Origin of the sequence: Paenibacillus sp. PDC88 (assembly GCF_900106725.1) — a bacterium.
Lineage (GTDB): Bacteria > Bacillota > Bacilli > Paenibacillales > Paenibacillaceae > Paenibacillus > Paenibacillus shunpengii.
The window spans coordinates 1-230,686 of record NZ_FNNT01000002.1; the positions used below are offsets into that span (position 1 = coordinate 1).

Annotated in this window: 251 protein-coding genes, 13 tRNA genes, 2 pseudogenes, 1 riboswitch and 1 other annotated feature (1 of these 268 cut by a window edge); of the genes and pseudogenes, 208 read left to right on the forward strand and 58 right to left on the reverse strand. The window is 47.1% G+C overall.

Going from position 1 to position 230,686, the window contains the following annotated elements; all coding sequences use genetic code 11:
- Positions 1–244 precede the first annotated feature (244 nt).
- Positions 245–961 carry a Crp/Fnr family transcriptional regulator gene (locus tag BLW49_RS06330; RefSeq protein ID WP_090723873.1) on the reverse strand — a complete coding sequence of 239 codons (717 nt, stop codon included), beginning with the start codon at positions 959–961 and terminating at the stop codon, positions 245–247.
- A gap of 236 nt (positions 962–1,197) precedes the next feature.
- On the opposite strand from BLW49_RS06330, the gene adhE reads away from it, so the two are divergent.
- From adhE to BLW49_RS06410, 16 genes are all read left to right on the forward strand, one after another.
- Positions 1,198–3,810: a bifunctional acetaldehyde-CoA/alcohol dehydrogenase gene (gene adhE / locus BLW49_RS06335; protein WP_090723874.1), complete on the forward strand. Its 2,613-nt coding sequence runs from the start codon at positions 1,198–1,200 to the stop codon at positions 3,808–3,810.
- Between the two features lie 425 nt (positions 3,811–4,235).
- On the forward strand, positions 4,236–6,497 hold the full coding sequence (gene pflB / locus BLW49_RS06340; RefSeq protein ID WP_047911020.1) for a formate C-acetyltransferase: 2,262 nt from the start codon (positions 4,236–4,238) through the stop codon (positions 6,495–6,497).
- Between the two features lie 73 nt (positions 6,498–6,570).
- Positions 6,571–7,314 (forward strand): pyruvate formate-lyase-activating protein, encoded by a 744-nt coding sequence (gene pflA, locus BLW49_RS06345; RefSeq protein WP_090723875.1) that lies wholly within the window; start codon positions 6,571–6,573, stop codon positions 7,312–7,314.
- Positions 7,315–7,500: 186 nt separating this feature from the next.
- Positions 7,501–8,883, forward strand: coding sequence for an ABC transporter substrate-binding protein (locus BLW49_RS06350; protein ID WP_090723876.1), 1,383 nt, complete (start codon positions 7,501–7,503; stop codon positions 8,881–8,883).
- Between the two features lie 156 nt (positions 8,884–9,039).
- Positions 9,040–9,924, forward strand: a complete 885-nt coding sequence (locus BLW49_RS06355; protein ID WP_090723878.1) for a carbohydrate ABC transporter permease — start codon at positions 9,040–9,042, stop codon at positions 9,922–9,924.
- 2 nt (positions 9,925–9,926) lie between these two features.
- Entirely contained in the window at positions 9,927–10,754 is an 828-nt protein-coding gene (locus BLW49_RS06360; protein ID WP_090724509.1) for a carbohydrate ABC transporter permease, read from the forward strand.
- Between the two features lie 43 nt (positions 10,755–10,797).
- The gene (locus BLW49_RS06365; protein ID WP_047911024.1) at positions 10,798–12,618 is read left to right on the forward strand and encodes a cache domain-containing sensor histidine kinase; all 1,821 of its coding nucleotides are present in this window, start codon (positions 10,798–10,800) and stop codon (positions 12,616–12,618) included.
- Entirely contained in the window at positions 12,609–14,201 is a 1,593-nt protein-coding gene (locus tag BLW49_RS06370; RefSeq protein WP_143042076.1) for a response regulator transcription factor, read from the forward strand. The genes BLW49_RS06365 and BLW49_RS06370 overlap by 10 nt, the downstream gene beginning before the upstream one ends.
- A 168-nt stretch (positions 14,202–14,369) precedes the next feature.
- Positions 14,370–16,670 (forward strand): copper amine oxidase N-terminal domain-containing protein, encoded by a 2,301-nt coding sequence (locus tag BLW49_RS06375; RefSeq protein WP_090723881.1) that lies wholly within the window; start codon positions 14,370–14,372, stop codon positions 16,668–16,670.
- Positions 16,671–16,833: 163 nt separating this feature from the next.
- Positions 16,834–17,295, forward strand: a complete 462-nt coding sequence (locus BLW49_RS06380) for a Fur family transcriptional regulator (RefSeq protein WP_090723883.1) — start codon at positions 16,834–16,836, stop codon at positions 17,293–17,295.
- Positions 17,296–17,297: 2 nt separating this feature from the next.
- Entirely contained in the window at positions 17,298–17,549 is a 252-nt protein-coding gene (gene yidD, locus BLW49_RS06385) for a membrane protein insertion efficiency factor YidD (RefSeq protein WP_076313105.1), read from the forward strand.
- Between the two features lie 76 nt (positions 17,550–17,625).
- Positions 17,626–17,910: a binding site (T-box leader), on the forward strand.
- An 81-nt stretch (positions 17,911–17,991) separates the two neighbouring features.
- A complete protein-coding gene (gene metG, locus BLW49_RS06390) occupies positions 17,992–19,989 on the forward strand; it encodes a methionine--tRNA ligase (protein ID WP_090723884.1) in 1,998 nt (665 codons plus the stop codon).
- 201 nt (positions 19,990–20,190) lie between these two features.
- Positions 20,191–21,291 carry a metal ABC transporter substrate-binding protein gene (locus tag BLW49_RS06395; RefSeq protein WP_090723886.1) on the forward strand — a complete coding sequence of 367 codons (1,101 nt, stop codon included), beginning with the start codon at positions 20,191–20,193 and terminating at the stop codon, positions 21,289–21,291.
- Positions 21,292–21,348: 57 nt separating this feature from the next.
- Positions 21,349–22,098, forward strand: a complete 750-nt coding sequence (locus BLW49_RS06400; RefSeq protein WP_047911029.1) for a metal ABC transporter ATP-binding protein — start codon at positions 21,349–21,351, stop codon at positions 22,096–22,098.
- A gap of 21 nt (positions 22,099–22,119) precedes the next feature.
- Entirely contained in the window at positions 22,120–22,923 is an 804-nt protein-coding gene (locus BLW49_RS06405) for a metal ABC transporter permease (protein ID WP_047911030.1), read from the forward strand.
- A 53-nt stretch (positions 22,924–22,976) separates the two neighbouring features.
- The gene (locus BLW49_RS06410) at positions 22,977–23,690 is read left to right on the forward strand and encodes a cytochrome c biogenesis CcdA family protein (RefSeq protein WP_090723887.1); all 714 of its coding nucleotides are present in this window, start codon (positions 22,977–22,979) and stop codon (positions 23,688–23,690) included.
- Positions 23,691–23,783: 93 nt separating this feature from the next.
- Here BLW49_RS06410 and splB read toward each other — a convergent pair whose 3' ends face one another.
- Positions 23,784–24,854, reverse strand: coding sequence for a spore photoproduct lyase (gene splB, locus BLW49_RS06415; RefSeq protein WP_047911032.1), 1,071 nt, complete (start codon positions 24,852–24,854; stop codon positions 23,784–23,786).
- Between the two features lie 204 nt (positions 24,855–25,058).
- Here splB and mntR point away from each other — a divergent pair, with 204 nt between their 5' ends.
- Positions 25,059–25,484 carry a transcriptional regulator MntR gene (gene mntR / locus BLW49_RS06420; RefSeq protein ID WP_047911033.1) on the forward strand — a complete coding sequence of 142 codons (426 nt, stop codon included), beginning with the start codon at positions 25,059–25,061 and terminating at the stop codon, positions 25,482–25,484.
- Positions 25,485–25,620: 136 nt separating this feature from the next.
- Entirely contained in the window at positions 25,621–27,207 is a 1,587-nt protein-coding gene (locus tag BLW49_RS06425; RefSeq protein WP_090723889.1) for a family 10 glycosylhydrolase, read from the forward strand.
- A 98-nt stretch (positions 27,208–27,305) separates the two neighbouring features.
- Here the strand turns inward: BLW49_RS06425 and BLW49_RS06430 are convergent, their stop codons facing one another.
- Together BLW49_RS06430 and BLW49_RS06435 are read right to left on the reverse strand one after the other, a co-directional pair.
- The gene (locus BLW49_RS06430; RefSeq protein WP_076313099.1) at positions 27,306–27,635 is read right to left on the reverse strand and encodes a hypothetical protein; all 330 of its coding nucleotides are present in this window, start codon (positions 27,633–27,635) and stop codon (positions 27,306–27,308) included.
- A gap of 9 nt (positions 27,636–27,644) precedes the next feature.
- Positions 27,645–28,649 carry a DUF1385 domain-containing protein gene (locus tag BLW49_RS06435; protein WP_047911036.1) on the reverse strand — a complete coding sequence of 335 codons (1,005 nt, stop codon included), beginning with the start codon at positions 28,647–28,649 and terminating at the stop codon, positions 27,645–27,647.
- Positions 28,650–28,936: 287 nt separating this feature from the next.
- On the opposite strand from BLW49_RS06435, the gene BLW49_RS06440 reads away from it, so the two are divergent.
- The 5 genes from BLW49_RS06440 to BLW49_RS06460 all read left to right on the forward strand — a co-directional run bounded on the left by BLW49_RS06440 (position 28,937) and on the right by BLW49_RS06460 (position 33,221).
- Positions 28,937–29,425: a YqhR family membrane protein gene (locus tag BLW49_RS06440; protein WP_047911037.1), complete on the forward strand. Its 489-nt coding sequence runs from the start codon at positions 28,937–28,939 to the stop codon at positions 29,423–29,425.
- A 133-nt stretch (positions 29,426–29,558) separates the two neighbouring features.
- Entirely contained in the window at positions 29,559–30,014 is a 456-nt protein-coding gene (gene aroQ, locus BLW49_RS06445) for a type II 3-dehydroquinate dehydratase (protein ID WP_090723891.1), read from the forward strand.
- 31 nt (positions 30,015–30,045) lie between these two features.
- Positions 30,046–31,116 carry a M24 family metallopeptidase gene (locus BLW49_RS06450; RefSeq protein WP_090723893.1) on the forward strand — a complete coding sequence of 357 codons (1,071 nt, stop codon included), beginning with the start codon at positions 30,046–30,048 and terminating at the stop codon, positions 31,114–31,116.
- A 23-nt stretch (positions 31,117–31,139) separates the two neighbouring features.
- The gene (gene efp / locus BLW49_RS06455) at positions 31,140–31,697 is read left to right on the forward strand and encodes an elongation factor P (protein WP_047911040.1); all 558 of its coding nucleotides are present in this window, start codon (positions 31,140–31,142) and stop codon (positions 31,695–31,697) included.
- A gap of 270 nt (positions 31,698–31,967) precedes the next feature.
- On the forward strand, positions 31,968–33,221 hold the full coding sequence (locus tag BLW49_RS06460) for an aspartate kinase (RefSeq protein WP_047911041.1): 1,254 nt from the start codon (positions 31,968–31,970) through the stop codon (positions 33,219–33,221).
- 88 nt (positions 33,222–33,309) lie between these two features.
- Here the strand turns inward: BLW49_RS06460 and BLW49_RS06465 are convergent, their stop codons facing one another.
- Complete coding sequence (locus BLW49_RS06465) at positions 33,310–34,047, reverse strand: 2-phosphosulfolactate phosphatase (RefSeq protein WP_090723895.1); 738 nt, start codon at positions 34,045–34,047, stop codon at positions 33,310–33,312.
- A 278-nt stretch (positions 34,048–34,325) separates the two neighbouring features.
- Here BLW49_RS06465 and spoIIIAA point away from each other — a divergent pair, with 278 nt between their 5' ends.
- The 26 genes from spoIIIAA (at position 34,326) to BLW49_RS06600 (ending at position 56,804) form a co-directional block, all read left to right on the forward strand.
- A complete protein-coding gene (spoIIIAA, locus tag BLW49_RS06470) occupies positions 34,326–35,312 on the forward strand; it encodes a stage III sporulation protein AA (protein WP_090723897.1) in 987 nt (328 codons plus the stop codon).
- The gene (gene spoIIIAB / locus BLW49_RS06475) at positions 35,305–35,823 is read left to right on the forward strand and encodes a stage III sporulation protein SpoIIIAB (protein WP_047911044.1); all 519 of its coding nucleotides are present in this window, start codon (positions 35,305–35,307) and stop codon (positions 35,821–35,823) included. The genes spoIIIAA and spoIIIAB overlap by 8 nt, the downstream gene beginning before the upstream one ends.
- A gap of 17 nt (positions 35,824–35,840) precedes the next feature.
- Positions 35,841–36,044 (forward strand): stage III sporulation protein AC, encoded by a 204-nt coding sequence (gene spoIIIAC, locus BLW49_RS06480; RefSeq protein WP_047911045.1) that lies wholly within the window; start codon positions 35,841–35,843, stop codon positions 36,042–36,044.
- Between the two features lie 34 nt (positions 36,045–36,078).
- Positions 36,079–36,468, forward strand: coding sequence for a stage III sporulation protein AD (gene spoIIIAD, locus BLW49_RS06485; RefSeq protein WP_047911046.1), 390 nt, complete (start codon positions 36,079–36,081; stop codon positions 36,466–36,468).
- A gap of 94 nt (positions 36,469–36,562) precedes the next feature.
- Entirely contained in the window at positions 36,563–37,684 is a 1,122-nt protein-coding gene (gene spoIIIAE / locus BLW49_RS06490) for a stage III sporulation protein AE (RefSeq protein WP_238546327.1), read from the forward strand.
- Positions 37,685–37,688: 4 nt separating this feature from the next.
- Entirely contained in the window at positions 37,689–38,429 is a 741-nt protein-coding gene (spoIIIAF, locus tag BLW49_RS06495; protein ID WP_076313094.1) for a stage III sporulation protein AF, read from the forward strand.
- A 32-nt stretch (positions 38,430–38,461) separates the two neighbouring features.
- A complete protein-coding gene (spoIIIAG, locus tag BLW49_RS06500; RefSeq protein ID WP_090723898.1) occupies positions 38,462–39,103 on the forward strand; it encodes a stage III sporulation protein AG in 642 nt (213 codons plus the stop codon).
- Between the two features lie 55 nt (positions 39,104–39,158).
- Positions 39,159–39,905 (forward strand): SpoIIIAH-like family protein, encoded by a 747-nt coding sequence (locus BLW49_RS06505; protein ID WP_090723900.1) that lies wholly within the window; start codon positions 39,159–39,161, stop codon positions 39,903–39,905.
- Between the two features lie 140 nt (positions 39,906–40,045).
- The gene (gene accB / locus BLW49_RS06510) at positions 40,046–40,528 is read left to right on the forward strand and encodes an acetyl-CoA carboxylase biotin carboxyl carrier protein (RefSeq protein WP_090723901.1); all 483 of its coding nucleotides are present in this window, start codon (positions 40,046–40,048) and stop codon (positions 40,526–40,528) included.
- A gap of 72 nt (positions 40,529–40,600) precedes the next feature.
- The gene (gene accC / locus BLW49_RS06515) at positions 40,601–41,944 is read left to right on the forward strand and encodes an acetyl-CoA carboxylase biotin carboxylase subunit (RefSeq protein WP_047911051.1); all 1,344 of its coding nucleotides are present in this window, start codon (positions 40,601–40,603) and stop codon (positions 41,942–41,944) included.
- A gap of 113 nt (positions 41,945–42,057) precedes the next feature.
- Positions 42,058–42,471 carry an Asp23/Gls24 family envelope stress response protein gene (locus BLW49_RS06520; protein WP_047911245.1) on the forward strand — a complete coding sequence of 138 codons (414 nt, stop codon included), beginning with the start codon at positions 42,058–42,060 and terminating at the stop codon, positions 42,469–42,471.
- Between the two features lie 96 nt (positions 42,472–42,567).
- Complete coding sequence (gene amaP, locus BLW49_RS06525) at positions 42,568–43,110, forward strand: alkaline shock response membrane anchor protein AmaP (protein WP_047911052.1); 543 nt, start codon at positions 42,568–42,570, stop codon at positions 43,108–43,110.
- Positions 43,111–43,123: 13 nt separating this feature from the next.
- A complete protein-coding gene (locus tag BLW49_RS06530) occupies positions 43,124–43,357 on the forward strand; it encodes a DUF2273 domain-containing protein (RefSeq protein WP_047911053.1) in 234 nt (77 codons plus the stop codon).
- A gap of 146 nt (positions 43,358–43,503) precedes the next feature.
- A complete protein-coding gene (nusB, locus tag BLW49_RS06535) occupies positions 43,504–43,956 on the forward strand; it encodes a transcription antitermination factor NusB (RefSeq protein ID WP_076313090.1) in 453 nt (150 codons plus the stop codon).
- Positions 43,957–44,022: 66 nt separating this feature from the next.
- Positions 44,023–44,880, forward strand: coding sequence for a bifunctional methylenetetrahydrofolate dehydrogenase/methenyltetrahydrofolate cyclohydrolase FolD (folD, locus tag BLW49_RS06540; protein WP_076313089.1), 858 nt, complete (start codon positions 44,023–44,025; stop codon positions 44,878–44,880).
- A gap of 66 nt (positions 44,881–44,946) precedes the next feature.
- Positions 44,947–46,257: an exodeoxyribonuclease VII large subunit gene (gene xseA / locus BLW49_RS06545; protein ID WP_371264537.1), complete on the forward strand. Its 1,311-nt coding sequence runs from the start codon at positions 44,947–44,949 to the stop codon at positions 46,255–46,257.
- Positions 46,247–46,501, forward strand: a complete 255-nt coding sequence (gene xseB / locus BLW49_RS06550) for an exodeoxyribonuclease VII small subunit (protein ID WP_047911056.1) — start codon at positions 46,247–46,249, stop codon at positions 46,499–46,501. Before xseA ends, xseB begins: the two co-directional genes overlap by 11 nt.
- Positions 46,498–47,400, forward strand: a complete 903-nt coding sequence (locus BLW49_RS06555) for a polyprenyl synthetase family protein (RefSeq protein ID WP_371264538.1) — start codon at positions 46,498–46,500, stop codon at positions 47,398–47,400. The genes xseB and BLW49_RS06555 overlap by 4 nt, the downstream gene beginning before the upstream one ends.
- Before the next feature lie 133 nt (positions 47,401–47,533).
- Positions 47,534–49,441, forward strand: a complete 1,908-nt coding sequence (dxs, locus tag BLW49_RS06560) for a 1-deoxy-D-xylulose-5-phosphate synthase (RefSeq protein ID WP_047911058.1) — start codon at positions 47,534–47,536, stop codon at positions 49,439–49,441.
- Between the two features lie 135 nt (positions 49,442–49,576).
- A complete protein-coding gene (locus tag BLW49_RS06565) occupies positions 49,577–50,401 on the forward strand; it encodes a TlyA family RNA methyltransferase (RefSeq protein ID WP_090723905.1) in 825 nt (274 codons plus the stop codon).
- 118 nt (positions 50,402–50,519) lie between these two features.
- The gene (locus BLW49_RS06570) at positions 50,520–51,005 is read left to right on the forward strand and encodes a hypothetical protein (RefSeq protein WP_047911060.1); all 486 of its coding nucleotides are present in this window, start codon (positions 50,520–50,522) and stop codon (positions 51,003–51,005) included.
- A 28-nt stretch (positions 51,006–51,033) separates the two neighbouring features.
- The gene (gene ahrC, locus BLW49_RS06575; protein WP_047911061.1) at positions 51,034–51,483 is read left to right on the forward strand and encodes a transcriptional regulator AhrC/ArgR; all 450 of its coding nucleotides are present in this window, start codon (positions 51,034–51,036) and stop codon (positions 51,481–51,483) included.
- A gap of 141 nt (positions 51,484–51,624) precedes the next feature.
- The gene (gene recN / locus BLW49_RS06580; protein ID WP_047911062.1) at positions 51,625–53,346 is read left to right on the forward strand and encodes a DNA repair protein RecN; all 1,722 of its coding nucleotides are present in this window, start codon (positions 51,625–51,627) and stop codon (positions 53,344–53,346) included.
- Between the two features lie 119 nt (positions 53,347–53,465).
- Positions 53,466–54,806, forward strand: coding sequence for a SpoIVB peptidase (spoIVB, locus tag BLW49_RS06585; protein WP_090723907.1), 1,341 nt, complete (start codon positions 53,466–53,468; stop codon positions 54,804–54,806).
- A gap of 191 nt (positions 54,807–54,997) precedes the next feature.
- A complete protein-coding gene (gene spo0A / locus BLW49_RS06590; RefSeq protein ID WP_047911064.1) occupies positions 54,998–55,807 on the forward strand; it encodes a sporulation transcription factor Spo0A in 810 nt (269 codons plus the stop codon).
- A 523-nt stretch (positions 55,808–56,330) separates the two neighbouring features.
- Positions 56,331–56,804 (forward strand): hypothetical protein, encoded by a 474-nt coding sequence (locus BLW49_RS06600; RefSeq protein ID WP_047911066.1) that lies wholly within the window; start codon positions 56,331–56,333, stop codon positions 56,802–56,804.
- Between the two features lie 161 nt (positions 56,805–56,965).
- Here BLW49_RS06600 and BLW49_RS06605 read toward each other — a convergent pair whose 3' ends face one another.
- Positions 56,966–57,559: a thymidine kinase gene (locus BLW49_RS06605; protein ID WP_090723910.1), complete on the reverse strand. Its 594-nt coding sequence runs from the start codon at positions 57,557–57,559 to the stop codon at positions 56,966–56,968.
- A gap of 204 nt (positions 57,560–57,763) precedes the next feature.
- Here BLW49_RS06605 and BLW49_RS06610 point away from each other — a divergent pair, with 204 nt between their 5' ends.
- Positions 57,764–57,982: a hypothetical protein gene (locus tag BLW49_RS06610; RefSeq protein WP_090723912.1), complete on the forward strand. Its 219-nt coding sequence runs from the start codon at positions 57,764–57,766 to the stop codon at positions 57,980–57,982.
- Between the two features lie 50 nt (positions 57,983–58,032).
- On the opposite strand, the gene BLW49_RS06615 is transcribed toward BLW49_RS06610, so the two are convergent.
- Both BLW49_RS06615 and BLW49_RS06620 read right to left on the reverse strand, forming a co-directional pair.
- The gene (locus BLW49_RS06615; RefSeq protein WP_090723914.1) at positions 58,033–58,407 is read right to left on the reverse strand and encodes a potassium channel family protein; all 375 of its coding nucleotides are present in this window, start codon (positions 58,405–58,407) and stop codon (positions 58,033–58,035) included.
- Positions 58,408–58,488: 81 nt separating this feature from the next.
- Positions 58,489–58,779: a DUF2627 domain-containing protein gene (locus BLW49_RS06620; protein WP_090723915.1), complete on the reverse strand. Its 291-nt coding sequence runs from the start codon at positions 58,777–58,779 to the stop codon at positions 58,489–58,491.
- A gap of 155 nt (positions 58,780–58,934) precedes the next feature.
- Between BLW49_RS06620 and lpdA the strand changes: the two genes are divergently transcribed.
- The 5 genes from lpdA to lipB all read left to right on the forward strand — a co-directional run bounded on the left by lpdA (position 58,935) and on the right by lipB (position 64,751).
- A complete protein-coding gene (gene lpdA, locus BLW49_RS06625) occupies positions 58,935–60,356 on the forward strand; it encodes a dihydrolipoyl dehydrogenase (protein ID WP_090723917.1) in 1,422 nt (473 codons plus the stop codon).
- Positions 60,357–60,522: 166 nt separating this feature from the next.
- Complete coding sequence (locus tag BLW49_RS06630) at positions 60,523–61,551, forward strand: thiamine pyrophosphate-dependent dehydrogenase E1 component subunit alpha (RefSeq protein ID WP_076313081.1); 1,029 nt, start codon at positions 60,523–60,525, stop codon at positions 61,549–61,551.
- Between the two features lies 1 nt (position 61,552).
- Complete coding sequence (locus BLW49_RS06635) at positions 61,553–62,539, forward strand: alpha-ketoacid dehydrogenase subunit beta (RefSeq protein ID WP_047911072.1); 987 nt, start codon at positions 61,553–61,555, stop codon at positions 62,537–62,539.
- Between the two features lie 74 nt (positions 62,540–62,613).
- The gene (locus tag BLW49_RS06640; RefSeq protein ID WP_090723918.1) at positions 62,614–63,984 is read left to right on the forward strand and encodes a dihydrolipoamide acetyltransferase family protein; all 1,371 of its coding nucleotides are present in this window, start codon (positions 62,614–62,616) and stop codon (positions 63,982–63,984) included.
- 68 nt (positions 63,985–64,052) lie between these two features.
- Positions 64,053–64,751 (forward strand): lipoyl(octanoyl) transferase LipB, encoded by a 699-nt coding sequence (gene lipB, locus BLW49_RS06645; RefSeq protein ID WP_090723920.1) that lies wholly within the window; start codon positions 64,053–64,055, stop codon positions 64,749–64,751.
- A 114-nt stretch (positions 64,752–64,865) separates the two neighbouring features.
- On the opposite strand, the gene prli42 is transcribed toward lipB, so the two are convergent.
- Positions 64,866–64,967, reverse strand: a complete 102-nt coding sequence (gene prli42 / locus BLW49_RS06650) for a stressosome-associated protein Prli42 (protein ID WP_090723921.1) — start codon at positions 64,965–64,967, stop codon at positions 64,866–64,868.
- A gap of 139 nt (positions 64,968–65,106) precedes the next feature.
- Here prli42 and BLW49_RS06655 point away from each other — a divergent pair, with 139 nt between their 5' ends.
- The gene (locus BLW49_RS06655; RefSeq protein WP_090723923.1) at positions 65,107–66,234 is read left to right on the forward strand and encodes a M20/M25/M40 family metallo-hydrolase; all 1,128 of its coding nucleotides are present in this window, start codon (positions 65,107–65,109) and stop codon (positions 66,232–66,234) included.
- A gap of 96 nt (positions 66,235–66,330) precedes the next feature.
- Here BLW49_RS06655 and BLW49_RS28490 read toward each other — a convergent pair whose 3' ends face one another.
- A complete protein-coding gene (locus BLW49_RS28490; protein WP_143042077.1) occupies positions 66,331–66,498 on the reverse strand; it encodes a Z-ring formation inhibitor MciZ in 168 nt (55 codons plus the stop codon).
- Positions 66,499–66,595: 97 nt separating this feature from the next.
- Here BLW49_RS28490 and BLW49_RS06660 point away from each other — a divergent pair, with 97 nt between their 5' ends.
- From BLW49_RS06660 to BLW49_RS06705, 10 genes are all read left to right on the forward strand, one after another.
- Entirely contained in the window at positions 66,596–67,177 is a 582-nt protein-coding gene (locus BLW49_RS06660; RefSeq protein WP_177178668.1) for an NUDIX domain-containing protein, read from the forward strand.
- Positions 67,178–67,180: 3 nt separating this feature from the next.
- Positions 67,181–68,386: an endonuclease Q family protein gene (locus BLW49_RS06665; protein ID WP_090723925.1), complete on the forward strand. Its 1,206-nt coding sequence runs from the start codon at positions 67,181–67,183 to the stop codon at positions 68,384–68,386.
- 78 nt (positions 68,387–68,464) lie between these two features.
- A complete protein-coding gene (gene spoIIM, locus BLW49_RS06670) occupies positions 68,465–69,082 on the forward strand; it encodes a stage II sporulation protein M (RefSeq protein WP_076313074.1) in 618 nt (205 codons plus the stop codon).
- Positions 69,083–69,208: 126 nt separating this feature from the next.
- Positions 69,209–69,670 carry a ferric iron uptake transcriptional regulator gene (locus BLW49_RS06675; RefSeq protein ID WP_047911079.1) on the forward strand — a complete coding sequence of 154 codons (462 nt, stop codon included), beginning with the start codon at positions 69,209–69,211 and terminating at the stop codon, positions 69,668–69,670.
- A gap of 288 nt (positions 69,671–69,958) precedes the next feature.
- On the forward strand, positions 69,959–70,201 hold the full coding sequence (locus BLW49_RS06680) for a DUF4227 family protein (RefSeq protein WP_076313073.1): 243 nt from the start codon (positions 69,959–69,961) through the stop codon (positions 70,199–70,201).
- Positions 70,202–70,255: 54 nt separating this feature from the next.
- Entirely contained in the window at positions 70,256–71,149 is an 894-nt protein-coding gene (xerD, locus tag BLW49_RS06685; protein WP_076313072.1) for a site-specific tyrosine recombinase XerD, read from the forward strand.
- Between the two features lie 55 nt (positions 71,150–71,204).
- Positions 71,205–72,398 carry a phosphopentomutase gene (gene deoB / locus BLW49_RS06690; protein WP_090723927.1) on the forward strand — a complete coding sequence of 398 codons (1,194 nt, stop codon included), beginning with the start codon at positions 71,205–71,207 and terminating at the stop codon, positions 72,396–72,398.
- Between the two features lie 39 nt (positions 72,399–72,437).
- Positions 72,438–73,265, forward strand: coding sequence for a purine-nucleoside phosphorylase (locus tag BLW49_RS06695; protein WP_076313070.1), 828 nt, complete (start codon positions 72,438–72,440; stop codon positions 73,263–73,265).
- Positions 73,266–73,289: 24 nt separating this feature from the next.
- Positions 73,290–74,147 carry a purine-nucleoside phosphorylase gene (locus BLW49_RS06700; RefSeq protein ID WP_256209644.1) on the forward strand — a complete coding sequence of 286 codons (858 nt, stop codon included), beginning with the start codon at positions 73,290–73,292 and terminating at the stop codon, positions 74,145–74,147.
- Positions 74,148–74,196: 49 nt separating this feature from the next.
- Positions 74,197–75,531, forward strand: a complete 1,335-nt coding sequence (locus BLW49_RS06705; protein WP_090723929.1) for a pyrimidine-nucleoside phosphorylase — start codon at positions 74,197–74,199, stop codon at positions 75,529–75,531.
- 118 nt (positions 75,532–75,649) lie between these two features.
- Here the strand turns inward: BLW49_RS06705 and BLW49_RS06710 are convergent, their stop codons facing one another.
- On the reverse strand, positions 75,650–76,657 hold the full coding sequence (locus BLW49_RS06710) for a cation diffusion facilitator family transporter (RefSeq protein ID WP_256209645.1): 1,008 nt from the start codon (positions 76,655–76,657) through the stop codon (positions 75,650–75,652).
- A 387-nt stretch (positions 76,658–77,044) separates the two neighbouring features.
- Between BLW49_RS06710 and BLW49_RS06715 the strand changes: the two genes are divergently transcribed.
- The 21 genes and pseudogenes from BLW49_RS06715 (at position 77,045) to BLW49_RS06815 (ending at position 94,037) form a co-directional block, all read left to right on the forward strand.
- Positions 77,045–78,232 (forward strand): D-alanyl-D-alanine carboxypeptidase family protein, encoded by a 1,188-nt coding sequence (locus BLW49_RS06715; protein ID WP_076313068.1) that lies wholly within the window; start codon positions 77,045–77,047, stop codon positions 78,230–78,232.
- 113 nt (positions 78,233–78,345) lie between these two features.
- Positions 78,346–78,699, forward strand: coding sequence for an anti-sigma F factor antagonist (gene spoIIAA / locus BLW49_RS06720; RefSeq protein ID WP_047911086.1), 354 nt, complete (start codon positions 78,346–78,348; stop codon positions 78,697–78,699).
- Positions 78,696–79,151, forward strand: a complete 456-nt coding sequence (spoIIAB, locus tag BLW49_RS06725; RefSeq protein ID WP_047911087.1) for an anti-sigma F factor — start codon at positions 78,696–78,698, stop codon at positions 79,149–79,151. The genes spoIIAA and spoIIAB overlap by 4 nt, the downstream gene beginning before the upstream one ends.
- An 11-nt stretch (positions 79,152–79,162) precedes the next feature.
- Positions 79,163–79,918, forward strand: a complete 756-nt coding sequence (gene sigF, locus BLW49_RS06730; protein WP_047911088.1) for an RNA polymerase sporulation sigma factor SigF — start codon at positions 79,163–79,165, stop codon at positions 79,916–79,918.
- 166 nt (positions 79,919–80,084) lie between these two features.
- Complete coding sequence (locus BLW49_RS06735) at positions 80,085–80,729, forward strand: stage V sporulation protein AA (protein WP_090723930.1); 645 nt, start codon at positions 80,085–80,087, stop codon at positions 80,727–80,729.
- Between the two features lie 2 nt (positions 80,730–80,731).
- The gene (locus tag BLW49_RS06740; RefSeq protein ID WP_076313065.1) at positions 80,732–81,154 is read left to right on the forward strand and encodes a stage V sporulation protein AB; all 423 of its coding nucleotides are present in this window, start codon (positions 80,732–80,734) and stop codon (positions 81,152–81,154) included.
- Positions 81,155–81,194: 40 nt separating this feature from the next.
- Positions 81,195–82,754 carry a spore germination protein gene (locus tag BLW49_RS06745; RefSeq protein WP_256209646.1) on the forward strand — a complete coding sequence of 520 codons (1,560 nt, stop codon included), beginning with the start codon at positions 81,195–81,197 and terminating at the stop codon, positions 82,752–82,754.
- Between the two features lie 150 nt (positions 82,755–82,904).
- A complete protein-coding gene (gene lysA, locus BLW49_RS06750) occupies positions 82,905–84,236 on the forward strand; it encodes a diaminopimelate decarboxylase (RefSeq protein ID WP_090723933.1) in 1,332 nt (443 codons plus the stop codon).
- Positions 84,237–84,454: 218 nt separating this feature from the next.
- Entirely contained in the window at positions 84,455–84,889 is a 435-nt protein-coding gene (locus tag BLW49_RS06755; RefSeq protein WP_076313062.1) for a peptidylprolyl isomerase, read from the forward strand.
- A gap of 233 nt (positions 84,890–85,122) precedes the next feature.
- Positions 85,123–85,268: riboswitch (FMN riboswitch) on the forward strand.
- A 238-nt stretch (positions 85,269–85,506) separates the two neighbouring features.
- Positions 85,507–86,607: a bifunctional diaminohydroxyphosphoribosylaminopyrimidine deaminase/5-amino-6-(5-phosphoribosylamino)uracil reductase RibD gene (gene ribD / locus BLW49_RS06760; RefSeq protein ID WP_076313061.1), complete on the forward strand. Its 1,101-nt coding sequence runs from the start codon at positions 85,507–85,509 to the stop codon at positions 86,605–86,607.
- A gap of 21 nt (positions 86,608–86,628) precedes the next feature.
- Positions 86,629–87,300: a riboflavin synthase gene (ribE, locus tag BLW49_RS06765; RefSeq protein WP_090723935.1), complete on the forward strand. Its 672-nt coding sequence runs from the start codon at positions 86,629–86,631 to the stop codon at positions 87,298–87,300.
- A gap of 31 nt (positions 87,301–87,331) precedes the next feature.
- Entirely contained in the window at positions 87,332–88,576 is a 1,245-nt protein-coding gene (locus tag BLW49_RS06770; protein WP_090723937.1) for a bifunctional 3,4-dihydroxy-2-butanone-4-phosphate synthase/GTP cyclohydrolase II, read from the forward strand.
- 40 nt (positions 88,577–88,616) lie between these two features.
- The gene (gene ribE / locus BLW49_RS06775; protein WP_047911095.1) at positions 88,617–89,084 is read left to right on the forward strand and encodes a 6,7-dimethyl-8-ribityllumazine synthase; all 468 of its coding nucleotides are present in this window, start codon (positions 88,617–88,619) and stop codon (positions 89,082–89,084) included.
- 82 nt (positions 89,085–89,166) lie between these two features.
- Positions 89,167–89,973 carry a segregation and condensation protein A gene (locus tag BLW49_RS06780; protein ID WP_090723939.1) on the forward strand — a complete coding sequence of 269 codons (807 nt, stop codon included), beginning with the start codon at positions 89,167–89,169 and terminating at the stop codon, positions 89,971–89,973.
- Positions 89,942–90,577 carry an SMC-Scp complex subunit ScpB gene (gene scpB / locus BLW49_RS06785; protein ID WP_090723940.1) on the forward strand — a complete coding sequence of 212 codons (636 nt, stop codon included), beginning with the start codon at positions 89,942–89,944 and terminating at the stop codon, positions 90,575–90,577. The genes BLW49_RS06780 and scpB overlap by 32 nt, the downstream gene beginning before the upstream one ends.
- Before the next feature lie 123 nt (positions 90,578–90,700).
- Positions 90,701–91,399: a DUF2953 domain-containing protein gene (locus BLW49_RS06790; protein WP_090723942.1), complete on the forward strand. Its 699-nt coding sequence runs from the start codon at positions 90,701–90,703 to the stop codon at positions 91,397–91,399.
- A 103-nt stretch (positions 91,400–91,502) separates the two neighbouring features.
- Positions 91,503–91,619, forward strand: a pseudogene (locus tag BLW49_RS06795) (sporulation protein YtfJ); the annotation flags it as partial.
- Between the two features lie 110 nt (positions 91,620–91,729).
- Complete coding sequence (locus BLW49_RS06800; protein WP_143042078.1) at positions 91,730–92,449, forward strand: hypothetical protein; 720 nt, start codon at positions 91,730–91,732, stop codon at positions 92,447–92,449.
- A 182-nt stretch (positions 92,450–92,631) separates the two neighbouring features.
- Entirely contained in the window at positions 92,632–93,036 is a 405-nt protein-coding gene (locus BLW49_RS06805) for a phage holin family protein (protein ID WP_076313523.1), read from the forward strand.
- Positions 93,037–93,038: 2 nt separating this feature from the next.
- Positions 93,039–93,806 carry a peptidoglycan recognition protein family protein gene (locus BLW49_RS06810; protein WP_076313054.1) on the forward strand — a complete coding sequence of 256 codons (768 nt, stop codon included), beginning with the start codon at positions 93,039–93,041 and terminating at the stop codon, positions 93,804–93,806.
- A gap of 21 nt (positions 93,807–93,827) precedes the next feature.
- Positions 93,828–94,037 carry a hypothetical protein gene (locus BLW49_RS06815; protein WP_076313053.1) on the forward strand — a complete coding sequence of 70 codons (210 nt, stop codon included), beginning with the start codon at positions 93,828–93,830 and terminating at the stop codon, positions 94,035–94,037.
- 40 nt (positions 94,038–94,077) lie between these two features.
- Here BLW49_RS06815 and BLW49_RS06820 read toward each other — a convergent pair whose 3' ends face one another.
- The 41 genes from BLW49_RS06820 to BLW49_RS07030 all read right to left on the reverse strand — a co-directional run bounded on the left by BLW49_RS06820 (position 94,078) and on the right by BLW49_RS07030 (position 119,438).
- Complete coding sequence (locus BLW49_RS06820; protein ID WP_143042079.1) at positions 94,078–94,638, reverse strand: hypothetical protein; 561 nt, start codon at positions 94,636–94,638, stop codon at positions 94,078–94,080.
- A gap of 270 nt (positions 94,639–94,908) precedes the next feature.
- A complete protein-coding gene (locus BLW49_RS06825; protein ID WP_076313051.1) occupies positions 94,909–96,405 on the reverse strand; it encodes a nicotinate phosphoribosyltransferase in 1,497 nt (498 codons plus the stop codon).
- Positions 96,402–96,845, reverse strand: coding sequence for an MDR/zinc-dependent alcohol dehydrogenase-like family protein (locus BLW49_RS06830; RefSeq protein WP_076313050.1), 444 nt, complete (start codon positions 96,843–96,845; stop codon positions 96,402–96,404). The genes BLW49_RS06825 and BLW49_RS06830 overlap by 4 nt, the downstream gene beginning before the upstream one ends.
- Positions 96,845–97,615 carry a phosphoribosyltransferase family protein gene (locus tag BLW49_RS06835; protein WP_256209647.1) on the reverse strand — a complete coding sequence of 257 codons (771 nt, stop codon included), beginning with the start codon at positions 97,613–97,615 and terminating at the stop codon, positions 96,845–96,847. Before BLW49_RS06835 ends, BLW49_RS06830 begins: the two co-directional genes overlap by 1 nt.
- An 84-nt stretch (positions 97,616–97,699) precedes the next feature.
- On the reverse strand, positions 97,700–97,927 hold the full coding sequence (locus BLW49_RS06840; protein ID WP_076313048.1) for a hypothetical protein: 228 nt from the start codon (positions 97,925–97,927) through the stop codon (positions 97,700–97,702).
- A gap of 427 nt (positions 97,928–98,354) precedes the next feature.
- Positions 98,355–98,780: a hypothetical protein gene (locus tag BLW49_RS06850; RefSeq protein ID WP_076313046.1), complete on the reverse strand. Its 426-nt coding sequence runs from the start codon at positions 98,778–98,780 to the stop codon at positions 98,355–98,357.
- The gene (locus tag BLW49_RS06855; RefSeq protein WP_143042080.1) at positions 98,773–99,099 is read right to left on the reverse strand and encodes a hypothetical protein; all 327 of its coding nucleotides are present in this window, start codon (positions 99,097–99,099) and stop codon (positions 98,773–98,775) included. The genes BLW49_RS06850 and BLW49_RS06855 overlap by 8 nt, the downstream gene beginning before the upstream one ends.
- Before the next feature lie 95 nt (positions 99,100–99,194).
- Positions 99,195–99,653 (reverse strand): hypothetical protein, encoded by a 459-nt coding sequence (locus BLW49_RS06860; protein ID WP_076313044.1) that lies wholly within the window; start codon positions 99,651–99,653, stop codon positions 99,195–99,197.
- Between the two features lie 71 nt (positions 99,654–99,724).
- On the reverse strand, positions 99,725–99,988 hold the full coding sequence (locus BLW49_RS06865) for a hypothetical protein (protein ID WP_076313043.1): 264 nt from the start codon (positions 99,986–99,988) through the stop codon (positions 99,725–99,727).
- Positions 99,973–100,233: a hypothetical protein gene (locus tag BLW49_RS06870; RefSeq protein WP_143042081.1), complete on the reverse strand. Its 261-nt coding sequence runs from the start codon at positions 100,231–100,233 to the stop codon at positions 99,973–99,975. Before BLW49_RS06870 ends, BLW49_RS06865 begins: the two co-directional genes overlap by 16 nt.
- Before the next feature lie 85 nt (positions 100,234–100,318).
- A complete protein-coding gene (locus BLW49_RS06875; protein WP_076313041.1) occupies positions 100,319–100,564 on the reverse strand; it encodes a hypothetical protein in 246 nt (81 codons plus the stop codon).
- Entirely contained in the window at positions 100,561–102,420 is a 1,860-nt protein-coding gene (locus BLW49_RS06880) for a DEAD/DEAH box helicase (RefSeq protein ID WP_076313040.1), read from the reverse strand. Before BLW49_RS06880 ends, BLW49_RS06875 begins: the two co-directional genes overlap by 4 nt.
- Positions 102,421–102,494: 74 nt before the next feature.
- Complete coding sequence (locus tag BLW49_RS06885) at positions 102,495–102,983, reverse strand: hypothetical protein (protein WP_076313039.1); 489 nt, start codon at positions 102,981–102,983, stop codon at positions 102,495–102,497.
- 4 nt (positions 102,984–102,987) lie between these two features.
- Entirely contained in the window at positions 102,988–103,224 is a 237-nt protein-coding gene (locus BLW49_RS06890) for a hypothetical protein (RefSeq protein WP_076313038.1), read from the reverse strand.
- Positions 103,225–103,499: 275 nt separating this feature from the next.
- The gene (locus BLW49_RS06900) at positions 103,500–103,766 is read right to left on the reverse strand and encodes a hypothetical protein (RefSeq protein ID WP_076313036.1); all 267 of its coding nucleotides are present in this window, start codon (positions 103,764–103,766) and stop codon (positions 103,500–103,502) included.
- 277 nt (positions 103,767–104,043) lie between these two features.
- On the reverse strand, positions 104,044–104,226 hold the full coding sequence (locus BLW49_RS06905; protein WP_076313035.1) for a hypothetical protein: 183 nt from the start codon (positions 104,224–104,226) through the stop codon (positions 104,044–104,046).
- A gap of 71 nt (positions 104,227–104,297) precedes the next feature.
- Entirely contained in the window at positions 104,298–104,837 is a 540-nt protein-coding gene (locus BLW49_RS06910) for a hypothetical protein (RefSeq protein ID WP_076313034.1), read from the reverse strand.
- A 112-nt stretch (positions 104,838–104,949) separates the two neighbouring features.
- The gene (locus tag BLW49_RS06915; protein WP_076313033.1) at positions 104,950–105,129 is read right to left on the reverse strand and encodes a hypothetical protein; all 180 of its coding nucleotides are present in this window, start codon (positions 105,127–105,129) and stop codon (positions 104,950–104,952) included.
- Positions 105,130–105,361: 232 nt separating this feature from the next.
- Positions 105,362–106,357, reverse strand: coding sequence for a hypothetical protein (locus BLW49_RS06925; protein WP_143042082.1), 996 nt, complete (start codon positions 106,355–106,357; stop codon positions 105,362–105,364).
- Positions 106,358–106,400: 43 nt separating this feature from the next.
- Positions 106,401–106,934, reverse strand: a complete 534-nt coding sequence (locus tag BLW49_RS06930) for a hypothetical protein (protein ID WP_083655874.1) — start codon at positions 106,932–106,934, stop codon at positions 106,401–106,403.
- Positions 106,935–107,057: 123 nt separating this feature from the next.
- Positions 107,058–107,246 carry a hypothetical protein gene (locus BLW49_RS06935; RefSeq protein ID WP_143042083.1) on the reverse strand — a complete coding sequence of 63 codons (189 nt, stop codon included), beginning with the start codon at positions 107,244–107,246 and terminating at the stop codon, positions 107,058–107,060.
- 119 nt (positions 107,247–107,365) lie between these two features.
- Positions 107,366–107,521: a hypothetical protein gene (locus BLW49_RS28720; protein WP_177178669.1), complete on the reverse strand. Its 156-nt coding sequence runs from the start codon at positions 107,519–107,521 to the stop codon at positions 107,366–107,368.
- 2 nt (positions 107,522–107,523) lie between these two features.
- The gene (locus BLW49_RS06940) at positions 107,524–107,745 is read right to left on the reverse strand and encodes a hypothetical protein (protein WP_076313029.1); all 222 of its coding nucleotides are present in this window, start codon (positions 107,743–107,745) and stop codon (positions 107,524–107,526) included.
- Entirely contained in the window at positions 107,745–108,071 is a 327-nt protein-coding gene (locus BLW49_RS06945; RefSeq protein ID WP_076313028.1) for a hypothetical protein, read from the reverse strand. The genes BLW49_RS06940 and BLW49_RS06945 overlap by 1 nt, the downstream gene beginning before the upstream one ends.
- Complete coding sequence (locus BLW49_RS06950) at positions 108,068–109,093, reverse strand: hypothetical protein (RefSeq protein WP_076313027.1); 1,026 nt, start codon at positions 109,091–109,093, stop codon at positions 108,068–108,070. Before BLW49_RS06950 ends, BLW49_RS06945 begins: the two co-directional genes overlap by 4 nt.
- 123 nt (positions 109,094–109,216) lie before the next feature.
- Positions 109,217–109,426 (reverse strand): hypothetical protein, encoded by a 210-nt coding sequence (locus BLW49_RS06955; protein ID WP_076313026.1) that lies wholly within the window; start codon positions 109,424–109,426, stop codon positions 109,217–109,219.
- Positions 109,423–109,878, reverse strand: coding sequence for a hypothetical protein (locus BLW49_RS06960; protein WP_076313025.1), 456 nt, complete (start codon positions 109,876–109,878; stop codon positions 109,423–109,425). Before BLW49_RS06960 ends, BLW49_RS06955 begins: the two co-directional genes overlap by 4 nt.
- A complete protein-coding gene (locus BLW49_RS06965; protein ID WP_076313024.1) occupies positions 109,868–110,593 on the reverse strand; it encodes a hypothetical protein in 726 nt (241 codons plus the stop codon). Before BLW49_RS06965 ends, BLW49_RS06960 begins: the two co-directional genes overlap by 11 nt.
- Positions 110,594–110,610: 17 nt before the next feature.
- Positions 110,611–111,540, reverse strand: a complete 930-nt coding sequence (locus tag BLW49_RS06970; RefSeq protein WP_076313023.1) for a hypothetical protein — start codon at positions 111,538–111,540, stop codon at positions 110,611–110,613.
- Positions 111,541–111,636: 96 nt separating this feature from the next.
- Positions 111,637–112,512, reverse strand: coding sequence for a hypothetical protein (locus tag BLW49_RS06975; RefSeq protein ID WP_076313022.1), 876 nt, complete (start codon positions 112,510–112,512; stop codon positions 111,637–111,639).
- Between the two features lie 109 nt (positions 112,513–112,621).
- Positions 112,622–112,807, reverse strand: a complete 186-nt coding sequence (locus BLW49_RS06980; protein WP_076313021.1) for a hypothetical protein — start codon at positions 112,805–112,807, stop codon at positions 112,622–112,624.
- Complete coding sequence (locus BLW49_RS06985; RefSeq protein ID WP_076313020.1) at positions 112,804–113,001, reverse strand: hypothetical protein; 198 nt, start codon at positions 112,999–113,001, stop codon at positions 112,804–112,806. The genes BLW49_RS06980 and BLW49_RS06985 overlap by 4 nt, the downstream gene beginning before the upstream one ends.
- Positions 113,002–113,075: 74 nt before the next feature.
- Positions 113,076–113,939 (reverse strand): hypothetical protein, encoded by an 864-nt coding sequence (locus tag BLW49_RS06990; RefSeq protein WP_076313019.1) that lies wholly within the window; start codon positions 113,937–113,939, stop codon positions 113,076–113,078.
- An 85-nt stretch (positions 113,940–114,024) separates the two neighbouring features.
- Positions 114,025–114,483 (reverse strand): hypothetical protein, encoded by a 459-nt coding sequence (locus BLW49_RS06995; protein WP_076313018.1) that lies wholly within the window; start codon positions 114,481–114,483, stop codon positions 114,025–114,027.
- A 97-nt stretch (positions 114,484–114,580) separates the two neighbouring features.
- Complete coding sequence (locus tag BLW49_RS07000) at positions 114,581–114,823, reverse strand: hypothetical protein (RefSeq protein ID WP_076313017.1); 243 nt, start codon at positions 114,821–114,823, stop codon at positions 114,581–114,583.
- Positions 114,820–115,134, reverse strand: a complete 315-nt coding sequence (locus tag BLW49_RS07005) for a hypothetical protein (RefSeq protein ID WP_143042084.1) — start codon at positions 115,132–115,134, stop codon at positions 114,820–114,822. Before BLW49_RS07005 ends, BLW49_RS07000 begins: the two co-directional genes overlap by 4 nt.
- A gap of 142 nt (positions 115,135–115,276) precedes the next feature.
- Entirely contained in the window at positions 115,277–115,666 is a 390-nt protein-coding gene (locus tag BLW49_RS07010) for a hypothetical protein (protein WP_076313015.1), read from the reverse strand.
- A gap of 1,004 nt (positions 115,667–116,670) precedes the next feature.
- The gene (locus BLW49_RS07015) at positions 116,671–116,859 is read right to left on the reverse strand and encodes a hypothetical protein (RefSeq protein ID WP_076313014.1); all 189 of its coding nucleotides are present in this window, start codon (positions 116,857–116,859) and stop codon (positions 116,671–116,673) included.
- Between the two features lie 149 nt (positions 116,860–117,008).
- The gene (locus BLW49_RS07020) at positions 117,009–117,425 is read right to left on the reverse strand and encodes a hypothetical protein (protein WP_076313013.1); all 417 of its coding nucleotides are present in this window, start codon (positions 117,423–117,425) and stop codon (positions 117,009–117,011) included.
- 900 nt (positions 117,426–118,325) lie between these two features.
- A complete protein-coding gene (locus BLW49_RS07025) occupies positions 118,326–119,114 on the reverse strand; it encodes an S-layer homology domain-containing protein (protein ID WP_076313012.1) in 789 nt (262 codons plus the stop codon).
- Between the two features lie 114 nt (positions 119,115–119,228).
- Positions 119,229–119,438, reverse strand: a complete 210-nt coding sequence (locus BLW49_RS07030; RefSeq protein WP_076313011.1) for a hypothetical protein — start codon at positions 119,436–119,438, stop codon at positions 119,229–119,231.
- 199 nt (positions 119,439–119,637) lie between these two features.
- Here BLW49_RS07030 and BLW49_RS07035 point away from each other — a divergent pair.
- The 15 genes from BLW49_RS07035 (at position 119,638) to BLW49_RS07105 (ending at position 121,890) form a co-directional block, all read left to right on the forward strand.
- A tRNA-Tyr gene (locus BLW49_RS07035) sits at positions 119,638–119,724 on the forward strand.
- A gap of 1 nt (position 119,725) precedes the next feature.
- Positions 119,726–119,800: transfer RNA gene (locus BLW49_RS07040), tRNA-Glu, on the forward strand.
- A 1-nt stretch (position 119,801) separates the two neighbouring features.
- Positions 119,802–119,875: transfer RNA gene (locus BLW49_RS07045), tRNA-Cys, on the forward strand.
- Between the two features lie 28 nt (positions 119,876–119,903).
- Positions 119,904–120,161, forward strand: coding sequence for a hypothetical protein (locus tag BLW49_RS07050; RefSeq protein ID WP_076313010.1), 258 nt, complete (start codon positions 119,904–119,906; stop codon positions 120,159–120,161).
- Positions 120,162–120,164: 3 nt separating this feature from the next.
- Positions 120,165–120,238 (forward strand) — tRNA-Met (locus BLW49_RS07055).
- Between the two features lie 35 nt (positions 120,239–120,273).
- Positions 120,274–120,891 (forward strand): hypothetical protein, encoded by a 618-nt coding sequence (locus tag BLW49_RS07060; protein ID WP_076313009.1) that lies wholly within the window; start codon positions 120,274–120,276, stop codon positions 120,889–120,891.
- Positions 120,892–121,017: 126 nt separating this feature from the next.
- Positions 121,018–121,092: transfer RNA gene (locus tag BLW49_RS07065), tRNA-Asp, on the forward strand.
- A gap of 4 nt (positions 121,093–121,096) precedes the next feature.
- Positions 121,097–121,170, forward strand: a tRNA-Pro gene (locus tag BLW49_RS07070).
- 102 nt (positions 121,171–121,272) lie between these two features.
- Positions 121,273–121,347, forward strand: a tRNA-Asn gene (locus BLW49_RS07075).
- Positions 121,348–121,430: 83 nt separating this feature from the next.
- A tRNA-Ile gene (locus BLW49_RS07080) sits at positions 121,431–121,507 on the forward strand.
- A gap of 2 nt (positions 121,508–121,509) precedes the next feature.
- Positions 121,510–121,582, forward strand: a tRNA-His gene (locus tag BLW49_RS07085).
- A gap of 3 nt (positions 121,583–121,585) precedes the next feature.
- Positions 121,586–121,656 (forward strand) — tRNA-Phe (locus BLW49_RS07090).
- A 9-nt stretch (positions 121,657–121,665) separates the two neighbouring features.
- Positions 121,666–121,739: transfer RNA gene (locus BLW49_RS07095), tRNA-Trp, on the forward strand.
- A gap of 2 nt (positions 121,740–121,741) precedes the next feature.
- Positions 121,742–121,815: transfer RNA gene (locus tag BLW49_RS07100), tRNA-Gly, on the forward strand.
- 1 nt (position 121,816) lies between these two features.
- Positions 121,817–121,890, forward strand: a tRNA-Gln gene (locus BLW49_RS07105).
- Positions 121,891–122,112: 222 nt separating this feature from the next.
- Here the strand turns inward: BLW49_RS07105 and BLW49_RS07110 are convergent.
- The 3 genes from BLW49_RS07110 to BLW49_RS28725 form a co-directional block, all read right to left on the reverse strand.
- A complete protein-coding gene (locus tag BLW49_RS07110; protein ID WP_076313008.1) occupies positions 122,113–122,853 on the reverse strand; it encodes a GT-D fold domain-containing protein in 741 nt (246 codons plus the stop codon).
- 189 nt (positions 122,854–123,042) lie between these two features.
- Complete coding sequence (locus tag BLW49_RS07115; protein WP_076313007.1) at positions 123,043–123,891, reverse strand: prohibitin family protein; 849 nt, start codon at positions 123,889–123,891, stop codon at positions 123,043–123,045.
- Positions 123,892–123,895: 4 nt separating this feature from the next.
- Positions 123,896–124,057 carry a hypothetical protein gene (locus tag BLW49_RS28725; RefSeq protein ID WP_177178670.1) on the reverse strand — a complete coding sequence of 54 codons (162 nt, stop codon included), beginning with the start codon at positions 124,055–124,057 and terminating at the stop codon, positions 123,896–123,898.
- Between the two features lie 32 nt (positions 124,058–124,089).
- Here BLW49_RS28725 and BLW49_RS28495 point away from each other — a divergent pair, with 32 nt between their 5' ends.
- From BLW49_RS28495 to BLW49_RS07260, 29 genes are all read left to right on the forward strand, one after another.
- A complete protein-coding gene (locus BLW49_RS28495) occupies positions 124,090–124,341 on the forward strand; it encodes a hypothetical protein (protein WP_143042085.1) in 252 nt (83 codons plus the stop codon).
- 88 nt (positions 124,342–124,429) lie between these two features.
- Positions 124,430–125,086: a glycosyltransferase family 2 protein gene (locus BLW49_RS07125; protein WP_143042086.1), complete on the forward strand. Its 657-nt coding sequence runs from the start codon at positions 124,430–124,432 to the stop codon at positions 125,084–125,086.
- Positions 125,087–125,108: 22 nt separating this feature from the next.
- The gene (locus BLW49_RS07130) at positions 125,109–126,176 is read left to right on the forward strand and encodes a glycosyltransferase (protein WP_076313004.1); all 1,068 of its coding nucleotides are present in this window, start codon (positions 125,109–125,111) and stop codon (positions 126,174–126,176) included.
- On the forward strand, positions 126,145–126,786 hold the full coding sequence (locus BLW49_RS07135) for a hypothetical protein (protein ID WP_076313003.1): 642 nt from the start codon (positions 126,145–126,147) through the stop codon (positions 126,784–126,786). The genes BLW49_RS07130 and BLW49_RS07135 overlap by 32 nt, the downstream gene beginning before the upstream one ends.
- 73 nt (positions 126,787–126,859) lie before the next feature.
- A complete protein-coding gene (locus BLW49_RS07140) occupies positions 126,860–127,459 on the forward strand; it encodes a hypothetical protein (RefSeq protein ID WP_076313002.1) in 600 nt (199 codons plus the stop codon).
- Positions 127,452–127,997, forward strand: a complete 546-nt coding sequence (locus BLW49_RS07145; protein WP_076313001.1) for a thymidine kinase — start codon at positions 127,452–127,454, stop codon at positions 127,995–127,997. Before BLW49_RS07140 ends, BLW49_RS07145 begins: the two co-directional genes overlap by 8 nt.
- Before the next feature lie 88 nt (positions 127,998–128,085).
- Complete coding sequence (locus BLW49_RS07150) at positions 128,086–129,792, forward strand: hypothetical protein (protein WP_076313000.1); 1,707 nt, start codon at positions 128,086–128,088, stop codon at positions 129,790–129,792.
- A gap of 312 nt (positions 129,793–130,104) precedes the next feature.
- A complete protein-coding gene (locus BLW49_RS07155) occupies positions 130,105–130,878 on the forward strand; it encodes a metallophosphoesterase family protein (protein WP_076312999.1) in 774 nt (257 codons plus the stop codon).
- Positions 130,879–130,893: 15 nt separating this feature from the next.
- Positions 130,894–132,483 (forward strand): hypothetical protein, encoded by a 1,590-nt coding sequence (locus BLW49_RS07160; protein WP_076312998.1) that lies wholly within the window; start codon positions 130,894–130,896, stop codon positions 132,481–132,483.
- A 58-nt stretch (positions 132,484–132,541) separates the two neighbouring features.
- A complete protein-coding gene (locus BLW49_RS07165) occupies positions 132,542–134,005 on the forward strand; it encodes a hypothetical protein (protein ID WP_076312997.1) in 1,464 nt (487 codons plus the stop codon).
- A complete protein-coding gene (locus BLW49_RS07170; RefSeq protein ID WP_076312996.1) occupies positions 134,005–134,439 on the forward strand; it encodes a hypothetical protein in 435 nt (144 codons plus the stop codon). Before BLW49_RS07165 ends, BLW49_RS07170 begins: the two co-directional genes overlap by 1 nt.
- 61 nt (positions 134,440–134,500) lie before the next feature.
- Positions 134,501–135,472: a major capsid protein gene (locus BLW49_RS07175; protein ID WP_076312995.1), complete on the forward strand. Its 972-nt coding sequence runs from the start codon at positions 134,501–134,503 to the stop codon at positions 135,470–135,472.
- A gap of 89 nt (positions 135,473–135,561) precedes the next feature.
- Positions 135,562–136,047, forward strand: coding sequence for a MerR family transcriptional regulator (locus BLW49_RS07180; protein ID WP_076312994.1), 486 nt, complete (start codon positions 135,562–135,564; stop codon positions 136,045–136,047).
- Positions 136,048–136,061: 14 nt separating this feature from the next.
- Positions 136,062–136,496, forward strand: a complete 435-nt coding sequence (locus BLW49_RS07185; RefSeq protein ID WP_076312993.1) for a hypothetical protein — start codon at positions 136,062–136,064, stop codon at positions 136,494–136,496.
- Between the two features lie 6 nt (positions 136,497–136,502).
- Complete coding sequence (locus BLW49_RS07190; protein WP_076312992.1) at positions 136,503–137,114, forward strand: hypothetical protein; 612 nt, start codon at positions 136,503–136,505, stop codon at positions 137,112–137,114.
- Between the two features lie 5 nt (positions 137,115–137,119).
- Positions 137,120–137,860, forward strand: coding sequence for a hypothetical protein (locus BLW49_RS07195; RefSeq protein ID WP_076312991.1), 741 nt, complete (start codon positions 137,120–137,122; stop codon positions 137,858–137,860).
- A gap of 27 nt (positions 137,861–137,887) precedes the next feature.
- Positions 137,888–138,313 (forward strand): hypothetical protein, encoded by a 426-nt coding sequence (locus tag BLW49_RS07200; protein WP_143042087.1) that lies wholly within the window; start codon positions 137,888–137,890, stop codon positions 138,311–138,313.
- Between the two features lie 70 nt (positions 138,314–138,383).
- Positions 138,384–139,172: a hypothetical protein gene (locus BLW49_RS07205; RefSeq protein ID WP_256209649.1), complete on the forward strand. Its 789-nt coding sequence runs from the start codon at positions 138,384–138,386 to the stop codon at positions 139,170–139,172.
- Between the two features lie 124 nt (positions 139,173–139,296).
- Positions 139,297–139,776 carry a hypothetical protein gene (locus BLW49_RS07210; protein WP_076312988.1) on the forward strand — a complete coding sequence of 160 codons (480 nt, stop codon included), beginning with the start codon at positions 139,297–139,299 and terminating at the stop codon, positions 139,774–139,776.
- Between the two features lie 20 nt (positions 139,777–139,796).
- Positions 139,797–140,135 carry a hypothetical protein gene (locus BLW49_RS07215; protein ID WP_256209651.1) on the forward strand — a complete coding sequence of 113 codons (339 nt, stop codon included), beginning with the start codon at positions 139,797–139,799 and terminating at the stop codon, positions 140,133–140,135.
- Positions 140,136–140,202: 67 nt separating this feature from the next.
- On the forward strand, positions 140,203–149,319 hold the full coding sequence (locus BLW49_RS07220) for a phage tail tape measure protein (protein WP_177178671.1): 9,117 nt from the start codon (positions 140,203–140,205) through the stop codon (positions 149,317–149,319).
- Between the two features lie 13 nt (positions 149,320–149,332).
- Positions 149,333–149,983 (forward strand): S-layer homology domain-containing protein, encoded by a 651-nt coding sequence (locus BLW49_RS07225; protein ID WP_076312986.1) that lies wholly within the window; start codon positions 149,333–149,335, stop codon positions 149,981–149,983.
- Between the two features lie 48 nt (positions 149,984–150,031).
- Positions 150,032–151,426 carry a hypothetical protein gene (locus BLW49_RS07230; RefSeq protein ID WP_076312985.1) on the forward strand — a complete coding sequence of 465 codons (1,395 nt, stop codon included), beginning with the start codon at positions 150,032–150,034 and terminating at the stop codon, positions 151,424–151,426.
- 12 nt (positions 151,427–151,438) lie between these two features.
- Positions 151,439–154,576, forward strand: coding sequence for a M23 family metallopeptidase (locus tag BLW49_RS07235; protein ID WP_076312984.1), 3,138 nt, complete (start codon positions 151,439–151,441; stop codon positions 154,574–154,576).
- Positions 154,576–154,992, forward strand: a complete 417-nt coding sequence (locus BLW49_RS07240; RefSeq protein WP_076312983.1) for a hypothetical protein — start codon at positions 154,576–154,578, stop codon at positions 154,990–154,992. Before BLW49_RS07235 ends, BLW49_RS07240 begins: the two co-directional genes overlap by 1 nt.
- Before the next feature lie 18 nt (positions 154,993–155,010).
- Positions 155,011–155,421: a hypothetical protein gene (locus BLW49_RS07245; protein ID WP_076312982.1), complete on the forward strand. Its 411-nt coding sequence runs from the start codon at positions 155,011–155,013 to the stop codon at positions 155,419–155,421.
- Positions 155,422–155,433: 12 nt separating this feature from the next.
- Complete coding sequence (locus tag BLW49_RS07250; RefSeq protein WP_076312981.1) at positions 155,434–157,386, forward strand: hypothetical protein; 1,953 nt, start codon at positions 155,434–155,436, stop codon at positions 157,384–157,386.
- Positions 157,387–157,402: 16 nt separating this feature from the next.
- Positions 157,403–158,539 carry a hypothetical protein gene (locus BLW49_RS07255; protein WP_076312980.1) on the forward strand — a complete coding sequence of 379 codons (1,137 nt, stop codon included), beginning with the start codon at positions 157,403–157,405 and terminating at the stop codon, positions 158,537–158,539.
- Positions 158,540–158,639: 100 nt separating this feature from the next.
- Positions 158,640–164,669, forward strand: coding sequence for a hypothetical protein (locus tag BLW49_RS07260; protein WP_076312979.1), 6,030 nt, complete (start codon positions 158,640–158,642; stop codon positions 164,667–164,669).
- 779 nt (positions 164,670–165,448) lie between these two features.
- On the opposite strand, the gene BLW49_RS28730 is transcribed toward BLW49_RS07260, so the two are convergent.
- On the reverse strand, positions 165,449–165,595 hold the full coding sequence (locus BLW49_RS28730; RefSeq protein ID WP_177178672.1) for a hypothetical protein: 147 nt from the start codon (positions 165,593–165,595) through the stop codon (positions 165,449–165,451).
- Positions 165,596–165,896: 301 nt separating this feature from the next.
- Here BLW49_RS28730 and BLW49_RS28500 point away from each other — a divergent pair, with 301 nt between their 5' ends.
- The 11 genes from BLW49_RS28500 (at position 165,897) to BLW49_RS07310 (ending at position 177,458) form a co-directional block, all read left to right on the forward strand.
- Positions 165,897–166,103: a hypothetical protein gene (locus tag BLW49_RS28500; RefSeq protein WP_143042088.1), complete on the forward strand. Its 207-nt coding sequence runs from the start codon at positions 165,897–165,899 to the stop codon at positions 166,101–166,103.
- Positions 166,104–166,240: 137 nt separating this feature from the next.
- Positions 166,241–169,393 carry a hypothetical protein gene (locus tag BLW49_RS07265; protein WP_143042089.1) on the forward strand — a complete coding sequence of 1,051 codons (3,153 nt, stop codon included), beginning with the start codon at positions 166,241–166,243 and terminating at the stop codon, positions 169,391–169,393.
- A 175-nt stretch (positions 169,394–169,568) separates the two neighbouring features.
- Positions 169,569–170,540, forward strand: coding sequence for a hypothetical protein (locus BLW49_RS07270; RefSeq protein ID WP_143042090.1), 972 nt, complete (start codon positions 169,569–169,571; stop codon positions 170,538–170,540).
- A 60-nt stretch (positions 170,541–170,600) separates the two neighbouring features.
- Positions 170,601–172,367, forward strand: coding sequence for a hypothetical protein (locus tag BLW49_RS07275; protein ID WP_076312976.1), 1,767 nt, complete (start codon positions 170,601–170,603; stop codon positions 172,365–172,367).
- A 1-nt stretch (position 172,368) separates the two neighbouring features.
- The gene (locus BLW49_RS07280; RefSeq protein ID WP_076312975.1) at positions 172,369–172,719 is read left to right on the forward strand and encodes a hypothetical protein; all 351 of its coding nucleotides are present in this window, start codon (positions 172,369–172,371) and stop codon (positions 172,717–172,719) included.
- Between the two features lie 14 nt (positions 172,720–172,733).
- The gene (locus BLW49_RS07285) at positions 172,734–173,798 is read left to right on the forward strand and encodes a hypothetical protein (protein WP_076312974.1); all 1,065 of its coding nucleotides are present in this window, start codon (positions 172,734–172,736) and stop codon (positions 173,796–173,798) included.
- Positions 173,799–173,801: 3 nt separating this feature from the next.
- Complete coding sequence (locus BLW49_RS07290; RefSeq protein ID WP_076312973.1) at positions 173,802–174,758, forward strand: hypothetical protein; 957 nt, start codon at positions 173,802–173,804, stop codon at positions 174,756–174,758.
- Positions 174,759–174,774: 16 nt separating this feature from the next.
- A complete protein-coding gene (locus tag BLW49_RS07295) occupies positions 174,775–175,566 on the forward strand; it encodes a hypothetical protein (RefSeq protein WP_076312972.1) in 792 nt (263 codons plus the stop codon).
- 14 nt (positions 175,567–175,580) lie between these two features.
- Positions 175,581–176,141 (forward strand): hypothetical protein, encoded by a 561-nt coding sequence (locus tag BLW49_RS07300; RefSeq protein ID WP_076312971.1) that lies wholly within the window; start codon positions 175,581–175,583, stop codon positions 176,139–176,141.
- The gene (locus tag BLW49_RS07305) at positions 176,138–176,533 is read left to right on the forward strand and encodes a hypothetical protein (protein WP_076312970.1); all 396 of its coding nucleotides are present in this window, start codon (positions 176,138–176,140) and stop codon (positions 176,531–176,533) included. Before BLW49_RS07300 ends, BLW49_RS07305 begins: the two co-directional genes overlap by 4 nt.
- Before the next feature lie 10 nt (positions 176,534–176,543).
- The gene (locus BLW49_RS07310) at positions 176,544–177,458 is read left to right on the forward strand and encodes a hypothetical protein (protein WP_076312969.1); all 915 of its coding nucleotides are present in this window, start codon (positions 176,544–176,546) and stop codon (positions 177,456–177,458) included.
- An 8-nt stretch (positions 177,459–177,466) separates the two neighbouring features.
- Here BLW49_RS07310 and BLW49_RS07315 read toward each other — a convergent pair whose 3' ends face one another.
- On the reverse strand, positions 177,467–178,318 hold the full coding sequence (locus BLW49_RS07315; protein WP_076312968.1) for a tyrosine-type recombinase/integrase: 852 nt from the start codon (positions 178,316–178,318) through the stop codon (positions 177,467–177,469).
- A gap of 129 nt (positions 178,319–178,447) precedes the next feature.
- Between BLW49_RS07315 and BLW49_RS07320 the strand changes: the two genes are divergently transcribed.
- The 59 genes and pseudogenes from BLW49_RS07320 to BLW49_RS07600 all read left to right on the forward strand — a co-directional run bounded on the left by BLW49_RS07320 (position 178,448) and on the right by BLW49_RS07600 (position 223,836).
- Entirely contained in the window at positions 178,448–179,488 is a 1,041-nt protein-coding gene (locus tag BLW49_RS07320; protein ID WP_076312967.1) for a helix-turn-helix domain-containing protein, read from the forward strand.
- 80 nt (positions 179,489–179,568) lie between these two features.
- Entirely contained in the window at positions 179,569–180,243 is a 675-nt protein-coding gene (locus tag BLW49_RS07325; RefSeq protein WP_177178673.1) for an ATP-binding protein, read from the forward strand.
- Positions 180,236–181,492: a DnaB-like helicase C-terminal domain-containing protein gene (locus BLW49_RS07330; protein ID WP_076312965.1), complete on the forward strand. Its 1,257-nt coding sequence runs from the start codon at positions 180,236–180,238 to the stop codon at positions 181,490–181,492. Before BLW49_RS07325 ends, BLW49_RS07330 begins: the two co-directional genes overlap by 8 nt.
- Positions 181,493–181,565: 73 nt before the next feature.
- Positions 181,566–181,898: a hypothetical protein gene (locus BLW49_RS07335; RefSeq protein WP_076312964.1), complete on the forward strand. Its 333-nt coding sequence runs from the start codon at positions 181,566–181,568 to the stop codon at positions 181,896–181,898.
- A complete protein-coding gene (locus tag BLW49_RS07340) occupies positions 181,861–182,055 on the forward strand; it encodes a hypothetical protein (RefSeq protein ID WP_076312963.1) in 195 nt (64 codons plus the stop codon). Before BLW49_RS07335 ends, BLW49_RS07340 begins: the two co-directional genes overlap by 38 nt.
- A 253-nt stretch (positions 182,056–182,308) precedes the next feature.
- The gene (locus tag BLW49_RS07350; RefSeq protein WP_076312961.1) at positions 182,309–183,385 is read left to right on the forward strand and encodes an ATP-dependent DNA ligase; all 1,077 of its coding nucleotides are present in this window, start codon (positions 182,309–182,311) and stop codon (positions 183,383–183,385) included.
- Positions 183,386–183,415: 30 nt separating this feature from the next.
- Complete coding sequence (locus BLW49_RS07355) at positions 183,416–184,618, forward strand: RtcB family protein (protein WP_090723948.1); 1,203 nt, start codon at positions 183,416–183,418, stop codon at positions 184,616–184,618.
- A gap of 17 nt (positions 184,619–184,635) precedes the next feature.
- Positions 184,636–185,517, forward strand: a complete 882-nt coding sequence (thyX, locus tag BLW49_RS07360) for an FAD-dependent thymidylate synthase (protein WP_076312959.1) — start codon at positions 184,636–184,638, stop codon at positions 185,515–185,517.
- Positions 185,518–185,658: 141 nt separating this feature from the next.
- A complete protein-coding gene (locus BLW49_RS07365; protein WP_256209702.1) occupies positions 185,659–186,051 on the forward strand; it encodes a Na-translocating system protein MpsC family protein in 393 nt (130 codons plus the stop codon).
- A 529-nt stretch (positions 186,052–186,580) separates the two neighbouring features.
- The gene (locus BLW49_RS07370; RefSeq protein WP_076312957.1) at positions 186,581–187,675 is read left to right on the forward strand and encodes a toprim domain-containing protein; all 1,095 of its coding nucleotides are present in this window, start codon (positions 186,581–186,583) and stop codon (positions 187,673–187,675) included.
- Positions 187,676–187,698: 23 nt separating this feature from the next.
- Positions 187,699–188,262 (forward strand): sigma-70 family RNA polymerase sigma factor, encoded by a 564-nt coding sequence (locus BLW49_RS07375; RefSeq protein WP_076312956.1) that lies wholly within the window; start codon positions 187,699–187,701, stop codon positions 188,260–188,262.
- A 187-nt stretch (positions 188,263–188,449) separates the two neighbouring features.
- Complete coding sequence (locus tag BLW49_RS07380) at positions 188,450–189,058, forward strand: hypothetical protein (protein ID WP_076312955.1); 609 nt, start codon at positions 188,450–188,452, stop codon at positions 189,056–189,058.
- Between the two features lie 306 nt (positions 189,059–189,364).
- Positions 189,365–190,138, forward strand: a complete 774-nt coding sequence (locus tag BLW49_RS07385; RefSeq protein WP_076312954.1) for a hypothetical protein — start codon at positions 189,365–189,367, stop codon at positions 190,136–190,138.
- Between the two features lie 62 nt (positions 190,139–190,200).
- Positions 190,201–192,441, forward strand: a complete 2,241-nt coding sequence (locus BLW49_RS07390) for a DNA polymerase (RefSeq protein WP_076312953.1) — start codon at positions 190,201–190,203, stop codon at positions 192,439–192,441.
- Positions 192,438–192,755 carry a hypothetical protein gene (locus tag BLW49_RS07395; RefSeq protein WP_076312952.1) on the forward strand — a complete coding sequence of 106 codons (318 nt, stop codon included), beginning with the start codon at positions 192,438–192,440 and terminating at the stop codon, positions 192,753–192,755. Before BLW49_RS07390 ends, BLW49_RS07395 begins: the two co-directional genes overlap by 4 nt.
- 2 nt (positions 192,756–192,757) lie before the next feature.
- Positions 192,758–193,198: a hypothetical protein gene (locus BLW49_RS07400; protein ID WP_076312951.1), complete on the forward strand. Its 441-nt coding sequence runs from the start codon at positions 192,758–192,760 to the stop codon at positions 193,196–193,198.
- The gene (locus BLW49_RS07405) at positions 193,198–193,662 is read left to right on the forward strand and encodes a ribonuclease H family protein (RefSeq protein WP_076312950.1); all 465 of its coding nucleotides are present in this window, start codon (positions 193,198–193,200) and stop codon (positions 193,660–193,662) included. The genes BLW49_RS07400 and BLW49_RS07405 overlap by 1 nt, the downstream gene beginning before the upstream one ends.
- Positions 193,656–193,826: a hypothetical protein gene (locus BLW49_RS28735; RefSeq protein WP_177178674.1), complete on the forward strand. Its 171-nt coding sequence runs from the start codon at positions 193,656–193,658 to the stop codon at positions 193,824–193,826. Before BLW49_RS07405 ends, BLW49_RS28735 begins: the two co-directional genes overlap by 7 nt.
- Positions 193,827–193,934: 108 nt before the next feature.
- Positions 193,935–194,258, forward strand: coding sequence for a hypothetical protein (locus BLW49_RS07410; RefSeq protein ID WP_076312949.1), 324 nt, complete (start codon positions 193,935–193,937; stop codon positions 194,256–194,258).
- Positions 194,203–195,018 (forward strand): PD-(D/E)XK nuclease family protein, encoded by an 816-nt coding sequence (locus tag BLW49_RS07415; RefSeq protein ID WP_143042092.1) that lies wholly within the window; start codon positions 194,203–194,205, stop codon positions 195,016–195,018. The genes BLW49_RS07410 and BLW49_RS07415 overlap by 56 nt, the downstream gene beginning before the upstream one ends.
- Positions 195,015–195,368 carry a hypothetical protein gene (locus BLW49_RS07420; protein ID WP_076312947.1) on the forward strand — a complete coding sequence of 118 codons (354 nt, stop codon included), beginning with the start codon at positions 195,015–195,017 and terminating at the stop codon, positions 195,366–195,368. Before BLW49_RS07415 ends, BLW49_RS07420 begins: the two co-directional genes overlap by 4 nt.
- Positions 195,369–195,470: 102 nt before the next feature.
- Complete coding sequence (locus tag BLW49_RS07425) at positions 195,471–195,770, forward strand: hypothetical protein (RefSeq protein ID WP_076312946.1); 300 nt, start codon at positions 195,471–195,473, stop codon at positions 195,768–195,770.
- Positions 195,771–195,886: 116 nt separating this feature from the next.
- A complete protein-coding gene (locus BLW49_RS07430) occupies positions 195,887–196,243 on the forward strand; it encodes a putative PDDEXK endonuclease (protein ID WP_076312945.1) in 357 nt (118 codons plus the stop codon).
- Positions 196,243–196,794, forward strand: a complete 552-nt coding sequence (locus BLW49_RS07435; protein WP_076312944.1) for a hypothetical protein — start codon at positions 196,243–196,245, stop codon at positions 196,792–196,794. Before BLW49_RS07430 ends, BLW49_RS07435 begins: the two co-directional genes overlap by 1 nt.
- Entirely contained in the window at positions 196,791–197,177 is a 387-nt protein-coding gene (locus tag BLW49_RS07440; protein WP_076312943.1) for a hypothetical protein, read from the forward strand. Before BLW49_RS07435 ends, BLW49_RS07440 begins: the two co-directional genes overlap by 4 nt.
- Before the next feature lie 13 nt (positions 197,178–197,190).
- Positions 197,191–197,367, forward strand: coding sequence for a hypothetical protein (locus BLW49_RS28740; protein WP_177178675.1), 177 nt, complete (start codon positions 197,191–197,193; stop codon positions 197,365–197,367).
- Complete coding sequence (locus BLW49_RS07445) at positions 197,354–197,665, forward strand: hypothetical protein (protein ID WP_076312942.1); 312 nt, start codon at positions 197,354–197,356, stop codon at positions 197,663–197,665. The genes BLW49_RS28740 and BLW49_RS07445 overlap by 14 nt, the downstream gene beginning before the upstream one ends.
- Positions 197,662–198,765 carry a recombinase RecA gene (locus BLW49_RS07450; protein ID WP_076312941.1) on the forward strand — a complete coding sequence of 368 codons (1,104 nt, stop codon included), beginning with the start codon at positions 197,662–197,664 and terminating at the stop codon, positions 198,763–198,765. Before BLW49_RS07445 ends, BLW49_RS07450 begins: the two co-directional genes overlap by 4 nt.
- Before the next feature lie 4 nt (positions 198,766–198,769).
- Positions 198,770–199,063 (forward strand): hypothetical protein, encoded by a 294-nt coding sequence (locus tag BLW49_RS07455; RefSeq protein ID WP_076312940.1) that lies wholly within the window; start codon positions 198,770–198,772, stop codon positions 199,061–199,063.
- Between the two features lie 5 nt (positions 199,064–199,068).
- Positions 199,069–199,290, forward strand: coding sequence for a hypothetical protein (locus BLW49_RS07460; protein WP_076312939.1), 222 nt, complete (start codon positions 199,069–199,071; stop codon positions 199,288–199,290).
- Positions 199,283–199,672: a hypothetical protein gene (locus tag BLW49_RS07465; protein WP_076312938.1), complete on the forward strand. Its 390-nt coding sequence runs from the start codon at positions 199,283–199,285 to the stop codon at positions 199,670–199,672. Before BLW49_RS07460 ends, BLW49_RS07465 begins: the two co-directional genes overlap by 8 nt.
- Positions 199,638–199,931: a hypothetical protein gene (locus tag BLW49_RS07470; protein WP_076312937.1), complete on the forward strand. Its 294-nt coding sequence runs from the start codon at positions 199,638–199,640 to the stop codon at positions 199,929–199,931. Before BLW49_RS07465 ends, BLW49_RS07470 begins: the two co-directional genes overlap by 35 nt.
- Entirely contained in the window at positions 199,918–200,268 is a 351-nt protein-coding gene (locus BLW49_RS07475; protein WP_076312936.1) for a hypothetical protein, read from the forward strand. Before BLW49_RS07470 ends, BLW49_RS07475 begins: the two co-directional genes overlap by 14 nt.
- Positions 200,261–200,614, forward strand: a complete 354-nt coding sequence (locus BLW49_RS07480) for a hypothetical protein (protein ID WP_076312935.1) — start codon at positions 200,261–200,263, stop codon at positions 200,612–200,614. Before BLW49_RS07475 ends, BLW49_RS07480 begins: the two co-directional genes overlap by 8 nt.
- A 20-nt stretch (positions 200,615–200,634) precedes the next feature.
- Positions 200,635–202,986 (forward strand): ribonucleoside-diphosphate reductase subunit alpha, encoded by a 2,352-nt coding sequence (locus BLW49_RS07485; RefSeq protein WP_256209653.1) that lies wholly within the window; start codon positions 200,635–200,637, stop codon positions 202,984–202,986.
- A gap of 124 nt (positions 202,987–203,110) precedes the next feature.
- On the forward strand, positions 203,111–204,163 hold the full coding sequence (locus BLW49_RS07490) for a ribonucleotide-diphosphate reductase subunit beta (RefSeq protein ID WP_076313520.1): 1,053 nt from the start codon (positions 203,111–203,113) through the stop codon (positions 204,161–204,163).
- Positions 204,164–204,384: 221 nt separating this feature from the next.
- Complete coding sequence (locus tag BLW49_RS07495; RefSeq protein WP_076312933.1) at positions 204,385–204,741, forward strand: hypothetical protein; 357 nt, start codon at positions 204,385–204,387, stop codon at positions 204,739–204,741.
- 73 nt (positions 204,742–204,814) lie between these two features.
- Positions 204,815–205,225: a hypothetical protein gene (locus tag BLW49_RS07500; RefSeq protein WP_076312932.1), complete on the forward strand. Its 411-nt coding sequence runs from the start codon at positions 204,815–204,817 to the stop codon at positions 205,223–205,225.
- Entirely contained in the window at positions 205,225–205,428 is a 204-nt protein-coding gene (locus tag BLW49_RS07505; RefSeq protein WP_076312931.1) for a hypothetical protein, read from the forward strand. Before BLW49_RS07500 ends, BLW49_RS07505 begins: the two co-directional genes overlap by 1 nt.
- Positions 205,429–205,431: 3 nt before the next feature.
- Complete coding sequence (locus tag BLW49_RS07510; RefSeq protein ID WP_076312930.1) at positions 205,432–205,941, forward strand: dUTP diphosphatase; 510 nt, start codon at positions 205,432–205,434, stop codon at positions 205,939–205,941.
- Entirely contained in the window at positions 205,942–206,205 is a 264-nt protein-coding gene (locus tag BLW49_RS07515; protein WP_076312929.1) for a hypothetical protein, read from the forward strand.
- A 4-nt stretch (positions 206,206–206,209) separates the two neighbouring features.
- The gene (locus BLW49_RS07520; protein WP_076312928.1) at positions 206,210–206,497 is read left to right on the forward strand and encodes a hypothetical protein; all 288 of its coding nucleotides are present in this window, start codon (positions 206,210–206,212) and stop codon (positions 206,495–206,497) included.
- A 1-nt stretch (position 206,498) separates the two neighbouring features.
- Positions 206,499–207,134: a dTMP kinase gene (locus tag BLW49_RS07525; RefSeq protein ID WP_076312927.1), complete on the forward strand. Its 636-nt coding sequence runs from the start codon at positions 206,499–206,501 to the stop codon at positions 207,132–207,134.
- A 23-nt stretch (positions 207,135–207,157) separates the two neighbouring features.
- Positions 207,158–207,994, forward strand: coding sequence for a lytic transglycosylase domain-containing protein (locus BLW49_RS07530; RefSeq protein ID WP_076312926.1), 837 nt, complete (start codon positions 207,158–207,160; stop codon positions 207,992–207,994).
- 72 nt (positions 207,995–208,066) lie between these two features.
- Positions 208,067–208,369, forward strand: a complete 303-nt coding sequence (locus BLW49_RS07535; protein WP_076312925.1) for an HU family DNA-binding protein — start codon at positions 208,067–208,069, stop codon at positions 208,367–208,369.
- Positions 208,370–208,453: 84 nt separating this feature from the next.
- The gene (locus tag BLW49_RS07540) at positions 208,454–209,266 is read left to right on the forward strand and encodes a sigma-70 family RNA polymerase sigma factor (RefSeq protein WP_076312924.1); all 813 of its coding nucleotides are present in this window, start codon (positions 208,454–208,456) and stop codon (positions 209,264–209,266) included.
- Between the two features lie 37 nt (positions 209,267–209,303).
- Positions 209,304–209,477 (forward strand): hypothetical protein, encoded by a 174-nt coding sequence (locus tag BLW49_RS28745; RefSeq protein ID WP_177178676.1) that lies wholly within the window; start codon positions 209,304–209,306, stop codon positions 209,475–209,477.
- A gap of 110 nt (positions 209,478–209,587) precedes the next feature.
- Positions 209,588–211,084 (forward strand): recombinase family protein, encoded by a 1,497-nt coding sequence (locus BLW49_RS07545; RefSeq protein ID WP_076312923.1) that lies wholly within the window; start codon positions 209,588–209,590, stop codon positions 211,082–211,084.
- Between the two features lie 58 nt (positions 211,085–211,142).
- Positions 211,143–211,505, forward strand: a pseudogene (gene ytfJ, locus BLW49_RS07550) (GerW family sporulation protein); the annotation flags it as partial.
- A 118-nt stretch (positions 211,506–211,623) separates the two neighbouring features.
- Positions 211,624–212,817, forward strand: coding sequence for a D-alanyl-D-alanine carboxypeptidase family protein (locus BLW49_RS07555; protein WP_083655869.1), 1,194 nt, complete (start codon positions 211,624–211,626; stop codon positions 212,815–212,817).
- Between the two features lie 34 nt (positions 212,818–212,851).
- A complete protein-coding gene (locus tag BLW49_RS07560) occupies positions 212,852–213,499 on the forward strand; it encodes a nucleoside recognition domain-containing protein (RefSeq protein WP_076312922.1) in 648 nt (215 codons plus the stop codon).
- 6 nt (positions 213,500–213,505) lie between these two features.
- Complete coding sequence (locus tag BLW49_RS07565; protein ID WP_076312921.1) at positions 213,506–214,039, forward strand: spore maturation protein; 534 nt, start codon at positions 213,506–213,508, stop codon at positions 214,037–214,039.
- 134 nt (positions 214,040–214,173) lie between these two features.
- On the forward strand, positions 214,174–214,923 hold the full coding sequence (locus tag BLW49_RS07570) for a pseudouridine synthase (RefSeq protein WP_076312920.1): 750 nt from the start codon (positions 214,174–214,176) through the stop codon (positions 214,921–214,923).
- Positions 214,924–215,133: 210 nt separating this feature from the next.
- Entirely contained in the window at positions 215,134–215,661 is a 528-nt protein-coding gene (locus BLW49_RS07575) for a redoxin domain-containing protein (protein WP_047911104.1), read from the forward strand.
- 24 nt (positions 215,662–215,685) lie between these two features.
- Complete coding sequence (locus BLW49_RS07580; protein WP_076312919.1) at positions 215,686–217,362, forward strand: cytochrome c biogenesis protein ResB; 1,677 nt, start codon at positions 215,686–215,688, stop codon at positions 217,360–217,362.
- The gene (gene ccsA / locus BLW49_RS07585; RefSeq protein WP_076312918.1) at positions 217,359–218,627 is read left to right on the forward strand and encodes a cytochrome c biogenesis protein CcsA; all 1,269 of its coding nucleotides are present in this window, start codon (positions 217,359–217,361) and stop codon (positions 218,625–218,627) included. The genes BLW49_RS07580 and ccsA overlap by 4 nt, the downstream gene beginning before the upstream one ends.
- A gap of 86 nt (positions 218,628–218,713) precedes the next feature.
- On the forward strand, positions 218,714–219,430 hold the full coding sequence (locus BLW49_RS07590; protein ID WP_076312917.1) for a response regulator transcription factor: 717 nt from the start codon (positions 218,714–218,716) through the stop codon (positions 219,428–219,430).
- Positions 219,431–220,888: an ATP-binding protein gene (locus BLW49_RS07595; protein ID WP_090723951.1), complete on the forward strand. Its 1,458-nt coding sequence runs from the start codon at positions 219,431–219,433 to the stop codon at positions 220,886–220,888.
- 197 nt (positions 220,889–221,085) lie between these two features.
- Positions 221,086–223,836, forward strand: a complete 2,751-nt coding sequence (locus tag BLW49_RS07600) for a collagen-like repeat preface domain-containing protein (RefSeq protein WP_305728139.1) — start codon at positions 221,086–221,088, stop codon at positions 223,834–223,836.
- A gap of 95 nt (positions 223,837–223,931) precedes the next feature.
- On the opposite strand, the gene serA is transcribed toward BLW49_RS07600, so the two are convergent.
- Positions 223,932–225,527: a phosphoglycerate dehydrogenase gene (gene serA, locus BLW49_RS07605; RefSeq protein ID WP_076312915.1), complete on the reverse strand. Its 1,596-nt coding sequence runs from the start codon at positions 225,525–225,527 to the stop codon at positions 223,932–223,934.
- Positions 225,528–226,182: 655 nt separating this feature from the next.
- Here serA and BLW49_RS07610 point away from each other — a divergent pair.
- The 7 genes from BLW49_RS07610 to ypeB form a co-directional block, all read left to right on the forward strand.
- Positions 226,183–226,776 carry a CPBP family intramembrane glutamic endopeptidase gene (locus BLW49_RS07610; RefSeq protein ID WP_076312914.1) on the forward strand — a complete coding sequence of 198 codons (594 nt, stop codon included), beginning with the start codon at positions 226,183–226,185 and terminating at the stop codon, positions 226,774–226,776.
- Entirely contained in the window at positions 226,773–227,165 is a 393-nt protein-coding gene (locus tag BLW49_RS07615) for a hypothetical protein (RefSeq protein WP_090723953.1), read from the forward strand. The genes BLW49_RS07610 and BLW49_RS07615 overlap by 4 nt, the downstream gene beginning before the upstream one ends.
- Before the next feature lie 110 nt (positions 227,166–227,275).
- Entirely contained in the window at positions 227,276–227,626 is a 351-nt protein-coding gene (locus BLW49_RS07620) for a hypothetical protein (protein ID WP_076312912.1), read from the forward strand.
- 200 nt (positions 227,627–227,826) lie between these two features.
- Positions 227,827–228,444 (forward strand): genetic competence negative regulator, encoded by a 618-nt coding sequence (locus tag BLW49_RS07625; RefSeq protein ID WP_076312911.1) that lies wholly within the window; start codon positions 227,827–227,829, stop codon positions 228,442–228,444.
- A 39-nt stretch (positions 228,445–228,483) separates the two neighbouring features.
- On the forward strand, positions 228,484–229,179 hold the full coding sequence (gene prsW / locus BLW49_RS07630; RefSeq protein WP_090723955.1) for a glutamic-type intramembrane protease PrsW: 696 nt from the start codon (positions 228,484–228,486) through the stop codon (positions 229,177–229,179).
- A 110-nt stretch (positions 229,180–229,289) separates the two neighbouring features.
- Positions 229,290–229,439 carry a hypothetical protein gene (locus BLW49_RS28750; protein WP_177178677.1) on the forward strand — a complete coding sequence of 50 codons (150 nt, stop codon included), beginning with the start codon at positions 229,290–229,292 and terminating at the stop codon, positions 229,437–229,439.
- Between the two features lie 83 nt (positions 229,440–229,522).
- Positions 229,523–230,686 carry the 5' portion of a germination protein YpeB gene (gene ypeB / locus BLW49_RS07635; RefSeq protein ID WP_076312909.1) on the forward strand. The gene runs 180 nt beyond the window's last position, so the window shows 1,164 of its 1,344 coding nt (coding positions 1–1,164); it begins with the start codon at positions 229,523–229,525; its stop codon lies beyond the right edge, outside the window.

Consider the following 230,686-nt stretch of genomic DNA (forward strand, 5'->3'; position numbering starts at 1 on the left):
CCCGAATCCCTTGTTATTATGCGATTTTTTACAGCTTTTCGGGGCGTTCAGCAAGCCCTATTTAGTGACTGGATAATTACGCCATCATGTACTAGTAATATAACCAAGGTGCCAGCTTATAGGGTGCATATCATGAAGAGCAAATTGTATATTGTGCTTGCTTAAAATGGGTGGTCTATTTCCATCTTCATATAAAAAAAGAAGCCGATCTTTCTCTAAATCAGAAGGTCGGCTTTTTGTCTTGTTAAATCCTGCAGATTTCTACCGGGCATTGCTCGCAGCGGCAAATCTGTTGAAGAACGCTTAATTCCTTGATCACGATGCAGCCATCATCATATGCCAGAGCGCCTTTCTTGCGCAGCTCAGCGAGCATTCGATTGACACTTTCCCGGGTTGCACCAATCATATTCGACAGATCCGTATGTGTCATCTTTTTGTTAATCCGAATACCCTTGCCATCCACTTCTCCATAAGTATTTCCGAGCCGGATTAGTGTTGAGCACAGAGCTCCCTGCTTGCCGTACATCATAAGATCGCGGAATTTCGTCTGTGTAATTCGATGGTATATACCCATCCATTTCATAAAATCAAGTGCAAATCCGCCGTTGATCTCAATGAGCAGCTGAAGCTCTGAGGTTTCTGCATATCCAATCTCGCTCTCTTCCAATACTTCAGCAGAATAGCTGTGCCTAGAAGAGAAGAAGGGGTCGGCATGACCGATCAAATCCCCGTCCTGATGAATATACATGATTAATTCTTTTCCTTCATCTGTGAATTTCGTAATCTTGATGCGCCCGTGCTTAATAAAAAACAGCTTGTCGGCAGGATCCCCCTCCCAGAACAGATGAGAGCCTTTTGGTAATGATCGATACTTCAATAAGTTGAGTAAGAGCTGTTTGTTCTCTGATGTGAAGCAGCGGATATTGCCTTCTTTTTGTTCAAGTAATGCTAAGTGAGTCATATGCGATTCCCCCTTGCACTGTTCGATTTACAAGTTCAGTATATACCTTCGTTAAGAGGGCGGGAGAAGCAAAGTATGGCAAAATTCCAACATTGTGATTCATTTCACTATCGAATTCGAAGTTTTTATACATTGTGAATAAATTCACAAACAAAGAGAATCATGCATGATATGATGACTTCGTAATCCAATAGAGAGACAAAAAACTCAGAATTTGGGTAGGAGGATGATAGGAGATGGCTGTTAAGAACGAGGCTGTATCCAAAGAAGTTACTGCGGCGGAATATATTAATGAGCTGGTAACCAAGGGCAAGAAGGCGCTGGAAGCATTTATGCAATTAGATCAAGAGGCGGTTGACCGTATTGTTCAGGCGATGGCACTGGCTGGTCTTGATAAGCACATGAATCTAGCCAAGCTGGCTGTGACGGAAACAGGCCGCGGAATTTATGAAGACAAGATTATCAAGAATATTTTTGCTACAGAATATGTCTACAACAATATTAAATATGACAAAACGGTCGGCGTCATCGAAGATAATGAGTTTGAGAACTATCAAAAAATAGCGGAGCCGGTAGGCGTAATTATGGGGATTACCCCTGTAACCAATCCTACCTCTACAACGATGTTTAAGGCACTGATTGCCATAAAGACACGAAACCCTATCATATTCGGTTTCCATCCATCGGCACAGAACTCAAGCCGGGAAGCAGCACGCATTCTAAGAGATGCAGCGATCAAAGAAGGCGCACCAGCTGATTGTATTCAGTGGATTGACGCCCCGTCGATGGAGAAGACAAACGAGCTGATGAATCATCCGGATGTTGCACTCATTTTGGCTACCGGTGGTGGAGCGATGGTTAAGGCAGCTTACAGCTGCGGTAAACCGGCACTTGGCGTTGGACCAGGAAATGTTCCTTGCTTTATAGAGAAGACGGCGAATCTTAATCAAGCAGTGACAGATTTGATCTTATCCAAATCCTTCGATAACGGAATGATCTGTGCATCAGAGCAAGCGGTCATTGTAGAAGAACCCGTCTACGATGAAGTGAAGAAGAGAATGGTGGCGGATGGCTGCTACTTCGTAACCAAAGATGAAGCGGCGAAATTAACGACTTATGCTATCTCCGCTGACAAATGTGCTGTTAATCCGAAGATCGTCGGCCAGTCGGCTGTCGATATTGCGAAGATGAGCGGAATCGTCGTTCCGGAGAATACCAAGATTCTGGTTGCTGAGCTGGACGGTGTTGGAGAAAAATTCCCATTGTCCGCTGAGAAGCTGAGTCCGATTCTGGCCTGCTACAAGGTTAAGACGGTAGAGCAGGGGATAGAACGTGCCGCAGAAATCGTTTCTTTTGGAGGAATGGGACACTCTTCGGTTATTCATTCAAATGATGATGAAGTGATCAGCCGTTTTGCAGATCATCTCAAGACCTGCCGGATTCTTGTAAACTCTCCTTCAACTCACGGTGCAATTGGGGACATCTACAATACCAACTTACCATCATTGACGCTGGGCTGTGGTTCATACGGACGGAATTCAACCTCTTCGAATGTAACCGCAGTGAATCTAATCAACGTGAAGAGAGTGGCGAGACGTACAGTGAATATGCAATGGTTTAAGGTTCCAAGCAAGGTTTATTTTGAGAAGGGGGCTACCCAGTATCTTGCGAAAATGCCTGACATTTCTCGCGTACTCATTGTTACAGATCCCATGATGGTGAAACTGGGCTACGTTGATAAAGTGGAGCATTACCTGCGCCAGCGCCGCAAGCCTGTGTTCATTGAAGTGTTCTCCGATGTGGAGCCCGACCCTTCAACAACAACCGTAGAGAATGGCACGAAGCTGATGAACAGCTTTGAACCGGATTGTATTATTGCGCTCGGCGGCGGATCCCCAATGGATGCGGCCAAGGCGATGTGGCTGTTCTACGAGCATCCTGATGCCGAGTTTGATCATATGAAACAAAAATTTATGGATATCCGTAAACGGATTTACAAATATCCTAAGCTGGGACAAAAGGCAAAATTTGTGGCGATCCCAACAACCTCGGGAACAGGCTCAGAAGTAACCTCATTTGCAGTTATTACAGATAAGAATAAAGGGAATACCAAATATCCGCTGGCCGATTACGAGCTGACACCGGATGTAGCCATTGTAGATCCCGATTTCGTATACAGCCTGCCACGGGTAGCTGTTGCAGATACGGGTATGGATGTACTGACTCACGCGATCGAAGCCTACGTATCTGTCATGGCAAATGATTATACAGATGGCCTCGCGATCAAAGCGATTCAGCTCGTATTCGAATATCTTGAAGCATCTGCTCTTACGGGAGATAAGCTGGCGAGAGAGAAAATGCATAACGCGTCTACGATTGCCGGAATGGCCTTTGCCAATGCATTCCTTGGTATCAATCACAGTCTTGCTCACAAATGGGGCGGACAGTATCACACGGCACATGGACGAACCAATGCCATTCTGATGCCGCATGTTATAAGATACAACGCGAAGAAGCCGACGAAATTCGCATCCTTCCCGAAATATGATCATTTCACAGCAGATCTTCGTTATGCCGAAATTGCACGTATCCTGGGATTACCTGCGAATACGACAGAAGAAGGGGTTAACAGCCTGATTCAGGCAATACGTGATTTGAATAAGAAGCTCGGTATCCCGGCTTCGTTCCAGGAGCTTGGCTTTGATCCGAAGGATTTTGAAGCAAGAGTCGATTATTTGGCAGACCGGGCATTTGAAGATCAGTGTACTACTGCGAATCCGAAGCTGCCACTTGTCAGTGAGCTGGCTGATGTGTACCGGAATGCTTTCTATGGAAGATTTGATAAATAACCGTGTTCTTCATCGTAAATGGTGAAGCTGTGCTGAGCAGAAGGAATTTCCTTCGTTCAGCACGGCTTTTTTTTCGTATGCTTGTTCCGCACAATATACGAATGGGAAGCATGACTACAACAGTAAAAATAAAATGGAGTAACAGGCTTAACTTTGTGATATTCATCACATAATAAATGTGATCTGTATAATATAATTTGAAATGTAAGAGAGAAGAAATCCATTTCATAGAACCCAAAAGGCAATTTCACTTCCCTATAAAGAGTGGAGAGAAGGGGAGTGAGCAGGCAGATTAGTGAAAATAATCACAAATAACCTTACCACAATAACAGAGCCGAGGGAGAAAGAGTAACAGCAGGGATGGAATTTCGTACCTGCCTTCATGATCTGTCTAGTGTAACCACGAATCTATTGGAGGGATTACCATGGCGGTAACCGAAAAAGAAATGCAAAACGTACAATCCGGCTGGAGAAGCTTCAAGTCCGGAAAATGGACAAAAGAGGTTAATGTTAATAACTTTTTAGAGAAAAACCTCATTCCGTATGAGGGTGACGAGAGCTTTTTGACAGGTGCGACAGACAATACAAAAGCGCTGTGGGAGATCGTTATGGATCTAACCAAGAAAGAGAGAGATAACGGCGGAGTACTGGATGTGGATGTCAACACCCCTTCAACAATTGTATCCCATCAGCCTGGATACTTGGATAAAGAGAAGGAGCAGATTGTCGGCGTTCAGACGGATGCCCCGTTTAAGCGTTCCATTCAGCCGTTCGGCGGTATCAAGATGATGATTGATGCTTGTGAAGCCTATGGCTTTAAGCTTCCTGAGCCGATTATTGAAATGTTCACCACGATCAGAAAAACACATAACCAAGGGGTATTTGATGCCTATACGAGTGAAATGAGAAATGCGCGGCGAGCCGGCATCATCACAGGCCTGCCAGATGCCTACGGCCGCGGACGTATTATCGGTGACTACCGAAGAGCAGCGCTGTATGGAATTGACTTTTTAATCAAGGACAAGATGAGAGAGCAGGCTGAGCTGGAAGTTGATGTGATCGATGAAGATGTGATCCGGCTTCGTGAGGAATTGTCTGAACAGATTCGAGCGCTGAAAGAGCTGAAGCAGCTTGGTGAAATGCACGGATTCGATATTTCCGGTCCTGCACGAAATGCCAAAGAAGCCTTCCAATGGGTTTACTTCGCTTATCTGGCAGCAATTAAAGAGCAAAATGGTGCAGCGATGTCACTTGGACGTGTCTCTTCCTTCCTGGATATCTATATCCAGAGAGACCTTATAGAAGGAACACTGACTGAAGAGGAAGCTCAAGAGCTGGTGGATCATTTTGTCATGAAGCTGAGAATTGTAAAATTCCTGCGTACACCGGATTATAACGAGCTGTTCAGTGGAGATCCAACATGGGTCACGGAATCCATCGGCGGCATGGGGATGGATGGCAAGACACGCGTCACGAAGAACAGCTTCCGCTTCCTGCATACGCTGTACAATCTCGGACCCGCACCAGAGCCAAACTTGACGGTGCTATGGTCAGAGCAGCTGCCAGAAGGGTTTAAGAAGTACTGCGCCAAGGTATCTATCGAAACCAGCTCCATTCAATATGAGAATGACGATCTGATGCGTCCGATCTATGGAGACGATTACGGTATTGCCTGCTGCGTATCTGCAATGCGGATCGGGAAGCAGATGCAATTCTTCGGTGCACGTGCGAACCTTGCTAAGGCGCTGCTGTATGCAATTAACGGAGGTAAAGACGAGAAATCAGGAGCCCAGGTGGGTCCGGAGTATCCGCCAATTACATCTGAAGTACTGAACTATGACGAGGTTATGAAACGCTTCAAGCCGATGATGGAGTGGCTCGCGAAGCTGTATATGAACACGCTGAACGTGATTCACTATATGCATGATAAATACAGCTACGAACGGATTGAAATGGCGCTGCATGATCGTGATATTCTGCGGACGATGGCCTGCGGTATCGCTGGACTGTCTGTAGCAGCCGACTCGCTTAGTGCCATCAAGTATGCAACGGTTCGCCCCATCCGCAACGAGAATGGAATTGCCGTGGATTTCGTTATAGAAGGCGAGTATCCTTGCTACGGTAATAACGACGACAAGGTTGACCAAATCGCAGTGGAGCTCGTCGAGTCCTTCATGACGATGATTCGCAAGCACAAAGCCTATCGGAATGCGATGCCGACACAATCGGTACTGACGATTACATCGAATGTTGTGTATGGTAAGAAGACGGGTACGACCCCGGACGGACGTAAAGCAGGAGAGCCTTTTGCCCCAGGAGCGAATCCAATGCACGGACGCGATAAAAAAGGCGCACTGGCTTCCCTCAGCTCCGTTGCCAAACTGCCTTACGAACACAGCCTGGATGGTATTTCCAACACCTTCTCGATCATTCCGAAGGCACTTGGCAAAGAGGAAGAGGCCCGTAAGACCAACCTGACAGCAATGATGGACGGATATTTTGGAAGTGGAGCCCATCACTTGAATGTCAATGTCTTTAATCGAGAGCAGCTGATTGATGCAATGGAGCACCCTGAGAATTATCCACAGCTGACCGTACGTGTATCGGGTTATGCGGTTAACTTTATCAAACTGACACGTGAGCAGCAGCTTGATGTTATTAACCGGACATTCCACGGCAATATGTAACAGCTAACTGCTAGCTACTCAACAATCTGCACAGACGCACAAAGCGGATGCGATAGGAAAAGGGATGGTATAAATGGTCAAAGGTCATGTACATTCACTAGAAACATTTGGTACGGTTGATGGTCCCGGCATCCGCTTCGTGCTGTTCATGCAGGGATGTCTGCTGAAATGCCAGTACTGTCATAACCCTGACACCTGGGCACTGGATGGCGGGAACGCAATGTCACTGGAAGAGGTGCTCGCTGAGATTGAGCCTTATATTCATTATTATAAGAGCTCTGGTGGAGGCTTGACTGTCTCTGGCGGTGAACCTACGCTTCAAGCGGCCTTTGTTACTCAGCTGTTCCGTGAGGTCAAAGATCGCTGGAATCTGCATACGACGCTGGATACGAACGGTTTTAATGATATGGACCGTATAGATGAGCTCCTTAAGGTAACGGATCTTGTGCTGCTCGATCTGAAGCATATCGATAATGAGAAGCATGAGCGCATGACGGGCAAATCGAATGTAAGAATGCTGGAGACGGCACGCTGGTTATCGGAACATGGCAAACAGATGTGGATCCGCCATGTGTATGTTCCCGGCATTCATCATGATGAGAAGGATCTGCTTAATCTGGGCAGGTTTATAGGAACACTTGATGGAGTAGAAAAATTTGAGATTCTTCCCTATCATCAAATGGGAATTTATAAATGGAAGCTGCTAGGCAAAGAATATCCGCTTGAGGGTGTCCCCTCTCCTGAACAAGCGGAAATAGACCGTGCTTACCGTCTCATTGAGACGGGACGCAAGGAAGCAAGCAGGATCGAACTTTGATAAACGTGTCGTGATAACGAACTCCCTTCTAACATGAGAAGGGAGTTTTTACGTATTTTTCGAGGATTTTATCCCTCGATCTTTAAATTGTAGTCCTATCGGACACACAGCAATGTTTTTATAATGAAAATTGTAAAGCAAGTAAGTTACATACAATACAAGCTCATAGAAAGCGGGGGCAAACGAATGTTGAAGAAAAAGTTTGGTTCTATGATGTCGTTAATGCTGGCAGTGTCACTGACACTGGCAGGCTGTGGAGGCAGCTCTAATACGGAAACACCTGCTGCGGAGCCTGGAACGTCCGGCGAAACACCGCCGGCAGCTTCGGCTGAGCCGTTTGAAATGACACTTCGGCATACGCAGGTCGGTGCGGACAAGGAACGCCGGCTTGCGATCCTGCAGGACGTGGTTAAGAAGGTGGAGGGGGAAGTCGAAGGCGCATCTTTTACCCTGGATGGAGTTGATTCTGACGTTAACCGCAAAGAAAAGCTGCGGGGCGAAATGGCTGCAGGTAATCCGCCGGATATCTTCGACCTGTTCGGCAGCCCAGATGCGAAGGTATACGCCAAAGAAGGCATGCTTCTCAATCTGACACCGATCCTTGAAGAGCTCGGAATTCAGGATAAATTCTCCTCACTTGAGCCGTTCACTTATGAAGGCAATGTATATGGTCTGCCGGTCGGAGGATCTGGCGAAGGGTTTTTCTACAACAAGGAATATTATGAGTCGAAGGGATGGCAGCCGCCGGCTACCTTTGCCGAATTTGAGCAGCAGCTGGCTGATATTAAGGCAGATGGCAAAGTGCCGCTGGCTGGAGCTTCGAAGGCAGGCTGGGTACCTCTTATGCTGACGAACCATCTCTGGTCGCGATACGCAGGCTCTGATATTACAAACAAGTTTGTTACCGGTGAAGCGGCTTGGACCGATCCGGGAGTTGTCAAAGCTTTTGCTAAGCATCAAGAATGGGTTGACAAAGAGTATTTCAAGAAGGGCGAGCTTGGATTTGAGTATGCAGAGTATACGACTCAATTTACGAGCGGTGAAGCGATTCTGATGTATGACGGCACATGGAAATCCTCTGTATTCAAGGAAGGGCAATCCGGTGAAGGCTTGATCGGTAAAGTCGGATTCTTCAACTTGCCTCCTGTTGATGGAGGAGTAGGAGACCAAACCTCTCTCATGCGCGATGTGAATAACGGATACGGCTTTGCAGCTTCGGTTGCGGACGATCCACAGAAGCTCGCAGCAGTGAAATCCTTCATTAAGAATATGTTTAATGAAGAAATGCAAATTAGAGGTCTAGTTGAAGACGGTGTACTGCCGGCTATGAAATTCGATGAAGCTGTACTAACCGAAAGTATTACCGATGATTTGATGAAGGAGATCGTTGCTGTCCTTAATGCTTCCGCTACTTCTTTCCCTGCATTTGACTCGCTTGTTCAAGCGGATGTAACGACTGAGATCAGTAATATTCAGATTCAGAAGCTGATTGGCGGCCAAACGACCCCTGAGCAAATGGCAGAGGATCTGCAGAAAGTTCAAGAAGAAGCAAACGCAGCAGTGGAATAAAGAGGCTTAAGCACCGTTACCATTCATAATCGTGATCAGCATAAAACGATAAAATAACAGGACTGCTTACCCCGGATCAGCGTCCGGGGTTTTTTTACACACTAATATGGTATGAGACTGTACATTATTGGCTCTTCCATGGGAGGCTGTTGGCACATGAACAAATCACTCAAGAATCCTTGGGTATACTCCATGTTTATATTACCTGCCTTGATATTGTTTATGTTGTTTTTTATTTATCCGATCTTGAATTCGATATACTACAGCTTTACCAGCTGGAATGGCGTATCTGAGAATCCGAAATTTATTGGGTTCGAAAATTATATAAAAGCATTTGGAGATGAGAGATTCTGGGAGTCGGCCTTGAATAACGGATGGTTTATTCTTTTTTCGTGCGGTATTCAGGTTCCGCTGATTGTGCTCTTCTCTCTTCTCATTGCGAATGTGAAGCGGCTTAAAGGCCTATACAAAACGGCGGTGTTCCTTCCCTCCATTATGTCTACAGCGGTTATTGGGATCTTGTGGGGCTTCATCTATGAACCGAATATCGGCTTGTTAAATCAGATATTGGGGCTGCTTGGCATCGAGCCGATCTACTGGCTGTCAGATGAGAAATACGCGATGTTCTCCATCCTGCTCACAAATGCCTGGCAATGGACTGGCTTCTACATCATCATGGTACTCGCAGCAATTCTCGCCATTCCGCGTGATCTGGATGAAGCAGCTGAGATTGATGGAGCAAACCGGCTGCAAAGAGCATTATCCATAACACTGCCGCTCATCAAGCCTATCATTTCTGTTGTCATTATGCTGTCGATTGCAGGTGCAATGAAGGCAGCAGATATCGTCATTGTCATGACAAAAGGCGGTCCAGCCGGGTCCACAGACGTGCTAGCAACCTACATGATCAAATATGCGATCACGAATTTTAAATACGGCTACGGAAACACCATCGCTGTCCTTATCTTTGTATTTACACTCATTCTGACGGCTCTCTATCAAGTCATGATCGCCCGCCGAAGTGAAAGGATTGAATACTAATGATGCGAACCTTGAGTAAATCAATCCCCCATGTATTTCTGCTCAGCTACTTGCTAGTCATTTTGTTTCCATTTCTATTTGTCATTTTCTCATCCGTCAAGAAGGATAACAATGCGATTGCGCTTAATCCGTTTGGTATCCCGCAAGAGTTTGCATTTGAAAATTATGTAGAAGCCTGGGTTAATGCCAAGATCGGAACGTACTTCTTTAACAGCTTATATATTTCAATCCTAGCCTCGGTGGTATCCATCTTGCTTGGTGCGATGTTTGCCTTTGCGGTAACAAGAATGAAGCATGGAAAATGGAACACAGCCTTCTTCAGCCTGATCCTGGTCGGCATGCTCATTCCGAACAACTCCCTGATGCTGCCCATCTATCTGCTTGTCCGCAAGCTGGGTATCCTGGATACGCATCTCGCGCTCATCATTCCTTATATTGCAAATGCGCTTCCGTTTACGATTATTATACTGGCTGCTTTTATGCGTTCGCTCCCAAGTGAAATCGAGGAAGCTGCCGTTATGGACGGGTTGAGGGCACAGGGGATATTTGCTAGAATAGTGTTACCTCTAACCATTCCAGCGATCGTTACGGTATTTATCGTTAACTTTCTTGGCAACTGGAATGAATTTCTTCTAGCCAACTACTTTTTATCCACGGACACACTTCGTACCCTGCCTGTAGGAATGGTGCAGTTCAGAGATCAGTACCAGATGAACTACGCCCAGATGTCAGCGGGAATTGTCTACAGTGTCGTGCCGGTTATCATTATTTATTCCATTTTGCAAGAGCAGATCATTGAAGGTGTAACCGCAGGTAGCGTCAAAGGGTGACGAGACTTACGCTTATGCTCTTCGACCGGGGAGAAATGCGTTCTTGAACTTGCGTAGCAAACTTGTCGTGGCGTTTCTGGCATTGATCATCATCCCGATGTGTGTCATGGGCTTCGGAACCTTTCTCGTAACATCGAGTACAATTGAGAAAAAATACAGCGAGCAGGCTGAGTATGCGCTGAAGTCGATCAGCTACAGCATCGAAAGCGTGTTTCAGGAAATGAACAATGTAACAGACAATGGAATTGCTACGTCTGTGTTTCAGATGGCGCTTGAATCCGAGAAGCCCGTGAACCTTGGGGAGAGCGATCAGCTCTATCTGAATGCGAGTCAGCGGAATTTTCGCAGCATGCTCTATAATTATCCCGCAATCAGCTATGCATTTCTCTATAATTTGGAGTATTCCGCCAGAGAGCGGATTGTCTCTATTTTTACGAAGGAAGACTTCAAGGCACTGCCTTTCGGGGAGTTTACCAACCATCCGCTCTACAATCAAGTGAAAGAGTTAAATGGTGTGCCTCTGTGGATTGCTCCGCTGGAGCATCCGGAATTCACGGGCTATGAGCCTGTATTTACTCAAATCAGGCTTGTAAAAGAGCTGAGTTTTTTCCAGAACATTGGTGTTCTGGTCGTGCAGATCAAGAATTGGGAAATTGACCGGATCTTCCGTAATCTCAGCATGAGCGGGAATCAGGATACGGAATTTATGATGGTGAACCAAGACGGGCTCGTTGTATATGACCCTTCCGGTTTTTATATTGGACGATACATGTCGGAGCTGATGAGCGAGACCTTTGCAGGCGGGGACGGATATCGCAGCAGCAGGCTGAATTTCGATGGAACAGAGAGCATCCTGTCTCAATACCAGATGAAGGGATATCCATGGCAGCTTGTCTCTGTAACTGAATGGAACTCCTTGGCCAAAGAAACGAATCAGCTGGTCAGCTGGTATGTGATTATTATTATATGCTGTCTGTTTGCCGCCCTTATGTTCAATGTCTTTTTTATGAATCGGATTACCGGAACGATTGCAGTCCTTGTACGCTTTATGCGCAGAGTTGAAGATGGGGATTTGAGTGCAAGGATTGAGGGCAAAGGCTACGACGAGCTCCAGCTGCTGGCACAAGGCATCAATGATCTTATGGACAAAATCAGCAGCTTGTTCCGCAGAGTCAAGGCCGAGCAGATGCAGAAGACAAGAGCCGAGCTCCGGGTGCTGCAGGCCCAGATCAAGCCGCACTTCTTGTTCAATACACTAGAGTCCATTAATGGACTTGCACTTCGCGGGGAAAGAAGGAAGGTCAGTGAGATGGTAAACAGGCTGGCCAGTATTTTACGTATCAGCATTCAAGATGTGGAAGAAATTCCGATCAAGGAGGAAGTGAAGCATCTCGAGAACTACTTGGCGATTCAACAATACAGGTTTGCTGAGCTGTTTGAATATGAGATTGACATTCCTGAGAAGCTCGAATCCTTTCCTATTCTTAAGCTTACCCTGCAGCCCCTTGTCGAGAATAGCATTCAGCATGGGTTTGAAGGAATTGATTACGTTGGATTCATCCGGGTAACAGCATGGGAAGATATGGGAAGAGTTGTGCTTGAAGTGCAGGATAATGGAATCGGGATGGCTAACACCGTCCTTGAACGGTTCGAATACATGGCGAAGACGACGGAAATGGAGGATGAACCGATATCACCGGCCATGTCTGAACGTCGTGGTCTTGGAGTGCGGAGTGTAGCCGACCGAATTCGCATTCAATATGGAGAACATTACGGTATATTTATCTGTTCTGCGAGTGGGGCAGGAACGACAATCCGGTGTGTGCTGCCCAAAAACGATTGGGGGGATTCGTCTTGGAATTGAGTGCGCTGCTAATTGATGATGAACAGCCTATACTTGATAACTTGAAGGAGTTTATTGATTGGGAATCGCTCGGAATCAAGGTGGCTGGAGCTGCCCGTACCGGAAATGAAGCGTTAGAGCTGAGTACCCATGTTCAGCCTGATCTCATATTATGTGATATTCGAATGCCTGTCATGGACGGACTAACATTCATTGAACAGTATCGGATAAGAGGCGGGAAAGCAGAGATTCTGCTGCTTACCGGCTACCAGGAGTTTGAATATGCGAGACTTGCATTGCAGCAAGGCGTTCGTGAATACATATGCAAGCCGATCGATTATTTTGAGCTGGAGTCAACCATTGGCGCACTTGCAGGCCGTATCCGCAATAAGAAGCAGCAGGAGCAGCAGGGCACGGTGCGAGAGCTGTATATGAGCAAGTGGATTCGTCGAAAATGGCTGCAGGAAGTATTGCTTGGTGAATCCCATAGTCCCAATCCATGTGAAGATGTGAAGTCAACCGCAGGTGGAAGTCGTTATACACTCATCTTGCTCGTTGCACAGGATTATTTCCTCAATTCCTTGTTATGGTCAGAAGAAGAGCGTAAGCATTGGCATGAGTTGGTTGGTGCAGTAATCGACGATCATTTGGCGGCTTCAACGCCAGCAGGAGAAGTAATCCAGACGCGGGATGGAGAATGGTGTATTGTTATTGAACATGATTCCTCCTTATCTGATTCTGCTTCCCGTGTCCCTGATCCTGACTTACTCGAAGAGCTGGAACGTAGGTTTACAGATGCATCTGGCATGGCTGCAGAATTGTATGCTTCCGGCAAGAAGGTCTTTGATTACATGCTGGCCGAAGAATATAGAGATGCCCAGCGGGCGCTGATGATGTCTGAGCATTCAGGCACAAGGATTGCAAATATTGATGAGCAGGAGTCAGGCGAAGAGCTTGAATGGATGTCTCGTGTATGGTCGGATCGGTTGACCCTGGCGGTGAGGCAAAAAAATAAAAATGAGGTTACATCGGTGCTGAAGCAAATTTACAGCTTGATGTGCACCGACAAAGGGAGTAACAACGGCAAGGCCATCAAGTATTTCCATTACATTGTTGTTCTCATGCTCCGTGATATGCACGAAATGAAGCTGCTGAAGACAGAAGCAGAAGAACGGATCTGGAATGTGATGTTACAAACGCTTACACTCCGGGAATATTTTGAGCTGTCACTTACCTTGGCAGAAGCTTGTGCAAGCGAGCTGCCGAGGCGCACGGCAGGAGAGCTGGTGGCTACCGCAAGGGATTATATCGCGGCAAGGCTGGATAAAGATCTGGGTATTGAAGAGATGGCAGACCAGCTTGGGATCTGTTCAAGCTACTTCTGCCAGCTATTCAAGAGCCATTTTGGTGTCACTTTTGTTGAATATGTAACGAGAGAAAGGATGGAGTCTGCGAAAGCCATGCTCACCGGAACAGATCGGAGCATCGCTTCGATTGGAGCTGCCGTGGGGTATCGGGAACGGAGATATTTCTCAAAAGTATTTCATAAGTATTATGGAATGAAGCCTTCTGAATTTCGTGAGATGGCAGCCAAGACAAACTGAACTCTTCCAAATCATAAGTAAATGGCGACATAAGAGCAGCGTTTCCGACTTAGGGGATGTTGCTTTTTGTCATTTTTTAGAATGTGTAGAGCAACTTTTTCAGTATAACTGCGTCTAATAATGAGACATGCATCGTGATACAACTAAGTGATTAGAAGGAGTCGAGGAATGAATTTCAAGAAATTATCTATTCTCACCGTCTTTGCCGTTTCACAGGTACTGATGGCTTTTCCAGTGAGTGCACAATCAGACACAGCAGAAGTTCAGCAGGGACAAGCACTTGATCAACAAGCAGCAAGTGTGCAAGAAACCCTGTCCCAAGATGTTAAGAATGACGAGAGTACTTCACACACCAATAACGAAGTGAAGCAGGACACAGAAGCCGCAGAAGGATCCGTAAGCGGAGCTCAGGACATATCTGATGAAGCAGAGCTTCCAGATGATTCTCAAAGTGATGAATCCTCTGAGAAAGACCAGGCTTCACTTCCCGAAGAGGATTCTATAGAGTCGGATGCTGTAGAGCAGCAGCCGGTTTCACAGCAAACTGCTCAGGAGACAAGCTCGGTCAAGGCAAATACAGCAGCGAATACAGCTGTCAGCGCGAGCCAGCTGATCTTATTTTATAATAGCAGCAAGATGATTCAGGACGGTGTTACTTACTACGCTCCACAGCCGATGGTTGTGAAGAGCGGTGTTTCCTATGTGCCGATTCGCGCATTGGTTGATCGAGTCGGATACAAGGTATCATACAATTACAGCACCAAGGAAACGCTGATCATCCAGGGCAGCAACGAACTTCGCTTCAAAACGAACAGCAGCAGCTATACGGTTAACGGCGTTTCGAAGAGCATGAAGGGCGCTTCCTATCAGACGAACAATACATTTATGGTACCGCTGACATCCATTACCCAAGCACTTGGCATAACCTACAGTGTGGATAACATCAATAAACGGATTATTCTGAACCTGTCGAGTAAGCCGGTTGCTAAATTCAGCATTCAGCCGAGCAAGGTGTACGCAGGAGATCAGGTAACTTATGTAACAGCTCCTTATTCTCCGAAAGGTCTTGCGATCATTAATGAACGCTGGGAAGGCAGACAGGATGTATTTGAATCAGAAGGGAACTATACGGTCAGCTATTATGTTCAGGATTCAAGCGGTACATGGAGTGATGCCTATACCGTTACCATTAATGTAGAACGGCCGAATCAGCCGCCGATTCCGATGTTTACAACAGATAAAGAAGAATACAAGATGGGCGAGCTGATTACGTACAAGGACGAGAGTACAGATGACGAGTATATAGTAGATACACAGTGGGACAATAATGCAGCAGCGTTTTTCACACCTGGACCCAAGACGATTCGATTAACGGTTACTGATAATAAAGGGGCAAGCCGGACTTACGAAAAAACGATTATTATCACAAACGAAACGTTGTACACGCTCAATGAGTTTAATCGTCTCTTTACACCGGTTGGGGAGGAATTTGCCTTTGACGGTTCGATTGTCCCGACCTGGGATAAAGTGAGTTATACGTACACGGATCAACCAGGCACACTGATACGAAGCAATAGTCCTGAAACGGTAACCCGTGAAGGGATTCTATATCAGGATCGTGCCGTCGGCAACACGAGATTTTTGCTTCACCATCTCAATAACACCGGCAAAAAAGTGAAGATGTACGTGGTCGCAACGAACAACAACTCGGCTACAGCTACACTTCGTACAGAGAATCTAGGCTTCGCAGGTCCGACCAATATTGCACAGGCTGCAGGCAAAAAAGCGGTACAAAGATATTTTGAAACGATGCAGGATGGTTCAAAGTGGTCGACTACTCAGCTGAAGCCGGGAGAGAGCAAGCTGATCCTTACCGATCTGAGCATGTCGAGTCTTGGCCAGAGTCAAATTATTTCACTGTATTCTGATGTTTACAGCAATTATCCAATTGACTACAAAGTCATTATGATTGATGAGAAGCTGGATCCGCTGTCTGCAGTGAAGAAGCTGCCGGTTCTTGATCGGGATGGTGTTCATAACCGCGGAACTTATGATAATCCAACTCGCATCATCAAATACAGCGAGACGATTGGCGAGAAGTCACAGCGGCTTGTGATTGGGGATAACAAGGATGACCCGAACGTGGCCGGCGTGGATCCGATGGTAGGGGTAACAGCCTCCAACTCGGGTAACTTCGGTGTCCTGTACAAGATCACACTGGACTCCGTAGCTCCTAATACACTGATCTCCTTTAATCCTCGCGGAGGAACCTATTCGGGCTATGCGATGGTGAATGGAATGCTCATACCCCTGGCGAAGAGTGGAGGAGTAAGTGCTCCGAATGAGCAGGTTGTATTATACCGAACAGGCAGCTATGAGCAAAAGGTCGAAATCTGGTTCACTGCTGCGCCGGCAAGCAGTCTTCCAATCAATCTGTTGTTTACGGCATTGCCGCAAGTAGAGGAGTAAGAATTCATTCATATCAAAAAAAGAGCTCTATATCAGAGTTCTTTTTTTGTTACGTTTGTGTCGAATACGAATCAACGTACTATACGTGTTCGTTGACGTGACTCTTGATTTCAGGCATTATAAGGGTATGACACAAATAGGTATGACAGGAGGGTTAAGAGTCATGCTGTCCACGGATCAAATTATTGAAGCTATGTCCGGTCAAGGACTTCGAATTACGGATCAGCGCAAGACGCTGGCAAGGCTTTTTGCCGAATCAGAAGGTTATTTGTCACCAAAAGACGTTTATGAATATATGGGCAAATCATACAGCGGATTAAGCTTTGATACAGTCTATCGCAACTTGAGAGTCATGCAGGAGCTCGGCGTACTGGAGCAGGTTATTTTTGAAGACGGGGTTAAATTCAAAGCGTCATGCAGCAGCGGTCATCACCATCATCATTTGATATGCCTGAACTGTCAGAAGACACTGCCGATCGAGTTTTGCCCGATGAATCTTACAGATACACCGGATCAATTTCAAGTTGTTGAACACAAGTTTGAAATTTTTGGATATTGCAGGGAATGTCAGACTGAAGGCAAAGGCTATAAGAATACGAAGAAGTCTGCTTCCAAAGGTCATTAATAATGAAGCCTGCTAGATTCATTGCGAAGGCTCCGGTTCAATTCTATCGCAAATTCATCTCACCGCTGAAGCCGCCCAGCTGTCGTTTTTATCCGACCTGTTCTGCTTATGCACTTGAAGCCATCGAGGTGCACGGTGCAGTGAAGGGATCTTTGCTTGCGGCGAAACGGATAGCGAAGTGTCATCCTCTACATCCGGGGGGAGTGGACCTCGTCCCTCCCAAGAAGGGCAGTGAAGGAAATACGCCTTCATAGGCTGCGGAACCTTGACATTGATGCTGCCGTTTTGTATGATTTTTCTGAATAAGCTTAATATTATAGATGTACGCATATTTTTCCTATGAAGGGATAAGTACGATCATGCATGCTTTAGTACAGAGAGCCGGGGGAGCTGCAAGCCGGTCTGAAGCAGAGTTCGGAAAATGGTCCTGGAGGAACTGCTTTCGAGCCATATCCGTCCTAGTAGATGGAAGGTAAGGGAGCGGCGCATGCCAGCGTTAGCGGGCACAGTTAAGCAATGAGCTTGACTGGTATGAGCCTGATTTCTTACTTGAGTGTGAAGTGATCAGGGAATTTGGGTGGTACCACGTGAGTGTAACAGACTCTCGTCCCATATGGGATGAGGGTCTTTTTGTGTTGTTTTTACATGGTACCGCAATCCCTTGATTACATATTAATCATTAGGAGGCATACAAAAGTGACAGACAAAAAAACATTCTACATTACAACACCGATTTACTATCCAAGCGACAAGCTGCACATCGGTCATGCTTACACTACAGTAGCGGGAGATGCGATCTCAAGATATAAGCGCCTAAGAGGCTATGAGGTACGTTACCTGACAGGTACAGATGAGCATGGTCAAAAAATCGAGCAAAAAGCGAAGGCAGCAGGCAAAACACCGCAGGAATTTGTTGACCATATTGTCGCAGGAATTCAGGATTTGTGGAAAAAGCTTGATATCACAAACGATGATTTCATTCGGACGACAGAGCCGCGGCATACATCCGTCGTTCAGGACGTGTTTGAGCGACTGGTGCAGCAGGGCGACATTTATAAAGGGGAATACGAAGGCTGGTACAGCATACCTGATGAAACCTATTACACGGAAACACAGCTGGTGGATACCGAGAAAGATGCGAATGGCAAAATTATTGGCGGAAAAAGTCCGGACAGCGGTCATCCCGTCGAGCTCGTCAAAGAGGAAAGCTATTTCTTCAAAATGAGCAAATATGCAGACCGGCTGCTTCAATATTATGAGGAAAATCCGGATTTCATCCAGCCTAAATCCCGCAAGAACGAAATGATTAACAATTTCATCAAGCCGGGTCTTGAGGATCTGGCGGTATCTCGTACAAGCTATGAATGGGGAGTTAAAGTATCCAGTGATCCTAAGCATGTGGTCTACGTATGGATTGATGCACTGCTGAACTACATTACCGCTCTGGGATATGGCAGTGAGGATGCTTCCTTGTACGATAAATTCTGGCCGGCAGATGTTCATCTGATGAGTAAAGAAATCGTCCGCTTCCACACGATATATTGGCCGATTATGCTGATGGCGCTGGATCTTCCGCTGCCGAAGAAGGTATTTGCCCACGGATGGCTGCTGATGAAGGATGGCAAAATGTCCAAATCCAAAGGGAATGTCGTTGATCCCGTGACATTGATTGACCGCTACGGACTGGATTCCCTGCGTTACTACTTGCTGCGTGAGGTGCCGTTCGGATCGGATGGTATATTCACTCCGGAGAGCTTCGTGGAGCGTGTCAACTCGGATCTTGCGAATGATCTTGGCAATCTGCTTAACCGTACTGTGGCGATGGTGCACAAGTATTTTGACGGCAAAACGCCTGCATACCAATCCAGAGTAACTGAATTTGACAGCACGATTGAAGAGCTTGCGCTGAGTACTGTGGAGAAAGTGGAAGAGGCGATGGAGAATCTGGAATTCTCTGTAGCACTGACACTAATTGGTCAATTCATCAGCCGGTGCAACAAATATATTGATGAAACTCAGCCATGGGTGCTTGCTAAGGATGAGGCAAAACGCGAGGAGCTTGCTTCCGTTATGGCCCATCTGGTAGAGAGCTTGCGTGTAGCATCCATCTTGCTGCAGCCGTTCTTAACTCAGGCTCCGCGCAAAATTTGGGAGCAGCTTAACATTCAGGAGGGAGAGCTTACAAGCTGGGACAGCACCAAGCAGGCAGGATTGGTTCCAGCAGGAAATGAGCTTCGCAAGGGTGAGCCGATCTTCCCGAGACTTGATGTAGAGCAGGAGGTTGCCTATATTGCGGGTGCTATGTCAGGCGGAACCAAAGCAGAGCCAGCCAAAGCGGTAGAAGCCGCAGCAGAAGCAACGGAAGGACTGCCGGAGATCGGAATTGAGGACTTTGCCAAAGTAGAGCTGCGTGTTGCTCAGGTTACCGCGTGCGAGCCGGTGAAAAAGGCAGATAAGCTGCTGAAGCTGCAGCTTGATCTCGGTTATGAGCAGCGTCAAGTAGTATCGGGTATTGCGAAGTTCTATACGCCGGAAGAAATGGTAGGCAAGAAAGTCATTTGTGTGACGAATCTGAAGCCGGTGAAGCTGCGCGGCGAATTGTCTCAAGGGATGATTCTCGCTGCCTCTCATGGAGATCAATTGACTCTGGCTACGGTGCCTGAAAATATGCCGAACGGGGCAATCGTGAAGTAACCCCCTTTTTAATGAGTTATGAAATGGGTGCATCCTGCACATAATCTTAAAAAGAGGATTTTAAGCTTATACAATGAAGAGCGTTCCTTTTAGGGAACGCTCTTTTTTTCAGTAAATAGTATTGACAATCTTGGGAGGGATGCTATACTACTATTTGCTAGTAATCATTACGATTACGATTAAATAGATGCGGAGGTCATTATGAAATATAGTTTGACTGGAAAAAAAGTGCGGAATATGGCCGGGGGAGTATTACTTAGCGCTATCATGTTATTTACAGCCGCTTGTGGCAATGATTCAAACGGCAGCTCTCAAGGGCAGATTGAGGAAGATAAGTTCAACGTCGTTACGAGTTTTTATCCAATATATGAATTTGCTAAGACGATAGGCGGGGAAGATGCGAATGTAATCAATTTGCAGCCAGCAGGAGTAGATCCTCATAGCTGGACTCCACGCAGTCAGGATATCGTCAATACATCCAATGCAGGACTGTTTCTGTACAATGGTGCAGGACTTGAAGGATGGGTACCCAACTTCTTGAAGGGACTCGACAGCGATTCTAATGTGAAATCTGTAGAAGTAAGCGAAGGGATCGAGCTGATAGATTCAGAAGGTCATACCCATGATCATGCAGCAGAGGAAGCTGCTGATGAGCATGCCCATGAAGGCGAGGAGCACGCTCATGAAGAAGAGCATGCACATGAAGGGGAAGAATCGCATGAAGAGGAGCACGCTCATGAAGAAGAAGCTCCAGCTTCAGATGATGGTCATAATCATGGTTCCACCGATCCTCATACTTGGATAAGCCCCAAATCAGCTCTGATCATGGCAGAAAATATTAAGGACAGCCTTGTTGAAGCAGATCCTGAGCACCAAGCAGGTTATGAGGAACGTTACGAGGGACTTAAACAGCAGCTAGAGGATCTGGATGCCAAATTTACAGAGGAGCTCGCAAAAGTACCCAATAAAGAGATTGTAGTATCTCACCAAGCGTTCGGTTATCTTACCCGTGATTACGGACTGACTCAGCACTCGATCATGGGGTTATCTCCTGATGCAGAGCCAACGGGACAGGACATTGTGAAGCTAGCTAATCTCGTTGAAGAAGAAGGAATTAAATATATTTTCTTTGAAGAGCTGGTATCGGATAAGCTGGCCAAGACACTTGCTTCAGAAGCGGGTGTACAAACGATGGTACTCAATCCGGTTGAAGGATTGACTGAAGAGCAGCTGCAGAACGGAGAAACTTATTTTACTCAAATGGAGAAAAATTTACAAAATTTAATCACCGCTTTAAAATAAGTGAAGATAATGCTAGGATAATAATAGATTGAACTTGAAATAAAGGATGGAACGTTGATGCAACCAGCTACAGCACTATGCCATGATCCAGTCCTTGAGCTTAACAATCTATGTTTTTCTTACGGTGAACAACAGGTAATTAAGGATCTGAATCTTACCGTGAAAGAACGAGATTTCGTAGGAGTGATTGGTTCGAATGGAGCGGGAAAAACGACGCTGATGCGGATGCTTGTTGGACTGCTGCCCCAAGGATCCGGTGATATTCGGATGTTTGGTACACCGATCGCCAAATTTAAGGACTGGGAACGAATTGGATATGTACCGCAAAAAAATGCCTTTAATCCACTGTTTCCGGCTACAGTAAGAGAAGTCGTACAGTCTGGGCTGTACAACAACAAAAATATATTCCGCAGATTGAGTCAGAAGCATAAGCAGCAATGCGATGATGCGCTTGAAGTCATGCGGATTCAGGATTTGGCTGATAAGAGAATTGGCCAATTGTCTGGCGGTCAACAGCAGCGTACTTTTTTGGCCCGGGCGCTCATTAACCGTCCAGATTTGCTCATTCTTGATGAACCTACGGTAGGTATTGATGCGGAGACGCAGGCAAGCTTCTTCGAGCTTATTACGCATATGCATCAGCATCATCATATGACCTTCTTAATGGTATCGCATGATATCGATATGATTGAAGGTTATCTCGGAAGTGAGCCGGATCAGCAGAACGGCAAGATCAAGTTCTATGTTCGCCATTCACATGATCTGGAGAACTGTGCTCAGACTGATTTACAGCATACATTGTTATAAGGGCCGAAGGAGTCGTGGAAATTGGAAATATTAACGAGTGAATTTTTTCAGCGGGCGCTGGCTGGCGGGATACTGATCGGTATCACAGCCCCGCTGATTGGTTTGTTTCTTGTGCTTCGCAGATTATCGATGATCGGGGACACCTTGTCGCATGTAACCATTGCGGGGGTGGCCCTTGGCTTTTTGCTGGGGGTATATCCGATTGCGGTTGGACTTGTCTTTGCGGTCTTAGCCTCATTTGCCATAGAGAAGCTGCGTAAAGCCTACAAGAGTTATGCTGAATTATCGATCGCCATTATTATGTCCGGGGGAGTAGCGCTGGCTTCTTTATTCTTTACGCTTGGTAAAGGCTATAATGGGGACGTAATGAGTTATTTGTTTGGTAGTATATATACATTGGATATGACGGATTTGACGGTTGTTGGAATCGTAACGGTTATTGTTATTGCTGTAGTGTCTATTTTTCATAAGGAGTTCTTCCTTCTAAGCTTTGAGGAGGATGCCGCTGCCGTTACCGGACTTCCTACAAAATTGTTGAACATGCTGCTTACCGTGATGACAGCACTGGTAATCAGTACAGCTATTAAGATCGTCGGAGCGCTGCTTGTCTCGGCACTGCTGACCATACCGGTTGCCGTCAGTCTCTTGATTGCGAGAAGCTTCAGATCTTCCATTATATTATCTGTCATTATTTCGGAAATTGCCGTTATTGCAGGACTTATCATTGCAGGGGTATGGAATCTCGCTCCTGGAGCAACGATTGTTCTCTTGCTTATTGCGATGCTTATTGTCATTATGCTTGGTAAAAAAGGAATTCGGGCTTAAGATATTTATCTTACCCGAATTCTTTCATTCGTTCTTAGGGAGGCGTTATAGTCATGCCTGATGTGAACGTATTATTAGCCTTCTTGGCAGGGGTTGCTTCCTTCTTATCACCCTGCAGTCTGCCGCTGTATCCGTCCTATCTGTCCTACATAACCGGTTTATCCGTGCAGCAGCTTAAGCACGAGCAGAATAAGCGCGAGGTCCGTATGCGCACGTTAAGCCATACTCTAGCTTTTATCCTGGGCTTTTCCGTCGTATTCTACACACTCGGACTTGGCGCAGGCATCTTTGGAGAATTTTTTCACGAATACAAGGACCTCATTCGAATGCTGTCAGCAATACTTATTATGGTCATGGGCTTATTTCTCATTGGGCTCTTTCAGCCGCAGCTATTGATGAAGGAAAGAAAGCTTGATGTCAAATGGAAGCCGGCTGGCTACCTTGGCTCTTTTATTTTTGGCATTGGCTTTTCTGCTGGCTGGTCTCCTTGCATCGGACCTATTCTTACCGCAATCATCGCGATTGCAGCAACCGAGCCGGGAACCTGGGTTACGCTTATTACAGGCTATACTGTAGGATTTGCACTTCCCTTTTTCTTGCTGGCGTTCTTTGTTGGAACGACGAGATTTATCAGTAAATATTCAGGTGTACTAATGAAGGTCGGGGGTAGTGTTATGGTTCTGATGGGCATATTGCTCTTTACAGACCGAATGACACAAATTACGATATGGCTGCAACGGATTACACCGGAATGGATGATATTCTAAAAAATAGTTTCGTTATGTAAGCCCATCAGTCGCTGACTGATGGTTTTTTCACATTATGCGAATGATTGGCAGTGGCTTTTGTCGAAGGCAAACCTAGGTGAAATATTCAATTTTAGCTTGTGGAAAAGCATCAAAGATACGTTCCGTAATAAATTCACGGAGTGCCTGCTGCTGATCTTTAGGGTATACATATTTATATTGTCCCCATTTTCCCCATTTGGTCTCACGTTTGGCTATATCCATTTCCAGCTTGGATTTGGGATAGCGCTGTTCAATCACATTTTTGGCCGTCTTGGTAAAGCGGTGCTGAATCATCTCAAACGTCAAATCTTTGGTTGCTTCCTGTGGAAGATTTTCTTTGAGCCTTTCCAGCAGCTCGCTATAGCCCTCTTCCCACCCGTCGTACCAAATGATCGGAGCGATAATAAAACCGAGGGGATATCCGGCGTGAGCGATTTTTCCTGCGGCTTCTATACGTTCCTCGAAGCGGGAGGTGGCAGGCTCAAAATTTTTAATTACATATTCAGCATTTACACTAAATCGAATGCGTGTATGGCCGTTATGCTTGATGTTCAGCAGAGGATCTACATGATGATACTTGGTAACGAACCGAAGTCGTCCAAACTCTTCATCCGCCATAAAGCGAATGAGATCACCGAGGCTCCCAGTAATGTGTTCAAGCCCGACAGGGTCTGAAGTACAAGCGGCCTCAAACCGGGTAATCTCCGGCTTGCGCTCTTCAATGTAATCCTTCGCTGCATGCAGAATGTCCTCCGTGTTTACATAGACACGAATATAAGGTTTGCTGCCAAGCGTGGTCTGCAGATAGCAGTAGTGACAGTGTCCCATACATCCTGTAGATATCGGAATCGCATATTCGGCAGAGGGCTTGGACTGATCGAATTTAAGCGTTTTGCGAAGGCCCACCACGAGCGTTCTTTTGGCTATACGGTATTTCTCCTGATCTGTCTCTCCCGGCAAGTTCGTAATTCGGTTGTGCGAAGTGGTCATACGATATTCAATATTATTCGCTTTAACCCATTCCATAATGCGTTTGCCTTTTTCATATTCCAATGCCTGTGGTTCAAAATAAACTAAATCAGGAACAAAGGGAGCTGTTGGCTTAAGCTTGCGTTTAGGCTTTTCCGGAACGAGTATTGTCATGGGCAGTTGGCTCCTCTCCCTGTATTCAATTCTTAGTTATTGTGCCATCAGTTTGCATCCATTAAGCGTGGTAAGTTCAGTCATGTAAGAAGTGCTTGTCAGGCTTTAAGACTTGCAAATCGCAAGTGATAACATGTATCATTACAAGAGCAAAGTTGTGCGATCGATCAGACGCTAGTTCATAAATGAAAAGAGGTAAGGCAAATGCCAACGCCCAGTATGGAAGATTATTTGGAGCGAATTTACAAGTTAATTGACGAGAAGGGCTATGCGCGTGTATCCGATATAGCTGAGGGACTGGAAGTCCATCCTTCCTCTGTAACCAAGATGATTCAGAAGCTGGATAAAGACGAATATTTAATCTATGAAAAATACCGCGGACTCGTGCTGACACCAAAAGGCAAAAAGATTGGCAAGCGTCTAATGGACCGTCATGAGCTGCTTGAGGAATTTTTAACGATGATTGGCGTTAAGAATGAGAATATCTATACCGATGTTGAAGGAATTGAGCATCATTTGAGCTGGGATTCCATTACTTGCATCGAAACCCTTGTCGAATATTTTCGCAGAGACAACACCCGGCTAGAGGATTTACAGAATGTTCATAAAGAACTGACCAACGAATCATAGAAGAGCACCGTCCTGATTTATTTGCGGGACAGGTGTTTTTTCTTTTTATACGCAACTATCAGAATAGAATCGGCGTCTATATTCATAGGAAATGGTTTATTTTTCTAATACCAAAGCTATGGAGGACAAGGGTTGTATGAGGAAATGGAAACAATGCATCGCATTATTGCTAGTCTGTTTGCTGGCATTTCAAGGGGGCTCTGTGACATTCGCAGCCAGTACGGCAGAAATTACGATTTATTTGGATGGTGAGGAGCTGGAGTCTGACGTTGCGCCTTATATTGTACCCAAAGTCAATGTCACGATGGTGCCGCTTCGTGTAATCAGTGAAGGCATTGGCGCTTCGGTTAAGTGGAATCAGGCGTCCAAAACCGTTCGGATTCAAGGATTTGGCAACGACCTGTCTTTGACCCAAGGGAAGAGCACGGCGATTGTGAACGGAAAAACGGTACAGCTGTCCGCGAATGTGACCAACACCAAAAACCGTGTGATGGTGCCGATTCGTTTTGTCAGCGAGCATCTGGGCCTGATTGTGAAATGGAATCAATCCGCCAAAACGATTCATCTCACCTCTACGAATTTGTGGCCGACAGATCCGGAAATCCCGGTTGTACCTGGAGAACCAGAGGACAGCGATATGAGAGGCGCATGGATCTCCACCATTAATGGAGACTGGCCGAAATCAGGCTCTATGAATAATGTGGAGAAGCAGAAGAGTGATTTCATCCAGGAGCTTGATAAGCTGGAGTCTATGGGAATCAATGCGGTATTTGTTCAGCTGAGAGGTGCTGCTGACGCGATCTATCCATCCACACTGGTTCCATGGAACAAAGTATTGACTGGCACCCAAGGGGTGGATCCAGGGTATGATCCTGTCAGCTTCATGATCGAGGAAGTACATAAACGGGGGATGGAATTCCATGCCTGGTTTAATCCTTTCCGCGCGAATACGACGGCAGACATTAGCAAGAATGCAGCCAATCATGTAGTGAATGTACATCCGGATTGGATCGTAACCGCTAAGAATCAGATGTACATTAATCCGGGTATCCCAGATGCAAGACAGCATATTATTGATGCCATCATGGAAGTGGTGAATCGTTATGACATCGATGGCGTTCATTTGGACGACTATTTCTACCCATCTAATGTCACTTTTAATGATGCAGCTGCCTTCAAAGCGTATAATTACAACAACTATACAGATATTAATGACTGGCGTGTAGATAACATTAACAGGTTCGTTCAGTCACTTGGGGAACAGATACAAGCTGTGAAGCCTGGAGTCGAGTATGGAATTAGTCCATTTGGCGTGTGGAGAAACATCGCAGATGATCCGACAGGCTCGAATACGAAGGCAGGCGTGACCGCCTATGATGATATGCATGCGGATGTGCGTACTTGGATTCAGAAAGAGTGGATTGATTATGTTGCACCGCAGATTTATTGGAGCATGTCACTCCAAGCGGCAAGATACGATATTCTGGTTGACTGGTGGGTCGATGAGGTGTCAGGGACCGATGTGGATCTGTATATAGGTCACTCACCTTACAAGCTGGGAACATCCGAAGCGGGCTGGCACACCGCAAATGAAATCATTAATCAGCTCAAATATAATGAGCAGTATGAAGAAGTTGATGGCGACATCTACTTTAGTGCACAATACCTGACCAAGAATCCTCTTGGCTTGATCGGCTTACTGCAAAACTATTACGGAAAATGAATTTGTCTGAAATATTAAATTTATTGGCTTCATAAACTGCTGATCTACAACATAAAAAGTCCTTTGACCTTTAGCAGGTCAAAGGACTTTTGCTTTTGCTAATGATATTTAGGAAGCTCATCGTCATTTTTGCTTTTCTTCTGTCCTTCAATGACATGAAAAGGGTAGCTCTTGCGCTTATTCATTGTCTGTCCAGGTTTATGTCCTGACTTACTCCGTTCGAGCTTCGCCATCGTTGCTTTGGAAGGCTTCACTTTAGGGTGTCTGCCGGTCAATGCCCGAGGGGGACGCTTATAGAACCAGAAGATGAGTCCTCCCAGGATCAGGGGGAAGATTAGGGCATCCCATCGACCAAGTCGAATATTTACATATAAACCGAAGACCGCCAATATCATGATGATCCAAAAAGCTACTGCATGCTTAACCATGTCAGATCCTCATCCTTTCACAGGATCAAGATTACCGCTAGTTACACTGAACGTTGCGGGTGATTTTTCAAATTCCGCATCAAGCTCACGCATACGGTTAAAGGAGGCAATCGATACCTCAACCTGCTCGTTCGTTGGTTCTTTGGTTGTAAGAAGCTGAAGCCACAGGCCCGGATAACCAAGGAAGCGAAGAACCGGTATGTCTCTTACTGCGTTTGTAAACTTTAATACTTCAAATGAAACACCGAGTACGATCGGCAAGAGCATGAGCCGCTGTCCTACACGCTCCCATACATTATCGTAAGGAAACGGGATCGAGAATACAGAATAGACAAGCACCCCGACAATGACACTGAGCACCAGGAAGCTGCTTCCGCATCTGTAATGGAGACGGCTGAATTTCTGTACACTCTCCGGAGTGAGCTCAGCTCCAGCTTCATAAGCACTTATTACCTTATGCTCTGCACCATGATATTGAAACAATCGCTTGATGGTTGGTGTCATGGATAAGAAGTACAGGTAAGCAAAGACAAGCAGGATCTTAATAATTCCTTCAATGAAAGTATGACCGAACTGGCTGATCGACAGGCTGCCGAATAGAAATTCCTCTATGAATACCGGAACCGCCGTCAACACCACTTTACCAAATACAAAGGATAGGATACCTACGGCAGCAACGCCGATAATCATCGACAGACTCCAGCCAGAATCTTCATCCTCTTGATTCTTCGCACGTTCTTCCGGTGTCAGCTCGTCGTCAGCATATGCATCTGCCGAGTAATTTAAATGCTTCGTTCCCTTGGCGCTGGAGTCAATCAGACTGACAATCCCGCGCAGAAAAGGGACCTTACGCAATTTGGTAACCCAGGATTTGTCCTGCTTAGGCACTTCAAGAAAAGTGATTTCTTGGTTTTTGCGACGTACTGCAGTGACATTCACATGCTTCCCGCCGAACATGACCCCTTCAATTACGGCTTGACCGCCATAAGCCACTCTTTTTGATTCTTGAGGCAAAGAACTCACCTTCCTATTCTTAACTTCGATTGTCTACATTGTATCGAATTCCGCCAGCAATTTCTAGTTCTGACTAGTCTTCAGTAATTTGAACATACTACAAGTTATAACAAGGTTTTACATGAGAGTATGCATAGTGACATTTGCTGCAGCTAGGGCCATTCATTGCTTTTGGTTATCAGATGCAAAAGTGTGATCGTGTTTATGTACGAGCTGCAGCCCAAAAAGTTGCGGATCTCTTACTTCCGAGAAGATAAATAAATACATAAGCTGCAGGAGGATGAATCATGAGTCACTTAGAACAGCGCAGAGAGATTACTAATAAATTTGTATTTGCGTTGGAAATCGGTTTTTTTGCAGGGTTGATCTGGGGAGGTATTCAGTGGATATTTTACTACTTTAACTTTACTGTCATACCGATAGGTTTTCTGGCAGAGCCTTTTTTCAAGCATGCTTATATTTATAAAATACAGGGACATTTTATCGGGTGGCTGTTTTTCATTGTCTTCTCACTGCTTGCCTCCATTATATATACTTATCTGTTCCGCAAGCTGAAGGGGCCTATACCTGGCCTGATCTATGGGATAGTCTGGTGGGTCATTCTCTTCGTATGGATTGGTCCCTGGACAGGGATGATGAAGCCTCTAAACCAGCTGACCTGGGATTCCATCTTTAGCGAAGTCTGCTTGTTCCTGCTGTGGGGATTGTTCATCGGTTACAGTATCGCAATGGAGTTTACGGATGAACGTAAAAGAGACACCCAGATGGGCTCATAATAAATTGCTAGCTAATATGTAACTACACCGATCGCTCACCACTTCTGTCTTGATGCAAAAAAGCTTCTCAATCCAATATCCGGTATGGTAAAATAGCAGATGGTTATTTGCAGGAAAGGTGGTGCGCGAGGATATGAAACGGATTCTGGTCATGAACGGCCCGAACCTGAATATGCTTGGTGTGCGTGAGCCTGGTATTTATGGCAAGCAAAGTCTTCAATCCATTGAAGAAATGCTTCGTGCTCAGGCGGAGAAGCTTTCCGTATCCATTACTTTTTATCAATCGAATCATGAAGGCGAACTTACCGACCGAATTCATGCTTCCTTGGGGGAAGTTGACGGAATATTGCTTAATGCAGGTGCCTTTACTCACTACAGCTATGCTATTCGTGACGCTTTGAGCACAGTTAAAATTCCTACCATCGAACTTCATCTGTCTAATATTCATGCGCGGGAGTCTTTCCGGCATACGTCGGTCATTGCAGCGGTAACGATTGGTCAAATTTCTGGCTTCGGAGCTTACAGCTATGAACATGCTCTAAACGCGATGTATCGCTATTTGGAGACACAAGACGCTTCGATGGATTGAATGAACGAGAGCGAAGAAAGAAGGTATAATCATGGGGAACAACCGAGTGTTGAAATTGCGTAAAGCGATGCAGGAGTCTCAGCTGGAAGCGTTCTTGGTCACCAGTCCTATTAATAGACGATATATGACCGGATTTACGGGTTCAGCCGGATATGTATTGATTACGCTTGAACAAGCCTATTTGCTTACGGATTTCCGTTACATGACACAAGCTTCTCAGCAGGCAGCAGGTTACACGGTAGTGGAACATGCAGCCAAGCCGATGAGTACGGTTAAAGAGCTCCTGGATAAAGAGGGTATCAAGTCTCTTGGATTTGAGCAGGATCTCGTCACTTTCTCTACGTATGGGGTCTATTCAGAGCAATTGAAGCCCGTGTCTCTCGTGCCTGTCAGCGGCCTGGTGGAGAAGCTGCGGATTTACAAGGATGAGAACGAGATTGCCATCATGCAGCGTGCTGCAGACTTGGCTGACTCAACTTTTTCGCATATCCTGAATGTGATCAAGCCGGGAATGACAGAGCGTGAAGTAGATCTGGAAATGGAATTCTTCATGCGCAAAAATGGTGCAGCATCATCTTCGTTCGATACGATCGTAGCTTCTGGCGAACGTTCAGCAATGCCGCATGGGGTTGCCAGTAACAAAGTGATTGAAACGTCAGACTTTGTTACGTTTGATTTTGGAGCGCTGTTTGACGGATATTGTTCAGATTTGACGCGGACCATTGCAATCGGCAATCCTGCAGCTAAGCTGCTGGAGATTTATGATATTGTATTGGAAGCCCAATTACATACTTTGGAACATATAAAGCCGGGTATGACAGGAAGAGAAGCAGACGCTCTCGCAAGAGATGTGATTACGAAATACGGCTATGGAGACCAGTTTGGCCACAGTACCGGACATGGTCTGGGCATGGAGGTTCATGAATCTCCCAGACTGTCCAAGCTGAGCGATGATATTCTTGAGCCTGGTATGGTCGTTACCGTGGAACCGGGCATTTACCTGCCTGGAATCGGCGGTGTACGAATTGAGGATGATGTCGTGATTACAGAATCAGGGATTCGCCTGCTCACGCATTCCAACAAAGAACTTTTGAAGCTGTAACTATTATTAGGAGGGGTTTTTTAGTGATTTCAGTAAACGATTTTAAAACAGGCTTGACAGTAGAGGTTGACGGAGATATCTTTACGGTTCTTGATTTCCAACACGTTAAACCAGGTAAAGGCGCGGCATTTGTTCGCTCTAAACTCAAAAACCTGCGTAATGGCAACACGGTAGAGAGAACTTTCCGCGCGGGTGAAACGATTGGACGCGCTCAAATCGATAACCGCGGTGTATCTTACCTCTATGCAAGCGGTGATGAGCATACCTTCATGGATAACGAAACTTACGATCAATTTACATTGACCAGCGATCAGCTCGAGTGGGAACTGAACTTCCTCAAAGAGAACATGAACGTGAACATCATCAGCTACCAAGGAGAGATCCTGGGTATCAACCTGCCTAACTCTGTAGAGCTGAAGGTTGTTGAAACCGAGCCTGGAATCAAAGGCAATACAGCAACAGGTGCTACCAAAAATGCAAAAGTGGAAACGGGTCTGAATGTTCAGGTTCCTCTTTTCATTAACGAAGGCGATGTTCTGATCATCGATACTCGCGAAGGTAAATACAACTCCCGCGCGTAATAAATAGACATTTGTAAGATAATAAATATGTAATATCATGCTGTACTATCCTCTGCTTAAGCATTATTCAGCAGAGGATATTGTTTTATTAAGAGAAAGAGAATCCATTTATCGCGAGTTCCATATTTTCACATTAACATCTTTACTGATTTACAGTAAAAAAGGGTTACAACAAAGCGCTATTCGTATTATACTGTTTAGAAGCAAGGTGAGCTTATGCTTACCATGGTTTACAATCTTACGTTACATACTGTAGGGAGTGAGTTCGGTTTGTCTTTGTTCGTAATGAAATTCGGAGGCAGTTCTGTTGGAGATACAGAACGGATGCAACGGGTAGCCAAACGTGTTGCCGAGAAACAGGATGAAGGGCACAAATGTGTAGTTGTCGTTTCCGCAATGGGAGATACAACTGACGATTTGATTGACCAAGCGAAATTGTTAAATAGTAAGCTTCCGGCGCGGGAGCTCGATATGCTGATGACGACAGGTGAGCAAATATCGATCGCGATGCTGTCCATGGCTATTCAGCAGCTCGGCCGAGAAGCAGTTTCATATACAGGCTGGCAGGCAGGATTTGTGACAGAGCCGGTACATGGCAAAGCAAGAATTACGGATATTAACCCGGAGAAGGTGCTGCGTTCACTTGATGAAGGAAAGATCGTCATTGTTGCAGGTTTCCAGGGTATTACGGCGGATGGAGAAATTACGACACTTGGCCGGGGCGGCTCGGATACAACAGCTGTAGCTTTGGCTGCTGCAATCAAGGCGGATGCTTGCGAGATCTACACCGATGTAGACGGTGTATATTCGACAGATCCCCGAATCGTCAAAGTAGCTCGTAAGCTCAAAGAAATTTCGTATGATGAAATGCTTGAATTGGCTCACCTGGGTACCGCGGTTCTGCATCCGCGTGCAGTAGAATATGCGAAGCATTCGAAGGTGCCTTTGGTTGTACGCTCAAGCTTTAACTATAATGAAGGAACGGTTGTGAAGGAGGAAGCGGCATTGGAACAGGGAGTAGTGGTAAGCGGCATCGCTTATGATAAAAACGTAGCACGAATTAGTATTCTGGGAGTAGAGGATATTCCAGGAGTGCTGGCCGGTATGTTCGGTGCACTGGCTCAAGCACAGCTAGACGTAGATATCATCGTACAGAGCGGTATTAGTGACGGTAAAGCGGACTTCTCCTTCACTGTAGCCTTGGATGATCGCGAGCGTGCAATTGAGGTTATCAATAGCATGAAGCAGGTGCTTCCTTATCGTGAAGTTACTTTTGAAGAGAACCTGGTTAAAGTATCTATCGTGGGTGCAGGAATGGTCAGCCATCCTGGCGTAGCCGCTCAAATGTTTGATGTTATTTCTAAACAAGGGGTCAACATTAAGATGGTGAGCACCTCTGAGATTAAAGTCTCTTGTGTCATCGAAGGCAACAAGCTGAATGAAGTTATTCAAGCGCTGCATACAGCTTATAACCTGGACACCGATGTCAAAGCATTTGTCGGTGGTCCGCAGGACCGCAGATAACCTATTGCGTGAAGCGTTAGCCGTATACTAGTTATATGATATATATGATAGCTGTCAAAAAACTTATCGACAGCCTGGGATCTGCACATTAATTGTGCAGATCTTTTTTTGTTGACCAAGGCCGGATCACCTGGTCATTCTCAAGTACAGGTACGATGGTGCTGATATTCATCTCTAAACAGTAGTCCACATCCAGGGCATGACCCTGCTTGATAAGCCGTTTGGCCTCATTACCTTCATACAGTATCTTTTTCAGTTGATCCTTGTTGTGAAGGTATGCCTGATGAACCGTTATACCAAGATCGTTTGAACGTACCTGCTGCTGGGTCATTTGCTTCAGATCATCGATAAGCATTCCGGCACATAATCCATCCTCAAGAGCAAATCGATCCTGACTACCCGCACATAAGAGAACAACATCTCGATCAAGATGAACCAGGATCTCCGCGCATGCCCTCGCATTGAGAAAGGATGCAGAGAAGACGGTTAAGGCCTTAGAAGCCTTTATGAGCGCTCTTGTTCCACTTGTGGTCGTTAAGATCACATTTTTTCCGTGAATCAGTTCTTTCGTATATTCCAAAGGTGAGTTACCCGCATCAAAGCCCGTTATTTTTTTGCAGAATCGTTCTCCTCCAAGAATCATATCCTCATATTGAAGCTGTTTGGCCTGAGGTACGGTTTCAACCGGAATGACACAGGCTGCCCCGTGGGCGAGCGCCGTAACGATGGTGCTGGAAGTTCGAAATACATCAATAACGACAGCACTTCGGTGTACCAGATCTTCAGATCTTACCTCACTGACACTCGCAACGACATCTATACGCAAAGAAATCACCTCCCTAACTTGCTTCTTCCACCTCAATCAATGAAATGGGAGTCTGTTAGCTTACCATATGCACAATGAACAGGGCAGGTGCCTATAGTGAGTAGAAATTCTCTTAATAGAGGTGATATAGACGATTGCTATATTTCCTCTTAATTAATGAAAAAATTGATAGATTCCCGTCATAAAAAACAGGTACAGGCATACATATGGGTTAAGACCAACAAAAACGACCCGGAAGTCGCTCTCAGAAAACGTGCACGAGTTAAGGGGGTGCTTATATGAAATGGCTGGACCTGTTCCCGACTCCATTAAAAACAATATTGGAATATATTCCCCTGCAGCTGCTAGAAACGCTTGAAGAAATAAGAATTCGGGAAGGCAGACCAATGGAGATCAATACCCATGGTGAACATTATTTCGTTACAAAACAAGGTAGCCCGTCTAAGAAGCCAAGTGAAGCGTACAAGCCTTCAAGAGATGACACCTATCGTTTCCTGGATCTAATCAGCAATCATTCCCTTTATACATTGGAAGAAGAATTGAGAAAAGGCTTCATTACAGTTCCAGGCGGACACCGAATTGGACTAGCTGGAAGAACCGTTTTAAAGGGCGGAAAGGTTGAGCACCTGAGAGATATCAGCGGGTACAACATTCGAATTGCGAAGGAAATCAGAGGAGCAGCGGACAGGCTGATGCCACACCTTCTGGACCCTCAGACATCACGAATCAAGCATACTCTCATCCTATCTCCTCCGCAGCAGGGAAAGACAACACTTCTCCGGGATATGTCAAGACAGATCAGTATGGGCAGCAATGAACGAAAGAGCTTTAAGGTCGGCATTGTGGACGAGCGCTCGGAAATAGCAGGCAGCTATAAAGGGGTCCCGACTTTTGATGTGGGTCCGAGAACCGATGTCATGGATGCTTGTCCGAAGGCCGAAGGAATGATGATGCTGATTCGCTCCATGTCACCGGAAGTACTTATTGTAGATGAGATCGGACGGGAGGAAGACGCAGAGGCGATTAAGGAAGCGCTGGGTGCAGGGATATCCGTCATCGCTTCAGCCCATGGAAGAGATATAGCCGAGCTTAAACGCAGACCCGCGCTGCATCAGCTGATGAGTGAAGATTATTTTCAATTAATCGTTATTCTGGATCGCACAGGAAAAAGGTTTCAGTACAAAATCTCCGATATGAGGCACAAGAGTCTGCATCCTCAAGGCATGCATCAGCAAGGAATGACCACAGGAGGCACTTATGCTTAAGCTGATTGGTTCCGTCCTTATTTTATTGTCAGGGACGCTTGCTGGTTTTTATCAAGCGAATCAATTTGCCTCACGACCGAAGCAGATCAGGGAGCTTACATTGATGCTGCAGCGACTTTTGACAGAGATCAATTACAGCTACAGACCTCTTGCCGAAGCCTTGAGTCAAATTGGTAAACAGGCAAGTGAACCGCTTGGGCGTTTGTTTATCTCGGCTGCGGACCATATGAATTCCTCACAAGGCCTGTCGGCCCAAGAGAGCTTCCAGCATGCGATAAATCGCTATTGGAGCCAAACGGCGATGAAGCAGCCGGAAAAAGAAGCGATTCGCCAGCTCAGCTTCAGCCTGGGAACGAGTGACCGGGAAGAGCAGAACAAGCATATCACCCTTGCCATTCAGCAGCTGAATCATGAGGAAGCTTCGGCCCGGAACGATCAAATAAAGTATGAGAAGATGAGCCGCAGTCTTGGACTTCTGGTCGGGGCGCTGATCGTCATCCTGATCTTATAGCGAGGTGCCATTCTCAAATGAATTTAGAAGTAAATGCAATATTTCAGATCGCAGGCATCGGAATTATCATAGCGATGATCCATACGGTGCTCAAGCAAATGGGCAAAGAAGATATGGCACACTGGGTTACCGTAATCGGATTTGTTGTTGTGCTCTTCATGGTCGTTCGCATGCTCGACAATTTGCTTCAGGAGATCAAGTCTATATTCTTGTTCCATTAAAGCAGGCTTAAGGTGAACAAAAGGTGATCATAACATGGAAATTATACAAATCGTAGGACTTGGACTAATCGCAACCATCCTGATCTTGATTGTGAAAGAGCAAAAGCCCATGTTTGCGTTTCTAATTGCAACCACAGCCGGGATTCTCATCTTTCTGTTCGTCATTGGCAAGATTGGCAGTGTTATTGGCGTTCTGGAACGAATGGCAGAGTCCTCAGGAATGGATGAAGTACATCTTAAGACCATTCTCAAGATCATTGGCATTGCTTATATCGCAGAGTTTGGAGCACAAATTGTAAGAGATGCAGGTCAAGAAAGTATTGCTTCAAAAATCGAGCTTGCCGGCAAAGTGTTGATTCTGGTACTGGCCGTACCGATCATCAGCATTATTATCGAAACGGTACTGAAGCTGCTGCCGGTATGAGTGGAGGCGGAGGATAAAGGATGTGATAAATAAGAGCTATCACTGTCAGGATAAACGAATCGTTATCGTATTTGTCATCTGTTTTTTCTTCGCCTTGGGTACGAATGTATTCGCCAGCTCGCCCGTTACAGACTGGGCAGGAGAACAACTGGAGCAGCTGCCCACAGAGCAGGTAGAGAAATATTGGCAGTCACTCATTAATGATTATGGCGGTTTTTTTCCTGAAGGACAGCTGCCCTCCTTCATGGACATGCTCCTTCCTGGAGGAGAAGGACTCAGCCTGAAAAATATATTCAGCGCGATCGGCAGATTCCTGCTCCATGAGATCCTGTTTAACGGAAAGCTGCTGGTCACCATCATTATGCTGAACATTATGAGCATGATTCTAGAAACGCTCCAGACGGCTTTTGAGAAGAGCACGATCAGCAAGGTCGCCTATTCCATCTGTTACATGGTTATCGTCGTCATTTCGATCAACAGCTTCAACGTCGCTATCGGCTATGCAAAGGGTGCCATCGACCAGATGATTGACTTCATGCTTGCGATGATTCCGCTGCTGTTTGCGCTTCTCGCATCCATGGGAAATATCATTACCGTATCGGTGACGCATCCACTGATCGTGTTTATGATTCACACCATCAGTATGGTGATCTATAAGATTGTATTTCCGCTGCTGTTCTTCTCGGCAGTATTGCACCTGGTCAGCTCATTAACTGACAAATTTAAGCTTACTCAGCTTGCGAATCTGCTGCGAATAATCGGCGTGGGGCTGCTCGGTGTGGTCCTGACGATCTTCCTCGGTGTCATATCCGTGCAGGGGGCTACCAGCTCCGTAGCAGATGGCGTGACCATCAGAGCTGCTAAATATGTATCCGGTAATTTCGTTCCTGTTGTGGGGAAGGTGCTCGCCGATGCAACAGATACGGTCATTTCCGCTTCGCTGCTCGTGAAGAACTCGATTGGACTCGCGGGAGTGATCATCATCTTGTTCATATGCGCATTTCCTGCGTTGAAGATACTGACACTGGCACTGATCTATAACGTCGCAGCAGCGATCATGCAGCCACTTGGCAATACACCTATTGTTGGATGCCTCCAAGCGATAGGAAAAAGCTTAATCTATGTATTCGCTGCCCTTGCGGCAGTGAGTCTCATGTTCTTTCTAGCTATCACGATTATGCTGACTGCAGGAAATATGACGGTGATGTTGAGGTGAGAGGATGGAATGGCTCAGCGGCTGGCTCAGGGAATTAATACTGGTGGTGCTTCTCGCCACATTCGTGGATATGCTTCTACCGAACAAATCCATGGAACGATATGTCAAATTAGTGCTGAGTCTGCTTATTCTGCTTACTCTGATTTCACCGATCATCAATTTAATTAACCAGGATTCGAATGAAAGATTAAGTGCCGCCTTAACGGATTGGGGCGGAGGCTCTACAGAGGAGCAGGACATGACACTATCTGAAATTATGGACAAAAGCAGAGAGCTCACACAGCAGCATGAAATGAGTGCCATGGACTGGGCAGCCAATGAGGTTGCGGATCAGATGAAGGCACAGATTGAGCAGGAATCACAGCTGCCCGTAAAGTCGGTTACTGTGCAGCTCGGAGCTCTTGAGAGGTCGGGAAAGAAATCAGGGGAGACCGGGATTACAAGTGTGGAGGTCGCTATTGCTGACACCTATTCAGCGCAACAGGAAGAGCAGCGTCCTCCTGAAGAGACGGATGATGAGCTTGGACCGATCTATATTCAGCCGGTGGAACCAAGTGATATTCAAGTGGATGCATCTGAGACGATGAATGCGGAGGATGACCAAGGAACCACCACAGATGACGAAGCCGTTTCAGCCATGACAATGACAGAGATCAGTCTGATTGAAGAGCTGCTTAAACAGGAATGGGAAGTGAATCCTGAGCGGGTTCGGATTCTTATTCCTTCTACAGATAACCATTTTTGAACTCAGAATGATATAAGCGAGGTGAATATAACATGGGGAAATTAAGAGATCAGTTAAATAAATGGCTTGGATCAGGCGAGGATGGAGCTGCTAAGCGAGGACAAACGTTCCGCTGGTTAATCATTGTCGGGCTGATTGGGGTTGCCATCGTGATCCTTAGCTCCTTTGTTAATGTCAAAGAGATTGAACCAGAGAACGTTGGGCGAGAACCGCCGCAGGAGACCAGTGTACAGTCAGCCTTTGAGTCTTCCGTTAATGAGGCCACCCCTTTTGATACGATCGAAAGATCGTTTGAGGATAAAATGAAAGGAATTCTTGAGCAAATCGTTGGTGTTGGAACGGTGGATATTATGGTGACTATTGACTCTACCGAAGAGATTATCGTTCAGCGTAACATGCAGGACTCCCAGCAAAACACGGAGGAGACCGACGCAAACGGCGGTGAACGAAACATTACCCAATATACACGTAACGGTGAGATTGTGACTTACAATGAATCCGGCGATGAGGTGCCGATCATCACGAAGAAGATCAAGCCTCAGGTGCGAGGGGTACTCGTTGTTGCCAAGGGTGCAGAGAACAAAGTGGTTAAGGACCTTATCGTTGAAGCGGTAGAGAAGGGTCTAAACGTTCCGTCGTACAGAATTTCAGTCGTGCCCAGAAAACAGCAGTAATGCACTAAATTAGTGCCTAATCTTAATCTTGATCCAATGTGGGAGGAATTCAAAAATGAAAAACAAAAGACAAACGATATGGCTCGTATCGATGCTGAGTCTGATGGTTGTTCTATCCGCTTATTATCTATTCACGGATGATTCAGGATCGTCCAATCAGACTGCAGAGTCCGGACAGATGAGTAATGCCGAAGAAGCTTCTGCTCAAAACACACTGGAAGGACTTGTCTTGAACGAAGTTGTAACTGAGGAACCAGCAACAGGCGAGCAAACAGACGAAACAGGAGCACCGGTTAACACTTCGGAAGAACCAGCAGCAACCGGGGAACAAACGGATGCGGCAGCACCAAGCACTGAAGGCACAGGTACAGAGACAGAGGCAGCAACGGAAGAAGCAAAGACAGATGAAGATGTACTGAACCAGCTGGAATCTCAGGATGACCCTAATTCGGCAATCACGGTCTTCGAGAATTATCAATGGGAACGATCTTCAGAGAATAGCAAGCTTTCAAATGAACTGATGGCTGCAGCATCCGATGCGACAAAAACACCGGAAGAAAATGCAAAGGCCTTGGAACAATTGCGTATATTAGAGGAAAAAAATGAGAAAATACTAGGTATTGAGGAACAGCTCTCCCAGCAGTATGCAAACGCTATTGTTCAAGAGGAAGAGGATGAGTACAAAGTGGTTGTGATCAGCGAGAAGCTGGAGGCGATCGATGCTGTAAACATTGTTGATCTGGTCATCAGCGAGCTGGATGTAACACAGGACAAAGTCCGGGTTCAATATGTCAAAGAATAAATAAGCTGCAAGCAAGTTGGGAAGCGCCCAGAATCCCTTAATTCTTGGGCTCTTTCCATTTTTAGTGTTTGTGATATAATACATAAAGTTATGACTGTCCGAGTGAATATGGCAGTATGCCGAAGGAGTGAAAATAACAAATGTTTAAATTAAATGAAATCAAAGAATTAATTAAGGTTATTGACGAGTCTTCCGTACAGGAGCTTGAAATTGAGAATGAAGGGTCCAGACTGACCATTCGTAAACCAGGCAAGACTGAAATTGTCCAAGCAGCGGCTGCGGTCAGTGCTTATCCAGTAACAAGTCAGATTCCGCCTGTACCACAAGCAATCGAAACACCGCCTGCTGCGCCCGTACAGGAACAAGCGACTGCAAACAGCAATTTACATAAAATTGTGTCTCCGATGGTCGGTACGTTCTACTCTGCACCTTCCCCTGAAGCTGGCGTTTTTGTCAATGTTGGCAGCAAGGTTACAGAGAAGTCAACCGTTTGTATTGTGGAAGCGATGAAGCTGATGAATGAAATTGAAGCTGACGTGAAAGGCGAGATTGTAGAAATTCTTGTACAGAATGGACAGCTCGTTGAGTATGGTCAGCCTTTGTTCTTGGTCAAACCGGAGTAAGCTCCTGTTGGTGAAATGACTATAGATAGCAGCTTTTAATAGGTCAATGCTCCAAAGGAGGATATGGTAATCATGAAATTTCAAAAAATATTGGTAGCAAACCGCGGAGAAATCGCCGTTCGGATTATTAGAGCTTGCAGGGAAATGGGTATTGCAACGGTAGCTGTTTACTCAGAACCGGATCGTGACGCACTCCATGTCAGACTTGCAGATGAAGCTTATTGCATCGGACCGACTTTATCCAAGGACAGCTACCTTAACATAACTAATATTATGAGCGTAGCCACATTAACTGAATGTGACGCAATTCACCCTGGCTACGGTTTTTTGGCTGAGAATGCAGATTTTGCGGAGATTTGTGAATCCTGCAATGTTGCCTTTATCGGCCCTTCCGCTGATGCCATCACGAAGATGGGGGACAAAGCGGTAGCCAAACAAACGATGAAGGATGCGGGTGTTCCTGTCATTCCGGGCTCTGATGGTCTCGTGGAGAGTGTCGAAGAAGCAGTTATGATCGCCAGAGATATCGGTTATCCTGTAATTATTAAGGCGACTGCAGGCGGCGGAGGTAAAGGAATCCGAATTGCTGAAGACGAGGAAGATCTTGTGAAGCAGATCGTGGCAGCACAGCAGGAAGCCCAGAAGGCTTTTGGCAACGCTGGTGTCTATCTGGAGAAGTTTTTGACGGGAATGAAGCATGTTGAGATTCAGATCATTGCTGACAAGCATGGACATGCGGTTCATTTAGGGGAGAGAGATTGCTCAATCCAGCGCCGAAGACAGAAGCTTATTGAAGAAGCGCCTTGTCCAGTATTGGACCCAGAAACACGTACGAAGATGGGTGATGCCGCCGTACGTGCAGCACTTGCTGTCGATTACTGTGGAGCGGGTACACTGGAATTTCTCCTCAGCCCGAACGGTGAGTTCTACTTCATGGAGATGAATACACGTATTCAGGTTGAGCATCCGGTCACCGAGATGGTCACAGGGATTGACCTGATTAAGGAAATGATTTCAGTCATTGAAGGAAGCCCGCTCTCCTTTGCACAGGAGGATGTCGTCATTGACGGGTGGTCCATTGAATGCAGAGTCAATGCAGAGGATCCGAGCCGTAACTTCATGCCTGCACCGGGTAAGATTGATTTCTATCTTGCACCGGGTGGACCTGGTGTACGGGTAGACAGCGCAGCATATCAAGGCTACAGCATTCCGCCTTTCTATGATTCCATGATTGCCAAGCTGATCGTGTGGGCACCGACTCGTGATGAAGCGATCGCGAAGATGAAGCGCGCCTTGTCCGAATTTGCTGTAGAGGGCATCCCTACGACGATTCCTTTCCATCAAAGACTGCTTGATCATCCGGCCTTCTCCAAAGGTGACTTTGATATCAAATTCTTAGAGGAAAATGAAATTTAAATTTGGCAAGCTTGTTTGTCATAAAGTCCCTCGAATGCTATAGTATGAATAATAAGTACGCATGTCTTTCTTGTGGACGAGGAAACTTACTATTGAAAGGTGTGTTAAATGAGATGAGCACAGTGCCGACTGAATTTGAGAGAACGGACATTGGCGAGATCCAAATTGCGCCGGAAGTCATTGAAGTCATTGCTGGACTTGCAACCCTTGAGGTTGGCGGCGTGGCTGGCATGAGCGGTGGTTTTGCAGGTGGATTTGCTGAATTGCTAGGACGTAAGAACCTCTCAAAAGGCGTCAAAGTTGAAGTAGGCCAGCGCGAGGCTGCTGTTGATGTTTCTGTAATTATTGAATATGGACATCGTATTCCGGAAGTCGCTTCCGCAATTCAGCAGAATGTTAAGCGCTCGATTGAGAATATGACAGGACTTACGGTCGTCGAAGTAAACGTTCAGATTCACGATGTTCAATTCAAGAATCAAGAGAAGCTTGACGATCAACCTGAGATCAGCCCTCAGCGCGTGAAATAAAATGATCTGAAACTTATAAACCCCCGGCGTCATGCGCCAGGGGTTTAGTCCATCTTTTTTATACTAGTTGTTGATGTTGGGAGGTTGAATACGTTCGTGGCTAAAATACTGGACAGGCTTCTGTTATTTTTATACAGTTTAGTTGTTGGTGTAGTATCTGTAATTATCATCCTCCTGTTTAGCGGACTTGTGCCTGATTTGGATATGTATATTCAGAATGAACAGATGCTCATGGCAGTCATTCTGACTGTGGCGATCATCTTGTTTCTGCTTAGTATCCGTTTCTTCTATATTTCTGTACGTAGGGACCATAACACTTATCCTTCGGTTGATCAGAAGACGGAATATGGGGATATTCAAATATCCATGGAGACGATTGAAAATCTGTGTCTGAAAGCTTCATCCAAATTCCGTGGCGTGCGTGAGGTGAAATCGCGTATCCAGGTCGCCCAGTCTGGTCTTGAAATTACAATCCGTGCTGTAGTTGACGGTGAAAGTTCCATTCCGGAGCTGACAAGCGAGCTTCAAAAGGCAGTACATGATCATGTACAAGACATTACTGGGATTCCGGTAGCAGTCGTATCGGTATACATCGCCAATCTTGTGCAATCACCGAACTATAAGAGCCGAGTGGAATAGAGGTGGTTGATGGATGCCGTGGAAGGAAATCTGGGACAGTTATAAAGGCCGGATTTTAGGCATTGCCGGTGGAATTTTTTTAGGTATTATTTATTTGATGGTTGGTTTTTGGGATATGTTGTTCTTTGCACTCGTGGTGTTTATCGGATATACGCTTGGCAGAAGAAGCGATCAGAAGTTTAGCAACGTCATTCCATGGCGCAGCTGGCTTGACTATCTGCTTAATGTTTGGCGTCCCTTCAAATGAACCCTGTGATATGCTTTTCTTACTCCAAAAAAGAGCTGCAGTCTTCATGCCCGTTTTTGGGAAGAATAGCATAAGCACAGGTTTTTTTGTGTGAAGAATACATTGTAAATCACGGATAGATTAGATATGAAAGCAGGAGGCAGGAAATGAAAAGACGTTTGGCAAGGGAAATCGTGGTTCAAAGTCTGTATCAGATGGAAATGAATGAGGTCGAGGCGAAGGCTGCAGTGGATATGCTGTTTGAGGAAGCTGCAGAAGAAAATGAAGGTGAAGTGGTTATCAAGAATGAGGCGGTAATGCATGCCTATGTGCTAGAGCATGTACGCGGCATCTGGGAGAACAAAGAAGCACTCGACAGTCTGCTGGCTGATTATCTGAAGGGCTGGCAGGTCAGCCGTTTGTCCCGCGTAGACCGCCAAATTCTGAGACTGGCTGCTTACGAGATGTTGTATCGTGAGGACGTCCCTGCCAAGGTAGCGGTAAATGAAGGGATTGAGCTCTCTAAACATTTTGGAACAGATGAGTCTGGGAAATTTGTAAATGGGGTATTAGGAAAAATGATTCAGGATGTTGAAGCTCTGAAGGCTCGTGTTAAATAATAGTGTACGATGATTCTAATGCATAACGATTGTTTATAAAGTTTGGATCCAAGGGAGAGAAGAGACATGACGGCAACAATTATTAGCGGAAAGCAAATTTCAGAAGATATTCGAAATTCGATTACAGAAGAAGTTCAGCAGCTGAAGGCAAAAAATATTGTGCCAGGTCTGGCCGTGGTACTGGTCGGCGAAGATCCTGCATCACAAGTGTATGTTCGCAATAAGGAAAAAGCATGCCATGATTTGGGCTTCTATTCAGAGGTTCACCGTCTACCAAGTGATACAAGTGAAGAGGATCTTCTTGCTCTTGTTGACAAACTGAATCGTCAAATGAGCATTAACGGTATTCTGGTTCAATTGCCTCTTCCGGGTCATATTGATGAGAAGAAAGTAATCAATGCCATTGCGGTTGAAAAAGATGTGGATGGGTTCCATCCTGTCAATGTGGGCAATCTGGTAATTGGGGACGATAGTCTTCTGCCATGTACACCTGCGGGCGTTATTGAGATGATCAAACGTACAGGAATTGAGATTGCAGGCAAGCACGCTGTTGTGATCGGACGCAGTAACATTGTCGGCAAACCGGTATCACTACTCCTTCAGCGTGAGAACGCTACGGTGTCGATGTGTCATTCTCGTACCTCAAATATGAAAGAAATTGCACGTCAGGCTGATATTCTTGTTGTCGCTATTGGACGGGCTAATTTCATCGATGCAAGCTACATCAAGGAAGGTGCCGTTGTTATAGATGTAGGAATGAATCGGCTTGAGAACGGAAAGCTTGCAGGCGATGTGGATTTTGCGAGTGCTAGTGAGGTGTCTGGACCCATTACCCCTGTTCCAGGCGGAGTTGGCCCTATGACAATAACGATGCTGATGCAGAATACGCTGCTGTCCGCTAAGCGTGCTCATGGTCTTGTCTAAAAAGGAGTGATTCCTCTGGCTGAAGAGCGCATTTATTCAATTAAAGATTTGAATCGATATATACGAATGAAGCTGGAATCTGATTCTGTCCTGACAGATGTATGGATTCGTGGTGAAATCTCCAATTTCACACATCATTCCAGCGGGCATATGTACTTTACACTGAAGGATGAAGGCAGCCGGATTAAGTCTATCATGTTTGCGACGCACAATCGCAGGCTGCCCTTCATTCCAAAGGAAGGCGCCCGTGTCATTGCACGGGGCAATGTGTCCGTATATGAACGGGATGGACAATATCAATTCTATGCAACACATATGCAGCCTGACGGGATTGGCAGCCTGTATATGGCATATGAGCAGTTAAAACAGAAGCTGGACGAGGAAGGTTTGTTTGCGGCTGGACGCAAGCGGCCTCTGCCCCGCTATCCTAAATCCATAGGCGTGATTACCTCACCGACTGGAGCGGCAGTGAGAGATATTATTACGACTATCACTCGCCGTTTTCCACTGGCTGAGGTTTATTTATATCCTGTGCTTGTCCAAGGCAAGACGGCCGCACCTTCAATCGTACGTGCACTTGATCTAGTCAATGAGATGGCAGAAGTTGACGTCATCATTGTCGGGCGTGGCGGCGGCTCATTAGAGGAGCTGTGGGCCTTTAACGAAGAAATGGTAGCAAGAGCGATTGCAAGATCCGAAATTCCGGTTATTTCTGCAGTCGGTCATGAGACGGATTTTACGATTGCAGATTTTACCGCAGATGTGAGAGCAGCCACACCGACAGCTGCCGCAGAGCTAGCCGTGCCCCATCAGATGGAGCTGAAGGAACAACTCGCTGGTTATCAGCGTAGGCTGAATCAGAGCTTGATAACAAGAGCCAAGCACAATCGAGATAAGCTTGAACGTTTATCCAAGTCTCCGGTTCTCATGAATCCGCGTAGAAGTCTGGTGCAGCATACGGAAAGGCTGGATCAGCTCCATATGAGGTTAATTAGGGCGATGGATTCTCGCAAAAGGTTTGCAAGAGAGAAGCAGGAACGGATGCGGATCTCACTCGTTCGTTTTAACCCCTCTGCACAGGTGTCTTCCGCGAAGAAGGAGATTTTGTCATACAAGAAACAGCTAGAGACGGCGATGACATCTCTTGTGAAGGTGAGTAGGCAGCAGCTGCACGGAAATATGAGGCATCTCGATGCACTGAGTCCGCTGAAAGTTATGTCAAGAGGCTACAGCCTTGTATATGATGAGCAGGATAAAAAGTTAGTGAAATCAACCAAAGAGGTGGCTCCAGGTGACTTGGTCAAAATTAAACTGGTCGATGGGCAGCTTGCCTGCCAGGTCTGGGAGATAAAGGAGGCAAATGAAGATGGCAAATGAGCAGGAGCTGAATTTTGAAGCTGCGATGGCCGAGCTTGAAGAAGTTGTGAACCAGCTCGAACGGGGAGACGTTCCCCTTGAGCAGGCGATCGAGCTGTTCCAAAGAGGGATGAAACTGTCTCAAATGTGCAACCAGAAGCTCGAACAAGTGGAACGTAAGATAGAAATGATCGTAGAAGAGGATGGAGAGTTTCGAAAGCAGCCTTTTGGAGGTAATGAAGATGAAGGCGGTGTCTCTTTGTGACTAGACCATCCATAGAATTGTATATTCAGGATGTCGCCGACTTGATGGCGCGAGAGCTGAGAACCGTTTTTCCTGAAGCTTGGGATATTCCTGAGCATTTAAAAGAATCGATGCAGTATTCGCTGATGGCCGGAGGAAAGAGACTTCGCCCAGCGCTTGTAATCGCAGCATGTGAAGCATTTGGCGTGGAGCGGGAAGCCGCTCTGCCCGTTGCTGCTGCCGTAGAGATGATACATACGTACTCTTTGATTCACGATGATTTGCCCGCCATGGATAATGACGATTATCGCAGGGGACGTTTGACCAATCATAAGGTATACGGGGAAGCGATGGCTATTCTTGCAGGTGATGCACTCCTCACCCATGCTTTTTACAGCGTGATTCAGGCAGCTCGCAAGTTCAATATTCCATCAGATCGCGTACTCACTATTGTGGAGGAGCTCTCTATTCATGCAGGTGCACGAGGTATGGTCGGAGGACAGGTGGCTGATATGGAGGGCGAGCAGGGGATGACTTCCTTATCACAGCTTGAATACATTCATCTTCATAAGACGGGCGACCTCATCATCTTCTCCCTCATGGCTGGAGGCAGAATTGGAGGGGCAGATGATGTACAGCTGGAGGCGCTTCGTTCGTTCGGCAGAGACCTTGGTCTTGCCTTCCAGATTCAGGATGATATTCTCGATCTAATCGGAGATGAGCAGAAGCTGGGCAAGAAGACACAGAGTGATGTGAACCAGCAAAAAGTAACTTATCCGTTCTTTATAGGTATGGATCAGTCCATGGCTGAGGTGGAGCGGTTAACGTCTTCTGCAAAAGAAGCGCTGATTACGGGACAGATTCCTGATCCATCTCGACTGCTGGAATTGGCGGATTATTTGATGAAGAGAGATCATTAGTCGTCAAGCGAAAGCATAGACATCAATTCACCTCTAACTGGCGAAATTTATGATTTAAAGTGGATTGTGGTATAATGTAGCCTATGACAATAACTAATTTACAAAAAATTATGAAGGAAAGCGGGGGGTTCACGTGCTCCTTCCACAAATTAAGGGACCAAACGATCTGAAAACATTATCTGTGGATGAACTTGTTTCATTATCGGGGGAGATTCGTCAGTTCCTGATAGAAACAATTTCTCGTACAGGAGGGCACCTGGCATCCAATTTGGGAGTGGTAGAGCTTACGATCGCCCTGCACTACGCTTATAATAGCCCTAAGGATAAAATGATATTTGATGTAGGCCACCAGGCTTACGTTCATAAAATATTGACTGGACGTATGGACAAATTTGACACGCTCAAGAAGTATAAGGGTCTGTCAGGTTTTGTTAAGCGTAATGAAAGTGAACATGATGTCTGGGAAGCTGGACACAGCAGTACTTCCTTGTCAGCTGCCATGGGAATGGCTTATGCAAGGGATCTCAAAGGCGAGGACAACAAGGTTATCGCAATTATTGGGGACGGAGCCCTGACTGGCGGTATGGCTTTTGAAGCGTTGAACCATATCGGACATGAACAGAAGAAGCTCATGGTCATTCTGAACGATAATGAGATGTCTATTGCTCCTAACGTTGGAGCTATGCATAACTATTTGAGCAAGATCCGATCGGACAGACATTATTTGAAAGCCAAGGATGAAGTTGAGCTTGTATTGCGTAAGATTCCGGCAATCGGAGGTACACTTGCGAAGTCTGCAGGCCGGCTCAAAGACAGCTTGAAATATATGATGGTTCCGGGTGTATTATTTGAAGAACTAGGCTTTACTTATCTAGGACCGGTTGACGGGCATGATATGTCTAAGCTGATCGAGACCTTCAGACAGGCGGACAATGTCAATGGCCCGGTATTCGTTCACGTTCTGACCACCAAAGGCAAGGGATATAAACCGGCTGAGGCCGATTCCTTCAAATGGCACGGTATTTCGCCGTATAAGATCGAATCAGGACAAGTGCTTAAATCCGTAGGCAATCCCATGTATACCGACGTATTTGGAGAAACACTCATTGAGCTCGCTAGAGAAGATGAGCGGATCGTCGCTGTTACTCCGGCCATGCCGGGAGGTTCAGGACTCATTCCATTCAGCAAGGAATTCCCTGAACGGATGGTTGATGTTGGGATCGCGGAACAGCATGCAGCAACGATGTGTGCAGCGCTGGCAATGGAAGGATTAAAGCCGGTATTTGCAGTTTACTCGACCTTCATGCAGCGTGCATATGATCAGATCGTCCATGATATTTGCCGACATAATGCGAATGTGATGTTTGCAATTGATCGGGCTGGCTTTGTCGGCTCGGATGGCGAAACGCACCAAGGTGTTTATGATGTGGCGTTCTTACGTCATATTCCAAATATCGTGGTGATGATGCCGAAGGATGAGAATGAGCTGAGACATATGATGAAGACAGCGCTGGATTATAATGAGGGTCCAATTGCTTATCGATATCCAAGACTGAATGGATTGGGTGTACCGCTTGATCCAGAGCTGAAGTCCATTCCGATTGGTTCGTGGGAGACTCTGCGGCAAGGGGAGAATTACGCGATCATTGCAGCTGGACCTATGATTCCAATTGCGGAAGAAGCGGCAGAGCTGCTGAAACGTGAGGGAATGCAGGTAAGTGTCATTAATGCCAGATTCTTTAAACCACTGGATCAAGAGATGCTGGTATCCTTACATGCGAACGACACGAAAATGATCGTGCTGGAAGAAGCATCTGCAGCGGGGAGCCTCGGAAGCAGTATTCTTGAATTCTATTCAGAAGCAGGGCTGTACGACACCAAGATTCACATCATGGGAATCCCGGATGAGTTCATCGAGCACGGAAGTGTCAAGGAGCAGCGTGAGGAAGTGGGGCTTACGGTACAGGCGGTTATTGAAGAGATGCGGAAGCTGAAGCTTGAGTTCGCCTATGATCTTCCAAAGACCAGCACACCTTCATGATGAATGTGTTTCCGTAAAAATTTAGAAGATGAAATGATATAAACCAAGCCCGAGAATTATAGAGTCCAATAAGGGCAGTTATGCTCATATTGGGCTCTATAGCTATGTGGTTTAATCTACACGACAGGAGAAATTATGTCAGTTCCCAAAGAAAGAATGGATGTCCTGCTGGTAGAGCAGGGATATTACGAAAGCCGCGAGAAGGCCAAGGCAGCAATTATGGCAGGTCTGGTCTATGCCAATGAAGAACGCATTGAGAAACCAGGAATGAAAATTCCCCGTGAGGCTGTCATTCGAGTGAAAGGCGCAGTACATCCTTATGTGGGGCGCGGAGGACTTAAGCTGGAAAAAGCAATTCGTCAATTCCATATTGAGATGAAAGGGCGAACGATGCTTGATATTGGTTCTTCAACAGGCGGGTTTACAGATTGTGCACTGCAGCATGGTGCATCACATGTGTATGCGATCGATGTAGGTTACAATCAATTGGATTGGTCGCTTCGCAACCATCCACAGGTCACGGTTATGGAAAGAACCAATTTTAGGTATGTGACACCTGAGCATTTGACAGGTCCTGTACCGGATACCGCGAGCATTGATGTATCCTTCATCTCTTTAAAGATTATACTTCCACCTCTTATTCAGCTGCTTAAGCAGCCGGCTGATATTGTAGCCTTGATCAAGCCGCAGTTTGAGGCGGGAAGAGAAAAAGTTCCGAAGACAGGGGTTGTCAAAGATCCCAAGGTCCATGCAGAGGTTCTGCGTTCTATTCTCGAATACGGAAGTGAGCTTGGCCTGGCATTGTCTGATTTGACATTCTCGCCGATTACAGGTGGAGAAGGAAATATTGAGTTTTTGGCCCATTGGCGTCTTGGTGGAGAAGATGTGGAATCTGCGGGACCTGATATTGATCATCTGATTGAGGCCGTGGTTAACGAAGCGAGCCATACCTTTCATTGAAACTCATCTTTTTTAGATGGGTTTCTTTTGCTGGATTCATAAAACCAGCGCATTTCCTAAATTCACAAGAGGATATTTTTTCTGGTTAACGAATATCTCCTTGTGAGAGGTGAGATGGATGGAAGGCCAATATGATAAATTTGTTATCGCTTTTCTCGGGATCATTATTGTATTCTGGGTGTTGTATGGCATTCGCAGATGGCTACAGGAGCCGGTTCCTGAACAGCTGCCAGAGCTTGTACTCAATGAAGAAATTCAAGAGCATCCCGCACTCGAAATTTTGGAAAGAGAAGGTTATGAGGTCATTGGGGGAAGACTTAAAGTCCCGCTGACCTTCCAGGTAGATAAACAGACTCTGTACAGTCGGCTGTTCATTGATTACGTGGCAGAGAAAGAAGATGAGGTGTTCATTGTGAAGACCTCGAGAAGCCGGATGCCGCAGGAATGGACAGGCTCTGGACTTAGAGACCGCCTGCTGCCCTATTTGCTGCTGTACCCGAACTGTAACGGTTTACTGTATGTAGATACGGACGATAATAACTTGAAGCTAATCACGCTTATAGATGAAGATGATTATATTTGGGAGCATGAAGACGAATATTAATTTATAGCATAATTGGATGGAGGCAAGTATGAAGGGACAACGACACATCAAAATCAGAGAAATAATTAGTCAAAATGACATTGAGACTCAGGATGACCTTGTCGAGGCATTACGGCAGGCAGGTTATCAGGTAACTCAGGCAACTGTATCTCGTGATATTAAGGAATTGCTGCTCATAAAAATTCCGACCGACGATGGAAGGTATAAATATTCACTCCCTACGGACCAGAGATATAACCCAGGACAAAAATTGAAACGGGCCCTGGTTGATAATTTTCTCAGCGTCGATTATACAACAAATCTGGTGGTCATGAAGTTTTTGCCAGGCACGGCCAATTCGGTGGCCGCACTTCTTGACAGCATTGAGTGGCCGGAAATTATGGGTACGATCAGCGGTGATGATACCATCCTGGTAATATGCAGAAATGAAGAGAACAGCAAAACGGTTATCAATCAAATCATGAGTTACATTTCTTAATCAAAATTTCAAAAAAACAGACGAACGTATGTTTCTTTTTGGTGAGAAATAGTGTAAAGTATACATCGAAGATGAAAATAGCAACAGGTGTTCCCTTCCCTGTAGAAGGGCTGCCACAGTTATCATTGGAGGTGTTGGAACATGCTTTCCACATTATCAATCCGAAATTTAGCCGTTATTGAAGCAGTTGATGTACATTTTCATTCAGGATTTCACGTGTTGACCGGGGAGACGGGCGCAGGTAAATCAATTATTATAGATGCTTTGGGACTGATTGCAGGAGGACGAGGCTCCGCAGATTTAATCCGCTATGGCTGTGACAAGGCCGAGATGGAGGCCTTATTTGAGCTTTCTGCTCATCACCCCGTATGGAACACGCTTACCGAGCTCGGAATACAGGCGGAGCCGGATGAACATCTGGTTATTCGCCGTGAGCTTACAGTTTCCGGTAAGAGCGTATCCCGGATCAATGGTCAGCTCGTGAATCTGACAATGCTTCGCGAAATCGGAGAACAATTAATTAATATCCATGGACAGCATGAGCACCAGAGTTTACTTAGAGCAGAGAAGCATTTAGGTCTGCTCGATACATACGGAGAAACGATCATTCGACCCATCAAGATAAAGTATAGTGAGCAATACAGAGCTTTTGTCAAAGTAGAGAAGGAGCTTAGACAGCTTCAGGAATCCAGTCAAAAAGCATATCAAATGCTTGATATGTATCGATTTCAGCTGGAAGAAATTGCAGCTGCGAGCCTTGTTCCCGGTGAAGATGAATCCCTCGCCGAAGAAAGGGTCAAACTATCTCATAGCGAAAAGATGATGGATTCGGTATCAGGTGCGTATGAGCTGCTTCATGGTTCACAGGGACTCGAAGCCGTGAGCTACGCGATCTCGAAGCTCGAAGATATTAATGAATATGATCACAAAGGTATTCATCCCATACTGGAACAGCTTCAATCTGCATTTTATCAACTGGAGGATGCGGCATTTCAGCTGCGGAGCTACCGGGATGGGATCGAATTTAATCCTGTTCGGTTATCGGAGGTCGAAGAGCGCCTTAATATGATTACCGGATTGAAGCGTAAATATGGTGAAAGTGTAGAATCCATACTTCAGTATTATGTTCAGATTGAACGGGAAACCGATCATTTGGAAAATAAAGATGAACGCTTAGAGAAACTGCTTGCAGAGCGTAATCAATTATTAGAGGGATTATTGGAAACTGCAGAAGAGATGAGTGAGGCACGCAAAATTTGTGCTGAAGAGCTGTCCAATCAGGTGGAGCGTGAGCTCAAGGATCTGCAAATGGAGCGAACTACAATGCGTGCCCAGATTTCCATTATGGAAGATCCCAAGGGTGTGGAATGGAAAGGGAAGCGCATTCGAATAACCAAGCATGGAATAGACAATGTAGAGTTTCTCATTTCAGCTAATCCTGGAGAGCCCCTAAGACCATTAGGCAAAATTGCATCCGGAGGTGAAATGTCGCGTATTATGCTGGCTCTAAAAAGCATATTTGCACGCCACGATCAAATACCGGTTCTCATATTTGATGAAGTTGATACAGGTGTCAGCGGCAGGGCAGCTCAGTCGATTGCTGAGAAATTGTTTATTTTGTCCTCAACATGCCAAGTGTTCTCAATAACACATTTACCTCAAGTTGCATGTATGGCAGATCATCAATATCTCATTGAGAAGAATGTCCACGATGAACGGACAATGACGCAGGTCGAGTCCTTATCAGAACAGGGCAGAGTGACAGAGCTTGCCCGTATGCTGGGCGGTGTTGAAATTACAGAAAAGACATTGCATCATGCTCAAGAAATGCTGAAACTTGCTGAAGCCAAAAAAGGGGCATAACTGCTGTTCGGAACAATGATTGACAGTAATAAAAGGACCTGGCCAAGGTTATGTTATAGTTACGCAATTGGCGACCACCTTTCGTCAAGCGAACGAAGCAAAGGGAGCGTGACAGCCACTTGAAGCCTAGCCTTGGAAAGAAACTAATCGGTCTTATTGTTGTCTTCTCTATCTGTCTTATTGGACAGACCCTATTGCCCGTATTTAGTTACGCATCTTTGCCGGATGAGCTTCATCTGTTTGCCGGACGCGAAACGGATCTTAAAGTAGCAGCTCCAGTCGATGCAAGTGTGTCTGAACATCCTGAAGTTCTGCAAGTCAATCTCAGTAAGAATGGCGGCGGTCTTAAGGATGAATCCAAGTCCCACTCTGTTCATCTGTATCCGCAGCGTGAAGGTGCGACCAAGCTTACTTGGAAGCTATTTGGCAAAATTCCGTTCAAAACAACGGATGTCACGGTCGTTCCTGATCTCAAGGTTGTGCCAGGCGGCCAAACTATTGGTGTCAAAGTAAAATCAGCAGGGATATTAGTGGTGGGTCATCATTTGGTTCATTCCGCTAATAAGACACCGATATCTCCTGGCGAAACCGCGGGTATTAAGCTCGGTGATTTGATTACCCATATGAATGGAAAATCGTTAACTGGGGTCAATGGAGTGGCAGATGCAGTTCTTGAAGCTGGGAAGTCTAAGAAGCCTATTGAGATTACGCTAACTCGTCAAGGAAAAGTGATGAAGACCAAGCTTACACCAGCATTTGACGAAGAAGATCAGGCATGGCGGCTTGGACTCTACATTAGAGATTCAGCAGCTGGTGTAGGGACTTTAACCTTCTATGCTCCCGATCAAGGTGTATATGGAGCATTAGGTCACGTAATTACGGACATGAACACACAAACTCCGATTGTTGTGGGTAGTGGAGAGATTGTCCAATCCAATGTTACCTCGATATCCAAGAGTGAATCTGGAGATCCTGGAGAGAAGAGAGCTCATTTCTATAAAGAGAGCAAGATTCTCGGTAACATTGAGCGCAATACTCATTTCGGTATTTTTGGCAAAATGTCAGATAATCCAGAGCACAGCCTATATGGTAAACCGATTCCTGTTGCCTTTGCTCATGAAGTGAAAGAAGGTCCAGCAGAAATTCTTACTGTTGTCGACGGGCAGAAGGTTGAACGCTTTACAGTCGATATCGTTCATGTATCAGATCAGTCGCAGCCTGCAACCAAAGGGATGGTTATTCGAATTACAGATAAACGTCTCATTAACAAAACAGGTGGAATTGTTCAAGGCATGAGTGGAAGCCCGATTGTGCAGAATGGGAAATTGATTGGCGCGGTTACTCACGTGTTCGTGAACGACCCAACGTCAGGATATGGGTGTTTTATTGAATGGATGCTGCAGGATGCTGGTGTGGTCATTCCTCAGAAAAAACAAACAACGAATCTTAAGGCTAGTTAGAGCCTTAAGATTTTTTTGTCGAAATAATAAGAACTTCATCATAAATTGAAATAAAATACAATATTATAAATCAACGCATATAAAAAATAAAGAAAAATAATTTTCGACAGAAGGATTTTCCTCCCCTATGTCGAAAATCTAAAGAGGTAAGGGAATGACAAATCAATAATTGTCTAAGGGAGGAAATACACTTGCAAAAAATCGAAGTATTATTGGCTGACGATAACAGAGAGTTCACGAATCTGCTGGCTGAATATATATCGGAGCAAGAGGATATGGAGGTAACGGGAATCGCTTATAATGGCGAGGAAGTTCTTCAGCTGCTTAGTGACGGAAGAACCGTTCCTGACGTTTTGATACTTGATATTATTATGCCGCATTTGGATGGCCTTGGTGTTCTGGAGCGTTTGCGCGAGATGGATTTGTCACCGCAGCCTAAAGTGATTATGTTAACTGCATTTGGTCAGGAGAACATAACGCAAAGAGCTGTTCAATTAGGAGCTTCGTATTACATTTTGAAACCATTTGATATGGAAGTGTTGGCAAATCGTGTTCGTCAGCTCATTGGTACTCAAACCATTACAAGCAGCAGCTCACAAGTAATCTCCTCCTCCAACAAGTCAAATGTCGTTCCAATCGGAAAAACAAAAAATCTGGATGCAAGCATTACATCGATTATTCATGAGATTGGTGTGCCTGCTCACATCAAAGGCTATCAGTATTTGCGTGAAGCGATTACGATGGTTTACAACAACATCGAGATCTTGGGCGCAATTACCAAAACATTGTATCCTGCGATCGCTGAGAAATTCAAAACAACACCATCCCGAGTCGAGCGAGCTATACGTCATGCGATTGAAGTCGCTTGGACAAGAGGGAATATTGATTCCATAAGTCATTTATTTGGTTACACCATCAACATCAGCAAATCCAAGCCAACGAACAGCGAATTCATTGCGATGGTGGCGGATAAGCTGAGAATCGAACATAAAGTGTCTTGAAAGGATAAAGATAGATAAATAAGTAGTGCATATGATCTGTTATGGTTTTCCTTGTCCTGAGATAGACGTAAATGAATAAATATACATGCGCTTGCCGAAATTGGAGGTAGGCGCTTTTTCTAGGGAAAAGACACAGGGGAGCGAGGGTACGCTGATGATGTATATGATGATTAGCGTTGCGGTCGTTATTATAATCATTACTGTCCTGAGATGGAAGAAGAGGCAGCGAGCCAAGTTAAGGAGCAATGTCATTTACTTGAAGAATGTTCGGAAACAGCGTACATTACAAAAGTGCTCCAAATGTAATAAAAAAGGTGAGCTTCGATTTTACTCAGACCCAAGTGGAAATGTTACCGGTATGTGTAAAGAGTGTAAGGGGAATTCAAACACTCAAAAAATGCTTCCGCTATGACAATTAACCACATAAGGAGCGTTATGGTATTATTGGTGGTTATTACATTACATTTTGCTTTGCTTTCGTTTTACAATTGTAGTACATTAGCAGAGAATAAGGAGGATTCTAATGTACTCAAGTAGACAAGACGATACGTTATACATCATGACATACACACTAAGCAGCGGAATTAAGGGGACCGTTCCTTTGTCTAGCAAGCAAATTCAGGATTGGCTCCAATGCTATAAAAGCGATACGAAATTCATTGCTGAGATTGGTAAAGAGTTCTTTGGATTGAATCCAACACTCGTATCGGATTTTAAAGTTCATAATCAATTTTCAGATTATCAGAATGTGATCATGCCGGTACAACAGGACAATATGGATCGTTTATCTACCGCATATCGCGCGAACGAAATTCTGATGAAAATTGATTGCAAATGCGGAACCGCTTATGTAACGGAATCTCCTTATAAGCGAACGAAGTGGTACTGCACTAAATGTAAGGAAATTGTATTCCTCGATATGAAGAAGGGCATGGTGGAAACGTCACGAGGAGATGCATATTACATGACCAATAAATATTTCGTGACAAGAGAATAGCCATGCGAGTCCAATATGGTGATGAGGCTTGTCCGACAGCCGAAATATAAAAAGGAGTGACCGACATTTCATACGGACACTCCTTTTTATTAGGTGCTGCTTCTCATTCTAATCGAAGTTTGATGCAAAGCGAGTATTTGCCTATTTCCCCTAATGGATATCTAGCACTTTACCTTATGGGGAGGTACGAAGCATTTTCTGCATCTCGGCTCATAGGCTTCTGAATCCCCGATCATGATGACCGGTCCGAGTGTCACAGGCTCTCCATTGACAATTCTTTGAGTGAATACGGCCTCAGGACTTCCGCATACCGCACAAAAGGCAGTTAACTTTTCAATGTCATCGGAAATAGCCAGTAATCCGCCGATATAGCCGAACTCCTTTCCACGATAATCCATATTTAATCCATCGACGATGACATGCTTTCCACAGTAGGCCAGTTCCTCCACAATATCCATAATTTCACGGCTGAAAAACTGTACTTCATCAAAAGCAACCACATCAGCATCCTCGGTTTCGGTCATGATCTGTTTTATAATTTTAGGAGTCAGCTGTTTAGGAATGGCGATGGCAGGCAGCTTATAACCAATTCGGCTTACGATTTCATTAACTTCAAAACGATCATCTTCTGCGGGCTTATAAGCGACAACTTTGCGTCGGCCATATTTAATTAATTTTTGACAGCGTCGAATAAGCTCACCTGATTTCTCGCTGAACATGGGACCTGTAATGACAGTAATGCGACCTTTAGGCACGGTAATAATCTTCCTCTCTCTGTTACTATTCCGCTATAAATATGATTAATTTGAATTCAGTTAAGTATAGGTATCAAAAAAAGTGCCACTCTAGATTAACACATTCAAATGCATTGAAGCCACTTTTTTATCATCATTTAGGAAGTAATACTTGGAAGTGAAGCATACCCCATGGTATTGTTTTAAAGTTGAGGTGAAATAACAATGAATAATGATAAGAATGTACAGAGGCTGCGAGAGAAGTATGAGCAGCTACGTGATCATGCTGAGCTGACAGAGCCGGCTGTCAAGCTGTTTGAAGAAATACTGGGCGAGCTGGAGCACACGGCAGGTCAGAATGAACGACTGCGGAAAGTGATTCTCAAGCAATCCGGAAGCAGCCATAGAATGAACTCGAAATTGCGGGATGCTCTGATGGAGTAAAGAGTGTAAATAAAAAATCTCTTCCTTGTAGAAGAGACGAAGATGGAGCTCTATTTATCATCAGGAGATTCCACAGGCACGGTTTCTTTGGGCTTCGCAGACAGCCGATCAGGCACGATGATGCCAAGGGTGATTCGCGCGATCATGCCAAATGTGATACCGATGCCTGCAAACATATAAATTACGGTAAAGATTTTGGCAAAGGTCGTTTGCGGTGATAGCTCTGGATGACCCACCGTCGTTAATGTCACAGCAGAGAAGTACAAGGCGTCAATCCAATTCCAACCTTCTACACTAGAATAAAAAATAGTGCCAGAGAGCAGCGTCGCAAGCATGACAACGAACAGAGCTAGAAACTTTTTGTCCTTGAAGCCGTGATAGATGCCTTGCAGCAATCTTTTGAGGGTCAGTATGAAGGATATCATGTAAGAAGCGTCTCCTATCCGTATAAGATGTTAATAGAACATTATACCGGAATACGGGGAGAAGGTTAAGTCATGAATATACTATGAGGCAGTATCGGTGTTCTGTTTTCCTTTGAAGCGCGGGCCTACATAATTACGTTTACGGTCACGGAATAATATCCAGCCGCCAAGAAACGTCATACAGCAGCCGAATAGTACAAGCCCGAGTGAAAAAGAAAGCCACTCAAAGGCAGGTCTGGCTACCTCGTCATTGCCATGCTCGGCATAATAGTGAAACAAGGAGTCTTTCATCATAAGGAAGCCCCTCATGGCTCCAAGGCCAGGAATGACAAGAATGATTATGGCGATAAATCGGGAAAGCATTAGCCGCATAAGGAGATACCCCTTTTCATTCGCACGTATTTTCTATATGATACCTTGTCTTCTAGTAACTGTCTATTGGAAGCAGGATTTTTGTTATTCCATAAGCAGAAGAGTACAATAATGCTATATTGGTTAGTTACGATAGATTGGAGGATTTTATAATCATGGCAATTCATTGCGATGTCGCTATATTAGGCGGGGGAACGGGCGGATACGTAGCCGCGATTCGCGCTGCACAGCTCGGTAAAGAGGTTGTTCTCATCGAGAAGGACAAATTAGGTGGAACATGCCTTCATAAGGGCTGCATTCCGAGTAAATCTTTGCTGCGGAGTGCTGAAGTGTATGCAGAGATTAAAGATAGTGCCAGCTATGGGATTGAGACCGCAGAGGCCACACTTGTCTTCCCTAAAGTGCAGGAACGCAAAAATGAAGTGGTAGAACAGCTTCACCAAGGGGTCCAGTATTTGATGCGCAAAAATAAAATTACCGTGCTGCAAGGGAAAGGCAGAGTCATTGGACCATCCATCTTCTCGCCGAAGAGCGGTGCTGTGGCTGTAGAGCTGGACAATGGAGAGATGGAGAATGTAGTTCCCAGCCATCTTATTATTGCGACAGGCTCACGTCCAAGAATATTGCCGGGACTCGAGCCGGATGGCCGGTATATCCTTAGCAGCGACGAGGCGCTGAATCTGGAGGAGCTTCCGGAATCGATCGTCATTGTAGGCGGAGGCGTTATAGGGATTGAATGGGCTTCTATGCTGAATGATTTTGATGTGAAGGTAACTGTGGTGGAGGCTGCAGATCAAATCCTGCCGCAGGAGGATGGGGACATCGCTGCTGAGATGCAGCGCCAGCTGACGAAGCGTGGAGTGAGGGTTGTTACCGGCGCAGCTATTGAACCATCGACATATGGAATCCAGGATGGACAAGCTACGATCGAGATGAAGACAAAAAAAGGAACAGAAACGCTTACGGCTTCTCAAATTCTCGTATCGGTTGGACGTACGGCAAATGTGGAAGGAATCGGTATAGAGAATACTGATATCAAGACGAAGAACGGCTTCATTCAAGTGAATGGCAATTTGCAGACAGGGGAGCCGCATATTTATGCAATCGGTGATTGCATAGGTGGACTTCAGCTTGCTCATGCAGCAAGCCATGAAGGCATTCGTGCTGTCAATCACATCGCAGATGCTGCCATGCATGTGTCACCTGACCACCTCATTCCGCGTGCCATCTATTCAAGACCAGAGGCAGCAAGTGTAGGCTACACAGAACAGCAGGCAAGGGAGCTCGGCTTCTCGGTCAAGACAGGGAAATTTCCGTTTCAAGCCATTGGAAAATCGCTTGTTTATGGCAATCGGGACGGATTTGCGAAGGTTATCGCAGATGAGGCGACAAATGATATTCTAGGGGTCCATCTTATCGGTACGCATGTGACGGATATGATCAGCGAAGCTGCGCTGGCCATGCTGCTGGATGCTACCCCATGGGAAGTCGGACAACTGATCCATCCACATCCATCCTTGTCTGAAATTATTGGCGAAGCCATGCTGGATGTAGATGGGAATGCAATCGGCATGTAAACGTAACATTACCGTATTTGTATCCATTGAAATATCAACAAACTTCAAAACGTCTTTTCTTTTTGGAAAGAAAACGAGTATAATAAATCTAAGCCAAGTCTTAGTACCAGGTTTTAAGACAAGACAGTACTTAATCTTGAGCTGCTCTCAAAAGGAGGTTTGAAGTTTGAATTCAGACACGACATCTAAACAACACAAACATACGAAACTTGGACTCTCAGACGGTCAAGTCATTGATATGTACAAATATATGCTGCTTGCACGGAAGTTCGATGAACGCTGCTTGCTGCTGCAACGAGCAGGAAAGATCAATTTCCACGTATCGGGGATCGGTCAGGAGACTGCACAGGTGGCAGCGGCCTTTGCTCTGGATCGTGAGAAGGATTATTTCCTTCCCTACTATCGTGATTATGGGTTTGTTCTGGCCGTCGGGATGACGCCTCGCGATCTGATGCTGTCGGCGTTTGCCAAGGCTGAGGATCCGAACAGTGGAGGACGGCAGATGCCTGGCCATTTTGGAAGCAAGAAGCTGCGAATTGTAACAGGCTCAAGTCCGGTGACTACGCAGGTTCCACACGCGGTGGGCGTTGCTCTGGCTGCAAAGATGCAGAAGAAAGACTTCGTTTCTTTTGTCACCTTCGGTGAAGGCTCCAGCAACCAGGGGGATTTTCATGAAGGAAGCAACTTCGCCGGCGTACACAAGCTGCCAGTCATTATAATGGTGGAGAACAATCAGTATGCTATCTCTGTACCTGTCCACAAGCAGCTGAGCGGTAAAGTAAGTGACCGTGCTTTAGGTTATGGATTCCCTGGCTTCAGAGTCGATGGCAATGATGCCCTGGAAGTTTACGCAGCCGTTAAGGAAGCCAGAGCACGTGCAGTTGCGGGCGAAGGCCCGACCTTAATTGAAGCGATGATGTACAGACTTTCTCCTCATTCCACTTCAGATAATGACCTGGCATACCGGACCAAAGAGGAAGTTGAGGAAAATTGGAAGAAAGACGGACTCGTCAAAATGAAGCAATACCTTATTGATTGTGGTATATGGGATGAAGAGCGTGATGCTGATCTGGCGGCACAGCTTGCACTGGAACTAAAAGAAGCGACGGAATCCGCAGACGCGGCCCCTTATCCTAAACCGGAAGATACACTGCTTCATGTGTATGCTGACGACCATTTGGGAGGGGGACAATAAGATGGCAGTTATGGAGTATATAGATGCAATAAGACTGGCTATGAAAGAGGAAATGGAGCGGGATGAATCCGTATTTGTGCTCGGAGAAGATGTAGGCGTTAAAGGGGGCGTGTTTACCACGACCAAGGGTCTGCAGGATCAATTCGGTGAAATGCGGGTCATGGATACTCCGTTATCCGAATCAGCGATAGCCGGTGTTGCCATCGGTGCGGCGATGTACGGAATGAAGCCGATCGCCGAGATGCAGTACTCGGATTTCATGCTTCCTGCAACGAATCAAATCATCAGTGAAGCTGCGAAGATCAGATATCGCTCAAATAATGATTGGAGCTGTCCCGTTGTGATTCGTGCGCCAATTGGCGGAGGGATATTTGGAGGACTGTATCATTCCCAATGTCCGGAATCGATCTTCTTTGGTACCCCTGGACTCAAGATTGTTGCGCCTTTTACGGCCTATGATGCCAAGGGATTGCTCAAAGCAGCAGTACGCGATCCGGATCCAGTTCTATACTTTGAGAATAAGAAAATGTATCGCTTAACCAAAGAGGAGGTCCCCGAGGACGATTACATCGTACCGATCGGAGTTGCCAATCTGCTGCGTGAAGGGGAAGACATTACCGTGATCGGGTATTCCCAGCCTCTGCACTTTGTAATGCAGGCAGCGGAGGAGCTGGAGAAGGAGCAGGGGATTACAGCCCATGTTCTGGACCTTCGTACACTGCAGCCCCTCGATAAGGAAGCGATAATTGCGGCCGCGAAGCACACAGGAAAAGTACTTATTATTCACGAAGATAACAAAACCGGCGGAGTAGGCGCTGAAGTTTCTGCTATAATTAATGAGGAGTGCTTGTTTGATCTGGATGCACCGATAGCACGTCTATGCGGTCCGGATGTTCCGGCCATGCCGATCAGCCCTCCGATGGAAAAATTTTATATGCTCAGTAAAGACAAAGTGAAGGATGCAATGCTTAAACTGGCGATGTATTAAAATAAATGGCCTACTCTCGGTGTTTCGATGAGGAGGCCATTTAAGGTAAAGTGACTTGATTGGAGTGAAACAATATGGCAGGACAAAAAAAATGGATTGAAATCGTAATGCCTCAGCTGGCTGAATCATTAGTGTCAGCGACCATTGCAAAATGGCTGAAGAAGCCAGGCGATCCTGTGGAGCAATATGAACCGATCTGCGAAGTCATTACAGATAAGGTTAATGCAGAAATTCCTTCAACCGTCGAAGGAATTATGGGCGAAATTGCAGCTGAGGAAGGAAGAACGGTGGCTGTGGGTGAGCTGATCTGCCGTATGGAGGTTCACGCGGCGGCAGGAACAGGAATCGTCGCAGATTCCTCAACCCATGAGAGCAGCAGTACTGCAGCATCGGAATCCGAACCTCAAGATGCAGACGGTTCGATGCGCGGCCGATACTCCCCTGCAGTACAGAGCCTTGCAGCAGAGCACGGTCTGGATCTGAAGGATGTGCCTGGAACAGGAATGAATGGCAGAATTACTCGCAAGGATGTATTGCGCTATATTCAAGAAGGTGCGCATCGGAATCAGCAGGCGGTGATCTCAAATCATGTGGATCGAGGGTCCACCCAGCAAGAGGATATGCGTTCAGCTGCCGATGCAACCGGGTATGCGGCTGAGCAGGCTATGCCTGTTCGTCATTCAGGGATCCATTTGTCCGAGACACCTAAGATTCCGAAAATCGAGATGGAAGGCTTCCCTCAAGGCAGAGCTGAGCAGTATATTGATGTTACACCTGTACGCAACGCGATCGCCCGGAATATGCGTCAGAGCGTCTCTGAGATTCCGCATGCCTGGACGATGATTGAGGTGGATGTGACCAACCTGGTAACTCTTCGCAACAAACTGAAGGACGAGTTCAAGCGCAGTGAAGGCATTAACCTGACATACCTGTCATTTTTGCTCAAAGCAGTCGTTAACGCAATCAAGGATTATCCGATTATGAACTCGGTATGGGCAGTGGATAAGATTATTGTGAAGCGAGACATCAATATAGCTCTGGCGGTAGGAACGGAAGATTCCGTCATGACACCGGTCATTCAGCGTGCAGATACGAAAAATATTGCAGGACTCGCTCACGAAATTGACGATTTGGCGAGAAGAACGAGAGAAGGTACATTGAAGCTGGATGATATGCAGGGAGGAACCTTTACGGTCAATAATACAGGATCCTTCGGATCGATTCTGTCCTATCCGATTATCAATTATCCGCAGGCAGCCATTCTGACCTTCGAATCCATTGTGAAGCGGCCTGTGGTCATTAATGACATGATTGCGGTACGTTCGATGGCCAATCTCTGTTTATCGCTGGATCATCGAATTCTGGACGGAGTCATATCCGGTCGTTTCCTGCAGCGGGTCAAAGAAAATTTAGAGGGCTATTCGCTCGAAACAAAGCTTTATTAATTTGTAATTATAGACTTTTGCAGCAGCAATCCCGGAACGTAATTTTTCTCGAAAGGGTGTATATGCGCATGAGCAGACCGCTTGTTGTGAGCTACACAGAATTGATGGATTACGAAGAGGCTTGGAATTTGCAGAAAAAGCTCGTTAAAGAGCTGGATGAAGAGGAGCAGCAGGAACATCTGCTGCTCTTGCAGCATCCACCGACTTATACGATCGGAACACAGCGTCACCCAGAGCACTTGTTATACAGCCCGGAGGAGCTTGCAGACAGAGGCATTACTCTTTTTCAAATCGATCGCGGCGGCGATATTACATATCATGGACCCGGACAACTGGTAGGTTACCCCATACTTCGACTCGGTCGAGAAGAGGCTGTTGACTTGCATGGTTATCTGCGGCTGCTTGAAGAAGTCATCATTCAGTATTTAAGCCGATTTGGAATTGAAGCAGAACGTAAGGAGCAGTATACAGGAGTATGGGTGGACAACCAGAAAATATGTGCAATCGGCGTTAAATTCAATCGCAGTAGACGGACCAGAGGCTTTATTACAAGTCATGGTTTTGCATTTAATATCAAGTCAGGGATTCAGCATGAGGGATTCTCGGGTATTATTCCTTGCGGAATTGAAGAGTACGGTGTCACTTCGCTCGAGGATTGCACAGGCCGGATGTTCTCCGTCGAGAATGTAGCGAATGAGCTGGTGTCCATCTTTGCAAGCTTGTTTTCATTCAAGCCGGCTTGGATGCCGGTGATGGCTTCAAAATGATGGAATAATGGAAGGCAAGACGGGTCTGTACGCTGTACTTTATGAATTCGCATAAAAAAGCTCTCTTCCCCTGAGTACGAGAAGAAAGCTTTCTAATGAGCAACTCGGTATTGATTATCCATATAATAGAGGCTCAATAACAATCAATAGAGTAGATGCAATCATAGCAATGAGCATGAGATAGACAATGATTTTGAACCATTTTTTCTGCTGCATTCATTAAAGCTCCTTTATAAATTGAATGTTGTGAATCTGTTTTCATATATTTTGTTATTATGAAATTGATTCGTATAATAAAGTCTATTGTAACGTATCTGCACTTGTTGTGGAAGTCATTGAAGAAGGGAAGTTAACCATGATTAAACAGGAACGGATTGTGGAAGAATTTATTGAGCTTGTCCAGGTGGACAGTGTTACTACACATGAACAAAACATAGCCAAAGTGTTGACAGACAAATTTAGTAAGCTGGGACTTGAAGTCGCAGAGGATCAATCTAAAGAGCGTACAGGACATGGAGCCGGTAATCTGATTGTGACATGGAAGGCACAAGGCGTGCAGTCAGCACCGAACATATTTTTTACCTGTCACATGGACACGGTAGCTCCTGGTGTAGGCATTAAACCTGTCGTATCCGAAGATGGTTATATTCGCAGCGATGGAACGACCATTCTCGGCGCTGATGATAAGGCCGGAATTGCTGCCTTGTTTGAAGCGATTCGCGTCATTCAGGAAAATGAAATTCCTCACGGACAGATTCAATTCGTCATTACAGTTGGAGAAGAATCGGGTCTTATTGGAGCAAGAGGCATGGAGCGAGATGCAATTGACGCGGAGCTGGGCTTTGCTCTGGACTCCACTGGAGAAGTAGGCGGTATATGTGTATCTGCACCGGCTAGGGCTCAGATCAAAATGAAGATCACGGGCAAATCCGCGCACGCCGGCGTTAATCCGGAGGATGGAATCAGCGCCATTCAAGTCGCTGCTAAATCCATAGCGGCCATGAAGCTGGGGCGTATCGATCATGAAACAACCGCTAATATTGGCAGCTTCTCGGGGGGCGGCCCGCTGAACGTTGTGTGCGATTATGCGGAGATTGCTGCCGAAGCGAGAAGCATTGTGCAGAGTAAAGTAGAGCAGCAGGTGGAGCACATGCGCGAATCTTTGCTTAATACCTGCCGTGAGTATGGTGCAACAGGCGTATTTGAGAGCGAAATTGCTTATCCTGCATTTAAGCTGACGGAACAAGATGAGGTAGTACAGCTCGCTGCTGCTGCAATCGAGAGCACTGGGTTGAAGCCGGAAACCTTCCCATCCGGCGGCGGCAGCGATGCCAATATCTTCAATGGATTTGGAATTCCAACCGTCAATCTTGCTTTGGGCTATGAGGATATCCATACGACAAACGAACGAATTAAGGTAAGCAGCCTTGTTGATGCAGCGAAGGTTGTTGTATCCATCGTGCAGGAAGCAGCTAAACGTTAATCCATTTTTTTGTTCATGCAGGTCTGGATAGGAATATTTCCTTCCAGGCCTTTTTGAAAGTATTCGAGAAAACTCAGGTTCTCGGGATAGCTCCGATCACTTCTTAATCGTTTGTATAAGCGGGGGAACGTCTTGTCTGCCCTTCATGAGCTCTTTGAGATGGGTTTCAGGTCCGTAATCTATAATCCAATGATTAAGTGTCTTTTTTATTTGATCTGCTTGTCCAATCATAAACAAGCCATTATTTGTTTTATAGCTCTTCATAAGGTGGGCCACTCCTTCAAATTAGGGTTATTATTACACCGTATGCCCACCGCCTTTAAACTATACACATGATTTAACGCCAGAGGAGGTCTTTATTTTGAAATCAAATCCGTACTTGAAACACCCGACATCGAATCCCGCACTGGTAGAAGAAACCATTTCAAGCAAAGAAATTTTTGACGGCAAGATCATTTCACTCCAGGTAGACACCGTAAAGCTGCCAAATGGACAGACCGGAACACGTGAGATTATTAAGCATCCTGGGGCTGTCGCTGTACTTGCGCTCAAGGGGGATAAGATGCTTGTTGTAGATCAGTACCGGCAAGCGCTTGGCAGGACGCAGGTTGAAATTCCGGCAGGCAAGCTTGATCCTGGAGAAGACCCGATGGAAGCAGCTGGAAGAGAGCTGAGGGAAGAGACAGGGTATCATGCTCAGGAGCTCAAACCGCTGCCGGCGTTTTATACTTCACCAGGCTTTGCAGATGAGGTCATCTATTTATTTATGGCAGATCATCTTGAGGCAGGCCGTATGCAGCTGGATGAGGATGAATTCCTGGAAGTGATCGAGGTGACATTGGATGAAGCCTATGAGCTGATCCGGGAAGGCCGCATCAGTGATGCCAAGACGATTATTGCGGTATATGCATGGCACTTATATCAGCTGACAGGGAAGATATAACTCATGAATCAGAACGTAATAAAGACGGATCCTGCGCTGTCTACATTCTACGCTGATCTTCATATTCATATCGGAAGAACCCGTTATGGTGATGCAGTGAAAATTAGTGGAAGCCGTGATCTGACCTTTGTGGGCATTGCCAAAGAGGCAGCTGAGCGCAAGGGGATCGACTTAATTGGTATTATTGATGCCCATTCTCCTGTCGTTCAGCGGGATATTAGAGAGGCGCTGGATTCAGGTGAAATGACAGAGATGAATGGCGGAGGAATTGGTTATAAGGGTACAGTTATCCTGCTGGGAACTGAGCTGGAGGTGAGAGAGCCGGGGCGGAAAGAGTTCCATCTTCTCGCCTATTTCAGAACCTTGAAGGATATGGAATCCTTCACAGACTATCTTTCCCGCTATATGAAAAATGTGAATCTCAGCTCTCAGCGTGTGTACGTACCGGCACTGGAATTACAGCGAGAGATCATATCCCGCGGCGGCCTATTTGTCCCTGCACATATTTTCACTCCACACAAAGGAATCTACGGGAGTACGGCCCCTCGGATGGAAGAGGTGCTTGATTTAAGCCTGATCTCTGCCGTGGAGCTGGGACTTAGCAGCGATACTGAAATGGCTGGTTATATTAGTGAACTGGACCGATATCCTTTCCTGACGAATTCGGATGCGCACTCCCTTGCCAAGATTGGCAGAGAGTACAATGAACTGGCTATGGCCGAAGCATCATTCGATGAATTCAAGCTGGCACTTCAGTCACAAGCGGGACGCAGAATTAAAGCAAACTACGGACTTAATCCGCGCCTTGGCAAATATCACAGAACTTACTGTGCGCTCTGCAGCAGCATATTAGATGAAGAGCAAATCTCAGAAGACCGATGCCCCTATTGCGGAAGCATGAAGTTGATACACGGGGTGTTGGATCGTGTCCTGTCGATCTCGGATCGTGAAATCCCTCTAGTGTCTGAACATAGACCACCCTATCACTATCAGGTGCCTCTGGAGTTCATACCTGGTCTTGGAAAGGTGAAGCTCCGAATGCTGATTGAGGCCTTTGGTTCTGAGATGGCCATATTGCACCGTGTATCCGAGCTGGATCTGGCAAGCATCGTGGGTAACGAATTAGCCGGACTTATCGTTCGGGCAAGGAATGGTGAGCTTGGTCTATCCGCTGGCGGCGGAGGAACCTATGGAAGAGTCTCTCTGTAGATTTGATTATTAGAGTCATAGAGTAACGGACAATTTCATAGTGTAAGGTATGTAATGAGAAAGGGGACGACCTTAACCATGTTATTTCTCAAGCATACTTTCCGGGATCAAACTCCGCTCTATGTATTTGTCGCCGTTCTGTTTTTAGTCGGGGTCATTTTTGGTGCATTAATGGTGGGTGCGCTAACCCTTGATCAGCAGCAAGACCTGGCAGGGTATCTGGACAACTTTTTTGTGATGATGAATCAAGGAAATAGTTCAGGCAGCACATATATGGATATTGCGATGCTTCATTTAAAGTGGGTTGGTCTGATCTGGGTGCTGGGTCTGTCCGTTATCGGACTACCGGGTATACTAATATTGGATTTTCTAAAAGGGGTTCTTATCGGATTTACTGTCGGCTACATGGTGGGTCAGTATTCCTGGAAAGGCCTTCTTCTCGCCATGGTCTCTGTAGCACCGCATAATCTGTTCATCATACCTGTCATTCTTATTTGCAGTGTGGCAGCGATCACCTTCTCGCTTCATATGATCAAGAGCCGTTTCTTCATGAACAGAAGCCGCGGTGTCAAGCGACCGCTGACCAGCTATATCGGGCTAACGATTGCCATGGCCGGATTAATGCTTGCTATTTCATCTTTTGAGACTTGGGTAACGCCTCTCCTTATGCAGTGGGTTGCACCTCTGTTCGTATAATGTGACAAGTTGAACAGCCCTCTCTCTCATCGCTTGATATAGTTGACTTTATTAAAGATGAGACCCTATAATAATACAAGTGAGTTTTCGATCATGATGCAGTGATTTCCTAGGGGGAGGGAGAAGATGGAAGCACGAATCGAGAAAATAAAGCAGCAGTTACAATCCCAAGGCTATAAATTAACGCCCCAGCGGGAAGCCACGGTAAGAGTCTTGCTAGAAAATGAAGAAGATCACTTGAGCGCAGAAGACGTGTTTATGCTCGTCAAGGAAAAAGCTCCCGAAATCGGTCTTGCTACCGTATATCGAACCCTTGAGCTGCTAAATGAGCTGCATGTCGTTGAGAAGATTAACTTTGGTGACGGAGTAGCACGCTATGATTTGCGCGGTGATACGAACAAGCATCATCATCACCATTTGATATGCGTTCAATGCGGCAGCATGGATGAGATACGCGAAGATTGGCTGGGACCGCTTGAAGAACGCCTGGAACGTGAGTTTAATTTTACAGTTCTCGACCATAGGCTTGATTTTCAGGGGATATGTTTCCGCTGTAAAGACAAGAACGACCAGAAGCCTAATCAATAACATAAAGACTAGCAGATAATCAGACAAGCTCTCACCGGCTTTTGTTCGGGGGAGCTTTTTAGCGTTCTTATTCATAAATATGTGGGAAGCTTCTATTCTAAAGATATACATTTAGTTTGCCGTTAGGTAAGATGGAGATAGAGTGATATCAAGCCTGGTTTGCCTTGAAATTTCACGGCCGTCATAAAGCATGCGAATCGGTCATAGCCTAGACATAGCATGAGTGTAGGCTGGGAAGACTATCCGTGTGAGTAAAGGACAAGACGTGAATGAAAGGCGGGATAATTCATGATTTTTTCACTCCGCAGAATGTTTCGACTCGTTCGATTTCTTATTGTATTTGCTGCACTTGTATACATGTTCTATAATGTGTTCAATTTATTTTCTGGATGGATTACACCTGTGGATCACTACAAAATTCCAGAGGGAAATGCACTTAAAGTGTTTCATCATGAGGAAGGCACAGGCCTTGTTATGGAGAAGACAAGTATGCTTGAACGTCTGCGCTTCTTCTATTGGTATGGTGAATAAGGTGATGATCTAAGTCATAATGAAAATTTGTAGTAAGGGAGCGTAATAAAGCCGATGAGGAATTATGTGCAGCCTTACATGAATTATTTACAGGAGGACAAGGGGTCTTCCTTAAGTACACTGGAATCCTACAGACGTGATATAGAGCAATTTATTGGGTATATGGATAAGGAACAGATTACACAGGCTCAGGATGTTACCCGCAACCAAATTGTCCTATACATGGGATATTTGAAGAAGCAGAAGAAGGCAGCTTCAACAATTGCTCGTAATGTGGTGTCGATCCGATCTTTTTTCCATTATTTAATGTATCAGGGCGTTGTTCAAAAAGATCCGACCTATCATTTGGACTCACCCAAATTAGAGAAGTCTCCTCCCAAGATTCTTTCCATTGCAGAAGTGGACAGACTGCTGTCGCTGCCTGACTCTTCAACGCCGCCTGGGGCAAGAGACAAAGCCATGCTAGAACTGCTGTATGCCACAGGGATTAAAGTCTCTGAATTAGTACAGCTTAATGTGAAGGATTTAAATCCACAGCTGAAGTTTTTGAGAACTGGCAGCAACAGTGCCAAGGAGCGGGTAATCCCTATAACAGGGATCGCCGCCCAAGCGACAGCGGAATACGTAAATCATGCCCGGAGTGCGCTGTTGAAGGCGAATGGAGAAGAAGAGGCACTATTCGTGAATACGAACGGAGCAAGACTGACCAGGCAGGGAATCTGGAAGATGATTAAGAAGTACGCTGAAGGTGCTGGACTTGCGGAAGGAAGAATTACACCGCATACGTTAAGACATTCCTTCGCAGCTCATCTACTGGAGAATGGGGCCGATCTAAGATCGGTACAGGAAATGATGGGGCATGCAGATATTTCAACGACCCAAATGTACAGCCATGTGGTGAAACGAAATATGAAGGACGTATATGATCATTATCACCCGAGAGCATAATCGATGCAGGGCATTAGATTGAATTGATAGTAGAGAAAGGGGTATTACGTACATCATGACAAACGATAAACCTAGATTCAAACGCATATGCTTTATCGTACTTGACAGTGTTGGTATTGGAGCATTGCCGGATGCACCCGAATTCGGGGACGAAGGAGCGCACACACTAGGACATATATTGGAAAAGGTTCCCCATGTGAAGCTGCCCAACATGCAGAAATTGGGGCTTGGTAATATTGCCGAGATTCCTCCGCTTAGTCCAGTGGACGAGCCTCAGGCTTATTATGGCAAGATGAAAGAGGTATCGGCAGGTAAAGACACGATGACAGGCCATTGGGAGCTGATGGGTCTTAAGATTGACACGCCTTTTAATACATATCCTGATGGATTTCCTCAAGATTTGATTACCGAGTTTGAGAAGCAGACTGGCCGGAAGGTCATCTGCAACAAGCCCGCTTCGGGAACTGAAGTGCTCGATGAATATGGAGAAGAGCAGATGAAAACCGGGGCCTGGATCGTATATACTTCGGCGGATAGTGTGTTCCAGATTGCCGCTCATGAAGATATCATCCCTCTTGAGGAACTGTACAAAGCGTGCAAGATTGCCCGCAAGCTGACACTGGCTCCTGAGCATTCGGTGGGGCGTGTCATTGCACGTCCGTATGTCGGAGCTCCGGGCGCGTTTAAACGTACCTCTAACAGACATGATTATGCAGTCAAGCCGCCAGAGCCTACCGTCATGAATGCGCTGCATAGTGCAGGGTATGATGTCATTGCCGTTGGCAAAATTAATGATATTTTTGATGGTGAAGGTGTAACCGAAGCCTATCCGACGAAAAGCAATGAGCATGGCATTGAAGTCACGATTCAGCAGCTGGAACGGGATTTCAATGGTCTTTTGTTCACGAATTTAGTCGATTTTGATTCATTATATGGACATCGCCGAGATCCGGAAGGATATGCGGGTGCACTGGAAGTGTTCGATCAGGAGCTCCCTAAGATTATGGAGCGAATCAGTGAAGAAGATCTACTGATCATCTCGGCTGATCATGGAAACGACCCTATTCATCGGGGAACAGATCATACACGTGAGTATGTACCCGTTCTTATTTACAGCCCTGCTCTTAAGCAGCCGGGGGATTCGATTGGAGTACGGGAGACGTATTCGGATCTGGGTGCTACGATCTCCGATAATTTCGGGGCTTCCGCCCCACTTCATGGGGAGAGCTTCCTGAATCAATTGAAGTAAGAAGAATGGAAAATCAAGCAAAAGGGGCTATTTAGCAAAATGGTAAAAATTCTAACCCAAAGTATGGTACAAGAAGCAGCAGCTTATATTAAAGAAAAAACAAGTGTGATGCCCGAAATCGGGCTGATCCTCGGTTCCGGACTTGGTATTTTAGCAGAGCTTATTGAGGATGCGGTAGCGATTCCGTATGAAGATATACCTCATTTTCCGGTTTCTACGGTTGAAGGGCATGTTGGAGAACTGCTGATTGGTAATATACAGGGCCGTCCCGTCGTCATGATGAAGGGAAGATTCCACATGTATGAAGGCTACGGTCCAGAGGTGACTGCCTTCCCGGTTCGAGTTATGAAGGAGATCGGCGTTGAAAAAATGCTGGTGACGAATGCAGCAGGCGGTGTAAATACCAATTATCATGCGGGGGATCTCATGATCATCTCTGATCATCTGAATTTGACCGGCCGCAATCCGCTGGTTGGACCGAATGAGCCTGCTTTTGGTGTTCGTTTCCCGGATATGTCTGAAGCTTATAGTGGTAGACTACGTAACCTGGCTAAAACGACAGCTGAAGCACAGGGCTTTAACATTCAGGAAGGGGTATACGCAGGTCTTCTCGGCCCCAACTATGAAACTCCAGCCGAAATTGTGATGCTGCGAAAGCTTGGGGCTGATGCTGTCGGGATGTCAACCGTCGCAGAAGTCATTGTAGCCCGTCATACTGGTATTGAAGTGCTGGGTATCTCCTGTATTACGAACATGGCGGCTGGAATTCTGGATCAGCCTCTCTCGCACGATGAGGTTATGGAAACAGCAGAACAAGTTAAAGGGAAGTTCCTCGGATTAGTGATGGCACTGATCCCATACATGTAAATTTACGAAGAGGGGAAATAGACAATGAACCAAGTGAATACGACGATGTACGCTGGAAATATCGAGGAAGCCGCTGCATACATAACAAGCAAGCTGGGCAAATATTCTCCCAAAATCGGTTTGGTGCTGGGCTCAGGGCTTGGAGATTTGGGCGATCAAATCGAAGATGCCGTATATATTCCTTACGATGAAGTACCGCATTTTCCTAAATCTACCGTGGAAGGACATGCAGGACGCTTTGTGATCGGTCAGCTCGAAGGCAAGGATGTTATTATCATGCAAGGGCGTTTTCATTACTATGAGGGATATGACATGCGTACCGTTGTTATGCCCGTTTATGTCATGAAGAGACTTGGTATTCAGACTCTCGTATTAACGAATGCAGCCGGCGGCATGAACCGTGCCTTCAAGGCAGGAGATCTCATGCTCATCTCTGATCATATCAATATGACGGGTGCTAACCCGCTCATCGGACCAAATGACCCGAAATTGGGAGTGCGTTTTCCAGATATGTCAGCAGCATACGATCCTGAATATCGCATACTGGCGAAGGAGCTGGCTAAAGATATACAGGGTGAAGATGGATCCGTACTTGAGCTTCAGGAAGGCGTCTATTGTGGAATTAGCGGACCTACGTACTCAACGCCTAAAGAATCTACGATGTTTGCTCTGCTTGGCGGGGATGCGATCGGGATGTCTACTGTAGGCGAAGTCATCGCGGCAAGTCATGCGGGACTGCGTGTGCTGGGTATCTCCTGCATTACCGATATGGCGATTGGTGAAGAGCTTGAGCCGCTGACGCATGAGCAGGTTGTCGCTGTAGCGAACCGGACCAAACCGAAATTTATTGGACTAATTCGTGCATTTGTGAGCCGCGTGTAAGTCACTGATATTGTTAAAAATAAATGCAGCTAAAGGTGTGATCTGACGTATGAGAGCCGTTGATATCATTCAGAAGAAGCGAGATGGACAGGAGCTGTCATCAGAGGAGATTTCCTATCTGATTCAAGGATACAGCCGTGGAGACATTCCGGACTATCAGATGTCAGCTTGGGCAATGGCTGTCTTTTTTCAGGGCATGACTGCCAAGGAAACCGGGGATTTAACGATGGCCATGGCAAAATCCGGTGATCAGGTGGACCTGTCTCCGATTGCAGGTATAAAGGTAGACAAGCATTCAACGGGTGGCGTGGGTGACAAGACGACCATCGTTCTTGCTCCTCTCGTGGCTGCAGCTGGTGTTCCGGTTGCTAAAATGTCCGGACGTGGACTAGGTCATACAGGCGGCACTTTGGATAAGCTGGAATCGATAACCGGATTTCAGATTGAACTGGATCAAGAGCAGTTCTTCAAGCAGGTTAATGAGGTGGGGGCCGCGGTCATCGGACAAAGCGGCAACATGGCTCCAGCAGACAAGAAGCTGTACGCATTAAGAGATGTGACGGCAACGGTTAATGCAATTCCGCTGATTGCCAGTTCAGTGATGAGTAAGAAGATTGCAGCAGGTGCAGACGCGATTGTACTCGACGTCAAGACTGGCAGCGGTGCGTTCATGAAGACGCTTGATGATTCAATCAAGCTGGCTGAAGCGATGGTGGATATCGGAACCCATGTGGGCCGTGAAACGGTGGCTGTCATCAGTGATATGGATCAGCCGCTCGGTCATGGCATCGGTAATGCCTTGGAGATTAAAGAAGCAGTAGAAACGCTGCAAGGGAATGGACCTGAGGATCTGGAAGAGGTAAGCCTGTTCCTGGCATCCCATATGCTGGTTCTTGGTGGCAAAGCAGAAACTGTTGAGGAAGCTCGCGAGAAATTGCGGGATATTCTATCTCAAGGGCTTGCGCTTGATAAGCTTAAGCAGATGGTCAAAGCGCAACAGGGAGATGTAAGTCAAATTGAGGATCTATCTCTTCTGCCGACCGCTAAGCGCACAATTGAAGTGAAGGCTCCAACGGATGGGTATGTGGCTGGGATTGAGGCTGAAGCCATTGGAATCAGTGCCATGCTGCTCGGCGCTGGCCGTGAAACGACCGATTCTGTCATTGATCATGCGGTTGGAGTGACCCTTGTCAAAAAAGTCGGCGATCCAGTCAAGGCTGGAGAGGTGATCGCGATGCTTCATGCGAATGAAGGAAGCGACAGCAAGCTTCAGGAAGCAGAGCAGAAGCTTCAGCAGGCATACAAGATCTCAGAAGCTCCAGTGCCCGAACAACCGTTGATCTATGCCTTGGTGACGAAGGATGGAGTTCAGCGCTTTGTATGATTTATAAGTATAACGAATAAAAAGAAGCTGAAGGGCAATATCATTGTCCTTCAGCTTCTTTTTAATTCTGTTGATCATTCATTTCTTTTGATATATTTCTATTCCTCATATCTAGCACTCAGTTGCATCTTTCGTCGCAAATTTTCTGATCCCCTTCGATTTGAACGGTGGAATGCTGGATATGAAATTCCTGTCGCAGCATGTCTTTAGCTTGTCTTAATAGCAGATCTCGATCCGCCGAATTCGACACAACCAGATGAACGGTCAGCGCTGTATAATCAGAAGTTATTGACCAGCTGTGGAGGTCGTGAAGTTCAATTACACAAGGCAGACCAAGAAGCTTGCTGCGGATATCACTTAGATCTACGGATTCTGGCTTGCCCTCCATCAGGACATGCATGGAATCTTTGGTAATTCGGTATCCACTGACAAGTATAAGGACGGCTACGAGCAGACTGGCGATGGGGTCGGCAATAGACCATCCGAAGAACATCATTAGAAGACCTGCTGCAATGGCTCCGATTGATCCTAATAAATCTCCCAGGACGTGGAGAAATGCACCCCTCAAGTTCAAATTGCCTTTGACATCACCACCTGTCATTAATACAACGGCTACGATGACATTAATGATCAGGCCAATCACGGCAATGGTCAGCATCCCCGTACTCGCCACTTCAGGTGGGGCAGCAAAACGCTGGATCGCTTCCCAAATGATAGAAACCGAAATGACAAGCAGGGTAATCCCGTTCAGAAAGGCCGCGATGATCTCGAACCGCTTATAGCCATAGGTTTTTGAGCTGCTCGCTGATTTCTCACCAAATTTAAATGCAAAGAGAGCGAGTGCCAGTGCAATCCCGTCGCTTAGCATGTGTCCTGCGTCAGCAAGCAAGGCCAAGCTATGTGTAATGAGTCCTCCAACCACTTCAATGAGCATAAAGCCGGTGATAAGCAGAAAGGAGATCAAAAGAGCCTTTTTATTATTCGTATGAATATGTGAATGACCAGGCCCATGACTGTGATTATGATCATGATTGTGATTGTGGTCATGACTATGGCTGTGATCATGATGATGACGCTGTTCGTGAGCAGGATGCTCATCACGGTCATCTTGATGTGTATGCTTCATCGTCATTCCTCCGAGTGAAAATTATTATGATAAGTGCTGCAGATGATAGTTAATCTAATTACCTTACCCATGACCTGTAATTCTATGTAAGAGCAAAAGTACCTATAGAGAAGCTGTTCATCTAAACTTACTTACCCCCTATGTGACGTTCGATATCTTGTAATTGAAGGAACTGCTATTTTTCATAGACAGACGAATCAATTTCATAATACCTTTATCTGCTTCAATCAAGAGTATATATAGTTTCAATTCTACCTTTTTAATGATTTATGAAATTGATTCAAACAAGGAATAATTTGGAGGATTCCTGACGACAATGATTAGCAGTATAACGAATCAAGCTATCAAGCTACAATGTAGCATTCACATGAGGAGGATAATATTGCCATGAATCAAGGAGTTAGGCTGCTCACCGCTTTAATACTGTCGGCCGCACTGATCGTTCCAAGCAGCATATATGCAGAAGAGCCTGTAGGGCCGCAAACGGAGAAGACAACCCCGGCAGTGGATCTTGCGCAAAACGCAAAATCAGCGGTCATGCTGGATGCGGATACGGGAACGATTATTTATGAGAAGAACGGCCATGAGAAACTGCCACCTGCCAGTATCACAAAGATTATGACCATGCTGTTAACAATGGAAGCCATTGATTCCGGTAAGCTGAAGTGGACTGACAAGGTTCGAGCGAGTGAATATGCATCTTCCATGGGTGGATCTCAGATCTTTCTGGAGCCGGGCGAAGAGATGACCGTGGATGAGATGCTAAAAGGCATTGCCATGGCATCCGGCAACGATGCTTCCGTAGCAATGGCCGAGAAAATTGCCGGCTCTGAAGAAGCATTTGTGCAGATGATGAACGATCGGGCAAAAGAGCTCGGCATGAATGATACCCATTTTGCCAATTGCAATGGTCTCCCGGTAGAGAATCATTATTCTTCAGCACATGATATTGCTATTATGAGCAGAGAGCTGCTTAAACATAAAGATATTACCAAATATACCGGCGCTTATCAGGACTACCTGCGAAAAGACAGTGCCAAGCCGTTCTGGCTCGTGAATACGAACAAGCTTGTACGTTTCTATACCGGTGCTGATGGCCTAAAGACAGGCTATACCTCGGAAGCGAAATTTTGCTTATCCGCCACAGCAATGAAGGATGGTATGCGTGTCGTCGCCGTCGTGCTGGGTGAGCCGAATACGAAGACGAGAAACAGCGAAGTGTCGAATATGTTCGATTACGCCTTTTCACAATATACGATGAAGCCTATTTATAAACAAGGGGACGTTATCGGTAAAGTGAATATTGAGAAAGGAAACATCAAAGAGCTGGAGCTGGTGGCTGATGTACCTTACAGTGTGCTGATGAGAAAAGGCAGCGCCGGGGAGACGACGCAGCAGCTGACCGTCCCTACCGAAATCAAGGCCCCGATCAAAAAAGGTCAGGTGCTGGGCAAGCTTGTAGTATCTCAGGATAACAAGGTGCTCAAGGAGTTTGATATTACAGCAGCGGTGGACGTTGAAAAAGCAAGCTTCTGGAAGCTCTTTAAACGGACAACCTCTGATCTTTTCCGCTAAAATAAGCAGCTTTGTTGATTCATGAGACTTTTCTTCTAGTTTTGTCGGAGTGCAGGAAAGATGCAAATCGGCGTAGAAATGGTTGGTCATGACAGGGAGGAGAGTGAGCAAGCATGAATTTACAGGTCAGTATGGAGTATGCACACGGAGTGCTTATTGTACGATTATCTGGAGAGCTCGATCACCACACAGCAGATCTGGTTCGATTACAGATGGATGAGGCGATTGCAAGACAGAACAGCAAGCACCTGATACTTAGCTTGAAAGACCTTGACTTTATGGACAGTTCAGGACTGGGTGTCATTCTTGGACGCTATAAGTTGATACATCATAAAGGTGGAAAAATGGTCATATCCGGAGCTAATCCTGCTGTATACCGTTTGCTTGAAATGTCAGGCTTGTTCAAAATTATGCCGGTGTTCGAAAACGAGGGAAGCGCCCTCTCGGATCTGGAGGTGGTCTCATGAGCAGTGAGCAGCTATCAAATTTTATGAATTTGCAGTTTGCAGCCAAGTCGGAGAATGAATCATTCGCGAGAGTCGCGGTGGCAGCCTTTATTTCTCAGCTTGATCCGACAATGGACGAGCTGAGCGATTTGAAAACAGTCGTATCCGAGGCCGTGACGAATAGTATTATTCATGGCTACAACAATGACTCTGCCGGGGTCGTAACCATTAAGGCAGAAATTATCGGAGATATGATTACGCTTGTCATTGAAGACCAAGGTCAGGGAATTGAGGACTTGGAGCTGGCGAAGCAGCCGCTGTATACCTCTAAGCCTGAACTTGAGCGTTCAGGTATGGGATTCACAATAATGGAAAATTTCATGGATGAATGTGAAGTAGTAAGCGAGCCTGGGCGAGGTACTTCGATCATGATGAAGAAACGGATAGAATCCAAGAAAGCACTGTATAATTAGGGGTTGGACCTATGGAAGCAGAAGCGAAACAATCTTCACATACGTATCTGGAGGATGCGGAAGTCAAGCGTCTTATCGCTCTATCCCAAAGCGGAGACCAGGTGGCGCGTGACACGCTTGTCAATTGTAATATACGTCTCGTATGGTCTGTCGTTCAGCGGTTTATGAACCGGGGATATGAGCCGGAGGATCTGTTTCAGATCGGCTGCATCGGGCTCCTCAAATCAGTAGATAAATTTGATCTCAGCTATGATGTCAAATTTTCGACTTATGCGGTTCCCATGATTATCGGCGAAATTCAGCGTTTCCTGCGTGATGATGGGACGCTGAAGGTCAGCCGTTCCCTGAAAGAGACCGCCAACAAGGTTCGCAAGAAGAAGGATGAGCTCTCTAAATACTTGGACAGGCTGCCCACCATCAAGGAGGTTGCAGACGAGCTGGGGATTACCCCGGAGGAGGTTGTGTTCGCCCAGGAAGCGAATAAGCCTCCAACTTCCATTCACGAGACGGTATTTGAGAATGACGGGGATCCGATTACGCTGATGGATCAGATTGCCGATGAATCTCAAGAGCGTTGGTTCGACAAGATGGCGCTTAATGAAGCGATCGGAAATCTGTCTGAGCGGGAGCGGCTGATCGTATACCTCAGGTATTACAAGGATCAGACGCAATCTGAAGTTGCTGCCAGACTGGGCATATCGCAGGTTCAAGTGTCCAGACTGGAGAAGAAAATACTGCAGATTATCCGAGAGCAAATTGCTCAGTAAATATAAAGTGCATATAACAACGATTTATCATGCAGTAAGAGTTTTTTCTCGTCAGAGAAAAGACTCTTTTTTTTGTGGATGAGCTCGATATGAATCCCAAGGAATAGAAAAGCGGAGGAGTCTCCATACTATGAATAATTTCACAGTATAAAGGGGTGAGGTTAGGATGACCGCACCATCCACTCCTATCATTTATGTAAGGCTGCACAGCCGGATCAAGATGAAGCTTGGCGTTACACTTAAGATCAGGCATGTGGCACATGTGCTTACAGATCCGCCTGGCTTGGAAGACAAGGTGCTGGAAGCGGAGCTGATGCAGACAGAGAAAAAGGATGGGAGCCTGCTGCTTGTTGATGTGCTTCAGATTATTGGTCGGATACAGAAGATTGTGCCGGGAGCAACGATTGAAACACTGGGCAGCAGCCACACACTTGTCGAGCTGATCCCTCATGATCGGCCGCCGTCCAAATCGCTGTTTGTCCTTGTGTGGCTCTTGCTGTTCTTTGGCTCGGCGCTGACCATTATGAACTTTCACGCGGATGTAAACATGAAGGAAGTGCATATACGAATTGTAGAGATGCTGACGGGATATCGGGATGAGAATCCTTACTTGTTCCAGACAGCATACTCGATTGGTATCGGTTTTGGCATGGCTGTATTTTTTAATCATTTGTTTAAGAAAAAATGGAATGATGAGCCTACTCCGCTCGAGGTAGAGATGTACCTCTACCAGCAAAATGTGGATCAATATGCAGTGAATGAAGAGTACGAACGAATCAAAAAAGAGCATGCTCATTCGGGACAGAAATAATGATGACGGTACTGGACGGCTGCATACTCATCGTTCTGGGCATAGCATCAGGCATTGCTGTGGGGAGCGGAGTCATTGCGCTCTTCATCGTTCTGGACATGATCCCGCGCTTAGCCCAGCTTACACGCTCATATGACAAGGCATATGCCTATGAAGGAGCAATGATCGCCGGTTCATTCGTTGGAACAGTCGCTGACTTATGGAATTTGAAGGTTTACGGTCTTCCGATTATTTCGATATTCGTAGGCCTGCTGTGCGGTATATTTATCGGCTTGCTCGCAGCAGCTTTAACTGAGGTATTGAACGTCCTGCCCATACTAGCCAAGAGACTGGGTATGAAATCTTATTTATTTGGATTATTAATGGCCATGGTGTTCGGCAAGGTTGCCGGTTCATTATTTGATTGGTTTGTGTACACCAGATAACAACTGCATGCATACAACAGAAGGAGGAGACATCAAACATATGTCAGATGAATCGCAGCAAATGACCGAGGAAGAGAAGCAGCTCCAGGAAAAAAAGGAACAAGAAATGTCAGATTCCATTGAGGAGTCGATTAAGTACTGGCAGAATGAGGATGTCATCGATCCTGATTTTGACGTACTGCGAAAGACGCTCAAGTATGTGATGGGGTTTGGAGAAACTTTTGATGTCAATTTCCGCGAGATGACCTTCGGTGGACGTCATACCGGGCTTCTGTTCATCACAGGACTTACCAAAGATACGATTTTGACTGAAATTTTAAAAAGACTGTCCTACGTACCTGAGGATGAGTTGTCTTCCGACGCCTTGGAAAAATACTTTGAATTCTACATCCCCCATATTCAAGTATCCAAAGTAACAAAGCTGAGCGAAGCCTTTATCCAGGCAATGAGCGGTATGAGCGTCTTTTTTGTGGAAGGCGAAACAACAGCGCTGATCATTGATACCCGTAGCTATCCTTCGCGCGGTCCTGAAGAACCGTCGTTAGAACGCGTTGTCAGGGGAGCTAGAGACGGATTTACAGAAACGATGCTGACCAATGTGTCCCTAGTCCGCAGACGTCTTCATGATCCTGGATTCAAGCTGGAGCTGTTCCGTGTAGGGGAAAGAACCAAAACCGATGTGTGTCTTGCTTATATCGACGATATTGTGGACAAGGTCCAGGTTGAGACGATCCGCAAAAAAATCGAGAGCATTGATATTGATGGTATTCCGCTTGCCGATAAGCAGCTGGAGGAAATCATCATTAATCGAGGCTGGCATCCGTATCCGCTGGTTCGTTATTCCGAGCGTCCCGATTCGGTTGCTTCCCACTTGCTTGAGGGCAGGGTTGTCCTGTTCGTGGATACTTCTCCTAGTGTTATGATTATGCCCACGACCTTTTTTGATCTGTGTCAGCATGCTGAGGAGAACAGACAGACCCCGTTCATGGGCTCCTATCTGCGAATTATAAGAATCATCGGGATATTAGCCTCGTTGTTTCTGCTTCCTCTATGGATGCTGTTCGTTATTGATCCAGGATTGAAACCGGAGGGCCTGGACTTTATTGGTCCTCAGGAAAATGTAAAGCTTCCGATCATTCTGCAATTTCTTATTGTGGAGTTCGGGATCGATTTGATGCGGATGGCCGCAGTTCATACTCCCACACCGCTTGCCTCAGCAATGGGGCTTATTGCAGCGATCTTAATTGGGGATGTAGCGGTGAAGACCGGCTTGTTCGTTAACGAAGTCCTGCTGTACATGGCGGTAGCGGCGGTCGGAATGTTCGCAACCCCAAGCTATGAGCTGGGATTAGCAAATCGTATGGTCAGACTGATTCTTCTAGTACTTGTGGCTATCTTTAAAGTGCCTGGGCTGGTGGTTGGAACCACTGCGATCATTATTGGACTCGCGCTGCATCGATCGTATAATTCGTCCTATCTGTGGCCACTTATACCTTTTAATGCAAAGGGTATGTTGGCAACGTTTGTTCGTTCCCCAGTGCTTACAGGCAAGAAGAGACCTTCATTTAACAAGCCTAGGGATAATACCAGGATGCCTTAATGCTGTTCAGCTATCCGGCTTGTGACAATGAATATAATACAAATGATCTGCCGAATAATCCATTTCTAACAAAAACAAGAGTCTGCTATACTGATGTAAAAGTTCGATGGAATCTTTTTTCATTCCAGGAAAAGTGGAGGACTAGCGAATATGTATTTACACGGTACTAGCAAAATTAATGAAGCAGGACATCTCGAAATTGGTGGATGCGATACAGTTCAGCTCAAAGAAGAATATGGGACTCCACTATATATCGTTGATGAAACACTTGTCCGCAAGCGGGCTAGAGAATATATGGACGCATTCAGAGCTTCAGGCCTGAAATTTCAGGTAGCATATGCTAGCAAGGCGTTCAGCGTTACGGCCATGTGCACCCTTGCAGAGCAGGAAGGCCTGTCTCTGGACGTCGTCTCGGATGGAGAGCTCTACACAGCACTGCAGGCTGGCTTCCCGACAGAACGTATTCACTTTCATGGGAACAACAAAACACCGAATGAAATCGAAATGGCGCTGGATGCCCGAATTGGCTGCTTCGTCGTGGACAATCTGATCGAGCTGCAGATGCTCCAAGCCATGGCTGGTGAGAAGAATCAAGAGGTCAATATTTTGCTGCGGGTAACGCCGGGCGTTGAAGCTCATACGCATGAGTATATTTCCACTGGTCAAACCGACTCAAAATTTGGCTTTGATATCGGAAACGGAGCAGCCTTTGAAGCAATTGAACTGGCTGTGAAGCAGCCGAATCTGAAGCTCCTTGGGCTTCACTCCCACATTGGCTCCCAGATCTTCGAAGTGGAAGGCTTCCAGATGGCAGTAGAGCGAGTTGCTGCTTTTGCCAAAGAAGTGAAGAGTAAACTGAATGTGGTATTCCCGGTTGTGAATCTGGGCGGTGGTTTTGGTATCCGTTATTTCGAAGGAGATACACCACTTCAGGTATCCCAGTATGTCAAGGCGATCACAGATGGAGTGAAGCTTCATTTTGCAGGAATTGCAGAAGAGCTTCCGGAAATATGGGTTGAGCCTGGCCGCAGCATGGTAGGGGAAGCCGGTACAACGTTGTATACGGTGGGTGCAATAAAGAACATCCCTGGTGTGCGCAAGTATGTATCCGTGGATGGAGGTATGACAGATAACCCGCGTCCAGCGCTTTACGATTCCAAGTACGAAGCGATGCTGGCTAACCGTGCTAATGAAGCAACAGAAGAGACCGTCTCTATTGCGGGTAAGGCCTGCGAGAGCGGAGATATGCTGATATGGGATTTGGACCTTCCTCAGGTGGCTACAGGTGATCTCCTGGCTGTATCCTGCACAGGTGCATATAACTACTCCATGGCCAGCAATTACAACCGGATACGTCGCCCAGCCGTTGTCTTCGTGCAGAACGGTGAAAGTGATCTCGTTGTCCGCCGTGAAAGTCATGAAGATATCGTGCGTAACGATATTATCCCGGCAAGAATGAGCAAACAGACCATTAACAGCTAATATGTATATATCCACTCCCGGCAAGCTGTAATTTAGATCAACAGCAAGCACGGGAGTGTTTTTTAGTTCGAGTTGATCCGGTTCCTGTACAGCAGACCTCGAATCATTGCAAATTGAGATCAAAGTAGATACAATCAGATAGTGATGCATGAAATAAGGACAAGGCTTATGTATGGATCATGGCCTGCCTTAGAAAATAGTTGAAGGAAGTGACGCACATGAAAAAAGGTATTATCGAACTTGAAAATGGCGGAACCGTAGAAATCCAATTCCTGCCGGAAGAAGCACCAAATACAGTAGCAAACTTTGAAAAACTGGCTAACAGCGGTTTTTACAACGGCCTTAGCTTTCACCGTGTAATCCCTGGCTTCGTAGCTCAAGGCGGATGCCCGGTTGGCAACGGTACAGGCGGTCCTGGATACTCCATCGACTGTGAAACTGCAACAAACACAACGAAGCATGAAAAAGGTGTTCTCTCCATGGCACATGCCGGCAAAAACACAGGCGGAAGCCAATTCTTTATCGTGTATGAGCCGCAGCCGCATTTGGATGGAGTTCATACTGTATTTGGTAAAGTAATCAAAGGTATGGAATACATTGATGGCGTGAAGCAAGGCGACAAAATGAAGAGCGTATCTGTATTTGACGCTTAAGCTGAAGCCTCTCTAACGACATAGCAAGAGCAGATTAAAACATCCCGCATTCTATATGCGGGATGTTTTTTTATGCCAAGTATCTCGACGAGAAGTTATGTAACTGCATTCCACACAGGGAGAGCAAGTTTTTTAATCAAGTAAGCGTATTCTTATTATTGGGTGAGAGCTCAGCTGTTGATTTTTCAGTATAGGAGTGCTACTATTTTTCTATTACTAATGTTTCATAAGCTGTAATCCTTCGGGGCAGGGTGAAATTCCCTACCGGCGGTGATGACTTGTCTTCAAGTCTTAGTCCGTGACCCGTTAGCTGGAAGCTAGCGGTGGATCTGGTGCAACTCCAGAACCGACAGTATAGTCTGGATGAGAGAAGGAGAATAGGTACATAACAGACAACTCTATTGGTTGGCGTACCCAGCGGGACTTTTGCCTGTGCGTCCGTGATGATGCTCATGGTTTATTTGCCTTACCTTTGTTAGGTTTAAATTAAGGTAACGGTAGTGTTCTGCTGTATTTTCTATTGAACTCTCAAGCCCCTAGTCTGGCAGTTTAGCCGGATAGGGGCTTTTTTTGGTGAAATGTTTCTTAAATGTCTTTGCTGAAAAGAGGTAAGCATAATGGAAATGATGAATGATGAATTCTACATGTCGCTTGCTCTGGATATGGCGGAAAGAGCGCAGGGACAGACCGGCATTAATCCCGTTGTAGGCTGTGTCGTCGTGAAGGATGGACGAATGGTTGGTCTTGGAGCCCATTTGAAAAGGGGCACAGGCCATGCCGAGGTTCATGCCTTGAACATGGCAGGCAGTGAGGCGGAGGGAAGCACCGTCTATGTAACCCTGGAGCCCTGCAGCCACTATGGAAAGACACCGCCATGCAGCGAGAGGCTGATCAGCGAGAAGGTCAAAAGGGTGGTTGTCGCTTGCGAGGATCCTAACCCGCAGGTGGCAGGCAAGGGATTTGATATGCTTCGCAGGCACGGTATTGAAGTCAAAGTCGGTGTGCTTAGAGATCGGGCCAGACGGCTCAATGAGAAATTTATCAAGTATATTACAACGGGCCTGCCCTTTGTAACGCTCAAGACGGCTTCAACGTTAGACGGAAAGATCGCAACCAAGAGCGGAGACAGCAAATGGATTTCTAACGAGCAAGCGAGAGAACATATTCATATGCTCAGACATCGTCACCAAGGTATTATGGTCGGGGTAGAAACCGTCATCGCTGACAATCCCGAGTTAACGACCCGGTTATCTATAGATGGGATTAGTCCTATTCGAATCGTCGTCGATTCGAAGCTGAGAATCCCTATAGATACGAAGCTGGTTCGGGATGGAAATGCCAAAACCTTGATCCTGACGACAGATGAAGCAGAAGCTGAACGTGAGCAGGTTCTGGAAAGTTATGGTGTACAAGTGATCCGCTGCGGTCCGGGACCGAGGGTTGATCTACTAACAGCAATGAGCTTGTTAGGAGAAATGGAGATCGGTTCTATATTGCTTGAAGGCGGCGGAACTTTGAACGGCGCAATGCTGGAGGCCAAGCTGATCGATCGCTTGCTCATGTTTATTGCACCGAAAATCGTCGGAGGATATGAGACACCAGGAAGCTTCCGATTTGAAGGCGTGGACCGAATGAATGATGCGATTCAATTAAATAAACTCGAAGTCGAGACCATTGGAGATAATATTTGTGTGACAGGTTTACCTGTGTGGCCGTAAGGCTGATAAGGAGTGAATGCCATGTTTACTGGGCTGATTGAAGAAGTTGGACGAATTCGCAGTGTTGGCCGTAAAGGGGAAGCCATGGTCCTTGGAATTAGTGCGAAGCGAATAATGGATGATCTGAAGATCGGAGACAGCGTAGCTGTCAACGGGGTATGCTTAACCGCTACCTCGATAGAAACCGGAGGCTTCCTGGCAGATGTGATGCCCGAAACGTTCCGACATACGACCCTTCGTCATTTGGGAAGCGGCAGTCCTGTTAATCTTGAACGGGCCATGTCAGCCAAAGGCCGTTTTGGAGGACATATTGTACAAGGCCATGTGGATGGAACAGGGAAGATTACAGCGATAACCCGAGATCAGAATGCGGTCGTGTTCGAAATCACGCCGGTTAACAGTGACGTATTCCGGTTTATTATTCCGAAAGGCTCCATCACGATTGAAGGCATCAGCCTGACTGTTGTCGACACGACAGCCTCCTCTTTTACCGTATCCATTATACCGCATACATTAGGGGAGACCGTGCTCGCTCATCGTAACACAGGGGATATCGTCAATCTTGAGTGTGACATTCTCGGCAAGTATGTGAATCATCTGCTGCATTATGGACAAGGAGCAAGCCCAGCGGACGGAACGGGTGAGAAGTCGAAATTAAGCTTTGAATTTCTAAGCTCCCACGGTTTTAACTGATATAAAAAAGCAGTAACAAGGAGGGTACGACATGGATGAGGAATCCATTTTTCATACAGTAGAAGCAGCGCTTCAGGATCTGCAGCAAGGTAAAGTGGTCATTGTCGTTGATGATGAAGACCGCGAGAATGAGGGTGATTTTGTAGCTCTGGCGGATAAAGCCACTCCGGAAGTCATTAATTTTATGATTACCGAGGGAAGAGGACTCGTCTGTGTGCCGATTACGCAGGAACGCGCAGAAGAGCTTGACCTTAAACCTATGGTTCAGCAAAATACGGATTTTCATGGTACAGCCTTCACGGTATCCGTTGATCATAAGCTTACGACGACAGGGATATCCGCACATGAACGTTCCATTACAGTCAAAGCGCTGATTGATTCCGAAGCAACCGGATTGGATTTCAGAAAGCCTGGTCATATGTTTCCACTAATCGCCAAGAAAGGCGGAGTGCTCAGGCGAGCAGGGCATACAGAGGCTGCTGTGGATCTTGCCAGAATGAGCGGTTCCTATCCTGCAGGAGTGATCTGTGAGATCATTAAGGAAGACGGATCTATGGCCAGACTGCCTGATCTGAAGGAAATTGCGAAGCAGCACGATCTGAAGCTTATCAGCATCAAGGACATGATTGCCTATCGTAACGCCAAGGAGAAGCTGGTTACTCGCGAGGTTTCGGTGAGAATGCCGACTGATTTTGGCGAGTTTCAGGCGATAGCCTATACAAATGAAGTGGATAACAAAGAGCATGTAGCTCTTGTCAAAGGCACACTTAATACGGATGAGCCGGTCCTCGTGCGTGTACATTCCGAGTGTTTAACCGGAGATGTGTTCCATTCTCATCGTTGTGACTGCGGACCGCAGTTTGAAGCCGCCCTGCGTCAGATTCATGAGAATGGCAGCGGCGTGCTGCTCTATATGCGTCAGGAGGGCCGGGGGATCGGGCTCATTAATAAGCTTAAGGCCTACAAGCTGCAGGAGCAGGGACTTGATACGGTGGATGCGAATCTGAAGCTGGGCTTCCCGGCTGATCTTCGCGATTACGGCATCGGCGCGCAAATTCTCAAAGACTTGGGAATCCGCAAGATTAACCTGCTGACGAACAATCCGCGAAAGATCAAAGGGTTAGAGGGATATGGTCTCGAAGTTGTTTCTAGAGTACCGATTCAAATTGCAGAAAATAAAGATAATTCTTCCTACCTGCATACCAAGCAGTCCAAGCTGGGGCATATGCTGAAATTTGATGATATTGAGCAGAACGAGCAGGAAATCAAATCTTAAGTTAAATACTACTCATTATAAGAAGGGCAGATGAATAATAATGGCTAACTATTTTGAAGGTAATTTAGTCTCTGAGGGATTAAGATATGGCGTTGTGGTTGGACGTTTCAATGAATTTTTAACGAGCAAGCTGCTGTCAGCATCCCTGGATGCGTTCAAACGTCATGGTGTGCAGGATGATGAGGTTGATGTGGCTTGGGTTCCTGGAGCCTTTGAGATTCCTTTGATTGCTCAAAAAATGGCCGAGAGCGGCAAATATGATGCAGTGATTACACTCGCCACTGTCATCCGCGGCTCTACAACGCATTATGATTATGTTTGTAATGAAATGGCCAAGGGGGTCGCTGCAATTAACCTGAAGACAGGCGTGCCGACCATATTTGGACTGGTTTCTACAGAAAATATTGAACAGGCGATTGAACGCTCTGGAACGAAAGCAGGAAATAAAGGCTGGGACGCTGCCGTTGCAGCAATTGAGATGGCAAACTTGACGAAACAGCTAAAATAGTGCTTAGTTAATATAAAGCCCTGTACTCAGGCTTCTCTTAGCCGGGGCAGGGCTTTACGTATTTTGTAACATTAGCGGGAGGATGCGCCCATTGACGGTTGTGACTTATAAGCTTGAATCGTTTGAAGGCCCGCTGGACCTTCTATTACATTTGATTGACAAACATGAGATTGACATCCAGGATATACCGATCAGCCGAATAACGGACCAATATATGGATTATATTCACTCCATGCAGGAGCTGGAGCTTGATATTACAAGCGAGTTTTTGGTGATGGCAGCTACTCTTCTTGCGATCAAGAGTAAAATATTGCTGCCCAAGCCTCCTGTGTTTCTTGAATTTGAAGACGATCATTTCATGGAGGAAGAGGATGAAGACCCTCGTGCCGAATTGGTTCAGAAGCTTATTGAATACCGAAAATTCAAGAGCATCGCGCGTCATCTGCATGAACGGGAATCGGTTCGCAGTCTTATTTTCTCTAAAGAGCCGGAGGATCTAACGCCTTATGTTCATCATGAACCGTCGAATCCGGTTGAAGGGCTGCATACAGCGGATTTGATTACAGCCTTTCAGAAGGCACTCAGCCGGGCTGCAAGAAATACGACGGTGGCTAGGATTCATCGTGATGAAATATCGGTAAAGGATCGGATCCGGGATGTAGCGGGGACGCTTGGACGTAAAGGGTATGGCAGTAAAATGCTGTTCTCCAAGCTGCTGAATGAGGACATGTATCGCCAAGAGATTGTTGTTACTTTTTTGGCTATTCTGGAATTAATGAAAATGAAACAAATTGTATGTTACCAGGAACGATTGTTTGAAGATATCGTGATGGAGTGGAGAGGAGAAGAAGAAAGCGATGGACTTTCCGGCATTGAAGTCGATTATTGAGGGCTTGTTATTCTTATCGGGTGAAGAAGGACTAGGTGTCAAGCAGCTCTCCGAAATTGTCGATCAGCGTCCAGAAGTCGTAACTGATGCGCTTGAGGAACTGAAAAGGGAATATACCAAGCAGGGAAGAGGACTGCAGATATTAAAAATTGCAGGAAACTACCAAATGGGAACCTTGCCTGAGCATGCTGTTTATTTTGAGAAGCTTGCTTATTCCCCTTCCAGATCCTCACTCTCTCAAGCCGCACTTGAAACGTTATCCATTATTGCTTACCGGCAGCCGATAACGAGAGTGGAGATTGAAGAGATCCGCGGAGTTAAGGCAGAACGGGCGCTTCATACTTTAACAAGCAAGGATCTGATTGAAGAGGTTGGACGAGCAGATGCCATCGGCCGCCCTATATTATATGGGACAACAAAGGCCTTCCTTGATTATTTTGGTCTTGGCACAATTAAAGATTTGCCTGAGCCGTCTGTATTCGAAGATGCTGACCCGCTCGAAGAAGAGACGCAGCTCTTGTTCAGCAAGCTGGGTCAGAATATGTTTGAAGAAGAGTCTTCGGGTGAAGCTCTGGTTGACAATGAGATTAATAAAGCGGAGTAATCGTAGAATCGATGTCCTTTAGAGGGCATCGATTTTTTTATGCCCAAAAGTTTCGCATGGTTTCCATAATTAAGAACATACTAAAGGGGAGTTTTAATTTTACATATACCAGGGGGAAGACTCGTGTGGATCTGGATTGGCGCAGGCATACTGTTTGTTATCATTCTACTTATTGTGCTCGTACTTGTATCAAGAATACATATCCATCTGGTTGTGAAGTCTGCAAATAATAAGCAGGAAGTTCATGTTCAGCTCAAAATGCTGTACGGAATTCTCCGAATCACCAAGGAAGTCCCCGAACAGAAGATTCAAGAGCTCAAAGCCAAGCTGCTTAAGAAGCTTGAGGTTGCTATGTCAGATCAGCTGAATGGAGAAGATAGGCAAAAAGATTCGGTAATGCCTGATGAGAAGCATGGGAAGAAAGGGATATTGCATCAGTCCTATGCTTTGGTCAAGAGTGCATATGCACTGAAAATATGGGATACAGCTCCTTTTGCTTCGATTCGGATTTTGGATCTCAGATGGAATTCTCGTATAGGGACAGAGGATGTTGTATTTACTTCTATAGCCACAGGCATTTTGTGGGGAATTAAGAACTCGATTCTTGGCTGGTTGTCCCATAAGGTGAGGCTTCTGGAGATGCCACAGCTTGATGTCACACCGAATTGGACTGAACAGTGGGATCTAAAGACGGATTTTGAAATAAGAGCCTGTATTCGCTTTGTCAAAGCGATGCGGCTCAGCAATATGCTTACCAAGCGATTAGCTGAAGCCCATGGAGGCATTATGGCCTGGCGCAGAGATTTGGAGGAGGATGCTTAGTCATAGAAATTAATTTTTTTCCAGTCCGCTTTTTGCACATACTGATCCTGTACCTTGGGAAACCTATCAATGTCAAACCATTGTTAGAAGGAGGCAATTTATTATGTCGGATCATCCAATTCAAGGATTAATGAAAACGGCCATGGAAAACATCAAAGCGATGGTCGATGTCAACACCATAGTAGGTGATGCAGTGGAAACGCCGGATGGGTGTGTAGTGGCTGAAAGATACCACGCCAACAAAGCGGTGCTAAACCCCTAAACCCTTGGTACGTATAGAGAAAGTAGATATACGTGAATAACTGGGATGTAGGGAGGACTGAGATGCGAATGCCAAATATGAACGGTAAGTATGGTGAAAGCTTTAGAAAAAACAAATTTATCGAGATTCAGCAGTTCTTAGCAGAGATTGGATATAAGCTCCATGAAACAGAGTACGTTAACAATAGAACGCCTATGAGCGTTGAATGCAACAACAATCACATCTACCCCGCCACATGGGATAACCTACGGCAAGGTAAGCTGTGCAGAGAGTGTTACTTGACTAAGGTGCAGACACCAGTAGTGATCAGGAAGCAAGAGAAACAGACACGGAAGAAGATGTCGCAAGAACAGAAGTACGAGGTTTTCGAGACAGCCGTGGAAGCAGAGGGCTATGTGCTCCATCCAGGCGAATATGTAAACAATCAGACTAAGTTCGATGTGACTTGTCCCGAGGATCACACTTACCCCACCACTTGGAATAGATGGCAGAGTGGACAGAGATGTCGTGAGTGTTTTGAGAAGCGTGTAAGAAAGTCCACTGAAGACATCGCGGCTGAGTTAGCGGCTGAAGGGTGTGAACTGATCGGAGAATATAACGGCTCTAATAAGAGGTTCAAATACAAGTGTGTATGTGGTACGTTAGCCTACGGCAGAATCAAGGACTTTAGAAATGGAGTTCGTTGTAAATTCTGTGCGGGGGAAAAGACAAGGGAGACAAATCGACTCAAGAGACTTGAAAAGTTAAAGCAGTACGATCTTGAACATCCTGAGGAGGTACAAGTATAGTGCCGCACCGAAGATAGGTCTCAACAAAATAGTAATGCTTACCACAAAAAGAGATCAGGTCAATCCTGGTCTCTTTTTCCATTTAATTCGAGAGGTTCATCCCTGTTTCGTCTACTCTACATTAAGAGGACTTTTTAGGGAGAGGGGGTAGGGGAGTGAGCAAAGATACAGCTCTAACAGTTATGTTCGGATGGGTGGTGTCGTCTTTGGTCTACTTGGTAGGAGGTATCGACCACCTGTTTATTGCAGTAACGATTTTCGTGGTGCTTGACTACCTAACAGGTGTAGTTAGCGCGTGGTATAGAAAGGAATTGTCAAGTCGAACAGGATGGTGGGGTCTCGCAAGGAAGTCCATGACACTGGTCTTCGTGATCGTAGCTCATCAGCTTGATCTAGTGGCAGGTAACGAGAACAACTTTATGAGGAACGCAATGCTGTTGTTCATCATCGGTACCGAAGGAATTAGTATTTTCGAGAACATGGGTAAGATGGGACTTCCAGTTCCAAAGTTCATCACAGCGGCTCTCATTAAGCTTCGCGGCGACGAGGAGGACGAGAGCAAAACAGACAACAAGAAGGAGGGATAGTAATGCTTCCGATCACTAAGGACTATCTGCCGATCAATAAGTTCAGTCGTGTTGGTATCAAGCTTAAATCCAAGAAGGGTATTGTCATGCACTACACCGCATCTCCTGGCGCACCTGCCAAGAACATCGGTAAGTACTTTGCAGGACTAGCTCAACAAAATCCCAACGATAATATCAAGGACACATACGCGGGTGCTCAGTACTCTGTAGACCGCACCTCGATTTACAATAATATCCCTGACGACGAGATGGCTTACCACTGCGGTAGCACGACTTACACCAAGGAAGCTCTTTCACAACTTGGTACATACCCCAACAACAGCACTGTTGGAATTGAGATGTGTATTGAGAAAGATGGTAGCATCCATGAGGACACGTTCAACAACGCTGTAGACCTCGTTGTGTACCTGATTAAGGTGAGAGGGTTCCCTAACTCCATTTGGACACACAAGGGCGTTGTAGGGTGGAAGGAATGTCCTCTGCCGTGGATCAAGAACCCTAGTGAGTTCGAGAGATTCAAGAAGGCGGTCAATGACAAACTGAACCCGCCAAAACCTGTAAAGGAGGAGGAAGACGAAGTGAACAAAGTACTTGAGTACGCTAACTGGGCGTGGGACGAGCTTGATAAGTACGTAGGAGATGCTTACAACGATAAGATCATCTCTGAATGGTCTTGGGTCGAGAAGGTTCGTAAGAAGAAGCTGACTTACGGTGAGCTGATCCTGCTGAAGGTTCTGATCGACGAACGCAGACGTAATAAATCAGCCTAAGGAACGAAGGGAGGTGAGACCATGGACATCAGGAAGCGTTTGAAGGACGTTCCTACGCTGTTGGCTATCGCCGCCTTTGTGTTGGACATCCTGATCTTTGCGGGGGTTGTAGACCTACCTGTAAGGGCTGAGATCGAGACCTACATTCAGCGAGGGTTAGAGGTACTTGTCCTGTTGGGCGTACTGAATAACCCAACCACCGAGGGACATAGTTACATGGATGAGAAATAAAAAAAGGAGAGGGGCACACTGTGCCACCTCTCCTTTTGTTTTAAGCCGCTTCTTCTTGAACCAGGATGCGGACATTGAACTTGCCTGTCTCGTCCTTCAGGAAGCCGCTGATCTTGTCGAAACGAGCTAACAGCTCCTCACCGCTAAACGTTCCGTTGTAGTTGATCTTGATTCCTTCATTCGCTTGCTCAGGGGCAATGTCCTCAAAGACTGAGATGCTTACCGAGAACGCACCGCCCTCATCCTTCAGGAAGCCCACGATCTTAGTGAACTTGGTTTCGAGATCAGCAATGTTGAAGACTCCCGCATAACTAATCCCCAAACCTTCACTGTTAAGTACGACTGCATTATTTTTATTGGTGCGTTGGTTAGCATTGCTTCCTGCACCTATGGATTGTTGTTTAGCTTTTGCGTTGCCTGGGGTAGCTGTCTTCAGTCCGTGTTCTTTGACAACCTTATAGTACTGATGAGTTTTCATCCCCCAAGTACGTTCGATCTGAGCGTTGTTAAATTTGTCTCTCCAACTCTGAAGAACTTCTGCACGCTTCTCCGCAGGTTCGATCTTCTTAAACTCCTCGTAAGGCAGAATGTTTTCGTACATGTTAGTCACCTGAACCTTTCCTGATTTAGTATAGTCTCGCTTTTCCTTGCCTGTCATCATTTCATGAGGGTACCTTTTTGCCCGTGCCCCGCGTGAGACATTTGCTGTTCTCCCCGCGAGTCTTTTCTCGTAGACATCATCTTAAAAAATCTTATCTATTGGCTCCTCAGATAACACTGCTCTTACCCCCTTAGGGAGTTTATTCAAAGACAGTATACACTTGTCCAATAGAAAAAGGAAGTGGGGTGTCCCACTTCCTACAGGATTTACCTACTTCAGTTGTTTACGAACTCTTGCGCGAATCTCGCCTAGGGTCTCGTCACGAACCAACTTTCCGTCAAGGAACAGTACTTCTAACTGGTCGAGGTGAGCGATCTCCTCGTAGTCAGCTCTGTACATACCGTCCTTATAAGTCAGACGACCATTAATGTCTTCGACAACAGCAACCAACCCTCTCTGCGACTTCTTCATACCACTGTCTGTCTTAGGGTCTTTGTAGAGAAGTCTTTCCTCACCGTTGATTACTGCATGAGTCGCTTTCATCGCGAACATGAATGTGTCTCGGGTGTTGTATTGGTACGTGAACGATCCGATACCGAACACCACATTTGTCGAAGCGAATCCCTTGTCCATCAGTCGCTTGCAAATCTCCTCGCAACGATCAAGAGTGATGGAGTCGCCATAGATAGCACCGATGTGTGTATCGAGTTGCTTGTAACCACGATCAGTTACAGTACCACCGAAGGTATCCCACAGTGCTTCGATCAATCCCTTGCGAACGATCTCCTCCTCAGCATTAGGATCACCGCAGAGAATCAGAACAGGGTCTCCCGAGTCAGGACGACAAACTACTCTACCGTCTCGTCCCATAATCTCTTTCTTCAAGGAAGGGAGCACTTTTTCGATTACGTGCCAGAAGTCCCATGTGTCCATTACAGCCGAGAAGAATCCAGTAGGGTAGACTTCAGTCATCAGTCGCAATAGTACTTCTCTCTCGTCCTGACCGTTGGCACACATTACAGCGTGTTCAGTGGCGGGGATGGAGGTACCAACCAGTTCATTCTCGATGTCTGCATTGTAATACTTCTCAAGGTATCCAATAGCAGGGCATGTGTCCGTTCCGCTGAAGGAGAGCAGGTGACCTGCACCACTCGAAGCCGCCGCGTGACGACCTGCCATACCTCTCATGGAGAAGTCGTGTCCCTGGAACTGGATAGCTCCCTCGTCACTGCCTGTCATCTCGGCATACCGAGTCAGAATCTCAAGGTACTGGAACGCGATTGTTGCGCTTGTGGAAGGCATCCATACCTCACAGGACATAACCGTCTCAATGGAGTTGGTCAGCCAATAGAATGCAGGAAGTGTGTTCTCCACAGTAACTACTGGGACGCGGGTAGGGGCAAGAGTACCTTCTTTCAGAGCCTTGATCTTCAGTGGTAGGTAGCCCAGGTCATGTAGAGCCGCAATACGGGATGCGTTAGGTTCAGCAATTCCCATCGTGTGACGGATGAATCGTTTGTATTGAGCGATCACTACGTCCTTAGGAAGATTGAAGAAGTATGTGTTGAAGTAGTCGATCAAGAAATCCTTCACGAAGCCTTGCACACCGAACACCATTACCTCATTCACACCTTCCAGGCGGCTACCGCGAGGAGTCCATGTGGAGGATACGTACTCTGTACCTTCAGGATACTGCTCAGGGTGGGACAGTTTATAGAAATCACACATAAGTTCAGGAGGAAAGTTAGTAGTAATAGTAGTTGTCATAGGATTACACGCTCCGATTCAAGTATTTTTAAGGCACTGTCAAGAGTTACGTAAGAAGTAAGAAGTCCTGCGCGGTCATCAAGTAGTATGTTGCAGTAAATCTTCCGACCAGTGAAGGGTACAAACGGTGCGTTCTCGTTGATCGCGTCATAAGGGATGCCGTTACTCTCCAAGTAGTCCTTAATGAAGTCGTACTTGTCCTCACTACAACAAGTGGAGACGATGAAATATGCACCGTAGGCTTCACAGCGTTGCAGAAGACTGATTACTTGGTCGTAGCTACTGCCCCGCTTGTGGTAGTCGTACACGGTGTCATCGAAGTCGTAGGCAATGATGATCTTCCCGTGCTCTCTCCACTCATTCACAAGCCTGTTTATGGCGTTGGTGGGGTGGAGGAAGGGGTCAGTTCCGTTTGTGTCAATCAGGGGTAGCTTCTCCATTAGATCAGCTCCTTCACGCTAATCTTGCTCTCCCATGCTTCAAGTACTTCGGTGAGCAGAGTGTTCGTGGTGTATACATGGTCAATCAGCTCAGAGGTGAACACATTTCCTTTGAAGATAGAGTCCTCAGCATGAGTCACTACGAGATGAACCTCAGCCGCGCCTACTTCACGCAGAGCATTGGAGCTTCTGATGAATGTGTTTCCGTAAGAGCAGAGGTCATCCACAATGACCGCTTTGAACCCTTTACTCTCGACAGAGCCGACCAGTTGAAGCTTGTCGATCTCCCCAGTAGCAAAGTTGCGTTCCTTAAACCCAACCAGTTGCTTGAACTTAGTGAAGTTCTTTCCGTAACGCTTTTGAGCACCTTGGTCGGGGAAGAACAGATAATCCTTTTCGATGTCGAAGTCTACTTCCATCATGACCTCATGCAGGAGGGCGGTGGTTGGGTAAGTAGCTTCACAACGATCAAGTAGTGCCAACGTGACATCAGAGTGCGGCTCGATCACATTAACGTAGTCGAAGTTCATGTCGTTAATCATCTTGGCGACGTACTTCAGTGTAAAGACCGATGACCCTTCAGACCTGTCCATGCGGCTGTATGGCATGTATGCGATCTTCAGAATGCTTCTCTTACAGAAGTACCTATCCAGGTGGGACTTGACGAACAGGAGCTTCACGAGGTCACTGTCGTTTTCATATTTGAAGATGACTTCAGCGTCATAGTTTCTGTCTGCTAAGAGGTCTAAAATTTGATCCCCGTCAACCAAAGTCTCCCCATTAGGGAAGACCTTGAAGTTGAGGGTTGCGCCATTAAGTTTAATCATGTTGGGTCACCCTTTCTTTCTTGTTGGTTACTTACCGAGACCTTTAGTGGTACCCGACTGCGGCTTATCATCGAACGCTTTCAGTTGCTCAGCGATCTGATCGTGGACAACTCCCCAACCGTAGGCGAACACTTCATCAGTGGATTCATCTTTACTGGGTGTCATACGAACTCCTGCTGTTGGTTTGTAGTTTTGGTAGTTCGGCAGGGACTTGGTGAACGTAGCTTCAACGTATACTTCAGTTACTTTTGGCATTGGTAGTATCCTCCTTGGTTTTAGCGGTCTCACACCCATTTATGATGTGGTTGACCTGCTCTAAGATATCCTTGTTGTGCTTACCACACTTCTCACAGTCATAGTTCATTGAAACGGTGTTGCTCCTTACATTAGATACTGACAACCCTCTTACCGAAGTTCAGAATGTACAGACAAAGCGAACGCTTTTGCTTTTCGGTCATATACCCGACCAGTTGGTGGTGATTGCAGATACTCTGTACCCGACTGTCCTGCTCGTTCATAGCCCCTGACAGCTCTTTAGCCGCTCGGTAGAGTATTCGTACCCTACGGATGAGTTCGTCGTCTACAAGGGCTGTCAGCTCGTCTAACGGGTCATCTTCTGTGACTCTGAAACGCGGCTCGTCGAACATTGCTTGGTCGGCGTAGTAATCAGCTATATCTCCCATCAGAACTTGTCCCGAACACACTTATCAAGGAATGTCTCACTCATTACGTTGTAGAAGGGCTTACCGTTCGCCTTGATGACCTCCATGAAGTAGGCATAACTGCCGTTAGCATTGCACTTGTCAGGGGATACGCTCAGTACCTTCATAGTGCGGTTGGACATCGGGTGTTCAAAGCGATCACCAATTTCATATCGTGGGCGGGAAACCTTAACGAGATCGTGAAGATCAACCAAGCGGTGGAACTCCTCAATAGGGTGCATAGAAGGTTGATCATGGTTACTGATCTTCAGTACAACGAAGTCGGCTCCGCTGATCTTCATAAACGAGATGACCTCGTAGTGTACGAACGTAGTGGTGCTACGGTATACATCCTCCGCTTGGTACTGGATTCCTTTGTGGTATAGGTTAGCTGTTGTTCTAGTCACGGTTACTTTCATCTCCTCGCTCAATCGGTAATGGGTAGGCGCAGTCTTGGCACAGCGCGGCGAACTCGCCTGTGGTGTTGGTTCCACAGCGTTCGCAGTAGGTGACAGGGAGAAGGTTACCGAAGTGATGTATCTCACCGTCAATGTCTCTGATCTTAGGGTATTGTTTCACCTGAATCTCAATGATCTCACCCGTTAGCTTGTTAAGGCAGGGACGGCTGATCGAGAACCAGGAGTAGTAATCCTCAGTCGATAGGACACTGTGGGAGTCGAATCGGTACTGGATGTCCATGCCCTTGAAGCGTAACAACAAGGGCATCAACTCCTCCTCGGTGATCTCCATAACTTCTCCCCACCGACCTGCAAAGCGCAGGGAGTGGGCGGGGAGGATGAATACAGGGTCACCGACCTTAATCATTCCTTGACCACCGATACAGTCAGACGGGGTGCATCGTACTTCTCAACCCATGCGTAAGCTTTGAGAGCTTCCAGGTCGATCTCTCCACTCTCAACGTACTCTGCAAGAACATCTTCATCCACGACTTTGACCGCTTGGATGATATCCTCGTAGATTCGGTGACTGTATTTACTTTCAAGGAACTCGATCACCTTTTCTTTGTCGAAGTGTGACTTATCAGGCGTGGAGTACGAAGCTCGGAAGCCGCCCCAGTCTGCCTTGCGCTTGCCCAACTCGGATAAGCCTTTAAGGATGGCACCCTTGTTCTCCTTGAGCCACTTCTCGTCCTGCTTCTTACGTTCATTACGGAAGTGGTACTCTCGGAGTGTGTCCTCCCCAACCGATGTTTCTTGAGCGAATACGTCCTTCTTCTCGGAAGGCTCAATCCCTAAAACTTGCTGAGCTAGTTTATTCATTTGCTCTCATCTCCCTTCACTTTCTCTATACGAAGTCGATTGAGAGCAGTTAAGACCTGAATCAAAATAATTCAAGCAGTCTTTTTAGAACGCTTCTTTACAGGTGGAGGGGAGACGGGAAGACCGCCTTCCACTTCAGAATCCTTCAGATACTCTAGGTCGCTGAAGAAGTCGTGACCACATGTAGTATGGAAGCTTGGCATTTCTGTATCGTATGGAACATAATCGTAATAGGAAATCTCGTCACACTTGCGGCACCATAGCCAGTTCCGTTTATACCCTTCAGGGATAGGAGGAACGTCAGGTAGAATTACTTTGCTTATAGGTCTTGGCATTGTTTATCCCTCCATGTATTTATCTCAGACTCAGTGGCTTTTCTGACTGAGGGTTTATTTACTGCTACATCTCCACCCTCGAAGTAGTACCACCAACCACATTCACTAATTTCAGATACCACCCCAAATCCATAACGCTGACAGAATCCTAATTCCCCTGCCTTAGGCATTAGATCACCCTCCTGCATGTATATTGTTATACCTAATTGCTGTGTAATCTTTACCACCTCGATATGCTTCTTCATTAGCGTCCTCCAAATAAAGAAACCGCCCTTTTGAGGACGGTTCTTTAGCCAGATATTGTGGCTCACTTTAGCGTCGAACTGTACATTATGATACATATCTTCTTTCTATTAATACTTTGACGCTTACCTTGCAGTCCTCGGCGTACAGATCATCGCCGTTTGCTGTATCCTCCACGTCAGTAAACATAGTACCGCAGGTTAGGTCACAGAACAGCTCATAGCTAACTAAGCCTTCCCTTCTGTATACTTTTATTCGGTTCTTGTATTTATAGATATACTCAATACCGAAATCTTCCCACATCTTTAGAAGCAATATCTCTAGTTCTTTCATGCCACCATCCTTTCATCAATACCTGCGAGGGAAGCAATCAGTTGCTTCGCTACTCCAAGATCGAGGTTGTCTATGCCCTCATCGAGCATGGTCTGTGCCATGGCTTCCTTACGTTGCAGAGTTTCCTGTACGTGCTCATCAATAGTACCTTCACATACAAGGTAATAGACGGTAACGGCGTTTCGCTGACCGATACGGTGGGCGCGGGAGAAGGCTTGCTCAACATAAGCAGGTGACCATTCACAATCAAGGAAGATAACGTGAGTTGCTTGAGTGAGTGTAAGACCTTCACGGCAAGCAGGTGTACAGCCAATGAAGATTCTGCAATCTTCGTCGTTTTGGAATCTATACACTTCACGTTGACGTTCCGAAGTCATAGTTTCATCTAGGAGCTTACGTCTTTCCTCCTCAGGCATGTCATACCATTTCTGACCGTACTTCTTCTTCAGCAGTCGGACAGCAGAGTTTTCAGTCTTACCGTTGGCATCAACGTCACCATGGATGACCGCAGGTTTATGTTTTGCATATCGCTTCTCAATCAGCTCCACCACGGTGCGGAAACGGGAGAATATGATTACTTTTTCATTACCGCTTTCCACCAGTTCCTCGATCATCTCGTCAAGGGCTAGGAGCTTAGAGCTTGTATTCTTCCCTGGGGAAGCTCCGATCAGTTCGATGGAGTCTGTAACCTGTTGGAGTCGAAGGAGCTTAGTAAGTGCCGATGGAATCCTATCTAAGGAAGTATCCTTCAGCTCCTCCAAAATCCCCATCTTAACAGCCTGATACATCTTGGACTGAGTAGGGGTCATGGAGAGGTTGACTGTCTTGAATGCAACCTCAGGAAGCTCCTTCAGCTTGTCCTTCTTGCGTCTTCTGAGCATGTTCACCTGAATCAGGTTCTTCAGCTCGGGAATGTTCTTGTAGCCGACGATCTCTTTGCCGCCGAACCCTCCCATGATCGCATGGTGGCCACGGAACTCATACCAGTTCTTCAGTACACGTTTACCAAAGTGAAGGTAGTTGTACGCTTCAAGCGGTGAGTTGGGGAGTGGGGTAGCTGTCAGAACATAACGGCTACGGAAGTTCAACCTATGCACAAGGGAACCGATCTTACTTAAAGGGTTCTTGATCTTGTGGGCTTCATCCATAACACAGAACTGAAGCTCTTTGTAATTATCCAAAAGCTCAAGGTTGTGGATGTCACATCTGAAAGTCTCGTAGGACATAATGAGGACATCCCAATCTTCCTCATTTGTTAGTTGGCTGTACAGCTTGGCACGTTGGTTAACGGTACCTGCCATTACTACCGACTTTAGGTTGGTGTGCATGTGAATCTCGTCACGCCAGTTAAACAGCAGACTCGCTTTCGCCAGGACAATACCCCGTTTCAGATGCCCGAGCTTCTTCTTAGCTTCAATGGCGTTAGCAACCTGCCAAGACTTACCAAGACCCGCGTCATCAGCCAAGATCAGAAAGTCTTTGCTGACCAGTAGGTTAAATCCTTTGACCTGGAACTCTCCCCATGGGCGGGTTTTGAATCCACGGTGGTCGATAATGTCACCGTCTGCATTGTAGGTAACCGAGTATCCAGGGACAACTGGTTCACTTGGAATGTCGTCCTCACTGATACCACCGTTGCTTCCTTTCTCCTCGTCTGTCCAGTTGATCAGGAAGCTTCCCATCTTTTGCTCAAAATCTTCGCGGTAGATCAGCGGAACTGCCCAAACCTTTTGAATAGGACTATAGATCGCGCCTTTGACCTCGCTCATCGCGTCACTAAGCGTCTTGACGTTGCGAAAAGAAGCCTTAATCCACCATTTCCCGTCATTGCCTTTGATCTTTTCTGCGTTAATCACGTCAAACACCTCCTAGTTGATCTATACGATTTGAGAGTAAGGCTGTTAAGTAACCACCTCCTAAAAAAATAACCTCAAGTCCCTAAAGACTTGAGGTAGTGTTTTACGTCAATACCTTGCTTCTTAGCTCGGTAATAGACTTTATTGTATGTGGACTGGGGGAGAGGAGGGAAGTTCCCATCAGAATCTCTTAAATTACCCAGGTCTTTTTCTAAGTTGGGGGTATGGGATTGGTACTCTACATTAAAGCCCAAACCCTCGACTACCTCTCGGGGCTTTCCATATCCTAAGAGGTAGTTATAGACCGTCCTGTGAATCTGCCTAACTTCTGAAAGGTCAACGGTCTCGCCATAGTGATATTGCAAAAACAGCCTGATCTTTTCAGGCTCCTTAAGTGTTTTTAAGTCATCGAGTACCCCCACACCTTGAGCGGTTAGGGCGGGAGTAAGTTGCCCGAGATTGGACTTCAGATACAAGTAGAGTGGATAATTCCGCGATTTGAGCTTACTAAGGATGACTACCCCGTTTCGTGCATAAGTGGATAGAAGCTTCAATGACTGCATGACGTTACCCCTGCTCTAGTGCTGATAAGTCATCCTCAGTAAGTTCAATCTCAGCGAAACCTCTACAAACTTTCTGAAAAGCCACGAGCGTCTGTGTTTCATACATGATTTCAGTAGGGTTAAAGCCTAACATAGCTAAAGAATCGACCAATTCAGTTTGGTCAACAGGCAAACCTTTCAAAGCTTCAAGCATTGTTTCAATTACAGCCAAGAACATAACTGCCTTATTTACGTTTTCCATATATTTTGCTCCTTCCGCTTTCTCCTATTCTCGTGCCAACCGATAATTCCTATTACTAGGATAACCAGGGAGAGGTGGAAAATAACGCGGAGCATTTGCATAAATGAATTATCAAAGAAAATTATGATACCTAAAATAAGGAAACAAGCTAGACTGACTAAGAAGAACTTACTGTAAAACTCTCTCATTTTGTCTCCTCTCTCTATGTAGAAATTCAATTCAATAAAGAGACAGTAGTATTAATATGTTATTTTAATTGTTATATTAGTAGGTTTTTATTTATCATTAACTTCCTTTATTATTGAATCAATCATTTCTTCATCAATTAAAGTGTGAGCTTTTTCAAGAGCAACCATAACGCCTTGTGGGTTACCAAAATATACTGTATACAAAATAGGTGCAACATCATCTAATAAAATTCGATCAGCTTTAACCATACTTATTAGAGCTACCACGATCTCATGACCCTCGACTTCACCTGCCACAAACCTATCTCTAAGGTGTTGAGCAATAGCGTCCATTTGGCTTTTTGAATACGTCATAAAAATAACCTCCGACTGTTAAATGATCTCTAAATTTGGCTCCTCTCCAACGGCGGTCTGAATGTGTAAGCTGAGGAGTTATCTCACAATAATAAGACAAGTGGGGGAAATTATCAAGAAGACTTCTCTAAGTATTTCCGTTATTTCTTCCCCCCAAAAGTCTAAGAGTCAAAACTACTCATGCACAATGTTCTTACACTTCCGACACTTGACCCTCACTGAGCCAATCACAAAATCATTTGTTTTCTCGAACAGCAGATGATTACAATGAGGACACCTATGCTGATTCCAAATCTTTTCTTTTGAGTTCGACCTTACGAGTCGCTTGAGTGCCTTTAATATCCGCACTCGCGCTCACCCCCTTCCCAATTAATGCCTTAGCGTCTAGTATAAACTGATCGACCTCTTGCAACAACTCGAAGTCGGTTAGTTCATTAGAAGGTCTTCGTGAGCTTTTCATTCGTAAAACTCCCCCTTGATCTCACACCACAAGAAACCCCTCGGATAGGAGAGGGGTTGGTGGTTACTGATTCACTTATCTAAATACTTGCTCTCAAGAAGTTCTGACAACTTTACAGCCATGACCTTGGAAAGGTCTAGGTTGTCTTTTTCTTTCGGGAGGGAGGAGATCATTCTAGTCATTCTAAGGACTCCGTACCTGCCCATCAAGTTCTGCAACAACTGTCTCGTATCGCTAGAGACTTCTGTGCAAGTAACCTCTTGGAAGTAGTCTACGATTTCCTCCTCCTCTTGGGAGGGGATGTGACCAAACCCGAATTTTAACCAACCTCTTAACATTCCGATGACATATGGAAAGTTTCTCTTTTCGACACTTTTCTTGGATACTACGTGGAAGGCTTCAAGAATCCACTCGTAAGCAGGTAATCCCCTGTTTTGAATCAGTCTGTAGTACTCGCTGATTCCCTCCTTAACTTCAGCAGTGACGAAATTATAGTGCATTAGGTCTTTGAATATGTCATAAAGCACGTCTAATGTTTCCCTATCCCCGTTAGGTTTTCCATATCTTTCCTCATAATACTCTTTTAGTGACACTGCCACATTCTCAATCACGATTAAAACTCCTCTCCATTGTTTTTGTGGCGTGGATGGGTTGTGCCACCAGGGTACACTAGGGCACTCCCTACTGCCACCGTCTGATGTCCAGTGGCAGGGTGGGAGTGTCCTAATCTACCTTATGGAACGCGTATTGGAACTCGTTCTGTGTCTCCCCAGGTAACTCTATGTACCGATAACGCTGTTCATCGTCGTTCAGCTCGAACGTACCGTCATCATCCATAAAGATGTCTCCGTATTCAACCCCGAACTGCTCCATGATCGCATCCATAACGCCTACTTTATTCATACGAAACAACCTCCTGATAGTTAAGCCGCTTGTTAATTTCTTTGTCATTTGTCTGTATAAGGCTCGTACTTGTATTTTGCATCTAACCGCATCCTCTCAGAGGATTTAACCTGTGGTGGGAGTTGCACCTTTACGTGTGTAATGTCCTTGTTGCAGTGTGGGCAAGTCCATTGTTGTCCATTGCCGCAGGAGCTAAAGGATTCCTTGAAACAACCATCACACTTCTTCATGTTCATGGCGTATCGGTAGCCCCCTCTATGAATCGCTCAAGGTTCAGTGCTTTCATAGCCATCTCATACAATTCCTGTCCTACAACGTCGATGAAGAACTCCTTTTTATGTTCTGTGAACCAACGAGCATCGTTCTCACTGACGTGACCGAACTCAATGGCTTGGTAGCATACGTAGGCAGGGGTCGAATCCGTTCCCGTTCCTTTAACTACGATGTACTCATAACCTTCGTGCTCACCTCTATCGAACCTTACGACAGCCATTCCCAGGTCTTGAGCTAGATCGTGGTTAACCGATCTCTTGTGACCGTAACGGAAGACTGTATTCTCCATGACCTCATCGTACTCGAAATCTCCAAGGTCTCTAACCTGTTCGTCAATCCACTCGACGCGGCAGTCTTCGATGTCACTCTCAGCTTCCGACTCGTAGGTATACTCGCCGTTACGATCTTCTTCCTGGTCGTAATTGTCACCTGACATTGTAAGTATACACCACTTCTCCTCTACGAATAGAAGCTCCCGATCCACCCCACCGTTTACAAGGGTTTCGAGGTGGTCTTCAGCGTCACCCATAGAACCGAACTCTAATGAGTCATACTCGTTATTCACGTCAGCTACTTTCCAGTAGGAACCTACAACAAATTTCCTTTCAGAAATCTTCTCAAGGTGTTCACGGTACGCTTCCTCAGAACGCCACATGGTATTGTCGAGTGCAGTATGCGAACCCGTAACGATCTCATAGTCATCAATGTAACGAAACTCACTCAGGTCAACGGATTCCTCGTTGATGTGACTTATGGGAATCCAGGCAAGGATGTTGTCCTTTTGAATGACCCGAATGTTGCTAATCACTGCAAGCAGGTTCTCTCGGGTCTCCTTAGCTTCCTTAGGGATCAGGTTGATAAGTTCGTTTTGTGCAGTATCAATTTTGGAAAAACTCATGATGTAACCTCTTTCTGTGCTCGATGGCACTATAGGGTAGGGCGTTGTACCCTCCATGCCGTCCACCACCCGAAGGTGATAGGCGGGAGCAGGGGACAAATTACATACGAATCTTGCTGAGCTTCACACCGTATACACCTTCAACCCAGTCACGAACCGTGCTTCCGTACCCTATGAATCCATTCCATTCAAGCACACGGTCGAACACCTCGTTACGGGACATCTGAGCGATCTCCATGTCCTTAGAGTCATCATTAGCTTCAAGGTCAAGGTTCTGACGGACGTACCCCATGACCGAATGGGAGTACACATGGTTCTCAAACTCCTCAGCCGCATCCATCTTCTTGCGAAGGGCAGGGAGGAGGAGCTGATTGACGATAGCTTCAATCGTCAATGCGTCATTTCTACTGATACCATGCTCACTGATCTTGTTGGCACATTTATGTGGTTTGGTAGTTTCCATGGACACCCAGTAGTTTGGAGCGGATACAATGAAAACCTTACGTGCAGGGTTGTAAGACAGTGATACCTGATAGCGACCACCCGACCACCCTGAGTCAACGGATGCGGATACGGTAATGATCTCCTCGATAGGGTTAATTACTTTCAGTTCAAAGTTGATATTCTCTTCCATGTTAGTTCCTCCTGATTAGTGCTCGTCGGCACTTGATGTTGTAAAGCAGAGCGGCTATAATAGACCGTAGAAGGGAAGGAACAAGCGGCGAACTTGTTCCTCCCTGAAAGGGACTTAATCGACTCACGAACCTTGGCGGGGGAGGGAATCGGCTTTGTCCTTTTTCTTTTTGTTGAACAAGCGAAGGGAAGTCCTCAGCTTACTCAACAGGCGAACGGACTCGTTAAGCTTTTTAAGAATGCGATTGATAATTCCTAAACTAGCAAGAACGAATCCCAACACCGCTAAGGCTGTAGCGAAGAAGATGTCCATTTCCAGGTCACCCCCTTTGAAGGGAGGGTGTCCACCCCGAAGGTGGGGTGTCCCTTCTACAGCCCTTATAGACCGCTCCATTGAAAAGCCCACCCGAAGGTGAGCTGTCCTAGCAGGGTCTATGCAGGTACCACTTCTGTGTAATACTCATCGTGGTTCAGATTGATGTTAACCCCTCTCTCGATACGTTCAGCGGAACGCTCCGATACAGGCTCTTTGGTAATCGTCTCGATCACCTCGTCGTTCTTCCATGCTTTGATAACTACGTTGAACATGTTTACCCCTCCATCACCAGTAATTGTTTTTGTAGGTGTTTCAACCGCTCATTTGCTTCCTTCTCGGTAGCGAAGCCATCCTCGAACAGCTCGTTCTCCCAGTGTAAGCACCACTCACCCGCACTTGCATCCCCAGGGTCTAGCCATGTTACTTCGACTTCCTGATCGTCTTCAGCAAGGTTCTTGAATATGGTCTTCCACGTATTAAGGCTTTGACGTTGCATCAGTAACCCTCCGTCCAGTGTTCGCCAGTTTCCTCGCCCCATTGGGAGCGATCAGCCAACAGGCTACCGTCGAAGCCGTAGTCTCTACCACATTCGCATGTGTTGGTGAAGCGACCACAAGGTACTTCCTCACCGCATGAGCACTTAACGTACTTGTCCTTAAACATCTGCCAGTAGGTGGAGCGGTGGTCGAGTGCATCAAACTTACGCTCGATCTCCTCCATCTCCTCATAGGTACGTGCTTCAAACTTACCACCTTCAAAGGTTCTGAAGTTCTCGTCCCTACCACCAAAGATAACTACGACCCGTTCAAACCGTCCGATCATTGTTCCTCACCCTCTCCGAACAGCTCTTTATAGCTGTTAACGATTTGAATATCGTTCGTTGCAATTAATTCTGTTTCGCTTGTCCATACATTGACGTACTTATTGTGCAGTACAATATACTCAGTGGGGTTTATACCTTCGATTGCAATCTTTTTAGCACCATACAGAATAAAGCTGTCGTTTAAAACGCCCTCATAAACATCGTAGAGGATTAGTTCTCTACTTGCTGTTTCTATAATCTCATCCCTAAGCTCTGGACTGATCACTGCCTTTCCTTCGATGCTTTCCTTTCGGCGTACCCAGGCACTAAAGGTCATGTGGAATGAGGTGTTCTCGTCCAAGGTGAACAGCACCTCATCGAAACCTTCTTCGTTCAGTTTCTTCAGTACCTCCTCAGGTACGTCATTCATACCCTTATGGAGACCATTGTGGTAGGGCGATTGGTGATGCTTCTCAAAGCCCTCGGCGTACAGCTCATCAAAGGATACAAGACCGAACTGTACTGCGTTCCGAGGGTTGTTGATGCAGGTTTCTAGGTACTCATCCTTCAGACCGTTACTCTTGAAGCAATCGACGCACACCACCTCGCCGTTGTTGTGGTAGTGGGTGTCGGGGGAGCCTGAAGAAGGGAAGTGGCAGATGGGTTTACTACAACCCCCACATAGGCAATACTGATCTGAGAACCCGTATTCCATAACGATATTCTCGAACCATATGTCCTCAATCCCTGCCTTCTCAAGGGCTACCTCAAGAACCTCAGGTACAGCGCACCCTGCATAGGCTAGGCTACCGTATGTCACCAGTCGGTCACCTTGGATCAGTTGGTGATTGTTGATTGGGTCGTGGAAGTCACGGTATTCCTGAATGGATTCAGGTGCCAGTGCTTCAGCGATCATATACAAACAGCGGTCAATATCAGGGTAACCGTCCACGATGGCAAAATCCTCACCGTCACGGGTGGTAACCTGAAGAATACCAGTTCCAATAATCATTTCCTTGATGCTTTCTTTTGTGTGTTGCATAAAGTCATCTCCTTTACCCTCTCTATACGGTATAGGGGAGGGTATGTTAAGTAGCACTCTATAGGTGCTCAAGCGAAAGACCCATCCAGGTATGCTAGGATGGGTCTCTCTATCAGCATCTATTTAGTTAAGCATATCGTCTACGACAGACTTCAGTTCACCCTTCAAGAACTCTTTTTCCTCAGGGGACATCTCGGCGGGGGAGAGGGGATGACCGTCCTTGAACAGGAAGAAGTTAACCGTCCCGTTATCAGTGACAGCGACCTCTACATGGTAGACCTCTTTAATACCCTCTAGCCCAACATTCTTACCCAGGTGAATACCTTTAATCATCCGAACACCCACTCTCCGAATGCCGCGTACTGGAATACTCCATCAGCATCACCTGCATCGAGTTGACCACCGTCAATACTGCCGTTGTAGATAAAGTTCAGTGCGCTTTGGTTAGCACGGTGAGCGACGAACTTCTCAAAGCCTTTCTTAAAGCTTTCCAAGGTGATGGTGCCCTTGTATTCTCCACCCTCGTTGTCTTCGACATAGATGCTACCACCCTCAACAAGTGCGTTGAAAGCCCACTCAGAGGTAGCCCAGTCAGCGTCATAAGCAACCTGCTTAGCTACTTTAGGGTGATTCACCTCAACCTTGCCGACCCAATATGTACTTCCACCTTCCCATGCACTAATAAGGAGACCTTCCAAGTCATCCAGGGTGTACTTGATAGGTACCATGATGGTACCCTCAACCTTCTCATACTTTTCTGCCAGTTCGTTACGTTTAACCGTCATTCTGTTCACCTTCACCTTTCTGTATTTTGTAGGTCTTACTTTCCTTCACTGCGTTAGGATCAAGAACAATCTCCTTCTCAGGGAACCATCTAACCTCGCCGTTGCGTAGTCGGCGGTGATGTCCTGCCCTTGTCCATCTGAACGTTTGCCGCTCATAGTCACGCTTCTCACGTTCTCCTTCTTCTATAGTAGGGGATGGGGTAGGGGAGGATACCTTGTAGACGGTCTGCCTAACGTATACCGTTCGGTTCTTCTGTTTCTTACCGTGCTTGACCTTACCCTTCTTGACCTTGGGTATGCGGCGTTCCTCCTTCACAACTTCATCCTTACGTCTTGTCATACGTTGCATGACTGCCTTGAACACGTTGGTGAAGTACTGAGCGATCTCAGTAACCTTCTTCCGATCAGCGGGGTTAGGGGGATCGGAGAGGAGGGTTATCTTGGTACCCTGAACTCTCCATTCAATCCCGCTATTCATCTTGTAATGACCGCTACCTGTTCGGTCATCGTCAAGGTTGAATGTGATGACCACATCACCTGTACCGCCGTACTCAAGAAGTAGGATGCCCCTCATCAAGGGGAACCTGAAGTCACTTACAAACCCCATCAGTGCTAACATGCTTCCAGTGGCATTATCCATCATGTCGAAACGCTGACATAACTCGTCAGCGTACCGACCTTCGATCACAACTTTATCATAGGCTGCTGAATCCATATCGGTCAATCCTCCCTTTACTGCGGGAGGGTTTCGATCAGTTCTGCATCGAATACCTTGCTTATTTTGTCACCTTGCTCAATGCAAGCCGTGTAAGTTTTCTCGGCTTTGCGGCTATCAGCATCGTACCCAAATTCGGAGCAGAAGCTCTCAAGGGTAGGATAGTTGGCTGACGTTGTGAATGAATCACTGCGGATACAGCACATAACCGAATAGCCCAGGCTAGGAGCGAACGGCGGCTTCTTGGAGTTGTCGATGCTGTCGAAGAAGTCAAAGCTCATAGTCTTGTGCGTCCCTTTGTGGATGCAGGTCACGAGGTACTGGTAAATCGTCTTGTAGTCAATGTCCTTGTGAGATGCGCCCCATACCTTGATAGGGTTGGTCTTACCTACATAATCCACGGTCACTTGGATGTCGCCAACAGTCAGCTCACCACGGTTACCGTTCATGGTCAACTCCCATTCCTCGGTGATCGACGGGGCTTTTGGTTGGGATGTGAAGATTTCTTCCACTCGGTCGATAACCTCTTGTGGAAGCTCAGTGATCAACCAAGATGATCCGTACCTGTACCCGTTAGGGCACTGCTTACCACTCAACCATACGTAGTGATCGTACTCAGGGTCGTCATGTCTGACGGGGATTGGTGTATGATGTTCACATCGGGCTGTCAGATCGTTCAGGTGGTACCGTTCCCAAATCTCGATTAGGTCTTTCAAGTCCTGTTCAGGTATTTCTACCGAATCCAACTTCTTCAGGGCATCAATGCACTGACCGCCACCGCCGTTGTAGCTACCCGTGATGGACAGCGTGTAGTACTCTTTGATGTGCTTATGAGTCGTGGTCTCACGGGAGGAAGTCTTCAGCTTGATGACTGCTTCCACCGATAACCGCTTGCCTTCGTATGTACCCACGTTGATTCTGCTCTGTAACACTACTCTTTCACTCATGCTATCACCTCGTAATTTAGTGGTGCGTTGCTCAAAGGCAATCAGGCACCCTATCCCATACCCCACGGCGGGGTGAGGTATGGTAACGGTGTCCGATTATTCGGTGTATTCCTGTGCCCATTGGCTGATCTTCTTCTCAGAGAAGATGTCAACCCTGTCGTAGTAGTCGTCCCGTGCTTCTCTACCAAACTCTTTCTCAAACTCTACCGCCCATTCATGGATGGCTCGGTTGAGAACACGGGAGTCGTATCCATCAGGTAGGCTGTCAGTGTTCTTAGACATCCAAGAACCTACGTTCATGGAGATGTCGATGATGACCTCATCAACCCTGCGGAACGCTAATGTCAGGGTATCGCCGTATGGCTTATCCTTATGGTCAGGTCGGATGTCCAAGCTGTATAGCTTGTGCTTGCTTCGGCTGTCCCGTACCTGAGGTGTCTCATTACCAGTGAACCCGATCATCTGCTGACCGTTGTCACCGTGGTACTCAATGTCAACGATGGCGTTGACCTTATCGCTCATGATCATGCCGCATACCGTGATGTGGTCACCTGCGGGAAGCTTCATGACCAGTGTGTGCCCACGATCCACCTCACTGAAGTCAAGCACCGTATGGTGGTACTCGTTGAAGATCGGTGTCCCACTTGCTTCAAGCTGATTCAGCATGGAAGGGGAGTACACGGTGGTGGGGAGGGGTTGTGCTTCAACCATAGGCACAAGCACCACATACTCAGCGTGACGGATTGGGATAGGGAATCCTTCATCGTTCTTGCACCACGCTTCCTTGCCAGTGTAGTCGGATACTTCGTACACCTGACCTTTCTTATAGTGTCCGATGGTCTTAGTCGTGAGGATCATCTCGCCGCGCTTAGCTCTACGGCTTTCAGTATGGTACTGGACACCCTCATGGGTGAAGGTATCTTTCGACAAGGTGATTGCAGGTTCAAAGTTAGCTGTTTTCTTTGTGTTCATGTGAACAACTCCTCATATTGTCGGTTAGTGCATGTGCTCAGTGGCACTCATAGGCACTCCATACCAACCACCACCACATGGGTGATGGGTGGGGAGCAGTGTCTATTGTTCAATCCTCTACGTCAACGTAACCTTCCATCATGGACTTGTACCCTTGCCACTTCTGCTTTTGTTCCTCTGCTACTTCAGCAGGGACTAACTTTTCACCATAGCAAAACTCACATGTCCACGAGTCACCGTTCTTGGCTACATACTCACCAGTTCCTTTGCAATCGGGACAGTTCTCAAGATTCATAGTTTGCACACCTCGTTTTTGTATTTTCGTATGATGTCACCGTCATCCAACTGAACGAATACTTCCTTCTTCCAGTTGTATGTAGTACCCTCGGGGGCGGTGGCGACCTCACCAGTCATGCCTGTGTGGTCACCCAGTTCTATACGTACACGCTCACCCAGGTTAAATCTCACTCGCATCCCTAACTTTCTCATCTCTATCTCTCCTCAGCTCATCTGTTTATCTAGTCTCCTCAGCTCGTCTCAACTTGGCTTACCTAGGCTCTGTCTCAGCTCAATGCTTCTAGTAATTCTCTATACTCAGGGGCGATGTGCTCAGCTATACCATTCTTGATAAAGTCGTCCCCGTAGAAACCCCAACAGCTATCTACCTCAACCTCATGTCGAGTACACTCAGGGTTACCACAGTGGCACGGATTTTTGATTTCAAGGATGAACCCATACACACTCCCAGTTAGGTACTGGTCGTACATCTCAACCTCAGCTTCAAGCATCTGCACCGCCTTGTTGCTCATGACCTCAGTGATGCTTTTCTCATTCACGATCACCCAACTGTCAGGACGCTTGAACCCTTCGATCATGTGGTGGTCGCGGTCTACCTGAACCATACCTCGGGAGAAGGAAACTACCTCCACCCAACCGTCAAGACCATCATTCTCGTAACCCTTGACCTTCACTTGGTCGCCTACCTTTACAGCTCGTTTGGTATCAGTGCTGAACAGCTCATCTTCGTTGTAACCAGTCTCCTCACGGAACTTGTCTTTGGTAGCGTATATCCAACCGACCTGACCACTATCCCAACGATCCCCAAATGATTTAGTCCTCATTGTGATACCACCGTGATCGTACAAGTAGAGGGGGAGGATGATAACATGAGGAGCGATGATACCCATCAGCTCAGCCATCGTCAGGTCATCCATGTCCTCGTCACCCTTGTAGTAGTCCTTGGCAAGGTGCTCAAGGAAGTCACGCGGCTCCGAGTAGTCATGTGTATCACCTAGGTTGTATCGGTTGTGCCAACAAATCATCTCGCCTACCCAACCATCCATCTCTTGGCGTGGGTCAGAAGGGTGATTGTCGTGTTCAATCTTCAGAGTAGCCTTGTCGTTTGATGCACGTTTGTACGTTGTCATGTGCTGTCACCTCAAAGAATTAGTAGCACTCATAGGTGCTCAATGGGATACCCCAACCATGGTTGAGGTACCCGATCAGCATCTATTAGACCAATGTCAATTGCTCAGGCTCCCCAGTTACAGGTACCTTAGTAGGTGTCTTAGGTACTGGTTTGTACACGTTCAGGTTCATCTTTATCGTCTTGAACAGTGGCAGGTTGCTTCCTGTTTTAGCGATCAGGATGTTCTTGCCGCTACCCGATTCACCAAGGTCAGAGGTGAGGTCAACTTCGATGGTAAGCTTGCTACCTGCTACCTTAGCAACACCACCTGCGAATCCGATCTCAGCCTTGGCACCCTTGAAGTCGATTTCAGGTTCATTCTCTTTAGGGAGTGCTCTATATACGTTCAGGTTGATCTTCACACCTGATGCGATTGGCATGTTGCTACCAGTCTTGGCGATCAGCAGGTTCTTACCGCTACCACTTGCACCCAGGTCTTGAGTCAGGTCAACTTCCAGTACCGCCTTGTTGTTTGCTACCGATTTCACGTTTACGTTTTCCATGTTTATATTCTCCTCTTGCCCTCTAGGGGCTATTATTTTGGGTGCTCTTAGGCACTCCATGCCGACCACCGCCAAAGCGATGGGCGGGGAGCAGTGTCTAACTAACAACCGCTTCGAGCCATAGAACCATATGGGTCAGTACTGAATCAACAGAGCGGCACACCATCTTGATTGTGTCCCTCGTGTCGGTGATTTCATATTTAGGCTTCTCATGTGGAGCGTTGGTCTGCCATACTTGGATAACCTCATCCTCAAGGTCAACCTCGATCAGGTTACCGAAGGTATGGTTGATGGTTGCCTTCAACCCTTCAGCAATCAAAAGGGAGAGAAGGTCGTTCATTTCAGTTCCTCTCCCTTCCGAACTACCTTAACGAGATGTTTCTCGTCTTCACGTATCCAGTTTTTCATATGCTCGAACCACTTTCTCTTGGCATCCTCGGCGGTGGGGGCGGCGATCTCCAAATCCCGATCTCGTATGTACCGTTGGTCAACAAAGGTAGGCATTACAACACCCACCAACCATTCAGGCATGTTAATGTACTCAAGCAGTTCACAATATTCACCGCTATGCTCTCTGTAAAGCTTGCTGTCAATTACTTCCGACCAGTCACCTGACTCATAAGCCGCAACAATGCGCTTAATGTCTGCCATGGTGGTCTGACTGTTCTCACGTTTGGATCTGATTTTGGATAGAATCACTTCGTGTTCGATGATAACCAACTCCTAGTTTAGATAGTGCTCTTAGGCACTCCATCAGAACACCCAACCCGAAGGTTTGGTGCCTTAGCAGTTTCTAAGCCAATACTTTGGAGAGCATACCAAGCAAGGCACCGATGTCACCTTGCATAGCCCGTTCAGCCATGGCATGTACATGCGGCATTTCTTCAGCTACGTGACGGGTCACTCCTTCTTTGATACCGTCCCGAATCGCTTCGATCATCATGCCTTCGATGACCTGTGGTGGTACTTCAGCATCAAGCAGTGTTTTCGTTACCGATCCTGCCATAGCTTCAATAGCCGCATAGAAGTTTGTGATGTCCTCAGGTACACCAGCTACGATACCGCTTGCTCCGACTTCTTTACCGTTATTCGTAATCAAGGCACCAATCATGAACTCGCCTTTCTCATGCGCTCTTACCTCGATACCCTCGATAACCTTTACTTGCACTTGTACGTCTTTCATTTGTGAATCCTCCTAGTTGGTATGTAGTAGTGCTCTTAGGCACTCCATGCCGACCACCTCGGGGAGATGGGCGGGGAGCAGTGTCCAAGCTATTACTTGATAGTGAGCTGACCGTATATATACATATCTCTTAGTGCCCATCTACGTTTAAGCTTGCTTGCGGCTACTACAGCCTGTGATCTTGTCATGTTTAGGCACCTACTTTCTCGTATTCTGCTATGAGCTTTTTGAGGTATTCCTTGAGTCCACCGACCTTGCCAACGTATGCAACCATCATCTTGTTACGCATGGGTATTCCTCCTTGAATTTGACACATCTATGCCAAGCTAGAACCCGTGATACAGAGCTGTTCCGCTTAGGTGCTATCAGCACTCGATAGGACGCTCTATACTGCACCAACGTACCCCAAATCGGGGTGTGGGCGGGGTGGGCTAGGCATGGTCAGTCACTCAATTTAGCTATACGACACAGATATATAAGAGTTAAGTGACTGAGCATACCTAGCCATGGGTATGGGTATCCTTCTTGGGCACTCGGGTATACCGAAAGGGTAGGGAGTGGGTACCTCAGGATACCTCCACCACAGCTAGGGAAAGCATGAGAATATAGGTGACCGTATTATGTGACTTCGCTAGGTAAAGGTAGTCCATATAAGCCTTCGGTATCCTGTTGGATGGCTAGGGCACACCTACCCCAGGTGGGGCGGGGCAGAGCAACCTGTTGGCTGTCTACAATCCTATATAAGACTCCCACCATATAAGAGAGCATGACTATAGAGAGAGGAAGACTAGAGAGTATATCCCTCGGACACATTGAACAATGCCTTGGTATACACTCATACCCGCTCTACATGAGCCTACTAGATACACTCTCGTAGTCCTTAGGAGTACCCTTAGATTACGTGTAGTGCTAGGCTTCGCTATCTCTCGTCATGCTCGGAAGTGGTGCGTGGTGCGTTGTGATGGGCATACCCTAGCACCCAAGACTAAGGGCTAGGTTACGGATCAAGCGTATGTCTCTCTTATATGTGTTGCTAGTTGTGAATCAAGACCGTCCATTACATCCATTAGATGCTCATACTCTAGTAGTTCATCGACTGTAAGGTTCTCAAACCCCTTGTCACGGTATACCTGCATCTTCTCTCTTGTACGTTCTATGCGGTCACACACTAGCACGAATCTTGCGAATAACATAATAATCACCTGTTTTTGGACAAAGTAGTGCCTTGGGCACTCGGGTCTGCCCATCACATCACATAATACGGATTATGTGCAATCGGCTCTTGGTCTGTTCGCTCATGGGCTAGTCAGGACTACCCAAGCATAGCTCGGGTATCCTTGTCTTAAGCTTTAGCGGCTTGTACCATCATCTCTTGAAACTTGAGGAATTGCTGAAACTGTTCCCAGGTATCCATATCAATCTGCTGTCCTGTAGGTGCCTTGATAGCAGGTGTCGCAGGTGCGGCAGGTGCCTGTACAGGGGATACATACTCATCCACTGGTATATAGGCGTTCAGGTTAAGTACAACGTTCTGAAAACCGTCCTTTTTCAAGCGAATACCGCCAAGAGTGGACGCTACACGGGCAGACTTCTCCCCAAGTACAAGCGGTTCTTTGTCGATTACATTCAAGTCGATTTCTATTACAAGCTTGTTCTTATCGTTTACGCTCATCTTAATGTTCTCGGGTACCTTCTTGGAATCAGCGCGTTTCTTTGCTTCTTTCTCAAATTTAGGCATAGTAATGGCTTTGTTCATCATGGTTTTTAGTCTCCTTTGCCCTTGATGGGCACTAATAGTGACTACCTTTGGTAGCCCTGATTAGCCCATGAGTGAACAGACCTCTAGCATAGCAAGGCATCTGAACCTCCGATTAACTTACGGATACCGCACCTTGTACTACACCGTCCCGTAACGTGGGCAATTCGTGACATCTCGTTACATGTTGGGCATGAACCGTAAAGCGTAGGCTGTTGCCATAGTACAATCCTTCATGTGGGCAGACTTCACCCTTCACAAGAGAAGCTTCGTCCCATGCACAAGCCGTGCATGTTTCGTGTATGTGTTTGTCAATGATCTAGGCGCATTTCGCGTCTTTGCCGCCTGTCGTACATTCGGGATGTTTCCCTATCGAGTCGGTGGCGGCGACCAACTCGATGACCATATCTAAGAACGCAATAGGATTGGATTGCAACCCCTTTGAGCAATGTTTTTTTATAAAAAATAAAAACAAACAAGGGTCAAGAGATTAACCCCCCCAGTGTCGCGGGTTTTTCTATCATCCTTCACACGGCGCAGGAGCGTCATGACTCCTACGGGAAATTTTTGGTGAACCTTGATGCGCGAGAGTTAGGGTCTTGGGGCAATGTCTCGGGGCACGGGCGGCGGGGTCTCGTGTCTTGGGCAAAGGGTAAGGGGGCATGGGTGTTGGGCGCGGGTAAAGGGCATTGGGCATGGGAGTGGGGCGGCTGTTGTCTAAGTCAAGGAGGTATGGTTTTTCCTGCATAATCGGGGTAAATCTAGGGGTAATACATTTTTCGCTCCGCGAGTTAATGGGACTCCTACGGGCGCGGGGAAATTTTTCTCGTAAGGTTGGTGCGGTGTGTCTTATATAATAGAAAAAGAGCGAAGGGAGTTAAGCCCCGCGCTCTTATTTTCGTTCTACTTAATACTTGAGTAATTCGAGAGATCGCCATCACCCTTTAATTGAGTATAAAGGCGGTATAGGGTAGTAGCGGCTTCAGCTCTAGTGAGTGTCTTGTTAGGGCTGAAATTACCCTCATAAGCGGTCATTAGTCCTTCGTTTTGAAGGCTTGCAATCTTTATTCCTACGATAGCTGAATAGTCGTCATCTAGTGCTCCGTTTTTGAAGATGATTGGAAATTGTGAGTTAGTGCGATCTACTGATTCATCAAACCTACCATCTTGATCATAGCCGTTAACGTTCTCATAAACCTTGATGTCTTTCATGCTTCGTAGGATGTTGTAGACTTCCTTTTCGTCGTCAATTTCTTCGTATAGTGCGGGTAACAAGTTCGCGGCACCCAGGCGAGTCAATTTAGTGTTTGGATGGAAGTTCATCCCGCTACCGTCTTTGCTGTATGTAAAGTATGTATAGTTCGACATTATCTTAGATACTGGTTCATATGCCCAATTAGTAGATGGAACGTCTTTGAACTCGCGGGTGGTGGAGTCGTTGGTAGTGTACTTATCAAAAAGGCGGGAGAACATACTTACGAACTCTGCCTTAGTCACTCCATTGTCGGGTTTGAACGTTCCGTCTGAGTATCCCTTGATCACTCCTTGCTCACTCATAAAGTCGATGGCTTTAACAGCCCAAGAGTGTTTTGTCTCGCTTACGTCATTAAATGACGATGCCTGTACGTTCGCGGCAGTGGAACCGAAAACAAGGGTTGATGCCAGTGTGATGACCAGTGCAATTTTCTTCATGATGATACCTTCCTTTTTTGTTTAATGGTGGCAGTTCCCATATATTAGCATACGCTTGGACTCTCGTAAACGCCAAGAAATGTAAAATCCCACCTATAGGTGAGGTGGGAAATTTTAATCTATGAACCTGCTTATGAGTCCCAATAGGAACCCGAGGACTGCTCCTCCGATCACAGGTGAAAATGTCTCGATCTGCTCTGTAGTAACTCCTAAGAAGAAGGCAAGTACGAATCCCCCTAATATAAGAAAGAGTCCCAAGACAGGAGCACCACGAGTCAACGCTCCCAGGATTAAGAATGCAATTACGGCTACGACATAGATCAAGTATGTTCCCCCTTTTGTTGTATTCTTCCAGTTTAACATCTTGTAAGTCATTTCGTATAGAGGAAGTAAGAGCTTAATTTTTTGCTCCCTTATATAGAAGAAACTCAACTTGAGGAAGTTTTTCTCAGGTTTTTCGTGTTGGAGTGTTATTTCCTAAGTTAACTGCACTAATCTATGTTTCATAGAGGAACAACCACTTGGATGGGCACCAATCACTGGCGAGAATAGCGGGCTGTAAACCCGTGGCTTAACTGCTGTGTAGGTTCGACTCCTACCTCATCCACCATGGCGTGTTGGTCAAGCGGCTAAGACATCCGACTTTCTATCGGAGATCACGGGTTCGATTCCCGTACACGCTACCATGCGGAAGTAGCCAAGAGGTTTAAGGCGTTGGGTCGCAAACCCAAAGATCGGTGGTTCGAATCCATCCTTCCGCTTAAAACAATCCTTAGAGAGGTGAGAGCTATGATCGAAGAAGTTATCAGCGATAAACCAACGAGAGTAGTCTTTCATTTCAATAAGAAAAGCATCGGTAATCCTGGCATTGCTCCATGGACGATCAAGTGTAAAGGCGAGACATACTACGTGATGAACCTCACTTCTGAAGTTCCTTTCACGACGAAGAACACTCCCGACAATCCTCATACGCAGGGTTCGTTGCAGTTCAAGGGTCGCCTGAAGCTTGTCACTACGAGTGATGGTATCGAAGCGATTGTCTATTAATGACTGGGTATAGAGGAGCGGTTCCTTGACTGGCTCATAACCAGTAGACGCGGGTTCGAATCCCGCTACCCAAACCAAAACAACTAAAACACTTACCAGGGGGAACGAAAACGTGGCGAAGAAAACAACGGTTGAAACGAAGCAGAACGTACTGGACGCTTACGCACTTGTGATTGAGGAAGCTCGTCAGGAGTTTGAAGCGGAGAAAGCAGAACAAGCGGCGGCTTGGAAGAAAGAACTGGCTCGTCAGAAGGAAGAAGATACATACCAGTTCAACAAGGAAAAGCGTGATCGTCAGGACGCACTGGATTCTGAACTTGCAGATCGTGTTAAAGAAGTCGCTGACCGCGAAGTAGCTGTTGAAGCTCGTGAGCAGTCTGCCGATCATTCCGAGTCCGTGGTTGCTGAACTTCAAGCCAAGGTTACTGCGATTCCTGAGGTTGTGGCGAAAGCTGAAGCGGTTGCCTTCAACAAAGGTAAAACCGAAGCCAAGAAGGAGTTCGACGGTGAACTGCGCTTGCAGGATGCTGAGAATAAAGCTGACAAACGGGTTCTTGAGAACCGCATTACTTCCCTTGAGGAAACTGTGGAATCCCAAGAAGCTCTGATCGCTACACTGCGTGAAGAACTAAAATCCGCTAACAGCCGTGTTGAATCCATTGCTACGAATGCTGTCGTTGCCGCAGGTAACTCCAAGGTTACTGTTCAAACAGCCGCGACTGGTAAGTAACAAATACGCTCCTGACCTTCGGGTTGGGAGCACTATTAGCCCTCAGTGTGGGATGCACTGTGGCTACGAGTACCTAAGGGGAAACTAGCCGCCAGAGTCGGTTCGAGTCCGACAGGGTGATGCCTTGGCTCTATCGTTTATCGGTTAGGACATTCCGTTGTCAGCGGAGAGGGAGGGGTTCGATTCCCCTTAGAGCCGCCAATACAGGGGATTAGCTCAGATGGTTAGAGTACGTGCCTTGGACGCACGGGGTCGTTGGTTCAAATCCAACATCTCCTATTCATATGACCGTTACGGGGTACTGCTACGCAGGTTTGATTCCTGCTCACGACGAGAATGAGTGGCTTTATCGGTGGTTCGAGTCCACCTACGGTTTCCTATAGGGTTGTAGTTCAATGGTAGAACGCCGCACTGTTAATGCGGATGTTCCAGGTTCGAGTCCTGGCTTCCCTGCCAATATTCCTCACGTAATGCTCAAGTTAGTAGAGCTGTCTCGCGCAAAGACGGTTTCAGGTGCAAGTCCTGACGGAGGAGCCTAATGGAACATGGCGCAACTGGTTAGCGCACCCGTCTGATAAGCGGGAGGTTGATGGTTCAAATCCATCTGTTCCAACCATGGTGACGATAGTGTAGTGGTAACATGCCTGACTGTGAATCAGGAGTCCACGGTTCGATTCCGTCCGTCACCCCATATGGACTGGTAGCTGAGTGGCTTAGCGGTGGAGTGAAATCCCGCAGACGGTGGTTCGATTCCATCTCAGTCCATCTTAATATGCAGGTTTAGTTCAGTGGCAGAACTACGGCTTCCAAACCCGTTAACGGTGGTTCGATTCCATCAGCCTGTGCCAATGCGATATTAGTTTAATGGTAGAACTTCTGCCTTCCAAGCAGACGGTGAGGGTTCGACTCCCTCATTTCGCTCCATCGGGGATTCGTTTAGTGGCAAGACACGACACTTTGAATGTCGATTCGTAGGTTCGATTCCTGCATCCCCTGCCAATTAAGTGACCCTCCTGGACTGCTTACGAGCACCCAGGTTCCCAAAGACTGTCCTAAATAGGGCGGTCTTTTTATAATTTAGGGCTAAAAAGGGGGTCAAAATAGTGCAAAATAAAGCTCAAAAACGATGAAAAAGTGACGAAAAACGCTTAATTATGTGCAAAAAACGGCTATTTTTTGCACATAGAACACAAAAAAGACCCCAAAAGGGGTCAAAATGGGCTATTTTCGTGGTCTTCCTGCCCAATAATCGGGGAATCCTTTGTAATCCCAGGCATCTAAGCCCTCTTTATCAGCTTGAATGGCTACATCTGCACCCGATCCGAAGTCTACACCCACTGTTCCGAGCAGTTTCGCCTTCACAGCCAGTACTTTGCCAGGAGCACCTGCACAAACGAGGGCAAGTCGCCATGGATTGGTCTTATATAGGGCTTCCATGTCCTTAGTAGCCTTCTGTAACCCTTCCCAGTTGGGACAATCGACGGTACCAACGATTCCAGTGAAACCGTAGCGGCGTTCTAGTACTTCCTTGTACTGGACAGCTTTGGCTCCACAGAGCAAAATTGGTAAAGTCCTGAAGGTGTCATAGAACGGCTTGAACCGAGCAATGTAATTGTTCTCGAACGCATAGAAGGTCTCCTTCGGCTCCACTCGGTAGTATCGCAAGCACATATCGAACAGTGGCTTGAAGTACCAGTGATCAGTCTGTGTCAGGTGACCTACGTAGTCAGCGTTCCGCAAGCAGTGAACGATGATGTCCCTTGCATTCGCGTTAGGAAGGGTAATGCCACAGTAAGTCGGGTCGCTGATCCAACCGTAATGCGACTTGATGAAGTCCATGGTAAGCACGGTATCATGAGCAAGGATGGTATTGGAAGCATCCCCGAACCGAACTGAAGCATGGCGTTCACCGTTAGCCGCCATTTGGAACCAGTTCTTAATCAAGTCCCAGGTTCCTAGCATTCCTCATCACCTTCCTGTTCTTTCTTCTCCTCAATCTCATCCTCAGAAGCTCCGCAGTCAGGGCAGAATGAGTGCTGACAGCAAGGACAAACCACTAGGAAGCTCATACAATCAGGGCAATCGTACATCGTTAACAACTCCTTTCTTTAATAGAATAGGAAAAAGGGAGGATTTCTCCTCCCTCGTCCATTACTTGTTCTCGGTCACAACAGCCTGGGCACCTTGAATAGTTACCCAACCCCACTTCAAGCGGGCTTCCATCTCCATCTTCTTCAGAAGTTCAGGAGTGATCGACTGTTGGAGTGCGGCGTTAGCTTTCGCTTCACCTTGTGCTTCCGCAATCTTAGCGTTTGCGTTACCGTTAGCTACTACCAACTGCTTCTCGGCAGTGACTTGAGCCTGGTCTTTCTCAATTCTCAGTTGTTCAAGCTTGAGCTGAGAGTCAACCAAAGACTGGATAGCCTTCAGAGATTCAGCGTCAGGTTCGATCTTACTGAAGTTGAAAGTCTCGATTTCAATACCTACAGCGTCCAAGTCTTTTCTGAAGGACTCGAACACCTTGTTGTTGATCTCCCCACGCTTGTCACCGTAAACCTCAAGCACTCCGTAGTTGGAAGTGATCTCTTGAATCATTGCTGACAGGCGATCTTTCATATAAGTCGATTCGATCTCACTGTCAGTACGCCCACGGAACTTAGCGAACACATCAGGGATACGCTTCTCATCCATATGGTAGGAGTACATCAGCTCGGCTTTGACAACCTTACCGTCCTTAGTAGCAATGCTGAACGCTTTGTCACCTTCGTAGTGGACAGTCTCCGTACTGATCGGATACTCAGTTACCTTCTTCGTAGGACTTACCAAGTGCCAACCAGGAGGAAGTGTCTCCTTCTCCAAGCCGCCCGAGCGGTCATAAACCACACCTACATACCCTGGTGCGATAGTCGTCAAGCACAGCAACAGATAGATCAAGGTACCGATGACCGCCAATCCTACTACTGTTGCTCCTCCAATGAATAATCCACGGTTGTTCTTCATACCGTTATTCCCCCTTGTTCTTTTTTAAGTTGTCAATGAACGGTCTTGCGAGTTTCAAAGCGAATTTCGCCACCTTAACGAAGACGACAGCCGCCAAGAACCATAACAAAATGGCTACGAACACGATTGTTGCGAGTAGTGCAATTAATGTCCCTATCAGAATCACTCCCCTCTCACTGCGGTGCGTCGAGTGAGGACATGCTGATCGCGGAGATATTCATCCGTGCAGTCCGAGTGAACACGTTCACCGTCATGCAGTTCGTCAATCTCGTCGCCTTCGAGGATGTCCTCTTTGCAGTAAGGGCAGGTCTTTCCGATAGGAGAAGGCTCGTCCCTGTGATCGGGAGCCTTGAATCTGTCCATCGTTTCATCCCCCTCACACTTTCTCTATACGAGGTCATTCCTGTAGAGTTAAGGGCGTTTCAAAAAAAGCCGGTGTTACCTATATAAAATGGAATTGGTGTTTTTTTGGCGGGCGCGGCAAAAGGCTAATGTCTATCGGTCTAAACTAGATAAAGAGGAAAAGGGGGAAATGGCAATGGCGAAAGTATTTATAGGTGCTCCTGTAAGAAACAGAGCGTGGATACTGGGGCGGCATCTGGATTCGCTGATGTCTCAGGATGTGGACAAAGAGTTCATGTACATCCTGAATGACAGCGATGACGAGACTGAACAAATCCTTATCGACCAAGGCATCCCGTATGCTACTCATAATCTAGGGAAGAAGTACGGTCATGTTCGCGGTCAATACTCATACGGCAATCTAGCTTTACTTAGGAACATCCTGCTTCACGAGTTTTTGCAGTCCGACTGCGACTATCTACTATCCATTGATACGGATATTATCATTCCTGAAGGAAGCCTTCAGCAGTTGATCGACAACGACTTGGATGTCTGCTCCATGCTTATCCAAAACCACCCGAAAATCAAAGCGCATAATGCCATGATCGGTGGGCGGCATGTCCCTGAGTTCCAGGAGGGAGTCATTCCTGTTGATCTCACAGGGGCGGTGTACTTGATAAAGAGGGAGGTTGTAGAAGCAGGAGTAAGATACGGACTGCATCCCATTGGGGAAGATGCGCCATTCTGCGAACAAGCCCGCCGACTAGGTTACAAATTATTCGTAGATACGCGGCTTCGCCCGATCCACGCTTATGCGGAAGGGGCTGAGTTGATTGCTAAAGTGGCTACTTAATAGAAGGAAGGAGGAGAGCGCGGTGTTCGATAGCATTGAAATGACGATTGTTTACCCACCTGCCTTGGACTGGAATCTGTTATTCCAACGTCCTCAGCAATTGATGACTGCGTTCTCAAAGATTCCAGGTGTGCGGGCGATCTTCATTAATGAAGAATCGTATCAAAAGATGTCCCGTCCAATCGAAAAGATCAACGAAGACCTATTCCTTGTACGCAAGGGTGTGAGCTACGACCACCTTGTCAAAGGGAAGAAGGTTCTATGGTTCTCCAACCCAGGTCAGTACAACTACCGTGACGGACGCAGATTCGACTTCACTGTATTCGATTACCTGGACAACTCCGCTGACGAATTTGCTATTTGGAAGAACTACATCCCAAAATGCTTCGCCCGAGCCGATCTCGTAGCTACCACGGCGAAAGTTATGTACGAAGCTCATAAGGACGATGGCAAGCCGATCTTCATGTGCCCTAACGGAGCTGACTACGAACACTTCAAGAAAGCGCAGGTCTCCCTTCCGAAACCTCCCGACTTCCCTGCGGTAAACGAGGGTCAGAAGGTGGTGGGCTTCCACGGGGCGATGGCATCCTGGGTGGATTACTGGTTGATTACTGACATTGCCAATAAAGGTCATCGTGTCGTACTGATCGGGAACAATGCCCTGTATCAAAAGAACGTAGTGCATCCGAACGTGACTTGTCTTCCGCACAAGGACTACAAAGTTCTTCCTGCATATATCGCTCAGTTCGATGTCTGTATGGTTCCGTTCAAGTTAACTGAGATGATTCGCGGCTGTGATCCGATCAAGTACTACGAGTACTTGTCAGCGGGCAAGCCAGTTGTAACGACCCGCATGGAGGAGATCGTCAACAAATACAGTGACGTTACCTACTTCATGGATAGGGTTAACTGCGGCAAGATGGTTGACAAGGCACTTAAAGAGAACAGTCCCGCCAAGATCGCGGCACGAACAGCGGTTGCTCAAGCTAACTCCTGGGACAGTAGAGCGATGGATGCGGTTAAGATGATAAACAAAGTGATGGGAGGTGGAGAGGTCGATGAGAAAACTGTTCAAACGGCTTTTCGGTAGCCACGCGGTTGAACCGCAGGTTGATCCAGTTGAGGTATTGGAGTTCGATATGGAGGAGTTCAACTTCTCTCGTTACTCACCGAAGGTTAATACGACCATCGTCTACCTGCCCGCCATCGACTTCCACAGCGAAAGCTTCGGGCGACGACCACAGCGGCTCCTGAAGGAATTAGCGGAACTTGGGTACAACGTGGTCTACATCAATTCGAGTGAGGAGTTCTATCAGGTTGATGAGCTAGAGTACCCGTTCCCCGAACTTCCAAACTTCGTGGTGGCGCGGGCGGGTACTAATGTCCGATCACTGATGCAGGGTGGAAGGGTGGTCTACTGGGTAAACGACAGCCGTATGGCAAGCTCAGTAGAGACCGCTTACCCTAACCTTGTAGTGTTCGACTCCTTAACCGACCCCGAGAAGTTCGAGAAGGGTAAGCATAAGATGGAAGCTGTTGCTGATGTCGTGCTCATTACCCCCGAACGTATCTACGAACACGGAAACTACTGCTCTCATATCCACATCATCACCGCTGATGAGTTCGAGATTAAGGAACGCGCCGAACAGGTTGCGAAAATCATAGACGAGCTTCCAAACAGACCGACCCCTCTCATGTAGAGGGGTTTTTCTTTGGTGCGTTTTGGTGCGTTCAGCCTAACCTAAAGATAAGAAAACGAAAGAGGTGAGGTTAGTGGCAGAGGAAAGAAATGAAGAACTCTCGCTTACCTCGAAGCAGAGCAAGATCGTCAAGTACAAACTTGAGGAGGACGTGGTGAACCTCCGTATGAGCGGTCTGTCCTATCAGCAAATCGCTGATGAGATGAACGCGAGTGGTAAGGTTCCTGACGGTGATCTCCTCGACAAGTACGTGGTCATGCGTTTCTTCGAGAAGTTGCCTGAGATCAGCAAGCAGATTGTAAAAGAGGACAAGCGTAGATTGGTTCAGGTAGTCAACAATCACTTGGACATTATCCACGAGGTGACTTCACTATACAACAAGACGAAGATGCTCCTGGAAGCAATGGAGGAGGATGCCTACGAGAAAGGTAAGTTCGTTAACCCTTACCAGTACAAGGCTGTTATCTCTGAAATGCGTGAGTTCCTGAAGCAGATGACCGAGATTCAAAAGGAAATCAACGATTACAACAACATCAGGAAGTTCATGGACATTGTGCTATCTACATTGAAAGAAGAATGTCCCGAGAAGATTCCTGTTATCGCTGAGAAGCTGAAGATGGCAAAAGGGACTACGTGGTTCGCAGACATGATGAGGGGGAAAGCGAATGACTAAGCACGGGGAGATTACGGTCTTTTGGGGAACGATGTTCACTGGCAAGTCAACCAATCTGATTGCTAACTTGAAGGAAGCAGGGGAGAGTGCTGTATGCTTCAAGCCCTACTCCGACGACAGGGACGAGCCTAATATCATCAAGACGCATGATGGTCTCATCTATCCTGTTACTCGGGTAGAGAAGGCAAGCGAGATTCTTCTTCATGTGAAGCCAGGACTCACTATGGTAGGGATTGAAGAAGCATCCCTGTTCTTCGATGACCCGACTCTCATCCCGACCCTTCAAAATCTGAGGGAGATCGGCATTAGTGTATTCGTTACTGGATTGGATATGGACAGACACGGTGTTCCGTTCTTCCAAATGCCTATGATCGCGGCTATTGCCGACAACTGCTTCAAACTGAGAACGCGGTGCTCGTGCGGGGAATTCGCTTCCCTTAACTACTACAAGGGAGACGGTACGACCTTCGTGGCTCGTGATGATATGTATGAACCTCTTTGTAGAACTTGCTTTGCAAAGCAGGAGCCATCCCTTTAACAGGATGGCTTCGCTTAGGAGGGGTATCGGCTTGCTTATACCTTCTCTATACGAAAGAACCTATTGAAAGTTAAGGAGGGTGACATATATGGCAGATGATCTCTTGGGAAGTCTGATGGATGACTTCATCAACCTAGCCGAGGGTAACGTACAGAAGACGGGGATTTGGCGAGAGGAGCCTGTCGATCTCGTGACATTCTTCTCGTCCAAGGATTTCTGTAACGAGAGACCATACCCAGGGAAACAGACTGAGCTGTTGGAGAAATGTAACGACATCTTGTGGTATAAGATGACTGGCGACGATAAGTTGTGCGCTGAAGACCTCAGACAGGTCACAGAGCTTGTTGTAATGTTCGGGAAGGGTAGTGGCAAGGACTTCCTAGCAAGCGGCATACTGGCTTATGTAGGCTATCTCCTGGCGTGTATGAACGACCCACAGGACTACTTCGGGTTCGGTCAGGACGAGAACATTGACTTGGTTAACGTGGCGATCAATGCGTACCAAGCGAACAACGTATACTTCAAGAAGTTGAAGGCTCGTCTGAACAACTGCCCTTGGTTCAAGAGGGTTTCTCAGGAACCTAAATCTCCGAACGAGTTCCAGTTAACTAAGAACCAAATCCGCTTCTACAAGAATATCACGGCTCACTCCGCTCACTCCGAAGCTGACTCCTTCGAGGGATACAACCCTCTTGTAATCATCTTCGATGAGATTGCGGGCTTTGAGTATGATAAGGCTGAAGACGCTTATGCTACATTCCGTTCCTCTGCGTTGTCTCGTTACGAGAGCAAGTCTTTCATGATCTTCATCTCCTTCCCTCGTTCCCAGGATGACTTCATGTTCAAGAAGTACGAGGAGTTTCTACAAGGAGACCCCGAGGTTTACGGGATGATTGGAAAGACGTGGGAGGTAAACACATCTAAGAGTCAGGCATCCTTTAAGAAGGACTATGACCGTGACCCTGAAGGCTCAATGATGAAGTATGAGTGTATTCCACCAAAGTACAAGGAAGGTCTATTCCAGTTCCCTGAGCGCATTGACGAGGTTATCCAAGTCGGTAAGCAGTCGCAGTGCTCTAACCTAGTGGTGCAGACTAAAATCTCTACACGCACCCTTCAGAACGGTGTGGAGCGACATTTCCTCGGACTTGAGGTACACAACCTGAACCTTGATCCATCCTTTACTTACTACCTGGGCGGTGACGGTGGTGTCGAAACGGACTCCTACTGTATCTCGTTATTCCATGCGGAGCCTACAGTTATCCAAGTGAACGAGAATGGGGAGATCGTGGAGAAGTGGGTGAACAAACCTGTAGAAGACTTGATTCTCGAATGGAAGCCTTCTAAGAAGGAACGTCTTCCAGTAGACCTCCTGAATGTAGCAGAAATCCTTGAGATGATCTGTCAGCAGGTTCACGTTAAGAAGGCACTGTTCGATAAGTTTAACTCGGCAGATGTTGTTCAGCGGCTCATGCAGTACGGTGTTGAAGCGGAGGATAAAAACTGGTCTAACCCATTCCAGTTGCAAATCTACACGAACCTGAAGGGTTTGATCTATACAGGTATGATCGAGCTTCTTGACCACATCATTCCCGACGAGACTCACATGAATGCTAACGAGGAGCTACGCCACATGAAGCTCATCAACGGGAACAAGATCGACCACGACAAGGACAAGACGAAAGACTTCTCTGATGCTCGTGCAGGTGCTTCGTGGATTTGCTCAACCGATGAAGTAGAGTCTATCGAGCACTTTGCTATGCCTGTGATCCAAGGAGCAAGACGGAAAGCATAGGAGACTTTAGTGGGATAAAATCCTATTTTTTGGGACATGAAATCCTGTTTTTTGGGACATGAAATCCTATTTTTTGGGACATGAAATCCCAAATTTTGAGCACAAAGAATATAAAGTTAATAACAACCGTTATGAGCATAACCAGTACTAATATCCTCGCTGTGCTCGGAACCCTTTTTTAAAGAGTCTGCCTATCTTCGGTAGGCTCTTTTTCTTATATCCTCGCCGCCCCACCCGCCGCCGCGATCCGCGTTGCCGCCTACCCGTTTCGGTCTAATCTATGTAAAGACCAAATGTGGGGAGGAGTAAGAGATGAAGCAGTTCTTATCAGGCTATAGCGGTTCACACCAGTCGATGTATGTCCTGCCTATTGGAGACATTCACTTCGGTAGTAAACAATACAACCCCAAGTACCTGGATAAAGCCTTGCAGTTTGCAGTAAAGAATCGCAATAGAACTCGTATCGTTCTGATGGGAGACCTCATGGAGGTTGCGACTAAAACATCTGTAGGTCGATCTGTTTACGAAGAAACGTACCCGACTCAAAGACAGTTTGAGGTGGCGGTGGAGACGTTCAAGCCTGTAGCAGACCTGATCGACATCGTAATTGAAGGTAACCACGAGGAACGTATTATCCGAGACACGTCCTTCGAGATCATGCAAGAGTTCTGCCACCGTATCGGTAGACCTGATGCATACGGAAAGTTCTCGGGAATCGTGAACTACAACCTAGGCAGTGGACAGACCTATTCCGCATACGCATGGCACGGAGCCACTGGCGGTACTACGGAAGCGTCTGTAATCAACGCTATGTTGAAGATGCGCGAGACAGCGGTTGCTCATATGTACTTCATGGGGCATACACACAAGCTCTTGAAGTTCGAGAGAGAAGTATTCTTGCCTGCACCTGGAAAGGACGAGCCAGTTACTTTGAAGCAAATGTTCGTGAACACGGGAGCATCCCTCGTACACGGCGGCTACGGAGAACAGAAGGGATTCCCTGCAAGTCTTCCAGGATACGGAGTCGTTCAGTTATTCGCGGAGGAGCACCGCAAAGTGTTCCACAAGATTGATGATTTGATCTAAGAGGAGGTGTAACGAGTGGGTTTACTCGATAGATTTACAAGCCTGTTTCGCAGGAACAAGCCCGCCAATACAGGGCGACAGCAACAGTCTACGCAGAGATCACCTGAAGCTAAAGAAGGTTTCTTCAAGAGTTTTCTCGGCGGCGGCAGAAAGCGCGGGCAGAACTTAGCAGGGGAAATCACCACAAGTAGTGACCCGCTATGGTCGGGAGAAAGCACTTCTGAGTTTGGTGGAACCCGAACGACGATCCCTAAGTTCGCAACGGGCGGCGGCGGTGCGGGTGGTTCCCTGAGCCGTGTAGCTCAGCGGGACTTACGACTGGATGACCGTTCATTATCGTCTTCCTCCATTGAAGACCTCTTGGACATTCTGATCGACGCTCACCCTGACGTATCGTTCGCCCTATGGAACTTCTTGCGACTCGGGCGAGGAAAGTTCACCACCAACGTGTACAAGGTCGGGAGTGACAAGACGGACAAGGCGGGAGAGAAGTTGATTCGAGAGTTGTTCCAACGCCTTGAAGCACCAAACATTATGCAGTTCGAGCCATCTCACTCAATCCATAAAGTACTGAACTCACTCTTGCTGAGCGTGGTGACCCGTGGGGCGGGCGCACTTGAGTTGGTTCTTACCCAGGATTTGAAGAACGTGGCATTCTTCGCCCCTGTAGACCCAGGGACGATCACCTTTAAGTACGAGAACGAGAGATATATCCCTTACCAGGATACAGACAGAATCAGCTTGGACATCCCTACATTCCTATACGAGACACTAGATGCCCGCATCGACGATCCGTACGGACGTTCTCCGCTAATAGGTGCAATCAACATGGTGATGTTCCAAATGCAAGTTCTGAATGACATCAAGGCGGTAGTCCACAACCAAGGCTACCCACGCTTTGACATCACCATCCTTGAGGACGTTCTCCTTCAACGTATGCCTATCAACATTCGCAACAACGAGAAGGAGAAGCAGAAGTGGCTCAATGAGAAGCTGAGAGAAATCATCGACATGTACAACGACCTGGAAGTGGACGACACGTTCGTGCATTTCAACTCCATTGAGATCGGAATGGTCGGCGGCAAGGGCGGTGGTGGAGGGGGCTCCCTGATCGACCCTGAGAAGCTTATGAGAGCCATTGACGGGCTTATCACAGCAGGACTTAAAACATTATCCACCATCCTCGGAAGACGCTCTACGGGCAACACAGAGAGCTTTGCAAAGATGGAGATCAAGCTCTACCTGAAAGGTGTAGAAGCCATGCAAGAGGTTGTCGAGCGAATCATGAGTCGCGCACTCACGCTGTACCTCAACGTCATGGGGAAGCAAGGGGTTGTGGAATTTAAGTTCGAGCCTGTAGAAATTCGTACCGAGCTTGAGCAAGCACAATTCGAGCAGATCGCACTTCAAAACTGGGCTTACAAGCGTGACCAAGGTTGGGTTGACCAAGACACGGCTTCTATCGGTGCTGTGGGCACTCCTGCCGTTGCTGAACCTGATTGGGAGCACCTTGGTAAGAGCACGGTTCAGAACAAGGATGGCGGGGCAACAAGCGGAAGTACAGACGAGAAGACACCTACAGACTCCTCAGACACCACCAAGTGATGTTTGAGGGGAAGTGTCTACTCTAAGTTAAGAGTTGATGAATCCAGGAGGTGTTCAAATGCCAAGACCAACACCCGAGCAACTTGCGCGGATTAATAAGTTCACAGCCCGAGAGCTGACTGAGGAGGAAGTTTACGTCTTCCCCAACATGATGATCGACGACCAAGTGACTTCATACTCCTCCAAGTTGCACCCGAACCTTCTTCGGAAATTCGTCAAGGACGCGAACAGAGGGGTAGGGCTTCTGATGAACCACAACAGCAGAAGTCTTCCCGTAGGTCGTTCCTTCGGTGCGGATATTCGTGAGGAGTTTGATGAGGAATACGGGTACACCCAATCAGTTTACGGACAGTTCTATATCGACCTTGGGCGACAGACCGAGAGCGGTATGAGTACAGATGACCTTGTGAAGGGGATTGATGCAGGGACTATCTTTGATACGTCTATCGGCTTCAATGCCGCAACGTGGAACTGCTCTCTTTGTAATCACGACATTCGTGACTACATGAACTGTTCGCACTACCCAGGAGAACAGTACGAGATCAAAGGTGATGACGGAGTATTCAGAACCGAGACTTGTTATGTTATCGCGGGAGAAGACGGAGACGGTGAATTACTTGAGAACTCTCTTGTATATGCGGGTGCATGTAACAGAGCCACGATCAAGAATAACTTTTCTCGTGGTGAGAGCGTTAGCGGAGAATCTAAAGGTTCTAAACTACATCTAGTAGAGAACTTCAAAAACATCCCGTTGAACGCGACTATTACCCAGTACTACACGAGAGATGGTTCTGTACTGTTCACGGATAGTGCTGATCGTACCAACGGTGCTGAATATCTGAAGCAAAGGAGTGAATCCGAAGTGGAATTTGCAAAACTTCAAGCAATGTTCTCGCAAGTAGGTGTTGAGATTACCGAGACACAAACTCCCGACGAACTGACTGCCAAAGTGAAAGAAGCATTCGCGGCTAAAGACGCACAGGTCGGTACTTTGACTGCTGATCTTGAATCTGTTCGCGGAGAACTAGCAACTGCGGCTACGAACTTGGAAGCTGAGAAACAACTCTCTGCTACTAAAGACGTGACCATCGAGGAGCTGACTCGCACGAACGAGGAGCTGACGGAGAAGGCTGAACTGGCTAACACCTATCGTCAAGACTTGTCTGAACAAGCTCTCGACCTTGGTGTACGAGCACAAGGTAATGCCTTCAACAAGACAATGTACGAGAAGTTCCTTGGAACCTTGTCCGTTGCTGAGATCAAAGAGGTAATCCAAGGCTTTGAAGCTGAGGTCAACACTCGCTTTGCAGGAGCACGGATTACTGACGGTAGTGTAGGTGGAGAACAACGCCTGAACAACGGTCAACCGAAATCCCGAGAGGACTTCGAGACTGAGACCGAGTTCCGTAACTTCGTAGCTGATGAAGCTACCAAGTACGCAAAAGAGCAAGGTGTTTCCATTACGGATGCAACTAAGCTCATGTTCAAGAAATATTCCAACGCAGATGGGAGTGCTGAGTAATGGCAGGTCAATTCACAAGACTTCAAAAGTCTTACCGTATCGACCCGAACAACGTCAACCCTGACACAGGGAAGAACGAGATTCCTCTGTACCGCATCGTTGAGCACAGCGGCGAAGACCTGACGAAAATTTCAGGTGCCAATGCTATCCCATTGGGTGTAGCCGACAACGACGAGCGACTAGATGACCCGTTGCGTGATGGTGGTTCTCAAGCAGGTCGCCAAATCGCAATCAAACTGGAAGGTATCGCACTGGTTACCCTCGATGGTACCGTGTCGGTAACTGACCGCATCTACGCGGTTGCAGGTGGTAAGGGTGATTCCGTGGACAACGCTCCTGCGGGAATTTACAACGTACTGGGCTTCGCTGAAAAGGGCGGGGTTGCAGGTGATGTAATCCCTGTACGGATGCAATACCACGTCTTCACTAAGTAGTAAAGGGGCTTCGATAACGGAGCCTTTCCCCCATCCCACAACTAATTAAGGAGTGACATAGATGCCAACAGTTCAGAAGGTGCATATCGACAAAACCCTGTCGAACATCTCCATCGGCTACAAGAATGAAGCGTATATCGCTGACTCTATCTTCAAACCGTTGGAAGTAAAGAAGCAGTCTGACCGCTACTACGTGTACGGTATGGAGAAGTTCCGTACTCATAACGACCTTCGTGCCCCTGGTACGGAAGCGAATGAGATCAACTGGACGCTTTCCAATGATACGTACTTCACTGAGGGACACGCCCTGCGTCACGCTATTGCTGACGAAGAAACGGCTAACGCCGATGAGGAGTTCGACCTGGAAAGTGAAGGTACGGAGCTTGTTACCGAAGGTATCCTCTTGAACAAAGAGGTTGACGCGGCTAACCAAGTCATGAACGCGAACAACTACCACAACGACCTGCGCCTGACGCTCGGTTCGGCGGGTACGTACAAGTGGAGTGACTACGAAAACTCCGACCCAATCCTTGATGTACACAAGGCGAAGGAAGCACTGCACAAGAAATCGGGTATTCGTCCTAACACGATGATTATGTCCGAGCAAGTGCTGAACGTGCTGAAACTTCACCCTAAGATCAAGGACGTTATCAAGTACGTTGAGCGCGGCATCATCTCGCAAGAGTTGCTGAAAGCGGTGTTCGGCGTTGATAACTTCTTGGTAGGTTCTGCACTGGTATCTGATGCCACGAATGCAGGTTCTTACCTCCCAGGTCAGCGTGAAGACTTGAACTACATTTGGGGAACCTCTGTAGTTCTTGCTTACATCGCACCGCGCCCTGGTAAGAAGCAAGTATCCCTCGGATACAGCTTCATGTGGAATAAGGACAACCAAGGTGCTGTACAAGTACGTAAGTGGTACGAGGTTGGTCGTAAGGCTACCATCGTAGAAGCTGAGCGTTGGTACAACCAAAAGATGATCTCCGATGTTGCGGGCTTCATCTTTGCAGACGCGGTAACTCCGTTCTCCTAATCCACGCCACAATAGGTCGCTACTGTAAGGCTATCGCCTAGCGGTAGCGACTTTTCTTATATCAAAACCAATTGAGGAGGGCTATCCCCATGAAGAAGGCTGACGTAATCAAAGCACTTAAAGACCTCGGTGTACCTGCTGAGCAGATCGAGGAACTGGAATATAACGAGCTGAGAGCACTGCTCAAAGAGAAGGAGGAAGGTCAGGATGGACAAGCAGACACAGGAACTCAAGAGAAAGAAGGAGGAACTGGCGAAGCAGTTGTCGGGCAAGAACAGCCTGAAGCCCCAAGCAATGATGGTGCAGTCCAGGCTAACGACGATGAGCCGCTAGTAGCCTACGACTATCAGCTCCGTCTGTACGAGAACAAGATCATCGGCGTACACCCTGAAGCTAAGCGTGTGGTTATCACGAACCTGGGTGCGGGAGACCTATACTCGGACGTGGATATGGTTAGCTTTGATCCTGCTGACCGTATTGCCCCTGGGGAGTCGAAAGAGTTCAAGGGTGCGGTGAAGGTATTCGTTCGATCTGCAAGCCGACCTACGGTTCGCATCGAACAGTTCATTAACTAAAAGGAGGGGGCACCATGCTTATTCTGACAACTGGGTACGAGACAGTCGTTCGATCTAAGTTGGGAGCGAAGGAATCAGAGGTTCCTGACACGGACATTAACCAACCGCTGTTCGTAGACCTTGCTGAAGCAATCGTCATCAAGCGGGTGCCCGAGTACTCCTCGATCACTGATGCAGTCGATCTCCTACTGATTCAGAATGCTGTGGTCTCTTACATCTGTTACCTGATCGCCCCTAGCATGGGGCGGCGGGTGAACCAAGAGGTATCGACCATTGACGTGAAGTGGAAGAAGGAGAGAGTTGATTGGGATGAAAGGGCACAGCAGTTCCTTGCGGATTACGAAACATCCCTAAGTCAGATCAGCACGGTAGTGGTTGACGGTGACGGAGTAGATGCTCCGCTCATTAGTAAGATCACCTCTAATCGAAACTGGGATACGGGGGCGTGATGAGAAGTGAAGGACGTTAAGAGACAGATCATATTGGATGAAGGCTCTCCCGTTGAGGTAATTGACTCCACGGGAGTCGTTGTTGAAACGACCAAAGCCCTTTTAGGTAGAGCTAACAAGGTATCTTACGCTGAAATCTCTTTGGAAGCTCACCGACAGGGGCAGTTCGTACCTGAGATCACTATCCATAACGGAAACTTAGTACGCAATGCCATTACGGATACCCACTACCTTGTACTGGCTTCCATGGATGAGATCGTGCAGTCGGACAAGATCGCCACGATTTGCAGGATGCTTGAGTGCAACAGTTCCATCACACTGGAGCGGATTGAGGAGACAGCAGACGAATACGGGAACATCAAGAAGTCCCTCGTCATGGTGGCAGATGAGCTTAGTGTTTACGTGGAGTCAGGACGAGCTGTAATTGAGCAGAAGAATATGGGTCTACTCCCTGAGGTGGAGTTTCGCATCTACGCCCCGCTAATTGACGTGAAGCTCCTGGACAAGATCAGTCTCACCATCAACGGAAAGAAATCCCCGTTCAAGGTAGATGCTCTTGATTTTGTCAGCTTCGAGGGGTGCGTCATGATCGACGTTTGTACCGAGACAAGGAAGTGATGTAGATGGCACGGGGTGGACGAGGAAGACCCTCAGAGAAGAACAACATCATTTACTTCAGGGAGCAGGAGTTTCTAACTGATCTCAAGAGAGAACTCAAAGCGGCTACCATGACCATCAGACAGAGCATTCTTGCTGAAGCACTCGCCAATGCAAGGAAGCTCGATATGAGGGAGAAGAAGACAGTACGTATTGAAGGGCAAGCTCCAATGAGCGACCGTGATCGTAGGAACGATATGATCGCTTCGATTGTCGCGCTACAGACCGAGTGGATGTCAAGCGCGGTGGGCGGCAAGGCTCAAACACTCCTGAAGATGGGTGTCGGAGCTATGGAGCAGAACTCCTCGTTCAAGAGATCATATGTTGGTCTCTACTACGAGTACGGTATCGGTGGAAAGCAAGATCCTTCAGGGTACTGGATCGAAGGTATGGCAGACCCTAACCCATGGAGAAGCGCAGGTCAACCATCCGTAACCCGTTCGGTATTTCAGCCGAAGGACAAGAAGGGTCGTTGGCGAGACCTTGGGGGAAACACTCGTGTAACAAACTCACCAAGAGGTGGCGAGAGAAGACCCGTACTCAAGAGAATAGGACAAGACTTCAAGGGAGAGTTTTGGTTTAGAAAAGCCTTTACTAAGTACTCGACCAAGAAGTTCGTGTTGGAACAATATAGATCGGCTATTAGCAAGGTAGACCCGAGAAGATACCTTGTAGCCAAGAAGACCTTCACTCTCGGAAAAGACTAAGGGGGAGTATTTATGGCTGTCGTGGATTTGTACAACGGTATCTACAAGGTGTTAGCGAATGACCTTGACGTTCTAAACTACTTAGGAGTAGGGGCTAGTGCCGACAACCTCGTTAAGGCGAGACGCATTCAAAAGCGAAACAAGCCCACTAACTTGGTCGAGGATAACATGCCGTTAGTGACCTTTTACACTCCTAACGGAGGACGCAACCCTGATAACCACTATGTGTACGTTTGCCCGTTCGTGTTTGACATCTACACCAGTGATGATGTGGACACTGCACAACGTCTTGCAAACCGAATCATCAAGTTGTTTGATGGAGAGCTTCACCCCATGCAAGACATCGAGAGTTTCGAGTCTTACTTCGTTCAAGGGTTTGAGACGGATGTTGATGCGACAAACACGTATTGCTTCACAGTAGTCATTGAGTTCTCAGTGACTCTTGAGGAGTAGACTTTTACTAACAAAAGGAGTGAACGAGTCGATGGCAAAGAAAATGATTATCAAGGGCGTAGGTACCTTCATGGCTAAACGCCTTCCTGCTGACCCGTTGGGTGCTGTAGAGGTAATTACTCTCGGTACTCTGCAAGACCTGAAAATCGACCTCAACGTAGAACTTGAGGACATCTTCGGCGGTGACGGTCTATTCGCAATCGACGTATTGGTTAAGTCCAAGTCGATTGAGGTATCCGCGACTGACGCGAAGTTCGACCTGGATGCCATTCAGTTGATGATGGGTTCCACAGTCCAAGAGCAAGTCAACTCCTTCGTATGGGTACTGAACGAGCAGGATCAAGCGACTGCGGGAACCTTCAATTCGGGGTTTGCTGAGGTTGCTCCAAACTTCGCAAGTACTATCTACGGAGCAGACGGAGAGCTTGCTGTTCGACTGAAAGACGCGAACAAGTTGCTGAAGAAACTTCCAGGCGGGACTCTACCTGCTACTATCGCGGCTGATGAGTTCTTCTACGATGACACCAACGGAGTGGTTGTCCTGAACAACGCTCACATTGGTAAAGACACCGTGATGAACTACAAGCGTGAAGAAGTCGTTGACCTGGTTGACCTGCTTGTTGACGAAGTACCGTTCCCGATCTCTGTGATCCACCACGGTACATTCCAACAAAAGGATGGCACGTATGCGGGTGTTGAAACCGAGCTGTACATGTGCCGTGCTAAAGGTACGTTCAGCATTAACGCTCAACGTGCTTCGGCTTCCGCGTCTGCGATCTCCCTGCAAATCCTCGACCCTGAACGGGCTGACGGTAAACTGGGAAGCATCAAACGCTTCAGCGCGACATCCCGCGTCTAAGACGTAACCACATAATCCTGGCAAGGTATCGAACGGAATCTGTGTCCTCCCCTGCACAGACCCTTGCCTTGCCAGGGTTTTTTATTATTCGGGGGAGTACATAAACTCAGGGGAGGTTCACATCATGGAAACAGATAAAGAGCGCGAAGAACGAGAACTGGCTGAGAAGCTTAATGCTGAAGCCGCAGAACGTTTTAAGAATGACCCTGCCAATAAGCAGGTTACCCAGGAGGAAGCAGACGCGGCTGAGCGGGCTTTCTTCGAGGATGATGAAGTCATTACACTGCGAGATAGACGGAAGTATCGTATCCCACCATGTAACTTGAAAGATGCTCGTCGCCTTATGAAGCTCTTGAAGACAGTTAATGTGGATGCGATCATCCTCAACTTCATCCCTACAGATGACGAGGAGCAGGATGAGAAGCGCCAGCAAGACCTGTTCGACATTCTCGCTATGGCATTTAAGAACTACCCACATATCGTCACAAGAGGTGAGGGCGGGGAGTACATCGTCAATCGGGATTACCTGGACGAGTACCTTGATCTGAACTCTACCCGTAAGGTCATCGACATCCTTATCGGTCTCAACGGTCTAAAAAAGTAGAACGCGACGAGGGGGAGCCGATGGAGGGCACCGAAATCCGTGATGTGGAGACACAGGAGCCACTACACTGGGGAGAGATTTTCTTCACCCTCCATAAGCACTGTGGACTGAACAAGTGGGAGATTTGGGAGTACACACTCCCTCAGGTCGCGGAGCTGTGTAAGTCAGCCGAGAAGTACATTCAATTCGAGGTAGAGCTTATGACAGCACCTCTCCGCATGTTCGGTGGCGGCGGTGGGGGAGGAGAGTCAGTCGGAGCTGACGGTACTATTAGACGTAAGAGAACCTACGATGATGAAGATTATACCGAGATTGGAGAAGACGACATTGGTCTCTTAGCACAAGCTCTCGGAGGATAAGTGAGTTCTGTCCCGTTCTGCCTAAACTAAGGTGGAACGGGATTTATTTATGAGGACGGTGATCGTAATGGCTGAAACTCAAGGGCAAAAACACTCATTAACAACTGAGATTTTAATGGACTTTGGACAGTCCGTTACTAAGACGGGAGAGTTCGCGGGTGAGGTTTCAAAGCTCGGGACATCTTTTAATACCCTCTCGGACGCTGTTCACAAAGTTGCTAACGATACAGAGCGTATGAACCTCGCTATTGGTGACAAGATCGCCAAAGCGGTTGGAGAGATCAAAGACGGTTCTAACCTGAAGCTCAATGCAAAGAACATTCAATCTGCGGTAGAGTCTGCTATCGCTTCTAAGTTGACTAGCGGTAAGGTTACCATCGAAGGAGACCTAGCACCACTGTCTATTAATCTGACTCAGAAGAAGTGGAGTAGCATGACTTCTGAAGTACGTACCAAGATCAAGGAAGCCATTGACCAGTCCTCCATCAAAGTAGGGAACGTCAAGCCTTTCGTGTTCTCCGAGTACGGATTCCGTGAACTGCAAAACAGATTCAATACTGAACTTCAAGCGGCAATCACCAACCGCATGTCCTTTGCGTGGGGTACTGCTACGAAGGAGATGAAGGACGGTACGCTTGCAAAGGTTCCTAAGCCTATGAAGTTCGAGGTGGGCGAGGAGCACCTGAAAACGCTAATGACTTCCGTGTCTACGGAGTTCATGAAACACATCAGTGATCCTAAGAACATCACCATCGGTAATATCCAACCAGTACAGATCGACTCTGCTCGACTTAACATGGCTGTGTCCCGCATCAAGGAAGCCATTGGAGACATCGACAAACATCTCCTGAACGTTAACCTGGATGAGCTGAAGAAGCTACCTAACCTGGACAAGGGGATGATGAACTTCCGTGCGGCTATGGAGACTACTGTGGCTCAGATCACTCAGCTCGATGCTGAATTGAAAGGTCTGAAATTGAACGGTACAAGCAAAGAGCTTACTGCTGTAATGGGTAAGATTCAAGAGCTTAGAACTACTGTTGTCGATAAGGTCGGTTCTCTTATCACTTCTGTTGGTGAGGAGATCAAGACTATCCCTGTGGGAACTAAGGAGTACGCCAACTACAAGGCTACCCTCGACAATGTAGGTCACATCGTTAACAACCACATCCAGGCTGAGATCAACGGTATCGTGACTGGATTAGCGGCTCGTCTTGGTATCGACCCATCCTCGGGCGCATCCACTAAAGGCTCGGCAGAAACAAACAAATGGGTTGCTAGTATCAAGGGAGTGCAGGAGCTTCTGATTGCATCTGCTGAGAGTGCAGTGAAGAACCTGTCCCAAGCAAACCTGGGCATCGACTTCAACCTCATCATCGCCCACTTCAACGAGTGGTCTAAGCAGATGAGAGCTAAGATGCTCGTGGATTCCCAGGAGTCCTTGGATAAGATGACAGCTCAACTGACAGCAAGCAACAAGGATGTCCTTAACTCCTTCGCTCGTGCTATCACTAACGTAACCTCTTTCCGATATGACTCCTCTAAGTTGGGAGAGGTTAGAGTAGACCTTCCTGTAGACCAACTTCGTCCTCGCGTTCTAGCTGAGATTGAGAATGTGATTAAAGAGATGGTTCAAGGATTCAAAGCAGTACCTCACGGAGAAGCAGGTACCGTAGGTTCTGTAACTCTGCCCGAAGGCACTACTACTGCGATCAATACAGCACTGAAAGCGATCCTTAGCACTCAGTCAGAACATCTTCTTGCTCAACTGCGTCAGGGGGCGGGTGCAAAACCTTCTGCGGAAGACACTGCTCAGCTCGATGCTGTAATGGCTCAAGAGTCCAAGGAGCTTATCAAGTTGATCGTCAATCAAGCGGCACAGAATGCCCGTTCCCTTGCAGAGGGAATCAACGCCAAGGGCTTCGCTTCCTTCACGAAAGACGATCAGGCTCGTATCAAGCAAGAGATGGAGTCCACGCTTCAGAAGACGGTCACTGAGTTCTCTAAAGCCGTAGACAATGCGTTCGGGGCATTCGCAATGACTGCCGCAACAACCGAAGCAATGCACGGAAAGCTGAGTACTGAACTGAACCGTATGATCGCTCAAAGTAACGTAACCTTCCTGGACGCTAAAGAGCCACTGGTTCTTACGGGTGCTGTCACTCACGTCCAAAAGAAACTTGAGGAAGCGGTCATGGCAAACATTGCGGCTTGGAAGCCTGAAGCGACCCCACTCAACGTTGCGGCAGACGCACCTATGGCACACATGCGGAAAGCCATGCAGTCTATGATGCACATGGCTTCCAACAAAGTGGTCGAAGGCGTTGGTGGTATCGCTGATGGAGCGAACGCGATCTTCATGAACCCTAAACAACTCCATAAGGATGTAAGACGTGCCTTGGCTACAGCAGAAGGGTTCGACAGAGTATCCGATTGGGAGAAGGCGTTCAAGGCGGGAGTGTCCCTTGAGAAGGCTACTGGACAGGTAATGACAGAGGGTGTTCGTCAGGTAATGAACATGTTCCATAACTCTGTGGCTAAGAACACGACTTCCGCGATCTCTGCATACGGTGAAGCTCTTGGTAGGGTAGATATTCAACCTGACCTGACTAGCGTTCACGTAATGGTTAGGCGTGTGGGAGAGATGATGGACACTGTTCAGTTCAGAATGGTTGAAGCGCTGACCAAGAACCTGGACGCATTCTACAAGGGTGCCATTGACGGAATTAAGAACCTTCCTCCAGTAACCCAAAGTATCGGGTACCGTCCACCTGCGGGCGCGGCGGTGAATGCGGCGGCTCCACGTCCATTCCCATTCGGGGAAGCCAATAACCCCTTAGTAGGTAACCCGAGATCGACCGCCTTGGTAGACCCTCGTTACCCAACAGCAGACAAGTTGCCGAAGGGATACAACGAGTTCGACATGATGAACCGTTGGGAGAGAGAAGCGCAGATCAAGGTGCTGAACACCAAGAACCGTTTCGAGAACAGTGACCTGACCAATGAGCAAAAAGGTCAGCTCCATAACTTCCTCGACAAGGAATACTTGGCTCGTGTGCAGGAAGCGGTCAGCAGATTCCAACAAGGTCATCGCGTTGGAGATCAGTCTCCGTACCAAACCCTGCGTGATGCAATCCTGGATGCTTCTCTGTCTCTGAGATACACAGTGGAACAGTTCCGCAAGATGAACATGGGTTCCACGACTCAAGCGAATGCGACTGAGATGAAAGGTAAGCTGAGGGAATATGGCTACGACACTCAATTAAACGTTGAGAGTATGAAGACCAAGTTCCTTAACAAGCTGAACCCTGAACAGTTCACTATGCTTGAGAACTACCTGAACGAGGTACAGGCTAAGGTCAACAGACTCGCATCCTCCGACATCATCAACGAGAAAGACATCACCAACGCTCGGATGGAAATGCGTGAGCTGAACCGTGAGCTTGACGTAATCTCCAAAGGGTTCGACAGAATGGCGAAGGTCAGCGGAATGGAAGGGCAGATTGACAAGCTGAGTGAGAAGATGAACCGACTTCTCATGAACAGCCAACTACCTATCAATAAGATCGCTCACCTGGGAGACCTCATCAACGGATCGTACTCTGACCCTACGAAGTTCAGCCAAGCCAAGGACTACTACGCCGATCTAGTGAGAGATAATCGCGCACTTCAAGCGGAACAGCGTAGAGCTGAAGCGAAAGCAGAATCCGAAGCTAAGAGGGAAATGGTTCGTCAGCAGTCTCTCGCTAACAGCAAGATGGCTATGGAGGAACGCCTGAGAGTGTTCGAGGACAATCAACGGGTAGGGGCTGACAGGCTCCTAGGCAAGTACCGTAACAAGTTGTCCAATGAAGACTACGCTACCCTTCAGTCCCAAGTATCCAATCACCTTGGTCGAGTAGGCGATCTTGTAAGAAGCCCAATCACGGACTTCTCAAGCCTGTCTGTCATCAAGGAAGATATGGCGACAATCCTGAACCGTGTGAAGGAGATCGCTACATCGTGGGATAACGTGCTGAAGGATAACAGAGTGTCCCGTGAGATGGATGTCCTGAACGCTAAGCTCGAAAAGATTCGTCAGATCGGTAAGGTCGATCAAGCGGAGATTCAAGCAGTACAGAACGCCATCAATGCGGTAGCCACTGATGCTACTCGGATGAACCCTGCTAAGGATGCCCTGAACCGTGTTCTCGAACTGCAAGCTCAACGCATTGCAGAGGAGAAGGTTGCTAATCGGTTGGCGGGGGTTGACCTGAATCGCAGAATGTACGATGCCAACCAAACGGTTGCTATGGATAAGATGAAGGACAAGTACCTTCGTAAGCTATCCTCCGATGACTACGCTAAGTTGGTATCCGACCTGGATGCACACAAAGCCCGTATCGGTTCGGTAACAGCGGCTCCAATCAATAACGACACGGATGCGGCTAATGTACAGGCTATGATGAAGACCCTGAACATCCAACTGGCAGAGATCGCTCGTAGATACAACGCACTGGCGGCAGACGAGTCCTTCCAAACGAAGCTCATCAAGCTTCGTAGAGACCTGGAAGCTCTGAAGCTTGACAACCTTGTAGATGTGTCCTCGATTGCTAAGCTCGGTGAAATGATCGACAAAGCAATCACGGATGGTGACATCGTACAAGCGCGTCTGTACCGTGACGAGCTAATGAAGACCAACAGAGAGCTGAAGGCTTTGCAAGCTCAGAAGCAGAAGCGGGGCGAGAAGATCGGTGAGTCCAACATCTTGAAAGGTGACAAGGCAGTATTCACGGAGCAACTGAACGCTGTGCTGAAGACCGTAGATGCTCTCAAAGGCTACGAGATCACACAGTTGAACGTGAACAACGCTACGAACACCTGGACAGCTAAGATGCGGGATGCTGAAGGTAACCTCAGAACACTGACTGGTTCCATTGACAAAGCTACGGGTGAGCTGTTCAAACACAGCGAAGCGTTGCAAATGGTAACACAGAATGCCTTGAGAGCTTCCAGTTCCATCGGTTCTAACCTCGGAAGATCGGGTGACATCCTTGGAAACTACATGAGTAACCCTGTCCAAGACAAGAGAAACCAACAAGCCAACAGTGCGTTTGGAGGGTTTGGTACTTCGGTACTCAACACGATGCGCTACATCACGGCGGGTGCAGTCATGGGTTACCCTACAATGCTCCTGAATGAATCCTTCCAGTCGGCTAAGGAGATGGATTACCAACTGGCTAAGGCAAATCAGAACTTCCAAATCAAGTACCTTGAGCAAACGGGTGGAACCTACACTACGAGCGTCGATGGTGAAGAAGTGACTGCTCCCGAGTTGCTTCCGAACATGTCCCGACTAGGTGAGGTACTGGTCGAAGGTGCGATGGATATGTTGGAGCAGAAGTACGGCGGCACACTCACTGAGCAACAAAAGGCTACTGAGGTGGAGACAGCTACCGCCCAGGTTAACGAGTACATGAAAACTGGTGCCGTTAAAGACCTTCAGATGATTGCCTTGCTTAACGGTATCGACCAAGAGGAAGTGGGACTGGCTTACCACATCGCTTCCCGTAGGTACGACAACCCTTACGAAGCCACTGCTTTCGCCAAGGAAGTAGCTAAGGTTCGTTCGATTGAGGAAGTAGACGTAGAGAAAACTGCTACGGGTTTTGAAGCTATCTCCTCCCAATGGGGTATCAGCGGTTACGCCCTCAATAAAGTCACTAACATGATGATTATGGCGGCGAACATCTCCCAGGCTAAGATCGAAGACCTTATCGCAACTCAACAGAAGGCAGGTTCTATGTTCCGTAACGCCATGGGTGATCAGGATAAAGAGACTGCGCTTGCTCACTCCATCGCATACTCCTCCATGTTCGTTCAGGCAACTGCACGTTCAGGTGCGGAATCAGGTACGTTCTGGAAAGCGATTCTCGACAAGCCTTACACCAAAAAGGGTCGGGATGAGTTGGCGGCAATGGCGGCTACTAACCCTGAAGTGTACGGAAACCTCAACCCGTACAACGAAGACGGTTCACAGAAAGACTTCTCGGACATCTTCGCTAGTATCCTTGAGACAAGTGCCACCATGAACGATGAGTCCCGCATCCAAATGTGGCAGAAGCTATTCCCTCAATGGCACATGGGTAGTGCGGCGGCGGTATCTGCGTTCACGGCCGACCTTCAACACACAATGGAGAAGGTAATGCACGTAACAGGAGATGCGGAAGGTAGTGACAAGGACGGAGATGGCAATCTGAGTGTCAAGGAGTCTATTGATGCTTATGTTGCTCAAATCCAAGGGGCTGACGAGAACACTGCCATGTACATCCGTGCAGGTATGATGGACACTTGGAAATTCCGTCAGAGTCAAATTAAAACCTCCTGGCAGGTCGCTACTTATGAAGCTTGGGAGGAACTGAAAGGCGAGTTCTCCAACCTAGCGACATACCTTACAGCATTCCTTCGCATCGTCGGAGATAACGCAGGAGGTATTGCTGACACGATGGGTCTTATCGCTCGAATCATGGCGGGTGTCGGTGTCAGAATCGCATGGGGCAAGCTGAATGAAGCGATTGACAATGCAGATAAGAAGAAACAGGCGAGTAAGATTGAGAGTTATGGTATGGCTCTTAACGAAAACGCTCGGATGGAGAACCTTAGACGTATTGGTATTCAAGAGGAGATGGCACAGCATCAAAGCCGTGCGGAAGCCCGTAATTCCCGCCGCGCTGAAGTGAACACCAAGATAGTGGAGAAGGAGGGTGAAGTTCTCGGACTGCAAGCTAAACGAGATCAGCACCAAGAACTCTATCAGAAGGCTGTTGCTGATGGAGATACCACAGCCGCTTCTTTCCATGCCGCTGAGCGTGACCAAGCAGACAACACTGCTAAAGCCAAGAGCAAAGAGGTTGAACAGCTTCGTAAGGAGCTTGGTTCCCTCGATGAGCAGGACGCTAAGACGAAACGCAGTCTTGAAGCCTTGAGCACAGAGCTTGGTGAAAACGGTCAGGCAATGACTCAGCTCCAAAACCGTGCTAAGGCACTGACGTTGGCAATGGACGACATGGGTATGGATTCGACGGAACTGAAGAACAACCTGAACTTCTTGAACCGCGAGTTCCAGTCGGGGGCGGTCGATGCTTCCCGATATGATGCGGAGATCAACAAGATCGGTAAGGAAGCAGGAATGTCGGACGATGACATCTCGAAGCTGAAAAGAGAAGTTGACAAGCTCAACGACTCTTTCAGAGAGGGAACCCTGGACGCTACCAAGTATGTCAACAAGATGAAGGAGCTTGAACGTGCCCACCTCACGGGTGCCCTCGGGGTCAACGAAATGGGTGTAGGTGCCGCAGGTGCCGCAAGTCAGACTGGTATGGGTCTTGCTGAGTACGCAATGATGGGTCTCCTGGCAAAAGATCTGCTTCCTAACGGTGGCGGTGGCAAGCGTGGTGTGTTCACTAAGATCAAGGACGTGTTCCAAACCAAGAGTCTGGGTTCTCTGTTCAACAAGAAAGCCCCTGCTCGGGACAACAACGGTGATATCCTCCGTGACCCTGACGGAAATGTTATCCGTCAGTCTGAGATCGACATGGCTAGAGACAGCATCCCTGCCCGTGATGCTAACGGCAGACCTCTGACCGACCGTGACGGAAACCCACTTACTGAAGGGGATGTCCGTAGAGGTAGAGCGGCGGCAGGAGCGGCTGATAACGTGGCTGATGCGGCTAAGGGAGGTAATGGAATCCTCGGTAAGATTAGTGGCGTTGGTAATACGCTCTCTAAAGGACTGAAGCTTGCAAGACCGCTGAAAGCAATCCCGTACATCGGAGCGGCGTTGGCAGGGGCAGACCTTCTGATGGCGGCTATCGACCCACTGACTGCAATGGGGATGACCGACTCTGAGAAGAAGGGTATCCAAGCTGAGAACAAGGAAGGACTTGCTAACAACTTCCGAGACTGGGAGGAATCCTCGGGCTTGGGTGCTTGGTGGAAAGGGGCTAACCTCGTTTGGGATGGTGCCTTCAGCGGAGTGAGTAATCTGCTTGGAGGTAATGCACCTTCTTGGGGCGACTATTGGGAAGGATTCCAGGCTGTACGTGATGGTGATGGTAAGTACGTCGAAGAAACCCTTGCAAGTAAGTACAACTACGAGCAGGAAGCCACTGAAGCCAAGGTCGAAGCCCAAATGGAGCTTAACAAGAAGTTGGAGGAGCAGAACAAGTACCATCCTCTTGACACCAACAAGGACGGATTGCTTGATCCTGCAACTGACGGTGCTAACCAAACTCTCGATTATGAGAGCCTAGACACGTTGATGGCTAAGATCAGTGGTGAGATGAACAAGGGCATGACTCATAACGAGTCTACCTATCAAATCAACCGTTCCCGACTTCTCATTAGCGGTGTTCGTGAGGACTCTAAGCAAATGCGTGATCTCATGGAGCAGTACCTCAGAGAAAACCTGAAGTTCTTCGATGAAGCGATCAAGAAGCTACAGGAGACATACGACCTGATGGCTGACGGTGACGAGAAGGACAAGGTTGGAGCTGAGCTTGATAACCTGAAGTCGCAGAAGGCTCAAACAGAGCTTGAGATTGATGGTGTCAAGAACTCTGCTATCGACGAACTCGAACGTAAGATGACCGATCAGCTCGACCTTACTCAAATGGACTACGACAAAAGGATGTACGATCTCCTGGCGGCTAACGGCGGGAAGGACGATGCTCCTGAAGTCAAGGCACTTGAGAAGGCAAGAGTAGCTGACGTGAACGCACAATTGGAAGGGTTCAAGACTGAGTGGGACACTCTCCTGAAAACTGGTGGGTTCAACCCTAACTCCGATGAGTACATGACGATCTTCAAACAGCTTCAGTCCATCGGCGTTGAGCAGTCCAAGAACCTTGCTGAGATCAACAAGAACACCTCACAATCTCAATCGACCTTCAACTTGCCAAGTGGTCTCAAAGTCATGGATTACTTCGACTACATGACTAAGAACAACACCCACAAGAGCGTTATGGTGGGGGCGGGTAACGTCACTGTCCATGTAAACATCGACAACATGACAGGCGACACCAAGGACGTTGAGAAAATGACCTCTGCTCTTGAGAAAACACTCAAGAAGAACAACAGCGGTCTCGTCAACCAGTTCGCTAATGATGTTAAGGCGAACATGGGCAGTAACTATAAAGGACTGTAAGGAGGTAAACTGAATGTCCCAACGTGACCCGTTCGGCTCAGCTAATGATAAGTACAAGCGCAAACTGTTCGTTGACACTGGGATGGAGTTCGTGGAAGTAAAGGCTCGGATCATCGAGCCTTACTCCACTCCGTCTCCTCAACCCCAGGTCAAGGAAATCAAGATCATCAATGCTCCATCACACTTCCATCAGATGGGGGTGTCGTCCTATAAGGCAATCCTCAACATGCTGTTCAAGGACAAGGAAGCGTTCCGCGACTACTCTATGTATGTTGGTTGGACTCATAAGTTCTATGATGAGCGCGGCAACATCTACTTCGGGGTGGTTGAGTCAATCAAGGCTGATCCTGTGTTCTACCATCAAGGAGACCCAAACATAGATCAGAAAGGGTACAAGGTTGAGCTGACCATGACCCTAATCAAAAAGGACGGGTACGATGCCACTAGCGTTGTACAGTTCCAAGACCTTGAGACCACTGAAGGTAAAGACCACTGGGCTAGAACGGCGATTGAGGATATGGCTAACCTCGGTATTGTCGTAGTTACTGAACTTGACGGAACCCCTGTCTTGTACTTCAGACCTGAGGACTTCATCACGAGAGCTGAGTTCGTGACGTTCCTCATGAGAACCAAAAGGTTAATAGAGCGAATCATCAGGGAGTAGGGCGACCTACTCCTTTTCTGTCTAATCTAAAGTGAGGAGGTGCTTTCAATGCGAAAATGGGTTGACGTGAATGAGGGTGACTGGTTCTACAACGATGTAATGGAAGCCACGAATATGTATCTCGAAGACGGAAATGCCTTCGTTGACGGAATGACATACAACCAATTTGAGAGCGGTAAGCCTTTCATCTTCGAGGAGATTAAGGCAGTTACCAGTCAGTCTAAGTTCAAACTCTCCAAGAAAATTACACCGTCCGAGGGTAACCCCTTGTACGTGTTCATTGACGGAGTTCAAACCATATACAAGTCTGCCGCAGATAACTTATCGGGCGGTACGGATGTCGAGCTTTATACAGGATGCAAGAACGGTCAGATCGTTGCGTTCTGTAGCTACGGAGTACCACTCCTGGACGAGGACTGGAAAAGACCTCCCGTGTCTTGGTTGGGTGATCTCCCTAGAACAGTCATTCCAAAGAACGATGTTTACTTCTATGACCCTTACAGCCGTAAGCACCAGGAGTACCTGTATGCAGGAGGTCAGCCGCTACGTAGGCTTAGTATCCCTAAACAGGTTTGGCAACAGTCGGCGGGTAACGTAGATGCTGTTACTGAAATTGCGACAAAGGCTATCGGGTACCGAACGGATGTTTACTGTGTCAGCCCAGGCGGTTCGTTGTTCCTACCGTTCAACCTCAACGGCGTGACGTGTAAGTTCAATTACTGGATTTACGAGAACGGCGTGTACAAGATGATGAGTCAGAGCGTTAAGGCGACAACGGACAATCCAACATACAACAACCGTTTCTTCCCTAACTCAATCATTACGAGGGGAGAAGCATTCCACCTCATCAACAAGCTCCGCAAGGTTCTGTACGCTAGGTTCACCGACATGGAAGCCCCTACTAAAGGTATTGACCAAACCATTATCGCCTTTAATGGGCAGAGGGTATTCCGACTCAACGGTAACTTCCCTGCGGGAAAGAACAAGCTTGCCGTTAAGGTGAATGGTGTTGCTAAGTATGCACCTATTGTTACGGAGATCGACAACCACACCATAGTGTTTAACTACCCTCTAAACGAGGGAGATGAGGTGAAGGTTTACTACAAGAAGGGGGAAAGCGAACGTTTCCAGGATGTTGGTAGAGCATCTGCTTACTACTACCAAGACAAGGATGAGCGTGTTGAATCCTCAGCGACCAACTGGTGGAAGCAGTCTGTTTCGGAGATGGAAGACGAGACCTTCTCCAACGGCGATCCCCTGATTGCAGGTTTCAACATTGTCAAGACCTTAGACGGTGCCGCAGTACTGACGAATATGGGTAGACCCGTGAATGGTAATCAAGAGCCTACTACCTGGTTCTTGGGGGATACCGCAATGACCCGTGCTGAAGCAGTAACCTTCTTGAGCAGATTCAGAAAGTGGACACTTGAGAGATTCAAATAAGGGGGATGCACGATGATTCCAATTTCAGATGAGGTTCTAAAAGTTCTCTCTCAACGGCTGAAGCTCGGAGAGAGGGCTTTGCCCAATGTAAGAGTTGAGGTTGATAGACTTGCGTTCATCCCTGGACGGACAGAGGAGTTCCGTTATATCACCACAGAGGTTGAGGAGATCACGTCCGTCAAGAAAGTGTGGGTCGCGGAATCCACGGATGGCGTATATGACGGTGAGACATCTGCTAATGGAGACGACATTACCTTCCCTGTACAAGGCAAGACGTTTGAAACCATTACGGTCACCGATAACTTCGGTGCGGCTCGTTCGGGCGGTCGTACGCACAAGGGGATTGACCTATGGGACGACATGGGGACTCCGATCCTGGCGGCGTGGGCAGGGAAGGTTGTTAACATTACCCGAAGCAGAACTGAAGGTGGCGGTAACACTGTTAACATCAAACATGCGGGTGGAGTGATGACCAAATACTTCCACCTGAGTGAGATCAACGTCTCCTTGGATGACATTGTTTCTAAGGGACAGGTCATCGGTAAGCTTGGGAATACTGGTGCGGTCTACACGAATGGTCACCGAGTTTCAGAAGCGGAGAGAGCCGCAGGTAAAGGTCGTCACCTACACTTTGAGGTTTGGGAGGGAGTTAACCAAGACACTCGGACGGGTGAAGGAGGAAAGGCAGTCGATCCTAGAGCGTACCTAAAGAGGGAGCGCAAGCTCTACTCTGATGCGGAAACCTTAGGTAAATCAACAGTTGACGAGGGGTTCGTGACTGGTTACCCAGGAGAGGTCAAGCTGAGTGAGAACTTCGATAAACGCAACTGGTATGAGAAGGACATCTACAGCCTTGGTTGGAATTTCAGAAGCTTTGCCGCTGTTGATTCAGGTTGGACGATGTACGACTCGGGAGGTAAGTTGGTTTACACGTTTGGTGTCAGCTCTGCCACGGTAGAGTTTGAGATTGACGTAACTAAACTGAATATGCCGACCGCAGGGCTGTTCAGTATTGGTTTCGGGACTAACTTCACTGGAATGATGACTGGTGATGAGGTCTCAATCCTCATGGACGATAAGGCGTATGGCTACGTCAGCAAGTTTGAAGGTAAGTACGACCTGACAAAGGTAACCGAGCTGAAGAACATCGCCATCCCTGAGGGAACCAAGAAGATCAAAGTCCAGGTCGTATACGGTGGGGAGATGGTTACACCACCAGTCCCTGGCGGGATCGGACCTCCTGCACCACCTACTGTAAAGAAGTTCGCAATCGACTACATCCGAATCCAGGAGTTCCTACCAACACCACCTAAAGAGAACGAAGCTGAAGCTGAGATTGACCCTTCCAAGGGAACCTGGGAGGAGATCGAGTACCAGGACTTCATCAGTAACACAGTTACTAACTCGGAGTACTTGCAGGTCGGCTCCTTCGTCTATATGGATACCCAGGTTCTTCCGAACATCATTAGCTGTGAGGTTGATGACCAGTACGAAGCAGAAGCAAGGGAAGCAAGGCTTTCAGTCTCCAACCCTAGAGGATTTTTCTCGCCTGATTACAACCCTGCTTATTTCCCTGAGACAGCAGGTATGGTGTCACCATGGTCGTACTTCGCCAATGGGTTCCATATTGGTGTCCTTAGTGAGAATACACCTATCCGCATTTACATGGGGTACGGGCAACACCTGATTAGGGTGTTCACGGGGCTGATTGATAAGGTTGACATGAATGGAGAGTCCACCCTAGAGATCACAGCTAGGGACATGTACAAGAGGGCAATCGAGAAGGTCATCACGGAGAAGAAGGCGTACCCTGAGGTCGATCATGTGGACAACGTTCCCGACCCTGTACCTGCGCCTACGGGCGGCGACAGGAAGACCGAAATCATTCAAGCGGCACAGACACAGGCGGCGGCTTATAGCATTCCCGATTACAAGTTCCTTCTTGCTATCTGTAGGCATGAGACAGTAATGGGTACAGCGGGCATGGGTAAGGAAGAAAACGGGAGCTTCATCCTAGGATATGGATGCTACAGCGCAGGGTACTGTGACCCTAAATACAAAGGTATCCAGGAGCAGATGAAGCGTGGTGCTGAACGTATGTCCAAGGCTCTAGCATCCAAAGGGAAGAAAGTTTCGTCTAAGGCTGACGTACTGTACTTCCACGATGGCGGCGATATTGCTCCCATGGTTTGGAGTGGGGATAGAGACAACTGGGTGGACAAGGTATGGTCTTACTACCAAGACATACTGGCAAATCCAAGTGCTTGGGAGAGTACGGCTACGACACCGACTCCTGCACCTACGGTAGAACAGCCTACGGAATTTGAAAAGCCCGCTTGGGTTAAATCCACGGTAGCTCTTGACCTCATTAAACACGCAGGTCTGATCGGGTGGCGGGCGACAAGCGAAGACTTGTCATACCCTGACTACGTGATCGACGAGACCTACCTTGTAGAGGTCGATCAGAAAACAGGTAGGGTCATTGTTCCGATTGCCGATAAGGAAGGAGAGTTCGAGGTTAAGGACGCAGATTCTATTCTGACTCCTAATGGATGGCTCAATCCGTTTGTTGAGGAGTACGGAAAGACCTTCGAGCAGTATTCCATAAAAGTATCTGAAGCTGTCTCGGAAGTAATTGGAGAACTTCCATACCGAAGTTTCTGCGACAGATACGGGACATATCGACTTGAGAGAATTAACTATGACAAACCAGTTGTAGCTGAGTTCTCCGAGAACGATAACCTGATCTCGATTACCAAGTCCATCGACTGGTCGCGGGGAAGAAGTCACATTGTAGTCATTGACTCTGATGGAAAACCTGGGCAGTTCATTGATAAGGAAATCCTTCTTGAGTTAAAGGGCGAGATCAGAACAATGGTTATCTCTGTTCCTTGGGCAAAGACAAAACAAGCAAAGAGAACGGTAGCAGAAAAGGCGTTCTTCGATATGAAGCGAATGTGCCGAACTCTCCAAGTCTCGATCCCTGCAAATCCTGCGCTCGATGTGTTAGACAGTGTGCTCGTGACAGATAAGACCACCACGACTCGTTCCGTCTATACTATTAAAGGAATCAGAACTAGCTTCTCCGTTGACGCGGGAATGCTTCAAGTAATTGACCTTATGTGGTCGAAGAAGGGGGTTATGGCTTAATGGCGGGCATAGTTAACGACAATATCGTCTTTCCCGTGTTAGACCTTATCCACCGCGAGATTCGTAAGTATACCAGTATCCACAACATAGAAGGCAACCCTCTTGAAGGGGAGCCTTCTGTTACTCTTTTTAGGGAACATCCGATGGATACCGAGAGGGTAACGGGCGCGGATATGATTTATGAATCAACGTGGAGGGTTTCAATTTGGATGAAGTTTGGCTCCGAAGATGACACGGGTTTTCCTGTGGGAGTTGGATACACGCATCCTGATTATTCCTATTATAAGTACTTTCGTTTGACACAAGTGACTTCAAGGACTTTCGATGCAAGCGGCGAGTCGGTACTCACTTATCATATCGGTCTAAACTATGATGATGAAGGACGCTTAACTGGAACGAGCGTGAATCGTATATAGAAATTAGGGGGTGGAAAGATGGCATTTAACATTGTGTATGTCGCGGGCGGCGTTATCGACAAAGTACGCGAGTTGCCATACCCACACTTCAGCAAGAAGACCATCCCTTTTATTAGGGGGCAGATGTTGGATATACCTGCCGCTCAGACTACGAAGTCGGACACATTCACACTTCCATACGATACGGAGTTCTTGTCTATCGCTTTCGCGGCGAGTCAGTACTGCGTAGGTGATTACTGGGAGTTGACCATCGGTAACGAGAAGGTGTGCCAGACGATCTTTACGAAGGAGCTTCCTGAGTCCGTCTCCATGGGTAACAGCTTCGGCATTGTGTACCCCATCGCGGCGGGAACTCAGATCAAATTTGACTTTGTAAACGTAGTTCCTGAAGCGAAGTCGGTGTGGTACAACATCAAATTCTTGAGATAAGGAGGGTAACCGATGGCACTACAAAAACCGCTGACGAACTTTGCCGCCTACATTGACGGTGAAACAGAAGCGCAGAAGCTTATTAAAACACTTGCCGATCAGGTCGTTAACGCTGACATCCCTAGGGTTGAGGGTGGTATTGACGCAAATCGGTGGGAGAGTGTTTACGAATCTGATGGCTATAAGTGGGTGACCTACCAAAAGGGATACAACCTTGATGTGGTAGGTATGTACGAGCACACGGACGGAAACAAGTACGAAGTGTTTAAGGTACCTAACTGGACAGATGCAAAGATCATCGGCGGCGATAAGGCTGTAGATGCAGATGGTTATCTGCACGAAGTAGAGCTGTCCTACTTCAAAGAAGATGCAGAAGGTAAGCCTGAGCCTGTGAATACTGACATCGGTAAAGACTTTGGTAATTACCGAACAGGTAGGAAAATCCAGGTTGTTCAGTTCTCCTATACGGATGGACAGACCCAAGAGGTTAAGTATGTAGATGTCCCTGGTTGTCTGATTACTGTTGTGGTAGACGATACAACTCCTGTAGGGTATAAGGCTTACTTGGTACAGCAGACTATCGACACCCTTGACGGTGCTACTGAACCATCCAGTGAATGGAATCAGTTTGAGATCGTTGTCGAGATGCCTTCTGACTGGGCTTACGCGGTACGGGGGATAAAGAATGGTCGATTCTACTACAACTACTCTCGTCGCGCTAGTAGCGATGCTTGGGGTAAATTTACGTGGGGAACAATCACTGAAACCTACTATGAGCCTAACAAGCAACAGTACAAGTTCAATGAGCTAAACTATAAGGCAGACTTACTGAACAGCTTACCGTCTCGTGTCGTGATTAAAGGTACTCCAACAGTCCCTTCAGGGATTCCTTCTCGTGATTACTACGTTATGTTCGAGCAACCCGTGGACGATTGGAATTACATTAACGTCTATCACGGGGAAGGGTTTGACGGTTCCATGGCTCAGGGTGATCCTAAGCTGACTTACGAGGGCATTGTTGATCCTGATACGCTTAAACTCGGGGTAGCGCCTACCGTAATCGACCAGTTGAAGGCTCACTACGTTTACCTTTCCTGGAACGACCCAAATGCAGTTAAAGAGTTCGTTCCTCCTGTGGTTAAGTGGAAACTGGACTACGATGGAGTCACCGAAATCGTAAGCCCTGCGGCTCACTTCTTCCACGGTAGAGATTCAACAACTGCTTGGTTGCCTAACAAGAAGCGTAGACCTGACTACTTGATCTCCTACACAATGTCTGTCAACAACGACCGCATTGTCCTGGTTATTGAAGGTGACCCTTCACCGAACATCCACGGTTACTACCGTAGCTTCGGATACATCGGTAAGATCGTTCCGTTCAACGAATACGACCATGCAGGTAACTTCGGCGTGACGGTGGGTATGGGAGACCTGAGAACCGATATGACTGGATACACCAAGAACGATGTAATTACTGAGCTTAACCCTGATCTGTACGCTAAGTACGGTGAGTATACATCCAACGGTATGGATTCGATGTCGATGCTGAAGACTCGCAGTAACGTATTGTTCCAACGGTACTATCCTGCATTCATTACACATCTTCCGAACTATCCATCAGTAGGTACACTTCCCCCAGGTCTGTCTAAACTAATTGTTGACGCAGACGGATTCCAAAAATCCTTATGGACGGGCAAGTACCATGCGAGTCCGATCTACCTTGTCCACCAAGCTGAAGGTTACCGTGGTTACATGGATGGGGTTGTTGCAATCCACGACCATAACCTCGTGAACCGAGATGAGCTTATTGTTGACACGGAGATTCTGAAAGACACTGCAAACCCATCGTTGGGTACCTGGACTGAAGTGTACAAGTTCTTCAGTATCAAGAGTCCGTTGAACTTGTTCAAGCACTCACCATCACCTGACGTTATCACAATCGCGTTCTTGAAAGAGATCAAATAAGGAGGGTTACTACTCAATGGCAAACTTCAGATACGTTGAGACTATTACCACATCCCAGGACTTGCTGACAAAGCTCAAGGAAGAAGTTACTGGGTTCGACACCTACCCGTTCGAGACTACGGCGGGTGAAGTACAAGAGCAAAGCCTGTGGGAAGTGTTCTACGAGGAGCTTGACACCAACGGTCGCGTTCAGGAGCTAATCCTCCAAGGCACGATTACGATTGGTACACAAGCAACTCCTCTTACTAAGAAGTTCTACGTGAGCTTCATCAACCACGCACTGGTTCCACGTACAGTGGCTCCAACCCCTAGTTATGAGGAGCACAGCACACTTACGGTTCAGTTGCTTGAAGGACTGGAAGGTACTGATCCTACGACACTACCTGTAACCACTCGCCCTACGTTCAAGTTGACTGGTCACCCAGTACTGTATCAATGGGCACTGGAAGACTACACACCAACTGACCGTAACAAAGAGAAGCCAGTGTACATGTACATTAACGTCATGAATAACCGACTGGCTATGGTTCTCGTAGCTGACCCTGCGGTTAACTTCCTGGACTACAAGAAGTCCTTCCTATACGTTGGTGCCCTGAAGCCGTTCAAGTACAACCTGAACGATGTGGACGGTAACGTGATGCTTACGGCGGGCGCGGTAATCGAAGAACCCGACATCACGCAAATCGCAACGACTGGAACGTACTACTTCGGTCAGTACACTTCCGCAGGTAACAACACCCTGCAAATGCTGAAGACGAAATCGGGTATTGAGTTCCAACGTCACTACCCATCGTTCATCACACAGGCTCCACCTAAGGGCAAAGCCTACCTTGACCCTGAACTGGGCGACACTGGTTTGGAACTGGAACCACAAGGTTTCCAAGCGTCCAAGTGGACTTCCAAGTACCACCTGTCTCCGATCTACGTGGTTCACCCTTACGAGGGTTACCGTGGACAGTTCGACAACTGCATCGCGGTTACTAAGCACAACATCCTTCACCTGGATGAGCTTATCATTGACGTAGAAGGCAAGCCTTGGAACCAAGAGGTGTACCGCTACTTCGATACGGACACAGAGCAAACCTTCATGAACCTGTCTGCGAACCAACGAATGGGCGTAGCGATCCTGAAGGAAGTCCGTTACCCGCTGTAAGTTAAACTGCACGATAGCTGAGTCGTATAGATTCAGTAAGAGGGAACTTTCTGAGACTCCACTCAGGAGGTTCCCTTTTTAATTTAAAGGGGGCGGTGACGTGAATCAAGTTGTAAGCCAGTACGATTTTACTGTAATAGACTATACAACCACGCAGTACGGTTACCTTTTCACCGTTGGCACCACAGGAAGTAGACCAGAGGAGTATCGGTTTATCTATATGCCTTATAGTCGGTACCCAAGTGTCCTAATGCTCGACTTCTACGTAGCCCGTTCTGTTTCTTACGGTATTAATCACGACCTCATCCAAGCTATCCGTAAGGACATGGAAGCGGAGGAAGGGTTCATTGTCTTCGGTGACGGGAAGCAATCAAAAACTGGATTACTGCACGAACAGGTTTCAGGCGACTCAACAAAGGATGGCAGAGGTCACATGATGGAGTTCTCTTTTGAAGCAGAGCGAACAGCCTTGATCGAAGCACTTGAGTCCGACGAGCATCCTATGGGTCACAGACCTAACTTCCTGAAGGACGCTTCCCTGGATGATGGTATGACTGAGGGTTGGCGGGTGGACAACGACAAGGAGTTGAAGATCGTTCGCAACCTGGGGCTTACACGCAGGTTTGTACAGAACCTCGGTAAGATCGACCCGAGTAAGATCAGTTTTAGGGTCAACGAGTTCGGTATGATTGCTGACTATGCCGACAGTGCAGATAAGGTTAGCGAGTACGGGATGGTTGTCCGTGAGCTAGTGGACTCCGTAAGGGACGATCAGCCTGACCTGGATATGGCGGGGCTGTATGATGCTGTTGAGAAGATCATTGGTCGATCCGCAGAGACAGAGCCGCTACTGAAAGCAGTCATGAGCCATCTAAGGGATACTGAGCTTAGCGAGACGATTAAAGCAGAGCGGGTATCCCGTCAGGAAGTCGAGGTGCTGTATCAAGACCTTCTAGGTACTCGTGACATTGAAAGAGAAGCTATGGTACAAGAAGCCACGATCCTAGGGGCAAGGGTTATCGACAATCACGAGATGGTTGTGCCGAATGACATGTCTACCGCTTTCATCAGACGTTTTCAGGAAGTCAAGTACCTGTTTATTGACTACTCTCGCCCTGTAGGTACGCGGGTGGACGAAGCAAAACTGGCACTGATGAGAACTATGGACAAGGCACTGAGAGAAACGACCTTCAGCGGCTCCACTACAGACAAGATCATTGAAGCATCGAGGGAGTTCAGCGAGAAGGCGTTTATTGCTGAGCTTGGCCAAGCCCGCCGCGACATTGAAGAAGGGTTAATGATCCATGAGAACGTACTGGCAAAACTGAAGGACAGACAGTACCCTACGCTTCTTCATCGAGAGGTGCGGGGTGTGCGAGAGATCGGTAAGGGTCAAATACACCTACATGATGAGCTGACTGAAGGTACACGCGTAAGATTCCGCTATGAACCAGTTCTCCGTCCAAGTGACATTCTATGGAACCCTATCATGGCTACTCGTATCATCGACAAGCATCCCACGGTAACAGAATCGGGTATCATCCTGGCACACCGTGACATTGACACCGTGGCAGTTATCGACAAGGAGTTCCCTTGGGCTTCCCGTGATATTGTCGAGAAGATGCACCTGATCGAAGACCTTACCCCTGCACAGAGGTTGTTCGTAGAGAGCATGTATATTGAGCAGGATAAACCTACTGCTAAGAGAATCTTCGTGGTTCAGGGAACTGTAGATCGGGAAATGCAACAGGCTTACCGAGACAGCACAGAGTACGGTTTTGTGTTCAGAGACCTTCAGGAATCAAGCAGGGTAAGAAAGACGTTAGGTTATATTGAGCACGAAAGACCTGTGGGTAAAAGGGTATTCACTGAAGCCTTGGACGTTCTACAGAAGTACCACCTGGGTGTGAGGGACGATAAGGTTGAAGCTTACATCGAGGAGCGTTTCCATGAAGCAAGTACAGCCCCACGCAATATGTTACTACCTAAGATCGAGGAGGGTGCTGAGAGGAACGATTCTTTTGGTCTGCATACAAACGACTTGGTTGCTTCGGATAGGGAAAGTGAGCGTGACATGTGGCTGACCGAACACGTTTCGGCTGACAAGGAAATCTCCCGAGACACCCATTTGAGCTTCTTGGAATCGTTCGGCAAGAACCATACGCAGAAGAATATGCACCTCACTGAAAAGCCGCTTGAGTTCAGTAAGGGACAGAAAAATATGCGGTTGGAAAGAGTCATGCAGTCGATCAAGGAACTGGGAAGACCAACGATCTACCGTGATGAGCTATTGGATAGGTTGGCGGGCGGCGGTTGGCTCGGAAACAAGGAATACCCAGGTTATCTTGACGAGGACATGATCGTAGGTGAGTTGCTTCAGAACAGACCTGCGGTGATCTTAGAATTGATGATCGACGCGGTTCACAATGCTGACGCACCTGCTTACCTTGATGAGGAATTTATCGTTGGTGTGAAGGAGCGTATTGATGCCCTTATCGACAGCGGTATCCTTGCGGGTTCCAAGGACGGTACGAAGTCAGGCATTATCACACTGAACTTCGAGGGTGTTAAGGAAGCTAGTGAAGGGTTCACTTCTAATGATTACCCGTTAGCGTCCAGTGTTACCAAAGAAGGTATTGTTGATTTGGAACTGACTATTGCTGATAAGGACAAACGTGAGTCTCACATGGTGGATGTTGGGTTCGAGGGCACCAAGATCAAAGAAACACTGCACGGTGAGATTGAGGAAGTCCTGTACGGGGACGACTTCAGAACGAGACCTGCCATCATTGAGTTCCCTGATTGGACAGGAACACTCACCCCTGACGGTGGTCTTTACCCTGATGATCCTGAGTACATGGGCGACAAGCACGAGCGCGGCGGCACCACTTCAGACGAATACTCCCTGGGAAGCAAGCATGAACGTGGCGGCTATACCTCGGATGAATACTCCTTGGGAAGCAAGTACGAACGCGGCGGCTACACATCAGATGAGTACTCCTTGGGCACACGGGAAGAGATTGGTGGACAGCTTCATACCGAGTTCGCAATGGGCGGGGCACCCCGTGATCGCTTCGGGTACGTTGATGAGGAGTACACTCTCGGAAGTCCTTTCCTGCGGCAGATGTATCTCAATGATGAGTACTCCACAGGGCAAGCGAAATCCCGTGAGGGCTACACCAACGACGAGTACTCTATGGGAACAGCCAAGTCTAGGGAAGGAGACATTAGCTATGAATACTCCATTGGTACTTCTAAGTCGAGGGAGGGATTCACTAACGATGAGTACTCCATCGGATCGTTGAAGCCGCGTCAAGGAGCTATTGATATCGAGTACTCCCTGGCTACCCTTCAGCTCCGTCAAACGTTCGTGAGTGACGATTATTCCATTGGAACTGCGCGGGCGCGGGATGGATTCACGAATGACGAGTATACCTTGGGTACCTCGAACCTGAGACAGCTCCACATCAACGATGAGTACACCATTGGTACTCGTGAAGCTCAGCAATCCATCCTGGACGACAGCTCAGTAGAAGCTGTGAGGGAAGGGCTTATAGGAACAGTCAGCGACGATTCGATCTTTGCAGTCACAGAATCACAACCTGCATTCCTCAACACTGACCTGACTGCTGAGAGAAACACTAAGGACGCTCACCTGCACGAGGAGCTGACAGCGATCAAGTTGTCAAAAGATGCCCACGTCCACGAGACGGAGAGTAATGTGGTCAAGCTACGGTTCAGTCAGCTTGACGAGGGCACGCTGTTCGGTGTGAAAGATGTTAAGGATTCAGTGATCGAGCTGTTCCTGGACGGTATCAAGGGAGGTAAGCTGGCAGAGATCGAGGACACTGTGTTCGGGAACGTTCTCCCTAAAGCGGCATATGACTTCGGTGATGAAACGATCTTCGCTTTGAAGGGTGAGAGGGATTCCTTCAACTTTGGGGATGAAACCATCTTCGCCATTAAAGGCACCAAGGACTCGGTTACATTTGATGACCTCGTCGGGTACAAGAACGTGAATGACTCGTACTTGCATGATAACCTGTTTGCGATCAAGAACCCTAAGGATTCCTACCTGCACGAGACCACCGAGAGTGGCAAGGAGAAGATAGGGGAGCTTGAAGAACAGCTCGTAGCAGACAAACCGCAATACGGTTACCTTGATCCATTATTACCTCTAGGCGGCACTAGCCTGAAGTATGGAGACGTACCTGTAGAATCTGTAGGTGGAACCGGCTTGAAATACGGTGACATCCCAATTGAAATTGTGGGCGGTACTAGCCTGAAATATGGAGATGTCCCAATCGAGATCGTCGGCGGTACAAAACTGAAGTACGGTACTATCGAGGAGGAGCTGACAGCAGATAAGCCGCAGTACGGAAATCTTGAGGAGAACCTGCTTGCAGACAAACCGCAGTACGGTCACCTGGAAGAAAACCTTGTAGGCTTTAAGAACGCCAAGGACTCCTTCGTTCACGACAACCTCTTTGCATATAAGGATGGAAAAGATGCGTTTCTTCATAATAATGTCTTCGCATTCAAGGATGTCAAGGACGCGGAGATAGAAGGTACGATCTTTGCGGGCAAGGGAGAGAGGGATTCATACCTCGAAGACAGCCTGTTCGCTAGAAAGGGTGGAAGGGAAGCTCATCTACACGAGACCATTGACGATGTACTGAAGATGAGAAACGCTTCAATTGACGAAGACTTGCTGTTCGGCGGCAAAGGACTTAGGGATTCAGTTCTTGAGACTGAACTTGTCGGTATCCAATATAAGCAGGTTGAGATGATTGAAGGAGTGTTCGCTCATAAAGGCATCCGAGAGGGCTACATGCACGAGGGAGAATCCAACGTAGTTAAAATAAGGAACGCGAACCTTGACGAGGAAGCATTCTTTGCAGGTAAGGGTGATCGTAGTGCTCATCTGCATGAGATCGAAGGCAATGTTGTCAAAGAGCGTCACGGTGACATTGGGGAAGACCTCTACGGGCATTCGCTTCAGCGACTAGGGTATTCGGACGATGAGCTGTCTTACGGAAGTAAGGATGTCGATGGAGGGTTCGTGGTCGGAGATGGCGAGACCATCGGAAGGAAGCTTATGGATGCAGGGTACACCAGTGATGAGTATTCCCTGGCAACACACCAGTCAAGAGCAGGGTACACGGAGGATGATTACTCGTTGGCTCACAAGGAGGAACGTGAATCCTTTGTTGAGCGTCAGCTCCCAGTCGGTACCGCCAATGCACGGCTATCGGAGATCGAAGACCTTGAATCATTAATGGCTACCTTCGAGGAGCGTTGCTCTCAGGTAATCACAGGCTTCATCTTTGCAGAACGTCCTGAAGCGAGGGCTGAGTACCTGGAACAGCTCCACGCATTCCTTCCTGAGAGAACAGCTCACCTCATGGAAATCTACCATGTAGCGAAGACGGAACCTCGGGACAGCTTCCTGCAAACAGACGAGCACCTTGCTTTCCGCGATCAACCATCCGAAGCATACCTGCCGATCATGGACACAATGGCACAAGGTCTGATCTACGACTACACCAACGACCTTCTCGACCAAGGTATGAACCCTGAGGATTGGGAGGGCGGCTTCGGAGTCCCTGAGGATTACGACCCTGAAGACCCCTTCAACGTTTACTACCCTTACTCCAAGGACATGGACGCTTTGGAGCTGTCTCAGACTGATGATTGGATTGAGTTTGGTGATGGAGAATGGGAGCGTGATAAGCTGATCGGTAAGTTCTACTCTAAGAGTGACATCCCTACAGTGGGTGGTTGGTACCGCAATAACTTCCTTGCCGACAAGTACAAGTTCTCAATCGACTTCAAGGTTGATACAGAGGGCGATGCTGATGGAGCAGGGATCATCTTCAAGTACTACGATGAGAACAACTACTGGATGTTCATGGTACACGGAGGAGATGCAGACAACAGCCTGGGGATGAGAAGACCAATGCAGTTGTTCAAGGTCGTCGGTGGAACGCCTACCGCCATAGGCTCCCCAATGCAACCATTCAAGTGGGAAAAGGATAAGTGGTACACATTGTCAGTATCGGTTATGGATGGGCGAATCCAAATCTACACTGACTACAAACTTCAATACGATTTGACGGGCACCGATTAACTCGGTGCTCCGTTTTTCGTATAGAGAGGGTAAGAGGTGATTTTATGGGTCATACGTTTGGGCTATTTACCAAGTCTCAACAAGGCGTTCTGTTCGCTAACATGAGGGCAAAGATCGCAGAGGATTACGACACAGGAAATCCTAACCACCCCGAGCACCTGCCGCAAAGTCCCAATGCTCCTAGGAGTGAGACTGACCGACATGGTGACGAGAACAACCCTATCCTGGGCGACCCTGGGTACGGTCAGATCGGTCGGTGGCAGACGGTTCAGCTTGATGCTTTGGAAAACACAATCGACCAAATCATTGAGCAGTATCTTAGGGATAAATCATGGTATGCAAGCGTCAGGTGCCGCGAAGCTTTGTGGAACATGTATCGCAGGATTGAGTGGTGGGTGATGCAACAACAGCCACCTGATAAGACTCAGTACCAAAGGGTATTACAGATGATCAAGGACTGTATCTATAAGATTCTTGAGAATGCTCAGGAGCCAGGAGGAACACACCTTGGGGTGTCCTTACCGACATGCCCTGCACCGTACTACCATCATTTCAGTGGAAACTACTTTAACCACTTCGACGCTACGGTGTATGAGATCCCTTTGTTCTCGATGAAAGAGGATGTACCGTTCTCAGATAAGTTCCCTGACTTCTTCCGCTACGTTTCATCGACTGAAGATCAAGAGTGGGTGACAGTCCATTCCGTAGGTAAAAACGAGCAGTCAGGCGCAGACATGATTCTGAAGCTCGATCTTGGACTCCTTGAGATTGGTAACTCGTCAAAGATCACATTCAACTGGCGGGTTAAGCGATATGGTCAAGTCAGGTTCAAGTACCTTGCAAGCGCGAAGCGGGGTAACGGGATGCTGTTCTATATCAACGGTCAGCAGGTCGGCGGGGAATGGAGCGAGAACACGGGATGGCAACAAGCGGCATTCACCTTACAGCCTGGGCAGATGTATAAGTTCGACTGGCTGATAAGGAAGATGCGCCCTGAGGTATGGCAACACAACGGCATCTATATCAAGGATATTGAGGTCGTAGAGATTGTTGATACACGTAAGTTCCCTGCACCCCCTGACTACGACCTCGACGGGGAGGAAGTCAGAACGGATGGGAACTGGGTTGTGAGGTCTCCTCAGAGTATCGCACAGGCTCACTTCAGTGGTCAGTTCATTACAGATGATCGTAGAAGTAAGACAATGACGATGGAGCTTGATAACGAGTGTGACGGAACCATCTCCTTTGCTTACAAGATGGGGATTGATGGGGAACCTTACCCGAACACTGATTACAACCTATTCTTCGATGACCAGTTCACGAGCAGGACACAGCATGGTGACGCTCCTCATGGAAGTTACGCTGATTCATTGCACGGTGTGGAGTGGATTCAGAACGGGGAGTACAGCGAGACTGAAGTTGACAACGCCCTAATCACATATGAAGTGGTGGTTGGGGAAGATACCACAGTTGACATCTTCGGAAACTTAGAGGTTATATGCCCGCCGCGAATCATTGACCACTGGGAGCCATACCACTTGGGGCAGGGGTTGAGTTACTACTCATGGAGCATGTCAGGATCACCAAACTGGGTTGACCACTTAAACTACCTTCGCATTGATGAACCCCAAGAAGGAGTAATGGTCGCGCAGACAACAGTGTATATACCTGACGATGGGTGGTTCATCTTCAACTACGCACATGATCTACGACCGACAGAAGCCTTCGAGGTGATGGTGAATGGGGTGTCCGTTTACTACACAAGAGAGCAGGGTTCAGGGAGTGGTATCCGCATCCCGCTAAGTGCAGGTAATAACAACATTCAATTCCTTATACGTGATTCCTATACGGAGCAGCCCTTTATGTATAACTTCGAGAAGGTATTCTCTTACGGTGGCTCAGCTTCTCAAACTTACCGAACGGAGTCTCCACTAGGAAGCTACGTGGACATACAAAGGGATTGGGATTCTACTGATGGCGGGGCAAAGACTGAGAATAACGGGGATACAATCAATTACAACATGCGCCTAAATCCAGGAGCCAAGGTCACATTCAAAGAGCATATGCGTATCTACCCTGCTATGGACGGGAACTACGACCCAGTAAGTGGAGATACCCGCGACATCATGGTGTTTGAGGAGCTGTTCAATGAGGAAGACAACTATGACCCTGCTTTGACTTTCAGTAGTGGTTGGGACTGGGTTGACCTAAGCCCTCCTTGGATTGACCCGTCAGCAGAAGTTGATCCGTCAGACCCACCACCAGTCGGTGACGGGGTGATGTGGGCTGAAGGACATGGTGGAGAGTACACCTGTGATTTCTCTGCAAGCATCAGTAATTCAGGTTACATCTGTTGGCAGTATGGCGGTCAATTCGACAGCGGAGAGATGCTAGAACTTCAGATTGACGGGGTTACCGTTTGGACAGGGAACGAAGAAAACGGTGACGCAGGTACAAACTGCATGTACCCACTACCTCCTGGAAACCACACCTTCCGTTGGGTTTATCGGGATGGCAGTGTATACATCCCTGGCAACGAGGGTTCAGGCGGTAGCGGCGGTGGAAGTGGGAGTGGGAGTGGTTCGGACAACCCATTCGGAGAACACTGCTACCCAAGCGGAAGTGAAGTACACGGAATCAACTATGGTCAGACATCGAGTCGAGGAGAAGCAGATCGCACATCCTCATGGGCTTGGGGTAACCAAGGCGGGATTTACTACGATGGAGGGGTTCCTATTGCCCACGGGGTGGAGCAGGACGGTAAGATAATTACCCGAAGCTTCTACGCTCCTGAGTTTGGGGAAGTTGATTACTTCGAGAAGCTGAAGGTGTATCCCGCGCAAAACGTTACTACCCCAGGTCTTCGCCCTATCAACATGAGTGCCCTTAATCAGGACTGGTATACGAACGACAATATCGTGTGGCAACACTCCACGCAGAAATACTACGTACTGAAGGTCAAAGGTCTGAGACCAGGAAATCCTCTGACAGAATTCGACACACCACACACCAAGAAGGTGTTTGAGCGGTTCTACTGTGACGGGAGCTTGAGCCTTAGCTTCCTATACCATACGTACATTTGGACAGGAGATCAACGGGCGCGGTTCCGAGTGTACCTCATACCTGACAGCAACCCGTCCAAGAAGATTACCCTCTTAGATGAGAAGGATAATCAAGGGTACCACGATGGTAAGATTTCCAACTTTGAGAACATCACCAATAACATGTGGGCTGAAGCAGAGCCATTTAGCGTAACAAAGGCAGTTTCCCCAGGTTGGTACACCATCGTGTTTGGTATTACCGATACCTATCCCGATTATGACTACGACGAATCAAACAATTTCTACTTCCACGCCACGATCAATAACATCAGCCTGAAGACATCCGACCCTACTGGATTAAACGATTGGAGGTTGATTGATAAACCAAGGCTTGACGATCAGACTTACGTTCTTGTCGATTTGTACGACAAGGAGACAGGTCAGAAGGTGTACTCCCAAAAATATTACGGAAATGACGGAAACGTTGCTACGTACAACATTAATTTCTCAGGATACACTCAACCAGGGAAATCCTACACAGTCCAGTATACCTTGAGAAAAGGTAATGGTTCAGGAACGGGTCTTAATGGCGGCGGGTTCACTTTGAGTGGAGGTAAGTTCAATGAGTACTGGAATGGTTACTGCGTAGATGCTCAAGGGAACGTGTACCCAAGCGGTGACTCCCCTCACCCTGACGATGGGTGGTGGACTGATCCTCCTCCTGACACAACCGCACCTGATGGTGGGAGTCATGTGTGGCTCGATGTTATACGGCTCTACGAGAATATGCTTGATGCTTGCCCAGGTTCTCGAATTGCTATCAAGACTTACGAGGGCAGTAACCTGATCGACACCAAGTATGTTGTTAATACGGATGATGAGTTCGTAGAGATTACTGTCGATAACACCTCTGATGAGATAAAAGATTACCGCGTTGAGATAAAGTTCGAGCAAGGCTGTCCTGGTGACGGTGCAATGATTTGGGGTGGCTCCTTCTCCATGGAGGATAGCGTTCCTGTAGATAAGTCATGGGCAGAGGTAACTCACTTCGAGGTTTGGGACAACAAGCCTGTTTGGATGGGAGGTTGTGATGACAGCCACATGAGGGTGCGGGTCATTCGAGAGGACGGTTCCGTTGTCCTCGATCAACGCTACTACGGCGAAGCTTATCACGAGTTCAGCGTTACTGGATTACAGCCAACGCCCTATACTAAATACAGGGTGGAGATCACTACAGATCAAAAAGGCTATGTAAGTTCTTGGACAGGAAAAAGGTACATGACTACATTCCGTATGCACGACTTCAAGGTATATGAGAGATGGGTTTGGGTTCCTGAGCCGTTCGACAGTCAGCTTGACTTCTTCATTGATGGAGAGCTAATCAAGACATTCACCACTGAGGGTGGCTACTATACATTCTCTTACCCAGTACCTAAGGGAAAGCATGAGTTCAAGTGGGTGTTCACTTCATACCAAGAGGTCGGGGTTCGTAGTTACGAGTATGCCCAACTAGACTGGATGGAGCTGACTAACTGGATTTGTGATGACGTGTATGTTACCCCTTACTGCGAAGGCGGCGGGGGCGACCAGTGCGTTGAAGCTCTTATCAAGTGTCTACTGGACATTTGGAAATCTCGACCTAAGATGTGCGTGATCGGTAAGCGTATATGGCTATTCACATAAAGAAAGGGGTGTCTGTATGGGAGTTGCAAGGCTTATGGAGTCGGGGAGGATTTATGAAGACGACTTCCTGAACTCTAACCTTGACCCCAAGTGGGAAGTGCTCCCTAACGACCCCACCCGATATGAAGTAAGTGGGGGCAACCTTGTTCTTAAACATGGTGCCCCTACTCTTTATATGTTCCTCAAACCTTTAACGGATACCAAGCAATTCGTTATGGACGTGAAGAACAACTACAACCCTGACAAAGAAGGTTGTTTCGGTGGGATTGTCGTTTTTGTGGACGAGCACAACTATATGGAAATTGAGGAGTTCCTGGATACATCATTACCAACACCGCTGTTGAAGACCTACCCATGGATTCGCCTTGTGCGTGACCACAACTACTTCACAGCCTACTGGTCAGATGATGGTGTCATTTGGAACATCCTCGGTAGCGTAGAGCTTAGTGGGGCACCTAAGATTGGGCTGTACCTGCGGGGCGATGGAGATCATCCGTTGACCGTTGAATACATCAGGGTGAACAGGGGAACGTCCGTGACGGTAGATAACCTGACGAAGGGAACTAAAGTTGATCTAATCGACAGCAACGGCGTGGTTCTTGAAACCAAGGTGTGCAGAAGTGAGGAGACCTCCGTGATCTTTGAACTGGATAGGTACCCTTACCCGTTTGAAGGAAACTTCGGTGTAGAGCTATTGGACGGTAACAGGTTCCAGGGAATGGACGACATTAAGGTCTACAAAGGAGACTTAATGTACTTCGAGGTAATTCCTGACCTTTATTACAAGGAATCAACAGAGAGTGGCGGGTACTTTGATGTACTCCTTACTCCGAATACTGATCGCTTTCTTGGCTACTTGACTGCGGGCGGCTCAGCTACGCAAGAGGTTCAGATGTTCGCCAAGAACCCTATGATGACGGGTGACTTCAAGGATGTCACTTTTGCGTTGACAACAGGGACAGATAAGGTTCAGATCGCTCCTGATGTCGGCGGCTTCCCAGGTGGATTCAGTTACTCGGTAACAGCGTTCAAAATTGAGCCAGGGCAGTCATATAAGTTTTGGCTGAGGATGGCGCGGGAGGACTCGCAGGATAGGTACGCTTCACAAGTCAAGTTCTCTCTGAAGATGTATTCCACTTACCTGTGACTTAAAATATCCCGAGTTACATCGTATAGATAAATTAGGGGCAAGATCGGAGGTGGTCAAATGTCAGTAAGGATTAACCAGTCCCATTCAGACTCACTCAAGAGCCATAAGGAACTGACCGACATCGGCACACATACGCATGAGGAGATTGACTTCTCTATCGCTGAAGTGGAGGGTGCTAGGGGTTCAGAGTTAAGCCTTGGTGACCGTATTAATAAGATCGAGACAACGGCTAACGACAATAAGATTACTGTCGAAGATCACGAAGAAAGGCTGACAAATCTCGAAGAAACGGTTACCAAGCATGAGAACCGTCTTGATAATTATGAGAGGGATGCACTTGTATTAGTTAAAGACGTTGCTACTCTGCAAACAAATCAGAACGATCACGAGAAACGGTTAAGCCTTGCGGAGACTGAAATCAAGAACGCTAGAGGAGCTGAAGCGTCCGTAGGTGATCGCTTCGAAAGTCTTGAGCAGTACATTGATGAAGTTGCTAAGCAACCGATTACTGACCTAAGCGTTACAAATCCTGTCTATGAGGATGCAACCAATAGTGTTGTGGTGACCATTCAAGCAGGGCGGGCGAGTATTAACAAGTCCATCGTCGATAAATTCACTCAGAACTTATCTATCCCTGACATAACGGCGAATACCTCTTACTACATCTTCCTTCACGAAGATGGCTCTTATTCGTATGGCACGGATAACCAGGAGCCTGACAATGCTATTATCATTGGCGGCATTGACGTGGGTCTGTCTCCAACGACAGCTCTCACGGCAACCGACTTCAGATACTTCCTAACTAAAGGCTCTGTTGAGGTAGATGTAGCCGACCTTCAGGAGAAGGTAGCAAATCTTGAGACTGACGTAGACGGTCACAAGACTTCTATTACTAACCAGGGCAAGGCGATCACTGCCATGCAGACCGACCTAGATAAGGTAGTTAGAGAGGTTAAAGATTCTCGTGAGGACAAGAACGGCGTTGTATACGATGCCCTGAAGGACAGGCTTGACAACATGCAAAGCCGACTTGAGTTGGCAGAGAGCCGTGGTACTATGGAGCACCAATCGGTATTCCATTTTACTTCACCGCCTGATACTCGCCTAAGTTCTCAGAGGGACTTCACAATCCCCAAGTACGTGATCGGCTCCAACTCGGCAGAGGTTTTCCTCGACGGTATTCGTATGGATGTCTTGGACGACTACATCGAGTATAGCGAGACCGTAATTCGTTTCACGTTCGACGTACCTAAGGAAGCGCGGGTGACAGTGATCGGAAGGGGTTCTATCATCAACACAACCTCCATTACCGACTATACTTACTACCCTGATGGAAAGGTTCACACTGAGACTGTTACTGGTGGTATCAACCGCACGATTGAGTATTTCTACGATGTCAACGGTAACGTTGAACGTCAAGCAATCACAGAGAGTAACGGTCAGCTCAAGAGTATTGAGTATCAGCGCGACTCGGCGGGCAAGGTGGAACGTGAGATCAATAACGGTGCAATGTACTATGTCTTGCAAGGCGGGGACACTTACGATGATACAGACGTAAGGAGAAGGATTACATTCCTTGAGGGGACAGGTCTTGATCTCGACATCAAGTACAACTACTTCTCTAACGGGGACATTGAATCCGAGGAAGTCTATACTACGGGGGTGACCCCTCAGCTCTTGAAGAAGACATCGTTCACATACAATGATGATGGAACAGTGGCTACCGAGACTTTGATCTATGACGGTCAAGGAGTCAAGAAGACCTTCGAGTATGATGCTACAGGGAACATCACAGGTACTAAAATAAGAAAGGTTGTGATTTGATATGGCTAAGACAGTACAGGATGTGAAATTTGCAGTCCCTACTATCCTGGACAAGCTCTCGGGAAATAACCAGGAGTCTTTCACAAAAGGTGAATTCGAGACTCTGGTGTTTTCTTTTCAGAGTAATATCCTGTTTGATAGCGTAGCTCAAAAGTTCCTACCCTCGTTACAGGCAATTCCTGACGTATCCGAACTTATCCTTACAGGGGAGGAAACGGAGAGGGAATTACAGGACAAGGACGAGGAGCACTCTGCGTTAGTAAAAGAGCGTGACGACAACATCAAAGCCGTGCTTCTTGCGGTAATTAAAGAGCATATCTTGCGAGACATGCGGACAAGATTTGGAGCTTAAAGGAGGTGCTGTGAATGGCTGAAAATCAACTGTTAGGATCATTACGTAGATATGAGTTCTATGCTACCACAACGACCTTCGCGTCCGAGCTTTACAATACCATGTCTCAAGAACTTTACGGGGACATTCACTGGGAGTGGGGTTATAGCGCAAACAACACTTACGCGAACTCTAAGGTGTGGAGTGGAACCAACCATAACGTTGTTAACTACGGAACAATTACCGCGAAGAATGTGAAAGACCCAAGTATGTTTTTCACTATCTGTGTTACCTTGTCTTGTGTAAACTCCTGGAGTGATAGGATGTCCTACAAGAACCACATCATGAAGGTAGGGATTAGAAACAACGGGTCTTCCGTCATCCCCGACCTATCCACGAATGTGGGTAGCAGGTCAGAGATACCTTTCCAAACAGGAGATTCATACGTCAACAGTAGTGCAACTACAAGCTCCCATGTAAACACGTACTACAAGTGGACTGTGTTTACGGCTGAGGATTACATCTTCGTATACGGGGAGCCGCAAAACTACCCTGCCCAGGCTTATCCAGTACGTTTGTATATGGGTAGACTTAAACCCTTTGAAGATGAAGACCCGTTAATTGCAAACGACTTCGTTGGTGTATTTAGCCACTTTCCTATGAGCCTAGACGATGCCGAGGATGAGCTAAAATACAGCTCAGGATCGGGTTATGTAAGAAGCTCTCGCAATGGTACTCCAAACGCCTTGTACCACTTTGCTACAAGTAGTCAGGTGCCTTCCCCAGGGGTGGGCGGTAGATTCTTTATTTCTCCTTTCTATGTGTGGCACGGTAACGAGGGTGTTCGAGGGGAGTTTCACGGGGTGAGGACAGCAGTTCTAAGGGACGCAAGTAAGTACCCCGATGGTTCTATTCTTGACTTGGGGGAGGAGCGGTACTACGTGTTTCACGCCACCTCCCAGGCATACCCCACTTCCTACCAAGGGTGGTTTACAACGAGTGGGTCGTATGTTAACGGGCAACCTTATTTCTTTGATTCTTCCCTCCTCTTAGGCGGGGGACAGAGGGTACTCTTGTTTGAGATTGAGAAGGAGGTGTAACCCTTGACAATGGTTCGTAGACACGAGTTCACAAGTACTCTAAACACGTTTGCTAATCAACTAGCTACCGCACTAACCAATGCGGTAGACCCTTACTGGGTTGTAAAGTACACAGCGGAAACTACTTACGCTAACTGGGGTAATGCGGTTGCTACCAACAGGAAAGACAGTCAAATGCGCTTCACTATGTGCGTGTTCGCTCATGCGCGAGGTGTGAGCATCAGGTGGGGGATGAAAAACCTGGGTACCGACGTTGCAACTCCTGATATGTACACCAACCCTCCTGCGGGATTCACTAGCAGTGCTTACACGGAGACTCCGTTCATGTGCTATTCAGGGCAGTACAATATCAACTATAAGTGGACGGTCATTACCAATGAAGACGTAATGTTCATTCACGGAGAGAGGTTGGACAATCACACTACTGGGTACCCTGTTCGGATTTACCTAGGTAGATGTCAGGCTGTCGAGACCGAAGACCCCGCTATTGCTAACAAGTTCTACGGTGTGTTTACTCATATGCCTTTCAACCTTCATGACGATAATACCGCCGATCAGTACGATACACCACGAGGGGTAGTTAGAACTTCTCGTAACGGTACAGAGTATGAACTATACAACTTCGGAACTGAATCTCTTGCTTCCCCAGGGCTTGGTTCTCGCTATTACGTAACACCTTTCATGGTGTACCACCCTCAAGAAGGTGTTCGCGGAGAGTTAAAAGGTATGCGATCAATCGTATTCAAGAACGGTGTTCAACACCCTGATGGTTCTATCCTAGACTTAGGAGCTGACGGTAAGTACTACGTCTTCCATGTAGTAGATCAGGATTACCCTAACGCTGACAATGGCAGATACTACTACATCTCTAGTCAGAACAATCTCTACTCCCGACCGAAGTTCTTCCACGGTGCTCGTGTTCTAGGTGGCGGGCAGAGAGCTTTGTTATTCCCAATATAGGAGGTGTCCATGAGACATGGCAACATTCTCAGGTAAAGTGAAATTGAATGAGCTGTACGCAAATATCGTCCAAGGGTTCAAGACTATTGTCAGCTCTCCTTGGTCTATCCATTACGAGAATGCAAGCTCTCTCGTACTAAAATCGGTAGGTACGACTGGAACAGATAAATTGTTCTTTCGACTTGAGGTAGGTAATAGCAAAAGCATCACAGGAAACAAGTTAGTTGTGGGTGTTGCTGAAGATGTTATGTCGGCTGACGGAAGTATTCCCGTGAGTAGGGCTGAGATTAAGAAGGACTTCGTTGTTCATAACACTTTGGTTGACAGTAACCTCTTGATCGACTACCAAGTATCTGTTCAACCTAACCGCATCATTATCTACCTACAAGGTGATGTGAACTCTGTTTCAGGTGTAGCTAACCTTGGGTATTTCGGAGTCCTTAACAGGTATGCAACTGAGAATGACTCCTCGGCTCTCGGGATCGGTCTGAGTTATAACGGGGACAACGGGATCAGGACTCTCAGAGACAAGGATAAGCTTACGGTGAACAACATCTATGATGCTTACTCTGCAATGCTTCCAGTAAACCCAGGATGGGGTTCTTTGTATCATCTCGCTCCGTTGATTATGTGCAACGGGGTAGAAGGTGCGCGGGGAGAACTCATCGACATCTACGCGGTACCTTCAGCAGGTGTATCCCATGGGGACGAGATCAAAGTGGGTACGAAGACGTATAAGGTGTACTCCTTGTCCATCGGAGGTCAGAGTTTCCTCACGGGGTCAACGGTCGCCGTACTAATGAACTAGGGCGGTGATTACAGATGGCAGTATATAACGGAAGTATTGGGGGAGCCGCCGCTAACGGCTCCCTTTCCCCTAAAGGGAGGATCGCCAAGCTGTTCAGTATTGGATACAACCAGGAAGTGGTTCCTGAAGTTTTTGACGGGCGGGAGATGTCGTATGAGGTCGGTCTTCTGAGCACAACTGCGGAGATGGTTGACATTTACCGATGGGGAACATGGCGTGTGATGGATAACCACGAAGATAAACTGAACGGGTTTATTTCAGACAAGTACCAGTACGGGGAGCGTACATTCCTAGGACAGCCCTCCGAGCTAAACTTAGTCCAACGTGTTGAGATTGTCCCTAGTAGTAATGGGGTAGGGATAGTTAGAGAGTCCCTACATGGTATACGAGTGAAGGAGAACTATAACGGACTGGACGCTGTTATCAAGGTCAGGATTCCAGTTCACCAAGAAGACCTTACAGGTAAGACGTGGGGAGACTGGACGAACAATGGAGTAGGTGGGGGAACAACCACCGTACTTCGACCCCGTAGGTATCCTGATACTCACATCCCGAGAAGGAGGGACAATAGTTGAACAGAACATGGAAGCTGATGGAGGAGATGAGAAAGGTGTTCATGCCTGTAGCACTGGGTTGGAAAGTTGAATCTGTAGGCGGTGGGTCTAAGGCAATCGTGTCCATACCGATGGATCACCCTAGGTTCCTGATTAAGACCTTGCGAGTCATCCCTTCGAGGGAGACGAACGTAGAGGTCAATATATTAGACAGCTCAGGCACCACGCCTGAAATACTGTACTTCAACAATGCTCAGTACTCGACTGGTAACTTCCTGGAAGGTATTTACGATATGCTCGATCTCCCTTACGAGGATGCAGACGGTACTTCGTCTCTGCACCTTTCAATCAAGAACCTGGGGACTGACGTTGCTGACTTCTGGATTGAGGTCACAGGATTAACGACAAGGTAGGGGGTGCGTTATGGATATTGTTTCATTCAGTAAGGCGGCAAAGGTAGAGAGGGAGGTCAAGCAAGCCCGAGATTCATACTCATCTCTGGATGGTAGACTTGATGCGGTCTCGATAGGGAACGTGGTCTCGGTCAGATTAAAGACAGAGCTTCCATCTACAGGAGAGGTTGGGCGGCTTTACTTGGTGCGTCAGGACACGAGCAATCAGGGAGAGCCAACGGCGTACACATACAGCACCAAGGGTTACGCAAAGGTGAGCGGGGACAGGGTTCTAAACGATACTGATAATGGTGCGTTGACCCTTAACGGTACCAAGATCGTGGTATATACCCACCCAAGTACCCATAGTGCTGACATCCTCTCTGATGGAACCAATAAGGTAGCTATGACCAGGGCTGAGAGAGATAAGCTCTCTGCTATTGAGAGTGATGCAAATAAGTACGAGCATCCTGACACGCACAGTGCTGATATGATTACGGACGGTGTAGACCACGTAAGCATGACAGCGGCAGAGCGTGGGAAGCTTAATACCATCGACCCCTGGGATGCGATCAGTGATTTGGTGGAGTACAAGGATGTGGTAACTTACTTCGCGTTCGATGACCTAGGTCGGGTAATTCGTCAAGTGGTTACTGACAACTATGTAGAGCAGATCGTGAAGGAACCAGTACTTACTATGCCTGACAGTACGGATGGCTTCTCCCAGGGGGAATCTTTCCTGGTAACATCCATCGGGGAGATTTACCTCTTTAATGGGGTAGACTTTGTAATGCTCCCGACACTGATGGATGTGGTCTATCAGTATGATGCGGCAGGTATGCTTGAGTACAGGATGATCTCTACGATGGGAGCAACCCCAACACAGACGAACTTCAGGTACTTCTACGACTCTAAAGGCAACCGAATCGCCGTTAAGAAATACTAAAGGACAGCTCAAGGCTGTCCTTTTTCTGTTGCTAATGGGTGCTTCATGACCGCGCTACGAGCACGACCCTTACTTACCCCTGCGTATATTTTTGTGGTCTCGGGACTGCTATGCCCAAGAAGTTCCTGGATGTCTCCGAGATCAACACCGTTATCCATTAGGTGGGTGGCGAAGGAATGTCGGAATTTATGTGGCGTTACCCACTCAAGACCTGCGGCACTCGTCCACTTGTTAACGATCTCATTGATCTGTCGCTTACCGATATGCCCTCCTGTCTTGATGCTCGGGAACAACCACTCTTTCCCGTGCTCAGCAGAGAGGGACTTAATATAGTCAAGGGTACGAGGGAACAGAGGGATGATTCTTTCGCTATCACCTTTACCCACAACCCTCAGTTCACCTCTCCTGAAGTTTATGTCAGTTTGTATATTTATCGCGCACAGCTCCTCCCTACGTATTCCAGTAGCATAAAGAACCTCAAATATAGTCCGATCTCTCAGGTTATCAATCATATTCAGTAGGCTGTCAATGTCCTCTGAATCGACAGGGCGAGGGAGTCGCTTTGGCTTTTTCATTCCTTCTATTGAAGAAGCGGGATTGTACTTGAGCTTACCTCTGCGAACCAAAAAATTGTAAAAGGACTTGATTGCTGACAGTTTGCGGCTAACGGTAGAAACCCCGTCACCTTCAGCGCGGCGGTGAGACAGAAAAGAAGAAACATCCTCAGTGGTAACCTTCGTAACGGGCTTCTCAATAAAGGAAGTAAACTGACTCAAATCCCTTCCATAACCGTCCACGGTGTTCATCGACAAATTCTTCTCATTCATTATGTAATTGCAAAAATCCTCAAGTAGTTTCATGCAGGTTCCTCCATCGCTCATAATATGATCGCTCATAATCCTGAGTATATCCATGACGATTATCCTTGTCAACCATTTAACAGCCGCCTACCTAAGTCGTATAGAGCAAGTAGGAGGTGTGTATTCAGCATGGAGGAGAGATTTACAACCAGATTTGCTTCATCTGAGAAAGAGTTTCTGACTCAGTTTGGAGTTAACTTCGGCTTCACCCAAATCCACAGCAAGGTAGACAGATGTTACTTTCTCACGAGTGATGCCAAGGCTCTCTACCACAATCTTAATCAGTATGCTTACAACGGGAGCAAGGAATGCTTCCCAAGCCAAGCCCTGCTACGCGCTGAACTGGGGTGGTCTAAGAACTCAGTTACCAAGTATGTAGAGGAGCTTAGGAAGAAGGGCTTCATCAAGACGATACGACATCCAGGGAGACCGTTGATGTACCTTCTTGAGGAGCTTCACACGGTTCCCGTGATCGCGCATTCGGAGATTGTGCATGAGATACGTAAGGAACTGTTTGGGTCTGACGAGCGAGAAGTGTTCGCTAACTCCCTGGCAGATTACAAAGACTCAGAGGTGTACACCACAGTCTCTCAAGAGTCTGACCCTAACGCTCATAAAGACAAAGTAAGGCAGTGGTTCGTACAGTGGCAAGGCGAGACTCACGTAGAGGAGCCAGGACAATCAATGTCTGAGCAACCTAAGCCACCACAGCCTTCAGGTCGCCGTAAGCCGCAGGTAATCCGAGAGGAGGGCGTAGAGAAGGTGGGAGACCCTACGAAGCCTGAGAAAGCCAAGAGGAAGGGTGTAAGTAAGAACCCTGATGAAGCTCCCGTAGAGGATTGGAACACCAACCATTTCCGCGCTTACTTCATGCGGCATTATCAAGATAAGTACCACAGTGCCTACTCATGGACGGAAGAAGATCAGAAGACGATGCACAAGATGCGAGAGACCAAGGGAGACAACAGTTCCCTCAAGGAAGCTCTTGATAAGTTCTTCAGCATCGACCAATTCGCCCCAAAGACAGTTAGGTTGTTTGGCTCCACGAACACCCAAGCGGTACTGGATGAGTTCACTCGTACAGGTAAGCTTCCGTGGTACATGAACAAGAAAGACGAGAAGCCTTCGCTTGAAGACGATGGTGGAGTTGACTACAACATATTTAGCTAAGGAGTGATCTGATGAATACCCCGTACAAAGACTGCGCGAAGTGTTTGGCTACACCATTCTGCAAGAGGTATTCAGGGGAGGTGGAAACACCTGATTTCCCTGATTGGTGTAACCCAAAGTTTCGTTTAGATAAAGCACTGAAGCTTTCAGAGGTACCTAAAAAGTACCTGAAGGCTAACATCTACAACTACAAGATTGATGATGATAACCGCTACATTTACGAAGGACTTAACGTGTACGTTGAAAATATCGTCGAGGAAGTTGAGGAGAACGGCACTAACTTCTTCCTGTGGAACAGAGGAGCGGGGACAGGTAAGACATATAACGCCGCAATGCTTCTGAACCAATACATCTACAAGACGTGCATGACTAGCAAGTTCGACTTCGAGAACCCGTTAGCGTTGTTCGTCAGCTACGCCGATCTAATGGATGATTTACGTTATCGCAGAGATGATGAAGCAGTGCAAAGACGTGTTTCTTCTATTAAAGAAGTCCCATTCCTGCTGTTAGATGACATCGGAGCGGGAACGACCTCGGAATTTACGGCTGAGCAAACCTACTTGATCGTTAATGAAAGATTCAACGCAGGACGCTCCACTATTGTCACATCCAACTTCGATTCAAAGGCATTGTCTCACGAGAAGGTCATTGGTAAGCGTACTGTTTCCCGATTACTATCCGACTGTGTTGGTGTTCAGGTTGAGGGTCGCGATAGAAGACCTGAGTCTGTTAAGGGGGTAATCAAACGTGCTTGAGGAACTTTCATATGTTAATCACTGGCTACAAAGCAAAGACCCCTACCTCATGCGGAAGCATGGAATAGACAACACTTACTTCGTCGCCCTTCAGGATGTGGTTGTTTGGATCGAAGGATTCCGCAATGACATGAACGGACACATGCCTACGATTGAGACCGTGGCGGTGGAGTTCGAGGACTTCAGGGTTCTGAAAGACCTTGATCCTGTTGAGTATTGTGTTAACGTCCTGCGGGAACAGAGGGCATACATGGATTACCGTCCAGTGCTTGTAGAGAACGCGAACATGACCAACAGTGGTCAAACGCTCGAAGCCATGTGGAAGATGCGGAACGATCTCGATGTGATGCTGAAGAAGTTCACAGGAAACATCGGACAGTACGAATGGACTAAACATGCGGAGGATCGCTACAACAAGTACATGGAGAAGCACGGTCAAACAGGTCTTTCAGGAATCACGACAGGCATCAAAGGACTCGATGATCTCACGGGTGGTTGGAAGATGGATGACCTCGTGCTTCTTGCAGGTCGGACAAACGAAGGTAAGTCGTGGGTGGGGGAGTTCTTCGCCTATGCCGCATGGCTATCCTTCGTAAAAGCTAACATAAATGACCCGATTATCTACCTTAGTACCGAGATGCCTGAAATCGAGGTAGCTTACCGTATGGATACCTTCAGAGCGCACTTCAGTAACCGTGCCCTAAACGAGGGTCGGCTGACCGATGCTGAGCTGTATCGTGAATACACTTTGGAGCTGATGAAGAAGGATCAGCGCATGATTATCCTGTCCCAGGACGCTAACCGTGGTAAGCCGTTCACCCCGATGGATATTCGAGCGATTATCGAGTCCGAACGTCCAGGCTTGATCGTACTTGACCAATTGTATGACCTTTCGGACGGTACGGGTGAGCGTGATATTCGTCGCCGCATTATCAATGTGACAAATGGGATTCGTGACGTGAACCTTAGTACGAAGACCCCGACGATCATGTTGGCACAGGCGGGACGTGACTCCGCGAAAGATCAGAAGAAAGACCCGAACGCGGCTCCTGAGCTTCACCAAATCCAAGAGTCGGACAACCCCGCGCAAAAAGCCACGAAGGTAGTTACCCTTCGTAAGATCGACGACATCTTCAAGCTGTCACTCAAGAAGAACCGTGGTGGTAAGAAGGACGAGGATGTCTTCATGCGTACTGATCTCGACACTGGTATATGGGAAGAAACAACGAAAGAAGAAATGGTGTTCTAAGCCCTTAACTCACAGCTCCCTACCTCGTATAGAGGAATTAGGGAGCCAATTTATTTCTAGGAGGTACTACCTGATGAATGCACAGCTCACGGCTCATTTCTACTTCAAAGGAAATGGCAAGAAGAAGAAGACCGTCACCTGGGTTGAAGAAAACCCGAGACTTCAGCAAAAGGAAAAGGACACTGACAAGGTTGTCCGTGAAATCCCGCTAACTGCTGAGGAGGTCAAGCAAGAGTACCGCAGGCTTTTCATCAAGCACAAGCACGAGGGGAAGGCGATCACGTTGGAAGACACGGATGGCGTAGCTCACATCATTGATCTCACAGAAGTTCGAGACATCGAGCTTACTGCACAAGAGGAGGATAACGATGCTGTACAGACTGACTTACGCACTGACGAGAAATGACATCGTAACTATGGAGTTTACTTCTGATAAAGAGATTGTCGGTGCTACTGAAGAAGCTTTCGATCTCATTGAGAACCAGCATGGGGCTGAGGTTCTTCTTAACCTTGTTGCATTCAGCGTCCTCAAGATTGAGGTTCCGAATGTACAACAAAATTAATGTTGCCTGTAATGGGTGTGACTACTTCGATAAATGTCACAAGGTCTTGGTGAGCGGTGGGGAAAAAATCCCTGCTAAGCTCCAAGACAAAGTTCCAATGAGGTGTCAGAACGTAGTTCAAAACATCTGTCGTGACTGTAAATGGTACCTCGAAAGTAAGTGTGCATCTTGGTTTGAACTGAATGGTAAAAAGACACGCCAGTACTTGAGAACGTGCCCTAAGAAAGTAACCCAATCCTAGGAGGTCATTTTAATGCGCGATTATCCATTAGATAAACATGTTCTGCCGATGGGAGGTAATGCGGTCAAGGACGACGCGAAACTGGAAGCCTTCATGAGTGATCCGAATTATGTTGCTGAGGTTAAGTGGGACGGTTCTCGTTATCTCTCCATCGTCGGTAGGTTCTTCTCTCGTCGCATCAGTGACGTGGACGGAATCCCTGTTGAAAAGAGTGATCGGGTTCCTCATCTATCCGAACATCTCTCAACCTTCCCAGGACTCATCCTGGATGGTGAGTTGTACTTCCCAGGCAAGACATCCAATGAGGTGACTTCCATCCTGGGGGCGAAGGCTGAAAAGGCTATCGAACGACAAGAGGAGCAAGGGAAGTTGTACTACATGGTCTACGACATTCTCATGTTCCAAGGGGAGTGGTTGGTTGATAAGCCATGGCACGAACGTAGAGCAATTCTTGAGAGAGTGTTTCCCGTTGTTCGGAACGAGTTCATGAAGTGCCCTGAGTATGTCACGGAGAACAAGAAGGAGTTCTTGGCTAAAGTCCTTGCTGAGGGTGGCGAAGGTATCATGCTCAAGAACATCAACGGTAAGTACGTCCCTGGCAAGAAGCCCGCGAAGAACTGGATCAAGGTTAAGACCGAGATTGATGACGATGTGGTCATTATGGGCTTCAAAGATGCTGTTCGTGAGTACACGGGCAAGGAGATCGAATCGTGGTCTTACTGGATCAATCCTAGCGGCGAGAAGGAGTTTGTAATTAACACTTACAACGTCCTTGACGCTACTTTGGTGGACGGTGAGAGAGTCTTTGTTCCGAAAGAGGGTTGGGTTCCAGTTACCAAGTTCTTCTTCAATGACTGGAAAGGTGCCGTGAAGTTCGGGAAGTTCGACGCAAACGGAAACCTGATCGAGCTTGGGGAGTGTTCGGGAATTACGGACGATCTTCGTAAGGACATGTCCGAGAACCCTCAGAACTACATCGGTGAAGTCATGGAGATAAAAGCCATGCAGAGAACCAAGGACGGTTTCTATCGTCACCCGCAGTTCTCACGTATGCGTGATGACAAAAATTCATCTGAATGCGTCATCTAACAACTTATAAACGAACTAGGGGGAATGAAAATGAAAAGAGTAATCTACGGAAAACATGACGAGAAAACTATCGGTCAGTTTGATACCTGCTTGAACACAGGGAATGTAGTTGGCGGCGTTCTTTGCGCTGACGGTCACTTCGGTTACAGCCAACCTGTGGGCGGCGTGATTGTGTATGACGGTCAAATCTCTCCGTCAGGTGTTGGTTACGACATTGGTTGCGGCAACAAGGCTGTTCGTACTGACCTCCATGTCGAAGACTTGCAGGACAAGCTCCCTGCGGTAATGGATGAGATTGCACGTAGAATCTCTTTCGGAGTAGGGCGTGTGAACAGTGAGAAGGTTGACCATGCCTTGTTCGATGATCCTGACTGGGCGGTATTCAAAGACCTGGGTGTTAATCAGAAGATGGAGTCCCTTGCCCGTAATCAACTGGGTACTGTAGGTTCAGGGAATCACTTCGTTGACATCTTGGTTGAGCCAACGACTGGGTTGGTTTGGATTGCGAACCACTTTGGTAGCCGAGGGTTTGGTCACAAGACAGCAAGCGGGTTCTTGAATCTCGGGGCGGGGCGTGAGTTCTTCGGTAAGGCTCCTGGGGAGAAGATGGAGCAACCACCAACACTGTTCGACTTGGACAGCGAGATTGGTGATATGTATTACCGTGCTATGAAACTGGCAGGACGATACGCATACGCAGGTCGTGACTATGTTATTGACCAAGTGTTGGACATCCTGGGAGCGGATTACGATCTTGCAGTACATAATCACCATAACTACGCCTGGAAAGAGGAGCACTACGGTAAAGAGGTCGTTGTTGTTCGTAAGGGCGCGACACCACTTGCCCCTGGTCAGCTTGGATTCATTGGCGGCTCCATGGGTGACATCTCGGTGATCGTTCAAGGTGTTGAGAGTACTGAGAGCGCGAACGCATTCTATAGCACTGTTCATGGTGCAGGGCGCGTAATGAGCCGAACACAGGCGGCAGGGAAGATGAACTACAAAACAAAGACTCGTTCAGGCGGTGCGATCTCTCCTGAGATGATGGCACAAGCAATTCAAGAATATGGCGTTGAACTGCGCGGGGCGGGAACTGACGAGAGTCCGTTTGTGTACCGCAAGCTTCGAGAGGTACTGAACTCTCATGTAGGTACATTGAACGTCATGAACGTTCTAAGACCTATCGGTGTGTGCATGGCGGGAGCTGACGAGTTCGACCCGTACAAAGACTAAAGAGGAGAGATGACATCGTGGCAGTACGGTTTGAATATAACGGCAAGAAGTACAAGAACGTAATTGAATTGACTCGTGACATCCCTATCATGACTTCAGTTATGGTGGGGTGGTACGATGGAGCTGAGGTGCTGTTGGCAAACGCAGGGGCACTATGTTACGACACTGTTCAGGTAGCTCATGATGAGGAGACACTGACCCCTAACAAAGTAGGTCAGCGAATTACACTGCACTGCCGCGACAGTAACCACAACACTGTAATCGAACATGGTGCCGCGACATTCGTTAAGAAGGTTCCGATCTTCGTAGCGCGGCAGGACTTGAGGGCAAGACACGCTTCCTTCGACGAGCGATCCCTTCGGTACTGTAGAGCGGCAGACGGTGGACTTACTTACTATGTCCCTAATTACCTGGAAACATCCTTCATTGAGAAGAAAGCCAAGGTTGAGCCTGAAAAGGCGGCACAGCTTGCAGTGATGCGCCAGGAATGGATTGACGATCACGAACGGGCAATCGAACGGTACTCGAAGTACACCGACGATGAGCTGAACGACTTTTGGGATGCCTTAGGTCTTAATCCTGAACGTATTCGTGAGACCATGCGAGCGCGGCTACCTGTTGGAGTAAACACTATGTATATGGATACACGTAACCTTTGGTCATGGATTCACCATGCTGAGAAGCGGTTGTGTTTACGAGCGCAGGATGAAATTCGCCGTATCCGTAGACAAGAAACTAACCAACTGAAGAAAGTGTTCCCTACTGTCTTCGGTGATGTGAACATGCCTTGCTATACGGCGGGAGGGTGTCCCGAGAAGAAGACTTGCGGATTGATTGAGCTTGACCCATCAGGTAAATGGGCAATGCCTTACTACAAAAAGCATAAGTTAGGCTTATAAATTAGAGAGGTGCCTTAGACCTAAGGCACCTCCTTGTTTAATTATGGGACTTATTCCAACTTGCCATTGCTTTGTCCATTTGATTAAATAGACTAATTAAGGTGTTTCCACGGAAGGTGTGTGTAAGGGAGGGACGGCATAATAGAGAGTAAGGATTTCGAGAAGGAACTTGCTAAGATCGCGTCGAGACTAAGGAAAGAATTTACGGAGAAGGGTCCTGTTGATACGCGAGTGTCTTTGATGAATAACTTTATTATTATCAAATACATTGCCAAGTTTTCACACCCTGAGTCCTTAATGCTTGAACACATGAGTTCGCACCCTAGCGATGTGTTTGACCAATATAGGCAAAAGCTATGTCGTGCCATGGTAGAAGATTTCAACCCAGTTTTCGCGTATATGAATATGGGGCTGAAAATAGAAGAAATAAAAACCACCTTCTTTGGCTCAGACTTCACAGAGCAAGTGACTATCATGAAACTCAACAAAGACATAGAACAATTATTGAAAAATGAGGAGGTTCGCATTCCATAGGTACATAGACTGTAGACCTATACATATTTTTTTCGTTAGTTAGTCCTACAGGTCTATTTTTTGGTTGACAGTTACCACATCTTTCCTATATACTTCTCTTACGGCGATTGGACAGACCTTCGTGATCTGAAAGAAGCCGTATGGTTTTCAACAAAAGACTATCGGTAATTGGAACGAATATTAAGTCTGACCAAGACCGACACATTACCACCACTATGGGTATCTTGCTCACTGGTGTGTTCTGTGTTGGTCTTTTTTGTTTACTATGCTCTCATTGATCTAGCAATTAATTCAGAAAAAAAAAATTTATATTCCCCCTTAACTAAGCATTAACTAGCGCGTATAGAGCAAGTGTAAGCAGTTTTTAGATTTGATAGGAAATAAGATTCAGTGGAGGTGGAAAATAAGGGTTGCGAACACCCGTTCGCGTTTGGTATTCTTATTAGACAATTTATATTGCAATACGTGTGTTCGACAAAAGTCTTGCAAATTCGAGTGAGATGGCTTTTAATTGTGAGGAGGGCAGGACATGCAAAACTCTCTGCTGTCGTCTTATCAGCTAGAGATTGAAGAAGTACTTGATGATTTGAGAGCTTACTGGCTTGCGAGAAGTATCTCTCGCTACAATGTCTCAGCTTTCTCAAAAGTGACGAACAAGGGCGAGAACATAATGTTCTTATGTCCCTTCCACGATGATGGTAATAACCCCGCTTGCGGTGTCGAGACAGAGTACCCGTACCGATACAATTGTTTCGGTTGTGGTGCTCATGGAAGTCTCGCTAGTCTAGTGGCTCACGCTGTTGGGCTACCTAATGAACTCCTAGGTATGCAGTTTATTATGAAGAACTATCTAGTGGTAAGCTCTAACGAGCGAAATCCTATTGATATGGAAAGTATACTGAATGGTGGAAATAAAAAAGATCGAATGAGGTCTTTACCCGAAGAAGAAGTGCTCCGATATACAAAGAAACGACATTCATACATATATGGTCGAGGATTTTCCGAGCACACGATCAGTAAGTATGAAGTGGGCTATGACGAAGTTACTCAAGCAATTACTTTTCCAGTTAGGACAAGCAAGGGATTGATAAGGTTTATAAAGAAGCGGTTTGTCTCACGAAAAGGATTCCTTAATGAGAAGGGGATAGAGAAGAAGGATATAGTGTATGGTCTATACTATATTCTACAAGCTCCGAAACCTATCAATGAACTTTATCTAAACGAGTCCGAAACTGATACAATGTCTTGCTACGAAGGACGCTTACCTGCGGGAGCAATTCTAGGACGTATTTTATTCGTCGAGCAGGTGCGTGAATTGATGCGGGCAGGGATAAAGACGGTAAATCTTTTTTTCGATAATGATGAAGCAGGGGTTGCCTGTACGTTAAGGGCATATGAGCTAATCTCCAAGCATTCGGCAATAAGGGTAAATGTGGTACTGTACCCTAACCGCCAATATGGAATAACTGACATCGAGGAGCAGAAATACAAGGATTCCAACGATCTGCTGAGAAATAACAAGCTAGGTTCCATCAAGACTATCCCATACCTCGAATACGAGTCGATGGTTAGAGATGCAGGATACCTAGACATCGAAGAAATTAAAAATCCAACTAAAAACTAAAATGACTACGGGGGAAATTATAAATGTCTACTACAACTATGGGTTTCGATGAATTGTTTGCAATCGGTGATATGGATGCTTTCTTGAATAAGGCTCAAGATAAATGCCGACAAAAGCTTAAAGGCAAAACGTTTGCGGGGATGGAGAAAGAGGACGTAACTCAAGAGGTCATGATTAAGTTGTACAAGTCACTTGATCAATACAGTGCTGAGAAAGCGAAAATGTCAACATTCGTAGACCACTTGATTGACAACAAGATCAAAGATATGTACCGAAAGTGCATGTCAGAGAAAAACCTGAACGTAGTGAACGCTGTTCAAGTTGTATCCACTGATCTTGACGTTGAAGACGAGACCGCCGATACGAGCATGGGGTTGACGCTAGGACATGAAGGGTACGCATTCGAGAATTTCGAGTTCGTGACTGACATCATGGAGAACATGAAGCTGAATGAACGGGAGAAAGAAATCTTCAAGCTTCGCTCCAATGGGTACGAGTTCGTAGAGATTGCTAGTATCCTCGGAGTAACTAAAGCCCGCATCTCCCAACTATGGAAAGGTATCCGCGAAAAGTACGAAGCCCTGTAGAGCATACCCCGCCGCTATGACATCAGTCATGGTGGCTTTTTATTCCCTACGTACATCCCCTATAGGTATTACCCACATTAAAAATCTTTGAAACACCCTCTTAACTCATCCTTAATCACTTCGTATAGAGAAAGTGAGGGGGCAAGAAGCCCACCACTACAAAACGAAAAGGATAAGGTGAAATAACATGGCGATTCAAAAAGGTCTTGGTGCAATTCGTGACGCGGCTAACAACTCTACTACAATGCTGAAAATTAAACCAAATGAATCGGCTGTAGTACGTATCTTGACTCCTGCTGAAGACATCATCTCCGTTTGGGAGTACACGTTGGAGATCAATGGTCAATGGCAAACTATTACTGCACTTCCACGCAATGAAGACCCGTTGCAAGGTAGTGGTAATAAGCCTGGATTCAAGTCCTACTTGGAAGTGTACGACTACTCTGACAAGAAGGTTAAAGTACTCAAGGCTTCCAAGACAATGGGAACACAGTTGCTTGGTCTGATCGAGGAGTACGGTGATCTTACAAAGCGCGACTTCAAGATCGCTCGTCAAGGTGAGAAACTGAATACTACGTACCAGTTCTTCGCTCGTGATCCTCAGCCGTTCGCTGAGAAGGTTGAGCGTATGGACTTGGAAGCTCTCGTAGAATCTCAAACGCTGACTCGTGAAGCTATTCAAAAGCTGATGAGTGGTATTGGTCAGGTGACTGATGCTCCTAGCGGCGACAGCGGAAATAACGGCGGCGGGAACCAAGGCGGCAACTCCAAGAACAACGACGACTTCCCGTTCTAATTGAATAGAAGTAGATAAGGCACCCCTAGTGGGTGCTTTTTCTATTTAACTCTGGTCTAACCACCTCGTATAGAGAAAGTAGATAGGACGAGAGGTGTGATCTATGGATGCTATTAGGGTTTAGATGTCCCTCATGTGATTCAGCGAACCTCGGGATAGTTGCTACGAATACGTACTTTTGCCGTGACTGTTGCGTGGAGTTCACCTTAAAAAGGTGAGAAGACCACCGTATACCGTATAGGCAAAGATGGTGTCTTGCGAACTGACCCAATCGAAGAAAAGAAGAAGAAGGAGGAGGTAACTCCTATGTCTACCTCAGTAACGAAAAACGAAGAAAACGTGGATGTAGCAAAGCTAGTTTACGCGTTCAGAAAGTTCGAGCAACTTGATAACAAAGACTTCGCTAAGATTTTTGGTTACAGCTCAACTGTTATTAGCTACTACCGAACCCGTCACCAGTCGGGTCGATTGACGTACCTGAGGAAGATGATAGACTCGGCGGCGGTGGATAAGGCTGTTGAGGATTACCTGTCTAACAAACCATCCTATGAGGGGCGAAAGAAAACCGTGAGAACAAACCTGAAGATCGACAAGCAGAAGGTAGCCTACATTGTGACCAAGTACCCTGAGATCACCACTAACGATCTCGCAGAGATATTCGGTGCCAAGTACCAAACCATCTACGGGTACAAGGTGAGCGTCCTGAAGAACAAGGCGGGGTATGAGGTTCCTGAAGGCTTGAACGAGGAATGGGACATGGAAGTTGCGGCGTACAAACTTGGCAAAGAGTCTACAGGAAGCGTTAAAGAGGTGTTGGAGCAAGAAGTGAGTGTTGACACTGAACGTCTGCACACCATGCCGATCAGTGAGGAGGAGTACCAGGAGATTGCGTCTGCTGACGCTTTGGGTGCTTACTGCGCTGAGCTTATTATTCCACCTGTTGGGGGTATCCACAAGCTGATATTAGTAGCTGAAGGCGGGCGAGAGGATGCTTCAGGACTGTTCAACTACCTGTTGCAGACATTCGAGGACGGAGAGAAGTATGGTATAGAAGTCAAAATCTCTAAAGCGAGAACTTAACGAGAAGCACCCTTAACTGGGTGCTTTTCTTTTCGTATAGAGGAAGTAGGAGGTGGTACTGAATGACTCTTGAAGTGGTCGAACTACCTAAGCGCAAGAGAGCACCCCGCAAGGCTAAAGTCTTGGAAGACCAGGGAGCACTTGAACTGACAGGACTCTTGGATGACCGAGAAGCTAAGACCGAGAAAAAGAAGACTCGGGCGAAGAAGGGTGTCACCGAGAAGTCTGCCGCTAAGAAGATCACTAAGAAAGAACAGCAGATCATTGAGATGGCAAATAACACCGTCTTACCTGACTACTATCACATGGTTTGGAGCTTGGAAGAACTGGACGATATGTGCAGATGGCTCCGAACACAGAGCGTGGTTGCGGTCGATACCGAGACCATGGGTGTTAACCCGTTTGCTGATGAGATCGTAGGTATCAGCTTCTACGCACCTCATCGCGGATACTATATCCCACTCAAGCACATCGACGAGATTTGTTTACCAAAAGACATTGTGGCAGACATGCTACGACCCATCTTGGAGGACAGGAGCACTAAGTACCTGCTCCACAACGCTAAGTTTGATATGCACGTCCTTTGGAATTGGATGCAGATTCGACTGGTGCCATGGTTCGATACCATGATAGGTCAGGCTGTACTCGATGAGAACCAGTCAAAGGCTCTCAAAGATATGGCTCCGTACTACCTGAAGGTCGAAGCAGATAAGTTCTCCACGTTGTTCGGAAAGATCACGTTCGACAAAATTCCAATCAAGCTCGACCCGAACACTCGGACGGGGTGCTTGGCAGGATACTACGCCATCAAGGATACCGAGCTTACTTATCGTATGGCAGAGTTCCAGGGGCGGGCGTTGAACCGTGGGAACCTCAAGAAGCTGTATGACCTGTTCTTCAATATAGAGATGCCCTTCCTAGATATTGTGTGGAAGGCAGAGCAAGCAGGAGTGCTTCTTGATCGTGAGTACTTGGTTGAGAAAGTAGCCAAGGACTTGCACAACGAGCTAGAGCTTCTGAGACAGAAGATTTGGGCGTATACGGGAGAGATCAATCTTAACTCCCCTGCACAGAAAGCAGAAGCCTTATACGTCAAGCTAGGGCTTCCTAGGGTCAATAAGGATAAGCCGATGAGCACCGACAAGAAGACGCTCAAGAAGCTGAAGAAGACTCACGAGGTTATCGGACTGATGCTCGAATACAGCGAGAAGGTGAAGCTGACTACAGCATTTGCAGACAAGCTTCCTAAGAATCTCGTGAATGGTCGAGTGCACACCTCATTCAACCCTGTAGGAACTAAGACTGGACGTATGAGTTGTAACTCACCGAACCTTCAGCAGATTCCCGCGAAGGTGGGCGGTCTCATTCGTAACGCCTTCATCTCGGATAATGGTCGCTTGTTGGCTTCCATTGACTTCTCGCAACAAGAGCTTCGTGTACTTGCTCATGTGTCGCAAGACGAGACCTTGTTGAAGATTTACCGCGATGGATTGGATGTCCACAGTATGACCGCTGTGGGGATGTGGAACCGAAACAACCCTAACGTCACATATGAGGAGTTTGAGTATCGTCGCGGCATGAAGGACTTATTCCTTGATCCTGACGGTAAGCTCGTGGAAGACAGGCTCCTTAGCGATGATCTCGTTCGCAAGCTGTTCAATGAGGAGAAGATCAACTCGAAGAACCCTGAAGCACTTCGTGAGGATGTTTTCCTAGGTATCCAGTACGAGAAATTCCGTAAGGATGCCAAGGTCGTTAACTTCGGAATCATTTACGGCATGAGTGAGAAAGGCTTGGCAGAAACCTTGGAGATTACCGAGGACGAAGCTGTCGAGTACATCAAAGGTTACTTCGATGCGTACCCAGGCGTTAAACGGTGGATGGCTGAGCAACGCAAGATCATGAACGCTGACCAATTCACTGAGACCATGCTCGGTCGTAAGCGGAGAGTTTACGAGGAGATGCAATCAGGTAAGAAGTGGCTCATCGGTCGTGGTCATCGGATGGGAATTAACGCTGTGATCCAAGGCTCCTCAGCAGACATGGTTAAAATCGCTTCAATCAAGCTTCAGCCGCTTCTTGAGGAGTTAGATTCAAGAATCGTGATGTGGGTGCATGACGAGATCATCTTCGATGTACCTGAGAATATCGGCATGGACAACCTTCGTAGAATTGCAGACATCATGTGTAACGCATTGCCGTTGGACTGCGGTCTTAAATCCGACATTGAGGTTGGAGCGAAGTGGGGTCAGAAGATGTCCGAAGACGATCTCTCCATGTTCGACGAGGAGGATGTGGCGTGAAGAACATCGTCCACTGGTGTCTGCCTAAGAAGATGTGGACTTCTCACACCTACAAAAGCTGTACCAAGGCTCCTGTCATTCTCGTGGAGAACGGTTGGTCAGTTGAGACCAAGCCGAGCAAGAGAGCAAACCCTCGGGGGTGGGTGGTCACAGATCATGCAAACGTGACTGTGAACCCGCCGCCTGAAGCGGTGAGCCAATACGAGAAGTCAGAGCGACTGATCTACGACAAAGAGAACGTGCATTTCAACATAAATAAAGGTGAAGCACTCCTGTTCGATGAAACTGGGTGCCACCTTCTCAGGGGGAAATGAGAATGATCAATGACAAAGTGAAAGCAATTAGCGAACAGTTCATGGTGCAAGACGCTCGTAAGCTACCTGAAGGCAACTGGTTCACCGCCAAGACATACTTCATGAGCGGCTACAAGTCCCGTTCCTTTACACCAATCCATGTGTTCCTGAAGGATACGGGATTACGGTTGTACTTTTGGTTTGACGGCGACTTCCATGAATGGTTCAAGAAATATGTAGTTGTTACAGGAGACATCGAAGGGGATGGTTTCGAGTTGTACGAGATGTACTCCGAAAGTCGTGTTAAGGAGCTGAACGCTCACAAGGATAGCCCTAGCCCTAACCTGGGTGATCGCATCGTTGAGAACGGGTACACCTACAGCCTGGGTAACCGCAAGTTCCACTTCGTTCAGCGGTACGCGACCATCAAAGTGAATGTCACATGGCGTAAGGGTGGTTTCTAATGCGAATCGCCATCTTCACAGATGGCTCGACATCAAAGAATGGTAAGCCCGATTGTATCGGAGGGTGGGGAGCTGTGCTCCTCGTCCTTAACGGCGACAGGGAGGTAGTCCATTACAAGGAGCTGTCGGGCGGCAAGAAAGGAACTTCCATTGGAGAGATGGAGATGATGGCGGCTTATGAATCCATAAGAAGCCTGGACTTTGACAAAGCAAAACACTGGGATATCCACGTTGTTTCCGACAGCCAGTATGTAGTGAATGCCTTCAGTGAGCGTTGCTATAGGTGGAAGATGGATGGATGGCTTGATCGACCAAATCTTAATCTTATCAAATCAATTTATCGCATGTCTGAATACCTCGATGTCAAGTGGCATTGGGTGAAGGGGCATGACGGTAACAAATACAACGAGCGAGCTGATGAGCTTGCTAAGGAAGCCAAGGAAAGGGTGAAGGCTCAATGTTAGTTATCGCGTGGTTATTCTTTGTATTCTATGCGTTCTTCACACTGGTTCTAGTGAGGAAATTCACCTTCAAAAGCATCAATAAGTACGAGCTATTGTTCCTGTTGTTATCCCTGAGCATTACAGGTGTTTCCGCAGGAATCATTTGGGGAGGGCTGTTCCGATGAATCCCTTTGACCCTGGTTGGTTCATTGTCGGCGGTATTGTTGGTGTGATCGTTGGTCTGATCGGCAAGCCGCTGATTAAATTCTTATTTGAAGTGGTGGGTGAGTTCTTTGACTGAGTTAACAGAGAAGTTACAAGAGTGGAAGTGGCTCTGTGGAAAACAAGATACTGCTGATGACCGAACAAGGTGTCCTAAGTGTCATGATCAGTTGTATTTCTGTGACTGCCCTGCACAGATGGCACAGGAAATTCTTGAGATACTGACTGCCAACAATACAGAACTTACGGAGATTGATGTTGTGAATTTCTCCGCAGATAGCCAACACACCGTTCAAGTTAGGTACTACGGAATAGAAAAATCAAGGGAGGTACTTAACTGTGTCGTTGAAGAAACTAGCAAACATGGTGAAGAAGGAATCCAACGTAGCGAATAAAACACCTGAGGAGCTATTCACGGCTGTATTGGACAAGTTCCTCACTTCACGTAACAACAAACGATCAGGTAGACTTGCGTTCAACCCGTCAAGTTACTACAAGTGCGGGCGGCTTCAGTTTTACAAGCTGACGGGACAACCTCCTCGTAAGAAGAAGTATCCGCGTTCGGAGCGCATCCTGGACGTAGGGACTCAGCTTCATGAATGGGTTCAGACCCAGGTTCTCATGAAGATGAACGAGGAGGAGAAATCTGCTGTTAAGCTCATTCCACTTGAGGAGCTACCTACATACGGAGCGGAAGGTATTGAGTGGATTAAAGAGCACAACGCTCCTCCAATGGAAGTCAAATTCGTTGACAGCCGTTGGACGAAGAAGTACCCGATCTCGGCAATGGTGGACGGGGCGTTCTCGTTCATTAACAAGGACATACTGTTCGAGTTCAAGACGATCAACCCCACCGACTATGACAAGATCATTGAGCCGCTGAAAGACCACCTGAAGCAGGGGGCGATCTACTGCCTAGGGACAGGAGTTAAGTACGTCATGTTTCTGTACCTGAATAAGGGGAACCAGGAGTGGAAGGCGTACTTCGTGGAGTATCGTCAGGAACAACTGGATTGGGTCGTAGCCCGTATTACAACCATCGAAGACTACGTTCTGCGTGGAGAGTTGCCGCCGAAGGAAGAAGGCGATAGCTGTAGATACTGCGAGTTCAAATACCTCTGTGACGCAGACCTAAAGGAGCCGAAGAAGAAATGATAAGAGGAGAAGAACACGAAAAGTGGCTTAAAGGTCTAAAGGAAGGGGACGAGGTGGCGTACAATACCGTTCGCTATGGCGGTGATAAGAGTTATGCCATCCATAAGGTGAAGCGTGTCACCCCTACTGGAAAGATCAGGCTAGACAATGATCTTCTATTTGATAATCGAGGAGATCATCGTTCAGGTGAGGGGTGGTTTACAACACGTTACTACCTGCAACCAGTTACACAAGAAGTCAAGGATGCTAACCGTAGGAGGAATCTCCTGTATGAGATTAGTGGTACCGACTTCAGGAAACTGCCGTTGGATAAGTTGGAGATCGTTATGAAAGCAATTAAGGAGAGCTAATGCTCTCCTTTTTCTTTGCTTAAAATAGCCCCTTAACTGCTCTTAATCCATGTCGTATAGAGAAAGTGTAAGACAATTTAAGAACTTCGAGGAGGAATAAGGATGCAAGAGCAACCGAAAGTAGCGCAGTATTTCAACATTCGCAAGAACATCATCGAGATGGTGAAAGCCTTCCCTGAGGTGAAGGAGAACTACAACGATCTCGTAGCTTCCTACTGGGTGCTGTATGACAATGTGAAGGAAATGGCAGAGATTCGCAAGGCAACACCTGCGGAGACGATCACTCGTCAGTTCCGTAAATTGGTGGAGCTTCGGGAGATCACACCTCCTGCACGAGTTCTTGAAGCACGTCAAGAAAAGGCAAGAGAATATCGCACGGAGTTCTCGGCGTTAGGGGGTTAAGCCCTTGTTCAAAAAACAACTTGACCCTGAGCAACTTACTATCCTTGTCCTCCTCGTGTTCTACATCCTGGGGCTGACTCATGGATTTATCTACTGGCATATAGGGGGTTTCTAAGATGGCTGACAAGTTGTGGAAAGCATTCGAGCGTTGGGTAGGTAAGAACATCTTTGATGGTGCTAAGCGTAACATGGGGTCGGGGGCAATTAACAAAACCGACCAAGGTGAAGATCGCACGGGGGACGTTATCCACTCTACCTACGAGATCGAGTGTAAGTGCTACACCAAGATAGCAATCTTCCGTTGGTGGGATAAGTTGGCGGTGGAAGCTAAGGCATCCAAGAAGACCCCAATCCTTGTCATGAAGGAGAAGGGTGACAACAAGGACGTACTGGTGACCATCCATTACACCCACTTCAACGAATTGAAACGGCTTGCCGAGTTAGGTGAGCAATATGAGGGGTTGTGTGACTAATGCCTGAAATGACTCGACAGCAAATCGAGCAGGGGATTAAGTCATTCGAGTCCAGGGAAGCCACGAAGTCCAAAATTGCTAAGGCGGGTCTACCAGTCCCGCCAAAGCCTGAGGATGCTGTGAATGGGGTTGACCTTTTCACGGAGTGGGAGCAGATGAAGCGGCGGTACGGTGGGGTGGCGAATGTACCATTCTCCGAACTGGGTGACTTTCTTGACCGATGGACGACAATGATCTCCTATGCAAGATACTGTGAAGCACTCGCTGACATCGACCAAGCTACGGCTCGGGAGATCAGAGACACTATCAAGAAACAACTGTACACAATCCAAGACGGGAGCCGAGAGCTACGGGATGCCGCAGTCCACACAGAGCCAGTATATGTGGAATGGGAGCAGACCTACACTCAGAATCTCGCTACATTTATCACCTTCCGTGCCTTACGTGAAGGATATGAGCACCGTGCAAACGCGATCTCTCGGGAGATCACTCGCAGAGGTAACGACAATCTTGATACAAGAAGACAAATTAACAGGGGGAATAACGCATGAGTAAAGAGTTTAAGTTGGTTCAGTTGGGTAGCGAGTTGTTGAGTCTTCGTCTGAAGAAGTCTGAGATCGAATTGGCAGAAGCCCGCATCAAAGACGAGATCGCAGACATTCTCCGCGAGGAGGGTGTGGCTGAGATGACGGTACCTGTGGATGAGCTTCACTGCTTGGCATTCAAGAACAACTACCGTTACACGAAGTCCTTCGACAAGGATGGTCTTGCTTCCAAGACTGGTCGTGAGCGTGATGAGCTTGACTACCAAGGAGTGTCGGCTCTTGTTGAGAAGCAGGTCGTCACTTCGAGTGTAGTAGGGCAGTTCCTCAGCGAGAACAAGTCTGAGTTCGTGACTGTTCGCAGACGTAAGCTCGAAAAGAAAAAGAAGTAAGGGAGGTGCGGAGATGAGCTTCCGAGACCTGGTTCACGAGAAGATCATCCCGTTTATGCAGGAGAACAATCTCACGGACGGTACTTTTAAGACCTCCGTGGGAGACTCCGCTGTTGTGAAACGGGATAAGCACGGCTTCTACAACGTAAAGATCACCACGAAGGAGGATGTAAGACTTGATTCAGTTTGAAGTGAAACTTGATGACGGTAAGAGTTACGTAACCTTGTCGAAAGGTCTTGAGAGAACTGTAATCGCTCACGGGATGACAATTGATGCGTACAAGAGAAATATCCTCCCCTCGAAAGTAACCTACGATGAGTTCATTCATAACTCTCTTGGGGCGTTCGTCGCACTGCTCCGTACCTTACGGGACATCAAACAACTCGATGGGGAGTCGTATGACAACGCTATATGTGCCTTCAGTCCTCTACTTAGGATGAAGAAGACATGGGATGAAATTGAGAAATTCACGGAGGGTGAGCAATGACGGAAACAGCAACGGTTGAGAAAGAAATCGACATCTATGACGCGGAACGGGTCAAGCTCCTTCAGCAATTCCGTAAGGAGTTCGGTGAGCAGTCCATGTTCCTGCTCGGTAAGTCCGAGAAGCTGTTCGACATCAATGTGCGGTCATCAGGCTCCTTGATGCTCGACCTGGCACTTGGCGGCGGCTTTGCCCAGGGACGGATGGTATTCCTTCGTGGCGGGGAAGCGGCAGGTAAAACGACATTGGCACTCATGGCGATTGCAGAAGCACAGCAGGTTGAGCCTGAACGTGACAATGCGATCATCGACTTGGAGAATGCCTTGAACCTTGAGTGGGCACGGACTCTCGGAGTGAACACAGATAAGCTGTTCGTCTCTCAGCCTGATACCTACGCAGAGAAAATCTACGGCATGATCCTTTCGATGCTTCGTAGCAGACGGTTCGCCTATATCGTACTGGATTCCACGGACGGTCTGATGCTTAAAAGCGAGATGGAGAATGACGACTTCGAGAAAGAGACTCGGGTGGGCGGTACGTCCAAGCTGAACTCCTCTGCCATGCGTAAGCTCGTCAACTCAGGTGAGCTGAAGAACTCAGGCACCACACTGATCTTCATTCAGCAGTTGCGTGACAAGATCGGCGGCTTCTCCATGTACGGTACTCCAACTGATTCCTCAGGTGGGCGTGCATTCAAGCATAACTCCACTCAGACATTGGACGTAAGCAAAGGCGAGTTCTTCGCTAAAGGATCGGGATCAGCCAAGGTAATCCTAGGTCAGCAGTCCAAGCTGAAGGTATCGAAGAACAAGATCGCGCCGCCGTTCCGAACTGCTTCCATCGACCTGTACTATGCCTATGGTATGGACAGAATCATGGAGCTTGTAACGGTAGCTAAAGAGGTGGGTGTTCTTAGCGGAACGTCTTGGCTCAAGCTCGTTGACACCACTACTGGGGAGATCGTTCCCGATGAGGAAGGCAAGGAGCAGAAGTGGAACGGTATCGCTAAGGTCAAAGAAGCCGTAGAATTGGACGTTCAGGAGAACGATAGCAAGCTTTACAACATGATCTACGAGCTAGTCCAAAACGCAATTAGGGGGTAACCGTATGTTCGTGGGATTGTATACATCGTTTGTCAGCTTGACTTGGTGGCAGATGATTCTGTGGGCGGCTTATGCTCTCTACTTCATCGTCAGAGCTTGCCACATTTGGTCTGAAACCAGGGATGAAGGGATGGTCAAAGGGTATCTCAACGTGTTCCTCGGTAGAGAGCGAGTAATTCGCTTGTATCATGTGGTGCGTGTCATCCTCGACATTCCACCATCCATCGTAGGGCTGTTCTTCCCTATGCTTCGGGCTACACTTCGCCTGAAGATTTATGAAATGAAACAGAAGGGATGAACCGTATGGAGCCAATCGCCTACGGTATCGCAGTGGCGGGGGTAGCTAACGCTATCGCCCTGTCCCTGGGGTACTGTCTCAAATATAGATTGAATCAAGCAAAGAGGGATATTTACCTCACCGTTACTCAGCAGATCGTATCGGAGAACAGCCCACGCATTATTGAAGCTGTAGAAAGCTCAATTAAACAGCAGGTTGTAGAGAGGATGGGTCAGGTAAATGTCTAAGAGCAGAGGTCAGATCGCTTCCAAGCGACAAGAGACTCGCATTACACGGAGTCTTCAACAGATCAAACAAGATGCGAAAAGAGTATTGGCTTCGGGGGCGTTGTGGTTCGCTAAGAGTGACATCGTATCCGAGCTGTTTCAAATAGAAGCCAAGACCAAGGAGAAACCTTCCAAGTCAATGACCATAAAGAAGGAATGGATGGACAAGATTGAGCAGGAAGGGTTCGAGAACAAGAAGATACCTGCCCTTGCATTCTCTTTCGGTGAGAACACTGACTACTTCGTTATTCGGGATAGAGAGTTCTACACCTTGGTAGAGGAGCTTGACTTGCTGAGGAGGTTAAGGGATGAACTTGTATCACGCAACTCGGTTGGTAACTGATCTTGAGGTAGCTACTTGTAAAATTCCTCCTGATGAGCTGAAGAAGATCATTGACAATGACATGGCAAATAAGTTCAGGAAACCTCTGTTTGAGAACATCACTGTGCAGGAGACCCGCGATGACAAGCAGGGGTTGACCCGATTGGATTATAGTGTGGCGATCATGACGGGAGACGAGTACCACAAGCTGATGAGGGAGTTGAAAGAGCTTCGGGAGGTCGTCGATCAAGGAAGGAGGTTGTTCAGTGGCAAAGAGTAGTCAGATCATGGTCAAGGTATGCCCCTCCTGCGATAAGGAGTACAAGGACGATGACAAGTACGGCTATTGCTTGAACCATGAGTATCCTGTTCGTCCTGAGCTTAAGAACAAGACTCGGGACAAGCAACGAGTAGGTGGCACCTTCAAGATCGTGGGGTGGTTCTCCTCCCGATCAAGTGCAGGGCTAACTATTGAGCACACGGATACAGGGGAGCAGTTTGAAGTATATGTGTCTGACCTGTTCAAGTACCTGGATGGTCAGGAGCTTGGGACGCTAACTCTTGAGGAAGTCAAAAAGGGTAAAGCGTATGGATGGGCGGTGGTCGGTAGTGATTAGCGCAGTAGCTATCGGGTTCTCATTAGAGAGCCTGAGTACCTATACCGACATTGCATGGGCACACCATGACCCTTCCACAGCCATCGGGATGAGTAACCGTGAATACATGCTCATGGTCGAGAGGGCTGTGGTTCAATCAGATGTCGTAGTCTTCGATGCGACCAACGAAAACCTCTCAGTGGATGAAGTAGTGATAATCCATACTGCCTATACTAATAGAACGCCAATTATAGCGGTGGGATTACGATCACTGTCTCCGTTACTAGAGGAGATGGTTTCGCAGAGATTGCCAGGACTCGACTTCGTAGTGGATCACCTAATGGCAAACTACAGGCTATCAAAATAAACCGTGGGGGAGAGAAAACCGTGACAGCAATTAAGACTCGCATCAAGACCGTAACCAAACCTGAGAACAGAGAGATGAGCTTTGACCTTGAGAGGTTGATGGTATACATCTCCCGTGTCATGGAGAACCACCCTAACCTAGACCAAGAGGTACTGCTGAAGGGTGCATTGTCCAAGCTGAACCGCGTAGAGGTGGCAAGCGTTGATATAACCAACGCATTGTACATGACTGCGGTAGAGCTGATCGACAAAGAGTTCCCTGATTGGATGTTCGTAGCATCCCGCATCTACGGAACCAAACTGTACAAGCAAGCGGCGATCAACCGTGAATACAAGACTTACCCAAATAAACCGTATGGTTCCTTCAGTGATCTGCTCAAGTACCTCACGTCTATCGGTATCTATGATGCTCGATTGTTGGAAGTATATTCCGACAGTGACATTGCTGAGCTTGAAGCAACGATTGACCATACCCGCGACCACCTGTTCACGTTCATTGGTCTCCTTACTCTTGATGAGCGTTACCTGACAGGGGACTACGAGAAGAACACTTTCGAGCTTCCTCAGGAGCGTTACATGATTATCTCCATGGTTGAGATGCTTAACGAAGCCCCTGAGAAGCGTATGGAATTAGTCAAAGAAGCATACTGGGCACAGTCAACTCTGAAGATGACTACAGCAACGCCTACGATGTCGAATGCAGGTAAGGCAAAGGGCGGTCAGCTCTCGTCCTGCTTCATTGACACAGTAGATGACTCGCTTATCGGTATCTACGATTCCAACACGGACGTAGCTCGGTTGAGCAAGATGGGTGGCGGTATCGGCGTATACATGGGCAAGGTGCGTGCTCGTAACTCCGACATCCGTGGCTACAAGAACAAGTCGGCGGGTGTGGTGCCTTGGATTCGACAGCTCAACAACACTGCGGTATCCGTAGACCAGTTGGGTACTCGTAAAGGTTCCATTGCAGTATACCTGCAAGACTGGCACCGTGACATCCTGAGCTTCCTCGATCTCAGACTGAACAACGGAGATGATCGTATGAGAGCACACGACATCTTCCTGGGATTCATTGCTTCTGACCTGTTCATGGAAGCAGTGGACAACGGAGACGACTGGCACTTGTTCTGCCCTCACGAAGTACATACCATCATGGGCTTTGAACTGGACGAGGTGTATGACGAGGAGCAGGGTAAGGGAAGATTCCGTGAGCTGTACCAACAATGCGTAGATCACCCAACTCTGCCGCGATTGACCGTACCTGCTATCGACATCTTCATCCGTATCCTGACCTCTCAGCTTGAGACTGGTGTACCTTACATGTTCTACAAGGACACAGTAAACCGTGCCAACCCGAACAAAGGTCACGGAATCATCTACTGTTCTAACCTCTGCACAGAGATCGAACAGAACCAATCTGCCACCAAGGTAGTGAGGGAGGAACTGGTAACTAAGGAAGGTAAGACTCGCATCCTCATCGAGAAGATTCCTGGTGAGATGGTAGTGTGTAACCTATCCTCTATCAACCTAGGTAAAGCAGAGGATCATGAGCTTGAACGTATCATCGACATCCAGGTTCGCATGTTGGACAACATCATTGACCTGAATGCTGATAAGCTTGAAGTCCTTCAAGCGGTACACACCAACCAACAATATCGTGCTATTGGTCTTGGAACGTTCGGATACCATCACCGTCTAGCATTGAATCACCTGCGGTGGGAGTCGGATGCGGCTGTTGAGTACAACGTGAACCTGTACGAGAAGATCAGCTTCTATGGCATCAAGGCATCCATGAAGTTGTCGATGGAGAAAGGCGCGTACCCTCTGTTCAAAGGTTCCGAGTGGGCTAACGGTAACTACTTCATTGATCGCGGCTTAGTCGGTCGTGACGCTGAAGGTAAACTATTCCCAATCGAAAGCCCTCAGGGACTTGACTGGTATCAGTTGTGCCTGGATGTCATGGAGCACGGTATTCGTAATGGATACTTGTTCGCGGTGGCTCCGAATGGATCGACATCCGTTATTGCAGGTTCTACAGCTTCCATCGACCCTGTGTACGGACTCTTGACATACGAGGAGAAGACGACCTACAAGATTGCCAACCCTGCACCTGATCTGAACATGGTTACCGTGCAGTACTACCGTAAGAATGCCTTCGAGCTTGACCAACACTGGTCTATTAAGCACGTAGCATCTCGTCAACGGTTCATTGACCAAGGACAATCGTTCAACTTGTACGTGAAGCCTGACATCGACGCAATGGACTTCCTTGAGCTTCACCTGGACGCATGGAAAAGCGGTGTGAAAACCACTTACTACGTACGTAACATGGCAAACGAGATGCCTGAAGAATGTGAATCCTGCGCTTCATAAGCAACACATTATAATAGGAAGAAACTCGCTTAGAAATAGGCGGGTTTTTCTTTCTTAACTGAGACGTACCTGTGTCGTATAGAGAATGTGAAGGACAATTTAAGGAGGAATTAACTTGGAACAATTGAAAAAACAGCCCATCTTTGACATCACCGCGCCTAACAAATCTACCCGCATCGTCAACGGAGAGTGCTCAGGTATCTTGAACTGGGATGACATTCGGATGCCTAAAATGTATAAGCTCTACAAGGTACTGATTGGTAACCACTGGATTCCTGATGAAATCCCTATGAACGCTGACAAGATGCAGTTCGAGGAGGAGCTGAGTGAACAGGAGCAGACTGCTTACCTGAAGATCATTGGTCTCCTGGGAGTACTGGACTCCATGCAAAGTATGTACGTGGCAGATGTGAAGGATTATCTTACGGACTCGTCACTGCAAGCGATCTGCGGCATCATCGGTCAACAGGAGATCATCCATAACCAGTCGTACACTTACGTGCTGTCGTCCATCGCAGACTATGAGACTCAGAAGGAAGTGTTCGAGTACTGGAAAACGGATGAGGTATTGCTGAAGCGTAACCTATTCATCCGAGAGCTGTACCAGGACTTCCGTGATAACCCAACCCCTCAGACCTTCTTCAAGTCTTTGGTGGCTGACATCATCTTGGAAGGACTGGACTTCTACACTGGGTTCGCGTTCTTCTATAGCTTGGCGCGGGTGGGAAGTCAGCGAATGATGCGTACTGCGGAGATGGCTTCCTATATCCAACGGGATGAGCGTCAGCATGTGTACTTCTTCTCTGAAGTATTCAAACAGCTTCTTAAGGATTACCCTGAACTGAACACTGAGGAGAACATGCAGTGGACTGTTGAGACCTTCCGTACCGCAGTTGACCTTGAGATCGCTTGGTCTCATCACGTACTTGGTGAACTGGATAACGTAGACCTCGATGAGTTCGAGAGCTATGTAAAGTGGGTTGCCAACCAACGACTGGTGATGATGGGTCTAGGCAAGCACTTTGAAGGGGAGAACGTTATGCCTTGGATTCGTCCATTCTCTGACGAAGCACTTAACGCCACCAAGACGGACTTCTTTGAAGCTAAGTCCAAGCAGTATGCCAAAGTGTCTACAGCTAACGGCTTCGACAAGCTCCAAAACCGTAAGAAGAAGTAATTATAAGGCACCCTTCGGGGTGCTTTTTTCTTTATAACAGCACGAATAGACCGATCAGCGTCCCGATCAGCCTTAGGCTTTGTTCTTCCCAGGTATGTACACGACAAAACCCCTGCGACTAGCCGCAGATTCGTGTATAGCGTGTGGCACCACATCACCTTTATGCCCAATTTAACTGCCAATTATTCATGTCGTATAGAGAAATTAAGGGAGGTGAAGTCGTGCGGAAAGATGGAGTAAGTATTAACCAACTAGAAAGAGAAGCGATCTTGAAGTTTGTGGACGGTAATTTCACATTCACTCAAGAGTGCCTTTCAGGAATGCTCAAGCAAGGTCTTTCGAGAGCCAATGTAATGGAGTCACTGGCTAATGGGGATATAGCCGAGTATGTTCTCGACGGGAACAAGAATCGCATCCTTGTGAAGTCTCGAATGAAGTTCCACGGGCGCAGTGTACTGGTCACGTTGCAGTTGAAATCACGGGAGATTATCGTCACTCAGTTTGAGGATTCATACGCCCCGCCAATTGATTCGGGCAGTAAAATCGACATCCTGAAAAACTTGAAAAAGTACGCTTAACTCAGGTCGAACCGTGTCGTATAGAGAAAGTGAGAGAGCGAAAAGCTCAAATACAAATTTGGAGGAATTACAAATGGCACAAGTAATTAAAGCGAAGGATCAAGTTCTTACGGAGGAAATCGTAGCAAGCATGATCGGTAAGTACGTTCACGCACCAACGAACATGCACGAGGTTCAAACACCTACGGGCGGCACTACGAAAGTAAACGTATGGTTCGCGGGCGTTGTGGCGGGATACGAGAAAGCTGTCATCGGATTCAACTATGAGGATGGTTCCTTCAATGAACAGCCGCAGACATTCTTCAACGTCCACCTCACTGATGGTATGGGTTACATCCTGACGACCACTCTCGATCTTGAGATTCAAGAGTTGAGCGAGGAAGAGTTTGAAGCCCTGGTTGAGGAGAAGAAGGCTGAGCAGAACACTCCTGAGATTATCCTCCCTGAAGCACCTAAGCTTCACCTGTTGGATGGTGGCAAGTGATGAAGATCAGTAAATACGCTCAATCGTTCAAGGTGAAGACGTTCTCGGCGGCATCTGTAGCCGCCTTGGACAAGCAGATCAGTGAGTGGCAAGACGAGAACTCAACCTCCCTAGTCTTAGGGATGGAGTTCTCCTCCACTTACAACAAGTCCTACGGCAAACCGTTTTATGCGGTGCTTATGACATATCAGGCGGGTGAGTAAACGATGGGTTGCGAGAATTGCGGCAAGAAGGGTAAGGCGATTGCCCAGGTTCACGGGTTCATTCCCTACAAGCGTATGGATACTAGCCGCCAAGGTTTCAACAAGGAGAACCCCCGCAATGCAGGGTACGATCTCTTTGCACGACTGGATGAACCTATTCATCTTGCTCCTGGGGAGGTAGCAGTCATCCCACTGAATGTAGCGACAGAGATTCCTATGGAAGCTGTAGGTCTGCTGTTCCAGAGATCCTCCACGTATCGCAAGTGGAAAGTAAAGCTGACTAACGGTGTCGGCGTGATGGACTCCTTGTTCTGCGGGGATGGAGACGAGTGGGCGGCTGAGTTCAAGAACGAAACGGACAAGCCAACTACGATTTACGATGGCGACAAGGTATGCCAAGCAGTATTCCTGCCGCTGTTCATGAAGGAGTTGTACGAAGTTGCAGGACTGGGCAACGCTGATCGCGGCGGGTTCGGGACGAGCTTCGACAATGCAGGGGAGATGAACTCGTGAGTGTTAGTAAACCAACTGCACGATCACCAATCAATCACCAGGGAACCAAGACGGGACGCTTCAACTCCCGCCGACCAAGCGTTTCACAGTCACCTCGATCAAGCAGTTCTAGCGGCGGCAGTTACTACAATACCACTCCGACAACGACCTACTACGAAGGCAACAGCGGTGGGTACGAAAGCAATGACAACTGCGGAAGCGACTCGGGTTCATCCGATAGTGGCTCTTGCTCCGCTGAATAAATTCAACCATTACGGGAGGTAGTTATATGTTCAAACGTTTACTGTCATTATTCCTCAAGGCTCCACAGCACCGCATGGCGCGGGCACAAGGTAAGGTCAACGCTCACCTTCGGACGTTTCAGAAGGCTCGTGATGGTATCGGGGTTGCTATTGGTGAGCTTACTGCCGCAAAAGACGAAGCAGTAAGGCGTGAGGAGAAGTTGAAGTCTCAGCTCGACGACATTGGTACACAGAAATCTGACATCGACAAGGAGATTACGGCTAACCTCAAGATGGTTAGCAAGTTCGATGAGTTCCTATCGAAGGAGGACTGACATGATAATCATCTCGGTAGAGGGAATTGATGCAAGCGGCAAAGAGACTCAGGTCAACAAGCTGTTCCTTGCACTGAAGAAAAAGGGTCATGATGTGGCGGTCGCGGGCTTCCCGCGCTACCACACCCCTATCGGTCAGGTTCTCTTGGGTTACTTCCAGGGAGACATCTCGTTGACCACTGAAGCTGTTCACATGCTCCTCGAAGCGGATCGCCAGGACTTCATGGAAGACATCCTCTTGTATGAGGAAACTGGATGTGACTTCCTGATACTTGATCGCTTCACTCTGTCTAATCTAGCTTTCGGGGTGGCTCGTGGCGTAGACCTTGATTGGCTTCGCGGGCTTGCTAAGAAGATTCGTCAACCCGATCTGACGTTCATCCTGGACATCTCGGCAGAGACTTCCTTCAATCGTAAGCCTGAGCGAGACATTCTTGAAATGGACGAGGAGTTACAGAGACGTGCGCGGGTCGTGTACCAGACCTTGGCTCGTAGATTGTCCGACGAAGAAGACCGTCTGATCCAGGTCATCGACGCTAATACAGCTACTCCCGATGAGATACATGAGGTACTTATGTCACACATCGAAACTCTGTACCTTGGTGCACAGTTCCCCGAGGTGGCGGCAGAAGAATAAACCACAGGAGGTGAGAGTCTACCTTGGACGCTCGTAAAAGAATCGCAGTAGTCACTACGGTGGCAGTAGCAACGGTGGTGATGTACGGAGGTCTTGCGACCCCTAAGGGAACAGAGAATGAGCCTGTGGCAAGTAAAGTTACCGTCACTGAATCGGTTCATGAGCAACCTCTAGCCCTACAAAAACTTACTCCCCTTATCACTACCTTGGAGTTAGAGACTCCGAAGAAAGAGGAAGTGAAGACGGAACCTAAACCACAGAAAGTGGAAACGGAACCGACCAAGGAAGTCAAGAAGGCAGAGGTCACGCCTAAGAAAGATAAGGTCGAGGTTAAGATAGTATCGGTTGAGAAGAAGAAGAAGGAGTCGGCCATTGTTCCCCCGACTCACGACCTGATCGCTGACGTTATGGAGCAATACATCGAAGATCACAATGAGATGCCAGTCAGCAGGACGAAACTGCTTCAGTACATTGGGTGGGCTGATAGCCTATCCAAGGGTACCGAAATCGACACAATGTGGCTCATGGCTATGATGTGGCAGGAGAGTAGGTTCAAGAACGCCGTTGAGTCATCCTCAGGAGCAATTGGTCTCCTTCAAATACTGCCTAGCACTGCTGAGACTTTCGGTGTTAGTCGTAGTCAGCTTAGCAACCCTAAGACCAACATCAAAACTTCCATCAAGTACCTAAGCTATCTGTTGGACAGGTACGATGGCAACCTCCGAACCGCCACCATCGCCTATAACCAAGGTGAGGGCAATGTGGACAGAGGGAAGGCGCGTTCCTGGTATTACAACAGTGTCAAGGAACACCATGACAGAATGGCTCGGATGCTTGAGGAAGCCAGTAAACACCGTTAGGTTTTCATGAAACTGCACTAACCTACGGTTAAGAGCTTCATAACATTCATCATTCTGAGGAGGATTTACATCATGGCGAGTACTAACGAAGTCGTATACAAGAAAGACCTTGTGGTTGAACTGGCAGAGAAAGAAAACCTCACGAAAGTGGAAGCGGAACGGCGTATCGACGTTGTGTTCGATATGGTGACCGAAAAGCTTGAAGCAGGTAAGGATGTCAAGCTTGCGAACTTCTTCAACTTCTTCAACCGTAAGCGAGGAGAGAAGAAAGCGAAGAACCCGCAGACTGGTGAGGATATGATTATCCACGCTACCAAGACTGTGGTCGCTAAGATGACCAAGCCGCTTAAAGACCGCATCCAAGGCAAGAAGTAGACCTTCTAAGCCAATGGCGGGGGTTTGTTGAAATCCAACGGACTCCCGCTTTTTTATACCCAAAAATCACCCAGGAGGACGCAGATGGACAACTTACCTGAACACATCAAGGTTAATTTAGCGGTCAACAAAGACCATTACTCCATGGATTACATGGGCAATATTGCAAGATGCAAAGTAGACGAGGGCTTCCTAGGTGACTGCATGTTAGTCAACGAGAACCTGATTTGGCACTCGGTTCACAAGTACATTGGGAAGCCTGAAGTGATCGTCAAGAAACACTGCGTAGAGAAAGACGACATCCTCCAACTTGGCAGAATGGGGTTCCTTAAAGCAGTGAAGGCTTTTGACACGGAGCGTGGCGTTAAGTTCAGTTCCTTTGCTGTCACAGCAATTGTGCGGGAGATTAGATGCTTCCTTCGAGACAGTGCAAGTATCATCCGTCCTACCCGCACGGCTAATGAATTGATTAACAGGATCAATAGGTTAGAGCATGAGATGGGATACCTTCCTGCTTCCGCTGATCTTGCCCTGTTGCTTGACGAGGATGAGGAGAAGATCACCAAAGCACTTCAGGTGGGGAAGGGTGTTAAGTACCTGGATGAGCCTGTAGGTATGGACGTTGCTCAGTCCCAAGTAGTAACCCTCATGGACATCATCGACAGTGGCGAGGGTATCGAGGACGGGGTGGTTGATAAGGTATACGTTGATGCTGTGATCGACTCGGTAAAGCGGAAGCTGAACGAGAAAGAGCTTAATGTCTTGAAGCGGAGACTGGAAGGTTTCAATCAAACACAGACCGCTGACTTCGAAGACATTAGCCAAATGAGGGTGTCAAGGATTATGCGAAAGGTTGCTCGGATACTGGATACACACCAGGAGAAGGTCGGGGTATAAGGTGACCTGAACAGGGGAAAAGATTAGGGGGAAGGGATTGATACTGATGAGCGAGGAAGTTCAACAAGAGCAGAGTGTGGTGAAGGATGTTGTGGTCGATATGGGTCACAGTACGCTAATAGTGAGCGGGTCTCCTTCCCCTGAAGCCTGTGAGCGGTTCATCAAGATACTCTCAGAGATGAAAGCCGCTAAAAGAGCCAACCACACTTAAGACCGATAAAACGCCTATTCTGCTGTTGTCAGATAGGCGTTTTTGTATTAAACTGAGGAAAGAAATTCCGTGAGGAGTTAGTAAAAGAGCCAAGGAAGGATGGTAGAACCTTGAGTCAATACGACAAACACGACATACGGCACGTAGCCATCTACTTGCGTAAATCGCGGGGAGATGAGGAGAAAGACCTCGACAGACACAGGGATGAACTTGTCGAGCTGTGCCTAAAGAATGACTGGCAGTACATCGAATACGCGGAGATCGGGACAGGGGATTCTATCCTTGCCCGCCCTAAAATGCAACAACTTCTCGTGGACGTAGAAGCACAGTCTTATGACGCTGTAGTGGTAATTCACTATGACCGTCTCGGGCGGGGTGATAAGGTTGACCAGTCTAAGATAGAGAAAACTTTTGCTCTATCAGACACCCTTATTATTACCCCTCAAAAGGTATTCAACCTTAATGATGAGTCCGATATGATGCTTGCAGACTTCCAAGGGATGATCGCCCGCCAGGAGTACAAGGCAACATCAAGACGTATGCGCGGCGGCAAGCGGCGGGGTGCTCTAGCAGGAAATTGGAGTAACGGAACACCACCGTTTCCTTACGTTTATAACCGCCTGACAAAGAAGGCTGAGCCTGACGAGAGCAACCTCCCAGTGTACCGATCTATGATCGAGGGAGTACTCAACGGGTATACGACTACTGATATAGCATGGGACTTAAATAAGAAGGGAATCCCTTCTCCACGCAATCAACTGTGGACTCCCGAGGTTGTGAGACGACTCGTTTGTGATGAGGTTCACCTCGGTAAAGTCATCGTAGGTAAGAAGACTAAGCACCCTACGATGGGAACGATCATCATGAAGCCCAAGCAAGAATGGGTGATCGTAAATAATGCTCACAAGGCAGTCAAGACTCAACGAGAGCATGACAAAATCATGTTCATTATCAGCAGGGAGCGCGAAACACCTAACGCAGGGAAGGCAGGGAAACACCCTTTCTCAGGGATCATAAGGTGTGCTTTCTGTGGCAATACACTAGCGATTCAGAAACGCTCCAACCGCCCTCATGACCTATTAAAATCCTGTAAGCATCGTGACCACTGGGGTAACCGATGCATCAATATGGGTATCAGTATGGAGGTCATAGAGGAGAGTGTTCTTCAAGCGATTATGCTTAAAGAGGTGGAGCTAGAGGAAGCCATCAAGAAGGGCGTAACCCTGGATGACATCCGTAACCTCTTAGCGATGTCAGAGAAGAAGCTTGAGGAAATTAAGGAGCAAGAGAAGGCAATTGATCGTATCTACTCTGCCTACGAGAAGGGCGTTTACTCAGACGAGGTATTCGCTGACCGTAAGGATAAAGCTGAAGCTGTTCTGCACCAACTGACCCAAGAGTATGAGTACATACAGAAGGAGTCAGACAATACACAGAACGCACGGAACGAGGACATGCTAGTTACGATCAGGGATGTAAGAGAAGTAATCACAGAAAGCGATGACCCTAAAACGTGCAATAGAGCGTACAAGTCGATCATCCATAGTATCATATGGTCTAGGGAAACAATCGACAGTAAGCCTACGGTAAAGGTAAATTTTCTGTAGGGGTTTAGCACGTCTAAACGGTCAAATTCTGACCTGTTGCTAGTTGGCTCTTTCACCGACATCACACGGCACAGTAATACTGCCAATCAGCCGTGTTGGATTTGGCTTTGCAGCAGGGGGAAGTGATTTTCATCTCGATACTGAAGCGGAGTCTAAGAGCAGCAATAGCAGTGGGAATTCCGCTTCCAAGGCTAACCCGTTCGGAGGCGGTAGCGGCGGAGGCGTATCGATCCGGCCTATCGCATTTCTTGTTGTAGGCAAGCAGGGCGTACACATTGTGCCTCTTGATAATCAAACTCATCTGTTTGAGAAGATCATTGATTCTGCACCTCAGGTCATTGATCAAATTCAGAGCATCTTCCAGAAGAACAATATGGGTTCGGGGATGGCAACGTCCACAGCCCCAACTTACGAAGTGTAATAAACTTAAGTCCCTTCCGAGGCATATGCTTACAGGAGGGGACTTTTTGTTGGACATACTTCCGCCTGTCCATACATAGACTAGTACAAGTTGAATCGAAGGACCCGGAGGGAAGCAAATGAATCTCTTTAAGAAAATAACTATATTGCCTTTGGTATTGTCGTTATTTACCTTACCCATTCCAGCGCATGCTGACCATAAACCTGGTCATGTAGAAGCCCCTATGCTCAGTACCCATGCGCAGACAGCCGCTCTCATTGATGTGACCTCAGGCCGGATTCTTTACAGCAAAGACGGGGAGAAGGAAATGCGAATTGCCAGCCTGACCAAGATCATGACCGCAATTGTAGCGATCGAGCAGGGGGATTTGAAGAGCACGGTTACAGTTAGTAAAAATGCAGTTGGCAAAGAAGGCTCGTCGCTGTACTTGAAACTAGGAGAAAAGATGACGCTTGAGAACATGCTCTTTGGCTTGATGCTTCGTTCAGGCAATGATGCCGCAACGGCTATTGCAGAGCATATCGGAGGTTCGGAGGAAGGCTTTGTATATCTGATGAATAAGAAGGCTGACGAGATCGGACTTGTACATAGCCAGTTTAGAAATCCGCATGGGCTGGATGCAGAAGGGCATTATTCAACGGCTGAGGATATGGCCAAGCTGACCGCTTATGCACTGCATAACGCCGACTTTAAACGCATCGTTGCTACACAGGAACACAAGGCTCCCAACCCCGAAGAATCCTGGGACTATGATTGGCACAACAAAAATAAAATGCTCCGTTTATATGAGGGTGCAGATGGAGTGAAAACCGGCTATACCAAAAAAGCTTTACGTTGTCTTGTAAGCTCGGCGACGCGTAATGGTCAGCAACTGGTTGCCGTAACTTTAAATGATGGGAATGATTGGAACGATCATGCGAATATGCTCGATTACGGCTTTGAGCATTATCCGCTGAACGAGCTGGCAGCGAAGGGGCAGTCCATTCAGCAATATGAATATATTACAGGGAATGCGTTCAAATATCCACTGCTAACGGGAGAGGCCGGGGAGGTTCGAACCAAGCTGGTGCTCTACAATCAACAGTCAGAATCAGGAGCTCGGAGTGAAGCGGCAGATGCCAGTTTCGGGCTGAAGGGGAGGATTGAATTTCTTCTCAATGGTGCGAAGATCGGTGAGGTACCCGTCTATGAAAAAGGCAGCTTCATTCCAAAGGACAAAGCAGCAGAAACCATTGCTCTTCCTTATGATCAGTTAAAAGGGAATTCCCTGTTCGGCTCTCTAAAGAGAGTGTTTGACCAGCTCTTTAATTAGAAGGAGCAAGTGATCGAAGTGGGAGGGATCGCGGATGATTAACCTGATTTGGCTTGCCATGATTGTTATCGGATTTGTATTTGCTGCAGCGAAGGGAAATATTGAGCTTGTCACCCAGGCGGCTTTTGATGGGGCAGCGACGGGAGTTACCGTATGCTTTGGATTGATCAGCGTTCTTGTCTTTTGGATGGGGATGATGAAGATTGCGGAGGATTCCGGTCTGCTGAATAAAGTAGCGAAGCTTCTAGGTCCCATTGTATCCTATCTATTCCCGGATGTTCCTAAGCAGCATCCGGCAATGGGATATATTTTATCCAATATGAGCGCCAATTTGTTTGGACTCGGAAACGCAGCGACACCGATGGGAATTAAAGCGATGCAGCAGCTTCAGGAGCTAAATCCGGACAAAACGACAGCCAGTCCAGCCATGTGTACATTGCTGGCTCTGAATACAGCGAGCATCACCATTATACCAACCACGCTGATTGCGATTCGGCTGAATTACCATTCAGCAAATCCTGCTGAAATTGTAGGCACTACACTGATGGCGACAGCAATTGCTACATTTGCGGCTATCGCAGCCGATCGATATTTCCGAAGCAGAACACCGACACCTAAGGCACCATCACCTCCAAAAAACCGCCTCAATAAGCCGATCATTGAATCATCCTCGAAAGGGTGAGCTTACATGCTGTCCTTTATCAATCTCATTTCGACATGGGCAATACCTGTCATTATTGCCTTTATCCCTGTATATGCCTATTTTAGAAAAGTGCCAGTATACGAATCATTTGTCGATGGGGCAAAGGAAGGCTTCGGCACGGCGATATCTATCATTCCTAGCTTGGTCGCTATGATGGTAGCCATCAGTGTATTTCGGGCATCAGGCGCTCTGGACTTTTTTATAGGGCTTGTAGCACCTCTGTTTCAGTGGATGGGCGTTCCTCCTGAAGTGCTTCCATTGGGTATTCTTAGACCCTTAACAGGGACCGGCTCCCTTGCTTTTACGACAGACCTTATCCAAACGCATGGACCTGACTCTATGATTGGCCGAATCGCTTCCACCATCCAAGGAAGTACCGACACGACACTTTATGTATTAACCGTATATTTTGGGGCAGTCGGAATTCGAAATGGCAGGTATGCGCTTAAGGTTGGATTGTTCTCCGATATCGTTGGATTTGTGGCAGCCATCATGATTTGTCTGCTCGTATTTGGATAAATTCAGCTCAGTAAATGGCCTTCTGAATACATCTCATGCAATGGATGAGAGATTCAGGGGCTATTTTCCTGTTCATGACCTTGTTATTTCTCTGTCTGATGGGTATCATTAATCCCTGAGGTGACTTATTTAAAATGGAGAGATTACAGAAAATTATCGCACAGGCGGGAATTGCTTCCAGACGCAAGAGCGAAGAGCTCATACTGTCCGGCAAAGTAGAAGTGAATGGAGAAGTCGTGACTGAGCTTGGCACGAAGGCAAATCCCGATGAAGATATCATTACGGTGAATGGTAAACCGATTCGAAGTGAGAAGAAGATATACCTGATCATGAATAAACCCAAAGGTGTCATCACAAGTGCTTCAGATCCCGAAGGGAGAAAGATTGTTTCGGATTATCTTAAGGGAATTAAGGAACGCGTTTATCCTGTAGGCCGACTTGATTACGATACAGAAGGGCTTCTATTGCTTACAAATGATGGTGAGTTTGCTCATTTGCTGACACATCCGAAGCACCATGTGCCGAAGACCTATCTGGCGACGGTTAAAGGCGTACCGCACGGTACATCACTGGACAAGCTTCGTGATGGAATTATGCTCGAAGACGGGATGACGTCTCCGGCAGAAGTGGAGTATAAGGATGTAGATACGGAGAAGAACGAAGCTGTTATCCAAATTACAATTCATGAAGGAAGAAACCGTCAGGTCAGACGGATGTTTGAAGCGATCAATCATCCCGTGACTCGATTGAAGCGGATCTCCTTCGGTGGACTGCTGCTGCAGAATTTGAAGCGGGGCTTATATCGTCATCTGACTGCTGAAGAGATCAACAATCTTCTTCAGTCGGCAAAATCCGATCCTTCTAAGAAGAAATCGCGCAGATAACAACAAAATAGCCGGCCAAAAAGACAACGATGAGAAAGAACTAAAGTGCAGATAACCTTGATGCTTTAGTTCTTTTTTTGTATTCATTTCATCGTAACCGTTGCAAGACACATAATTTTCAAAAAACAGACGCAGATTTGTGACAATTTTCGTTATAATTAGGCTAGAAGTTGAATTGGACAAGATTGTCATAAAAGGAGAGTATTTACGATGGGGAGATCAAAGAGAACCGTTCAGGTTGTTATTTTGATATTCATTGTCATTCTAGGTGCTTATGCAATATTCTCTTCAACGGCCAAATCGGATGGCAAACCTGTTGTAGGGGATTCAGTTCCAGATTTCGAGCTGTTAGGCATAGATGAGGCAGTTCACAAGCTGGATCAATTCGAAGGTCAGCCGATGGTCATTAATTTCTGGGGAACCTGGTGTGAGCCTTGTGTTGATGAGATGCCGGCACTGCAGGAGCAGTGGGAGAAATGGAAAGAGCAGGGAGTTGCCTTTATCGGGATCAATGTTGGTGAAGACAAGATGACGGTTAACAATTTTGTGCGCCAAGTTGGAGTTGATTTTCCAATTATGTACGATGAGAAAAAGATCGCGACAAGCCGTTTTGCTGTAGGACCGATGCCCTCCACTTTCTTTGTTTCCAAGGATGGGAAGATCTCTGAAATATTTGAAGGTCAGCTGAATTTAGACACACTCGAGTATCATATCCAGCAACTGGTGAATTCAAACTGAGCAAACAGGGGGATGTGAGACATCATGATTCAAAATACAAAATGTGAATGCGGCCATCAAAATCCAGTAGGAACAGTGCTCTGTGAAGCATGCGGCAAGCCTCAGCATCTGGAGGATCTTGAATCAACCGAACCGCTGGAAATGCGATACGACGGGATAGCCAGACGTTCACAGAAGAGCGATCCGAACATCATTGATCTCGTCTGGAATTTCTTCTCCTCCGTCAAAGTAGCCATATATCTCATTGTAATCACTTTGCTCGGAGCGATGCTGGGCACCATTTATCCGCAGGAAAATGCTTTTATCAATATGGACCCATCTGTTTATTACAAAGAGACATACGGAACAATCGGGCATATTTATTATTTACTTGGCTTGTCTCATACATACGAATCCTGGTGGTTTATCCTGCTGCTGGTCATGATCGGTGCTTCACTGGTTATATGCAGCTTAGACCGGGTACTGCCGCTATACAAGGCATTAAGCAAACAACGTATTCCGAAGCATATTCAATTCTTAACCAGGCAGCGGGTTACATACCAAACTGCGTTTCCAGATGAGGAAGCAGAAGAATGGATTAAGAAAGCGGTTGCGCCGCTCAAAAAGAAAGGTTATCGAGTAAAAACAGACGGCTCTGCATTGCTTGCTGAGAAATATCGATTTAGCCGCTGGGGACCTTATGTCATTCATATTGGTCTGATCATCTTCCTGCTGGCCGTTCTTGCCAGAGGACTGCCTGGATTGCATATGGACGAGCATATTTCATTTCCGCAAGGGGAGATCAAGAATATTCCTGATACCACACTATATCTTGAGAACATTGATTTTAGAGTGGAGTATTATTCGGAGGAAGAAACACCGGAGGAGTTCAGGAATCTTGGCAGGATTGTTCCTAAGCTGTTTGAGACGGAAGCTAAATTGTACGAATGTACTGCGGATTGTACAGATCCGTCCAAGACGCCTCAGCTTGAAGAGGTTAAGCATCATTTTATAAGAGTTAACGACCCGCTGGATTATGAGGGCTTGAAGGCTTACCAATATGACTTTGACCTTACGCCGATCCTTCGCTCCGTATCTCCTGAGGTCATTGATGTTGCATCTGGTACCTCTTACGGCAAGATTCAATTGGATATGCAGAATCCGGAGCAGCATTATGAGGCAGGCCCGTATTCACTAACACTGAAAGAGAAGTATATGGATTTTGGACTAAATGATGAAGGGGTACCGGTCTCTAAGTCACCGAATCCGAACGCGCCGGCCTTTTTATTCGCCATTACTGGTCCTGATCTTCCGGAAGAAGGGATACAGTATTTATATTTTCCACTCGAAATTGATAAGGAACGCTTCCAGCAAAATGTGATTAATGAACGTCTAAACGGTGGCAGTATGCCCCTTGAGCTGAATGTGGATGGGATGGAAAATGTGGATATTATTGAATCGACCTCATATTTGAATATACGAATTGATAAAGCGATGCCGTTTGTATGGGTCGGAGCTTCCATTGTGATGCTTGGTCTAGTTCTCGGATTCTACTGGCAGCATCGGAGAGTATGGATTCGAATAGATAACGGAACTCTCGTGCTTGGTGCACATACGAACAAGAACTGGTTTGGTTTAAGGCGTGAGGTAGCGGATGTGCTTCAGCAGCTGGATATCATCGTTGACGAAAAACTCTTGGATAACGGAGGAAACAAAGCGTGAACAACTTACTCGATCTTAGCAGCAATGCGTTTCTGATCGCATTTTTCTTATATTGTGCTGCGTTTATTGTATATGCAATTGCCATTATGGGCCGTAAATTCAGCAACCGGGATCCAATCGTCCATGTGAAGAAATGGGGTAAAATCGGACTGATTATAACCTCAACTGCACTCGTGGCTCAACTAATCTACTTCTTTACACGTTGGATTGGCGCGGGGCATATTCCGGTGAGTAATATGTATGAGTTTATGTCCTTCTTGTCAATGATGGTCATCATCGCTTTTATTGTCTTATATGCGATATACAAAACACCGCTTCTGGGTCTATTTGCACTTCCGATTACCATTATTCTGATGGCCTATGCAGCCGTATTTCCACAGGAGGTTCAGCCGCTAGTTCCTTCTTTGCAGTCGATTTGGCTCAATATACACGTTACTCTTGCTGCGCTCGGAGAGTCCTTCTTTGCCGTTGGATTTGCGGCAGGTCTTATGTATTTATTGCGGACCGTTAAATTTGACAGTTCTGCGAAATCTGATAAGAAACAGCAAGGATGGGTTGAATTCACGCTGATTGTTATTATTATTGTAATAGGCTTTATCGGTACCGTGTTTGCATTTCGAGCTAGTGGATACGAAGCGGTCTTCACGCAGCAGGCAGCAGCTGACGTTGACACTGGGGGGACCGATAATAGTACAATAGAAAAAGTAATTTATCATATGCCGCCGATTGTGGCACCCTACAATAGTGAAACCGAAAGCTACACTGCATTCCTTGGTATGAAGGAACCATTATTCGAAGCTCCTTCTTGGATGAATGGTGTAAATGCAGGCCGCAAGCTCAATACAGTGATATGGTCAGTTGTTTCTGGTCTTGTTCTATATGGATTGCTGCGACTCGTTGTTCGCAAACCTCTAGGACGAGCAATCAGTCCACATTTAAAAGATATTGATCCGGATGATCTGGATGAGATTAGTTACCGTGCTATAGCGATTGGCTTCCCGATCTTTACGCTCGGAGCACTCATATTTGCTATGATCTGGGCAGAGATTGCATGGGGACGTTTCTGGGGATGGGACCCTAAAGAAGTCTGGGCTTTAATTACATGGCTGTATTATAGTGCTTATCTGCATCTGCGTCTGTCCAAGGGCTGGCAGGGAAGAAATTCAGCGTGGCTTGCAGTGATCGGATTTTTAATTGTAATGTTTACATTAGTTGGCGTGAATTTAATTATCTCAGGTCTCCACTCCTATGCAGGAACAGAATAAACAATCACGGTCCTTTTATATATTGTACATTCAACTAGCGCATACTACGGAGACTGGATTTTGGGAAAGTGGGGCGAATCTTGCTAATGGCAGAACATGAGAACCGAATATTGGTTGTCGATGATGAAGAAAGAATTAGAAGATTGTTGAAAATGTACTTGGAAAAGGAAGGCTATGAGATCGACGAAGCTGAGGATGGAGAAACGGCGCTACATAAGGCGACATCTGAAGATTATGGTTTGATTCTGCTTGATGTCATGCTGCCTGGTATTGACGGAATTGAAGTTTGTACTCGGCTGCGGCAAGCCAAGTCAACTCCGGTACTTATGCTGACAGCAAAGGGTGAAGAAATTAACCGAGTCCAAGGATTTGAAGTCGGAGCAGACGATTATGTGGTCAAGCCCTTCAGTCCCCGGGAAGTGATCTACAGAGTCAAGGCTATTCTTCGCCGTTCATCTGAAACTGCTTATCTATCCAAGGAGAACAACTCGAGCAATAACATCGTGTTTCCACACTTGCTGATTGAGCATGATGCCCATCGGGTTACAGCGAACGGTGAAGAGATTAGCTTAACACCCAAAGAATATGAGCTGCTTCACTATTTGGCCATTTCTCCGGACAAGGTATTCTCACGTGAGGACCTCTTGAAGGATGTTTGGAATTATGAATTTTTCGGAGATCTTCGTACCGTAGATACTCATGTTAAACGTCTGCGCGAAAAATTAAATCGCGTCTCTCCTGAAGCGGCTTCCATGATCACAACGGTGTGGGGCGTGGGCTATAAATTGGAGGTTCCGAAATAAGTGAACTTTTGGAAATCACTCGTTGGAAAACTGTGGTATACGATCATTTTGCTCGTAGCCTGTGTTCTTATGACACTAGGGGTGTTCTTACTTCCCTACATCGACAATAATTTTTCAGCAGATGAATCTGGTGAGATCAAAAGAATGTTTGTTCTCGTGTGTATTGTTGGTTTTAGCTTGACGACGTTTTTTGCGCTGTTTTTGTTTACCAAAATTACTCAGCCTATGCAGAAGCTCATCAAAGCCACCAATGAAATCCGCAAAGGGAACTATGGAACAAGGCTCTCCCTTGTAACGAGTGACGAAATAGGTGAGCTTGCTAATACCTTTAATCATATGGCTGATGAGCTGGAGGATACGATTCGGAATCTGAATCATGAGAAGGAGCGTGTAGCAAGTGTCCTTCGGAGCATGACAGATGCCGTCGTATCCTTCGATGGAGAAGGAAGGCTGATCTCGACCAACCCTCCTGGAGCAAAAGTAATGTCGATATGGCAAGGCATTGACTGGACTGACGCTGATGAGAAGCATGGTTCACAAGCACATTCTTTTTCGAACATTCAGGATGTTCCCCCACCGCTCAGACCTTTATTTTATTCGGTGGTTACTGAAGGTCAGGACCAGAGTGCTGAGCTTCATGTGAAGCAGAGCGTATGGTCGATCCAAATGGCGCCTTTGCACGGCGAGCAAGGAAGCAGAGGAGCAGTCGCGGTGCTTCGAGATGTGACAGAAGAAGCGCATTTGGAAAAAATGCGTAGTGATTTTATTGCAAACATTTCGCATGAGATCCGAACACCTCTCTCCATGATTCAGGGTTACAGCGAGGCTCTGCTCGATGGTATGGCAGCCTCCCCCAAAGAAAGTGAAGAGCTGTTACAGGTTATACAAGATGAATCACTGCGGATGGGCAGGTTGGTTAAGGATTTGCTGGATCTGGCTCGTATGGAAGCTGGACATACGGATATTAATTTGCAAAAAATTGATCTGAATCAAATGCTGGAAAGAGTGTATCGGAAGTTCAGCGTAGCGGCCAAGGAACAAGGACTAATCTTAGATTATACTCATCAGGATGAGAGCCTTGTCCTGGAAGCGGCAGATGAAGACAAGTTGGAGCAAGTATTTACAAATCTGCTTGATAATGCATTCAGACACACACCTTCCGATAAAAGAATTCAAATTATTGCGAAACAGATTAACGCAAGCTTTATTGAAATCCGAATCAAGGATGAAGGTAAAGGCATTCCACGTGATGATCTTCCCTTTATCTTTGAACGCTTCTATAAAGCAGATAAGGCAAGAGTCCGGGACGTAGGCAGAGGTACGGGCCTGGGACTTGCAATTGTTAAACATATTGTTGATGCACACCAAGGGACGATCGAGGTCGACAGTATCCCTGGGGAAGGTACAGAGTTCCGTCTTCTTCTTCCTGTCATGGCAGCCCTGCATCATAATACTTAGATCATCGTAATATTCATTGAAATATGGTATAAGCATCGTAAAAAGCACCCTTAAGGGGTGCTTTTTTTGTTGAACCATAGAGATAAATCTTGTTCATCGTGGAACATTTTATCTTTTGCCGAATATATTCAGAGCAGTATGTGTAGGTAAGTATGGGTTGAATACGTCATAGAATTGATGTAAGGAGGGTGTGAATAATGTCAAAGAAACGCAAACGAGTCAGTATTCGGTCGCTTCTGGGAAGAGGTTCTGACGGTAACTCCTCAAATGACCGGTTTGTCGGAATTTCGATAATGCTGGATGAATTGGAACGATTCAATCAGCTCTTGACCGTTTTACAAAAAACCGCTCCGGCTGCCATATCACAGTCGATTATATTGAATATTTCTGCGCTTCAGCGAACCTTGCGGGATCTTCTGCAATTTGTTAATCATTCTTCATTCCCTGGAGTCGTAAAAGCACACCTGCAGTCCATTCTGGAGCTAACTATTGCCAGTTCAGAAGTAACGCCTTTTGTTAAACTGAACACCATCATTAATATACAAGATTTGTTGGATGACTTATTAGAAGTTACTTTGCTGCTGCTCATCTTACCTGAAGAGAAGGACCGTTTGGTCGGTATTATAAGAGCTACAAGTGTAGCATTAACCATAGCTTCTGAAGGATTAGGAAGCGGTGGGCAAGGCCCTGCTGGACCACCAGGACCACCAGGACCAGCAGGTTCACAAGGTATTCCGGGCCCTGCCGGTCCTGCAGGGCCTCCAGGGTTAACTCAGACGGTTGATTACAATCCAGTAAATTCAGGTTCTTATGGGCCGGGTCAAATTGTTACTTTTGAAGGAAGCTCATATATAGTAAAAACAGCGAATCCAGCAGGTATACCAGGAATTTCACCTGATTTTACGCTTCTCGTAAGTGTTGGTCAAACCGGTGCAACTGGAGCTACAGGAGCCACAGGAGTCACGGGAGCCACAGGAGTAGGGTTAAGTGGAGTAGTAGCATTTGATCCGCTTGCGGCGCCAGGCTATCCCGCAGGACAGGTGGTTACGTACCTTGGCAGTACGTATATAACGAATGTGGCAGCACCAAGCGGCACGCCAGGCACGTCCCCAGATTACACGCTGCTTGCAGGAGCTGGGGTAACGGGCAGTACTGGTGCGACCGGAGCAGGTGTGACGGGAGCGACAGGTTCGCCAGGAGTCACGGGAGCCACAGGAGTAGGGTTAAGTGGAGTAGTAGCATTTGATCCGCTGGCGGCGCCAGGCTATCCCGCAGGACAGGTGGTTACGTACCTTGGCAGTACGTATATAACGAATGTGGCAGCACCAAGCGGCACGCCAGGCACGTCCCCAGACTATACGCTGCTTGCAGGAGCTGGGGTAACGGGCAGTACAGGTGCGACCGGAACAGGTGTGACGGGAGAGACGGGTGCAACAGGAACAGTAGGAGTAACCGGAAGTACCGGAGCCACAGGGATCACAGGTCAGACAGGAGCCACCGGAGAGACGGGTGCAACAGGAACAGCAGGAGTGACAGGAAGTACCGGAGCTACGGGAATCACAGGTCCGACAGGCGCGACCGGAGAGACGGGCGCAACAGGAACAACGGGAGTGACGGGAAGTACCGGAGCTACGGGAATCACGGGTCTGACAGGCGCGACGGGAGAGACGGGTGCAACAGGAACAGCAGGAGTCACCGGAAGTACCGGAGCAACAGGAATTACAGGTGTGACAGGAGCCACCGGAGAGACAGGCGCAACAGGAACAACGGGAGTGACGGGAAGTACCGGAGCTACGGGGATCACGGGTCTGACAGGTGCAACAGGAACAACAGGAGTGACAGGAAGTACCGGAGCTACGGGAATCACAGGTCCGACAGGCGCGACCGGAGAGACGGGTGCAACAGGAACAACGGGAGTGACAGGAAGTACCGGAGCAACAGGAATTACAGGTCCAACAGGAGCCACTGGAGAGACAGGTGCAACTGGAACAACGGGAGTGACAGGAAGTACCGGAGCTACGGGAATCACAGGTCCGATAGGAGCCACCGGAGAGACGGGTGCAACAGGAACAGTAGGAGTCACCGGAAGTACCGGAGCTACGGGGATCACGGGTCTGACCGGCGCGACCGGAGAGACAGGCGCAACAGGAACAACGGGAGTGACAGGAAGTACCGGAGTCACGGGAACCACTGGACTAACAGGAGCCACTGGAGAGACGGGTGCAACAGGAACAACGGGAGTGACAGGAAGTACCGGAGCAACGGGTATCACGGGTCTGACAGGCGCGACCGGAGAGACAGGCGCAACAGGAACAGCAGGAATGACGGGAAGTACCGGAGCCACGGGAACCACTGGACTAACAGGGGCGACAGGTGCAACAGGAACCACTGGCTTAACGGGTACAACTGGGGCAACAGGTCTGACGGGAGCAACAGGAATTACAGGGGCTACGGGGACGATCGTAGGAACTGATGGGTTCTCCGCGTTTCTTCCTGCGGTGTCTACTTCGACTAGTACTCAATTGACAGGATGGACAGTCACTGCCCCTTATTACGATAGTGCGACATTTAATGAAGCTACAGGGAACTTTACAGTTCCGACAACAGGCCGTTATACGATTAATGCGACCATCAATTATTCTACTACCGCAGCACTCTCTATTTCCTTAGGAGCAGGAGTTAATCCCGCATTTGTTGTGCAAAGAACCTCGCCAACAACGACACCATTGATAAGTGGATTATTCCCTGTTCTCAACGTTAACGTGGCCTTAGTTCTTACTTTAAGAGCCATTCTCGGAAATGGAACGGTCACACTAACAGGGGATGTACAGCTCACGGCAGGTGACGTTATAGGGCTCTTCTACGCAGCTAATGGCTTAACTGTTGCTTTGGATCTTGGTGGAGCGGGTACTCCAGGGATTGTGTGGTCCATCCACCGTATTTCATAACATCCTATAAGTATAGGTACCTCCATTTCAAAAAAAAGAGCTGGCCGAATGGCCAGCTCTCTTCATGCTTCATCTGTAACTATGATAGCTTAGTCTTATTTTTTGAGAATAATTTCTTTGGCAGAGTTCAGCTCAGGCAACTGAGTGAGCTTCTCAAGGACTTCCTTAGGAACTTCCTTGTCGACAGTCAGGATCATGATAGCTGCTCCACCCACAATTTTCCGTCCTACCTGCATGGATGCGATATTAACATCGTTCTCGCCAAGCAGAGTACCAACGCGGCCGATAATACCCGGTTTATCGTTATGTGAGATGAAGATCTGATGCTCTTCCGGTGCAAAGTCGACAGGGAAATGATCAAGTCTTACGATCCGCTCGCCGTATCCCGCAAGTAAGGTTCCAGCAATACGACGTTCTTGTTCCTTCTGATTTTTGAGCGTTACGGTAATCAGATTAGTAAATCCTTTTGTACGAGGTGCTTGAGATACGACTACATTAATCTCCCGAGTCTTGGCAAGATGCAGGGAGTTAACGATATTCGCCTCGCTTCCAAGATGGCGTTCAAGAATCCCCTTCAAAATGTAACGCGTCAACTGCTGAGTGTCCACCTCAGACAATTCTCCTGCATAATCAACATGGATCTCTTGAACAGCTTCATTAGAGATTTGAGCAGCAAAACTACCCAGAGTTTCACCCAGTTTGAAATAAGGCTGGATTACATTCATGACACTTGCTGCAACAGGAGGCATATTTACCGCGTTTTTGAACGGTTCGTTACGCAAGATATGAAGCACCTGCTCCGATACGTCAATTGCTACATTTTCCTGCGCCTCAACAGTGGATGCACCAAGATGCGGAGTTACAATAATTTTAGGATGAGTCAAGAACGGATGATCCGCTTGAGGGGGCTCACTTTCGAATACGTCAAAAGCAGCTCCTGCCACGATTCCTTCGTCAACCGCCTCAACGAGTGCCATTTCATCAATGATCCCACCGCGTGCACAGTTAATAATTCGCATACCTCTTTTCATAACCTCGAATTGAGGACGCGCAATCATATGCTTGGTCTCAGGTGTCAGTGGTGTATGCACCGTCATAAAGTCGGCCTGACGCACAATTTCATCCACGCTAGCAAGAGTGATTCCCATCTTCTCAGCACGTTCTTGAGTAAGGAATGGGTCATAGCCCAGAATGTTCATACCGAATGCTTTGGCTCTCTTCGCGACCTCACTTCCGATTCGGCCCATACCGAGTACGCCAAGCGTCTTGTTTCTTAGTTCAACGCCAAGGAAGGTTTTGCGATCCCAGGTCCCGTTAATGGTCTTGGCATAAGCTTGAGGAATATGTCTGGCCAAAGCCATCATCATGGCAAAAGTGTGTTCACAAGTGGTAATCGTATTACCGTCAGGTGCATTAATAACGATAATACCTCTCTCTGTAGCAGCTTCCAAATCAATGTTATCGACCCCTACACCTGCACGCCCAACAACCTTCAGGCGACTTCCTGCCTGCATAATCTTACGCGTTACTTTAGTCTGACTGCGGACCAGAAGCGCATCATAATCACCGATAATTTGTACAAGCTCCTCTTCGCTAAGTCCCGTTTTCTTGTCAACACTTACATCTTCAGCATCCACCAGCTGCTGAATTCCCAAATCACTGATCGGATCAGATACCAATACTTTTAACATGAATCTCTTCCTCCTTGATCATTGTAACTAATATAGATTAAGAAGCGGCGCTCTAATATAACATTTGAGCAGGGCCATTTCATAAACTCGGTAAAATAGTAATGCGTCGCAGTAATAGAGTGTGATGCTGTAAGGATTTGTACTTCGTGAAAATAATCTGAATACACAAAAAAACTCCCAATCCTCATACTATCTCCATAGTAAGGGACGAGAGTTGTCGTGGTACCACCCTAATTCGCGATTGCTCTCACAAGCAAAAGCCTCAATGGTCATTTATACATGACCGGATTCTTAACGGGAATCATTCGATTGCACCTACTTAACGTTCAATGCAATAACTCAGGAGTGCTAAAGGTTCTCCGATTAATTACCGATTTCCACCTGCCATCGGCTCTCTGTTATATTACCCGGACCTTCTCTCCGTCTTCGTATTTCGTATTCATATTGAATTTTTTCATAATGTATCATGGGTTACATCACCATGTCAATAGTTGACCCACTAAACAAGATGAACGTCGTTAAACGTCGATTTGCCTCTTGTATAGACAGCTCTTTGGATGTGTTTCTTGAATCTCTCATCTATTTTGGCTATCATTTAATTAGACTACTATTGTTCAGTATACAATTTTTAGAATAGGAGTAAGAAGAGGCGATAATGAAGAAACAACAGCGCAGGAAATTTAAGTTGCAAAGGATAGAGCCTCATCAACTGACAGATCGCCTTTTGCTTATCAACTTGTATTTGACTCAGGGACTTACCCTGATCATCGGACTGGTATGGATTTTTTTTCAGCAGCGAAACCCGCTTGATCTCCTTGCACTGCCGGATGGATGGAGCTTTGTCATATACGGCTTAGGTCTTGCTGCGGTTATGCTCATCATTGATTTTCTCTTATCATCCTTCATGCCCGAGGACAGCATGGATGATGGTGGAATTAATAACATGCTGTTTCAGAACAGGCCGATCTGGCATATTGTATGTATAGCGGCTATTGTCTCTGTCTGTGAGGAATTATTGTTCAGAGGAGCAATTCAGCATGCCTTTGGTCCCTATTGGACAAGCATTATTTTTGCATTGATTCACTTCAGATACCTTAATCATTGGCTCCCAACCGGTTGGGTATTCTTGTCAAGTTATGGTTTGGGATACATCTATGAGCAATCCGGAACACTATGGGCCCCAATACTGTGCCATTTCTTAATCGATTTGATATCCGGACTCGCCATTCGTTTTCGGAGGGGAAAATGACTAATCAACTTAGCAGGGCGGAAACATACGGCCATCGTAAAAAGAGAGAAACCAAGCAGCGAAGCAAGAAGGATCATCATCAGCCTAATAAACCGACTCGCAGTAATAACACGGCAAAGAGCGCACAGCACAACTTATCAAAGAAGGTAGCTTCTGCTCCTGCTACATTATCAAGAGTGCAGAAGAAACAGCAGCCTAATACAAAAAAATCATCGCAAAAAATACAGGAAGCAGAAACTCTTCCTACAAGATCTGACTTATTTCCTTCACAGCGAATACGTCTAAGCAAATGGTTTGTTAATTCGCTTATTATCATATTTATATTGCTCACTGGAGCCCTTGTGTATTGGGGAATCATAGGCGCACCGCCGCTTCGAACGTTGCTATGACTTATAAAGTTTTAATCATTTGGAGAACTTCCTGTATTTAATACGCATGAGTTTGTCGACATAAGCGAACAATAGATGTGCATTAATCATACAAGGAGGTTTTTATCAATATGAGAACATCTTCTTTTCTGCTCGGTATAACACTGGGTGCTGTCGCAAGCTCGCTGCTCGCTAGAAATGTACACATGCCTACATCAGGGGATGCCCGCAGAATGCTGAACAACACGAAGGAAAAGATGATGGACATGACCTTTCCTGGTATGGAAAGCATGCTGAGCAAAGCAGGAATTGACTCACATGTCATTGATGCAAAAAGCACAGTTGTCAAACATCAGGTTTCACCGAAAGAAAGAGAAGAGAACATGAACTTGATCAAATCCTTTATTCGATCAAACCCAGATGTCAAAAAAGAAGTCGAGCAAGTGCTTAAAGAATCACACACGGTGATTCCAGGCGTGTAAAAAAGCAAGGGATTTGACATGGAATCATTACAGATCCTTTTTTAAAAGGGCTGCTAATGATTCTTTTTTTATCATTTTTATTGCGTGCAATTGTGGGTATAAAATGATAACATACTTACATAATCCATTTTCAGCACACAACACGAAATAGCAACATATTTTATTTATAACACATGCATGATACAAGGGGAGGATCCTGTATGAAAATAGAACGCTTAAGCCACGATAAGATACGGATTTTCCTTACTTTTGACGATTTAAGCGAGCGAGGCATCCAAAAGGAAGATATGTGGCAAGAGGAGCCTAAAGTTCACGAACTGTTTACAGAAATGATGGATCAAGCATATACAGAACTTGGATTTGATGCTACAGGCCCACTAGCTGTTGAGGTTTTTGCTTTGCCTGCTCAAGGAATGGTCGTTATTGTGACCAGAGGGAAATATGATCGCGAACGTTATGGCGCAGGGCATGAGGATGACATCGCGGATGAAATTTACGAAATGGAAGTGACACTGGAACAGAGCGATTCGGTCATGTACACTTTCAAGGATTTTGAAGTTCTGATTGAAGCAGCTCATATGCTTCGCAATAAAGTGACTGGAGCCGGTCGGTTGTATCATTATCAAGACAAATGGTTCCTGCACCTTGAACCGGATGAAGTTGATACAGAGCAGCACGGTGCGTTAATTGCTCTGCTTGCTGAATTTGGAGAAGGAAGCTCGGTGACGACGGCAGTCCTTCAGGAATATGGAAAGCTGGTAATGGCGGAGAATGCGGTCGCCACAATTTGTGAGCATTTTAAACGTCATGACGCATAATAAATAAATGTTAAGGAAAACAATTTGGAGGGATGAACGGTGCTTCTGTTTTCGGTCTTAACCGCAGCAATTGCTCCGGGACTCGCCTTGCTGACCTATTTCTATCTCAAAGACCGTTACGATGCAGAGCCGCTTCATGTCGTTATTCGGATGTTTTTTTTCGGTATGCTGACCGTATTCCCAATTATGATTATCCAGCGGGGACTTGAACTATGGCTTGGTCATAATCCATACCTTCATGCTGGGCTCATCTCAGCGGGTGTGGAAGAAGTGATTAAATGGCTCGTTATGTTTCATTTCATTTATCACCACACTGCGTTTGACGAACCCTATGATGGCATCCTTTATGCAGTAGCCATATCACTTGGATTTGCTACAGTAGAGAATGTATTGTATTCATGGGCTGGAAATGCCTCATTTGGACTTATGCTGTTTCGTGCTCTATTACCGGTCTCGGGACATGCGATGTTCGGCGTTATTATGGGGTACTACACAGGCAGAGCCAAGTTCTCTGACTCCCAGAAACTTAGGAACAAATTCCTCGCCATGTCTCTCATCTTGCCAATATTCTGGCATGCAATATATGACATTGTGCTGAATAAGGGTGGAGGCTGGTATTGGTCTATTCTTCCCATTATGGTCATTCTCTGGTATGGAGGGATGGGCAAGGTTTACCGGGCGAATAATCGCTCTCCGTTTCGATTCGTTAAGCGAGAAGAAGAGGTTAATCTGTAATTTATATGGACACACTTGTTGTATTCAAGCAGTTTTCAAGCTGCTTACAACGAGTGTGTTTTTTTGTTGTCTACAATGAATTTAAATGTGAAGAGGAAGGTGGCTTATTAATGAGAGTGAAGGTAAGGATCCGCTGCAAGCAGTGCGGCGAAAGATTTGTGCTCCGGGGAAAGAAGGAACGTGGAAAGATCGAGACCGGCTTCAAGCAATGCATTTGTGATAATCGAGATCGGTTTGAGATTGAAGAGGACGTAATTTGAATTTTAAGTACGATGATGAATAAGCTTCCTTTCTTCTTGTCACAATAAGGTCATCTTACCTGAAGGAAGGAGTAACGATTAAGATGTACAGACGAATAAGCTCGGTTCTGTTTCCTATTGTGACAGTGCTGCTCATAGGTGCTATCATCTGGGGATATCAGCTAAACCAGCAAAAGAACAGCGTCATGGTTCAATCCGAGAATCATTATCAAAGAGCGTTTCACGACTTATCCTATAATATGGACCGGATTCACTCCGAGCTGGGGAATACACTTGCGGTCAGCTCTGCATCTGAAGGGATGCACCGAAAGGGGCTTATGAATGTTTGGAGGCTGAGCAGTGAGGCGCAGAACGAGATCGCGCAGCTTCCAATCAGAACACTTCCATTTACGGAAACTGAGGAGCTGCTATCACGCATTTCCAAGTTTGCTTACCAAGCATCGATTCGTGATTTAACGAAAAATCCGTTGACGGATGAAGAGAAAAAGAACTTGCAAACCTTGTACAAAAATACGGAAGAGATTAACAAAGATCTGGATAATGTACAAATGAGCGTACTCAATGATCATCTGAAGTGGTCGGATGCTGAAATGGCGATGACGAGTGATAAAGAAGTGAAAAATGGAATTGTGGATGGCTTCCGCTCCGTCAATAAAAAAGTCGGGGAATATCCGCCGCTTGAATGGGGGCCTTCGGTATCGAGCTTGTATGAACAGCGCCAGGTTCGCAAATTGAACGGTGTACCAGTTACCACTGCCGATGTTAAACGCAAAGCACAAAAATTCGCTGACCTGAATCAAGAAGAGATTCAAGTGACGGAGAACGGAAAGGGAACAGATCACAGATCTTATACCGCTTCGGCCGTTCATCCGAACGGACATAAAGTAAGTATGGATTTTACTGCTGACGGTGGTTTGCTTATTTCTTACAATGATGAGAGAGAAGTGGGTCCGAAGAAAGTCGACCGAGAAACGGCAATGAATAAGGCAGATCAATTTCTGGTGAAGAAGGGCTATCGCGAGATGGAGGCGGTTGCTTACAATGAATACGATAATCTCGGGAATTTCACCTATGTTCGTCAGCATGAGGATGTACTTGTGTATCCCGAAAAAATTACGGTGCGTGTAGCTCTTGATAATGGTGAGGTCATCGGCCTACAGGCGACAGAGTTTCTGAATGAACACCAAGAAGATCGGAAATTTGACGCACCGAAAATGAAAATGAAGGATGCCAAAGCGAAGCTGAAT

Excerpts from the sequence above, each read along its gene's own strand:
- BLW49_RS06330 (WP_090723873.1), bottom strand. The coding sequence starts at position 961 with ATGACTCACTTAGCATTACTTGAACAAAAAGAAGGCAATATCCGCTGC.
- adhE (WP_090723874.1), top strand. The coding sequence starts at position 1,198 with ATGGCTGTTAAGAACGAGGCTGTATCCAAAGAAGTTACTGCGGCGGAA.
- pflB (WP_047911020.1), top strand. The coding sequence starts at position 4,236 with ATGGCGGTAACCGAAAAAGAAATGCAAAACGTACAATCCGGCTGGAGA.
- pflA (WP_090723875.1), top strand. The coding sequence starts at position 6,571 with ATGGTCAAAGGTCATGTACATTCACTAGAAACATTTGGTACGGTTGAT.
- BLW49_RS06350 (WP_090723876.1), top strand. The coding sequence starts at position 7,501 with ATGTTGAAGAAAAAGTTTGGTTCTATGATGTCGTTAATGCTGGCAGTG.
- BLW49_RS06355 (WP_090723878.1), top strand. The coding sequence starts at position 9,040 with ATGAACAAATCACTCAAGAATCCTTGGGTATACTCCATGTTTATATTA.
- BLW49_RS06360 (WP_090724509.1), top strand. The coding sequence starts at position 9,927 with ATGCGAACCTTGAGTAAATCAATCCCCCATGTATTTCTGCTCAGCTAC.
- BLW49_RS06375 (WP_090723881.1), top strand. The coding sequence starts at position 14,370 with ATGAATTTCAAGAAATTATCTATTCTCACCGTCTTTGCCGTTTCACAG.
- BLW49_RS06380 (WP_090723883.1), top strand. The coding sequence starts at position 16,834 with ATGCTGTCCACGGATCAAATTATTGAAGCTATGTCCGGTCAAGGACTT.
- yidD (WP_076313105.1), top strand. The coding sequence starts at position 17,298 with ATGAAGCCTGCTAGATTCATTGCGAAGGCTCCGGTTCAATTCTATCGC.
- BLW49_RS06395 (WP_090723886.1), top strand. The coding sequence starts at position 20,191 with ATGAAATATAGTTTGACTGGAAAAAAAGTGCGGAATATGGCCGGGGGA.
- BLW49_RS06400 (WP_047911029.1), top strand. The coding sequence starts at position 21,349 with ATGCAACCAGCTACAGCACTATGCCATGATCCAGTCCTTGAGCTTAAC.
- BLW49_RS06410 (WP_090723887.1), top strand. The coding sequence starts at position 22,977 with ATGCCTGATGTGAACGTATTATTAGCCTTCTTGGCAGGGGTTGCTTCC.
- splB (WP_047911032.1), bottom strand. The coding sequence starts at position 24,854 with ATGACAATACTCGTTCCGGAAAAGCCTAAACGCAAGCTTAAGCCAACA.
- mntR (WP_047911033.1), top strand. The coding sequence starts at position 25,059 with ATGCCAACGCCCAGTATGGAAGATTATTTGGAGCGAATTTACAAGTTA.
- BLW49_RS06425 (WP_090723889.1), top strand. The coding sequence starts at position 25,621 with ATGAGGAAATGGAAACAATGCATCGCATTATTGCTAGTCTGTTTGCTG.
- BLW49_RS06430 (WP_076313099.1), bottom strand. The coding sequence starts at position 27,635 with ATGGTTAAGCATGCAGTAGCTTTTTGGATCATCATGATATTGGCGGTC.
- BLW49_RS06440 (WP_047911037.1), top strand. The coding sequence starts at position 28,937 with ATGAGTCACTTAGAACAGCGCAGAGAGATTACTAATAAATTTGTATTT.
- aroQ (WP_090723891.1), top strand. The coding sequence starts at position 29,559 with ATGAAACGGATTCTGGTCATGAACGGCCCGAACCTGAATATGCTTGGT.
- BLW49_RS06450 (WP_090723893.1), top strand. The coding sequence starts at position 30,046 with ATGGGGAACAACCGAGTGTTGAAATTGCGTAAAGCGATGCAGGAGTCT.
- spoIIIAA (WP_090723897.1), top strand. The coding sequence starts at position 34,326 with ATGAAATGGCTGGACCTGTTCCCGACTCCATTAAAAACAATATTGGAA.
- spoIIIAB (WP_047911044.1), top strand. The coding sequence starts at position 35,305 with ATGCTTAAGCTGATTGGTTCCGTCCTTATTTTATTGTCAGGGACGCTT.
- spoIIIAC (WP_047911045.1), top strand. The coding sequence starts at position 35,841 with ATGAATTTAGAAGTAAATGCAATATTTCAGATCGCAGGCATCGGAATT.
- spoIIIAD (WP_047911046.1), top strand. The coding sequence starts at position 36,079 with ATGGAAATTATACAAATCGTAGGACTTGGACTAATCGCAACCATCCTG.
- spoIIIAF (WP_076313094.1), top strand. The coding sequence starts at position 37,689 with ATGGAATGGCTCAGCGGCTGGCTCAGGGAATTAATACTGGTGGTGCTT.
- spoIIIAG (WP_090723898.1), top strand. The coding sequence starts at position 38,462 with ATGGGGAAATTAAGAGATCAGTTAAATAAATGGCTTGGATCAGGCGAG.
- BLW49_RS06505 (WP_090723900.1), top strand. The coding sequence starts at position 39,159 with ATGAAAAACAAAAGACAAACGATATGGCTCGTATCGATGCTGAGTCTG.
- accB (WP_090723901.1), top strand. The coding sequence starts at position 40,046 with ATGTTTAAATTAAATGAAATCAAAGAATTAATTAAGGTTATTGACGAG.
- accC (WP_047911051.1), top strand. The coding sequence starts at position 40,601 with ATGAAATTTCAAAAAATATTGGTAGCAAACCGCGGAGAAATCGCCGTT.
- BLW49_RS06520 (WP_047911245.1), top strand. The coding sequence starts at position 42,058 with ATGAGCACAGTGCCGACTGAATTTGAGAGAACGGACATTGGCGAGATC.
- BLW49_RS06530 (WP_047911053.1), top strand. The coding sequence starts at position 43,124 with ATGCCGTGGAAGGAAATCTGGGACAGTTATAAAGGCCGGATTTTAGGC.
- nusB (WP_076313090.1), top strand. The coding sequence starts at position 43,504 with ATGAAAAGACGTTTGGCAAGGGAAATCGTGGTTCAAAGTCTGTATCAG.
- folD (WP_076313089.1), top strand. The coding sequence starts at position 44,023 with ATGACGGCAACAATTATTAGCGGAAAGCAAATTTCAGAAGATATTCGA.
- xseA (WP_371264537.1), top strand. The coding sequence starts at position 44,947 with ATGAAGCTGGAATCTGATTCTGTCCTGACAGATGTATGGATTCGTGGT.
- xseB (WP_047911056.1), top strand. The coding sequence starts at position 46,247 with ATGGCAAATGAGCAGGAGCTGAATTTTGAAGCTGCGATGGCCGAGCTT.
- BLW49_RS06565 (WP_090723905.1), top strand. The coding sequence starts at position 49,577 with ATGTCAGTTCCCAAAGAAAGAATGGATGTCCTGCTGGTAGAGCAGGGA.
- BLW49_RS06570 (WP_047911060.1), top strand. The coding sequence starts at position 50,520 with ATGGAAGGCCAATATGATAAATTTGTTATCGCTTTTCTCGGGATCATT.
- ahrC (WP_047911061.1), top strand. The coding sequence starts at position 51,034 with ATGAAGGGACAACGACACATCAAAATCAGAGAAATAATTAGTCAAAAT.
- recN (WP_047911062.1), top strand. The coding sequence starts at position 51,625 with ATGCTTTCCACATTATCAATCCGAAATTTAGCCGTTATTGAAGCAGTT.
- BLW49_RS06600 (WP_047911066.1), top strand. The coding sequence starts at position 56,331 with ATGTACTCAAGTAGACAAGACGATACGTTATACATCATGACATACACA.
- BLW49_RS06610 (WP_090723912.1), top strand. The coding sequence starts at position 57,764 with ATGAATAATGATAAGAATGTACAGAGGCTGCGAGAGAAGTATGAGCAG.
- BLW49_RS06615 (WP_090723914.1), bottom strand. The coding sequence starts at position 58,407 with ATGATATCCTTCATACTGACCCTCAAAAGATTGCTGCAAGGCATCTAT.
- BLW49_RS06620 (WP_090723915.1), bottom strand. The coding sequence starts at position 58,779 with ATGCGGCTAATGCTTTCCCGATTTATCGCCATAATCATTCTTGTCATT.
- lpdA (WP_090723917.1), top strand. The coding sequence starts at position 58,935 with ATGGCAATTCATTGCGATGTCGCTATATTAGGCGGGGGAACGGGCGGA.
- BLW49_RS06635 (WP_047911072.1), top strand. The coding sequence starts at position 61,553 with ATGGCAGTTATGGAGTATATAGATGCAATAAGACTGGCTATGAAAGAG.
- BLW49_RS06640 (WP_090723918.1), top strand. The coding sequence starts at position 62,614 with ATGGCAGGACAAAAAAAATGGATTGAAATCGTAATGCCTCAGCTGGCT.
- lipB (WP_090723920.1), top strand. The coding sequence starts at position 64,053 with ATGAGCAGACCGCTTGTTGTGAGCTACACAGAATTGATGGATTACGAA.
- prli42 (WP_090723921.1), bottom strand. The coding sequence starts at position 64,967 with ATGCAGCAGAAAAAATGGTTCAAAATCATTGTCTATCTCATGCTCATT.
- BLW49_RS06655 (WP_090723923.1), top strand. The coding sequence starts at position 65,107 with ATGATTAAACAGGAACGGATTGTGGAAGAATTTATTGAGCTTGTCCAG.
- BLW49_RS28490 (WP_143042077.1), bottom strand. The coding sequence starts at position 66,498 with ATGAAGAGCTATAAAACAAATAATGGCTTGTTTATGATTGGACAAGCA.
- BLW49_RS06665 (WP_090723925.1), top strand. The coding sequence starts at position 67,181 with ATGAATCAGAACGTAATAAAGACGGATCCTGCGCTGTCTACATTCTAC.
- spoIIM (WP_076313074.1), top strand. The coding sequence starts at position 68,465 with ATGTTATTTCTCAAGCATACTTTCCGGGATCAAACTCCGCTCTATGTA.
- BLW49_RS06675 (WP_047911079.1), top strand. The coding sequence starts at position 69,209 with ATGGAAGCACGAATCGAGAAAATAAAGCAGCAGTTACAATCCCAAGGC.
- BLW49_RS06680 (WP_076313073.1), top strand. The coding sequence starts at position 69,959 with ATGATTTTTTCACTCCGCAGAATGTTTCGACTCGTTCGATTTCTTATT.
- xerD (WP_076313072.1), top strand. The coding sequence starts at position 70,256 with ATGAGGAATTATGTGCAGCCTTACATGAATTATTTACAGGAGGACAAG.
- deoB (WP_090723927.1), top strand. The coding sequence starts at position 71,205 with ATGACAAACGATAAACCTAGATTCAAACGCATATGCTTTATCGTACTT.
- BLW49_RS06695 (WP_076313070.1), top strand. The coding sequence starts at position 72,438 with ATGGTAAAAATTCTAACCCAAAGTATGGTACAAGAAGCAGCAGCTTAT.
- BLW49_RS06700 (WP_256209644.1), top strand. The coding sequence starts at position 73,290 with ATGAACCAAGTGAATACGACGATGTACGCTGGAAATATCGAGGAAGCC.
- BLW49_RS06705 (WP_090723929.1), top strand. The coding sequence starts at position 74,197 with ATGAGAGCCGTTGATATCATTCAGAAGAAGCGAGATGGACAGGAGCTG.
- BLW49_RS06710 (WP_256209645.1), bottom strand. The coding sequence starts at position 76,657 with ATGAAGCATACACATCAAGATGACCGTGATGAGCATCCTGCTCACGAA.
- BLW49_RS06715 (WP_076313068.1), top strand. The coding sequence starts at position 77,045 with ATGAATCAAGGAGTTAGGCTGCTCACCGCTTTAATACTGTCGGCCGCA.
- spoIIAA (WP_047911086.1), top strand. The coding sequence starts at position 78,346 with ATGAATTTACAGGTCAGTATGGAGTATGCACACGGAGTGCTTATTGTA.
- spoIIAB (WP_047911087.1), top strand. The coding sequence starts at position 78,696 with ATGAGCAGTGAGCAGCTATCAAATTTTATGAATTTGCAGTTTGCAGCC.
- sigF (WP_047911088.1), top strand. The coding sequence starts at position 79,163 with ATGGAAGCAGAAGCGAAACAATCTTCACATACGTATCTGGAGGATGCG.
- BLW49_RS06735 (WP_090723930.1), top strand. The coding sequence starts at position 80,085 with ATGACCGCACCATCCACTCCTATCATTTATGTAAGGCTGCACAGCCGG.
- BLW49_RS06740 (WP_076313065.1), top strand. The coding sequence starts at position 80,732 with ATGACGGTACTGGACGGCTGCATACTCATCGTTCTGGGCATAGCATCA.
- BLW49_RS06745 (WP_256209646.1), top strand. The coding sequence starts at position 81,195 with ATGTCAGATGAATCGCAGCAAATGACCGAGGAAGAGAAGCAGCTCCAG.
- lysA (WP_090723933.1), top strand. The coding sequence starts at position 82,905 with ATGTATTTACACGGTACTAGCAAAATTAATGAAGCAGGACATCTCGAA.
- BLW49_RS06755 (WP_076313062.1), top strand. The coding sequence starts at position 84,455 with ATGAAAAAAGGTATTATCGAACTTGAAAATGGCGGAACCGTAGAAATC.
- ribD (WP_076313061.1), top strand. The coding sequence starts at position 85,507 with ATGGAAATGATGAATGATGAATTCTACATGTCGCTTGCTCTGGATATG.
- ribE (WP_090723935.1), top strand. The coding sequence starts at position 86,629 with ATGTTTACTGGGCTGATTGAAGAAGTTGGACGAATTCGCAGTGTTGGC.
- BLW49_RS06770 (WP_090723937.1), top strand. The coding sequence starts at position 87,332 with ATGGATGAGGAATCCATTTTTCATACAGTAGAAGCAGCGCTTCAGGAT.
- ribE (WP_047911095.1), top strand. The coding sequence starts at position 88,617 with ATGGCTAACTATTTTGAAGGTAATTTAGTCTCTGAGGGATTAAGATAT.
- BLW49_RS06780 (WP_090723939.1), top strand. The coding sequence starts at position 89,167 with ATGCGCCCATTGACGGTTGTGACTTATAAGCTTGAATCGTTTGAAGGC.
- scpB (WP_090723940.1), top strand. The coding sequence starts at position 89,942 with ATGGACTTTCCGGCATTGAAGTCGATTATTGAGGGCTTGTTATTCTTA.
- BLW49_RS06800 (WP_143042078.1), top strand. The coding sequence starts at position 91,730 with ATGCCAAATATGAACGGTAAGTATGGTGAAAGCTTTAGAAAAAACAAA.
- BLW49_RS06805 (WP_076313523.1), top strand. The coding sequence starts at position 92,632 with ATGTTCGGATGGGTGGTGTCGTCTTTGGTCTACTTGGTAGGAGGTATC.
- BLW49_RS06810 (WP_076313054.1), top strand. The coding sequence starts at position 93,039 with ATGCTTCCGATCACTAAGGACTATCTGCCGATCAATAAGTTCAGTCGT.
- BLW49_RS06815 (WP_076313053.1), top strand. The coding sequence starts at position 93,828 with ATGGACATCAGGAAGCGTTTGAAGGACGTTCCTACGCTGTTGGCTATC.
- BLW49_RS06820 (WP_143042079.1), bottom strand. The coding sequence starts at position 94,638 with ATGTACGAAAACATTCTGCCTTACGAGGAGTTTAAGAAGATCGAACCT.
- BLW49_RS06825 (WP_076313051.1), bottom strand. The coding sequence starts at position 96,405 with ATGACAACTACTATTACTACTAACTTTCCTCCTGAACTTATGTGTGAT.
- BLW49_RS06830 (WP_076313050.1), bottom strand. The coding sequence starts at position 96,845 with ATGGAGAAGCTACCCCTGATTGACACAAACGGAACTGACCCCTTCCTC.
- BLW49_RS06840 (WP_076313048.1), bottom strand. The coding sequence starts at position 97,927 with ATGCCAAAAGTAACTGAAGTATACGTTGAAGCTACGTTCACCAAGTCC.
- BLW49_RS06855 (WP_143042080.1), bottom strand. The coding sequence starts at position 99,099 with ATGCCCTTGTTGTTACGCTTCAAGGGCATGGACATCCAGTACCGATTC.
- BLW49_RS06860 (WP_076313044.1), bottom strand. The coding sequence starts at position 99,653 with ATGAATAAACTAGCTCAGCAAGTTTTAGGGATTGAGCCTTCCGAGAAG.
- BLW49_RS06865 (WP_076313043.1), bottom strand. The coding sequence starts at position 99,988 with ATGCCAAGACCTATAAGCAAAGTAATTCTACCTGACGTTCCTCCTATC.
- BLW49_RS06870 (WP_143042081.1), bottom strand. The coding sequence starts at position 100,233 with ATGAAGAAGCATATCGAGGTGGTAAAGATTACACAGCAATTAGGTATA.
- BLW49_RS06875 (WP_076313041.1), bottom strand. The coding sequence starts at position 100,564 with ATGAAAGAACTAGAGATATTGCTTCTAAAGATGTGGGAAGATTTCGGT.
- BLW49_RS06885 (WP_076313039.1), bottom strand. The coding sequence starts at position 102,983 with ATGCAGTCATTGAAGCTTCTATCCACTTATGCACGAAACGGGGTAGTC.
- BLW49_RS06890 (WP_076313038.1), bottom strand. The coding sequence starts at position 103,224 with ATGGAAAACGTAAATAAGGCAGTTATGTTCTTGGCTGTAATTGAAACA.
- BLW49_RS06900 (WP_076313036.1), bottom strand. The coding sequence starts at position 103,766 with ATGACGTATTCAAAAAGCCAAATGGACGCTATTGCTCAACACCTTAGA.
- BLW49_RS06905 (WP_076313035.1), bottom strand. The coding sequence starts at position 104,226 with ATGAAAAGCTCACGAAGACCTTCTAATGAACTAACCGACTTCGAGTTG.
- BLW49_RS06915 (WP_076313033.1), bottom strand. The coding sequence starts at position 105,129 with ATGAATAAAGTAGGCGTTATGGATGCGATCATGGAGCAGTTCGGGGTT.
- BLW49_RS06925 (WP_143042082.1), bottom strand. The coding sequence starts at position 106,357 with ATGGAGGGTACAACGCCCTACCCTATAGTGCCATCGAGCACAGAAAGA.
- BLW49_RS06930 (WP_083655874.1), bottom strand. The coding sequence starts at position 106,934 with ATGGAAGAGAATATCAACTTTGAACTGAAAGTAATTAACCCTATCGAG.
- BLW49_RS06935 (WP_143042083.1), bottom strand. The coding sequence starts at position 107,246 with ATGGACATCTTCTTCGCTACAGCCTTAGCGGTGTTGGGATTCGTTCTT.
- BLW49_RS28720 (WP_177178669.1), bottom strand. The coding sequence starts at position 107,521 with ATGTTCAACGTAGTTATCAAAGCATGGAAGAACGACGAGGTGATCGAG.
- BLW49_RS06940 (WP_076313029.1), bottom strand. The coding sequence starts at position 107,745 with ATGCAACGTCAAAGCCTTAATACGTGGAAGACCATATTCAAGAACCTT.
- BLW49_RS06945 (WP_076313028.1), bottom strand. The coding sequence starts at position 108,071 with ATGATCGGACGGTTTGAACGGGTCGTAGTTATCTTTGGTGGTAGGGAC.
- BLW49_RS06950 (WP_076313027.1), bottom strand. The coding sequence starts at position 109,093 with ATGCAACACACAAAAGAAAGCATCAAGGAAATGATTATTGGAACTGGT.
- BLW49_RS06955 (WP_076313026.1), bottom strand. The coding sequence starts at position 109,426 with ATGATTAAAGGTATTCACCTGGGTAAGAATGTTGGGCTAGAGGGTATT.
- BLW49_RS06960 (WP_076313025.1), bottom strand. The coding sequence starts at position 109,878 with ATGACGGTTAAACGTAACGAACTGGCAGAAAAGTATGAGAAGGTTGAG.
- BLW49_RS06965 (WP_076313024.1), bottom strand. The coding sequence starts at position 110,593 with ATGGATTCAGCAGCCTATGATAAAGTTGTGATCGAAGGTCGGTACGCT.
- BLW49_RS06970 (WP_076313023.1), bottom strand. The coding sequence starts at position 111,540 with ATGAGTGAAAGAGTAGTGTTACAGAGCAGAATCAACGTGGGTACATAC.
- BLW49_RS06975 (WP_076313022.1), bottom strand. The coding sequence starts at position 112,512 with ATGAACACAAAGAAAACAGCTAACTTTGAACCTGCAATCACCTTGTCG.
- BLW49_RS06980 (WP_076313021.1), bottom strand. The coding sequence starts at position 112,807 with ATGAATCTTGAGAACTGTCCCGATTGCAAAGGAACTGGTGAGTATGTA.
- BLW49_RS06985 (WP_076313020.1), bottom strand. The coding sequence starts at position 113,001 with ATGAGAAAGTTAGGGATGCGAGTGAGATTTAACCTGGGTGAGCGTGTA.
- BLW49_RS06990 (WP_076313019.1), bottom strand. The coding sequence starts at position 113,939 with ATGACAACGTACAAACGTGCATCAAACGACAAGGCTACTCTGAAGATT.
- BLW49_RS06995 (WP_076313018.1), bottom strand. The coding sequence starts at position 114,483 with ATGGAAAACGTAAACGTGAAATCGGTAGCAAACAACAAGGCGGTACTG.
- BLW49_RS07000 (WP_076313017.1), bottom strand. The coding sequence starts at position 114,823 with ATGAACGACCTTCTCTCCCTTTTGATTGCTGAAGGGTTGAAGGCAACC.
- BLW49_RS07005 (WP_143042084.1), bottom strand. The coding sequence starts at position 115,134 with ATGGCAGACATTAAGCGCATTGTTGCGGCTTATGAGTCAGGTGACTGG.
- BLW49_RS07010 (WP_076313015.1), bottom strand. The coding sequence starts at position 115,666 with ATGAAAGACGTACAAGTGCAAGTAAAGGTTATCGAGGGTATCGAGGTA.
- BLW49_RS07015 (WP_076313014.1), bottom strand. The coding sequence starts at position 116,859 with ATGTTATTCGCAAGATTCGTGCTAGTGTGTGACCGCATAGAACGTACA.
- BLW49_RS07020 (WP_076313013.1), bottom strand. The coding sequence starts at position 117,425 with ATGATGAACAAAGCCATTACTATGCCTAAATTTGAGAAAGAAGCAAAG.
- BLW49_RS07025 (WP_076313012.1), bottom strand. The coding sequence starts at position 119,114 with ATGAAGAAAATTGCACTGGTCATCACACTGGCATCAACCCTTGTTTTC.
- BLW49_RS07050 (WP_076313010.1), top strand. The coding sequence starts at position 119,904 with ATGATCGAAGAAGTTATCAGCGATAAACCAACGAGAGTAGTCTTTCAT.
- BLW49_RS07110 (WP_076313008.1), bottom strand. The coding sequence starts at position 122,853 with ATGCTAGGAACCTGGGACTTGATTAAGAACTGGTTCCAAATGGCGGCT.
- BLW49_RS07115 (WP_076313007.1), bottom strand. The coding sequence starts at position 123,891 with ATGAAGAACAACCGTGGATTATTCATTGGAGGAGCAACAGTAGTAGGA.
- BLW49_RS28495 (WP_143042085.1), top strand. The coding sequence starts at position 124,090 with ATGCTGATCGCGGAGATATTCATCCGTGCAGTCCGAGTGAACACGTTC.
- BLW49_RS07125 (WP_143042086.1), top strand. The coding sequence starts at position 124,430 with ATGGCGAAAGTATTTATAGGTGCTCCTGTAAGAAACAGAGCGTGGATA.
- BLW49_RS07135 (WP_076313003.1), top strand. The coding sequence starts at position 126,145 with ATGAGAAAACTGTTCAAACGGCTTTTCGGTAGCCACGCGGTTGAACCG.
- BLW49_RS07145 (WP_076313001.1), top strand. The coding sequence starts at position 127,452 with ATGACTAAGCACGGGGAGATTACGGTCTTTTGGGGAACGATGTTCACT.
- BLW49_RS07150 (WP_076313000.1), top strand. The coding sequence starts at position 128,086 with ATGGCAGATGATCTCTTGGGAAGTCTGATGGATGACTTCATCAACCTA.
- BLW49_RS07155 (WP_076312999.1), top strand. The coding sequence starts at position 130,105 with ATGAAGCAGTTCTTATCAGGCTATAGCGGTTCACACCAGTCGATGTAT.
- BLW49_RS07165 (WP_076312997.1), top strand. The coding sequence starts at position 132,542 with ATGCCAAGACCAACACCCGAGCAACTTGCGCGGATTAATAAGTTCACA.
- BLW49_RS07170 (WP_076312996.1), top strand. The coding sequence starts at position 134,005 with ATGGCAGGTCAATTCACAAGACTTCAAAAGTCTTACCGTATCGACCCG.
- BLW49_RS07175 (WP_076312995.1), top strand. The coding sequence starts at position 134,501 with ATGCCAACAGTTCAGAAGGTGCATATCGACAAAACCCTGTCGAACATC.
- BLW49_RS07180 (WP_076312994.1), top strand. The coding sequence starts at position 135,562 with ATGAAGAAGGCTGACGTAATCAAAGCACTTAAAGACCTCGGTGTACCT.
- BLW49_RS07185 (WP_076312993.1), top strand. The coding sequence starts at position 136,062 with ATGCTTATTCTGACAACTGGGTACGAGACAGTCGTTCGATCTAAGTTG.
- BLW49_RS07195 (WP_076312991.1), top strand. The coding sequence starts at position 137,120 with ATGGCACGGGGTGGACGAGGAAGACCCTCAGAGAAGAACAACATCATT.
- BLW49_RS07205 (WP_256209649.1), top strand. The coding sequence starts at position 138,384 with ATGGCTAAACGCCTTCCTGCTGACCCGTTGGGTGCTGTAGAGGTAATT.
- BLW49_RS07210 (WP_076312988.1), top strand. The coding sequence starts at position 139,297 with ATGGAAACAGATAAAGAGCGCGAAGAACGAGAACTGGCTGAGAAGCTT.
- BLW49_RS07215 (WP_256209651.1), top strand. The coding sequence starts at position 139,797 with ATGGAGGGCACCGAAATCCGTGATGTGGAGACACAGGAGCCACTACAC.
- BLW49_RS07220 (WP_177178671.1), top strand. The coding sequence starts at position 140,203 with ATGGCTGAAACTCAAGGGCAAAAACACTCATTAACAACTGAGATTTTA.
- BLW49_RS07225 (WP_076312986.1), top strand. The coding sequence starts at position 149,333 with ATGTCCCAACGTGACCCGTTCGGCTCAGCTAATGATAAGTACAAGCGC.
- BLW49_RS07230 (WP_076312985.1), top strand. The coding sequence starts at position 150,032 with ATGCGAAAATGGGTTGACGTGAATGAGGGTGACTGGTTCTACAACGAT.
- BLW49_RS07235 (WP_076312984.1), top strand. The coding sequence starts at position 151,439 with ATGATTCCAATTTCAGATGAGGTTCTAAAAGTTCTCTCTCAACGGCTG.
- BLW49_RS07240 (WP_076312983.1), top strand. The coding sequence starts at position 154,576 with ATGGCGGGCATAGTTAACGACAATATCGTCTTTCCCGTGTTAGACCTT.
- BLW49_RS07245 (WP_076312982.1), top strand. The coding sequence starts at position 155,011 with ATGGCATTTAACATTGTGTATGTCGCGGGCGGCGTTATCGACAAAGTA.
- BLW49_RS07250 (WP_076312981.1), top strand. The coding sequence starts at position 155,434 with ATGGCACTACAAAAACCGCTGACGAACTTTGCCGCCTACATTGACGGT.
- BLW49_RS07255 (WP_076312980.1), top strand. The coding sequence starts at position 157,403 with ATGGCAAACTTCAGATACGTTGAGACTATTACCACATCCCAGGACTTG.
- BLW49_RS07265 (WP_143042089.1), top strand. The coding sequence starts at position 166,241 with ATGTCAGGATCACCAAACTGGGTTGACCACTTAAACTACCTTCGCATT.
- BLW49_RS07270 (WP_143042090.1), top strand. The coding sequence starts at position 169,569 with ATGTTCCTCAAACCTTTAACGGATACCAAGCAATTCGTTATGGACGTG.
- BLW49_RS07275 (WP_076312976.1), top strand. The coding sequence starts at position 170,601 with ATGTCAGTAAGGATTAACCAGTCCCATTCAGACTCACTCAAGAGCCAT.
- BLW49_RS07280 (WP_076312975.1), top strand. The coding sequence starts at position 172,369 with ATGGCTAAGACAGTACAGGATGTGAAATTTGCAGTCCCTACTATCCTG.
- BLW49_RS07285 (WP_076312974.1), top strand. The coding sequence starts at position 172,734 with ATGGCTGAAAATCAACTGTTAGGATCATTACGTAGATATGAGTTCTAT.
- BLW49_RS07295 (WP_076312972.1), top strand. The coding sequence starts at position 174,775 with ATGGCAACATTCTCAGGTAAAGTGAAATTGAATGAGCTGTACGCAAAT.
- BLW49_RS07300 (WP_076312971.1), top strand. The coding sequence starts at position 175,581 with ATGGCAGTATATAACGGAAGTATTGGGGGAGCCGCCGCTAACGGCTCC.
- BLW49_RS07310 (WP_076312969.1), top strand. The coding sequence starts at position 176,544 with ATGGATATTGTTTCATTCAGTAAGGCGGCAAAGGTAGAGAGGGAGGTC.
- BLW49_RS07315 (WP_076312968.1), bottom strand. The coding sequence starts at position 178,318 with ATGAAACTACTTGAGGATTTTTGCAATTACATAATGAATGAGAAGAAT.
- BLW49_RS07320 (WP_076312967.1), top strand. The coding sequence starts at position 178,448 with ATGGAGGAGAGATTTACAACCAGATTTGCTTCATCTGAGAAAGAGTTT.
- BLW49_RS07335 (WP_076312964.1), top strand. The coding sequence starts at position 181,566 with ATGAATGCACAGCTCACGGCTCATTTCTACTTCAAAGGAAATGGCAAG.
- BLW49_RS07340 (WP_076312963.1), top strand. The coding sequence starts at position 181,861 with ATGCTGTACAGACTGACTTACGCACTGACGAGAAATGACATCGTAACT.
- BLW49_RS07350 (WP_076312961.1), top strand. The coding sequence starts at position 182,309 with ATGCGCGATTATCCATTAGATAAACATGTTCTGCCGATGGGAGGTAAT.
- BLW49_RS07355 (WP_090723948.1), top strand. The coding sequence starts at position 183,416 with ATGAAAAGAGTAATCTACGGAAAACATGACGAGAAAACTATCGGTCAG.
- BLW49_RS07370 (WP_076312957.1), top strand. The coding sequence starts at position 186,581 with ATGCAAAACTCTCTGCTGTCGTCTTATCAGCTAGAGATTGAAGAAGTA.
- BLW49_RS07375 (WP_076312956.1), top strand. The coding sequence starts at position 187,699 with ATGTCTACTACAACTATGGGTTTCGATGAATTGTTTGCAATCGGTGAT.
- BLW49_RS07380 (WP_076312955.1), top strand. The coding sequence starts at position 188,450 with ATGGCGATTCAAAAAGGTCTTGGTGCAATTCGTGACGCGGCTAACAAC.
- BLW49_RS07385 (WP_076312954.1), top strand. The coding sequence starts at position 189,365 with ATGTCTACCTCAGTAACGAAAAACGAAGAAAACGTGGATGTAGCAAAG.
- BLW49_RS07390 (WP_076312953.1), top strand. The coding sequence starts at position 190,201 with ATGACTCTTGAAGTGGTCGAACTACCTAAGCGCAAGAGAGCACCCCGC.
- BLW49_RS07400 (WP_076312951.1), top strand. The coding sequence starts at position 192,758 with ATGATCAATGACAAAGTGAAAGCAATTAGCGAACAGTTCATGGTGCAA.
- BLW49_RS07405 (WP_076312950.1), top strand. The coding sequence starts at position 193,198 with ATGCGAATCGCCATCTTCACAGATGGCTCGACATCAAAGAATGGTAAG.
- BLW49_RS28735 (WP_177178674.1), top strand. The coding sequence starts at position 193,656 with ATGTTAGTTATCGCGTGGTTATTCTTTGTATTCTATGCGTTCTTCACA.
- BLW49_RS07420 (WP_076312947.1), top strand. The coding sequence starts at position 195,015 with ATGATAAGAGGAGAAGAACACGAAAAGTGGCTTAAAGGTCTAAAGGAA.
- BLW49_RS07425 (WP_076312946.1), top strand. The coding sequence starts at position 195,471 with ATGCAAGAGCAACCGAAAGTAGCGCAGTATTTCAACATTCGCAAGAAC.
- BLW49_RS07430 (WP_076312945.1), top strand. The coding sequence starts at position 195,887 with ATGGCTGACAAGTTGTGGAAAGCATTCGAGCGTTGGGTAGGTAAGAAC.
- BLW49_RS07435 (WP_076312944.1), top strand. The coding sequence starts at position 196,243 with ATGCCTGAAATGACTCGACAGCAAATCGAGCAGGGGATTAAGTCATTC.
- BLW49_RS07440 (WP_076312943.1), top strand. The coding sequence starts at position 196,791 with ATGAGTAAAGAGTTTAAGTTGGTTCAGTTGGGTAGCGAGTTGTTGAGT.
- BLW49_RS28740 (WP_177178675.1), top strand. The coding sequence starts at position 197,191 with ATGAGCTTCCGAGACCTGGTTCACGAGAAGATCATCCCGTTTATGCAG.
- BLW49_RS07450 (WP_076312941.1), top strand. The coding sequence starts at position 197,662 with ATGACGGAAACAGCAACGGTTGAGAAAGAAATCGACATCTATGACGCG.
- BLW49_RS07455 (WP_076312940.1), top strand. The coding sequence starts at position 198,770 with ATGTTCGTGGGATTGTATACATCGTTTGTCAGCTTGACTTGGTGGCAG.
- BLW49_RS07460 (WP_076312939.1), top strand. The coding sequence starts at position 199,069 with ATGGAGCCAATCGCCTACGGTATCGCAGTGGCGGGGGTAGCTAACGCT.
- BLW49_RS07465 (WP_076312938.1), top strand. The coding sequence starts at position 199,283 with ATGTCTAAGAGCAGAGGTCAGATCGCTTCCAAGCGACAAGAGACTCGC.
- BLW49_RS07470 (WP_076312937.1), top strand. The coding sequence starts at position 199,638 with ATGAACTTGTATCACGCAACTCGGTTGGTAACTGATCTTGAGGTAGCT.
- BLW49_RS07500 (WP_076312932.1), top strand. The coding sequence starts at position 204,815 with ATGGCACAAGTAATTAAAGCGAAGGATCAAGTTCTTACGGAGGAAATC.
- BLW49_RS07505 (WP_076312931.1), top strand. The coding sequence starts at position 205,225 with ATGAAGATCAGTAAATACGCTCAATCGTTCAAGGTGAAGACGTTCTCG.
- BLW49_RS07510 (WP_076312930.1), top strand. The coding sequence starts at position 205,432 with ATGGGTTGCGAGAATTGCGGCAAGAAGGGTAAGGCGATTGCCCAGGTT.
- BLW49_RS07520 (WP_076312928.1), top strand. The coding sequence starts at position 206,210 with ATGTTCAAACGTTTACTGTCATTATTCCTCAAGGCTCCACAGCACCGC.
- BLW49_RS07525 (WP_076312927.1), top strand. The coding sequence starts at position 206,499 with ATGATAATCATCTCGGTAGAGGGAATTGATGCAAGCGGCAAAGAGACT.
- BLW49_RS07535 (WP_076312925.1), top strand. The coding sequence starts at position 208,067 with ATGGCGAGTACTAACGAAGTCGTATACAAGAAAGACCTTGTGGTTGAA.
- BLW49_RS07540 (WP_076312924.1), top strand. The coding sequence starts at position 208,454 with ATGGACAACTTACCTGAACACATCAAGGTTAATTTAGCGGTCAACAAA.
- BLW49_RS07555 (WP_083655869.1), top strand. The coding sequence starts at position 211,624 with ATGAATCTCTTTAAGAAAATAACTATATTGCCTTTGGTATTGTCGTTA.
- BLW49_RS07560 (WP_076312922.1), top strand. The coding sequence starts at position 212,852 with ATGATTAACCTGATTTGGCTTGCCATGATTGTTATCGGATTTGTATTT.
- BLW49_RS07565 (WP_076312921.1), top strand. The coding sequence starts at position 213,506 with ATGCTGTCCTTTATCAATCTCATTTCGACATGGGCAATACCTGTCATT.
- BLW49_RS07570 (WP_076312920.1), top strand. The coding sequence starts at position 214,174 with ATGGAGAGATTACAGAAAATTATCGCACAGGCGGGAATTGCTTCCAGA.
- BLW49_RS07575 (WP_047911104.1), top strand. The coding sequence starts at position 215,134 with ATGGGGAGATCAAAGAGAACCGTTCAGGTTGTTATTTTGATATTCATT.
- BLW49_RS07580 (WP_076312919.1), top strand. The coding sequence starts at position 215,686 with ATGATTCAAAATACAAAATGTGAATGCGGCCATCAAAATCCAGTAGGA.
- BLW49_RS07590 (WP_076312917.1), top strand. The coding sequence starts at position 218,714 with ATGGCAGAACATGAGAACCGAATATTGGTTGTCGATGATGAAGAAAGA.
- BLW49_RS07600 (WP_305728139.1), top strand. The coding sequence starts at position 221,086 with ATGTCAAAGAAACGCAAACGAGTCAGTATTCGGTCGCTTCTGGGAAGA.
- serA (WP_076312915.1), bottom strand. The coding sequence starts at position 225,527 with ATGTTAAAAGTATTGGTATCTGATCCGATCAGTGATTTGGGAATTCAG.
- BLW49_RS07610 (WP_076312914.1), top strand. The coding sequence starts at position 226,183 with ATGAAGAAACAACAGCGCAGGAAATTTAAGTTGCAAAGGATAGAGCCT.
- BLW49_RS07615 (WP_090723953.1), top strand. The coding sequence starts at position 226,773 with ATGACTAATCAACTTAGCAGGGCGGAAACATACGGCCATCGTAAAAAG.
- BLW49_RS07620 (WP_076312912.1), top strand. The coding sequence starts at position 227,276 with ATGAGAACATCTTCTTTTCTGCTCGGTATAACACTGGGTGCTGTCGCA.
- BLW49_RS07625 (WP_076312911.1), top strand. The coding sequence starts at position 227,827 with ATGAAAATAGAACGCTTAAGCCACGATAAGATACGGATTTTCCTTACT.
- BLW49_RS28750 (WP_177178677.1), top strand. The coding sequence starts at position 229,290 with ATGAGAGTGAAGGTAAGGATCCGCTGCAAGCAGTGCGGCGAAAGATTT.